The organism is Winogradskyella sp. PG-2, from assembly GCF_000828715.1.
In the GTDB taxonomy this organism is placed as follows: Bacteria; Bacteroidota; Bacteroidia; order Flavobacteriales; family Flavobacteriaceae; genus Winogradskyella.
On sequence record NZ_AP014583.1, the window covers coordinates 1,545,073 to 1,775,758 of the forward strand.

Here is a 230,686-nt window from a genome sequence, read left to right on the forward strand (position 1 = left end):
GTTTGGAAAGCGTATTGGTAGAAGATGGGACTTATAATGTTAATTCAGATATCAGTATTGATAACATAGAAATTAATCCAGGAGCAACTGTTAATCTTAGTAAAGCAAATAGTATTACAATAAATAATGGTATTATAAATAATGGTGAGTTCGTTTTAAATTCCGATTCTAATGAATATTCTAGTTTAGTAGTAGATGGATCAATAACTGGGGATATAAAATATAATCGTCATGTTAATTCTAATGCAAACGGAAATGATTTGATATCACCACCAGTTAGTGGCCAATCCTTTACAGATTTTATTACAAATAATTCTAATATTTTGTCTAACACTGGTCAAACACTATATCTTTTTGGTCCTTTTGAAAAACCAGCAAATGATTACCAACTCTTTACTAATGTTGAATCGTCAAGTCTTATAGCGGGCACAGGATACAGAGCAGCATCAACAGATAATCAAGGATTTATGTTTTCTGGGGCTGTTACAAATACTGAGTTAGTTGTTCCTATTGTTAAAGTGGGTAGTAGTAATGAAGAATGGAATTTAATAGGTAATCCTTATACCTCATATATAAAATTGGCTGATTTTTTAGCAGCAAACTTATCAGAACTAGACCCACAAAGTGCAGCTGTTTATGGTTATGATGCAGATGATACTAACGGCAGTAATTGGGCAATTTGGAATTTAGCATATTCAGATGCCAATCCAAATACTTTAATTGCACCTGGACAAGGATTTTTTGTATCATCTAAAGATGGGGGAGCTAATATTTCTTTTACACCATCAATGAGATCTTTAGGTTCTTCAGATGATTTTATCGCTGGTAGAACAGGAACAAATTCAATAAATCATTCTGTAATTGAAATTTCTTCAGCTACTCAAATGTATAGCACAGAGCTATATTTAACTAATAATGCCACACTAGGCTTAGATTTAGGCTATGACGCTGAACATTTTGGCGGAGCACCTTCTCAGTTTGCAATTTATTCTGAGCTTACTCAGGATAATCAAGGGTTAGATATGGCTATTCAGTCTATAGGCTTTGATGATATCGACAATAATACAGTTATCCCTTTAGGAGTTAACGTTGCTCAAGGGGAACAGGTTACGATTAGTTTAACCGAATCTAATTTTGAGTATAGTCTATATTTAGAAGATACTTTTACAAACACATTTACACTTTTAAACACATCAGGCTATACATTTAACGCAGATACAAATTTATCTGGTACAGGACGTTTTTACTTAAGACTTTCTCAAAGTGTGTTGTCAGTTAGTGATTCTAATTTAGATAAGATTCAAATATATACTGATTCAGATCTTGAAAAGATAATTGTAAAAGGAGAATTAGATGAAGCTACGGAATTTATACTTTATGATATTCAAGGAAGAGAAGTTATGAAAAGGACACTAGATTCTAAAGACAATATTCATTCTATAAACACCTCCCAATATATAACAGGCGTTTACCTCGTAAAGTTGACTAATAATTTAAATTCTATTACTCAGAGGCTTATTATTAGATAAAATTATCATCATATATTAAATATAAAAGCTCAGAAATTTTCTGAGCTTTTTGTTTTTTGAAATTCAAAGAAAGTGCTTTAATAATTCTGTATTAAAGCAAAATTGTATACTATTTAAAGAATGCCAAAGGCTTAGTTTAAGTATTAGAAAGAGAAATATTTTATTCTACTTTTTTAAAATTACAAGTTAGAGATAGTTTCTTTTACATTCATCGATAGTAAATTGCTACCCATCGAAAATCAAAGAATTTCTGTGTAAAGAGAAAAGATATTTGTGTCAGATTAAACAAAGTAATATTTACACTTTAAGCCCAACTTCTTATGATTTCTAATTTGCGCAGTCTAATATTTGTCTCTTTTTTTGTCTATCAAATTAATGCACAAATACCGTCAACACCGTTTAATTTATTATCCAGCAATACTTCTGAAACATCAGTAGATTTAGCTTGGGATCAATCTGAAAACTCAGATAACACATTTACATATGATGTATATAAAGATGGTGTCTTTTTAATGAACTCTTCATCTACGTCATTACAAGTAAATGAACTGTCTGGATCTACTATGTATATATTTACTGTTAAAGCGAAAGACAATTTCAATAATGAATCTCCTCCAAGTAATGAACTAGCTGTTATTACTTTGGATTCAACATTAGGTTTCTGTAATTCTAGCAGTAATATTTTTAATGAAGAATGGATCGAAAGAGTTCAATTAAATACAATAGATAATACTTCTTCAAATCAAGCTTATTCTGATTTTACGTCATTATCTACGACTTTATATAAAGAGACAGAATATTCTATTTCAATTACACCTACTTGGTTAGATGTAGTTTGGAGCGAAGCTTATTCTGTATGGATAGATTATAATCTAGATGGAGATTTTGAAGATGAAGGGGAGCAAGTATGGACACAAAATGCAACACAAGATACTATTGTATCAGGTAATTTTACCGTTCCATCATCTTCTATTTCTGGTATAACTAGAATGCGAGTATCAATGAAATATAATGATATTCCAGATCCATGTGAAAATTTTAATTGGGGAGAAGTCGAAGATTATGCGATAAACATTGTTGGTACAAATGATTTAATCTTTTCTAATGGAACTTGGAGTCCAGAAGCCCCATCAGGTAATGCTATAGCCAATGACATATTTATCTTAGATGGAAATTATATTATAGATTCTGATATTACTGTTAATAATATTGAAGTTAAATCAAATGCAACAATAACAATTTTAAAGAATGGTTCTTTAGTAGTAAATGGAAACCTGGTCTCTAACAATAATGTTACTTTAGAATCCGATTCTGATGAATACTCAAGTTTAATTGTAACTGGATTTGCTGCGGGGAATGTTATTTATAAACGTCATATTAATGCATCCGCATCAGGCAACGATTTAATAGCACCTCCTGTTTTAGGACAACAGTTTAATGATTTTATTACTGAGAATCCTAATATAGTTAGTAACGGAGCAGGTACATTGTTTTTATTTGGTCCTTTTGATAAAACTACGGGTTCATATATTACTTATGCAAATACAGAAACAGCAAAATTAAGGAGTTCAAATGGCTATCGTGCTGCTTCTACGGATAATAGTACTTTTACTTTTACAGGTTTAGTAACGACTAAAGATGTATCTGCACCAGTATCCATATCTGATTCTTCATCACCAGAGTGGAACTTAATAGGTAATCCATACCCATCATATATTAAACTAAGTGATTTTTTAAGCTTAAATAACTCAAAATTTAATACAGAACGAGCAGGAATTTATGGTTATGATGGTAATGCTACTGATGGTTGGGTAATTTGGAACCAAGCCTATTCTGATGCTAATCCTAATGCTAAGATTGCACCAGGACAAGGTTTTTTAGTAGGTGTTAATTCTAGTGATATAAATTTTGATTTTACTTCTAACATGCGAGTTACTGGTAATTCTGATGATTTTATATCAGGTAGACAACCTGAGGTAAATATTTCTCATTTACAACTTCAACTCAGTAATGAATCGAATTTTTATAAAACAGATTTTTATGTAACTGATAATGCGACGCTAGGACAAGATCCTAATTACGACTCTGAAATTTATGGTTCTGCTCCGTCATTCTCCTTATATTCACATTTAGTTGAAGACAATGAGGATAAAGCAATAGGTGTTCAATCTATAGGCAATACCATATTATCAGATGTGATTATTCCGTTGGGTTTACATGTTGTTGCGGGTGAACAAGCTACAATTAGTATTTCTGAAACTACACTTAATGAAGAAGTAGAAATTTATTTAGAAGACAGACAGAATAATACATTCACTTTATTAAACAATTCAGTTTATAATTTGAACACTGATATAGCCCTAGTTGGTGCCGGTCGTTTTTATTTAAGATTTACCCAAAATAGCACACTTAATGTAAACAAAGATGAATTCAAGGGTATTAGAATTTATAACACTAACGCTACTAATACCATAACTGTTAAAGGTCATTTAGATAATAATCCGACATTATATATATATGACCTACAAGGTAGATTGATGAAAGTAGAAACATTAGAATCAAATAGAAGTTCAAATAATATTCACGCATCCTATTTAAGCGCAGGTGTTTATGTAGTGAAGTTGAAGAATGACTATCAACAGAAAGTTGAAAAAATAATCGTTAAATAAATTAGACATGCTTTATTTCATTATTAATCTAATTTTTTACCTCATAATTTTGGTAAAATTGTAATAACAACAATGGTATTTTAATAAAATACTTAAGGCTAACTTGGATGACTTAGTATTAAATTTTAGAAACAACAATTATCTGCATTGTTTTTAAAATTTAATAATAAGTCATTTTATTTTGTAGTCTTTTTCTTTGATATTAATGTGTTAAAACCACAAATCAATGTTCTTTTACAAAGTTTGACGAAAACGTTTTCGTAAAAATTCACATATTAACAAAAATTTAATATTTTCGTTAAATATTTAATAATATCAACACTAACTATTAGAAGAAAATGAAGAAAAAATTATTTTTTCTAACGGGTGCAATAATTTTATTATTGCTTTCCGTTGGTACTTATGTCCTTTCGAATAACAATGAAGAATTAGATGTAACACTAGAACAAAAAAGAGAAGCTCATGCAAAGATTATAGCTAATTCCCCCTTCAAGGAAACATTAACTTGGGATAAGAGAAAACGAAAAAAGAAAGGGCTTCCTCCTAATCGTTATTTTGAACAAATGTGGGAACTTACGGTAAATCCAACTACAGGAAAATTGGATGATGGTGAATTGACATTACTAAGAGAACAACTAGAGTTAAACCGCATATCTGATAGAAACCCAGGTGAAGCAGGTAATAATTGGGATGAAAGAGGTCCTAATGACATTGGTGGTAGAACTCGAGCAATATTATTTGATCCTAATGATGCTACTGGCAATATAGTTTATGCAGGTGGAGTTAGTGGTGGATTATGGAAAAATTTAAATATTACTAGTTCATCATCTCAATGGGAGCGTATTGTAAATATACCAGGAAACTTATCTGTTACTTCTATTACGGTTGATCCAAATAACTCTAATCGTTGGTATGTTGGTACAGGTGAACAATATACAGCAGGTGATGTAGTGGGTAATGGAGTTTATGTTACCAATGATGGTGGTAATACATGGAATTCGGTAAATATTCCTCCAGCGGGACCAGGTACTTTTGAGTTTAATGCTTCAAATTTATTCTTGTCAGGTATTTTTTATGTTAATGATATCATAGCGTGGAATAATAATGGTAATACTGAATTATTTGTTGGTGTAGGAGCACATGTTTATGGGGCTGCAAGTAGTCCAACAAATTGGTTAGGATTGCAAACTGCCGGATTATATCGTTCAACAAACGATGGCACAACTTGGAGCAGAATAGAAACTACTAATCTTCAGTTTGATTTCTCAGGAACTGCTTATCCAATTATTCCAAACGATTTTGAGATAGGTGCTGATAATAAGTTATGGATGGGTACGATTACGACACCAGGTATTGGTGGTTCAGGTGGTGGTCGTGTATTTAGCACTACGAACGGAGGTACTTGGACTGAAGCAGGTGCTTCACCTTTAACGGACTCAAATAGAGTTGAAATTGCTGTTTCGTCTAGTAATGCCAATAAAATGTATGCGTTGACGCAAGGAGTTAATAGTCCAGTTCACGTATATACAACGACTAATGGATTTGGCAGTATATCAAATGGAGCTTTACCTAATGATGCTGATAATGGAATTGCAGCAAATGATTTCTGTAGAGGTCAAGCATTTTACGATTTAATGATTGAGGTTGATCCAAGCAATGATAATATTGTATATGTTGGTGGAATTGATTTGTTCAGATCTACTAATAGTACAAGCTCTTGGACACAAATTTCAAAGTGGTCTAATAATCCAGGATTGAACACCTTAAATGCGCCATTGGTTCATGCTGATCAACACGCAATGACCTTTAGACCAGGCAACTCAAATCAAGCCGTTTTTGGAAATGATGGCGGGATTTATTATGCATCAAGTTTATCGGCTGCTTCTGGTAGTAGCACATCTATTGGTGTTAGAAATAATAATTATAATGTTACACAATATGTAAAGGCAGGAATAGGTCCTGATGGAAATGGATCTACTAATGTTATTTTTACTGCTGGCGCACAAGATAATGGTTCGCAGGCTTTTAGAGGATCTAATGCGTCGCCAGGAATAAATGGCTCAGAAGAGTTGTCAGATGGTGATGGTTTTTACACTTTTGTGGATAAAGATGGTCAATACATGATAGCTACATTTGTGGCTAATGTAATTTATAGATTTAACTTACCATGGAATGGTTTAGGAAGGAGGCAAGGAGGTGCTACGACTTTATCAAATGATCAAGCACGTGGTGATTTTGTGAATCAAATGGATTATGATGATGATGCAAATCGTTTATTAACCAACAACTCTAATACATCTCAAAATGCCATAAAATCTATAAACGTTGCGTCTAATTCAAGTGGAAGTTTGACGAACACTTTATTGACAGCAGAGCCTTCTGCGTTTAGAGCTTCACCTTTTGCAAATAACGTATGGCATGTGGGATTAAAAAACGGTGATTTAATTAGATTATCTAATGTTACAAATACTAATGCAACATGGACAAGTATATCTACACCTTTTGTAGGTTCGGTATCATCTATAAGATATGGTGAGACGTCAAACGATATTTTTGTAACTATTCATAACTATGGAGTAACAAGCGTTTGGGCTACTTCCAATGGTGGATCAAATTGGATAAATAAAGAAGGTGACCTCCCTAACATTCCAGTTAGAGATATGCTTCAAAATCCTTTAAATAGAGATGAGGCAATTCTTGCTACTCAACTAGGTGTTTGGTCAACATCAAACTTTAATTCTACTAACCCTAACTGGACTCAAGCATATAATGGAATGAGTGATGTGAGTGTAACGTCTCTTGATTATTGGGCCGTTAATGGTGATGATAGCAACAATCAAATTATTGCTTCAACCTATGGTAGAGGTGTATTTACAGGATCATTCACAGCGACTACAGTTTTAGATACAGAAGCACCGACTACACCAACAAACTTGGTTGCGTCTAATACAACACAAAGCACAACAGATTTAAGCTGGTCGGCATCTACAGATAATGTTGGTGTATCTGATTATGATATATTGCAAGACGGATCAGTAATAGCCACTGTTTCTAACACTAATTATCAAGTAATAGGTTTAAGCGCTAATACGACTTATGCGTTTAGAGTAAGAGCAAATGACGCAGCAGGTAATCAGTCTGCTAATAGTAATGTTGAAAATGTAACAACTGATGCGCCAGATACAACAGCTCCTACGGATCCAACCAATTTAACAGCTTCTGGTGTTACTTCATCTTCTGTGAATTTATCATGGACAGCTGCAACAGATAATGTAGCAGTAACTTCTTATGATATTCTAAGAGATGGCACTATTATTGGAAATTCCGTTAATACTAGTTTTACTGTTTCTGGCTTAAATCCAGAAACGCAATATACATTTACTGTGGTTGCAAAGGATGCTGCGGGAAATATTTCTAATGCTAGTAATGCTGCTGTTGTAACAACGGATGCGGTACCAGTGACTTATTGTAGCTCTCAAAGCTCAAATGTTAATGATGAATATATTAGTAGAGTTCAATTGAATACTATAGATAATAGTTCTGGAGCTCAATTTTATTCAGATTTTACTTCAATTTCAACAAGCTTAACTAAAGGTTCTGAATATACAATCACTGTTACTCCAACTTGGACAGGTACATTGTATAATGAAGGTTACTCAGTTTGGATTGATTTTAATCGTGATGGTGATTTTACTGATGCTAATGAGCAAGTCTTTACACAATCACCAACACAAACAACACCTGTTAGTGGTAGTTTTACAGTTCCAGTAACCGCTTCTGAGGTAGCTACTCGAATGCGTGTTACTATGAGTTATAATGCCACTGTAGATTCATGTGCATCTTTCACTTATGGTGAAGTTGAAGATTACACGGTTATTATCGAAGGATCTGGACCTGATAATACTGCACCAATTATAACATTAAATGGAGCTTCAAGCATCGATTTGAATGTTGGTGAAACGTATACAGAGTTAGGTGCTACAGCTACAGATAATGTAGATGGGGATTTAACATCTAGTATTGTAACTTCTGGTTCTGTCAATACGAATGTTGCAGGAACTTACACAGTTACTTATAGTGTTAGTGATGCTGCAGGCAATAATGCCTCAGCTAATAGAACTGTGAATGTTAATGCTGATACAACTGCTCCGATTATTACATTAAATGGCCCATCAAATATTACATTAGAATTGGGTGAGGCATATAGTGAACAAGGAGCTACGGCTACAGATAATGTAGATGGTAATTTAACATCAAGTATTGTAACTTCTGGTTCAGTCAATGTCAACATTGCTGGAGCTTATATTATCACTTATAGTGTTAGCGATGCTGCTGGTAATAATGCTTCTACAACAAGAACAGTTACTGTAAACCCGGATACTACAGCTCCAATTATAACGTTAAATGGAGCTTCAGCTATCGATTTAAACGTTGGTGATACATATAATGAATTAGGAGCAACTGCAACGGATAACTTTGATGGGGATATTACATCTAGTATTGTTATTTCTGGCACAGTAAACACAAATGTAGTTGGAGCATATACAGTTAATTATAATGTAAGTGATTCATCAGGTAATAATGCATCTCAAGTGAGTAGAACGGTTAATATAAATGATGTTTCTAGTGGTTGTATAGGAGGTATTTCAACTTTCCCTTATGCAGAAAGTTTTGAGTCTGGTGATGGTTGGACTCAAGCTAGTGGAGATGATGGTAACTGGGTTAATGGTAGTAATAATACACCTTCTAATACTACTGGTCCAAGTTCAGCTTCAGATGGTACATCCTACATGTTCTTAGAAGCCTCTACGAATAATAGTCCAGGACAAATAGGGCCTAATGCTTCTGCTATTTTAGAAAGTCCATGTTTTGATCTTACAGGTAAAACGAGTGCTAAGTTTGATTTCCAGAATCATATGTATGGAACAAATATTGGATCCTTATCTTTAGACCTGTCTACAGACGAAGGAGGAACATGGACTTCAGTATGGAGTTTATCTGGTAATCAAGGGAATCAGTGGAATCAAGAATCAGTTGATCTTACTTCATACGTGGGTCAATCAATAAGCTTACGATTCGTAGGGACAACAGGTTCTAGCTGGAGAAGTGATATAGCAATTGATGATATACAGTTCACTACAGATGATGGCTCAGGTTCAGGAGGATGTGATGTCTTAAATTTTAATGACTATACACTTAATTCATTCTCTACCCAAGATAATGATGGTGCTAATTCCATTAGTAATGGCGGAGTTTCTCTGACATTAACTAATAATACATGGAAATATATTAATTTCCCTTACACAGTTACTAGCAATACCGTTATAGAATTAGAGTTTAGTAGTACTTCTGAAGGTGAAATACATGGAATAGGATTTGAGAATAATAATTCATTAACATCCACTTTCTACTTTAAGTTTTATGGAACGCAAAATTATGGTATTACAAATTTTGACAATTATTCTAATGGAGTTGTCACTTATGTAATCCCTGTAGGTGATTCTTATACCGGAAGTATGGATAGACTTGTTTTTATTAATGATAATGACGCTGGATCTGGAAATAATTCAACTTTTTCCAATGTCAAAATTTATGAAACGTCATGTTCAGGTACAACTGCCACTCCAATTCCTTTTGGAACTAGAGATGATGTTTTAGGTAATGAAAATGAAGTTAATTCGAATGCTTTCACAGTTTACCCTAATCCGGTTAAGGACGTTTTATTTGTAAAAGCTAATTTTATATCTAAGGAAACAACTAGTTATAGAATACTTAATATGCTTGGACAAACTGTTAATCGAGGTGAAAATTATAGTGAGATAAATGTAAGGACTCTTGATGGAGGAGTTTATTTCATAGAATTAGCAACTGGAGATGAAATAGTCTTAAAAAGATTCATTAAGCAATGACACTAACCTATTAATTTTATGAATATAAAAAACCCAGAAGTTAACTTCTGGGTTTTTCTATATATGCTTTATTTCATTGTCATCCAGTAACTCATCACCTCTTAGCCTCAAGAAAATCTGTGCAACGGCTATAGTATCTTTTTCACAATATGTAATAATGCGATCAATATCGTTGTTTTTATAGTAAACATTATACACTTCACTACCATCTATATCATCTTTTGGAGATGGAATGCCTAAAACATTTGTTAATAATTTTAAAGATGTATAGGTTTTGTAATCTCCAAACTTCCAGAGCTCTAGTGTGTCTAGATGAGGCACTTCCCAAGGTTTCTTTCCAAATAAATTTAGTTTATAAGGTAATTCAATATTATGAATTATCATACGTCTAGCGATGTATGGAAAATCAAATTCTTTACCATTATGCGCACAAAGTAAGTGTTTATTAGAACTGAAGTGAGAGATTAATATATTTTTAAAGTCTTTTAAAATCTTAATTTCATCACCATAAAAAGAAGTGACTCTAAATGTTCTAACATCTCCTTCCATTTTAAAATAACCAACAGATATGCATATAATTTTTCCGAACTCAGCCCAAATACCAGCGCGATCGTAAAACTCTTCTGCTGTGAATTCTTCTTTGCGTTGGTAGTGCGATTTAGCACTCCAAAGCTCTTGTTTTGTAGAATCTAGCTCAGAGAAATTTTCCATTTCAGGAACGGTTTCTATATCTAAGAATAATATGTTTTCTAAATTGAATTTTTTAATCATAGTTGTTACAGTCTGTTTTCTATTAGTTTAACATCTCATAAGCTTCAGTCAAAAGTGAATAAAAGTCTGCTGAATGAGGATCTACATCTGGATTAGATTTTTCTATACTATGCCCAAGTCTAACAACAATTACATTGTCTTCAGGTATAACAATTACATACTGACCTAGATGTCCACGCATATAAAACACTTCTTTCTCATCAAAGCTTGCCAACCACCAACCATAACCATATTGAGGGTTATCAATAAAGCGTGGTTTTACTGATTTAGCGACAAAAGCAGAATCTAAAATCTGTTTTCCATTCCATTTGCCATGGTTTTTAAATAGTTTCCCATAGCGCGCAAAGTCTTTTGCATTACTAGCAATACAACAATATGCTTTTACTAAATCATGGTCTTCACTATCTACTTGCCAAAGTGTTGAGTTTTCTGCTCCTAATGGCTTCCAAAAACTGTCCTCAAAATAATCATAGAGTTTTTTACCACTGGCTTTTTCAATCACCATAGCTAACATTTGAGTGTCACCACTTGCATATTTAAAGCTCTTACCTGGATCTGTATCCATTTTCAGCCCGTTCATCACTTTGGCTAAATCATCATCAAAATAAGCTCTTGTGGTAATAGATAGAGGCGAGTAATAAGCTTCATCCCAATTAGTGCCTGAGCTCATACTCGATAAATCACCAACCGTCATTTTAGCTGCTTTTCCGTCACAAAATGCTGGTAGAAAATCACAAACAGGTTGATTTAAACTTTTTATATAACCGTCTTCTATAGCTTTTTGCATCAATCCAGAGACGTAGCTTTTAGCCATCGAGAAACTGTTAGATTTAGAATCTTCGTTAAACCCATCGTAATAGTTTTCGAACCAAATACTATCATTTTTTATGATTACAAATGCAATAGTCCCTGTTGCTGTATTTATTGATTTTAGTCCTGAAGTTTCTTTTACGCTATTGTAGTTTATATGATTTGGCCAAGGTTGAGGTGTTGAAATATCTATAGTTTGGTTATCAAATTCTTTATAATCTTCTAAATATGCTGTAGTATGACCTTTCATGTAAATGGTTCTTACAGCTTTGATAAGGTAATCTGTGTCTGTGATGTATAAAACAGCTATTAATAAACCGAAAAAGATGATTAAAAACTTGAATAATTTTTTAAGGAACTTCATTAAGTTAGTGTATTAGTTATTTTCTTTGCGTTGCTTTAATTTGTCTTTATAAAAACATTTATCTGCGATATAAAGTGTTTTATTAAAAGTAGCAATTATATTTTGGTTGTCATCAACTAGACTCATGGTTTTGACAATATCAATTTGATTGTTCTCTCTTACAGACTGCTTTATATTGGAAATTTCTTCTGCAGTAAAAATAAACTCACCATAAATAGTTGATTTAGCAGGTTTTTTATAACGGGCTTTGACGCTTTTATCCCAAACCACATAATCCTCACCAAGGATTTGAATCAATTGAATCATATAAATAGGGTCTGTTGCTGACAACATACTACCACCGAATATTGAACCTGCATAATTGCGGTTTTTCCAGTTGAGCCTTAGTCTTATTTTTACATAATGTAGATCATCACTGACTTCAATTAGTTTTGCTGTAGTTCTGCTATACATTGGTGACCAATTAAAACCATATTTATAAATGGTGGACACCTTAATAAATCGTTTTAAAAATTCTGTTCCAGATTTATACATTTATAGTCATCTAAAATTTAGAAGTGTTAATATTAAATATTTTGGCGATGTCTGTTGTTGATTTCCATAATCTCAAAAATAAATTTTATAATAAGAAATGGAATGATAGCTAATGCACTACCATAGCTACTAAAATCAAAATCAGTTTCAACTATTTTTCCAGAAATAAAAGACCATATAAATACTCCAAAAACAATGGAAAGATGTGAAGTAATTATGCCTTTAGAAAGAACATGATGAGCATTAGGTTGTGGTATACTTTCATAGTGGTATTCGATGACTTCACGAATAAAAAAGCTTAATACACTAAAATTAAACCAAACATTTTTGAAAAGGAAAACTTCAAAATTACCATTAATTACATCAGTGGATTTCCAGTCTAACAAAAACCCAAAGAAAACAATTATAAAAATAACGTAGATGCCTAACATAAAGAAACGACTTCTTACAAGTTTTCTATAGGTGGATAAATCAGTAATTGTATTAGATTTAAATCTACTTTTTAAAAAATCGAATATAGTTTTGAGAAACTCATCAATCCAGAGTAGATAAATAATATAGAACACACTTATTTGTTGTTTAGAAATAGCCAAAATTGTGAGAATACTAAAGACTATAAGTGATAATATCTCTGCGATTCTAGATGTTTTTAATGTAGTACTCATAGAATTAAAACAAAGATTGTTGCTTATAAGGACTTTCATGCTCTAACAGCCACTGCTTTCTATGTAATCCACCAGCATAACCGGTTAGACTACCATCACTTCCAATAACCCGATGGCATGGTACAATAATCCAAAGCGGGTTTTTACCATTAGCACTTGCAGCAGCTCGGATAGCCTTAACATCACCAAGTTGTTTGGATAAATTTAGATAAGAGATGGTTTTACCATAAGGAATAGTTTCAAGTTGATTCCAAACTCTTTTTTGAAAATCGGTACCTTGAGGATTAAGCTTTAGATCAAAAGTTTTGCGAGAACCATCAAAATACTCTTGTAGTTGAGTAGCGCAATCTTCAAGTTCTGAGGGAATAATATCAGTAATATTTTCTTCAGAATTTAATACTGTTACTTGAGAAATACCATCATTATCACCAACAATTTTAGTGAATCCTAAAGGTGAATTAATGATGCATGTCTCCACTATTTATTCGTTTTCTTCTGAGGGTTTATCTTCAAAAATCCCTAATTTTTTGGCTCTAGCTTCCCAGCTTTTTCTTGCCATATGTTGAAGATCCGATACATTATCACTTTCGTCCATAATTTCAAGTCCAAGTAAAGTTTCAATAACATCTTCCATAGTTACTAAGCCACTAACAGAACCGTATTCATCAACAACTAAAGCCATATGATTTCTGCTTTCAACTAATTGTTCAAATAATTTTGGGATTGGTAAATCACGTTCTACAACAATGATATTTCTTTTAAGTTCTGATAATTTTTTTGAGCCATTATCTAAAGCCATTTCTTTAAAGACCTCTCCTTTTAAGACTAAACCCTTAATATTATCTGGATTATCAGAAAAAATAGGAATCCTTGAAAAACGGAGATTCATATTTTTATTAAAAAACGCTTCAACAGTTGAGTTTTCATCTTCAGCTTTCATAACGGTTCTAGGCGTCATAACATCTTTAGCAAAAACCTCTTTAAAGGTTAGAAGATTTTTAATGATTTTACTTTCATTTTCTTCAAACACACCTTCTTCTTCTGCTATTTCTGTCATAGCAACAAAGCCCTCTCTACTTAAAACACTTCCGTGGCCTTTTCCTCCAATTAGTTTAGTAGTGAGCTGAAGTATCCATAGAATGCCGGTCCATTTTAAAGGAAAGATTAAAACATTAAGTGCTTTTGTTGTAAAATTTGCTAATTGTTTCCAATACGTTGCACCAATTGTTTTAGGAATAATCTCTGAAGCCACCAAAATAAGAATAGTCATAATAGTGGAAACCACACCAACCATGGCCTCTTCTGTAAAGTCAAACCCTAAAAAACTTCGTGTAGTGCTACCATAAAGCTCAGTATATGCAACCTTAGCTTGTACACCAACTAAAATAGCACCAACAGTGTGTGCAATAGTATTGAGTGTAAGGATGGCAATTAAAGGACGATCTACATCCTTCTTTAATTCTTCTAAATCATTGGCGTAAGATTTCCCTTCTTTCTTTTTAAGATTAAGAAATGTTGGAGTGATACTTAAGAGTACAGCCTCTAAAATTGAACATAAGAATGAAAAGAAAATAGAAATGACAGCGTAAAAAATGAGTAAGCCCATTAATGGTATTGAAGTTTAGTTATCACAAAGTTACAAAATGAATAACTAAACACGTTATAGAATTTTGGTTCTTAGTTATTTGAAAATAAAAAGTCTTTAACTTGTTTTTAGTTAAAGATTTTTAAAAAGTTATTTTATTGATGATTAATTTTTGCCTCCTGCACGCTTAGCTTCTCGTTCAGCTCTAGCTAATTCACGTTTAGCTCTTGCGAGATCTCTTTCGGCTCTTTCAATTTCTCGTTTAGCTTTTGCAGCAGCTCTTTCTTCTTCCTTCTGAGGGTCAGTACCAGAGATATAATATTTTAAATCTTGTCCTAAATTATTTATTTTTTCTATAAAGCCTTTTGATGCAAATTCAGTATCTACATACATTCTTAGATGACCTTTGGTAAGCTTACATTCAAATATTTCATCACCACTTTGGCTATCTGACCATAAGTAAGTATTTCCTTTCACAGTAAGATTTCCCTTACCAAGTTTTTCTATTAAAATAGCTTTTACACCATTGTTTTTAGATTTGTGATAACTCGCTCTAAATTTATAGCTATCATCTGAAATTGAAATTGAAACAGAGCTATTACTTGATTCGTCATCATCGTTTTCAATTGAAATTGAATAGGATGTTCCAGAAGTCGTTTTTGTTTTTGGAGTTTCTGGCGGTGTTGGAGGTTGAGGTTTTGTTTGTGCATTAAGTTCTAAGGTTGAAAATAATGCCATAATAAATAGTAAACAAACAGTTCTTTTTACATCTACTATTCTGATGCTTCTTTTTACGTTTTTTGATTTTTTGAAATTCATAAGTATTCGTTTTTAATGATTGTACAATACAAATGTAGATGACAAAACTCGTCTAAAAAAGAAAATGCTAGGCGTTAACCTAGCATTAACCAAGCTTATATATTGTATTAACATACCTTAAATTCTAAACCAACATTCCTGATGCTTTCAATAGATATAGACGTGTCTAATTTAAAGTATTTACGAAGTCTACTGATGAATACATCCATACTTCTCCCCGAAAAGAAATCATCATTTCCCCAAACAGCTTTTAAGATATCTTCACGTTTTAGAAGTTGATTTTTATGCTTGTACAAAAATAAGATAAGCTCTCCTTCTTTTTGTGTGAGTTGTTTTTTGTAGCTACCACAAGTTATTTCTAATCTTTTGGTATCGAGACTATAATTACCAATTTTGATAATTTCTGATTGTTGAAGTTGTATTGATGATTTTTCTGTTCGCCTAAGAATATTGTTAAGCCTTAAAACAAGTTCATCTGCTTCAAAGGGCTTTACGATATAATCGTCAGCACCAAGTTTTAAACCTTTAATTTTGTCTTCTTTGAGTTTACGAGCTGTTAGGAAAATGAATGGTGTTTCAGGATTAATATCTGCGACTTTTTCTGCTAATGTGAAGCCATCCATTTTCGGCATCATTACATCAAAAACACAAATATTATAAGTGTCTTTTTTGAATAATTCTAGAGCTTCTCTCCCATCTTTAGCCCAAGTAATTGTATAACCTGATATTTCTAAATATTGTTTTAAAATATTTCCAAAGTCAACATCGTCCTCTGCTAATAAGATACTTTTCATGTTAAAATTGTTTAATTAAACGGAAGCGTTAAAATAAAAGTAGTGCCATTACCTTCTTTACCTAAAACACGGATGTTTCCATTGTGTGCCTTTATAATTTGATTGGTATAATATAAACCAAGTCCAAGTCCTTTTACATCATGAATTTCCTTATTTCCTACTCTAAAGAATTTTTCAAATACTTGCTTTTTATCCTTCTCCGATATTCCAATACCATTATCTGTAATTGAAATTTTTAATTCAGTGTTACTTTCAACATTAAAATTGATTATAATCTCATCACCTGAGTATTTAACAGCATTCTCTAAAACATTTAGGAGTGCTGTAGTCACAAAAAACTTATCCAGCTTTAATTGATTGGTTAATATCGAAAAATTTCTGTTAAGTGTAAGGTTTTTGGTCGTTATAGAAAGCATAAAATCATCTAAAACAGTATCTAAATATTTCTTAACATCAACAGTTTCTTTATTAAGCTGAATCTCTTTGTAGCCCAAACTATTATTTAACACTTGGTCAATCAATTTTTGAAGTCTTTTATTCTGACGCTCTATTGTGTTTATAGTATTTCTGACTAATAGAGGTTGTTGTTTTACATTATCATTATTTAGCATTTTTGTGGCTAAAGTTAGTGTAGCCAATGGTGTTTTAAGTTCGTGTGTAATATTATTGACAAAGTCAGTTTTAATATCGGCAATTTTCTTTTGTTTTATTAGGCTTTTAATGGAGTAGTAGAGTAGTCCAATAACAGTTGCAAAAATGAAGAGGGATAATAATAATAGACCCAACATTTGTTTAAGCACTATCTTTTTCCAACCAGCAATATCTATTTCATCAGCACTCTGAAAAGTGAGACTAAAGGATATTTCTTTAGCTTCTCCATTAATAACTCGATTAGAATCATGATCTGTTTGCCAATTAGTAGTGCTTATACCAATACTATTATCCTCAGAGAAATTATCCCCTAAAATGATTTGTTTTGCACCCTTTTTAGAGTGAAATAAGGTATCATTTTTTACAGAGTCTGTAATAATTATAGCCCTTACTTTTTTATGAAATCTAATACCATAAGGAACATTACTTTCTACTAAAGCTTTTTGATATTCAGAAATATAAGCCTCATTAACAGAGTCAATAACTAACTCTAAACCTTGAATAACATCTTCTTTTTTAACAAGATTAAATTTATAATCAATAAGTTTATTCACAAATTGTTCTTGCCAAATATCTGAGAGCGAATCTAGTGCAGAAGAAAAATCATCAATTTTAGAAATTGATCTAGTCGTCTCTCTAATAAATGCTTTTTTCTTTAATTCGTAGGTGTTATTTACTAAATACCCTTGTATAATAGAAAGTGCTATTAAACCAAGGATTGAAGCAATAATTAAAAGATTAATTTTTCTTTTCATACGATATCGTAAGTTAAAAAAACAGAGTTTACAGTTTTATGGTTGATTGATTTTTTTGATTGATGCTATTTGTAAACTCTGTTTTTTAATTCTGAAATCATTATCTAAAACGTCTTTTGGTATTCCAATTATACGCTTTAGTTCTTTGATCTCTTTCTGTAATTTGATTGTTGTTTAAAGTTCTCATGATTAAATAATTTTTTGATTGATGATGATACAAATCTAGAGCGAAGAACTTAGATACAAAAGAAAATGGACTAGGTTAACCTAGCGTTAACCCTAAGAAATTTAGTTTCCTATATATATCAAGGACTCAAAAGATTTCTTTCATACCTAATTAACATTATTTATCTTAGTGTTCGGTTCTGTTTTTGCGAATATTTCTATTGTAAAACTTTAATATATGAGGTTAAGGAAAGTTCTATTTTTAATGCTATTTGTATTGTTTTTCTGTATATGTAATATTCAGGCACAAATCGTAAATAATATTACAAAGCCATCATTGTCAAAAACTAGTTTAGCAGAGAAGATATACTTGCAGCTAGATAATACGATATATCAGACTGGTGAGAAGATTTGGTTTAAGACAATTGTTTCGAAATCGTTTGACAATAGTCTTACGGATATTAGTAGTATTATTTATGTAGAACTCATTGATTTTAACGAGAATATTATCGAAAAGAAAATGTTAAAACTCAATTAAGGCATTGCACATTCATCTTTTGATCTTCAGGAAAGCTATAAAACTGGGAAGTATACAGTGAGAGCATATACTCATTGGAACAGAAATTTCGGGGATAATTTTATATTCAAACAACAGATAGATGTCTTTAAGTTAAAGCAAAAAGATGAACTAAAGAACCCTATACTAAATGCATTAGTTATTGTTGGCGATACTAGTTTGCTCACCGCAGATATTAATCCTAGAGTTATAGATGCTAAATATAGAGGCAAACTTAAGTTGTATATAAAAACAGATTTTACTATTGATTCTTTAGAACTCAAAAAGGAAGACAATAACATTTACAAACTTAATTATCAATTGCCTAAGGGCATTAGTCAAGCCAAACTTAGCTTTAAAATAATATCTGAAGACAAGTTTTTTAATACAAAAACAGAAGATATTTATAGCAAGACCGTTGTTATAGATGAAAATTATTTAGATGTTCAGTTTTTTCCTGAAGGAGGTGATTTGGTGAATGGTCTTTTAAGTACAGTTGGGTTAAAGTCTATAAACTATAATGGTCTAGGCCATAAAGTATCTGGAAGTATAAAAAATAATGAAGGGATAATCATAACAACCTTTAATAGCAATGATTTAGGTATGTGTACCTTTAAGTTATTACCAGAGCTTGGTAAAAATTACTATGCAGAAGTTTATAAGCAAGACATAATATATACTTATGCATTACCAAAAGCCAAACGAAGTGGAAGCGTATTAAGTTTAGCTAACTTAAATAATCAAGTACATTTATCTTTAACACATAGCTCAAATAATTTAAGTACTGTTACTGTAAAGACCACTTCAAGAGGTGTTACTTATCATGATTTTAATATTCAATTAAAGGATAAACAAGGAATAGCGAGTATACCAACACGCTCATTGCCAGATGGTATTGTTAAGATAAGTGTTTATAATCTAAGTAATCAAATTATAAGTGAACGTTTATTTTTTAATAATAGAGTAGATAAACATTTAAATCTTTCTGTCAGTACAAATAAAGAAAACTATACTCAACGTGAAAAAAATAATTTAACTATTGAACTAGACAGTCTACAATTATTAGATAGCACTACAGTTTCGGTTTTGGTATTACAAAAAGGAAAATTAGAAGCCTCAAAACAGTTTAAATCCAATTTAAAATCATACATGCTACTCAACTCAGAGTTGAATGGCTTTATAGAAAACCCATCGTCTTACTTCGATTCAACTAATATCGATAGAGTATTAGATTTAGAGGCCTTGATGCTTACACAGGGTTGGAGAGCCTATAAATATGAGAAAAGTTTAGCAGGTACTTATTATAGATACAAAGCTGAGAAAAACCTCACCATATCAGGTACCATCGGTGAATATTTTAATCCCTTAAAACGACCAAAACAAGCATTAGATTTAAACATGATTGTGTATGATGAGCCTGCAGATATTTATAAACAAGAAATAGATTCTAGTGGGAGATATCGATTTGAGATTGATGATATATATAAACCAAAAGCGGAGGTGTTTATGCAAGTTGTAGATAAGAAAGGAGAGCCTAAAGATTTTGGAATTAATCTAGATAAAAAGTGGTCACCAAATTAGATATAGCCAAAAATAAGACTATCGTATTACCAGAGCAGGTCATATCACAATTTACTAAAACAACTGAACTCATTAATAAGCGTCAACAAGATTACGAAACATTTTACAACGCCATTGCATTAGATGAAGTAAAACTTAGAGATTGTAAATTAACACCAGAAAGAGAGAAATCTATTGAACTACATGGTGAACCACAACATGTAGTTGATGGTGAAGAGTTGGAAAAAGTCGCACCAGATTGGAATCATGGGATATATAGTGTTCTTGGTGCCAAGTATCCTAATTTAGTAAGAATTATTCTGGTACCTGGAATTCCACCATGGTATTATGCAAAGGTAGTAAAGTCAAATATCACATTAGTTTTAATCGATAATATACCTGTTTACATTGGAGATTATAAATTTATTCAAGACTTCCCAATAGATGAAGTCGAAAGTCTCGATATTATAATTAAGGCAAAAGATGTCTATAGATATGCTTCTGAAATATTTGGTAGAGGTGATATAAACTTTGGAACAAATGTAGTAAGCTATCTTAATATCTATACAAAATCAGGTAAAGGTTTATTTGGTATGACTAAAACAAAAGGAGTGCGTACAGATGAAATTGCTGGTTTTTCAGAATCTGTTATGTTTTACGCACCAGGTTATGATAATCTTACTAATCAAGATTTGGTAATCCCAGATAACCGGAGTGTTATTCATTGGTCGCCAGATATTAAATTAAATGATAAAGGCGAGTATATTGTTGAGTTTTATTATGATGACTATATTGGTGAAGTATCCGTTATTATCGAAGCTATTTTTCAAGATGGTAAAATAGGGTATGTAGAGAAAACCTATTCGGTTAAAGAAGCCCAACGATAATTTTTGATTAATTAGTATATGCCAATAAATCTCTAATATCTATATCGGTTAATTGCGGAAAGTAAACACAAGTTTCATTAAAACCCTTGCTGTCTATTGTAGTTTTATCTACTCTCAAATATTTTTGAATAGCAACAGAATCATATTTTTCTGCTATACCTCTAAGAGGAGGTCCTGTCATAATTTCATCTAACTTATGGCAAGCAGCACAATTTGAATTAAAGATTTGCTTGCCTTTAAAAGCGTTTTCAGATAGATTAGCAGTACCACAAAAAGATTCAAAATCCGTTACTCCACAAAATGCAATTGGTTGAGGTGTTTTTAAAGAAAAAAATAAAATACCCAAGCCACCTAAAATTATAAATGTTGATATGAAGAAAAAACGTTTCAATATTAGTGTAATAATTTAATCACATCTTTTGCAAAATAACTCGTTATAATATCTGCACCAGCACGCTTAATAGATGTAATTTGTTCTAGCATAACGGTATCATGGTCTAACCAACCTTTTTCTGCGGCTGCTTTAAGCATCGCATATTCACCTGAAACCTGATAAACAGCAATTGGAACCTCAAAACTATTTCTAATATCACGTACAATATCTAAATACGCTAAACCTGGTTTTACCATAACGATATCTGCACCTTCGTTAATATCCATTTCAGTTTCTCTAATAGCTTCGTCTCTATTAGCAAAATCCATTTGGTATGTTTTTTTGTCTTTAGGCACATCTACCATATCGACAGGAGCAGAATCTAGGGCATCTCTAAATGGACCATAAAATGCAGAGGCATATTTAGCTGAGTAACTCATTATACCAACGTCAATTAAGTTAGATTGATCTAATGCTTCTCTAATACCTAAAATTCTTCCATCCATCATATCACTTGGTGCCACAAAATCGGCTCCAGCTTGTGCATGAGAAACACTCATTTCTGCTAAAACTTCAACTGTAGCATCGTTAATTATCTTTCCACTTTCAATAATACCATCGTGTCCGTATGATGAAAAAGGATCTAGAGCTACGTCTGTCATTACTAGCATATCAGGACAAACATCCTTTACTGTTTTTATAGCGCGTTGCATTAATCCATTTGGATTTAAGGCTTCAGTTCCCTTATTATCTTTTAAAGCATCATCAACTTTTACAAATAGTAATACGGACTTTAAACCTAAGTCCCAAAGTGTCTTTACTTCATCTTTAAGTAAGTCTAAACTAAAACGATAGTAGTTAGGCATAGATGCAATTTCTTCTTTCACACCTTTACCTTCTACTATAAAAAGTGGTACTAAAAAGTCGTTTGGTGAAATAATAGTTTCTCTCACTAAACTTCTAATAGCTTCATTAGTTCTTAAGCGTCTATTTCTTCTAATTGGAAACATAGTTTTAAATCTAAAATGATATTGATAATGCTTATTTTTATCAAATACAAAGTTAATCATTTAAAGCCATTTACTATTGTTAGAATCGTTGCGAGTTTTAGAATTTCAGTTTCCTTGGCGTAGTTATCAAGATAAAATACTGAAAAATTTTGAAGCTCATATTGCAGATTATCATTTTCATGTTATTGCACCTCCAGGTTCTGGAAAAACCATTTTAGGAATTGAAATTTTACGACGACTTGGTAAAAAGACATTAGTTTTAGCGCCAACACTAACTATAAGAAATCAATGGCAAGATAGATTGCAGACGTTTTTTAGGGATAATAAACGTTTTGAGTTTTGTTCCTTAGACATCAAACAACCAAATGATGTTACATTTTCAACATATCAATCACTGCATTCATTTTATAAGTCTTTTGAAAATAAGGATGATTTTCTAGAGTTTTTTAAAAATCAAAATATAGAAACCATAGTTTTAGATGAAGCACATCATTTAAAAAACGCGTGGTGGACCTGCTTAATTGAGTTAAAGAAGAGCAAACCTTATTTTATAGTCGCTTTAACGGCAACACCTCCATATGATAGTAGCCGATTAGAAGTCAGTAAATATTTTACACTCTGTGGTGAAGTTGATGACGAAATTTCTGTACCAGATTTAATCCGAGAAAAGGATTTGAGTCCGCATCAGGATTTTATCTATTTTTCAAAACCCTATGATTCTGAATTTAATTTTATAAATGCATATAGAGATAGCATAGCGGATTTTAAGACAGGCATCTTAAATGATGAAGCCTTTTTTTCATTGTTAGAGCAGCATCGATTATATGTAAATCCAATAAAAAATCTTGACACAATATATTCTAATACTACCTTCTTTTCATCACTATTAATAAGGCTTAATGCAATTGGTGTTAAGATTGACAAGACCAAATTAGAACCATTAGGTATCTTTAAGTCTGATAGGATTCGATTCCCTGAATTGGATTTACATTGGTTTGAGATTCTTTTACAAAACCTATTAGTAGAAGATCGTGAAAATTTAGAGGCGCATGAAGATTATTTAAGCACTCTAGAAAAACAACTTCGACAACTTCATATTCTTGAAAAGAACAAAGTTAATTTAACAGGCAACGAATCGCTCTATAAATCTTTGGCATTTAGCCCAAGTAAATTAGAAAGTATTGTTGAAATTGTAAATGCAGAGCGCTTATCACTAGGAGAAGACCTGAGTTTTGTTGTTTTGACTGATTATGTACGAAAAGAGTTTTTAAACACCTTAACTGAAGATACTGAATCTATTGATAAAATAGGTGTCTTACCTATATTTTAATATATAAGAACGAGTTCTAAAAACCATACTGATTTAGCAGTACTAACAGGCACTATTGTTATTGTTCATCATTCCATTATTCATGCTGTAAATGCCTATGGTCAAGATGAGTCATTCACCTTTGCACCTTTAAAAAGTGATAATGATTTTGTACTTGTTAAAGCTTCAAATCGCTCAAGTAAGGCTATTGTAGGTATTATGACGCGTTTGTTTGAAGATGGTATTATAAAAGTGCTTATTGGTACAAAAGCTTTATTAGGTGAATGTTGGGATGCACCTTCAATTAATAGCCTCATTTTAGCATCTTTTGTGGGTTCTTTTGTGTCATCCAATCAAATGCGAGGTAGAGCAATTCGCCGAGATACTAATAAACCCAAAAAGACGAGTAATATTTGGCATTTGGCATGTGTGGACCCAACAGATAAGCATGGAGGCAAAGAGTTAGAATTATTAAAACGCAGGTTTGAAGCCTTTGTTGGTATTACCAATACTAAAGTTTCATTTATAGCAGATGGTTATGAGCGTATAGGAATTCCTGATGAAATTCACGCTGACGACATTGATAATCTAAACACTACCACTATTGAGCGTTCAGGAAAACGAAGTGATACAACAATGCAATGGCAAAATTCCATAGGAAATGGGAGTAAATTAACCAGGCAACTGCAACTTGAAGATTTTAAAGAAACTGAATTTAAAGCCGAATGAAAAGTTTACTTTACTAAAGCCTCTCAATTGGTGTTTATTGAAATAGGACTCATACTTTTTACGTTTTTCTTCGGAACGATAATAGCAGCGGTTTACTTATCAATGAGTCAAGAACTATTATCAGGTATTAAAATTATTGGTTTAATCGTAGCTGTTTATGTTGCTTACAAGTTGTATAAAGTGACTATTTATTATTTGCGTCACGGGTTTTTTCATAAAAAGCTAAAACAAATGGGATTAAGTGTTTTAGAGACTATGGATGAGATGCACATTTTAAATACGAGAAGAGAGTCAGTTAGAGTACACTCTGAAATTCTTTATAATGAAGTTGTGATTTGTAATTTAAAAGGAGCAAGTAATTTTGAAGAAGCATTCTTTTTAAAGACCCTTAAAGAGCTTTTAGAACCTGTCGAATCACCACGTTATATTATTGTGAATACAAACGTTTTTAAGAAAGGATTTAACGTAGAGAATTTTTATCCAGTCCCTGATGTATTTGGGAAGAATAAAAAAGATGCCATGTTGTTTCACGAACAATGGAAACGTTTTATGGGAAAGAGTAAACTCATTTTTACACGTCAACCAGAAGGAAGACGTTTATTATTGAAAGCAAGATTGTTTCATCATACAAACGAACTGAAAAATAACGTTGATGATTTTACGGTTTGGAAGTAGATCGCAAATACTATATACAAGGTTTGAATTTAATCTAAATTCCTAATGAATTTCTCATCATTAATATAAACATCATCTTCACCTTGTTGATCAAAAGGGTTTTCTAAATGCGCTTGAATATTATCTAAAGCCACCAAAATAACACTAAACATTATAGGTACTGCATATTGTAATCCGTAATTGTAACTGGTTACACTATGCGCAAAATGAGGCCCATAAATTATAGGTAAAATAACGATGAATATATCGCTATAAGTTCTCAAGGTTCTTGGTGTTCTATATTGATAGATATGCTTAACACGTTCAAAAGAAATCATCATTTTACTTAAAAACTGATTAGAACGTGATGCTTCTCCAGATGGCAAGCCATGAGATCGCATACTTTTAATAAATTTTGATAAATCTTTAAAACTACGGTAAACATCTTTCTCGTTTTCTTCTAATTCACTAACGGGATTTGAAAATACGTGTTTGCAAGAACTAAAAAGATTCTTAAGATGGTCTTTTAATTCTTCTTTGAGTTCTTCAGGTGGGTTTTCTAACCAGTCAGAAACTGCAAAATATAAAGCTCGGCCATGAGCTTTAATAGCACCATATTCATCTAAAGCTACTTCTCTACGTTTATAAGCTCCACCGATTGAAAATACTATCGGGAAAACAATCGCAGTTCCAATTAGCGTTAATGGAAAATCTGCTTTAATATGAAAGTGAAGACAAAATGCGGTTGATGCAACTGCTAACGCAGTTATAACAATGGTCTTCCAGTTTATGATTAAAAAAATACGTTTTAATAGTTTCATTTATACCCAGTTTTTAGGCTTTTGTAGGACTTTGATTAATTTTTCTTCTTCACTTCCAGGCTTAGGTTGATGATCATATACCCATTGCACATGAGGTGGCAAGCTCATTAGAATACTTTCTATTCTACCATTAGTTTTTAAGCCAAAAAGTGTTCCTTTATCGTGCACTAAATTGAATTCAACATAACGTCCACGACGAATTTCTTGCCAGTTGCGTTGTTCTTTTGTGTACGATAAATCTTTGCGTTTTTCTACAATAGGCACATAGGCTTCTAGAAAACTATTGCCAACGTCTGTAACAAAATCAAACCAGTTTTGCATTGTCATTTCATTTGATCCTTTGCAGTAGTCAAAGAATAAACCACCTAAACCACGCCCTTCATTTCTATGAGAATTATAAAAATACTCATCACATCTGGCTTTGTATTTAGGATAGAAATCGGGATTATGTTTATCACAAGCTATTTTACAAGTTTGATGAAAATGTTTAGCATCTTCATCAAAGAGATAGTAAGGTGTAAGATCTTGTCCACCTCCAAACCACTGATCTACAATATTGTTGTCTTGATCATACATTTCAAAGTATCGCCAATTAGCATGTACTGTTGGTACCATTGGATTTTTTGGATGCAGAACAAGACTTAAGCCACAAGCAAAAAAATCAGCATCTTCTACACCAAAGTATTTTTGCATACTATCTGGTAATTTGCCATGCACACCAGAAGTATTGACTCCTCCTTTTTCAAATACAGCACCATTTTCAATTACTCGTGTTCTACCTCCTCCACCTTCTGGTCGTTCCCAAATGTCTTCTTGGAATTTTGCTTTACCATCAATCAGCTCAAGTTTTGATGAAATTTGGTCTTGTAATTCTTGTATGTAGGCGAAAAATTTATCTTTCATTTTATATAGATACCTATGATATCTTTAGAGGTTTTAACTACGGCTAAAATACAATATTAGAACAAATGCTAACTTATGATAATACTACAATTATTTTAAAAGGCTTCTTTTTATTAAGAAATTAGCTATCTATTATTTAAAGGGTATATCCATGCACATTCTTAGATTTTTTTGTGTCTTCATTTTTTGTTTTTCATTTTCGAGTTCTTTATCACAAAGCAATAAGAGCTATAGCGCAAAAGATTTGGATAGTGTTTACAAAAGTTTAAAGTCTAATTTGGCAAACTACGGTTTAGATATTGCAGAAAAATGTGGTGAGCGAAAGTACATTGCTCATGCTCAATCGTATATAGGCGCAGCTTATATAAATGCTTCTGATTATAAAAATGCTTTAAAAAACTTTATCGAGTCAGAAAAAAATTACACCTCAATTAAAGATTCTCTAGGAATCGCTATGGTTAATCTAGATTTAGCCATGGTGTATTCTAATTTACAAGAAAAAGTCAGGTCTATTGAAGCGACCAAAAAAGCAGCTTTTATCTATAAGAATGCAGGTAGAGATATAAATTATGCTGTTGCATTGATAGATTTATACTCTTCTTATCTAGACATTAAAGAAACAGATAGTGTTATAAAATATTTGCCAATTGCACATAAGATAGTTGAAAACAGGCATCAACTTGCCAATGCTTATGTCTATCAACATTATGGGAATTTGAATATTCAATTAAAGAATTATGATGAGGCTATAGAAAACTTAAAAAAGGGTTTGGAGGTTAACAAGAACATAGATGATAGTGGACTAAACTCAAACTTTTATAATTTTTTAGTGTCTGCATACAAAGAGAAGAAAGAGTTTAATATGTCATATTTATATGCATTAAAATCTGACTCAATAACTAAAGCCATAGGCAATAATTATGATAGACTAAAAAGCCTTTTAAGTTATGCAAAAGCAAGTTATGAAGTTGGAGAAAATAGACAAAGTCACAATGCCTTTTTGAACTATATAGAATTAAAAGATAGTATTATAGGTGAAGAAAAGCTTAAAGAGATTGCTGCTCTAGAAAAGTTTTATGAAGCTGAAAAACGGGATAATCAGATTAAAATACAGCAATAAGAAAATGATTTGCTAACCACTAAAAATAGAGCTTCTAATAACCGAAACATTGCCTTACTCATTACTTTACTCTTATTAGCTGCGATAGCTTATGGATTAATTAATAAATTTAGATTAAGAGCAACAAAACAAAAAGCGATTACTAAAGTAAAAGAGTTAGAAAATAATAATCTTAATCAAAAAATTGAGTATCAACAGCGAGAATTAGCATCTAAAGCCCTACATATTGTCCAAAAAAATGAGCTTTTAAATGAACTAAAAACAGATTTAAACACCTTAAAAAAAGATAGTAATACCAACAACAAGGTCAGGGCTTATTAATAAATTACGGATTGATAAACAAATAGATGATAACTGGGAACAATTCACTACTCAGTTTATGGAAATGAATCCGAGGTTTTTCAAGAATATTACTGAATATAACAAAGAGTTAACAAAGAATGACATTAGGCTAATAGCGTTGTTAAAAATGAAATATGATTCTAATTCAATATCATCTTTATTGAATATATCTTAAGAGGGTGTTAAAAAAGCAAGATATAGGCTGCGAAAAAAATTAGATCTACCTTCTAAAGAAAGTTTAGAAAAACATATTATGAGTTTCTAATTTTTATATAATTCATATAACTCCATATCCAAAGCTTGTCCGTTTGGAGGAGTGTATTCATTTATTAAGGTTTTTTGCCATTCAAAATTGTTGTTGATAGCAACTTTTACACTTCCTAAATTGTCTTTATGGGAAATGATTTGAAGTGTTTCTATACCTAAATTTTCAAACGCATGTTTTGATAACGCTTTTACAGCATTAGATGTTAAACCTTGCCCTTCAAAAGTGTAACCAATGCAGTAAGCAAATTCACCTTGTTTTTTATCCCAATCGAGTTCTTTAATATATATGAGTCCAGCAAGTTCTCTAGTTTCAGAATGTTTTAGTGTGAATAAAAAAACCTCCCTATTTTCAAACTGCTTAACCATTTTCTCAATAAACAATTGTGATAAGGTTGGGTTTAAATTTTGTTCTAACGTTTTTGGGAAATAGCGCTTAAAACGATCTGCATTAGCAACGCATAAATCACAAACCTTCCAAGCATCTCCTGCATGAATTGGGTTAATTTCAAAACCACCGAATTGTGCTACCATTACACGACTACTTTATTTTGATTAAGTAGATTATCTTGCTTTAAAAGCTCTACAGTATTTATTGAAGAGGCTGTAACACTCATTGGTAAAACTAGAATAACACCAATTACAGGAATAAATAGAAACAACATAAATATAATTCCGTTTCCAATGGCTATACCTCTATATTTTCTAACAAATTGGATACTCTTTCTGTATTTAAAATGACGTTCAAGCGTATAATCCATATTACCAAAACCAGCATAATAAGCTTGGACTAAAAATAATAAGAACGTAGAGAATATATTTACAACAGGAATAAACTTCAGTATAAGTATAGGTATAGTAATCAGTAATTCTTTTCCTAGGTTTCTAACATTAATTCTAATACCTCTCCATAACTGTTCTTTAAAAGAAGTTTTTCTATGAGAATGTCTTTCTACACCTGTTAAATGTGCTTCAATCTTTTCTGATACAGTACTCATAAACGGAGCAGAGAATGCCATTATAATGTGTTTATATAATATTAACCCGATTGCGAGAATTACAATCCAACCTATAAATGTGGAAATAGAAATGAATATTTCTTTACCAAATTCCCAAGGCCAAATATTAGCAATAAATCTCCCAATATTATCAGATAAACCATATGCAGATAAACCAATGATAACGGCCGTTAATACACTAATAATAATTGGAATAGCGAAATATTTCCAAAGTTTGAGCTTAGAAATAAGCTCGAAAGTTCCTATATATGCTTTTATGCCCTTTAATATGCTGTTTATCATATTATGGTTTTCAGTTGGTTATAACATAAAAGACGCTTAAAAGCATTTTTAGTTACATTATAGAATTAGGCTTTATATTCTTTTACAGCATCAATAAATGCTTTTGCATTATCTAATGGAATATTTGGCAAAATACCATGACCTAAATTTACAATGTATTTATCTTTTCCAAATTCGTTAATCATTTGATGCACCATTCTTTTGATTTCCGAAGGTGGTGAAAATAACCGTGTAGGATCAAAGTTACCTTGTAAGGTGATATTACCACCAGTTAAATAACGTGCGTTACGAGCAGAGCAGGTCCAATCTACACCTAATGCAGAAGCGCCAGACTTAGACATTTCATTAAGTGCAAACCAACAGCCTTTCCCAAAAGCAATAACTGGCGCATCGTCTTTTAAAGCATTGATAATTTGCTGAATATATTGCCATGAAAATTCTTGATAATCTACAGGTGATAACATACCTCCCCAAGAATCGAATACTTGCACGGCATTAACACCAGCTTTTACTTTCTCCTTTAAATAAGCAATGGTAGTATCTGTAATTTTCTGTAATAACTGATGCGCAGCAATAGGGTTTGTAAAGCAGAATTCTTTCGCTTTATCAAAATTCTTAGAACCTTGTCCTTGTACACAATAGCATAAGATAGTCCAAGGGGAACCAGCAAAACCAATTAATGGTACTTCGTCATTCAATTTTTCTTTGGTTGCTTTTATAGCTTCATAAACATAGTTTAACGCCTGCTTTACATCTGGAACAATAACATTATCCACATCTTTTTGAGAACGCACTGGGTTTGGCAAATAAGGACCAAAATTAGGTTTCATCTGCACTTCAATATTCATAGCTTGTGGAATCACTAATATGTCTGAAAACAAAATTGCAGCATCCATACCATATCTACGAATGGGTTGAACTGTAATTTCACTAGCTAGTTCAGGAGTTTGACAACGTGTAAAGAAATCGTATTTCGCTTTGATTTCCATAAACTCTGGTAGGTAACGACCAGCTTGACGCATCATCCATACAGGAGGACGGTCTACAGTTTCACCTTTTAATGCTCTTAAAAATAGATCGTTTTTAATACTCATATTTTTGATTAGTTTTCAAATACGGCAATAGCTCTTACAGGGGAGCCTGTTCCTCCTTTTATTTTCAATGGTAATCCTATAAAACGAAAGCGTCCTTTACCAATTAATAAGTTAAGGTTTATTAAATTTTCATAATGTGTAAAACCTAATTTACCGCATATTTTATGGACTTCTTTATTTGATATTCCTGGAACACCAGGTGACATAGTCTCAACCCCAAAAGCAGATATTTCCTTTACACCTAACCATTCTGTAGCTTCACTAGTTATACCATGACCTTTATTCCAATTTTCAGTTCCAAAAGCTTTTTGATAATGGTTAGTACATAATAAAACGGTATCCCCTTTTTTTATCTCTATATTAGCTTTTTTACAAGCATCTTCAATTTCATGTGCGTGTATAAGTTCTTGAAATCCTTTATGTGAAAAATCCAAACAAATACCTTCAGTATAGAACATTGAAAGCGGCATTGTATCTATTGATTGTTCTTTATATTCTTTTGCCATATGATTTATAGCATCTACATGTGTACCTGTGTGTTCTCCAAGTTCTAATTTATAAACACTTGGTGTTTTGATTTTGGGATTTTTAATACCCTCCCATTCTTCATGAGAGTTATGCATAATTATTTTCACCTGAGGTAAGTCTTTGTATACAGGCATCCCTGAGTAGATCTCTTGGCTTAAGTCAATGATTTTTTTCATAGACTAAAGATAATATTCGTTTACTAATTCTATTACGCTTTCAACAGTTGGTACTCTTGCAATTCTAACATCTTTAAAATATTGTTTAGCTACTTTTGCAGTCGTTTCACCAATACAAAAAGCAATGCCATTAGCTTTGTTTTGTTTTAAGAAACTTTCAACTGTAGATGGACTGTAAAACATTACACCATCTAAGTTGCTTTCAACTTTATCTGCATTAAACTTTGTTTGATAGGCTTCAATTTCGTTAACTGTAATATTATTTTCAGTTAATATACTTGGTAAATCGTCTAGTCTTAAATCACTACAGAAATAGGTGACCTCAGTACCATCGATATATTCAACCAAATACTCAGCTAGCTTCTTAGCATTAGCTTCTGTATGTTTAACTTTTCCAATACGCTTTTCTACCATACGTTTGGTTCGTCTACCAACACAATAGATATTTTTGAATTGCAATTCTGGAGCAGAGAAGTTGTTTAATAATGATTCTACAGCATTTTTACTCGTAATGACAACATTCTGAATTTCATTTCTAATTAAACTTTTAGATAATCGGTTCAAACTAATTTTTATAGCATCATTATTTTTTGCAACAACATCATTATGAAATAAAAGCCGTTGATCGTCAGTCAGTTTTTTAGTGGAATAAATATTTGTAGTTTTATCACTTCTTTGCAACTGATCTATTAAAGTTCTCCCCCCTTTTTCAATAATGTAATCTGCAGCAAGTTTTGCTAACTCATCTTTTTTATCTAATGCTACAACTTTAGTATATTCTATCTTTTTTGTGCCATCTTTACTTAAAAGTACACCTTTAAAATTGACTTCTTCTTCCTTAGTGATATAACAAATAGCTCCAATTGGTGCAGTACAGCCTCCTTCGAGACGATTTAAAAATTCGCGCTCTATTGATGTACAGATTTCACTTACTTCGTCATTGATTTCTGCACAAATAGTTCTAGTTTCTTCGTCAGCTTCTAAAGCAGTAATCATTATTGCTCCTTGTGCAGGTGCAGGAATCATCCAATGAAGATTTATTGACGTCTCTGGTGTAATATTTAATCTACCTAAACCAGCTCCAGCAAAAATAGCTGCATTCCAATCTTCGTTATTTTCAAGCTTTTCTAGTCTAGAGTTGACGTTACCTCTAAGTCCAACAATAGTATGTGTTGGATAACGATTTAACCATTGTGCACGACGCCTTAAACTGCCTGTGGCAATAATTGCATCTCTGGCAGATAAGAACTCTTCATTTTTTTTGTAAACAAGGGTATCATTAATATTTCCGCGTTTTAAAACAGCGGCTTGTACAATACCTTTTGGTAATACAGTAGGAACGTCTTTAAGTGAATGTACTGCAATATCGATATCCTCGTTAAGCATTGCAATATCCAATGTTTTTGTAAAAATACCCGTAATACCTAATTCGTATAATGGTTTATCAAGAACTAAATCTCCTGTAGATTTTACAGGTACTAAAACGGTTTTATGTCCTAAATGCTCAAGTTGAGATTGAACCGTTTTTGCTTGCCACATAGCGAGCTGGCTGTCGCGTGTGCCAATGCGAATAATTTTAGACATTATCGGTAGTTTCTAACTGAAATATTTTTTTGATGAGTTCTATACTCTCGTCAGACGAGTTACCATCTTCTCTTAAGTGGTGTGCAAACTGATTGGTAATTTTCTGTATGAGATTATTGGTAATCAATTCTGCTTGATCTTCGTTAAAGTTAGCTATTTTTTTACGTTGCGTATTAACTTCAGAGTTTTTAAAATCAGTTAATTTGTGCTTTATAGCCTGAATCGTAGGTACAAATTTTAAAGTGTCTAACCACGCGTTAAACTCTGATTTAATAGCTTCAATTATTAATTCGGCATCAGGAATAAATGCTTTGCGTTTCTCTAGAGTATCATCAGTGATTTTTGCCAAATCATCTAAATGTACTAAAGTGATATTTGAGTGTTCTCTAATATCCTCATTCACGTTTTTAGGAATAGAAAGATCTAAAACCAAAAGTGGTTTTTGAGTAGAAATTAAAGACTTATAAACCGTAGGATTTTGTGCGCCTGTAGCTACAATAACAATATCAGAAGTATTAATTTCTTCCTCTAGATTTTCGTAGTCTTTAACGATGAGGTTAAATTTTCCAGCAACTTCTTCTGCTTTATCTTTTGTTCTGTTGATTAAGGTGATGTGCGAATTCTTGGTATGTTTCACCAAGTTTTCACATGTGTTGCGTCCAATTTTCCCTGTTCCAAAGAGTAGAATATTTTTCTCAGATATATTTTGAACCGTGTTCATTATATACTGAACAGAAGCAAAAGACACAGAGGTTGCACCAGATGATAATTCTGTTTCGGTTTTGATACGCTTACTAGCCCTTATCACTGCATTAACCAACCGTTCAGTAAAAGAATTGAGCAAGCCTTCTTTTTTAGATGCTTTTGCGCCGAACTTAAGTTGACTGATAATTTCAAAATCTCCAAGAATCTGACTATCTAACCCAGAACCAACTCGGAACATATGATTAATTGCCTCTTTGTTTTTATAAACATAGGCAACTTCTTGAAATTCTTCAACGGTGCCTTTAGTATTTTCACACAATAAGTGAATAAGTTGATAAGGATGTTCTGCAAAACCATAAAGTTCGGTTCGGTTACAAGTAGAAACAACCAAAACACTTTCAATATTACTTTGTTTTGCTTGAGATAACAAATTTTGTTTTGCGATGTCGCTCAAACTAAAATGACCACGCACTTCAGCATCAGCTTTTTTATAGCTGAGACCAATAGCATAAAAATATCGACTCTTTTGTTTTTGCATTCGCTTATATAACAACTTATTGTCGTTTTATCCTGAAAGTTAATTTTCAACAACGGAACAAAAATAATTTTGTTAGCCTAAAAAAAACAACGCTGGAAGAACTTAAAGTATCGTTTCTGGGTTTTTAAGATTCTTTTCGACGAAAAGATGATTTTTATCATATTTTTGTAGTAAAATCAAGGGTTTTTTGACCTTTTGTTTAGAACGAATCTAAATAAGAAGAAAATGAATATAGAAAAATCAAGCTCAAAAAGTATCGCTACAAGTACTTTTGATGAAACTTTCATTGAAGATGGCTTTTTTGTGTTAGCTAATAAAAACGAAAGTGATACTTTAGAAATTCTTGAACGTGAGATTGATAGTAGTTATATTCAATTTCATTTTTGCACTAAAGGCATTGCTGCTTTTGTTTTTAATCAAGGGAGTTATACTTTAAATATTAATGAAGACACGTCTTTATTACTTTATAATCCACAGCGTGATTTACCAATTCATTTAGAAATGCAACCGCATTCTTGGTTGGTATCTTTAGTAATTTCTATTAAAAAGTTTCATGGCCTATTTTCGGAAGATGCAAACTATGTGACGTTTTTAACTGATGATAATAGAAATAAAAAGTATTATAAAGATGGAAAGATTTCTCCATCCATGGCTGTGGTTTTAAACCAGATGATAAATTTTAGTTTAAATAGCTCTATTAAGCCATTGTACTTTAAGGGAAAGGCATACGAATTATTGAGTTTGTTTTTTAATAGAAGTGAAGATGCTGATATAGAACAATGTCCGTTTTTAGTAGATGAGGAAAATGTAGCAAAACTCAAAAAAGCTAAAGATATTATTATTGCTAATATGGCTGAACCTCCTAGTCTACAGGAATTGGCGGATGAAATTGGCTTAAATCTTAAAAAACTCAAAGAGGGTTTTAAGCAGATTTATGGCGATACGGTTTATAGCTTTTTATTTGATTATAAAATGGAAGTGGCTCGCAAGCTTTTAGAATCTGGAGATCATAACGTCAACGAAGTTGGGCTAAAAGTTGGTTACAGTACGTCTAGCCATTTTATAGCAGCTTTTAAAAAGAAGTTTGGGACAACACCTAAGAAGTATATAGTTGCTTCGAGTTGAGTATTAGAATCTATATTCTAACTTCAATAAAACAAATCTTGGTAAAAGTCTATATTCAGTTGTAGAACTGCCAATATCACTAATGGAAAAACTTCTAAACGTTTTTGTATTTAATAAGTTTTTTCCAGATAACCCTACGGTCAACTTATCCTTTTTTAATTTATATCTCATATCAAAATCTAAAAAGTAGTAAGTGTTTTCTATTTGTAGATTCCCAAAATAGTATCGCTCTGTTTGTATCTGAGCATCAAATTTGTCATTGAACACAATACTTAAGTCTAAGAAACTAGTATTGTTTGTAAAGGAATTATTAATAATTGTTTCTATTTTACTGTTAAGCCATTTTGTGCCAATATGGTAATTAAATATCCCTTTAAAGCCAGAACGTAATTCTAAACCATAGTTGAAATTTTGAGAATTTACGGTTCTTAAGCCTGAGTTATTTACAATATTTTTAAATTCATTATTAGTATAGCCTATATCTAACTTTAGATTAGAAGCCATAAATTTTAGGTAATAATCCAATTTTAAATTTATGGTTATAAATTCACGATCTTGTATAAGTATTTTACTAGCCTGTGTAAAGTTTTGGTTAATCACTGTATTTGTAGTAAAGAAATCATGATTTTTACTATACAATAAAAATGTGTTAGCAAAAAAGCGATCGCTCCAATTTCCTAATTGGTAATTAACATTTAAGCTTGAAGCATCTAGTTGATTGAAATCTCCAGTACCAGTAGAAAAAGAACGAAATCCTGTCAGCACAAAATTATCATAAACATCTAAGGCATTGGCATTTGTGGTATTGTAACTATAATTAGTAATAATTTTGTTTTTATCATTTATTTTCCAATCTAAAGTAATGCTTGGATTAATAAAAAAAGGATTCTGTGATTGAGAAGAATTAAAATTTTCAAGTCTATTGAATAGCTGGTGAAAATTAGCCTTGGCAGCTAAACCAATGTTACCAAATTTAAAACGGTACTTACTTTTAAAGTAAAGGTCATTGGACGAATATAATAACTTATTTTGAAAACCATTAGGTTCATCAATTAACACATTGTCTTCTAAGAGTGAAAATCTAGTGTCTATTTGGTTGTAGCGATATTCGTTACCAAGTTTTAATTCTAATAAATTGCCATTTTCCTTTCGGTCTAAAAGGTGCGCATTCAATCCTAAAAATTGCATTTTGTTACTACTCGCCTGTTTAACGTTATCAGCAGTGTTTGAATCTTGAAATAAATCCTCATAGAAAAACTGATTGATGCTATAATTTTGAGGTGTTTTTTCGTGGATAAAACGACCGGTTAACAAGAAAGCCTTGTTGTTCTTGAATTTGTTTGTATAATTGATTTTTTGGTCAAAAAGAATATTTTGGTACTGTAGGCTCTCAATGGTAGAATTACCATTAAACAATAAATTAGATCCATCTTCAAAATTACCATTGTTATATTTAGTGGTCACTTCAAGCATTTTGGTTTTAGACATGTTGTAAATTAAGTCAACTTTGCCAAAAGCTAATCTTTTTTTATTCCGTAATCTATAATCTTCGGTATTAGTAAAGTTGGCATTATTTACATCGGTAACCTCAGTACTGTTTCTAAAAAAATTAGTCTCATCCCAATTAAAAAAACCTAATGTTTTAATTTTCAGTTTATCGTTAGGGTTAAAAATGGCATTTAGTGATGCCAATTCTGCATTATTAAAATTAGTTCTGTTACGTTTAAAATTTAAAGCCCCAGCTGATAAGTTGAGTAAATTGTTAACTTTCTGATTGTCTCCAATGCTTCCTGGTTCGTCAAAGCGAAATGGTCTTATGAGTTGTTCTATATCACCTGTAGCATCATAACCTATACTATTTCCATTAGCTAGAAAATAATATTTATTTTTTTTACCAAAATTCATCAAGTTACATTTGAGCTGATAAAAGCTATCATTGCCAAAGCCTAATTCTATATTACCAAACCAGATGCGTTTAGATTTTTCATCTAGCTTAAGATTTAGAGCTACTTTATTACTTTCCTCTATATTTTTTAATAGTCTGTTATTTGAATAACGTTTTAGGATTTCTACTTCTTCAATAGGATAGGCTGGCATATTTTTAGAAAGTATTTTATAGCCTTTTTCAAAAAGGTCATCTCCATCTACCATAAGCTTTTCAATTTCTTGATTACCCACTTTTATAGTTCCTTCGGAATCGATATTTAGACCAGGTATTTTTTTTAATAAATCTTCAATTGTAGACTCGGTGCCATTTGTAAAGAATTTAGTTTTAAATTTTATAAGATTGTAAGATTCTAAAATAATACTATCGTTTGCCCTTAATGCTTCAAAAAACTGAGCAGTTTTATCATTGAGGACACTTTTACCCATTAGAGTATCTATTGGAGTAAATGAATCATAAAACTCTGTAACAAAAGTTGAAGGACCACTAATTGAATCGATTAAAGTTTTTAACTCAAAAAGAACACCTTTTTTTAGAATATTTTTTACCAAGACTTGTTTTGCACTTGCTGAATCAGTATAACTAAAACTAAAGGCATAAGTATCGTCTAATTTTGATTTATTACGGTTAGAAACCTTGAACTTTTTGTTGCCAGCATAATAACGACTATAATTCATTTTCTCTTCTGTTTCTTTCCATAAACTATCAATATTATGATACATCTGTAGATCATGAAATTTTCGTCTAGAAATTATAATTTGCTCATTGGATTTACTAGAATATGTCGTCGATTTTATTTTCTCTTCGTAATCTTTATCCTCCTTACCATCGCTATAACCACCAAAAGAATATGGATTAGGAATAGGAGGCTTTGTATTTGTTGTTACAGAGAAATGCAAAGATGTATCCACAACTTTCTCAAAACCTTTGTGGTCAGTTGTATTGAATTTAAAAGACTTAAAAAATGCTGTTTTGTCTATTTCATTAGCACCAACATAACCTAACAAATAATAGCTTCCGTCTTTTACAATAGTTTTTAAATGTAAGTTTTTATTAGAAGTTGAATCCAATAGAGCTTTAGATTCGTAGGTTTTATAATCACCAGCTTTAAAACCACCTTCAGCTTCTGCTAACTTATAATTTTTATGAAGTGCATGGTGAAAATATTTAGCTTCAAAACTATCTTCTTCTATATAAGAAATATCATGAAGAGCAGCTTCTTCAAGAAAATAATAGGCATCATTTTTATAACCTTCTAAAAGTTTCTTACCGCTGTTTTGCATGTTGCTAGTAATGAAATATTCAGGGAAATTAACCTGAAACTTTTTATTAGGGGATACAAATAATTTATTCAATTCCGATGGCTCTTTTAATACTATAGAGTTAAATATTTTCTCCTGATGTTTCAATACAAAATCACTACGACCAGCAAATTTCATAATTATAATCTCTAGAGGAGTCTGGTAGATATGATATTTCTGAAACTCTCCTTTTTTTGTTTTATTAATGATGCTAATACCAGGATAAGGGACTCTTAGTTCTTCTTTTTTAATAATATCTCCTGGAATATCTTCGTATAATAAATTGTCAATATCTTTTAAATTAATATTCTCTTTTTCGTTAGGTAAGTATAAGAAACGACTGATTCTATTTACAGTGAGATAAGCACCATTGGTCATATCAGGATCTAAATAATATTTCTGACCAGCATAAGAAAACTCACGTAATTCATCATAGGTGTTTAATCCCATAAAGTCATCTGGAGTATAATGCATTTTTAACACAGGTGCTACGAAAAGACTATCCAACTTCAGTTTTTCTGCTTTACTGTAATCAGATTGTTTAGATGTTAATGATTTTACCTTATAGCCACGTTGACGGAGCATATTAATCATGCCTTTATCACCCGGCAAATGCGCTGCACCAACACCAGCAAAAACAGACTTTTTCGGCATAAGTTTTTCTAGAGAAATAACCATATTCTCGTTTCTGATGTAAAGCATGTTTTCTCTACAAAATTCTGTATTTACTCCAGCACCAATCGAATCTAATAAATCTAAATTTCTATCACGATATAGATTTTCTTGGATGTGGTATGGATTCTCTTTAGCATATAATTTTTGAATCCATGGATCTAAATCTTTTTTATTGGCATTATATGCCGCTTTAGTTGTTAAATAACGCGATTCGGCTAAATCTTCTAGGCCATAAATTTTCTTATTGTTTTTCTTACCAGCTTGGAAAATAAACATATCCAGATACGATTCTTCTTCAAAATTATCTGAGGCATTATTTTTTCTATACAAATAAGTATTAACTGCATTATTATCCATTCGCACAGAACCTCTAATTGCCATTTCTTCGGGATGCGTTAGTTTGAAAGGTTAGTATAAAACTCACTTCTGCAGTTGTTATAATAAGCCATTTCGTTAACCATCATATCGAAATTAAAACCTGGCCAAGTAGTTGGGTCAGACTCTAAAGCAACACAATCACTTTCATTTAAAGCTTTATAAAACACATCGTCCAATCTAAATGCTACTTTTTTGCTAACGTGCATGTTACCATATAAGTATGATGGCTTTTCAAGACCATTTCCTGTAATCTCCCATAGTAAGCTTTGATATTTTTGTTGTGAGAAACAGACTAGTGAAAATAGAATAAGAAGTAATGAAGTGATTTTTTTCATAATAAAATTTAATCAAGACTCGTAAAGATATTTAAATCCATGAAAAAGCAATATACAATTACTAAAACTCGACAAAAAACAAATAGTATAGACAATAGATGTTAAGGAAATAACAAATAAAATTGAAAAACATTTGATGATAGTATTATAAATAAAACCTATAAAGAGAATTGTAATCAATTGCACATAGAGTTGTATTTTTGTTTTTGAAAAAGAAAACTATGTCAAAAGGAATATTACTTGTTAATTTAGGATCTCCAGATAGTCCTAACCCAAAGGATGTAAAAAAGTACTTGGGTGAATTTTTAATGGATGAACGTGTAATTGATTTACCATTACTTGCAAGAACGGTTTTGGTAAAGGGAATAATTCTTAATACCCGACCAAAAGCGTCTGCAAAAGCTTATAAAAAAATATGGTGGGAAGAAGGCTCTCCTTTAATTGTATTGTCAGAGCGACTTCAAGAGAAAGTGCAAGAACAAGTTGATTACCCAGTGGCTTTAGCCATGCGTTATGGAAGCATGACCTTAAAAAAAGGAATACAAGAATTAATAGATAAAGGCTGTACAGAGATAAAGACAATCCCTTTATATCCACAATTTGCAATGGCAACTACTGAAACAATTGATGTTAAAGTAGATGAATTGATCAAAGAATATTTTCCACAGGTAAAAATCACAAGAACACCAGCATTTTATAATCGCGAAGATTACATTAATGTATTATCTAAGAGCATAGGTGAGTTTCTGAGCGATTTGGATTACGAGCATATTTTATTTAGTTATCATGGTGTTCCGGAAAGACACATTCGAAAAAATGATATCACTAATGGAAATTGTAAAATGAATGGGAAATGTTGTTTTAAAAAGGGTAGTGAGCAACATGAATTTTGTTACCGTCACCAATGTGAAATTACTACAGTGAACGTGGCTAAAAAGTTAGGTCTAAAAAATGGAACGTATTCTACAACCTTTCAATCTCGACTCGGATTTGATCCTTGGTTGAAACCTTATACAGACAGAACTATTGAAAGAATGGGAAAAGCAGGTACTAAAAAAATGGCCATTGTAACTCCAGCATTCGTAAGTGACTGTTTAGAGACTTTGGAAGAGATCGCCATGGAAGGGGAAGAAATATTTCATGAAGTTGGTGGTAAAGAATTTACAGTCATTCCTTGTTTAAATGAGCGTGAGGATTTTGCTCAGGTATTAAGTAACATCATAAATGAGTGGGCAACTGCTGAAACCACAGCCGTTTAGTGGCTAAGTTAAACTCAGCCGATTTAGGCACTCAACCCATAGGGAAGTTACTGATAAAACAGGCTGTGCCAGCTTCAATAGGTATATTAGTAATGTCACTAAATATCTTAGTGGACACTATTTTTGTTGGGCAATGGATAGGATCTACTGCCATTGCAGCCATAAATGTAGTACTTCCTGTTTCTTTTTTTATTGCCGCTTTAGGTATGGCCATTGGTATAGGTGGTTCTTCAATAATATCGAGAGCGTTAGGCGCAAACAACTCAGTAAAAGCTTTAAAAACTTTTGGTAATCAAATAACACTAACATCAGTTGTAACCATCCTCTTTGTAGTATTTGGGTTAATTTACATTAATGATATAGTACCAGCATTTGGAGGCAAAGGTGCTATTTTTGAGCCAGCAAGAATTTATTATAGAATTGTATTATATGGAGTGCCCATTTTAGCATTTTGTATGATGGGAAACACAGTTATCAGAGCAGAAGGTAAGCCTAAATTTGCGATGTATGCCATGTTGTTTCCGTCTGTAGGAAACCTTTTATTAGATGTACTTTTTATTAAAGTATTTCATTTTGGTATGGCAGGAGCTGCTTGGGCTACAACAGGGTCTTATTTGCTTTGTTTCTTATTTATACTTTGGTTTTTCTTATCTAAAAATTCAGAATTAAAAATCAATATTAAACATTTTGGTCTAGATCTTCCGATAGTTAAAGAAATAGGTTCATTAGGTTTTGTAACATTATCGCGCCAAGCCATTGTTAGTGTTACCTATTTATTAATGAATAATATTCTGTATGATCTTGGTGGCGAAACTTCAGTAACTGCTTATGCAATTGTTGGGCGCATGCTCATGTTTGCTTTGTTCCCAGTCTATGGTATTACACAAGGGTTTTTGCCAATAGCAGGATTTAATTACGGCGCAGATAAATATAAACGTGTTTATGAAGTTATTATAACGGCTATAAAGTATGGTGTTATTCTTTGTGCTATCATCTTTATTTTTCTGATGATTTTCCCAGATGCAATAATAATGTTGTTTACCCAAGACGCTGAAGTACTTAAAGAAACACCTTCAGCCATGCGTTGGGTTTTTGCAGCGACTCCAATAATAGGTGTACAATTAATAGGTGCTGCTTATTTTCAAGCCATAGGCAAAGCAATTCCAGCATTATTGTTAACACTTTTAAGACAAGGTTTATTCTTTATTCCGTTAATATTTATTCTTCCTAAATACTATGGAGCTTTAGGTGTTTGGATGGCATTTCCAATTTCAGATGTTTTGGCAACAATAGTTACGGCTTATTTTTTACGTCGAGAGGTAAAGTTAAATTTGGTGCCAAAGGCGATAGAATAATTTTTAATCCGTAATTTTAGATTCTATAACCAACCATTTTATAGTATGCGATTTTCAACCATTATAGCAGTAATTCTGCTATCGTTTTTTAGCTTAAACACTCAATCACAAAACTTTCAAGAATCAGATTATGGCGCTTTAGAATATCGTCTACTTGGCCCTTTTAGAGGAGGTAGAAGTGCTGCCGTTACAGGTGTACCTAATCAGGTAAACCTATATTATTTTGGATCTACTGGAGGAGGTATCTGGAAAACAACTAATGGAGGTCGGCAATGGGAAAATATCTCTGATGGCTTTTTTGGAGGAAGTATTGGTGCTATAGCAGTTTCAAAAAGCGACCCTAATGTTATGTATGTTGGTGGTGGTGAAAAAACAGTAAGAGGTAACGTATCGTCTGGATATGGTATATGGAAAAGTGAAGATGCTGGTAAAACTTGGAAATCTTCAGGATTAAAGACGTCAAGACATGTACCAAGAATAGCTATTCATCCTACAAATCATAATATTGTATATGCAGGTGTCATGGGTAACTTATATAAACCAACCCAAGAACGTGGAGTTTATAAAAGTATTGATGGAGGTAAAACTTGGAAGAAAACGTTATTCTCTAATGCACATGCTGGTGTTGTTGATTTAATTATGGATCCAACAAACCCAAGAGTATTATATGCTTCAACTTGGAGAATTAATAGAACGCCTTACAGTCTTAATTCAGGAGGTGAAGGCTCTGCGCTTTGGAAAAGTACAGATAGTGGAGAAACGTGGACTGAAATTTCAACTAATAAAGGATTTCCCGAAGGTACTTTAGGGATTATAGGAGTTACAGTGTCTCCTTTAAATAGTCAACGCATTTGGTCTATTATTGAAAATAAAGACAAAGGTGGTTTATACCGCAGTGAAGATGGTGGTGAGACATGGACGCAAGTTAATAGTGAACGCAAATTGAGACAACGTGCATGGTATTATACAAGATTGTATGCAGATACCGAAGATGTGAATACGGTTTATGTTTTAAATGTGCGTTATCATAAAAGTACTGATGGTGGACGAAATTTCAACACATACAATGCACCACATGGTGATCATCACGATTTATGGATTGCACCAGAAGATCCAAAACGAATGATTATCGGAGATGATGGTGGAGCGCAAGTCACTTATGATGGTGGTGAAACATGGAGTACATACCACAACCAACCTACATCTCAATTTTATCGTGTGACTACTGATAATGCATTTCCGTATCGTATTTATGTGGCACAACAAGATAATTCTACGATTAGAATTCCACATCGTACGGATGGAAGATCAATTACGGAGGATGATTGGGAATCTACAGCAGGAGGTGAATCTGCACATATTGCAGTAGATCCTAAAGATAATGATATTGTTTATGGAGGAAGTTATGATGGCTTTTTAACAAGAAGAAATCACAAAACTGGAACGGTTAGAGCAATAAATGTTTGGCCAGATAATCCTATGGGACATGGTGCTGAAGGAATGAAATATCGTTTTCAGTGGAATTTTCCTATTATATTCTCTAAGCATAATCCAAACCGTCTTTACACATTTTCTCAGCATGTACATGTCACAGAAAACGAGGGACAATCTTGGGATATTATTAGTCCAGATTTAACACGTAATGATCCTGAAAAACTAAAGTCTTCAGGTGGTCCAATAACACAAGATAATACGTCTGTAGAATATTACTGTACAATTTTTGCGGCTCAAGAATCGCCTCTAAAAGAAGGTTTGCTTTGGGTTGGTAGTGATGATGGTTTAATTAACGTTACTCAAGATGGAGGTAAAACGTGGACCGATGTGACTCCTAAAGGCATGCCAGAATGGATGATGATTAATAGTATAGAACCTAGTGCTTTCGATGAAGGAACTTGCTATGTAGCAGGTACAAAATATAAGACAGGAGATTTTGCACCATACTTATATAAAACTACTAACTACGGAAAGAGCTGGACAAAAATTACGAATGGTATAAATGCAGAGCATTTTACAAGAGTTGTCCGAGAGGATCCTAAGCGTAAAGGTTTATTGTATGCTGGTACAGAAACAGGCATGTATATTTCATTTAATGATGGTAAAGATTGGAAACCATTTCAGTTGAATTTACCAATAGTACCGATAACAGATTTAACCATTAAAGACAATAATTTAATTGTAGCTACACAAGGAAGAAGTCTTTGGATGATTGATGATTTATCGGTAATTCATCAGTTATACAATGCTGATTTAGGTAAAAATTTACTTTTTAAACCTAAGGATACTTACAGAATGCGAGGAGGAAGCAGAAAAGGAAGTAAAACAAGTGGTACAAATCATCCTAATGGTGTAATAACCTATTTTAATTTGAAAGAATTAAAGGATGATGATAAAATTTCTCTAACCTATTTTGATACCAAAGGAGATACAATTAAAACCTTTTCAAATACAGATAAAAAGAACAAGCTGACTGTTAAGAAAGGCGGTAATCAATTTGTCTGGAATATGACTTATGACGGAGCGGAGCGTCTCAAAGGTATGATTTTATGGTGGGCAAGTTTACAAGGACCAAGAGCAATTCCTGGTACTTATAAAGTAAGTCTAAATGTAAATGGTACAGAGCAATCACAACCATTTACTATTGTAGCTGACCCAAGATCAGAAAGTACTTTGGGTGATATGGAGAAGCAATTTGCATTTATAGAAGACGTAAATAAAACTATGGATGATGCACATAAATCTATTAAGAAAATAAGAGCGGTTAATAAGCAATTAGGAGCTTTTCAGAAGCAGTATAAAGATGATGATAATGTAAAAGACTTAGTTGAAAAAGCAAAAGCTTTAGAAGAGCAATTGTCTAATATTGAAAAGGAACTCTATCAAACAAAGAACCGAAGCGGACAAGATCCTCTAAATTTCCCAATTAAATTAACTAATAAATTAGGGCATTTAAACTCTTTAGTAAGTATGGGAGACTTTCCACCAACCGAGCAAGATATTGCTGTTAAGAATGAATTATCAGGTAAAATTAAGGCACAATTAGATGCTTTTAATACTATTTTAAACGATGAGGTGAAGGCATTTAACACTGCCTTTAATTCTAAGCAGTTAAACTATTTGTTTGTTGAGGATTAATGGAATACTACAACTACATAAAATCCTTACATCTGATTTTTGTTATCACATGGTTTGCTGGGCTATTCTACATTCCACGCTTATTTGTGTATCAGATTGAAGCTTTTCATAAACCGTCTCCAGAAAAGGAAATTTTAGGTAAGCAATTAAAGCTTATGGCTAAACGCTTATGGTTTATTATTACTTGGCCTTCAGTAATTCTCGCAACATTATTTGCAATTTGGTTACTAATTTTAATACCAGAGTATTTAAATCAGAGTTGGATGCATGTAAAACTTTTGTTCGTTTTTCTATTGTATATATATCATTATAAAACACATATATATTACAAGCAATTGCAGAGAGATGAGGTAAAAGTAACTTCAAATTTTATGCGTATTTGGAATGAAGGAGCAACATTTATTCTCTTTGCAGTTGTCTTTTTAGTGATTTTAAAAAGTTCTATCAATTGGATTTTTGGGATTATTGGAATTGTTGTCTTTGGGATTCTTATTATGTTAGGTTTTAAAATTTATAAAAACATACGCTCTAAAAATCCGGAAGCTTAGTTGGCTTGATTATTGCTATATTTAGCTCAATGAAAATAAAACGACTGTCCTTAAGAATTAGAATATTTGTAGCTATGATACTCTTAGTGTTATTGGCTTCAATCTTAATTGCAGCAGTTACCATTTATCAATATAATGATGAGGCTAAAGATTATAATAAGGAACGATTAGAACGAAAGGAAAGAGCAATAAGGAGTAGTGTAGATTTTGCTCTTAGAGAAACAACTTATCCTGTTACTACAGAGAATATACCACTTATCTTTAAAGATGTCATTTTTGATATTGATGCTATTCACAACCAAAAAATCATTCTCTATGATTTAGAGGGTCAATTATTAAAAAGCTCAAAACGGATAATACATAGAGACACTTTAGATACATGCTTAGATGCTGAAGTTTTAAATCAACTATCAAATACTGTAGAACATCGTTATGTGGTTAAAAATCAAGAAAACGGACAAACGTTTCTATCATCATACACGTATATAACTGACAGAAAGTTTAAAAATCTAGCAATTTTAAATTTACCTTATTTAGAAGATGATGATTTTTTCAATAAGGAACTTGAAGAGTTTTTATGGCGCTTAGGCTATGCTTATTTAGCCATGATTTTAGCTGCTATTGTATTTGCTTATTTTATTTCAAAATATATCACTAAATCATTGAAGACTATAAGTGATAAAATGAATGAAATTAGACTTGAAAAACGAAATAAAAAAATTGAAGTAGAATCATCTAGCGATGAAATTGAGATTTTAGTGAATTCATACAATAGTATGATCGATGAGTTAGAAGATAGTGCTGTAAAATTAGCTACTAGTGAACGTGAACAGGCTTGGCGTGAAATGGCAAAACAAGTTGCTCACGAGATTAAAAATCCACTAACACCAATGCGTTTAAGTGTTCAGAGCTTTCAACGAAAATTTAATCCAGAAGATGAGAATATTCATCAAAAAGTTGAAGAGTATAGTAATACATTAATTCAACAAATAGATACGATGAGTTCTATTGCGTCAGCATTTTCCAATTTTGCTAAAATGCCTGCACAAAAGAGCGAGGTTCTAAACGTAGGACATATTGTAAAGTTAGCCTTAGATATATTTAATGAACATTATATTACGTTCTTTCCAGAGGAGGAAGAGATTATTGCTGAGTTTGATAGAACACAATTGATTAGAGTAGTTACTAACTTAGTTAAAAATGGTATACAAGCCATACCAGAAAATTTTGAGAACCCTAAAATAGAGGTTCGTGTTTTTAGTGAGAATAATGAGGTGAATATTACAGTAAAGGATAATGGTTCTGGTATATCTGAGGAAAATAAAGCTAAGGTATTTGAACCTAAATTCACTACCAAAACTAGTGGTATGGGCTTAGGATTGGCGATGGTAAAAAACATTGTTGAAGCTTATGAAGGAAGTATTACCTTTACATCTCAAGAAGGAAAAGGTACCACTTTTAAAGTGTCTTTTCCAAAGGAATAAATGAAATCTATTACACTCAAAATATAACAAAGAGTCTTTTAAAATTAAATTGAAATATGTCTTACAGTAACATTACCTCAGGATTTGATAGCGGAATTACAACAATTACAATCAACAGACCTAATAAACTAAATGCTTTAAATAAAGATACCATCCAAGAATTACACGATGCTTTTGATGAGGCTAATGAAGATATTGAGACCAAAGTAATCATTATTACTGGAAGTGGAGAAAAGGCCTTTGTTGCAGGAGCTGACATCAGTGAATTTGCCAATTTTAGTATTAATGAAGGTGGGAAGTTAGCAGCTCAAGGCCAAGCTTTACTATTTGATTTTATAGAAAATTTGGGTACACCAGTTATAGCGGCTGTTAACGGTTTTGCGCTTGGTGGAGGCTTAGAATTAGCTATGTCTTGTCATTTTAGAGTGGCAAGTACTAATGCAAAAATGGGTTTGCCAGAAACGTCACTTGGTGTGATTCCAGGTTATGGAGGTACACAACGATTACCACAATTAGTAGGTAAAGGTAGAGCTATGGAACTAGTAATGACTGCAGGTATGATTGATGCAAACACAGCTAAAGATTACGGTTTGTTAAATCATGTCGTTGAACAAGATGAATTAATACCACTTTGTAAAAAAATTGCAGGCAAGATTATCCGAAATTCTTCAGTAGCAATTAGTAAAGCCATAAAAGCTATTAACGCCAATTATAAAGATGGCAAAGATGGCTACAAAGTAGAAATTAAGCAATTTGGAAAATGCTTTGGCACCAAAGATTTCGTAGAAGGTACAACAGCTTTTTTAGAAAAGCGTAAGGCTGATTTCCCTGGGAAATAATTACTTAACTTCCCAACCTTTTCTATAATCTCTAGTTACCCAATCATTAGCTTTTTCGTAATTAGTAACACGCATTGCGTCTCCATCCCAAAGTAATTTTCTTCGACCAGGATAATCAAAAGGTGCCCAATCTTTTTGTGTTTTTCCTTCTTTTAGAACTTTATACTGAAATGCCTTTATAGCTAAATTACCCATAAGTACAGATTCAGTTAATGGTCCTGCATAACTAAAAGGTGATGAGGTCTTTATACCTGTCATACAAGCTTCTACCCAATTAAGTGCATGACCACCTCTACCATTTTTTATTCTAGGTAATGTTGGTTCTGGCTTGTTGAAATATTTCATATCGCTACTCGGTAATAATCTTGGGTTACCAGAGTAACAATCTGTAACTAACATGCCTTTTGTACCGTAAAACACACTTCCTCCACTCCAATCACCAATGAATTCACCATCTTTTAGTTCGTCTGGTAAATCTGGCATAATTCCACCATCGTACCAATTTAAACCTACATTTCCATGCTTTTCGGTATCAAACTTTAAACGTACTATTGATGATGGCGGACAAGCTTTATTATAATTGGCTTCTACAAAATCACCAGCCCAAACCGTTGTGCAACTTGCTTCAGCTTCGTATGGATAACCTAGTCCTAAAGTTCTAAAAGGAGTCTCCATAATATGACAGCCCATATCACCTAAGCCTCCTGTTCCAAAATCCCACCAACCTCTCCATTTAAATGGCAAATATGCTGAATGGTATGGACGATCTTGTGCTGGACCTAACCATAGGTCCCAATCGAGACCTGGTGGAACAGGTTCACCTTCGTTAATATTTCTAAGCCCTTGAGGCCAAACTGGCCTGTTGGTCCAACAATCTACTTTTTCAATGGTTCCTAAAACACCAGAGTCAATCCATTCTTGAGCGACTCTAATACCTTCACTTGAGCTTCCTTGGTTGCCCATCTGCGTTACGATTCCCTTTTCTTCAGCAACTTTTGCCATTAAACGTGCTTCATGGATATTATGAGTCAAAGGTTTCTCTACATAAGCGTGTTTTTTAGCCCTCATAAAAGGTAATGCAATGGTTGCATGTGTATGGTCAGGTGTTGCTACCATTACAGCATCAATTTCACTAATGTGTTTATCGTAAAGTTTTCTGAAATCTTTATAGCGTTTAGCCTTAGGATGGGCTTCGTAGCTTCCTTTAGCCATATTATCGTCAACGTCGCATAGCGCAACAAACTTAACTTTTTTAGTAGCAGTTAGTTCTCTTACAACGCCACCTCCACGGCCACCAACACCAACAGCGCCAACATATAAGGTGTCACTTGGAGGAATATGAGTTTTACCCAAAACAAAACTTGGTACAATGGAGAAAGCTGCAGTAGCACCTGCTGTTTTCTTGATAAAATTTCTACGTTTCATAGGAAGCGATAATATTAGTTAGTACGTTATGAAGGTATAAAAAAAATGTGATTTACTTTTTTAGATATATTATTCTTCCTACAATTTTTGTGAATAACGAATTTGTTTATTAACAGTTAAGGGCACAAATTAGGGGTAATTTTAAAGTCCTACTTTTTCAAGTTTCATTTTTTAATTATCCATTTATGAGCTCTAAATCTATTATCAGGGGACGTGGCGCCCAACAAAATAGCCACAATCGTTTTTTTGAACTATCGTACGAAATGCGAGATGATTTTCTTGAATTTTGTAAAAAAGAAGGTGAAGTTGCAGACAAAAACAAAACGCAATATCTTAATGTCTTTCCTAAAACCATAGTCAATAAAGTGACAAGCCCAGATGTTGGTATGGCATATTCTATGAATATGTATCAAGGCTGCGAACATGGCTGTGTTTATTGTTATGCGCGTAATAGTCATGAATTTCGGGGTTATAGTGCGGGTTTAGATTTTGAGCGCAGAATTTTGGTTAAAAAATCAGCTCCAGAACTTTTAGAAGCATATTTCAAAAAGAAAAGTTGGAAAGCACATCCTATTGTTATGTCTGGTAATACAGATTGTTATCAGCCAGCTGAGAAAAAGTATCAATTAACTAGAAAATGTTTAGAGGTATTTTTAAAATATAAGCATCCAACAGCGATTATAACTAAAAACTCCTTAATTCTAAGAGATTTGGATATTTTGGAAGCACTTGCCAAGGATAATTTAATTACAGTGAATATTTCTATTACGTCATTATCTGAAGATACTAGGCGAATTTTAGAACCAAGAACAGCAACTATAAAAAGAAGACTCCAAGTTGTAAAGGAATTAAGCAACAAAGGAATACCTGTAAATGTTATACTAGCACCAATTATACCATCTATAAATAGTCATGAAATTTTGCCAATGGCAAAAGCTGTTTCAGAATCTGGCGCTTTAAGTATTGCTCATACTATTGTAAGGTTAAATGGAGCTATTGGAGAGATTTTTACAGATTGGATAAAAAAAACAATGCCAGATAGAGCAGATAAAGTCTTACATCAAATTGAAAATTGTCATGGAGGAACTTTAAATGAAAGTCGATTTGGAGTGGGAATGCGAGGTGAAGGACAAATAGCTCAACAAATTAATGATCTCGTTAGGTTAGCTAGGTTAAAATATTTTAAGGGCAAGAAAATACCAAAACTTAACACCCAATTACATGAGCCTTATAAAGATGGCCAAATGAAACTATTTTAAGCAATAAAAGTGGGCTTTAGGAAAGACCACTTTTAATTAAAAATAAAACTAAATATATGAATAAAATTTATAACTTAAAGTTTTCGATGTATACTCTTTCGTTAGTTTTAACGGTAGCTGTATAATCTCCTCGAAGTGTTTCATCGAGTTTGTAAATACGGTTTAAAATCTTATTTCCCTTCACAGTATCTGTGTGTATAAGCTCATTTTCATAGTAAAATTCTATTGTCATTTCATTAGAATCAAAAGCTATTTTTGATATAAATACTTTAGAATCTTCAACTCTAAATACTGGCTTATATATCTTTTCTTTAGAATCTTTTAAATAGGTAACAACACCATCTTTTATAAGTATTTTATTGATTTCAATTACAAAATCTCTATTTATTTCGATCTTATAGACACCATCATCTAGCTGATTAAAGTTAAAGATACTCGTAAGATTTCCGTTATAATTTATACGTCCACTGTAAATAATTTGCCCAGAAGCATCAGATACAGAAATAAGGTTCCCTTTTTTTACATTATTAATTGTAGGTACAACTTCTAATGTCTCGCTTGCGTAGCCTGCGTATGTTCCTAACACCACTGCTACTACTAAAATTTTCTTAAATAATTTTTTCATTTGTTTCATCTTTTTGGGGTTAAACTGAGTTTTGATTTTGTCTTTATTATGTTTTGTTTAATTAATATGATTTTGACTTTTTCAAAAGATCAGCGTCACGTGATTTAACACTTCAAAGGTATATGAGCTTTAGTTAGTAGAAAACAACAAGTTTGGCATGTTTATATATTTAATTAACCGTATAATTCTGAAATACAGTTAGTTGTGTTAATATATTACATAAAGCTGTTAATTTTATATATGTTTAAAAATTTGAGTTTATAATTAATTCAATAAATCATATTTATACTATAATATAGATTGAACAAAAACTTATTTTTTAATTAGAAAAGTACTGAGGAAGGAAAATAGCTTAAACAAAAAAAGTGGGCTCCTGAGAGCCCACTTTTCACTAAATAAAAAACTAATATATATAAACAACAATCTATATTCTAAAGTTTTCGATTCACATTTTGGTTTTAGACTCTTACTGAGTGTTTTAATACCTGAAAGTGTTTAATCGATGTTTATGCAAATTGTTACTACAAATATATAGCTGTTTCAGCTTCTATAAAACATCAATTTTAGCAATTTTGTATTCAAAATTAACCCTTAATGTAAGTGTATTTAAAAATAAGGTACATATTAAACACATTTTTGATAATTTTGCATATATTTTGATTTCAAATTGACGTAACTTTGTATTAGCAAATAGATTATGAGTACAAGGAAACCTACTTTAGAAAAAATCAGCCCTGAATTTGGAAGTTCTATCTTAGTTAAGAAGCACAAAGATGATGCTTTCGAGGTTGGTGTAAAGCCTTTTTGGCATTTTCATCCCGAAATTGAATTAGTTTATGTTAATAAAGGAAAAGGGACTAGACATATTGGAAGTCACTTGTCTTACTTTAATAATAGTCAGTTGTTGCTTATAGGTTCTAATTTACCACACAATGGTTTTACAGATCGATTAACCGTGAATGGTTCTGAGACTATTGTACAATTTAGATCAGAATTTTTGGGAGAGAATTTTTTTGATATCCCAGAAATGGATGGTATTAATAAATTGTTTGAGCGTGCTAAGAATGGTATTTTATTTGGTGTAAAGACTAAAAAGAAGATTGGACAGAAAATTGAAAAATTATCTGAAAAAGAAGGCTTTAAAAAGATTCTAATTTTATTAGAGATTTTGCATGGACTTGCAAAGTCTGATGATTATACAGTTTTAAATGCAGATGGTTTTGCTTTTGAAGCAGAACCACAGGATAGTGCTAAAATAGATATTGTTTTTAAGCATATTAATAAAAACTTTCAAGAGCATATTAGTTTAGACGAGATTTCGGATAAGGTTAGTATGACGGTTCCTGCATTTTGCCGTTATTTTAAAAAAGTGACTGGAAAAACATTCACTAAATTAGTTAATGAGTATCGCGTGGTCCATGCTACAAAGCTTTTATCAGAAAGTCAGATGAGTATTACAGATATTAGTTTTGAGTGTGGTTTTAATAATTTTTCACATTTTAATAAATTATTTAAGGAGTTTACAGGGAAGAGTGCGTCTAAGTACAGAAGTGAACTAAAACTAATGGTACAATAATAGACTTTCAATTTATGGACGATAAAATAAATATCGCAATCAATTATTATACAACAAAAGGAGAAGAAATTTTGAAAGCTGTTAATTCGAGAGCTAATTTAACTGCAGATGAAATTATTAGTTATGGTGAAGAAATGGCTGTGATAGAATATAAATTAACGGCTTTAGAAGTAGCAAAAGAAAACTAATCTATTTTTTACCTTCCCACTCAGCATAAAACTGTTTCAAAAAGCCTTCCATATATTTATGTCTATCTGAAGCAATTCTTCGTCCGGTTATAGTATTCATTTTATCTTTTAGAAGTAATAGTTTCTCATAGAAGTGATTGATGGTTGGTGCATTAGCTGCTTTATACTCAGCTTTAGTCATTTTGAGATTTGGAGCAATTTCAGGATTAAAAAGAGGTCTATCTTTAAACCCACCATAATTAAAACAACGTGCTATACCAATGGCTCCTATAGCATCTAGGCGATCGGCATCTTGCACGACCTCCATTTCTTTCGAACTAAATGATGGATTTAAATCAAATGAATTTTTAAAAGACATATTCTCGATAATCTGAGTAACATGCTCTATAATTTCGCTATCAACATTATGTTTTAAAAGAAATTCGCTAGCAACTCTTGGGCCAATAGTTTCGTCACCATTATGAAATTTAGAATCAGCAATATCATGTAAAAGAGCAGCTAAAGAAACTACTGTAATATCAACAGGTTCGTGTTTTGCGATTAATAATGTATTTTTATACACACGTTCAATATGAAACCAATCATGCCCTCCTTCGGCATTTTTGAGTTCGTTTTTTACGAAATTAATTGTTGCCTCTATGATTTGAGATTCAGGAATTTTCATGGTAAAGATTTAAGCAGGATCTACCCATTTAAATTGAAACGAATTTTCAGGAATTTTCATGCGTTCAGATAAACGATACATCCTTGGTGGTAACTTCATTAAATAGTCTCTAGCTTTTTCAGCCTCCTCATTTAAACCAGTTATGTTTCCTATTTCCCATCTGTTAATTAGCTTTTGTAAAATATCTACATAGTCGTTAGAAGTATAAACGCCTATACGTTGTGCAGTGTTAGAAAATTCTTCGAATGCTGTACCAATCTTATTTCCAGACTCTCTTAAAAAATGCGCTGGCATTGCAATTTTTCGTTTCATCATATCATGGAAGGCCATCATCATCTGACTTGGGTCCACAGCAAAAATACGTTCAACAAACTCTGAATAAGCATGGTGATGACGCATTTCATCTCCCGAAATAATTCTGCACATCTTAGCTAGCTGCTTGTTTCCTTTCTGCTTGGCAATTTTTGCAACGCGATTATGAGAAATATAAGTTGCTAATTCTTGAAAACTAGTGTAGACGAAGTTTTTGTATGGATCTCTATCTGTACCAATGTCAAAACCATCATTGATTAAGTACTGTGTGGTTTTTTCCACTTCTTTCATGTTAACACGTCCTGAGAGATATAAGTATTTATTAAGCACATCTCCATGGCGGTTCTCTTCACCTGTCCATTGACTAACCCATTTAGACCAACCATTGCGTCCTACTTGATCAATACCTTCAACATCCATAAGCCAAGATTCATAGCTAGGTAAAGCTTCTTCTGTAATCATATCACCAACCAATACTACCCAAAAGTCATAAGGTAATTCTTTAGATAATTCTCTTATTTCCCTTACTTCCTCGTAAAATGTATCTTTAGTTGAATCTGGTAAGAAATCTGTAGGTTGCCAGATATCCTCAACGGGAATTAAGTATTTTTGAATAAGAGATTCTACATCTTTTTCAAGATGTTGCATTACCTCTAATCTTACATTTTTCAAAGACATGTTGATGGTATTTTGTTAGTTAGTTTTGAATGGATTCAACAATAGTTTTTTCTACCTGAAGAATTAATTCGGTCTTATCGGTAAAGTTAGCCAATTCTATAGGCTTATGTACCTTAAATTTAATATGATTTCCAATTCCCATAGGAAATTTACCATAACGTAGCATTTTCCATGAATTATTAACTGTTATTGGAACGACTAATGCAGATGGTGCTTTCTTTATTAAGATTTCGAGACCTTTAGTCTTAAAAGGTCTTGGGTTGCCATCCTTACTTCGGGTACCTTCAGGGAAAATTACAGCTGCTCGGTTGTGTTCTTCAATATATTCACCAAATTTCATCATGGCTGGTAAAGCTTGACGTGGGTTTTTACGATCAATTAAAATAGAACCTCCATGTCTTAAGTTATAAGATACACTAGGAATACCTTTGCCTAACTCTTTTTTAGCAACAAACTTTACATGGTGCTTACGTAAATACCACATAATTGGTGAAATGTCGTACATACTTTGATGATTAGAAACTATAATTAAAGGTCTAGCCTTATCAATATTATGAGGGTTTTTAAATGTAAATCGTGTCCCTAAAACATTAAGACAACGCATTAGCGAAAACTGTAAAGCATCTACGCTTTTTTTATGAGCATCATAACCAAAAATATTAAAGCAAAACCATTGTATTGGATGAAAAACACATAAAGTTAGACCAAAGCAAATAAAATAAAGGACTGTTAGAGGGTAAGCTAATATTTTTTGCATGGCATAAAATTAAAAAACCACGATGAAAATCGTGGTTTAAATTTTTAATATTTCAAAGATTTCTAGCAATGCTCATTGTAAGCATCCATAAGATTCTCAGAAATTAGTTCTGCAGGACGACCTTCAATATGGTGACGCTCTAACATATGTACTAATTCTCCTTCTTTAAATAATGCCATACAAGGTGAGCTTGGAGGAAAAGGAATCATATATTCTCTTGCTTTATCTGTAGCTTCTCTATCTACACCTGCAAAAACAGTGACAAGATTAGTTGGTCTTTTGGCGTTTTGCAAACTCATACGAGCTCCTGGCCTAGCATTTGCAGCTGCACAACCACAGACAGAATTTACAACCACTAAAGTTGTTCCTTCTTTTGCTAATGCATTATCGACAGCTTCTGTTGTATGTAATTCTTCAAAACCAACGTTTGTTAAATCCTCACGCATTGGTTTTACTAATTCTGCTGGATACATATTTATATTTTTTTTGTTAATCTAATTTGAATGGCAAAGATAAGTTAAAAAAGTGTGTAGTAATTAGTATTCAGTAAGCAGTTTAAATGCAACTATTCTGATTTTCAATAGTAACAAAAATCCAAATTTATCTACTAACAAATAGTATATTTGAATTTCAACACATAATAAGATAACGCATGAGTTTTGCAAAGTGGATAGGAGGCGCTATCGGTTGGTCTTTTGGAGGACCAATTGGCGCTATAATTGGTTTAGCATTGGGAAGTTTTGTAGATAATATATCTGGTAACGGAACACCATTATTAGGAGAGCAACAAACGAGAAGATCACGACAACGTAATCCATATCGCCAACGCCCAAAACAAACAAGAAAGGATCAAAGACCACGAACACAATCGGGTGATTTTGAGGTGAGTTTACTGATTTTGGCTTCTATAATTATCAAAGCTGATGGTAAACAAGACCAACGCGAATTAGATTTTGTACGTCAGCAGTTTACAAATATGTATGGTAAACAACGTGCTAACCATGCTTTTGAGTTGTTTAAGCGTATTAGTAAGCAAAACATATCGATGCGTCAGGTTTGTTTACAGATTAAGAAAATGATGGATCACGCTTCACGTTTACAATTACTGCATTTTTTATTTGGTATAGCTAAAGCAGATGGCCATGTTGCTGAAGTAGAGATAAAACAGATTTATACTATGTCTGGTTATTTAGGAATTAGCAGTAAAGATTTTGAAAGTATTAAAGCCATGTTTTATGACATGACGAATAATGCTTATAAAATATTAGAAGTTAACAAATCAGTTTCTGATGAAGAAGTGAAACGTGCTTATCGAAAAATGGCAAAGAAATACCATCCAGATCGTGTAGGACATTTGGGTAAGGAGCACCAAGAAGGAGCGGAAGAGAAGTTTAGGCAAGTACAAGAAGCCTATGAGCATATTCAGAATGAAAGAGGGTTTAAATAGTATTTATGTATTGGCTTATAGGAATAATTATCGTATTCGCTCTAGCTTTTGTTATTATAAAGCTAACCATAAATTCTAAAGAAAATCCAGATTCTAGCCTAGGAATTTTAGAACATTCAAGCACGTTTAAAAAGCAAGATATTGAGATGGTTGATGATAGTTTGAAAAATGATACACCTGGAAATTTATTTAATAATAAATAAATTTCTAAGTACTAATTCAAACTCGCAGCTACTTTTTTGACATAAGCAGAAGCGGCCTCACTTGCACTTTCAGGATTGTCTATTTTACTAGTAACTATAGCTACTAATTGTTTGTCATCTTCAGCCTTTAAATCATAAACTGTAGTTTCTAAAATATAGACTTTAGATGTTCTTTCAGTTATGGTTTCAGGAACATAATTTCCAAGTGTTGTCATTGACATTGGGTGTCTGTAATAAGTATAAAAACCACCATAGTATCTCGGATAATACCCATAATAGTTTCCGCCTTCATAATAACCACCGTTTCTCTCTAATCTTGTTTCTTCTTGATAATCTTTCATTACAGTTAGAACAACACCATCAAAGCCTTCAGCTTCTAATAATTTTTTGATTTTTCCTTTATTACTTTCAGAGGGTTTTTCGTTAGGCTTCATATCACCAAACTTTGAATAACTCGCAGTAGCACTATATCCTTTAGATTGCATTTGTTTAACAATTTCGTTCTCAAAAGTTAAACGAGCTTGCTTGTTTTCTGAACGTGCAACAACTAAAAAGTTCCTGCTCTTTACATCAGAAACCTCTTCACTTTTCCATGAATCTAAAACTTTTACGCTTGAACAGCTTTGAAATGCTAGTATAGAGATAAAACAAATTAAAAGATATATTGACTTTTTCATAATGGTTAGTTTTTTAATTGATAAATATAAGTTAAATTAACCTCTAAACAAAAAGAAATCATCTTTCATATCTTCAATTTGTGTGTCTTCGTTAGTGATGATATAATCAATGGCTTTTGAAGTGAATTCATCACCTTTTTGGGTAAGAGATACAATGTTATTTTCAATCAGAATCATATTATTTTTTTGAGCTAAATCTAAGACGCTTTTAGAACGCACTTTTTGCCAATTGATATGTTCGTTAAGATGTTTTACATGGCGCTCAGATTCTTCATCATGATTTTTTAAGTGTAATAAAAAGGTGAGTAAGGATACTTCAGTACGTTGTTGTCTTTCTCTATAAAGTACTGCTATTATGCCTTTTGTCGGAGCAAATAAGTAGACCATTAGAAAAACTAATCCAAGTACTGTAGTTATAGAACCAGCTATTGAAGCATCTAACCAATGCGCAACCCAATACCCAAAAATGGCACTAAAAGTTCCAAACCCAATAGCTAAGCCGAGCATCTTTTTTAAATCTTTGGTCAATAAATAGGCAGCAGCAGCAGGAGCAATCATTAAAGCGACAACAAGTATAGCACCTACAGCATCGAACGCTCCAACTGTAGTAACTGAAGACACTGACATTAGTCCATAATGCATAATCGCTGGTGAAAACCCAAGAGATGCAGCCAAACCTTTATCAAAAGTGCTCACTTTTAATTCTTTAAAAAATGTAAATAATAAGGTTACTGTAATCAGGAGAATGGTACCCACAATCCAGAATGATTTAGGACCAACATCTGTTCCACCAATTACTAATCTATCAAATGGAGCAAAAGCTAATTCGCCAAGCAATACAGCATCGACATCTAAATGTACATCATTAGCGTTTTTAGCAATCATAATAACTCCAATACTAAATAATGCAGGAAATACCAAACCTATGGCAGTATCTTCTTTTACCAATCCTGTTTTTTGAATATACTCAACTAATATTACTGTAATTATACCTGTTAATGCAGCAAGAAGAATAAGTAACGGTGAATTTAAATCGTTAGTAATAAAAAAACCAATGACGATACCAGGTAAGATAGAGTGGCTTATGGCATCACTTATCATTGCCATTTTTCGAAGCACTAAAAATGTACCAGGAATCGCACAAGCCACAGCAACTAAACTAGCAATAAGTTGTATTTCTAATTGCGCACTACTCATCCTCAGTTGTTTGTTTATTATAAAGATTAGCGGCTATATCAAACCCAGTTTCAGTTAAACTCCACATATTGCCATTAATCTGAACATAATCTTTATCCACTAATTTTTGAAGCGAAGACTTTGTATATCCTTGAAAGTTATTTAGTAATCGAATAGCGTGCGGATGCGAAATATCTTCATGCGTTTCTGCTATATTATGCATAAAAGCCAAGGTTTTATGTAATTCTAAATCGCGACGATTTTTTATAAATCGAATCTGCTTAAATAGTAAACCTCTACTTGGTGAAAAAATAAATGAAAAGACTACAAATACGGCTGCGACCAATACTATCACTGGTCCAGTTGATAAGTTGTTTTGACTAGCACTTATAGCTGTACCAACAACACCAGAAAATGCTCCAAAAATTGCTGCTAAAAATACCATTACAGCTAAACTATTAGTCCATTGTCGTGCAGCAGCAGCAGGTGCTAAAAGCATAGCACTCATAAGAACAACACCTACAGTTTGTAAACCAAGAACGATGGCTAATACAATAAAACTGGTTATTAAAATATCTATAGTTTTGGTATTGAGCCCAAGTGTTTTAGTATAATCTGAATCGAACAATAGAATTTTGAATTCTTTCCAGAAAGTGAGCATAACGATTAGGCAAATACCTGTGACGATTGCCATCATCCAAACATCACTTTCAACTAAAGTTGCGGCTTGCCCAAATAAATATTTGTCTAAACCAGCTTGATTGGCATTGGGTTGCTTTTGAATAAATGTGAGCAGTAACATGCCGAACCCAAAAAATAAAGACAAGATTAAACCTAATGCTGTATCAGACTTTAAATGTGTTTTAGTCACAATTCCTCGTATCCAAAAGGTTCCAATGAGACCGCTTACCAAAGCACCAAGAAGCAATGTATTGCTGTCTTTAGCTCCAGTGATTAAAAATGCAATAGCAATTCCTGGCAATGCAGCATGTGAAATGGCATCACCAAGTAAGCTTTGCTTTCTGAGCACAGCAAAACTTCCCAACATACCGCATACTGCACCTAGAATAGCAGTACCAAGTGTTATGGTTCTGAGTGTATAGTCTGTAAAGACAAGTTCTATGTATTCAATGAAGTCTATAGCTTTTAGTTTTTAATTGGTGTACAAATCTCAATAAGAAAACCATTAAGATCTCTTAAGTAGCCAACTTTTTGCCCCCAAGGTTTTTCAATAATACTTTCATATTCAACAGCACCTGCGTCTATTGCTTTTTTAAAGTCTGCTTCGATATTTTCTGAGGTAAAAGCCATTTCAATACCATTTGGTTTTTCAGTCAATGTTATTTTTTTGAACCCTTGTTTAAAATTAGAATTACCTAATACATATGAAGCAAAAGTAATTGTAGTTTCCCCAGAAATTAGCTCGCCATAATCAGCTTCTGGAGTTAAAAACTTTTTTTGAAAACCAAAAGCGTTCGCATAAAATGTAATTGTCTTTTCAACATCTTCGACATATAGTATGGTATAGGCATATTTCATAATATTACTCTTGTATACTTACTTTATAATTAATGCCGTAAGTCTTTGTTAGGTTGTCATCATTAAAGATATCCTTTACAGGTCCTGTTGCAATTTTCTTTACGTTTAAAAATGTAACCCAATCAAAATATTCTGGAACGGTTTGTAAATCGTGATGAACGACAATAACTGTTTTACCTTCTTTTCTGAGTTCTTTTAGAATATTTATTATAGCAATTTCGGTTATTGCATCTACACCTTGAAATGGCTCGTCCATAAAATAAATAGAAGCATTTTGAACTAACGCTCTAGCCAAAAATATACGTTGTTGTTGCCCTCCAGATAGTTGACTAATTTGCCTGTTTTTAAAAGGCAGCATTCCCACTTTTTCTAAAGCTTCAAGCGCTGCTTTTTTCTCTTTTTGACCTGGTCGTTTTATCCAGCCTAAACTGCCGTATGTTCCCATTTTCACAACATCTAGAGCTGTTGTTGGAAAATCCCAATCGACGCTTCCTTTTTGAGGTACGTAAGCTACCAACTTTCGTTGCTTTTCGTAAGATTTTCCGTAAATACTAACACTTCCGGCAATTGGGTCTAAAATGCCTAAAATAGCTTTTATAAGTGTGGATTTTCCTGCTCCGTTTGGTCCAACAATAGCCATTAGCACTCCTTCAGGAATTTCTAAATCGATATCCCAAAGTACAGGCTTGTAGTTATAAGCTACAGTTAAATCGTCTACTTTTACTGCTATAACTCCTGCTAAAGTAGGGGTCTTATTATTTCTAGCTTGTTCTTTCATAATTTTATTTCTATTCATTTTGTCTTGATACAAAACGAACCAAAAAATCACGATCAAAATTAGGAAATTGCTAAAGCACCATTCACTTTCAGAACTTAGTGCTTGAGGCTTTGCCTCACATGTTCGTTCTTTCGTTCATTATTTCTGAATTTTGATGTTCAATTCTTTGAATTGATTTAGGACATTCACTTTTGCTGTTTTCTGTCCTTTTGGGTTTATTATTTCACTAATCACTTCAAAGCACCAACAATTGTGTTTACGTTATACTCAAACATACCAATATAAGTACCTTCGATGGTCCCTTTAGTTCCTAATGCATCTGAGTAAAGCGTACCTCCAATTTCAACATTATGACCTTTAGATTTTACGGCTGCCTGTAAGGCTTCAATAGTACGTTTTGGCACTGAACTTTCAACAAAAACAGCTTTAATCTGTTTTTCTATAATAAAAGCAGACAGTTTTTGTACATCTTTAACACCAGCTTCTGTTGCTGTGGATAAGCCTTGTAAGCCTACAACTTCAAAATTATATGCTTTACCGAAATAGTTAAAGGCATCATGTGCTGTAACTAAGATTCGATTTTCAAGAGCGAGTTCGGCAATTTTAGCATTTATGTTATCATTTAGCGCCTTTAATTCCAATAAGTAGGCGGTCATATTTTTAGCATAGATTTCAGCATTTTTTGGGTCCTGTTCTGCCAATACCTTTGCCACCTTTTCTGCAAATATTCCAAAGTAGCTAATATCAAACCAAACATGTGGATCATAGTTAGAGGCAAAATAATCTGAGCCAATTAAGGTGCTTTTATCTAATTCGTCAGCTAAAGCAATTGGTGTTTTAGTTGCGCTTCCCATTTTTTCAAAAACTTCAATAAGCTTTCCTTCTAAATGCAGACCGTTATAAAAAATGATATCTGCATCTACCAGTTTAGAAACATCTCCTTCGCTAGCTTTATACAAATGCGGATCTACACCAGAGCCCATTACACCTTGTACATTAACAGCATCACCACCTATGTTTTTAACCAAATCAGTAATCATGGTCGTAGTAGTGACGATATTTAATTTTCCGTCGTCTTTAGGTTCATTTTTACAGTTTGTAAAACTTTGAACTAAGCAGATTAAGAAAAAGATTTTTCTCATTTATTTTAAAATTTAAATTCTACGTACTAAAATAGTACTTTTAAAAAGCTGACTTTAGAAGTCACCAAACTTAACACCTATAAACAGAGTTCGTGGTCTGTTGGGACCATAAATATAGTCTGAATCTCTTGTTGCGCCAGTATCAAAATCACTTTGGTAACTGTCAAAAAGGTTCTGTACACCTGTACTTAATTCAATATGAAAGTTCTCTTTCACATCAAAATCATAGGTAAACTTCGTTGTTAGATCAAAAAAAGATTCAGAATTCACTAAATCTATAAAGCCAGAGTCACTTACAACATGAGGGACTACCATTGTACCTGTATAATTTCCTGTAACGTCTAATTTAAACGCTTTACTTATCTGCCAGTTAGACGTTAAAAACCCATAGACATTTGGGGTTCTTACAAATTCATCTATGATAACATTTTGTTCATCTGGAACTGAACCATCAGCTTCAAACAACACTTGATCTTCTTTATAAATTGATTTTTGAAATGTAGCGCCAGCCTGAAAAAACAATGAGCTAATAGGTGAAACACTTAATTCAATATTGGCACCAGCAACGTATGCACCTGAACCATTTCTAGATTCCTCTAAAATAGAACCATTTGGTAGAGATGCTCCTGTACTAACAATTGTAAAAGGATCAGTTAATGACGTATAGAAGCCTTCAACCAAAAGATTAGTTTGCGTTGTATTAAAATCTTTTGAATAATCAAATGATGCAGTAAAGGCATCTGAAAATTCACTTTTTAGATTTTCAGATAGAATGACAAAACGTTGTTCTCCACCCACAGAAGAAATATGTAAATCTTCATTAAAAGCCTGTGGTGCTCTAAAACCTCTAGCATAACCACCTCTAAATTGAAGTTTGTCAGTAATATTATATAATAAAGTTAGTCTTGGACTCAAAATGGTTTCTGAAACGTCTGAAGTGCGCTCTATATCTTGAATCGTGTAAAATCCATCAACTTTTATATGATCTAAACGTGCTCCTAGAAGCGCAGTAAATTTGTCATTTGGTTTCCATTCATATTGCCCATAAACGCCTAAACTATTTACTTTTTGATCAACCAAGCGATTATAACCAGGAATAGTGTCATCTGTGTTGTTACGCTGAAATTCTATTCCTGTTGTAATAACATTTCTATTTTTAAATTCATGTTTAAACTTTGTGCCTATAACAAAGGCAAAGTCTTTTGTGTTTCCAAAAGCATTATTGGCTGCAGCAATATCTTCGGGTGATGTTCCTCCACCCAATCCTCCGTAATAACTGTCTCTATTGGTATATTGTAAAGATGTATAGGTACTCAATGTATTGGTGCGAGCATCATTAAATAATTCGTAGTCTAATCCTGAAAATATAGTGTTGTGGTCTAACTCTTCAGTGATATTGGTAAATTGAGGTGCTAGATCTAGTTGATCACCACCACGTCTATATTCCCTAATTGCAGTAAAGTCTAGTCCGATTCTACTATTATCATTTGGTCTTAAAAATGCCTTTGCTCCAAGAGAATTGTTTTCTAATATGGTTATTTCACTGTAGCCATCGCCATTGGCATCAAACGCGTCACGATTTCTATATATACCGTAAAGTGTGATTCCACTGGTTAAATCATCACTGACGATAGAACCATTTATATTAACATTACGATCTGCAGTTTTTCCGTCTATCAAAGCCAAAGTAGAACTGACTTCCCAACTATCGTCAGTAGGTTCTTTTGTAATAACATTTATGGTTCCGGCAATAGCATTTGATCCAAATAGTGCTGAACCACCACTGCGAACTACTTCCACACGATCTATAATACTTACAGGGATTTGTTCTAAGCCATAGACACCATTTAATGCACTGAATACAGGACGACTATTAACTAAAATTTGAGTGTATTGTCCCTCTAAACCATTCATACGAACTTGGGTAAATCCACAATTTTGACAGTTGGTTTCTACACGTACACCAGGTTGGAAGTTTAACCCGTCTGCTAATGAGGATGCTTGAGTAGCGCTAAATAATTTAGGACTTAAAACTTTGACAATAACAGGTGCTTGTTTTTTACTAATTCTATTTCTTGTAGCACTCACAACAACTTGGTCTAAGCCTAAAATGTCTTCAATAAGTGTGAAATTGACAGTTATATTTGTTCCTGAAACAAGATTGATAGATTGTTGCTGTGTGCGATAACCTATTGATGTTACTTCTAAAATGATTTCACCTTCAGATAGGTTTAATACATACTTACCCAGATCATCCGCATTAGTACCTTGTGCACTATTTTTTACTGTAACACTTGCATAAGGAATAGGTAAACCATTTACGGTAATTTGACCAGACACTTTAACTTTTGTGTTCTGAGCAAACAGCAGTGTACTTGAAAAAAACAAACATAAAAGCATCATATGATTCATGCAAAAAAATAGATTTTAGTTTTGTAGAATATAAAAATTAGACAAATCTAAAAATATGTTTTAAGATAAAAAAATTTATCTTTGTTTAAATTGTAATGTCGTGACTTTAGCAGAAGAGAATTATTTAAAGGCCATTTATCATCTAGAGCAAGAATTTAAGAGTGGTGTTTCTACAAATGCACTTGCAAAAGAGATGAATACTAAGGCTTCGTCAGTAACAGATATGGTAAAAAAGTTAGCCGAGAAGCAACTGCTAACACATGTACCTTATCAAGGCGCCACACTTTCTGAAAGTGGACGAAATTATGCTGTAAAAATTATTAGAAGACACCGGCTTTGGGAAGTATTCTTAGTAGAAAAGTTGAACTTCTCATGGGATGAGGTACATGAAGTCGCTGAGCATTTAGAGCATATTAAATCAGAAAAATTGATTAATGAACTCGATGCGCTTTTAGAGTTTCCAACACACGATCCTCATGGTGATCCTATACCAGATAAAAATGGAAACTTTAAACATATAGATAAAATAATTTTAGCGAAAGCCGAAATAGGAAACCGCTATAAATGTGTTGGTGTAGATGATACGTCCACTAATTTTTTAAAATATCTCGATAGCAATAATATTGCACTTGGCACTATTATTACTGTAATTCATAAAGAACCTTACGATAATTCTATAAAAATAGAATTAGAGGATAAAGACATTGTTGTTTCTCAGAATGTGGCTAAAAATTTGTATTTAAAAAAAGTTTAAATCTCTTATAATCTATAATGCTTTATAGATTTTGTCACACTAATATTTTTTTAAAGTCTATTATATTGAGAACTATAATAGTTACAAAAATGGTATTATGAAATCAATTCAATTTATGATGCTCTTATGCATTACTTCATTTTTTTATTCGCTGAATGCACAGGTACAGATTGTTAAGGATTCAATGAGTGTAATTACACAGATCGGTATACAGGAAAAAGCAAACTTTAATGATTATGAAATAAAATTTGAAAAAGTAATTACGGATTCTAGATGCCCTAAAAAAGTAATGTGTGTTAGAGATGGCGAAGCGTATGTATTAGTTTCGATTTATAAAAACGGAAATTTTATCGAGGACAAAAAAATAAGGATTGATGCTAGTGGCTATGTTATGGAATCTAATAATTTGGCTTATGATGCTAAAGACTTTAAAATTTATGGATTTGCATTAACACCTTACCCAGAAGATACAAATGATATTAAGAGTAAAGACTATCAATTAGAAGTTGTGTTTCAACCAAAAAGGTTAGAGTAATTAGAATTCTTTTTTAAAGAGATTATCTAGTGACAACCACACTCATCATCAGTTCCACAACCTTTTGCAGCTTTTTTCTTTGGTTTCCAAATAAACTTTCGAACTAAAAATACAAGTGCTAAACTTAGTGTAGCAACTACTAATATATTTTGAACAACTGTATTCATCTATTTTAACATTTGAAAAGCAATTAATGCTACAATATACGCAAAAGCGCTCATTACTACGAGTTGATATATTGGCCATTTCCATGAATTCGTCTCACGTTTTACAATAGCTAGTGTGCTCATACATTGCATGGCAAAAGCATAAAACAAGAGCAACGAAATACCAGAAGCTAAGTTAAATACTTTACTACCATCGCTGTAAACCTCTTGTGCCATTCGATTTTTTATGGTAGACATGGCTTCATCTTCATCTTCTATATCATTAGCACTCCCGATACTGTAAATCGTAGCTAAAGTCCCAACGAAAACTTCACGTGCGGCAAAAGATGTTACAAGACCAATTCCTATTTTCCAATCGTAACCTAAAGGTTGAATTACAGGCTCTATGGTTTTACCTACAATACCAATATAAGAATGTTCCAATTTGTGTTCTGCAATCAAATCATTTTGTTCATCCTGAGATAGATTAGGATAATTTTGTTGAACAATATTTTCTGCATTGTTGAATTGTTCTCCTGGACCATAGGATGCTAAAAACCATAATACAATAGATATGGCTAAAATGATTTTACCAGCTTCAAAGACAAATGTTTTTGTTTTTTCTAAAACAGTTAGCGCCACATTTTTAAATAATGGCACTTTATAACTTGGCATTTCTACAACAAAGTAAGACTTACTTTTAATCTTAAGTATTTTATTGAGAATGTAGGCTGAAAAAACTGCGGTTAAAAACCCAATAATGTATAGACTCATTAATGTTAAGGCTTGATAACTTAAACCTAAAAAAGTTCCATCTGGAATAACCAAAGCAATAATTATCACATAAACAGGTAGTCTTGCTGAGCAAGTGGTAAATGGTGTTACAAGAATTGTGATTAGGCGTTCTTTCCAACTTTCTATATTTCTTGCTGCCATTATTGCCGGAATTGCACATGCATTTCCTGAAATTAATGGTACTACACTTTTGCCACTTAAGCCAAAACGTTTCATAATATTATCCATTAAAAAGACAACGCGACTCATATAACCACTTTCCTCTAAAAGTGAAATGAATAAAAACAAAAAAGCTATGGGAGGAATAAAAACCATAATACCACCAATACCTGCAATAATACCTTCAGCTAATAGATTAGTGAATGCACCTTCTGGTAAAGTGCGCTGCACCCAATTTGCTAAATTAGAAAAACCAGCATCTATTACATCTGTTGGATAGGTTGCCCAATCATAAACTGCTTGAAACATTAAAAGAAGGATGCCAAAAAAGATAACATAACCCCAAATTTTGTGAGTTAGAATTCTATCTAGTTTAATCCTTAAATCCTTTGCTGAATTTAAATCTATGGTTTGCCCTTTTTTAAGAGTGTCATTTATAAATTGATAGCGCTTAATCGTTTCCTTTTGTTGAATACGCTTTAAATCTGTTTTAGACTTTGTTTTAAAGTTGGCAACAGCATCAATAGTATTCCTATCTGTTTTACCAAAATTAACATCTTGGGTAATGACTAACCAAAGTTTATATAATAATTGATTGGGAAATGCTTTTCTTAAATCATCAAAGTAAGTTTTGTCAATTGAAGAAGCATTCATACATGGTTTTGTGGAAAGCTCTTTAAAATTTGAGATGCGTTCTTTTAAATCAGAGATACCTTTGTTTTTTCGTGTACTGATTAACGCAATTTTTGTTTCTAGTTGTTTTTCTAAAAAAGGAATATCTAAGGAAATGCCTTTATACTCCATTCGATCAGACATATTAATTACTAAGATTGTTGGTATTTCTAAATCCTTAATCTGAGTAAATAATAATAAGTTACGTTTTAGGTTCTCAACATCACTAACTACAACAGCAACGTCAGGAAAATCTTTATCATTTTTGTTTAGAAGTAATTCTATAACTACGTTTTCATCAAGCGAAGAGGCGTTTAAGCTGTAAGTACCTGGTAAATCGATAATGTGAGCCTTTACACCACGTGGTAGTTTGCAAATTCCTTCCTTTTTCTCAACAGTAATACCAGGATAGTTACCCACTTTTTGATTGAGACCTGTTAAAGCATTAAAAACAGATGTCTTCCCAGTGTTAGGATTCCCTATTAAAGCAACATTAATCTGCTTACTCATTACTGGTCTCTATTTGAACGTGAATAGCAGTCTCTTTTCTAATCGCTAAATGAGAACCGTTAATATTTAAATACATTGGATCTGCAAAAGGTGCAACTTGTACTAATTCAACAGAATTTCCTGGTAAACACCCCATTTCAAGAAGTTTTAATGGAATATGAATAGACGATACATCAGTGATGATACCTCGTTGTCCTCGTTTTAAATCTGCTAATGTCAAGCGCTTCTTATTTAGATTGATTTTAAAGAAGCAAAAGTAGGGGAAATTATTTACTGTTAAAAGAGAGATAATAATTATTTAAAGACTTTTAACTTTTTATGAACCTCCAAAATATTTTAAGGTTTCGATATCTTCTAATAATCTATCAATTTCATCAGGATCTGTTCCATCATAAAACCCTCTGATTTGGCGTTTTTTGTCAATTAGCAGAAAATTTTCTGTATGAATCATATCATACTTATCAGCATTTCCTTGGGTCTTCACAGCCAAATAACTTTTCCTAGCTAACTCATAGATTTGTTTTTTATCCCCTGTCACTAAATTCCATTTACGGTCAATGACCCCTTTTTTATTTGCATATCTTTTTAGCTGTTCCACACTATCAATTTTTGGTGTTACTGAATGCGACAATAACATAATATCATTATCACTAATAATCTCTTTTTGAATTTGGTGCATGTGATCTGTCATAATAGGACAAATGGTTTGGCATGTTGTAAAAAAGAAATCAGCAACATAGATTTTATCTTTATAAGTGTCTTGTGTAATTACTTCGCCATTTTGATTTAATAAACTGAAATCAGCAATTTTATGATATTTAGATTTGTGTTGAACGGTACTATCTACTAATTCTTCGCTTACACTAGACGGATTCCATATTGGTAATGGTTGTTTTACATTTAAAACATTATATATAATTATAATGATGATGATACACAAAACGGAAAAGAAAATACCGAAGTTTTTATACCCCTTGAAAAAGGAAAGAAAAGACATTGTTTAGATGTTTAATTTTTGAAATACAAAGGTACGATTCAAGTGAATTTCTCAGAATTTTTTTAACACAATAATCTTAGCAATATCACTCAATAGATAAATTACAGTTAAATTTCATCGAATAGAAATGCATTTATTTTCTAAGTTGCTTTAAAACCTTACTTTTGTCAATCGAAATTTGAAAATGACTACATGGAATTTGTAATAAAGATATCTCAATTTTTACTCAGTTTATCCTTGCTTATTGTATTGCATGAGCTTGGACACTTTATACCAGCAAAATTATTTAAAACAAAAGTTGAAAAGTTTTACCTCTTTTTTGATGTAAAATACTCGCTTTTTAAAAAGAAAATTGGTGATACCGTTTATGGTATTGGTTGGTTGCCACTTGGTGGTTATGTAAAGATTGCGGGAATGATAGATGAGAGTATGGATAAGGAGCAGATGGCTCAACCTCCTCAACCTTGGGAATTTAGATCTAAGCCAGCTTGGCAAAGACTTATTATTATGCTTGGAGGCGTCACTGTAAATTTCATTTTAGCTTATGTAATCTATGTTGCTATATCTTTTGCTTACGGAGATTCTGATGTAAAAGTTGATAGTTTAAAAGATGGCTATTGGATTGACAATCCTGCATTAATAGAAATGGGTTTTAAAACAGGAGATAAGGTTTTAGCTATAAATGATATACCAATTATAAATGATTCTGATATAGGCTTTAATCTTATAAGTGCTGAATCTATTACTATTAATAGAGCAGGAGTAGAACAAACTATTGATTTACCTGAAGACTTCTTAGGAAAATATTCTGCTAGTAAGAGTAAACGAAATTTTGAATATCGAATACCATTTATGGTAGGGGAAGTTGCAGATACGTCTTTAAATGTCTCTAAAGAGCTAAAACAAGGGGATGTCATTACAAGCATAAATGGTAAGGAGTTAAGATACTTTGATCAATTAGACAATATTACTTCTGAATTAAAAAATACCACTGTAACGGCAGAGATTTTAAGAGAAGATGATACCAAGATAGTTAAAGAGTTAGCTCTAGATGCTGATGGTAATTTTGGTATAGTTCCTTATCGTCATCCTAAACGTTTTGCAGAATTAGGTTACTACGATATTTTCAGAAAAGAATACAGCTTTGGTGAAAGTTTTGCAGCTGGTGGACGAAAATTCACTAAAACAATAACAAATTATTTTGATCAGTTAAAAGCGATCTTTAGTCCAAGTACGGGAGCTTATAAAGGCTTAGGTGGCTTTAAAGCTATATACGATCAATTTCCAAGTACATGGAGTTGGTCCTATTTTTGGGGATTGACAGCGTTTTTATCTATTATGTTAGCGATTTTAAACTTACTACCAATACCAGCCTTGGATGGAGGTCACGTTATGTTTTTATTATTCGAAATGATTACAGGTCGTAAACCAAGTGAAAAGTTCTTAGAACGTGCTCAAGTAGTCGGATTCTTTATTTTAATAGCGCTTGTTCTTTTTGCCAATGGTAATGATATTTATAAAGCAATAACTAATTAAAAATTTACGTTTAGAGTAGTAAAAAAGTAATATTTCATTTGGTGAGAATAAAAAAAATGAATTATATTTGCATCCGCTAACGCGAAAAATAACCTTCCTCTTTAGCTCAGTTGGTTAGAGCATCTGACTGTTAATCAGAGGGTCCTTAGTTCGAGCCTAAGAAGAGGAGCAAACAAAGCCATTACGAAAGTAGTGGCTTTTTTGTGTTTCATTAGCATATAAAAGTGATATTTTCTATCCAAGAAATTAAACCTTTAGTAGTGTTTTGAGTCTAAAAGCAAGTTATATTGCATAACTTGGATTTTTAAAATTAGTAAGTGTCATCTATTTTTAAGTACATTAAATTTTCAATCTATATAATTATTGCTTTTTTGAGTCAGCATTCAATCGCTCAATTAAGTAAAACGCATTACATTCCTCCATTAACAAGTGCAGAATTTGGTAATGCAAACCCAGAAAGTCAATACCTTTATTTATCAACACCGAGCGCAGCGGATGTTGCCTATACCATTAAACAAATAGGATTGCCATCGTCAGTGATATTACAGGTTTAGTCTCCAATGCAAACCCACAAGTTATTAATGTTGCTTTTGGTAATGGGCAGTTGTTTGTAGTCTCTAGCCAAACAAGTACAATTACTAATAATGGTTATGTCATAGAAGCAGAAGATGTTATTTATGTTTCTGTAAGAATGCAAGCAGGAAGCAATAATCAAGCAGGTGCTCTAGTAAGTAAGGGTATTTCTGCTTTAGGCCAACAATTTAGAGTTGGTAGTTTTACTAATCAAAATCCGCAAAGTAATTATCTTAATTTTGTCTCGGTGATGGCAACTGAAGACAATACTGAAGTTGTTTTTGATAATCTCCCAGCTGGTTTAGTTATAAAAAATTATACAGGTACAACATCGGTTTCAGTTACATTGAATGAATATGAAAGTTACATTATAGCTACTAATGGTAATGATTCAACTATAAATACGGATGGGTTAATAGGAGCTTTAGTTACAGCAAATAAAGATATTGTGGTGAATTGCGGTTCAGCAAATGGAAGTTTTCATAATGGAAATGGTCGTGACTATGGGATAGATCAAATTGTTGGAGCTTCAAAAATTGGAAGTGAATATATATTTGTAGAAGGAGATGGAACTAATGATTGGGAAAATATTTTAATTGTTGCCCATTCAGATAACACAACGGTTAGCATTAATGGAGCTACACCAATAACAACATTAAGTGCAGGTGAATACCATCTTATTGATGGGTAATAACTATAATACAAATGGAAATATGTATGTAGAAACATCGCAAGATGTTTTTGTATATCAAGGAGTAGGTGCTACAACTAGTGAAGCAAATCAAGGTTTGTTTTTTGTACCACCTTTGAGTTGTGAGGCTCGTGGAAATTTAGATAATATTGCGAACATTGAAGATATTGGATCCACAACCTATTCTGGTGGTGTATCTGTTGTTACCAAAGTTGGTGCAACAGTTACTATTAACAATACACCAATTTCCAGTTTTGGTGCTATAGGACCGAGTATAGTAACTGGAAATACGGATTATGTAACTTATAAAGTCTTAGGTCTTACACGTAATATTTCGGTACAAAGTAGCGATGAATTATATTGTGCCTACTTTAACTTTAATGGTAATGCGACATCAGGTGGCTTCTATTCGGGATTTCCATCGGCACCTGAAATTAATTTTAATGCTAATTTTGAAGCTTTAGGTAATTGTATTCCTAATATCACTTTGTCAGCAGCGAATACAGAAAATTTTGATACTTTTCAATGGCTTTTTGATGATGGTTCTGGAAGTGGCTTTGTAGATTTAAATATTAGTACACCAGATTTAACACCAACCAATCCAGGAACCTATAAACTTGTAGGTATAGTAACATGTTCTGGCTTAGTATTAGAATCAGCTGAGGTTCCAGTGAGTATTTGCCCTGATGATATAGATAATGATGGGATTATAGATAATCTTGATATAGATAATGATAATGATGGGATTCTTAATTGTACCGAGTCTAATGGTAATGTCACTATAGATTTATCAGATATTAATCAACCCGAATTTGTATTTCAAGACAGCTCTGTAAATAGTACTTTAGCCACAGGGTTATTCACTCAAACAAGTTCTTCAGGAAATCCTAATACACTTGTAACTAACAACCAAGGCAATTTAATAAGTGTTATCGGATCTGCAAATAGTGCCGAAAATGATTATAGTATGTCATTTACAGAGTTGGTCAACGTTAAATTCTCTGAAGATACTTCAACGGCACATTTGATTACAGATGGGGAATTTTTTACGGTAAAGATTACACCAGTAAATAAAAATATAACACTTCGAGATCCTGATAATAGACTACTTGTAGATTCAAATTTTGATGGAGCTTTTGAAGCAGGTGTGACCTCAATATCTGGATCAGAAATACGTTTTAAAGTAAATCCATCACCTCTTGGAACGACTCCTTATGAATTTTTAGCAGATAAAGTTGATGGGTTTTCGTTAGTTCATAATTTAACTAATGTATCAGAATCTTCAACTTACAGAGGAATAATTTCGTTGACGTGTTATCAACTAGATTCGGATAATGATGGCGTAGAAGACGCTCTAGATTTAGATAGTGATAACGACGGAATTCCAGATTATATAGAATCTCAAGGGAATAATTTTCTTAATCTATCTTTGGTTGATGCAGATAATAATGGGTTAGATGATGTTTATGATATTAATGCCATGCCAATTGATACAGATACAGATGGTATTGCAGATTACCTGGATTTAGATGCTGATAATGACGGCATATACGATTTACATGAAACAGGTCAACTAGGCTTACTATCTGATACAGATACTAACGGAATTGTTGATGGGCCAATTATGAATTTTGGCAATAATGGTTGGGTTGATGATGCAGAGACCTCGCCAGATAGTGGATTACTTGGTTATATACTGAATGATTTTGATAACGATTCTAATTTTAGTTACCTTGATTTAGATAGTGATGATGATGACTGTAGTGATGTAATTGAAGCTGGCTTTTCTGATGCTAATACAGATGATTTATTAGGAGACTTTGTTGTAGTAGTTGATGATTTTGGATTAGTAATCAACGCTAGTGATGGTTACACAATTCCCAATAACGATTATTTAGATGCAGCTCCACTTTCAATACTTTCTGAGCCAACTGACACTGAGGTTTGTGAGTCTTCAGAAGTTATTGTTTCTTTAGTATCTGATACTGCAGAGAGTTTTCAATGGCAAACAAGTACAGATGGAGTTAATTGGATTTCTATAAACGATGATGTAATCTATAGTGGTACATTAAGTAATGAATTAACAATAACAAATACACCTTTAACATATAATGAGAATTTATATAGAGCAAAATTAAATAGGTTAGGGAATAGTTGTGATTTTTATTCTCAAGAAATAACACTTACCGTCTTTGCATTACCACAATTGAATCCTTCTGTATTTTTAGTACAATGTGATGATGATAATGATGGTTTTAGTGCTTTTAACCTGTTAGAGGCTAACATGCAGATTTCTACAAACTTTTCAAATGAGACATTCACTTATTACCTTACTGAAGCTTCTGCTATTAATGGAGATGAATTAAGTGTAGATTATATTAATAATCCAGATACGTTTGTAAACCAAAATGTTAGTAACGGTTTAGTTTGGAGCCGTGTGGTTTCAGAATTTGGCTGTGTTTCTATTTCTGAAATTCAACTTCAGGTGTCTACAACAGCGATTCCTTCATCTTTTCAAAGAATGTTTAACGTTTGTGATGATTTTTTGGATATAAATGGTGATGATAATTCTAATAATAATGATAGTGATGGTGTGGCAACATTCGATTTTAGTACTGTTACAGCTGAGGTTTTAGCTTTTATTCCTGCTGGACAAAACCCACTACCACCAAGATATTTTAGAAACGAAGCTGACGCTCTTGCTGAAGTAAATGAGATTATAGATATTTCAAATTATAGAAATATAGATTATCCAGGAACTCAGCAAATTTATATAAGAGTTGATAGCGCTATTGCAAATGATTGCTTAGGTCTAGGAACGCATATTACCTTAACAGTAGAACAATTGCCAATAGCAAATCCGGTAGCAATTGATGCAGAATGTGATGATGATAATGATGGCCTTTTTCCGTTTAATGTTTCTCAAGTTGAATCTACAGTTTTAAATGGTCAATCTCTTAATGATGTCAACATATCTTACTTCAATGAAGCAGGTATAGCTTTACCAAGTCCATTGCCAAACCCATTTATTACAGGAAATCAGACGATAACAATTCGTGTGACAAATACCATTACAGCAGATCCAAATGGTCCTTGTTATGATGAAACAACATTAGAGTTTACAGTATATGATTCGCCGATTGCAAACCCTGTAGATATTCCTCCAGTTTGTGATGACGATGATAATGATACAGATGGTTTGTTTAGTTTTGATACATCTTCTATAGAAAATGGTATTTTACAAGGTCAATCAAACATGGAAGTAATGTATTTTAATAGCTTAGGTGAAGAACTTTCAAGTCCGTTACCAAATCCATTAGTTTCAGGTACACAAACGATTACTGCAAGAGTAATTAATCCATTAAATGATACTTGTGTAGATAGTACTGATTTAGAATTTGTAGTTAATACATTACCAGATTTCACAATAGAAACACCACAGATTGTATGTTCTTCTGACCCAACATTTAAAGTTTTGTTAGATCCGATTGAAGAAAACACCTCTGAAAATTATAGTTATGAATGGACATATCAAGATGGTTCATTCTTGTCAAACGCTAGTACATTAGAGGTTTCTACACCAGGAACATACACGATAACTTTAATTAAGACGGATGGTTCTGGTTGCGAGAGGTCTAGAGACGTTTTTGTAGATGCCTCTGAATTGGCATCAATTATTTTAGGTGATATTACAGTTAATGATATATCTGAAAATAATTCTATCACCATAAATAATGACAATAATAATTTAGGTTTAGGTGACTATGAATTTGCTCTTGATAATGAATGGTTCTATCAAAACGAACCATTTTTTAGTAATGTAACACCTGGTTTTCACACTCTTTTTGTTAGAGATAAAAATGGTTGTGGTACAACAAATATTGAGGTTCCAGTAATAGGTTATTCAAAATATTTTACACCAAATGGTGATGGTACTAATGATACATGGCAATTGAAAGGAATAAGTTCAAATTATCAATCGCGAAGTGTTGTTTACATTTTTAATCGTTATGGAAAACTTTTAAAACAATTCTTAGCGTTAAATGGATGGGATGGTAATTTTAATGGGTTTAAGTTGCCAACAAGCGATTATTGGTTTATTGTTTTACTTGAGGATGGACGTCAATTCTCTGGACATTTTACACTGAAACGTTAATCAATTAAGCACTATATTTCTTTTTCAATTGCGTTAACATCTCTTTTGTCATTGCATCCAAATCAAAACTATGCTGCCAATTCCAATCCTTACGTGCAACATTATCATCAATAGAAGATGGCCAACTGTCTGCAATAGCCTGCCTAAAATCAGGATTATAACTTATGGAAAATTCAGGAAGTTGTTTTTTAATACTTTCAGCAATTTCTTTAGGAGTAAAGCTAATAGCAGATAAATTATAAGCTGATCTAATAGACAGTTGTTCTGTATTAACTTGCATTAAATCCACGGTAGCTTTTATAGCATCGTCCATAAACATCATAGGTAAGCTTGTGTTTTCAGACAAGAAACATTCATATGTGCTATTCTTTAATGCTTCATGATAAATTTCTACAGCATAGTCTGTAGTTCCTCCTCCTGGCATGGCTTTATGACTTATTATTCCTGGGTATCTAATACTACGTACATCAACACCATATTTATTATGATAATATTCACACCATCGCTCACCAACTTGTTTTGTTATACCATAAACCGTTGTTGGTTCACAAATCGTATGTTGAGGAGTATTTTCTCTAGGTGTAGTTGGGCCAAAGACAGCAATACTGCTAGGCCAAAACACTTTTTTAATAGCTCCTCCTTTGGCAAGATTAAGCACATGGAATAAAGAATTCATATTTAAATCCCATGCCTCCATTGGGTATTTTTCACCAGTTGCACTTAATAATGCTGCCATTAGATATACAGTATCAATATTGTGATTTTTGCAACAATCTTTTATGGCGTTAAAGTTTTTAGCATCAATAATTTCAAAAGGTCCAGAATTAACTAAATCTAATTTTCTAGTATTAATATCACTGGCAATGACATTATCAACACCATATATTTCTCTTAACTTAGTTGTAAGTTCAGTACCAATTTGTCCACAGGCACCAATGATTAATATTTTTGAAGACATGCTTTAAATTTAATTATCCTCAAAAATAATAAGAATTTAAGTCTCCTAATATTAAAATTTTTAGAAAATTAGCTTCTTTATTAAGAAGTTGTCAATATTAATTTTAGTCCATATATACTAATATGATAAAATGATAGTTTAAGTATATTTACAGTCAAAGAAAATAGATTCATGAAAATAGGGCGTTTAGTTTTAATGGTTTTTGTAATACTTGTAAGTTGTAGTGATGCAAAAAGTACAACTGATCTTGCGGATAACGAATCTAAAGATCAAGAGGTAAATATTACTGCCAAAGCAATAGAGAATTTTAATTATACGGACTATGCTTTAAGTGGCAAGGGCGAAGAGTTTCTTGCTAATTGGGAAAAATATCAAGAATTTGCATTACAGATAAGTTATTTAAAAAAGGCAGACTTGTCATTTTTTAATGGTGATAAAAAAGTTTTAAAGATGTTTATTGATGAATTTACTAAAACTATACCTGTAGAATTTCGAACCAATCCAATAGTTTCAAGAACTGTGATTATAGAAACAGCGACTTTAAAGTTAAATGAAAGTTTAACTATAGATAATATAGAAGGACAAACGAAGCTGTTAAATGTAAAGGAAGTACTTGTGGCTTTTTCTAATCTCAATTATCAAATTAATAAGAAAATAGAGCGCGATATTTATGATAAAATATCAAAAGAATAAGAGGTTACATAAATACAAAATTTTGTTAAGTTGTAACAATTTTCAATTTTTCAGGTCTTATTAATAATTACTTTTAATTCGAATTAATCAAAAACAAATTATGAAAACCAATCTTAGTCGCGTTCTAGCGATATCAGGTTTGGCTTTCTTTACTATTGTAGGATGTAAAGACGAAGCCAAGAAAGACTCTGCTATGGCAGAAGAAAAAATTCCAGGAATTGTCCTTGAAAATATGGATACTTCAGTAGATCCTAAACAAGATTTTTACAATTATGTGAATGGTAATTGGATGAAAACAACCAAAATCCCTGAGGAAGAATCAAGTTGGGGAGGATTCGGTGTTTTAAGAAAATCAACAAGAAACGATGTTTTGGATATCGTTAAAACATCTAAAGAATTAGGAACTTATTCTGAGGGGAGCGATCAGAAAAAAGCTCTTTTATTTTTTGAGTCCGAGTTAGATACTATTACTAGGAATGAATTAGGAACTAAACCATTAGAACCTTTAATGGCAGCAATTAATGGCATTAAAAATCTTGCTGATATGCAAGCTGTTTATGCAAAGACAACAGGAGTAGGTACACCCTTTTTTAATCTTGCTATTTTTCCAGATATTAATGACAGTAATATCTACGCACCATACATAACACAAGGTGGATTAGGTTTACCAGATAGAGATTATTATGTGCTTAAAGACGATAAATCTAAAGAGCGTCGTCAACAGTATGTAGATCATGTAACTAGAATGATGCAATTTATCGATTATAATGAGGCCGAAGCTAGATTAGCTGCAGAAATGATTTTAGAATTAGAAACTAAGTTAGCAGAACCTCAATTTGATAAAATTGAAAGACGAAATTTCAGTAATTTTAATAATCCGAGAAGTATTGAACAATTGAGTGAGTTGACACCATCTGTTAATTGGAATAAGTTTATAAATGATTCTGGGGTAAAGCAAAAGTTAGATACGGTTTATGTTGTTGAACTTAGATATATGAAAGCACTTCAAAACATATTATCATCTACGAGCATAGATGATATCAAAACGATAATGAAATGGAATACGTTAAATGGTGCATCAGGATTTTTATCTACAGAAATCGAAAAAGCTAATTGGGATTTTTATAGTAAAACTCTTAGAGGAACAGAATCTCAAAGACCAGCTGAAGATAGAGCAATGGATCATGTTACAGGACGTGTTGGTGAAGCAATTGGCAAGTTGTATGTTGATTCAAAATTTCCACCAGAGGCTAAAGATAAGGCGGAGAAGATGATTGCTAATGTTATTACTGCTTTTAAGGCTAGAATAGATAAGTTGGATTGGATGAGTACTGAAACGAAAAAGAAAGCTATTGAAAAACTTGATAAGTTTACAGTTAAGATTGCATATCCGGATGAATGGAAAAATTATTCTGAATTAATGATTAAAGAAGGAAATAGCTATGCTGAAAATATGATGGCATTTTCTGATTGGAATCTAAAAGAAACTATGGCAGATTTAGGCCAGAAAGTTGACAAAACTGAATGGGGAATGCCTCCTCAAATGGTAAATGCATATTTTAACCCATTAAATAATGAGATTGTATTTCCTGCTGCAATTTTACAACCGCCATTTTATAACTATACTGCTGATGAAGCTGTTAATTATGGTGGAATTGGAGCTGTAATTGGCCATGAGATTTCTCATGCTTTTGACGATCAAGGTTCTCAGTTTGATAGTGATGGAAACCTGATTAATTGGTGGACACCTGAAGATTTAACAGAATTTACTAAAAGGGGAGACAAACTTGTAGAACAATATTCTGCAATAAAAATGGCAGATAGCTTATATGTTGATGGTAGAAATACCATAGGCGAAAATATTGGTGATTTAGGAGGTGTACTTGGCGCCTACGATGGTTTACAATTGTATTTTAAAGAAAATGGAAGACCAGATGATATCGATGGATTTACGGCAGAACAACGTTTCTTTATGTCATGGGCTACTGTATGGAGAACCTTAAGTAGGCCAGATGCTATTGAAACTCAAATAAAAACAGATCCACATTCTCCTGGTGTGGTTAGGGCAACACAGCCACTTAAAAATATTGATGCTTTTTACGAAGCTTTTGATATTAAGGAAGGTGACGCTATGTATTTAGCACCAGAAAATCGTGTAAGAATCTGGTAATTATAGAATGTATATAATAAAAAATGCAGCTTATTAAGCTGCATTTTTTATTGATAGTATTTTTATACTAGTTCTTTTTAGTTCCTGTAGCTAGCTGCGCTTTTTGAGATTCTAAAGCTTGTCTGCTAACCTTTGCTAAATTAAAATTAGGATCGATAGCAAGTGCATCATTCATCAATTTTATTGCCGCATCGATATTAGATGTTTTATTTTCAGTAAACGTCAATAAACCTTTTAAGCATAATAGAGCTGCCTTCATAGAAGTTTCGTAAGGTTGTTGTGTTTCATAAAATGCACGCTTCATATCGTCTTTAACATTAGCTAAGGCATAAACAATGTTTACTTTCGCTCCGGGTAAATCATTAGTCTGAATTTTCATATCTGCCATTTCGTAAGCTAAATACACATTAGGTTTACGAGAATAAAGAATCTCATAATGTTCCAAAGCCATTTTTGGCTGATTAAGATTTTTCAATGCTAAAGCCTTAACTTCAACATTCATATCAGAATCTGAATCATTTTTTTCAACTCCAATAGTATTTAGAGCTTGCAAATATTTTCCTTCAGAAAGGTATAAATATGCTAAAGTATCTTGTCTTGCTACCGAAGGCTCTAAAATATTTAGGTGTGTCATGGCATTAATAATACCCTGGACATCACCTTGCTTTTTCATTTGTTTATAGTAGGCTTCATAGTGCTTTTTCATGTCTACATCGCTCTGAGCAAAAAGACTCACTGAGAATAACATAACAATTGCAATCGTAATCTGTTTCATTTTATCTTAATTTAATGCGCCAAATCTATAAAAATTAATAACAATAGGTCTTAAAAAACTATTAATTTCTATGGTGTTTGTTTAAAAGTGTAGTTCAAAAGCTGTACCAATTTAGAGCTGTTTATTATTTTACCCTCACTTTTTTCAGACATATTGTAACTAGGAAGTGGAATATTTAGCTGCTCACAATAGTTAGAATAGTATGTTTTTTTATCTGGATGATAAGGGTATACAGCATTAAAAGTTTCACCCCAAAGTTTATTTTTTAGAATAGCTGTAATGATTTGAATACAGTCTTCTTTATGTATAAGATTGATAGGAGCATTTGGATTTTTAATGTGAGTTCTACCAGACAGGAATTTTGCTGGATGTTTTTGATTATCATACAAACCGCCAAAACGTAGAATTGTGGTTTTAAAATTGATATTTTTTCGAAGTATTTGCTCTATTTTAATAAGCTGTTGCCCATTATTAGAAGAAGCATTTGGTTGGGCATCGCAAGTAATCTCAGGAAAATCAGGACTGTCTTTAAAAACGGAAGTTGAACTTACATAAAGTACAAATTTTACATTATGCTTTTCAATGACGTTAATTAAATGACTTATTTCCGTAACATGATTTTTATGAGGATTTCGTCTTAATCCAGGTGGAATATTAATAATAACGATCTCACTTTCCGTTAAAAATTTTGAGTAACCTCCAGAAATTTGAGTTTCATCGAGTGATACTAAAAAGCCTTGAATTTTATGATTTTTTAGAAGGTCTAGTTTATCATTAGATGTAGTAGAACCTTTTACATCATAGCCTTTGCTAACTAAATTTTTTGCCAAAGGAAAACCAAGCCAACCGCAACCAATAACACTGATTTTATTTTTCAATTTTAAAGTATCGTATTTTGAGGTAAAAGTAAGAATAATAAGGGCTTAAGAATTTCAATTTTGCTAAATAATTAATTTTAAGTAACTTTAGAATTAACTCTAAAATTAAATGTTATGGGAATAAAAAGTTTTCAAGGTGCGCGTAAGCAACAAAACTCATCAGAACTTGTTGCACTTAAAGTAAGAGATTATATGACTACTAACCTCATTACTTTTAAGCCAAATCAATCTGTACAAGAAGTTGTTGAGTCCCTAATTAAGTATAAAATATCTGGTGGTCCAGTAGTGAATGACAGACAAGAGTTGGTAGGTATTATTTCTGAAGGAGATTGTTTAAAGCAATTGAGCGAAAGTCGCTACTACAATATGCCCTTAGAGCACGATAATGTAGAAAAGAGAATGGCTGTTAATGTAGAGACTATTGATGGTAATATGGATGTATTTGATGCTGCAAATAAGTTTTTACAATCAAAAAGACGTCGTTTTCCCATTGTAGAAAATGGTAAACTTATTGGACAAATTAGTCAGAAAGATATTTTAAAAGCGGCACTGCAACTTAAAGGCGAAAACTGGAATAGTACAACAAAAGGTTAGAGATATCTTTCTTTTACAGTTGCTTTAGGTGTATCTGTAAGTAATAGATTTTGTTCCTCACTACCATAAATATGTAATATTTTGGAATAAGAGTATCCTTCTACAGGTTCACTAAGACTTTTTCATTTACCTATACCTTTTACAGCAATCTTTTCATCTAATTCTATGATACCTTCTCTATATCTTAAAGATTTATTGAAGCCAAGAAAGCTTGTACTACTTTTCCCTAAAGATTCTAAATAGTCTTCTAATCTTGCTGACGCATCATTTAAAAAACCACTGCGTTTATTATGATCTTTTACTAAAAATAATTTGGTAAACTTATTAGCTTGATTAACATTAATAAAAGCTAATTCATTACTAGACTCAATAAAGAAGTCTTGAATGTTTTTGTCCTCAGCATAAGTTGTCCAACCATTTTTTATTGTTTTCTCAATGATTACATGATAATAAACACATGGTCTCCCACTTAATGGAGCAGTTAATGGTTTATGTACATATTTAGCCTTACCAATTATTTTTGCATATTCGTTTTCCTTTATCCTATTAATTGGTTTATAAGGAGTCTTCTTAAGTTTTCTTAAAATTATTTTGTCTACACTAAAAAAATACTTCACGAGGATGATAGTAATAAATCCAATAATTATTAGAGCGGGAAAAATAATGTTTGTATTTATATTCAGTGGAATCAAGCGAGCCATTTAATCATCTCGTTTTACTAAAGCATAATATTCTCCTTCTAGGGGTAAATAACCTTGATCATAAACAAAATAATATATAGTACCTGCTTTTGTAGTATATAAGCTAGTAAAGTAATTAAAGTCGAATCCTTTTTCAATAAGCTTTGCTCTAGAACATTTAGTTTTTTTATTAGGATTAAGTGCTTCTAATATTCGATAGTTTTTCCTTAATCGGTTATTAGTATTCCTAATAAGATTTTTAGAATCCTTATTTATGCGATTGTTAAATGCATTTCTACAGCCATCACTACAGAATTTTTTATCAATTCTGCCCACAATTTTGTCGCTGCATTCTGGACATTGCTTTTGCATACTTAATTGTCTTTAGGGTAAATATAGGTATCTATATACAACTTATCACAATATAGGATTAAGTCGGGTATTTTTCTTACATTTAAGCGTTAAAAAGTATAAAAGGGATTTACTTTTTGACATAGATTTTTGTTTGACTATTCACCCTTATTAATAATAAAGATTAATAGCACCCATAATGGGTACTTTCTTTTTTTATTCCAAAAAGACACCTGTTTACTTTAAAAGAGACTAAGAAAAACTCATAAAGTGGTATATAGATGGCAATATATAATTTTTTTTCATTTACAAACGACTACAAATATTTACAAACGAATTTAAATAGGTAACTACCAAATAAAATTTGCAGGCTACATCATCTTTGCATTGTCGAAACATAAGAACTCGATAGCATTAACTGTTTAACACATAAAATTTAGAACACATGAACACATTAAGAAACAAAGTACAGTTGATTGGTAACTTAGGGAACGATCCGGAAATTATCAACTTAGAATCAGGTAAAACCTTGGCGAAATTTGCAATCGCTACAAACGAAAGTTATAAGAATGTACAAGGTGAAAAAGTAACAGATACACAATGGCACAACATTGTGGCTTGGGGAAAAACGGCTCAGATTGTAGAAAAATATGTAGGTAAAGGAAAAGAAGTCGCTATAGAAGGAAAGTTAACCACACGTTCTTGGGAAGATAAAGATGGTATGAAACGTTATATTACAGAAGTAGTTTGTAGTGAACTTTTAATGTTAGGTAAATAGATTAAAATTTTGAAGCAAAAAAATAAGAGCAGCCTATTTAGGCTGCTCTTTTATATATTATAAGTCTAGGTGGTTGACTAGTTTTTAATTACTTTTTTAGTAAAACTAGCACCACTTTTTTCGTTTGTGATTTTCACAAAATATAAAGCGTCTTCTAATTGATCTAAATTAGAAATAGTTATTGTACCATTTGTAGCTTCTCTACTTTCGGATAATACAATACGTCCATTAATATCAAATAGATTTAGATTGTAATTATCGTTTGAAGCAATAGGAAGTTTAATGGTTAATGAAGATGTAAAAGGGTTAGGGCTAACTTCTACAGTATCTAAACTATAATTTTGAGTGCTAAGTAGTGAACCGCCACAAATAGACCAACCCATGTCTTCAAACATGCCTAAAGTAATTGGCCCAGGATCATGAACAGCAACACCAGGTCCTATTGAAGGTGTCATTAGAGTATTTACATTACTTATTGGAAATGTATTAGTATCCCAATGAGAATAACTAGATCCACCCTGATAAGGGTTTGGTGCAAATATTTTAGGCTTAACCCCTCCATTTTGTACTGTAGTTATAGTACCGTTATTAAATAAGTCACCACCTGTTATTTGCGCGTGTAATGCTGTAGAAGGGTCTGTAAATATTGCCGTATCTAAAAGAGATTGGGCACTACCATTTTCAATAGTTATATCGTAAACCGATGGAAGCATAGTTCCAGTATCTCTAACCTGTCCTGTTGTTCCGTCTGTAAAAGCAAATCCAGTAAAACCTAAACCATGCCCTATTTCATGTAACACAACTGATACAAAATCAATTTGTCCACCTGGTGGATTAGCATCAGTTCCAAAATAAAAATTAAATGTACTACTAAACTGAGAGCTAATATCTATTGAGCCACCAAAAGGGCTAGAATCCGTATCCTCAATTTTCTCCCAAAGTGCTCTAGGATAAAATACATTGGGCACAGCATCAGGATGGTTTGATGTCAAAAAACCAGTTGGTCCAGCTTGTCCTAAAACACCTGGGGCTAAAGCATCGAAAGAAGCATTTATTCTAATTGTCTGATTAGATTCTATGGACATGGCCCAAATATCTACCGCAAACTGAAAAGCCGCTTGAGCTTCAGGTGTAAAACCAGTGTAATTCACTATAAAAGTTGAGCAAGGAGCACCACTTCTATTCAAAACATTTTGAGATCTTAAAATTCTGCTTGTCCCTTCATAATCGTTTTCATGATAAACGCACGCTGGTGTAGCAGGTGTATATAATCTAGGCACAAACTCTGTTTCACCCTGTCCATATCCTATAAAAGACATGCAAAATAGGCCTATCAATAAGAGGGATTTATTTAAATTTTTCATAGTTATAGTAATTTTATTCATAAACAACAATAATTTTTGAGTTTAAAAATAAGATAATTTTAATTAAAAGTATTTGCATCTAAATAATTATCGGTTAAAACCATAATTAATGAGATAAACAATTAATTGTTTATCTCATAATTTCACTCTTTTATATCTTAGTTATTAATTTTTATGAAATGATAAAGCTTAAGTGGTTTTACAATTAACTTACTTGGGCATTAAAAAAGATAGCGCAATTTCTGAAAGAAACTGTGCTATTATTACCAATTATGTATTTGTGTTACTCTACAATCAAAGTATATAGAGGTGTTGAATTTAAAGGACAAAAATACACATACTCACCTTTATTTAATGTCGTTACATTAGAGGATTCCTTAGAATTATTTTCTAACGCTTTAGTTACATAAGCTGTAGAAATATGATTTTCTGGTTGAGACGTATCTTACCCTTTGGAACTAACACAAAGCCTACCTTATGGCCTACATTATTGTTCGAGATTTCAAAAATATAATCTCCTGAAGTTATAGTCAATTTTTTCTGTGTAAATTCACCTTTGGTTTGTTCTAGTGAAATAACTTTTGTTTCAGTTTTTATCTTGTTTTGCGCATTACTACTTAGTCCAAATATTAAAGCAATAACCAGAATTAATATGTTTTTTTTCATGTTTTTAGTTTTTTTACTATTTTAGTTATCCAGTTTTGTAAAGTTGTTTTAATTTTAGTTTGGGATTATCATTGAATTTCTTTACTAAAAGTTGGATGGGTGCGACGCCCTTAAGGTCGCATCTTTTTTTATATTCTCTTAAGTACTTTCCAAAAATTTCAAAGTTTAAACAGTATCAAATTCTAAAGATTCCGCTACAGGAAAATCAACAGGAACTTGTGTTTTAATATGTATATAGTTAGAGATTGTTTTATCACCCACTAAAGAAATAGTATCTATTAAATTACCTTTGGTATAACCAACATTAAAGAAATTTTTAATACAATATTATCTGTTTTACCTCTATTCTCAGTAATGTTTTTGGCTAATTTTGCTAAAGCATCTAGTTTGTTATTTACTGAAGAAAAAGCTGCTCTTAATTCTAAGATTTGCTCATCAGTAAAACCGTTCATTTTTCCAATTGTCGTATGTGCAGATAAACAATAAATACAATCGTTTACTTGACTTACAGCTAAGTTTACTGCCTCTTTTTCTTTAGCAGATAAAGAAGTTTTAGCATTAGCAAATGTCAGATAGTTTTCTAAAGCTGTATTGCTGTGTGCGTATGTTGCGTATAAGTTTGGTACAAACCCTAAACCTTTGTTGAGGTTATCGAATATAACTTGATTGTTTTCACTTACCTCTTCTCTTGTTGGGATATTAAATGTGCTCATAATTTTTATACTGAAATTTATTCAGTGTTTTATTAGTATTGATTTTTTGAATTTTTTATTGGTACAAAGTTGCGACCGATTAAATCTTTATAAAATGACAGTTTTTCCTTTAGGCTTGTCATTTTTTCCCTTTCTATGGATTTACCCTATGTGAGGTTTTTCAGCATCACAATAATAATCTTGAATGTGTTAGTGCTCACAATGTGTTTTTGGAATAATGGTATTTACAATTCGTTTTGGACTTCTTCTGAATATTTCAATAAGATTGAATATGGATTTGTTTTTAATTTTCATCTTGTTATTGTGTTAGTATTACAATGCAAAGATGGAGTAGAAGTAGATGTTAAAGAATGAAGAATTTGCCCAAGGGCTTGTCAATTTTTCCTAACCTGTCGTTTTTAATCCCTTTTTGTAATCCGAAGGTGACTGAGAGGTATACTTTTTGAATAAACGACTTAAGTGTGGCGCATCATCAAAACCGATTTCGTAAGCAATTTCCTTTGCAGTTTTGTCTGTATAGGTTAATAAACGTTGAGCTTCTAAGACGACACGTTCATGTATAATTTGAAGTGGACTCCTGTTGAGTTTAGCAAAGTTATTAGATAAAGTTTTAGGTGAACGGAATAACTTATCTGCATAAAAAGAAACACTATGCTCTTTTTTAAAATGTTGTTCTACAAGAAAATTAAATTCGCGAAGTAAATCTACTTTAGAGCTTTTTGGTGTTTCAAGAATACCTTCTTTAGCTTTTAATAATCTTGTGCTTTTTATAATAAATCTAGCCATTAACATTCGTAGCATTTCGGCTTGGATGTTGTCTTCGGTTTCTAATTCATCAATAAAAACTTCATGGAGTGTTTTAAATTTTTGTTGTTCTTTTTTATCTAAATGAATAATAGGAATATTAGTATTTCCAAAAAACAAAATACCAACACAACTTACTTCTTGATCGTGATCTTTAATACAGTAAAACTCACGGTTAAATTGGTATACTAGAGCATCACCACCACTTATATATTACAAATATTGAATAGGAGTAAGAGCTAATATACTGTTTGACTCAATGGTAAAAGGAATACTATCTATAATGATTTCTATAGCTTCAGAATTTGCCCAAATAAAAGTACATAACTCAGCTTGCTTTGCTTTACTAAAAGATTCTAAATCTGTTTCATTACCAATATTAAAAATGGCACTCGTTGAAAACTCTTTAAACGTATGATTCATGAAAATTAAGTCTACATAGAATCTTAAACATTACAAATAAAATAGAAAGTAACTAGGCAACTTTTTTAAGAAGGTCAAAACAAGGGCATTTTTTGCAACGCTTGTATTCTGCTTTCTTATACTTTTTACAGCATTTAGACTTTACTTTTCCTAAAGTGTCAAAGCCAGAAGTTTCAAGAACTTTAATACGTTCTTTTTTTAACTTTTTGTTTTTCTTTTTTTTGCCCATTGCGTCTGCATAATACAACGATGCAAAAATAGTTATTTTTATTTATTCTAAATAAAATTTAACATTTAGATTTAAACTCCTGGATTTAAATCTTGGGCCGCAGAGTTTACCGTTAATTGCTGTATATCTCTATCAAATAAGTATAAGCCTCCTTTATCATCACCAATCATGTTTATCTTGTCGAGGATAGTTCTAGCCACAGCTTCTTCTTCAATCTGTTCAGCAACATACCATTGTAAGAAGTTATGAGTAGCGTAATCTTTTTCTTGTAGTGATGTATGAACCAGTTCGTTAATACTTTCAGATACAAAAATTTCATGCTCTAAGAGTTTCTCAAACATTTTTTTAAATGAATTGAATTCAACATTAGGAGCGTTGAGTTCTGAGATGTGCGCATGTCCACCACGTTCGTTAACAAACTTTACGAGCTTTAACATATGCTCACGTTCTTCATCAGACTGATCATACATAAAGTTAGAAATACCCTCTAAACCTTTAACTTCAGCCCAAACGGCCATAGCTAAATAGACTTGAGAAGATTCAGCTTCTATTCGTATTTGTTTATTTAGTGCAGATTCAATAGTCTTTGATAACATAATTTTATTTTTTACAAAAATAACCACTTAAACCTTAATATATGGTTAATAGTTTAAAGTTGAGCTAATTCATATTTAATCTAATTTGAAATTGATTTACATTTCTCTAGGTTCATAATTGAGAATAGCGGCTCTTAATTTCTTCTGCATACGCTCTCTTAGCTTAATTGGTTTAATTACCTTAATACTCTCTCCAAACCCTAAAATAAGGCGTTCAAATTCAAAGTTAATTTGAACTAAAACATTGAATATAATACCGTCTTCGGTGTGCTTTATAATGCGTTGCGATGAATGAAAAGGCTTAGTAATCACATAAGGGGCATTGTACTTGTCAATCCAAAATTCTATACGTTGAGGCCTAGAGTTAGACACAGTGACTCCTACAACATCTTTATAATAATCATCTCCATTAATATTATGGTCTACATAATCAATAGCTTCTGAGTCTATTATTTTAGACATTCTGTCTAAAGCTAAAGTGATATACTTTCCTTTATGAGAGGCCAATAAAAACCAACGATTATTAAATTCTTTTAGTAATTGTGGATGGACAGTCATTGTACTTGCTTGCCGAGCTCTAAAAGATTGATATAATACATCTATTACTTTTTTATTCTGAATAGCTGCATATATAACATCTATATATTCTAAGCCTTTAAGCTGCTCATTTTTATCTAAATGAATAATGGCGCGTTTATCTTTTTGAGAAGAGTAAACCGAATCTTCTAAGCGCTGTAATACACCATCCATTTCCTTAAACAAGGAAAAATCTTTAAACTGACGTAATACTTGGATGGCCTCATTCATAATTTTTACATCCTTATCAGTAACAGGAATATTAACAATACTGAAGTCATCTTCATCATACTTATAATATTTTCGATCATACACAACAATAGGAGCATTATAGCCCAACTTTTCACTCCGCATCATTTGAATGTCTAGCTGTACCGTACGTTTACTCACATCAATATCTTTGCCTTCGTATTCATAAAGTGCATCAGAACAGGCTTCAATAAGGTCATTGAGTGTCCATTGTCTATACTGATTCTGAAGACATTTATCTATTGTTTTATATCGGATTAATGCATTTTTATTAATGGGCATTTTTTGAAGTTTTATATGAATTTAAAACAAAATATTTAGTACGCAAAAATATTGCGTAACATGTTAAGTGATTTGTATCAAATAATTAAATTATGAAAACTAAAATATTAAATAAGCTCTCAGAAATAGAGCGAGACAAAAACATAGACATATTATTTGCTGTAGAGTCTGGAAGTAGAGCTTGGGGTTTTGCTTCACCAGATTCCGATTACGATATACGCTTTGTGTATAAACATAAAAAAGATTGGTACTTAAATCTCTGGGAAAAGGATGATACAATAGAATTTATGACCGAAGATGATCTAGACGGATCTGGTTGGGATATTCGTAAGGCGCTACGTTTACTTGCAAAGTCAAACGCATCATTTACTGGCTGGTTATTTTCGCCAATAGTATATCGTGCAAACGACGATTTTCTTAATTAGATAAAAGAAGTGGCTAACACCAACTTTAATCCAGTTTCAGGGTTTTATCATTTTCATAGTATGAATAAAAACTTTGAAGAAATATTAGGTTCTGAAAAAATGACCTTAAAAAGTTTTTTCTATGCTATACGTACAGCACTTTGTGCATACTGGATCTATAAAAATGAAACAATACCACCTGTATTATTTAGGGAAATATATTCATTAATAGATGTAAACTATCTTCCGAAATTAGATGAATTAATAGTTTTAAAAAGTAAGCGTATCGAAAAAAGTAATGATCCTGTTGATGCAGAATTAATACATTTGGTGAAAGACATCGCAAATGAAAATAATAAGATAAAAGATTATTTGGCTAACAAAAGGCCTAATCCAAGTGATTTCAATAACTTGTTTTTAAAAACATTAAATGAATGACACTACAAGAATTAAAAGCATCAGGACATATTATTTTCGAATGCATAAGCGGAAGCCGTGCTTACGGATTGGATACACCTTCATCTGATACAGATATACGAGGTGTATTCATTCTTGCTAAAGAAACATTTTATAGCTTAGATTATGTGGGTTAAGTTAATAATGAAACCAATGATATTGTTTATTACGAGCTTAGGAAATTCATTGAACTTTGCGCTAAGAATAACCCAAATATATTAGAACTGTTAAATGTTCCTGAAAGATGCATTCGATATAAACATCCAATATTTGATGAAATTAAAATAGAATTATTTCTATCAAAGCTATGCAAAGCCACCTTTGCTAATTACGCGTTTACGCAAATAAAAAAAGCAAGAGGTTTAAACAAAAAGATTGTTAACCCTGTTGAAAAAGAGCGTAAGTTAGTCGAAGACTTTTGTGTAATATTAGATGGTAAAAAAACAGTCTCTTTAAAACTATTCTCAGATGAAAAGGGTCTGAATAGAAACCATTTTGGATTAGCAAAAGTTCCAAAAATGAAAGATTGTTATAATCTATTCTATAACGAGTCATTAAACTATAAGGGTATTGCTAGACCAAATGCAAATGAGGTGTGTCTGAGCTCTATCCCAAAAGAAGAAAAGCCTTTAGCTATGCTGTATTTTAATCTGGATGGCTATTCTACTTATTGTAAAAAATATAAGGAATATTGGTCTTGGGTAGAAAAACGAAATGAAGAACGCTACAAAAACAACACCTCTCACGATAAGAATTATGATGCTAAAAACATGATGCATACATTTAGGTTATTACATATGGCAAAAGAGATAGGAGAATTAGGTAAAATAAATGTAGAACGACCAGATAGGAACTATTTGCTTGCACTAAAAAACGCTGAATTTGAATATAATGAGTTAGTTTCTAAAGCAGAAATTCTTAGAGAAGATTTAGAAATTATTTTTAACAATTCAACCCTTTATGAAAAATCAGATTTAAAGTCAGTTAATTCTCTTTTAGCAGAATTAAGAGAAAAATTTTATAATCTTAATTTGCAAATTAAAGTATAAATGCATCATATTTGCAGTAGAAAATACATTTGAAAAATAACGAAAAACACCTATATGAATCTATTAACATCACATACTAAGGACGCAAATCTGTGCTATAGTCGGTATTTATAGAGTAGGTAAACAGTATAAAATTTAAAAAAAGCGTCCAAATAATTAAGTTTGGACGCTTTTTTTTATGAAAAAATTCAATGCCTAAACAATGTGTATTGATTAACTACATAACAGGCCGTCAAGGACTTATAAATCTGAAGTAATTCGGACAGGACTTCTATTGCTTAAAATCAGATTAACTAATTGATTATCAGTAAAATAAATTAAAATTTTATTTGGAATTTTCAATTATTACATTTTATATTTGCATTGCATTATTGCAACAAAACAATTATTAAAACGAAGTGAAAATGTTTTATGGTAAAACAAACAAAAGTATGATTGTAGAACTAGGTTCTTTAGCATACACGCTTCGTGACTTCTTTCCAGATAAATAGAAATCTATTTTAATCATACAAAGAGTCCGAAGCCAAACGTTTCGGACTTTTTTGTATGCGCCATTCTTTCAAAAAGTATTTAGGCTTAAAACTTCCGAAGAAAACAAACAGTAACAAATTAAAAGATGAGAACTAAACAACTCCGAAACCTCTAAAACAGATTTCGGTAAACATAAGACGTGGGTATTGAAATCGGCTAAATAATTATTAATCAAATTATAATAGCTGTGAAACCACAACATATTAAAGAACAAAGACAAAAGGAAGTCCGTCGTCTCATAAATAGGCAATGGGAAATATGTCAACAACAACGTGCATTAGGTTATATAGAATTAAATGAGCCAATACGTCATGGTTGGTACAAAGAAATTGTAATAACAGAAAAGACAGATCGATATAAAAACAAAGCTGCTATTTTAGAATTATATGATATAATTGAAAGGTATTATTGGGGAAGAACAAAAGAAGAAGCTGAAAAAAAATGGCTAAATCAAACGTCATTACACCTCATATACAAAGAGTTTCCAACTTTAAGTAAAAAGACATTTAACAAGCTAAGTTATAAAGCACAACGTTTGTGTACTCCATTTCTATATAGAGATGGATTCAAAAAACTAAGAGTTAGATTTTATATACGTATTCCAAAAGGATCTTATAGAATTAAATACTCTAGGGCTTACATAACGCATAGAAAGCGTATTGATCCAAATCTAATTAGTGAAGATGATTATATCGATTCGCTATTACAAAGAAAAGGGTATTACAATATTAAAGAAGGATTTTACCCTTGGAAAAACGATTGGAATTTATCCAATTATAAACAAGAAAAATTAAGAACAAAAAAACAACTCAAAGCACTTAAAAAATATATGCTAGAGGATGTTTTAAACGAAACAATATCATGGGAAAGAAATTAAGCGGAAAAGACTTAATCAAATTAGGTTTTCCAAAGAACAATAGTATTAACGTGACTTTAGGTCAGATTAATCGTTACCAGAAACGTGTAAAGAAAGAACGCATATTAGAAGACGCAAAAAAAGTATTATTAAATCCAGAAAACTATAAAGGAGATGGTGTTTGGGGTAAAATAGCAGAAAGTCTGTTAGACCCAGTAAACGTTACAAAGCAAAAATTAAATACGCATCGCGCACCATTTCAAATTTATGGAGAAAACGAAATTGATGATCAGGCAAAATACCAATTGTATGATGCTTTAAAATTACCAATTGCTGTTGCGGGAGCATTGATGCCAGATGCACATGTAGGTTACGGGCTACCAATTGGTGGTGTGTTAGCAATAAAAGAAGCAGTAATTCCTTATGGAGTAGGAGTTGATATAGGATGCAGAATGTGTTTAACTATTTATCCGGTAAAAGCATCTTATTTAAAAGGGAAGAAGCATCAATTGGAAAATATTTTGTCAGAACACACCAAATTTGGAATGTATGAAACACACAAAGTAAAACACGATGATCCTGTGTTTGAACGCGAAGAGTTTAAAACAATTCCGTTAGTAAAACGCCTAAAAGATAAAGCCTATAAACAATTAGGAACATCTGGCGGAGGAAATCATTTTGTGGAATTTGGTGAAGTGAGCATCTTAGATATCAATAACGAATGGAATTTACCAACAGGAACTTATGTAGGTGTTTTATCACATAGTGGTTCTCGTGGTCTAGGAGCAAACATTGCTAAGCACTATACATATTTGGCAACAAAGCAATGTCCTTTACCAAAATATGTTCAGAATTTAGCTTGGTTAGATTTAAATACACACGATGGGCAAGAATATTGGTTGGCTATGAATTTAGCTGGTGATTATGCAAAAGCATGTCATTATGATATTCATAAGCGCATAGGCAAATTATTAGGAGAACGACCTATTGCAAAAATAGAGAATCATCACAATTTCGCTTGGAAACAAGAGATAAATGGACAAGAATGCATTGTACATAGAAAAGGAGCAACACCAGCAAAAAAAGGTGAGTTAGGTATTATTCCAGGATCTATGACAGCACCAGGATTTATAGTTAGAGGATTAGGTAGTACAGAAAGTTTACAATCAGCTGCTCACGGAGCAGGACGCTTATTGTCTAGACGACAATGCAAAATGACATTAACAAAAAGTGCTATAAAAAAAGAATTACAAAAGTACGATGTCTCTTTAATTGGCGGCGGAATTGATGAAGCACCAATGGCATACAAAAACATTGAAACTGTAATGAAAAACCAACAAGAATTGGTTGAAGTTATAGGGAAGTTTACGCCAAAAATTGTGAGAATGGCTAAGTAGATTTTCTGATAAAAAATGAAAATTATGGGAGCAAATCATAACATAAAAAGATACGGAGAGCAATGGCCAAACTATAGAATAGAAAAAGGTTTGGACATTCTAAATAAATTAAAAGAGCATATTGTTATTTCTGGAGGTTGGGCTTGGCATTTTATGTCACCCGAAAATCACATAGAGTACAAACACGCTCATGATCATAAGGATATAGACATTTTTGTACATCCAAAAGATGTTGCAAAAGTGATGGTAATATTACAACAACAAAGCTTTAAAAAAGTATGGACACGATATGACCATATGCCGAGCAATGAAAATTTTATACGCTACGAAAAAATTGATTGGTTAGACTCTGGTAAACAAGTAAGAGTTACTATAGATTTTTTTGAGTCTGCAACAGTAGAAGTTATAAACGTAAATGGTTGGACATTAGTTGAACCTAAAACGCTACTAAGCTACTATTCTAACATTCACTCTAGTGATAAGTGTTGGGCAGTAAAAGCAGCTATAATATTGATTGCAAAAGGTAAAAACCCTGCTGGTGATGTATTACTTTCTAAAAATCCTTTAGAAAAAGTATAGAACATTGGAAACTAAAATAATACAAATAACGGCTGGTCGCGGACCTGCAGAATGTTGTTGGGTTGTATCTCAAGTTTTAAAACGATTCATAGAAGCTGTAAAATACAATGGTATTGATTATAAAATATTACAAAAGGAAAAAGGAATTGAAAATAGAACACTACAGTCTGTTACTGTTCAATTAAAAGGAAAAAACCTAGGTGTAATTTTAAGTCAATGGATAGGAACAATTCAATGGATCGGAGTTTCAACTTTTAGGCCACATCATAAACGTAAAAACTGGTTTATTGGTTTATATGAAATAGAAAAGAATCAAGAATTTAAGATTGATGAAAAAGATATTTCGTATCAGGCAACACGAAGTTCAGGTCCTGGTGGACAGCATGTAAACAAAGTAAGTTCAGCTATTAGAGCAACTCACATACCAACTAAAACGCAAGTCTTAGTTATGGATAGTCGTTCACAACATCAGAATAAAAAAATAGCAAAAATACGCTTACAAGAAAAAGTAGAAGAATTACAATTAAAGGCTTTGCAATCGAACATAAAAAATCAATGGGGAAATCACTTAAATATAGAACGTGGTAATCCTATACAAATTTTTAAAGGTTCGGATTTTAAAAAGAAGACAGTTGTAAAGAAATTTAAAAATCAACGTTACGCATTAAAAAATGATTTGCGTAATCAATTAAAAAACTAAAACAATGGGATTAACAATTGCAGACACATATTTTCTTAAAGCCAGAGGGGCAGCATGTGGAATTTTTAGTGATTGGAGCGAAGTGTGTGAATCGTTAAACTACGCATTGTCATATGACGAAAATCATATAGCTTCTCTGTGTTTATTGGGAGAAATTTATGCAGAACATCTAAAATTGTATGCAGAAGCTTTTGAATGCTTTGACAAAGCGATTGCTATAGATCCATCTAATATAGAGGTATATCCAAAATATGCAATGTATTTAATTTGGATAAATGAAACTAATAGGGCAGAAAAATTAGTCAATCACGCATTTAATATTTCGGCCATAGATGAAGCTCATTTGCATTGGCTACTATCATATATCGATGAAACTAGAGGTAATTATAAAGCTAGTCTTAAGCATTTAAAACAAGCTAAGGTGAGTTGTTACAATGATAACTACTATGGTTTTATGCAAAGCGAAGAAAAGCGAATTAGAAAGAAAATAGAAACTCTCAAACCAAAGAAAAAAAAGACTTCTAAGAAGACAAAATCTAAAAAAGAGAAGAAAAAAAAGAAATAATAATATCCTACGAGGTTTCAAAAATCTTGTGGGATTAAAATTGTATTTATAATGGAACGGATAATTATAAATTTAGATACAAGTCCGTCAGAAAGATGGAATTGGCTTAAAGATTACAAAGAAGAAACAAATAGTCTTTTAAAATATTATCTAGAAGATCTAAGTAGTGCTGGTATTTTCGAAACTTATATAGACACCTATAAAATGTTGTTTATAAGCAAACACTATCAACAAGAAATTGAATGTGTGGCAAAACACTGTGACTTTTCAGAAAACCAAGTACTAATTACAAATCTTTATTATGATGCTTTAAAGTTTGTATTTGGTTGTACTTCTTTCAGTGTTACAAATGAAGATGAGAAACTTCATGCTAGAAATCTAGATTGGTGGTCAGAGAATAATATTTTAGGGAAGTTTACTAAAATATTCGACTTTAAAAAGAAAGATGAAATTGAATATTCTTTGGTGAGTTGGCCAGGTTTTATAGGAGGACTATCAGGTGTAAAACCAGGACTATTTTCAATAACACTGAATGCTGTATTAAGTAATGAATCACCTCAGTTTGCTATTCCTATTACATTTCTAATTAGAGATGTTTTAGAAAAAGCTAAAACATTTAACGAAGCAGTTAAAACACTTTCTGAAACTACAATTGCTTCAGATTGTTTATTAATGGTTGTTGGCGTAAATAAAGATGAAAATGTAGTTATAGAACGTACACCAACAGCGTTTTCTATTAGAAAAGCTGATAATGATAGTTTAATTGTAACGAATGAATATTTGTCGCTTACAGAAAACAAGCAAACAAACGATACTTTACAAATTACAGCTTCAGGCAGGCATAAAAGAGTGAAAGAAATGATTAGACTTAAAACACCTAAATCAATTGAAGATTATTTTGATATTCTTTCAGATGAAAATGTGAAGATGATTATTACTGTTCAACAAATGATTTTCAATCCTATTAATGGAGAAATTTATTTAAAAACAAAAAAATAGTTTCAACTACGCAAAAAGAATGCGTTTTAACGTATTTATATTTGCTACATAAATAAAAAACATATATTTACAATGCAAAATGGAAACAAAACAGATACATAAACAACCGATGTCGCGCTTTAGTGAATGCGATTATAGATGGGCAGTCATTTTACTGAATAACTTTCAAGGACGTTTTGTATCTATTTTTAAAGAGTAAATTGTGATTTAAACATACTCATATTAAAATTTAAAGCGTCCAATCTAAAAGTTGGACGCTTTTTTATTATAATTTTTTAAATAAATAATGAAAAACTAAAAATCGTAAAATAGAAACTTGATACAGGAAAACAATTGGGAGACAGACTATTGTATAACATGTAGACTATCTGCAAAATGTGGACAGGAATTCTATTATCTAAAATCAACATAACTATTTGATAATCAATAAATTAAATTTAATTTTTCTTGTATAATTAAAAAAAGTATTTCATATTTGCACCGTCGAATAATTTAAAAAACAAATGACAAACTATTTACAACATACAATTTTAATAAGTCTCTTTTTACGATCTCCGAAACAAATGGTCGCGATAGGGAATGATGAAAGATTTACAATATATACTAGGAAGGTTATGGATACATAGATTAACGTATTCATAAATATAAAGAAAGCGCCTTCCGTAAAACGAGGCGCTTTTTTTATGGTGTTCATTGAAATAACAAATTGACGTGTAGCTTAACTGGCTAAAGCACTCGACTTTTAATCGAGGTTATGTGAGTTCGACTCTCACTACGTCAACACAAGGGAAGGGCAAGCCAATTTGGCGGTGGCCATACTCTTGAAAAGTGCTCGGAGTTAATGACTTGTGTGGGTTCGACTCCCACTCCTTCCGCAAAACTGGGAGAATAACTATGGTTGTTTACTCGCTTTGGAAGCGAGAGGTTGTAGGTTCGAGTACTGCCTCTCAGACTAAATAATAAATGGAGAGTAGGCAAATATTGGTTTGTTGCGCTTGTCTGCTAAACAAGTCCGCTAATAGCGGTGAAGGTTCAATTCCTTTGCTCTCCGCAAAAAAATGGGGTTATAGTTTAACAAGCCAAAACAGTGGATTTGCAATCCACAGAATGGAGTGCAAGTCTCCGTAGCTCCACAAACGATACCGTAGCTCAATGGTAGAGCAGTTGGTTGTTAACCATCAGGTTATAGGTTCGAATCCTATCGCTATCGCAAAGACAAGGTGGCTGAATGGTTAAAGGCGACAGATTGCAAACCTGTTCTTTGCAGGTTCAAATCCTGTCCTTGTCTCAAAATTTGGAAGTATTGAGCAATTGGTTGGCCCACCAGACTGTAAATCTGGTCTCTTCGGAGCGTGTAGGTTCGAGTCCTACTACTTCCACAAAAAGCATTTATGGTGTAATTGGCAACATAGTAGATTTCCAATCTACAGTTTCGAGTTCAAATCTCGATAAATGCTCATAATAGAATACGCTTATAGTGTAATTGGTAGCACTTAAGTCTCCAAAACTTAAGGTTAAGGTTCGAGTCCTTATAAGCGTGCAGAATATATCTATGGTGTAACGGAAAGCACAAAAGGTTTCTACCCTTTAAGTCCAAGTTCGACTCTTGGTAGATATACAAAATATGGTTCATTGGGGTAATGGCTATCCTTCCCGATTGTCTCTCGGGAGATACGAGTTCGATTCTCGTATGAACCGCAAAAGGCTCTATTAGCATAGTGGTTTAGTGCATCCGACTTTCTATCGGAAGGCAAGGGTTCGAAATACGAAGTATTCACGAACTCAAACAAATGAAATAATAACTCTGTGAGCTAATCCCTTATAGAGTACAAATTGAGGTATAGCTCAGAGGAAGAGCATCACGCTTACATCGTGACGGTCATAGGTTCGAATCCTATTGCCTCAACAATTTGAGATATAGCTTAACAGGTAGAGCACCGCTCTCATAAGGCGGATTGTTTAGGTTCGAGCCCTAATATCTCAACTAACGCAGGAATGGCGGAATTGGTATACGCTCTTGTCTTAGAAACAAGGTTTTGAGAGTTCGAGTCTCTCTTCCTGTACTATGCTTCGCTGGCCAAACTGGAAAAGGCATCAGCTTTAAGCGCTGTGATTTCTTGGTTCGAATCCAAGGCGAAGTACAAATAAGCTTATGGTGTAATTGGATAACACTCTAGAATACGACTCTAGGAATATGGGTTCGAATCCTATTAGGCTTACAAATTAACCTGTAGTGTAAAGGTAGCATTCAAGACTTTGACTCTTGAGGTATAAGTTCGAATCTTATCAGGTTAACAACATTGTGATATAGCTTAACTGGTAAAGCGCTCGCCTGATACGTGAGTAGATGAAAGTTCAACTCTTTCTATCACAACAAAATGGTGGTTTTAGCTTATTTGGTAAAGCACCTAACTGTGAATGAGGAGAACAGAGTTCGAATCTCGGAATCACCCCAAAAAGGAGCAATAGCAAAGCAGGTCTATGCGTCTGGTTGAAGCCCAGAAGATACTGGTTCGAGTCCAGTTTGTTCCGCAGAATAAAAGTTTAACTAAAAAAATGAGTAATCATGAAACATCCGTGTTTAAATCATCCTTTTATAAACGATGTGATGATTTAGATGTTCCATGTGACAGTTATAAATAATAAATAAGAACACATGAAAATTGCACAACAACAATGGAGAAATTTTAGTGGTAAAGTATTTGATCAACCAATTACTGATATTGTTGAAAATGCCATTATAAGAGAGCAAAAAGCAGGATATCGTCTTAAGATTTGTGTAGGTTCGGATTCTCAAGCCTATAAATCTCACGTCGAGTATGCCACAGTTATAGTAGTACTACGAGAAGGAAAAGGAGGTTTTATGTTTATGACCAATTATAAAGGCACAAAACGTATTGGTATTAAAGAACGAATGTTAAAAGAAGTAAGTATGTCTGTTGAGGTTGCTTATAGCATTTGTGATTTATTAGATACCTACAATGTAGATTTAGAAGTACATGCAGATATCAATACGGATCCAAAGTTTCAATCTAATGCAGCGCTTAAAGATGCAATGGGTTATATCCTAGGAATGGGGTTTGTCTTTAAAGCGAAGCCATATGCTTTCGCAAGCTCGTCTTGTGCAGATAAGGTGGTTTAAGATACTTCACTTGAGAGTAGGCTCCTATTCTTTTTAAGGGATTCTGCTGGGTTTTAATTAGTCTAAAACCTGGCGAAATTTAAATTGAAGTAAATTAATTTAATGAAATCATGGAAGGAATAATTTATATAGAAAACTTTTTAAGTAATCATAGGTGGTTATTTGAAACTTTATTGAACAATATAATTTGGGATGAGAGTATGATAAATAGAAAAACAGCAAGTTTTGGAAGACCTTATAATTACTCTCAAATGGAATATCCTTTTCAGGAGTTCACATCAGAAATGAAAGAAATTATAAATTCTATTGAAGAATTTCTAGAAATTAGACCTAACAATTGCTTGATCAATTATTATGAAAATGGAAATTCAAGAATGGGATATCATTCTGATCAAATAGACATACTTGAAGAAAATACAGGAGTCATTATTATTTCTTTAGGCGAGACGAGGACACTTCAATTCAGAAATATAGAAGATAGAGAAAATACTGTTGGCTTTAATCTGGTATCTGGCTCTTTGATTTATATGAATAATGAAGTGCAAAATTTATGGCAACATGCTATCATAAAATCAGATACAGAAAACGGAAGAATGAGCTTAACATTTAGAAAATTAAAATAATTTTAATTACGCAAAAACATTGCGCAATAGTATAAAATATTTGCAGAGTAATTAAGAAAAGTCTTTGGAATCAGACTTTAATATAGCGCTCAGCCAGACAGTGAAGCTGGCTGAGCTTAATAAAATGTTCATTGACATAAATTGAAGCTAAACATTAGTTTCAATAGTATAAAAATCATCAGTCTTTAATCTCGATTATTGAATGATGGGGCGGCTTATCGTCCTTAGATAAACTTGGTAACAAGGATAAATCTGTTTGCAGACACTGCAAATGGAGACTGTTTTCTTGCGAGAGCAGTACAGGTAAGCAAGCAACTCACATAAGTTATTATTTATAAGGGGCAACCGCTGACGTAAATAAGAACTTATAGCCGACAATAATTAGGCTTGCGATGGAGACATCAATAGGAAAAGTTGTAGTAATAGGTTACGTATAGGTTATCCAACTTAACGGAGCGTATTGCAATATTAGAGTTACCCGATGAGAAATTGTTCGGTAGCTTAACATATCGTGTGTTGGGAGACACACAAGGAAAAGGTTGGTATTTTGTAGGCAAAAATCTACGAAGCTATTTTCGAAGCCCTTTTCCTAGGTCAACAAACCAATGGGTTCAATTCCCATCCTAATACCAGAATTGAGGATGCTCAGTCGGTGAGCAAAAGCACAAGACTTCGGACATTACAGCAGCTAGTAGTTGCCTAAACCCATTGCAATATATGGGACAGTAGAGGCCGCAAACCTTTACTGTGTAGTGAACATTCTAATAGGCCGCCTCAGAGAGAGGGCGCCTACTAATGGTGAGGGAGCCAACCCTTGTAACTGCAAAGCGTGGTATAAAACCACTATGCAGGCTAAGTCTAAGTCGCTGAACAGCTGTAATGTAATTAGGCATCGGATAAATACGCAATTCTCTATGCAATGAGAAGCACGTGGAAAATTAGTGAAAGGCTACAGCTATAATCCTAAGAAAGTTTATCCAAAAGCGAAGGTATTCTCAGAACGCTTTTTTAAAATATTATAAACCTCTTTAGCTTAAAGGGAAGAGCTGTGGAAGGACATTACGTAAAGAAATTGTCTTGTAGACAATTTTAGTGATGTGCCAGATGATGTGGCTGCAATTCGTAACCATGGAGTGATTGGATGATGTCATTAGCAGCAAACTTGTTAGTGAATAGATTTTGCAGAAGCACCGAAATACACAAGATGTAAAGTAGGGAAGCGCATTTAGAGCCAATCTGTTCGCTTAGCGAAAGTACCAGTTCGAATCTGGTAAGAGGTACAAAATATCTGCTTTTGCAGAGAAAATATCAAGTAAGTCTTGTTAAGTGTTTCGGTATAGCACTATTGTATAAATCCTTACTGTTTAGTATGAGGTTTTTATGTTCAACTTGACTTGAAGGTTTTTGATTATTTGACCAAATAAATAGTCTCGACTCTATAGGTCGTGGGTTCGATTCCCACTCTCAACTTGTTTGAGGTAGTTCAGTAGGTTAGAACAATAGACAAGTATCGGTTCGAATCCGATCAAATCCACCAAACAGGGTTTGTAGCTCAACGGTAGAGCTCTACGCTTTTAACGTAGGTTGAAATGGACTTGAAATCCATATTCTCAAAGAAGGTCACTTTTAAAAATAGACCACCAAGTGTGTCTCACTTAAAACGACAAAAAACAAAGTGAACTAAAACTGGCAAAAGCAATAAGTTGCTTACGCAGTCTAGAAAACACCTTGACATACACATGTATTAAAAGTTGCTTTACGTTTTCTTTTGAGGATTCATTTTTCAATTACAGATCTGATAATTTGTCATTTCAAAATTGATTAATCATCTAAAAAAACAATGCTTAAAAACGCTTTAAATCGGTTGTATTTCCGTAGTTAGAAAGATGGTTTTCTTTCGCTTTGTTTTACTAAAGAATAGTCACTCTCAAAATGGAGAGTTCTATTATAAATGTTTAACCGTTCTGAAGTAAAAACAACAGAACAAAAAATTAGAAATCATGAACAGAGTAAGAATTCATGCAGGTATGGTAGGTTTAGTGTTTAAAAATGGTAATTATACTCGTGTAATTACCGCAGGTAAGCATTGGATAAACTTTAGAGAGCAAGTTGTAAAATACAGCTTATCTCAACCATTTAACGCGCCAAGAGCCTTAGAGATCTTACTTAAAGATCAGGCTTTGGCAGAACTATTAACCGTAATTGAAGTTAAGGATAATGAGATTGTTTTGGTATACGAAAACGGCAACTTTAAGCAAGTATTAATCGCTGGTCGTTACACGTATTGGAATAGCTTGATCGATTATAAATTTGTAACGGCAGATTTAAGCAAAATCGAAATTACAGAGAACATTGAAAAAGCAATTTACAACAAGCCAGAATTGAGCAGATTCATTAGAGTATTTGAAGTAGCTGCTTACGAAAAAGCGATTATGATTGTAAACGATAAGTTTGAAAAAACTTTAGAACATGGTACTTACCATTTCTGGAGAAATGACCAAACTATTAAAATCGCAAAAGCCGATTTACGTCAGTTGCAATTAGAAATTGCTGGTCAAGAATTGTTAACCAAAGATAAAGCAACCGTTCGTATTAACTTTTATGCACAATTTAAAGTCGCAAACATTGAGACTGCATTAATGCATAATAAAGATTACGAAAAGCAATTGTATATTATCTTGCAGTTGGCATTGAGAGCATTTGTTGGCGCTTATACATTAGATGAATTGTTAGAGCAAAAGGAAACTATTGCTAAAGCCGTTTTAACTGATGTAAAAACACAAGCTAGCAAATTGGGTGTAAACGTATTACATACAGGTATTAGAGATGTGATCTTACCAGGAGATATGAAAGATATCATGAACCAAGTATTGATTGCTCACAAAAAAGCACAAGCTAATGTGGTGACAAGACGTGAAGAAACAGCATCTACAAGAAGCTTGTTAAATACCGCAAAATTAATGGAGGACAACACTATGTTGTTTAAATTAAAAGAGATGGAATACGTGGAGAAAATTGCTGATAAAATTGGTGAGATTACAGTTGCTGGAAACGGTAACGTTATTGAACAATTAAAGGATATTTTTTCTGTGAATAAATAGTAATAACCTGTAAGTTTTATTAAATTCTTACAGGTTTTTTTATTAATTATTTTACTACGCAAAAAGAATGCGCAAGACGCTATAATATTTGTAGTGTAATTAAGACATTAGAAAACATGAAAACAAAAATCACAGGACACGATTTAATCGCTTTAGGTTATAGACAAGGGAAATGGATGAAAGATGCCATTACTCATATTAATGAGAATGCCTTAGAAGGAGAGGCTATGAAAACCTATTTAGAGCAATTTAAATCACCAGATCCTATTGCATTACATAAAAAGCCATTGACGTTTTCTATAAACATTAAAGCAGAAAATGACGAGGAAAAAGATAATGTAGATAAGGTGATTAACTCTATGCAAACCTTAATGAAAACACCAACATTAGTGGGTGGAGCGATTATGCCAGATGCTTGTCCTGCAGGTCCAGATGGAACCATCCCAGTTGGTGGTGTTGCGGTGGCTAAAAATGCTATTCATCCAGGAATGCATAGTGCAGATATTTGTTGTTCTGTCATGTTAACCGATTTTGGTAAAGCAGATCCAAAAGACATTTTAGATGCAGCACATGCTAATACGCATTTTGGTCCAGGCGGACGCGATAGAGATTCTCAGTTTAGATTTCCAGCGGAATTATTAGAAGCTTTTGAAGCCAACTATTTCTTGGGTGATAAAGACATGATTAAAATGGCTAGAGCACACTTGGGAACTCAAGGAGATGGCAACCATTTCTTATTTGTCGGCACGTCTAAAAAAACAGGAAACACGATGATGGTTACACATCATGGTTCTAGAGGTCCAGGTGCGAGGTTATATTCAAAGAGTATGAAAATTGCTGAACGTTTTAGAAAAGAGTTGTCACCAGATACTAAGAAGCAAAATGCTTGGATTCCTTTTGATACTGAAGAAGGAAAAAACTATTGGGATGCTTTGCAAGTGATAAGACAATGGACAAAAAGGAATCATGAAGTATTGCATAATTCGGTAGCTGAAACTTTAGAGGTTAACATTGAAAATAGATACTGGAACGAGCATAACTTCGTCTTTAAAGATGGTGATTTGTTTTACCACGCAAAAGGTGCAACACCATTAGACCCTAAGTTTATGCCAGATATTACTGGACCACGATTGATTCCTTTAAATATGAGCGAACCTGTTTTAATTGTTGAAGGCACTACCACAGATTCAAACTTAGGTTTTGCACCACATGGTGCTGGTAGAAATGTAAGTAGAACACAACATAGAAAAAGTAAAACTGGTTCTACGATGCAAATCTTTAAAGAAGAAACACGTGGATTAGATGTGAGATTCTTTTCTAAAGAAATTGATATTACTGAATTACCTTCTGCTTATAAAAACGCAAAAGCCGTTAGAGCACAAATGGATGAATTTGGTTTAGGAAAAGTCATTGACGAAGTGATGCCTTATGGTTGTATTATGGCTGGAGATTTTCAGAAGAATGCACCCTGGAAATTGAGACGTGAGAAACGTAATAAAACTAGACGTTAATTTCATATAAAAAGCGCAAGTGAAACCCTTGCGCTTTTTTTAGTTTTGGAGCAAAAATTACTTTTTAACTAATTCAAAATTAAATGCTACAGAAACTTCATCTGAGAGTTTATTAGCTACAATTTTAGGAATCTCAATATTAAAATCTGAGACCATTACTTTAAAGTTACCAGATAATATAATTTTATCATCTACCATTTTTATGGTAAGTGAAATCCCTTTCAATTCTTTAGTAACTCCATGAAAAGTTAACGTGCCATCAATAGATGATGTACTACTAGTTTCACTTAAAGAATTAAAATCAAAAGTTTTTAGTTTACCTTTAAATATAGCTTTAGGATGACCATCTGATTCAGCATAATTTTCGTTAAAATGTTCTTCCATTAATGCATTTTTAAAGCGAAAAGCTTTGACTAATGCTAAGGCAGCAAATTCCCCATTCTCAGTATTTAATATCGCTGTCACTGAATTATTTTTAGCTGCAACTTCTTCAAAAGAAGGGACAGAAGCTTCAAAATTAAGTGTACCAGTTTTTGTTAAGTATTTGTTTTGACCTACTGCACTAATGCTAATTAGTACGAGTATAAAAAATGTTATTCTTTTCATCTTTATTTTTTTAGTTTTCTTCGAGACCTTCTGTTTCCCATTGGATTACAAGATCAATTAAATTTTGTGGTAATCTTGGCCCTCCAGCAGGCATTACAGATGCATCATTAGCTGAAATACGTTCAATTAAGTTTCTATTCTCTACTGAATTTTTTACATCACTAAAAGTTGTTAATGACATTGGTGCTCCATTTATTGGAGGACTGTTATGACAAGAAATGCAGTTAGTATCCATTATAGTTTTAATGTTAGCTTCGTAAGTTACGAGATCAACTATAACTACATCTTCGGTAAGATCGTCTTCATTTACATAAGAACAACTGTAAAAAACACTGACGATTAATAAATATATTAGGTATGTACGTTTCATATATTATATAGTTTAAAAAACACGACTTAAGTTAAATCCAAAATAAATATCACCATCTGACCAATCTCCAGTGGCTTGTCCTAAAAACCCATTAGTATTCATAGCTTGGGCATTAGAGAAATGCATCTGAAATACATGTCCTCCGGTTTCTAAATCAAAACCTATGGATAAAGGATTTTTAAATGGGGAATTATCAGCTCTGTTTAAATGCCAACCATAATCTACATTAACAGACCATCTTTTACTTAATTTGTGGCGACCTCCAAAACCAATGGCATATTGAGAATTATGCTGTTCATTGAAAGGCACTAGATTTTCGTGAAAAAAAGTAGGCGCTAATTCTAACGACAATTTTGAACTTAGCTTTTTAGATATTAGTAATTGAGCAGTATAACCTAAACGATCTTTGAATTTTATCTTCGGAAGATTATCTTCTTCAAAAGAAGTATTAATTAAGATTGAATTAAAGGCAACTACAGTAAACGGGAATCCATTATCTTTTTGTCTTACCAACCTGTATTTTGCAGAAGCCTGATATATTTTCTGAAATGAGCTACGAGAGACACCAATATTAAAACCATCAGAAATTCCATATATAAAACTCATTCTTGTCACAGCATCATCTAGGCCAAAGAATGTATCAAAGCCATTTTCAATACTTCCAAATCTGTGTGACACCATAAATACTAGCTCTTTTTTAGCGACTAGTTTTGTGGATTCAAAATTTACAATTTTTAAGCCTTTAAAGGCTGCTGTAGCATACTGGTCGCCTACAGAATCTGTATCTATTTCACTAAATAAGTCATCTTGGGCATTAATTGAAATGCTCAGAAATAATAGGAGTAAAAAGTAATATTTCATTTTTATTTGATTATTGCACATTGATCTAGTTTTACTTGCTCTAATAAATCATCGTATCCTATGACACGACCTTTAATTTTTATTTCAGAATTAATTTTGGTGTTATTAATTACTTCATTTTCAAATTGACAAAATACTTTATAATTTAAAGTAAGGTCATTTGTGTTAAGCTCAGAGATTATACCAGAGACCTCTATGGTTTTATTTAAAAATGTTTGTTCTGCTTCAGTGGCATTTTCAGAAAACTTAATTGCTATATCATCAGATGACATTACAAATTCTGCATCTTCATTTTTTATGTCTCTATGATCTTGATAGATATAATTATAACCCACTATTGCAGCTACAATTATAACTAGCAAGATAATAATCCATTTTTTCATAATATTCTTTTTAATTGATTAATTACAGTTTTTTACATATTGAATACGGTCAATACCAACTCTCATATCAATTTCTGTTTCGTCAGAGCAATTCTTTATTTCTCTTATAATCCAATTGTTATTGCAAAGTGGCAATGCTGGTACGTCAATTATAACTTCAATAGCATTACCAGAACCATTTGCTATCCATGTTCCGTAAACCGTTGTTGTATTCCAAAATACTGACATTGTTCCATCATTGAAGAAATTAAAATCATAGTTGTAATATACATCATCATAATTAGTACCACTATCTCTTCTTAGTGTATTAACAGCCCAGTCATTGCAAGTTGTGAGTAGATTTTCAATATCAACCAAAGTACAATCATCACAATCATCTTCATTATAATCATAGTCATCATCTTCGTCGCAGGCATTTATATTGTTTTCAATTATAGTTTGTAGTTCATTAAAATTAGTAATGCTAACATTAGAGGCGTCAGCAAGTATTACCACTAAGGGAAAGTCCATAGTTATGATGTCACTAGGACTTATATTCTCTATAAAATCATAGAGTTGATAATCATTTTCTAGATTTAAGGTCTCTAATAGCTCACTATTAGAATTAAAGGAAGACGCTTCAATAGGATATTGAAAATCTATACATTCAATATCAATATCAGCAACATTTTCTCCATTACAATTAGCACTGTAAGAATTCAGTTCTGCTTCATTATTTATAGTGATTTCAGAAAAATCTGCTAAAACAATATTTACAGGAAACATAATATCCAAGGTGTCTGTGTCATCATCAGATTGATCAAAAACACATTCTACACGAGCAAAATCTGAGTTAGAACTCAAAGTTATTTCTTCACTATTTACATTTACTGAGTAAGGGAATTTTATATCAAAACAATTAGCTCTATCAACTATATTATCAATTGAACCATCATTAGAAGTCGCACGTTGCATTAATTGAGCAACAATAGAATTTGAGGCAAGTATTTCATCATCTGGAGTTAAAATAAGCTCTGTCTCTTCTGTTCTACAAGAAGTAATGCTTATAACACTTAAAAACAATAAGGAAAATATAACTCTCGATTTCATTTAGGGCTTTATTTATTTCTTGCCATTTAATATATAACAACTCAACTTTAAAAACTACTGAACTTTCTAAAAAAATATTTCAATATCTTTATCAAAACTATTTAATCTTGTCAAAAAGTCTAAACGAAAACATCTGTGAAGCATCTACATTTGAGCGTGTTTACAATAAGTACGCAGATGATATTCATAATTTTTTATATTATAAATACGGAGCACAATTTAACCCAAGAGATAAAGCTCAAGAGGCATTTATAAAGTTATGGGATAATTGCAAAAAAGTAACATTTGCTAAAGCTAAGTCGTTTTTATTTACAGTAGCAAATAATATGATGCTTAATGAGATTAAACATCAAAAAGTGGTTTTAAATCATACAAAGACAAAACCTAAGCATTATACTAATGAGACTCCAGAGTTTGTTTTAGAAGAACAAGAATATTTGAATGCATATAACAAAGTGCTTTCTGGGTTAAAAGAAGAACAGCGTGTTGCTTTTTTAATGAGTAAAGTAGAAGGGAAAAAGCATAGTGAAATTGCAGAACTTTTAGGCGTAACTCAAAAAGTCGTTGAATATAGAATTTATAGTGCGTTTAATATTCTTAAAAAAGAGTTAGAGGGTTTTAAAATAAAATAATAAGGAGAAATAATACCTGAGTTGTTATATAACTAAGGACACAATAAATGATGGCGGACGATTTATTAAAAAAATGGTTAAATGATGAGCTTACAGGTGCTGAAAAAGAAGCATTTAGTAAGCAATCTGACTATGCAATAAATCGAAATATAATTGATAAAGCACAGTACTTTAAAGCATCAGAGTTTTCTAAAGTTGATAGTTTTGAAACATTTAGAAAAGCATATCAAAATAAACCTTCTGAAAAGCGTATCACTTGGATAAAACCATTGTTAAGAGTTGCAGCCGTATTGTTAATTTCGTTTAGTCTATATTTTACAGTTTTCAATAAAAATACGATTGAAGAGCAGACTTTATTAAGTGAAAAAACGACTTTAAGCTTACCTGATTTATCTCAAGTGACTTTAAATGCAGATTCTAAAATAACTTATGATGCTAATAATTGGGATTCTAAAAGGAGCTTAAATTTAGAAGGTGAAGCCTATTTTAAGGTAGCCAAGGGTAAAACTTTTGATGTTCATACAAATAATGGTGTAGTAACCGTTGTTGGTACAGAATTTAACGTAAAAGCACGTAAAAATTATTTCGAAGTCGTTTGTTATGAAGGTATTGTAAAAGTAGTTTCAGGTACTGTTATAAGACAATTAACAGCAGGACAAACCTATCGTATCTTAAATAATACCTTTAGTGAAGATACAATAAGAGATATAGTACCACAATGGACCATTAATAAAAGTCGTTTTAAGCGTATTCCTATTGCAGAGGTCATTGAAGAGTTAGAGAGACAATACAATATAAAAGTTGATTTTAGTAATGTAGATACTACCAGATTATTTTCAGGTGGATTTGTACATAACAACCTTGAAAACGCCTTAATATCCATAACGAAACCTATGAATTTGGCTTTTGAAATTAGTTCATCCAACCAAGTACTAATTAATGGCAAAACAAATTAAGCAGTATATTTTAATACTTCTTTTAAGTTTTATTTTTTCTCTTGAGACAAATGCACAAGAGACCGATAAAAAGCTCCCTTTATATGAGGTTTTAAATACTTTAGAAGCTCAGTTTAATATTCAATTTAATTATGCAGAAGACGCTATTTTTGAAACAGAAATTATAGCTCCTTCCAAAACCCTTTCGCTAGAGCAAACTTTAAAGTATTTAGAAGTACAAACTGGCTTTAAGTTTAGTTTAACTAGTGATAATATGGTTTTGATAATTTCTACAGGAGTAGATTCAAAACTTCAAGAGTTATCTGAGGTAATGTTATCGGGTTATATTGTGAAAGGTGTTAATAAGTTAAGTAATGGCTCTTTTGAAATAGATATTTCTGATTTTGATATTCTACCGGGTTTAGTTGATACTGATGTTTTACAAGCTGTACAAGCATTTCCTGGTATACAGAGTATTAATGAAACTGTTTCTAATATTAATATACGTGGTGGAACTCACGACCAAAATTTAATTCTGTGGGATGATATTAAAATGTATCAGTCTGGTCATTTCTTTGGTCTTATTTCTATGTTTAACCCTCAAATTACCGAACGTGTTGCTTTAACAAAAAACGGTTCTGGTACTGAGTACACAGATGGTGTTTCTGGCACTATAGCTATGGAAACAGATAAAAATATTAGTACATCCTTTAAGGGAAGTTTAGGTATTAATTTTATTGATGCAAATGGTTTTGCGGATATTCCGACAGGAAAAAAATCATCATTGCAAGTTGCTTTAAGAAAATCGATGAGCAATTTCACAGAGACGCCAACCTATAATAACTTTTTTGAGCGTATTTCTCAAGATACCGAAGTTGAGAATAACACTATGGATATTATCAACTCGGATAAAGAATTCGATTTTTACGATGCTTCCTTACGTTGGATATATAAAATGAGTGCAACAGAAGAACTTAGAATAAACTTCATAAATGTTGCGAATGAATTGGTGTTTAATGAAAATACTATGATTAATCAGAATGAAGATTCTAGAGAAAGTAGTTTAACTCAGAATAGTATTGCAGGAGCTGTCCAGTATTCAAAAATTTGGAATCGTAAATGGAGAACAAATTTTGAAGTTTATGAAACTGATTATAAGTTAAAGTCTGTGAATTCTAATATATTAGATGCACAGCGATTTCTTCAAGAAAACAAAGTCTCTGAGACCAGTGTAAAACTAAAAGCAGACTATACTGTCAATGATAAATTACAGTTGTTAAATGGCTATCATTTTGTAGAAACAGAGATTACCAATTTAGACGATGTGGATAATCCTTTATTTAGATCTTTAATCTCAGAGGTTGTTAGAACTCATGGTGTGTTTTCTCAATTATCGTATAGGTCTAAGGATAGAAATACCAATCTAAATTCGGGTTTAAGATATAATTATATAGGTAAATTTGATAAGCACCTATTAGAGCCAAGACTGAGTTTTTCTCACAAGTTTTTAGATCATTTTTCTGTTGAGGTTTTAGGGGAATTTAAACATCAAACATCATCTCAGATTATTAATTTTCAGAATGATTTTTTAGGTATTGAGAAACGACGATGGCAATTGTCTAATGATGAAGATATTCCTGTAATAAGTAGCAGACAAGCTTCTCTTGGATTGTCTTATAACAAAAGTGGGTGGCTTATTAGCGCAGACGTTTATTATAAAAAAGTAAAAGGCATAACAACACAAAGTCAAGGATTTCAAAATCAATATGAGTTTGTTAGAACTTCTGGGTTTTACGATGTTAGAGGAGTTGATTTTATTGTAAGAAAACAAATGAATAATTTTAACTCCTGGTTTAGTTATTCTTACATGAATAGTAATTATCACTTTAATGCGCTACCAGAGACTTCGTTTCCAAGTAATTTTGATGTTACACATGCCCTTACTTTTGGGACTAATTATACTTCGAAACGATTAAAAATGTCTGCTGGTTTAAATTGGAATTCTGGAAGACCAAAGACAAGTCCAGTTTTAGGGAATGAAATTATTGATAATGAAATTAATTTTGACACTACAAACTCGGATCAATTGCAAGCGTATTTAAGAGTTGATATATCTGCTTTATATAATTTTAAATTAGGCAAAACTAAATTTGCCAATCTTGGTGTTTCAATTTGGAACCTTTTGGATAAAAATAATGTGATTAATAATTTCTACAGATTTAATGGTGATAGCGTTGATGAAATAAAGCAACAATCATTGGGCATAACTCCAAATGTAGTTTTTAGAGTTAATTTTTAGACTAAAAGAAAATTTCTCGTGCCAATCTAAAGGTATTGGCATGCGCATCTACAATAGTTTTAATATTAGGCGAGTAACCACCTCCCATACTGCACATTACATTAATATTATTGGCTTTACATTGTTCTAAAACAAAACGATCTCTGGCTTTACAACCTTCTATAGACATGCCAAGTTTGCCTAGCTTATCTGAAGCTATAACATCGACACCAGAGAGGTAATAGATAAAGTCTGGTTGCTGTTCTTTAATCAGTTTTGGTAAGGTTTGTCTTAGTAATTCTAAATATGTTGAATCGTCAATATCATTTTCTAAAGGAATATCTAAATCGCTTAGTTCCTTTTTAAAAGGATAATTACTTTTGCCATGCATAGAAAATGTAAATACAGAATCATCATTCTGAAAAATCTCTGCAGTCCCATTACCTTGGTGCACATCTAAATCTACTATTAAAATCTTTTTTGCTAAACCTTTATTTTGAAGATAACGTGCTCCAATTGCCTGATCGTTAAGCAAACAAAATGCTTCACCTCTATTAGTATAGGCATGGTGTGTACCACCTGCAATATTCATTGCTATTCCGTATTCTAAAGCAAATTTACTAGCTTTGATAGTACCATCTGCGATAATAACCTCACGTTCAACTAGCACTTCACTTAAAGGGAAACCAATTTTACGAGCAGCTCTTTGATTTAGAGTAATATTCACTAAATCGTAATAATACTCAGGATCATGTACAGCTAAAATGTGTTTGTCATTTGGTTTTGTAGGTTCAAAAAAATTATTGCCACTACAAGTGCCTTCGTAAAGCAATTGTTGTGGCAATAACTCATATTTTTCCATCGGAAACCGATGTCCTACTGGTAGTGGATGCTTATAAATGGGATGAAACGCTATCTTAAGCATACACTATTAGACAAATTTTTGCCTAATTTAATGATATCGTTTTTTCTTCAAAAATAAACGAACCATTGTTTGCTATACCTTCAATAAATAGCGTGATTTCCCCTCTAGGTTTAACAATTTTAAAGCTTGCATTACCATTCTTATCAATGATTACTTTTGGTTCCCAACCAATAACACCATAGCCTTTATAAAAATCATTGAAGTAAGAGTTATATTTAGGAACATAGAACTTTTTTTCTGCACTAAATGATAAAGGCAATTTAAAGTCCTGAACCGAATCTTGATTATTTGTACTCTTAGAACCTTTAGTACTTGAATAAATTTTAATCACTCCTTTTCCACCTCTGAGACCCTCACCAATTCCGAGTCGATTTATTTCTATATAACCTACATTGGTTAATGAGTATTGATAAAATATAGACGTATCAACCATATACATATCATCTAAAAAGAACACTGGTGAGCTTGTTAGGCTATTAGGTGTTCTATTTACACCTGTTCTATCCTCTATGTAAAACTCTCCTCCTTGATCAATTACAAAAAACCCTTTAGAAACTAAAAACTGACCTAATGTGTTAAACATTAATCTATCATCTTCGTCAATAGCAGATACTTTTCCGAATTTATGTTTATTAAACTCACGCATTCTGGTTCGTTTTCTATCTAAGGCACTTTCTACAACAACTTCATCAAGTTCTTGAGTCTCATCGAAGTTGAATTTTTTAAACACATCCTTTTTTAAACTGGCTTCAATTTTATAATCAAATTTTGGGTTGAGAGTTTTTGATTCTGCTGTTAATCGTGGTATGGCACTTGGAAAACTCTGAAAATATAATGAAGCTGGTAACAAGCCATTTACTTTAGTCATTTTAGACATGTATATTTTATCCTCACCAACAGGAAATAGATTATCTATTAAAAAACTATTTTCCCCTTCAGAAAGTTCAAAAATCCTAGGATCTTCACTTGCTATAGCATGCATTAAATAAGCATTGTTTGGTCCTTTACTTATATCACTTGGTAAATTAGCTTTAAGTCTAATACCTTGTTCGAACATGTGGGTTTGGTTAGGTTCATTTTCAAAAATTTCGTTCCAGTTATAGCTACTCCAACCTTGAGTTAATAATAAATTATCTAACTCATATTGTTTTTTCGCGTTAACATCTGTAAAATAATATTTCGCCTGCTCAACAGCACCTTTTATATAAGGTTGTAAAAAAGTATATGAAACAATGTTATTATGTCTTTTATAAGATTTAGTTTCTTCTGGAAGAACAGAAACACTCAAAGAATTAATAGTTTCTGTATTAATGTCTTTAAAGTTAAGTTTTACAGTTACTGTATCTCTCTGTTTTGAGGCAGAAATGGTATTAGAAGTTAAAATATTTATGCCTTCATAGTTAAAGAATAGACGCTCTGATATAGGCTTATCATTTTCATTAAAAAGTGTTAGGATATTAACCCCAGAAGTAGTGTCACTGTATTCTATGGCCTTGGTAACAACAGTCTCATCTGTGAAATAAATATCCATAATATCATAGTTGTTACCATTATGAATCATTAGTGTATGCCTTTTGTTTTTGACATCATTTAGAGTTTCCTCATTTGTAATTAAAGACACATAAACTTTGGACTTAAGGCTTTTTAGCGACATTATAATGCCTTTGACTTCAATATTTTGTTTGAGATCAAAATGAAATTCCTTGTTAGCGTTTGTAATTTTTACTTTGTAGCTATTGCCAATTTCGGTTTGTAATTGAAATTTTCCAATGCCAAATTTATTGGTTTTAAAAGAAGACAAAACCTCATTGTTTTTACCTAATACTTCTCCTTCTGAATTAGGAATCCCGAAACCAAAATCATCCTTTATTACTACACCAATAGTATTAATAACCCCATTTAATAGGTGGCCACTTTCAGGAAGAAATTGAGCATCAATGGTATTAGACACCATTTGCTCTTCAATATATTCTTCATTTTTTGGGTCAATAATTCTAACGGATTCTACATAATAATTTTGTTCATTAAAGTTAAGCATCCAATTGGTGTAAGCTTTTACATTGTAATAACCAGATGTAAATAACGAATCGAGATCAAATGAGTTTGTTGCCACTCCGTTATCAACTTTTATAAGCTTTTGTTTTACGACATTCTTATTTTTGTCCTCAATACTTACATAGAGATTTGTAGTTAACTGAGAAGGCTTTTTATCTTTTTTATCCATAACATAAGCTGTAAACCCAATAGACTCGCCTTTTATGTATGTAGATTTATTTAAATGCATATAGACAACTTCTCTGGCAGCATCAGAATAATCTTCATAGGCATCTAAAATCTCCGAATCTTCTTGGGCATGGATATTAGAAATTGAAGTACAAAAAATAAGTAAACAGATTAACCTAATAAACCTGTGAGTGTAGTGCGTTTTCATAAAAGCTAATTTTATACCTAAAATACTAAAAATCATACGAAAACAGAGTTATTTTAACTTTGATTTAAGTAAAAGTCCTGCAAAGTCTTAACTAATCTTTAATCCATTAGAAACATCTTTAATATCTGGATTAACAAATACTAAATTACCACCTTGGTCCTCAGTCATTAAAATCATACCTTGACTTTCTACTCCACGAAGTGCTCTAGGTGCTAAATTCACTAAAACTGTAACTCGTTTACCAATGATATCTTCTGGTTTAAAACTTTCTGCAATACCAGAAACAATAGTACGTGTGTCTATACCAGTATCTACTTTTAGGACTAAAAGCTTTTTAGTTTTTGGCATTTTCTCAGCTTCTAAAATAGTACCGACTCTAATATCTAGTTTGGTGAAATCATCAAAAGTAATTTCTTCTTTTTGCGGTTCTACTATTTTTTTCGCAGCTTCGTTGGCTTTTTTACTAGCCTCTAGTTTTGCTAATTGTACTTCTATTTGATCATCCTCAATTTTTGAAAATAATAATTGCGGTTTCCCTTTTTCAATAGAGTGATTAGCAGGTAATAAGATATCTTTACTAGAAACATCTTCCCAACTAGATTCGGAATCTAGTTGAGAGTGGCAAAGTATGTTTTTGAGCTTTGTTGAGGTAAATGGTAAAAATGGTTCTGATAATATTGCTAAAGAAGATGCAATTTGTAAAGCCACAAACATTACAGTTTTGGTGCGTTCTTCATCAGTTTTGATAGTTTTCCATGGTTCTTCGTCGGCTAAATATTTGTTACCTAGTCGCGCTAAATTCATTAACTCTTGACTTGCTTCTCTAAAACGATAACGTTCAATAGAACTTGATATAACAGCAGGATAAGCTCTTAGCGTAGTTAAGGTTTCTTCATCTATTTTAGTGTAATTCGAAGGCTGAGGCACAATACCATCATAGTATTTATTTGTAAGTACAACAACACGATTTATAAAGTTTCCGAATATTGCAACCAATTCGTTGTTGTTTCTTGCCTGAAAATCTTTCCAAGTGAAATCATTATCTTTTGCTTCTGGTGCATTAGCGGTTAAAGCATAACGTAATACATCTTGCTGATTAGGGAAATCTATAAGATAGTCTGGTAACCAAACCGCCCAATTTTTTGAAGTTGATAATTTATTGCCTTCTAAATTTAAGAACTCATTAGCAGGAACATTTTCTGGTAAAATATATGAACCTTCAGCCTTAAGCATAGATGGAAAAATAATGCAATGAAAAACAATGTTATCTTTTCCTATGAAGTGGACAAGAGTTGTGTTTTTGTCTTTCCAATAGTCTTCCCAATTTTTTCCTTCGCGAGCAGCCCATTCTTTAGTTGCAGAGATATAACCGATTGGTGCATCAAACCATACATAGAGTACTTTGCCTTCTCCACCTTCTAAAGGTACAGGTATTCCCCAATCTAAATCTCTAGTTACAGCTCTTGGTCGTAAACCATCATCAACCCAAGATTTTACTTGGCCATATACATTTGGTTTCCAATCTTTTTTATGACCTTCTAAGATCCATTCTTTTAAAAAGTTTTCGTGCTTATTTAATGGTAAAAACCAGTGCTTAGTCTCCTTTAATGTTGGTACATTACCTGTTATAGCTGACTTTGGGTTAATTAAATCTGTAGCATTTAAGCTGCTTCCGCAGTTTTCACATTGATCCCCATAAGCTTCTTCGTAACCACATTTTGGGCAAGTTCCTGTAACAAATCGGTCAGCTAAAAACTGATTAGCGTCAGCATCATATAATTGTTTTGTAACTTCTTCTACAAACTCGTTTTTATCATATAAGGTCTTAAAAAACTCTGAAGCCGTATCATGATGAATCTTCGCTGATGTACGAGAGTAATTATCAAATGAAATACCAAACTCTTCAAAAGAGGTTTTTATAATCGCATGATATTTATCTACAATGTCTTGTGGTGTTACACCTTCTTTTTTTGCTTTTATAGTAATTGGAACTCCGTGCTCGTCACTACCGCAAATAAAAGCAACATCATTACCTATTAGCCTTAAGTATCTCGAATAAATATCTGCAGGTACATAGACACCAGCTAAATGACCAATATGAATTGGTCCATTGGTGTAAGGTAAGGCTGCTGTTATGGTATATCTCTTTGACATTTTGTTTTTTTCTGAAGGGCAAAATTAGCGATTTTACTTGGAGTTATGAAACCAAAAAGCCTCTAGTAAAACTAAAGGCTTTTGATGATGTTATGTTTTAAGAATTAGCGTATAATCAAAGATTTACTAAAATTCTGATTCCCTATAGATATTCTATAAATATATTGACCTACATTCAATTTAGTATTTACGGTATTTTTTATACTAATACTGTGCTCACCAGCAAATAATATTTCGTTTTTAAGTATTGCTAAATCCCTCCCCATAATATCGTAAAGTTTAATAACGGTATGTTGTGTATATGGATTCTTTATTTTTAGTATTGAATCCGTATCTGTGTAAAGTACATAATGTTTAAACCTATTTCGGTTAAAGTCGTCAACACCTAAGGTATCACAATTAAAGCCAAGATCAACTCTGGCATAAGTTGTATTAAGTAAAGCTTCATCTACTAGGTCACTATCTATACACAACCACTCTTGCATAATACTGGCGTATACTTCTCTAAAATCTTGCGTATAGTCTAGATTTCCTCCTCCTGTACTAAGATCTGGATGCGTACCAACAAATCCGTTTCCTTGTAAAGCAGGTCCAAATAGCATTAATGGTGCTGCTTTACCATGATCTGTTCCGTTAGAACCATTTTCATAAATACGACGACCAAATTCGCTAAGTGTCATAGATAAAACTTTATCATCATATCCCGATTGTGCTAAATCATCATAGAATGTTTTAATAGAATTAGATAAATCAACCAATAATTCTCTATGGTTATTAACTTGATTGGCATGTGTGTCGAAACCATCTAGTGTTACCATATAAACTTTAGTGCCTAAATTACCTTTTATTAATTTGGCTACTATCGCTAATTGTTGACCTAAATCAGAGTCCATATACTCAAAACTGTTTGATCCTTCTGAGTAAGCTTCATGAATTGTACCAGCGTATTGATATGTCGTATTTGTAGTGCCACGCATAAACTCTAATTGTTCACCATAAATACAATCTGGAAAACTTGTCATGTCATGTACGGTTCCATTTTCTGCTATGGATTCAAGTTGATCAGGATTTGCTACAGAAAATGCGTAACTATTTGATGGACCATCAAATATTAAATTACCAATACTACCAATTTGAACTGCCGCCGGAATTGAAGGTGGATTTAATAAATATTCAGGATATAATTCTTCGAAGTGACGGCCTAACCAACCTGATTGCGTCGCATTTGTAGGATCTGTCGAGGCCCAAACATCTGCGCCAGCAAAATGAGATAAACTTGGATTTTCATATCCAACTCCATGTACAACCTTCATACCTCCATTATCCCAAAGATTTAACAGGTCATTCATATAGCTAGGCATCCCAAAATCTGGCGTTAAAGCCGTTAACTGATTTTGATAATGTCTAATACTTGGTCTTTGGGTTGCATAGGTATCATAGTCGTAAATTGGGACTATAGTGTTAAGACCATCATTACCACCTTTTAATCTAATGATTACTAAAACTCTATCCGTTTCAGAATTACTAATTGCTGCAGCAAGTTTAGAATTACTAGAAGCAGAGAGTGGCATACCGCCTAGCATCATAGTGCCAGCTCCTGATAAACCTAAAGCTTGTAGAAATGATCTTCTATTCCATTTTTTATGCTCTAAATCATGAGCACTAGTTCCAAATTTTTTATCTGTATTTGTATTGTGATTGCACATAATAGAAGGTTATTTAAGCTGAAATTCAGGAATTTTTATAAGATGAAGTAGGAGTAAGGCGACTTGGTAAGGAGCAGAATCCCATTGTAGATTCCAAAGTTGATCTTCATAATAGTTTGTAGGTACATTATGTTTAAAAATATCTGTAGCAACTTGGTAATCTTCAGTCGAAAACAATTCTACAGGCATAAACCGGTCTATAATACTTTTTGAGATGAGATAAGGGTCATTACTGTTATTAGAACTTTCTATCGCAAATGTTCTCAATTCTTCATTATAATTATTCCAAGTATGCCAGATAGTCCATTGTAAAATTTCCCAGCGACCACTTAAAGTACTTGAGTTAATCCAATCTCTATCTCCTTGCCATCCTGCAACATCAACAGGGTCGAAAAGACTTTGTCCTATTAATCCATTAATCCATACAATTGCCTCTTTGAATTCATCTTGCAGACTAAAGCCAGTAATTTTTAAATATGATATGGTCATATCATATGGACTTTTTATTTGTATTCCTATAGTTTTACTATCAAAGAAATGTTGGCTTTTAAATAATGTTCTAAGAATATTGGCAATATTAAAATCTTGAACAAAAAGTGTTGCCATTTCGGTTACGACATCCTCATTAATAGTTGCGCTAACAAAATATTTATAAAGTTTTTTACAGATAAATTGTGCAATTAAAGGCGATTTTTCTTGAAATAATATAGTAACGACATCATCATAGTTCCAATTTCCAGTTTGCTCAAAAATAGTTTTATCAGTAGTGTTGAATGTGCTATTATCAAAATAAATAGGATAAGTCCAGTTTTGTCTGTGGTTATAACCGGTTAGTGCTTTAGAGGTTTCTTCAATATCTTGTTGATTGTAGCCATTGTCTACTCCAAGGGTAAACAATTCGTATAGCTCCCGTGCATAATTTTCGTTAGGGCTAAAGCTTGTATTTTCTAAACCATTTAAAAACACTAGCATAGCACTTGTTTTTCCGATATCACTTACAAAATTTTGAAAGTTACCAAGTGCATGGGTTTCTATAGTTTTGTAATATTCGTAAAGATGGTTACTCGTATAATATTCTTCTAAGCGTGTTACAAAATGATTACTCCAAAACAAGATTAGTCTTGCTTTTAAACCCGTTTCTCCCGCCATCTGCTCAACAAGTGCACGATAAACCTCTCCATGATTGGCTTGTGTTTGTTCATCAAAGTCTAGACCAAGATTGGTGTAGTCGTCATCTGTGAAATTTGCCCAAGTTGGTTCTGGCCAATCGGAGACATTTAGCGATTCGTTAACTAATTGGTCAATTAATACACTTGGTGAGACTGCTAGTGCATTTGTAATCATGGACTTATTAGCGTCATAACCAATTCGCCTAAATGCATGTCTTACTCGAGTTTCATTCCATGGATTTTCAGTAGAAGGTAAATAAGGTTGTAACGAAGACGTAATACAAGATGTAAAAACTGCCATGAGTAGGATTTTTAGTTAAACAAACGAAATAAAGAGGGAAATATCACCATATACGTTGAAGATACATTATTTAGATGTTTTTTTGTTAAAAATTTATAAAGTCTGCAATTTTAATTGACATCAAATTTTACTTTTTATCTTTACAAAAAGCAGTTTATATGATTTTGAGACCCTCGATTGTGTTTTTATGTTTTGCAATTAGTTTATTAACAAACGATAAAACTTATGCTCAAAATAAAACTGATAATTCTACAGAAATGATATCAGAATTAATCCAACCTCCATATTTAAAAGCAGGAGATACAGTAGCCATAGTAGCTCCATCTGGGATTTTAAAAAATCGAGAACGCGAAGTGCAACAAGCTGTAGATTTATTAAAAAGTTGGGGATTGAATGCAGTGGTTGGCAAACATGTATTTAGTAAATCAAATCATTTTGCAGGTACAGATGATGAACGATGCGAGGACTTACAAAATGCTTTGGACGATTCTAATATTAGTGCTATTTGGTGTGCAAGAGGAGGTTATGGGACGGTTAGAATTTTAGATAAACTCAATTATAAAAAGTTTAAAGAAAACCCCAAATGGATTATTGGTTACAGTGATATTACAGCTTTACACAACCAAGTACATAATGAAGGATTTCAAACTATTCATGCATTAATGTGTGTTAGTTTGACTAAAGATCTGGAAGAAATTAAAGAAACTATTGAGACGTTTAAAGCAGCTATTTTTGGGGATCCTTATGATTATACACTTCGAGGTTCTAAATACAATAGAGTAGGGGAAACTACAGGACCATTAGTTGGTGGAAATCTAACCATCTTGCATACCATGTTAGGCTCTGAAGAAACTATTGATACCTCTGGGAAAATATTATTTATTGAAGAAATAGGCGAATACAAATATCACATTGACAGAATGTTACAAAGTATGAAACGCGCTGGTTATTTTGATGACCTTAAAGGTCTAATTGTTGGTGATATGTCTAAAATGCGAAAAAACACCACGCTTTGGGGAAATTCAGTAGAACAGTTGATCCTTGATGCCTTATCTGAATATGATTTTCCAATTACCTTTAACATGCCAGCAGGTCATGAAAAAGATAATCGAGCTTTGATTTTAGGGGGAAGTATTCATCTATCTGTTGAGACAGAGAAAACTAAGCTAAGAGTTCTAAATTAAAGATGTCATTTTACGATTTATTAAAACGAAAACGTAACCAATTGGTTGAAGAAATCAATCAAGATATTGAAAATGATTTAAAGAAACATAATACAGAAAATATTATCAAATACTTTGCATATGAGGATACTTACATTAGAAAAACAGCTTATTTAGCTATTGGCAAAATCTTCTACTCACAGAAACAATTACAATCCGAAATTTTTTTGGTATTAAAAGAGCTAATGAAATCTGAAGATGAGTTAGTGAGACAAACAGTTATTAATGCAGCTGGTGAAATAGGGAAATTTCATTTTGATAAGATTCAATATTTTATGGATGCTGGTTTATTTGATAAGCACCATCGTGTTAGGAATGCAGTAATAGGTTCCATTAAGAAAATGGGCGAACGTAACCCTTTGCCTGTTTTGGCTTGGGCTAAAACCTATCTAAAACACCAAGACAAAGAGATAAGGCGAGAGATTTGCCATGGTATTGAATTAAGAGGAAGAACACATCCTCAAGATATTTTACCACTTTTAAGAGAATTAGAATTTGATGAAACCAAACGCGTTTCTGATACATTAATTCATGTACTAGGTCAAATTGCATACAAGCGAGGTTGTTTACAAACTGTGGTTGCTCATCTTAATACCTGACAAAATAAAGAACTAGTTCAAAAAGCTTTAGATGAAATTGTGGATGTACATAATCGTTATAAAAAGTTTACTGTTCTAACGCAGCAAGAAGCTATTGATTATATCAATGCTAATTATAAGTCTATTTAATCTCTTCTAATATTTTATTTGATAATTCCTTTCCGTTTTTATCAATAGAAACAAACCAAACGTTGGTTGTGCATTCTCTGTTAAAAACATCTGTATTTGATGTACAGTTCTGGATGGTCCCTTTAATTAAAAAGCCTGTAACTGTTTTTTCAGCTGAATAACCATATTCATTATAAAAATCACCAAAGGTGTTTTGCCAAATCTTATTCCCTTTTTTATCTGTTTTAATCACAAACATATCGTAATTACCCTTCCCGTATGAACTTGTAGAACCAATAATTAAATAACCATCATCTGTAGATAAAATGGAACTTGCTTTATCATAACTATTACCACCAAATTTTTGAGACCAAACTTCATTTCCATTTTGATGATTTTTTGTCAATAGAATATCTGAGGTATTACCATTTACAGATCCAATTGTTGTAACTTGGATAGACCCATTTTCAGTTTTAACTTTTGGCTGATGAGTTAAATTTGTCATCTTTTTAAATCGATTATTTTTAGCTCTTCCTAAGCTTAAGAATATTTCAGTAACTCTATCAAATTGATCTCTATTTATTTTTAAAGTGAAATTACGAGACAATAATTCGTTTTTATTAAACACCTCTGCATCTCGCTCATTGTTACGATTTGAAAAATTCATTTTTAATTTATTGTTTTTATCTAATGAAAGACTAAAACTCATATCTAATTCATCACTAAAATAAGTACCAATAAAACCTTCTAAATCCGCAAAAGAAGCAGGTTTTTCATTACTTCTTTTATAAATAGACATTTTCCCTGATGGTTCAAATAAAACCATCTCTTCCTTATAAAACACTAACTTTGATTTAGGGTCATAGTCTAAATGATATTTGTTTTTTGTTTCTGGAATAAGCTCAATACTAAGATTTCTTCCTTGTTTGAAATAGGTTTTATCTTCTTCCGTTACGATTCTTGTTAAATAACCACTTTTGGTATGGTATTGACCTGTAATCTGTACTTTTTCAGAAGTACCTATTGTTTCAGATAGTCTTGGATTATATTGCTCTTTCTTATTTATTTTAGGAAGAAGAACATTTGCAATTTCATTGGCAATCATATATGTTGAAATATTACCATTATTACTCATTGCAAAAATGGTTAATTTTTCTTCTGGGAACCTAATCATTTGAGAGTTATAGCCACCTGTTGCACCACTATGATGTACTGCTTTTCGGTTTAAAAAATCATTAAGTTCTAGTCCAAAACCGTAGGTTGTAATTTCACTATTTGGAATGGGTTGTTGACTTTTTATTAATAGGGTATTACTGTTTTGATTTGCATTTTGTACTGCTTGTTCAAAGTGTAGTTGATCTTTAAGTGTAGTATATAAAAAGCCTTCTCCAGCGGTTTTAGTAACTGTTGGTGTTTGCAGCATTATACCATCACCCCAATCACCATAGGGTTCTGCTCTGTTAGGAATAATGCCAGCGTATCGCTCAATAAATAATGTTTCCTTCATACCCAAATCACTAAAAAACTGTTTTGAGTAATTAGTGAATTTTTTACCTGAGATTTTTTCTATGATTTCTGCCAAAACAACATAACCTGAATTGCTATACGTATATTCTGAACCCGGTTTAAAAGCTAGGTCTTCTTGTTGTTTTAATAAGTTAATAACGTCATCATTTTTTAAACCTATTTTTTTCCACCAAATATCGTTTTGTAAACCCATTAAATCACAATAGTCTCTAATGCCACTGGTATGATTAAGAACGTGTCTAATTTTTATTTGATCTTTTACTTTTTTGTATAGACTTGGAAGATACTTCCTAATATCATCTTCTAAATCCAACTTTTTGTTTAATACTAAATCTAAAATCATTAATGCAGTATACTGTTTTGCCGTAGATGCAATATTAGATTTTGTTTTTTTGTCTATTTTTATTTGAAATTGCAGATAAGCTAATCCACGATATTTTTCATAAATGATTTTTCCATCTTTTACGATTCCAACCATTAAACCTGGATCGTTTTCTGCAATCTTAGAATTAACTATAGAATCAATTTTTTTTATATCATTTTGAGATAAAGATGAAACTGAAATAAGAAAGGCGAGTAGAGTGATCGTTTTTTTCATAATTAATTAATTTAAATCAAAAATCTACTAAAAATTTGCATCAAACGCTTCAAATCTTGATTTGAGACTTGTTTTAAGATAATTTTTGGATATAATCTTTTGGCGAAAGCGATGTGCTTTTTTTAAACGCCCGATTAAAAGTAGCTTTACTATTAAAACCAGAATCTAATGCTATACCCAGAAGTGTTGAGGTTTTGTGTTCGCCAAGACTCAACTTTTCTTTAACAGATTCAATTCTGTGATGATTAACAAAGTCGTTAAAGTTCATTTTAAAAGTTGTATTCACAACAGAAGATACGGTTTTGGTAGTTATATTTAATTCATTTGCCACATCTTGCAGTGTTAAACGTGGGTTTTCAAATAAGCGTTTTTCAGACATTAATACTGATAATTTGTCTTTCCAAATCTGATTGTCTTTTTCGTTTTCAATAGGTTTGATTTCATCATCAGATATTTGAAACTCGTCCTCAAATACATTAATAGTTTTTAGTTTTTCATTAGCTAAAGAAATTTGTTTAATAACATTAGAATAACCTGTTATTGCTATATAATAAAACACAAATGAAAACGTAATATAATGCCAAAATTGCCTGCCAAACTGACCCCAATCAGGATTTATAATAAAGAACAAAACACGTAATATTAAAATTCCTAAAAAGGCGATCATAAAATTTCTAATCCATTGAAACAATACAGTTTCAGCATAACTGACCTTATTAAAAACTAATTTTTTGTAGTTAAAATAAAAGCGTAAACTCAATACCAAATAAAAGCTCATTGAAAGCAAACCTAATACTTGATACCAATTGGCTAAATCTTTATCTCGATTATTTGCATAAAAATAATAGTCGTCTAAAATGAGTTTATCAGTTACAAAAACAATCAAACTGTAAATAAGATATAGTACCGCTGGCACAAAATGTAAATAATCTTTTTTTGATATTTTAAAATTATAATTTAGCTGACTTTTGGTATAAAAATAAACTACAGGACCAATAAGAAAAACTTGCATAAAGGGTATAAAAAACAAGATTTCACGACTTAGACCTTTACGGTACCAACCAGCATAACCAAGCATGTGAGGTGCAATATACATGGCATATAAAAATAACAGTAGGCTTAACCATTTACTTGCGTTATGATTATTAACAATGCTTTTTCTGAGTGTTAAAAATGAAAAGATAATGCCATGAAAAAAGAAAACGAGTAATAGCCCACTCTTTTCATTAAAACTAAAAGTAAAATCCAATGGGTTTGATTAGAGTTATATAGGTTAATATTATAAAAATACTATTATTTTTCTATTTTAGAGAGATGGCACAACATAATGAGCTAGGCAAAAAAGGAGAGCAATTAGCAGTAGAGTTTTTACTTAAGAATGACTATACTATTGTTGAACGTAATTATAGATTCGAAAAAGCCGAAGTTGATATCATTGCTAAAACGGGTGACATTTTAGCCATTGTAGAAGTAAAAACACGTTCTACGACAGATTTTGGTAATCCTCAGGATTTTGTAAAACCTAAACAAATTAAAAACCTTGTAAAAGCTGTAGATGAATATGTCATTGAAAATGACTTTGATTTAGAAGTTAGATTCGATATAATCGCTATTGTTAGAGAAGGGAAGAGATTTAAAATTGAGCATCTAGAAAATGCCTTTTATCATTTCTAATTACCATGGAAATGGGAATCTCTTTGAACTTACTTGTAAAAATTCATCTCATCTAAGTATTCCCATACATTCATAGGAAGCATAGGTCTAATATTTTTACCATCCTTAATTTCTTTTCGAATAAAAGTAGATGATAATTCCATAATTGGAGCATTAACTTTTTCAATCTTAGGATGATTGTTAAATTGAGACTCTACTTTTCCATCCGATAATCTTGGGTAAACATAAATACTATGATTCTCTATAATAAGCTCGTAGTTTTTCCATTTATGGAAGCTTTTTAAATTGTCTTCTCCCATAATTAAAGCAAACTCATGTTCAGGGAATTTTTCAAAAAGATAGGTAAGTGTGTCTATGGTGTAATTGGGTTGTTTAAGACCAAACTCAATATCACATGGTCTTAGTTTTGTGTAGTCTTTTGTGGCGCGATAAACCATCTCTAGGCGTTGCTGATTATCTAACAAACTATTTTTTTTCTTAAAAGGGCTTAGAGGTGTTACTACAAACCAAATTTGATCCAAATCACTATGCTCTGCCAAATGATTGGCAATAGTTAAATGCCCAACATGTATTGGGTTAAACGTACCAAAATATAAACCAACCTTCATCTTATTTAGATATAAAATCCGAAACTAGACTATAAGCATTTTCCAAGGCTTCATCTAATTTAGAGTTAACAACAATAACATCAAAAAGTGGTGCAGTAGCTAATTCTGCTGGTGCTTTTGCAACACGCATACTTATTTTTTCTTCACTCTCTTCGCCACGATCTTTAAGGCGTCTTACTAATTCATTTAAATCAGGTGGTTTTACAAAAACAGCTAACGTTTGGTCAGGGAATTTACGTTTTATTCTGAGTCCTCCAGAAACATCAATATCAAAAATAACATGTTTTCCTTTTGCCCAAATGCGCTCTACTTCAGCTTTTAATGTACCATAAAAGTTGTCTCTATAGACTTCTTCCCATTCTAGGAATTCATCTGCCTTTATTTTGTTTTTAAATTCTTTGAGCGAGAGATAATAATAATCTTTTCCATGTTGTTCATTGCCTCGTGCTTCTCTTGAAGTCGCCGAAATAGAAAACTCTAAATTGAGTTCTTGTTGCTTCAATAAATGACGAACAATGGTTGTTTTTCCAGATCCTGATGGTGCTGAAAATACAATGAGTTTACCTTCTTTTGTTTTACTTTCTTCTGACACAGATTATAATTTTAAAACTTAATATTAAAGAACGTTCAATAACTGTTCCTTAATTTTCTCTAGTTCATCTTTCATCTGTACCACAAGCTTTTGCATCGGTGCATAATTAGATTTTGAACCAATAGTATTTATCTCTCTTCCGATTTCTTGAGATATAAAACCGAGTTTTTTACCATTAGAATCATCAGATTTTAGTGTTTTAGTAAAATAATCTAGATGATTGTCTAATCGCACTTTCTCTTCTGTGATATCAAACTTTTCTATGTAATAGACAAGTTCTTGTTCAAAACGATTTTCATCTACTTTTTCTTTAATATCTGAAACTCCTTTTTCTAAACGTGCCCTAACACCATCTATACGGTCAGGATCCATAGTGATGACTTCTTGCAGTAAATGTCTTAGTTTAGAAATTCTATTTGTAAAGTCTTGTTCTAAAATAGCCCCTTCATCTTTTCTGTAGATTACAATTTTAGAAATTGCATCGTGTATTTCTTTGCTAATTGCAGACCATTCTTCTTCATCAATTTCATCACGTTCTGTGGTTATAGCATCTGGCATGCGCACAGCCATTTTTAAGAATTCTGTATGATCTCCTCCATCAACAACATCCTTGAGTTGCTTTATATACTCTTTAACTACAGTTTTGTTAATCTTAGAACTAGTGTCCTCACCAGTAATTTCAACATATAGTGAAAAATCTACTTTTCCTCTAACAAGATTTTTAGCGATTAATTTCCTAATAATCAACTCTTTTGCACGATACATTGATGGCATACGAGCATTGAGATCTAAACTTTTACTATTTAGTGATTTTAGTTCAATGGATATTTTTTTTGTTGGGAGCTGAAGTACAGATTTCCCATAACCTGTCATGGATTGTATCATTAAGACGATGCTATTAAAGTTGCGCAAAGGTACAAAAATGAATTGTTATTTATATTTAAATAGTTTTTGGATAATTGACTTTAAAGTGAAGACTTTTATAACTTTGTAACTTATTTTTTAAAGTATTAATATGTACAAAAAACAGTTTGAAATCCGATGGAGTGATGTAGATGCCAATGGGCATTTAGCCAATTCTGCATATACCAATTTTATGAGCCACGCAAGGATGTCTTTCTTTAGTGAACAAGGCTTTTCCATGCCAGAAATTAGAAAGCATAATGTTGGACCAGTAGTGTTTTATGAGCATATGTATTATTTCAAAGAATCTTTTATAGGAGCACCGATTATCGTGACTATTGAAGTTTCAGGGTTAAGTGAAGACGGTATGCTTTTTATGTTTGAGCATAATTTTTATAATGAAAAAGGTGAAAATTTAGCTTATTGTGAAATGCAAGGAGGATGGATAGATCTAAAAGCTAGAAAGTTGACAGGTTTACCAGAGCCTTTGTTAGTCTTGGCAGGCAAATTCCCAAAGTCTAAGACTTTTAAAGTACTGACAAAATCAGATACTCGTAAACATGGAGTGAAGCCAAAACCAATGGGGCTTTAAAATCATTTAAAGACTGAGTGCTGTTTAAAAGACTTTATTTTTACATTCTTTATAAATGGTTTTAAAATCTGATTTGGCAAATAGCGCTTATGCTTACAATAGCAAATTAATGCTTTTGGTTGAGCGCCAAGAGTACTCTTAATTTCTGAAGCTGTTCTTCCTAAATTAATTTGTGATGATTTTGTCTCGATACCAAGTCGTAAATAATCATTTAATATTCTTGGGTATATAGCAAATTCTTTATTATTTGCATAATCAATACCAATAAAGTGTGCATCGAGATTAGTTTCGTTTTGCATTGCAGATAAGAACCCGACTAACTTTTCATTTAAGAAATAACCTTTCACAATAAATTTCTCTCCGAAAGATTCTTTAAGATTCTTATAAGTATCAAGGTTTAAAACCTGAGCATTAAAATCAGCATTACTAATGGTGTTTTGATATAATGCTTGAAGCTCATCTTTGTGAGTTTTAATATCTTCTTTTGTAAATAACTTAGCCTTTAATTTTTTGCTTTTAGAATCTGTTTTATTCGCTTTTACACGGTATTTAGATTTTAATGCGCTTTTATAATCTTCAAACGAATGCCATTCTGGTTTTAAAGTTATAATCATATTTGGTTCCACTTGCATTGCTGCATAATCATAAGATTTTAAGTGATCTGTAATATGAAGTGATTCGTTTTCAAAGTCTTTAACAAATATAGCATTGAGTCTTTTAGTTGCCTTAGATAATTGCTTTACAACTTTAGCTATAGCATTAAAAGTTTCAACTTTAGGTTCTCCATCTTTTAAAAATGTTCCATATTCTCCACTCAAGAACACGTTACCACAAAAGAGAACTTTTATTTGATTATTACAAAACATATTATTTACAACGCTTCTAATTTTACTAGACATTCTAATGTTTTGAGTAATGGTTTCAACTCCTATAGTTAGGATTTGAGTATTAGCGAAAGCAACAGCTTCTTCGTCTTTTAATATAAAGATATAATTGAATTCAATGTCAGTATTGGCAACCTCAAAACTCTTTAAAAATTCAGGAGAATAATAAATGTTAGTACAACAGTTTACACTATCCCAATATTTTTTCGGAATGACATCTACTGATTTAAATATTTTAGAGTTTAAAGACAAATCAATTGACTTTATTAGATTTTCGAGAAACTAAATATACACCAGAAAAAATAAGAACCATAGCAACAATTTTCAAAGAATCAATACTATCAGCATCCATGATAATAGCAAATAGGCCAGCAATTACAGGTTGCAAATAAATAAAGATACCAACAGTTGATGCTTTAAGTTTATTTAGAGCTATTGGGTTGAGTAAATAGGTTCCAAATGTTGCACCAACTACCACAAATAAAATTAAAAAGTAAACATATGGTGTAAATACTTGCCATTCTACTTCTTGTAATTGATTATACCCAAATGGTAAAACCATAAAAAATCCAAACAAAAACAACCATTTTATAAATGTAAATGGATGATATTTAGCGGTAAGTTGTTTGATTAGTATAATATAAATACTATAGAAAATAGAGTTAATAAAAATAAAAGTATTACCTAGTAATACATTATCTCCTACACGATCCGAATCTCCAAAAAGAGTTAATGCTAATGCTCCTGCAAGTGCTAAGCCTAAGCCTAAGACTTTTAAGCCAGTAATTTTTTCTTTTAAAACTATGGAGGATAAGATTAAAATAAGAACAGGGTTAATAGTAATTATTGCTGAAGCATGAATTGGAGTCGTCAATTCAACACCTTTAATATAAAAAAGCATATTAATGGCAACACCAAAAACTGCAGCAACAAAAAACTTAAAATAGTCTTTTCGTTCTACTTTTTCTTTTGGTAGCCATATACTAATAAGCCAAAACAAAATTGCAGCTCCTCCAACTCTTAATATAGTTAGAGCAAAGGGCTTTACGTAGTTTTCATTCATCACTATTTTTGCAAACGTATAGTTCAATCCATATAAGACTTGGACCATTAAAAGTGCAAAAATGGCAAAGCTTCTGCTATTCATGTATAGCTTGTTTTGCGGCTTCTACTATTTTTTTAGAATTACCAATAAAGATTAGATTATTGAATAAAATTACTGGACGTTTTAAAAACGTGTAGTGTTCTAAAATAGAGTTTTTATAATCGTTTTCAAAGAGTGATTTCTCTTTTAGACCTAATTCTTTATATAACCTTGCTCTTTTACTAAATAGACTTTCGTAGCTGTCAGTTAGTGTTCTCATCTCATCAATTTGAGACTCAGTCATTAGCTCTGTTTTTATATCCTGGAGTATAAAATCTTTAGGCAAATTAAGTTCAGTAATAATTCTTGTACACGTATTACATGTACTTAAATAATATATTTTTTTCATATCCGAATTCTATATAATTTTGATGCTACAAAGTAATCGTAATTAATGTGAATTTTAATTACATTTAGGAAAAATATAATCTTATGAATTGGGAATTTGATGTTGCTATAAAAAATAGAACATTATTAAAAAGTTTTATTGAAAATCATACTTTAAAAGAATTGAATAAAGTACCTGATGGTTTTAGTAATAATATCATTTGGAATATTGCACATACAATTGTTACGCAACAAATATTGGTCTATAGATTATCTGGTTTGCGAATGGTTTTATCTGATGAGATGGTTACAACCTTTAAAAAAGGAACAAAAACTGAACGCAATTTATCTCAAGCCGAAGTGGATACTATTAAAGGTTTATTGTTTTCGCCAATTGAAAAAACGAAGGAAGATTACGACAATAAAATTTTTCAGACTTATAATCAATATACAGTGAGTACAAAAAGTACATTAAGTAATGTCGAAGATGCTATAAGTTTTAATAATTTTCATGAAGGCATACATTTAGGTTATATTTTAGCACTTAGAAAATCGTTATAGATTTATGGATTACTACTCAATTGCTACAGTTTTAATTGTCTTATCAGCAATCTTTGGTTACATCAATGTAAAGTTTTTAAAATTACCTATTACCATTGGTTTAATGTTGATTACCATTGTGTTTACCATAGTCTTGGTTGGTGTTGCTCAGTTTGATGACACATTACTTGCAAGAGAGAAAGCATTTATCTCTAGTATTGATTTTGAAACTGTTCTGCTAGATATTATGTTAAGTTTCCTGCTTTTTGCAGGTGCTTTGCATACTAATTTTAATCAATTAAAGATTCAACGAGGGCCTATTTTAGCGTTCGCTACTTTAGGTGTTTTAATCTCAACATTTTTAGTTGGTATTGTAATGTTCTACGTTTTACAATTGATGGGATCAAATGTTAAATTCATTTACTGCTTATTATTTGGTGCTTTGATTTCTCCTACAGATCCTATTGCAGTTTTAGGGATTTTAAAAAAAGCAGGAGCACCAAAAAAACTGGAAACTAAAATTGTTGGTGAATCCTTATTTAATGATGGAGTAGGTGTTGTGGTATTCTTAACTATTTTCGCCATTGCTTCAAAGCCCAATGCTGCGATTTCGTTTTCAGATATTGCTACTTTGTTTGGTCAAGAAGTTATTGGAGGAGTAGCTTTAGGGTTATTATTGGGATGGATTACCTATCGTTTAATGAAGTCTATAGATAACTACGAAATCGAAGTAATTTTAACTTTAGCTACTGTAATGGGAGGTACCATGTTGGCCCACAAATTCCATTTATCTGCACCTCTAGCAATGGTAACTGCGGGACTTATAGTAGGTAATGATACCGTTAGAAATTCAGCGATGTCAGAGACAACCGAAGCATATGTGGATAAATTTTGGGAGCTCATTGATGTATTATTAAATACTATTTTGTTTGTAATGATTGGTATGGAAATGCTCGTTTTAACCCTAGAAGGAAAATTTATTTATGCAGGTTTATTAGCTATTCCTATTATTTTAATGTGTCGTTATATTTCTTTATGGTTGCCCATTAAATTCTTTGCTAAACGATTAGATTTTGTACCCAAAACAAACTTAATAATGACTTGGGGAGGATTGCGAGGTGGAATTTCTATTGCCTTAGCATTAAGTTTAACTAAAGAAATGCATAGAGAATTGTTCTTAGTAATTACTTATGTGGTAGTTGTTGTTTCTATAGTTGGTCAAGGTTTAACGGTAGAACCAATTATAAAACGATTGACCAGAGAGACAGACTAATTGAAATTTAGATAAGACTCTAAATCTTCAAAAGGAATAACAAATTCAGTATAACCTTCATTATATGTGGCAACTTCATATATATTGTATAATAAAACTAAACCATCGTCTGTGAAACCGATATTGTCTGGTAATTGAAATGGTTTTCCGAAAAAGAAATCTTCCATTTTTAAGTTTTCATTTTCAATTTCTAGTGATTTGATAAAGTTGGTCTTAGCAAGACCTTTAAAATCGCCAATATTTTTAATGATTTCATTTAGACTTAGAATTTCACCTGTCTTAGCATTAAGATTTATAAATGAAATAACATCACTTCCATGTGCACCACCTTTAAATTGATAAGTACTGATAGCAATAGTAATGATACCTGCTGATTGATAGGTTTTTTCAGTTTCAATGTGAAGTTCCCAAATAGTTTCTGAAGCATCCGAAAAATCCTTTTTAAAATCGAGATATTCTGTGTTAAAATCAGCTAAAACTGAATATAGATCTTTCATATTTCCTTCTACACCTAATGAAGAAATTATTGACCGTTTTATATTACTATTAATAACTTCACTTAAGTCACTATTACCTTCTGCCTTATCATAAGTTGCTGATATATCAGCTTCAAATGATTTTTCAATTGATGAGGTTTTAAAAGTTGCTGGTTTAAATTCAGAGGTACACGAATTTAAAATCAGTAACAGAAATAAAAGGCGCAATGTTCGTTTCAAAAGAAATAAGTTTAACCAAATACGTAATAAAGGTATTGTATAGATCTCAATACAACGAATTATAGATTAAATTTGTTGTAACTCATCGTTATAATTTATTTCATGAAATTCAACACAAAGGCTATACATGGAGGCCAGAAACATGATATTGCATATGGATCTGTAATGCCGCCAATTTATCAAACATCAACTTACGCGCAAACCACTCCTGGTGGTCATAAAGGTTATGAATATTCTAGAACTCACAACCCAACCAGACATGCTTTAGAAAATTCGCTCGCAAGCATTGAGAATGGAAATTTCGGGTTGGCATTTAGTTCGGGCTTAGCATCTATAGATGCAATATTAAAATTACTAAAGCCTGGTGATGAAGTTATCTCTACAAATGATTTATATGGTGGGACATATCGTTTATTTACTAAAATATATGAAGATTTTGGTATAAAGTTTCATTTCATTGGTATGGAAAATACTGAGCATATTGAAGAATATATTAATAATAAGACTAAGTTAATTTGGGTTGAAACACCAACCAACCCAATGCTAAATATTATCGATATAGTAGCTACTGTAAAAATTGCAAAAAAGCATAATGTTCTCTTAGCTGTTGATAACACGTTTGCTACACCTTATTTACAAAGACCATTAGATTTAGGCGCAGATATTGTAATGCATTCAGCAACAAAATATTTGGGTGGTCATAGTGATTTAGTAATGGGGGCATTGATTGTTAAGGATAAAGAATTAGCAGATAGATTATATTTTATACAGAATGCAAGTGGAGCAATTTGTGGACCTCAAGATGCTTTTTTAGCATTAAGAGGAATAAAAACCTTGCATTTGCGTATGCAACGTCATTGCGAAAACGGAAAAGCTATTGCGGAATATTTAGTAAATCATCCTAAAATTGAAAATGTATACTGGCCAGGTTTTAAAACGCATCCTAATCACAATACTGCCATATCTCAAATGGATGATTTTGGCGGTATGGTATCGTTTACAACTAAGGAGAATAATTACCAAGAGGCAATTAAAATTGTAGAAAATTTAAAAATATTTACTTTGGCAGAATCTTTAGGAGGCGTAGAGTCTTTAGCTGGTCATCCTGTAAGTATGACACATGCAAGCATCCCAAAGGAAGAGCGTGAAAAAGCAGGTATTGTAGATTCTTTAATTAGATTGAGTGTTGGTATTGAAGATAAAGAAGATTTAATTTTAGATTTGAAACGCGCAATTGGATAATAGTTGATATTTAGAAATTTTAGTCTAGGTAATATATATAACCAAAATTTAACCAAACTAACCAGTCGTTAGATTTATTAGATGATAATTGGTGGTTGAGTCCATCTGTCCAATCACTAAAGAAATATTGAAATCTTAAATCTACCATTAAATCAGAGAGTATGGTAAGTTTATATCGTGTACCTATACTTGATACAATAGACCATGTAGAACCGTTTTCGGCACTAATAGAACCTGGTTGCCAACCAGGATAAAAATTATTGGCATTTTCTATATTTAAATCTTGATAAGTGGTTTCTACACTAGGATTAAAAGATACAAAATGTGCTCCTAAACTTGCAAATGGGGCAAATGAATATTCTCCGGCTAAAAATGCTCGTATACTTCTTGGAAAATATTCTAACTGCATGCCTATATCCCAATTCTGTGCTTCACCAGAATGTGCTCTCAATTTATCTGCGGCATCACTTGTTCTATTAGCATCAACCCATTTCCCAAAATGATTTAATGTGGTTTTATTCCATGCTATTTCACTTCTTAACTTAAAATGATCGTTGAAATATTTATCTGTTGTATAACAGTTACAGTCTGCTCGATAAGCAAAGTTAATGTAATGTACTATTCCTATTCCAAAACCTGAATTTCCTGAGTTTGTTTCAAAGTCATAACGGATACCAAAATCTGATTGATAAGCAATAGGACCAGCAATAACACCTATTTCGTGAGAAAAACCCAACTGAGCGTTACTCAGTTGCATAAATAAAAGGAATGCAAGCGGAAGAAAAAGTCTTTTTATGTTTCTGACCATATAATTCTAAAAATTGAGGCTATTGCCGAACAAATATATAAAAACCCGATGAAATACAAAATAAAACGGATAAAATGCAATTTTTGTTGTATTTGACAATGTCAATATAAACTCGAATGATTAAAATTTATTGAGAATTTAAAAAAATAAACGGTTATTTTTATAGATAATGTATCTTTACACCCAATAAATGACAATTTGTTAACAATAACATAAATTCAACGTCCAGATTTGACCTCTAATTAAAAATTAGGGAAGATTAATATGGGTGTATTATCTGAGCTATAAAAATAATAAAACTATACAGATGAAAGACAAAATTGACGCTTTTTTAGAACTTGTTCAAGAACGTAATGGCCATGAGCCAGAATTTTTGCAAGCAGTTAAAGAGGTTGCTGAAACAGTTATTCCTTATATCGTAAAGCACGATATCTATCATGGGAAGAATATTTTATTGAGAATGGTTGAACCTGAAAGACTAATTTCATTTAGAATAAGTTGGGTAGATGATTCAGGTGAGATTCAGGTGAATAGAGGATACAGAATTCAAATGAATTCTGCAATAGGCCCATATAAAGGTGGATTACGATTTCACCCAACAGTAAATGCAAGTATTTTAAAATTTTTGGCTTTTGAGCAAGTATTTAAAAACTCATTAACAACATTACCAATGGGTGGTGGTAAAGGAGGCTCTGATTTTGATCCTAAAGGGAAATCGGATAATGAAATTATGCGTTTCTGCCATGCTTTTATGAGTGAATTATTTAGACACATTGGTCCAAATACAGATGTTCCTGCAGGAGATATAGGAGTTGGAGGAAGAGAGATTGGATTTATGTTTGGGATGTATAAAAAACTTAAGAATGAATTTACTGGAGTACTTACTGGTAAAGGTGCATCATGGGGAGGTTCTTTAATTAGACCAGAAGCAACAGGATATGGAAATGTTTACTTTGCCGATAACATGCTAAAAATTAAAAACGATTCATTTAATGGGAAGAAAGTTGTTATTTCTGGTTCAGGTAATGTAGCTCAATATGCTGCTGAAAAAGCAATAGAATTAGGTGCAATTGTATTAACATTATCAGATTCAGGTGGTTATATTGTAGACGAAGATGGAATAGATACTGAAAAGCTAAAGTTTGTTATGGATCTTAAAAATGTTCGCCGTGGTAGAATAAGTGAATATGTAGATCAATATCCTAGTGCAAAATATGTAGGTGGTGAAAGACCATGGTCTGTAAAATGTGATATTGCTTTGCCATGTGCAACTCAAAATGAGTTAAATGGTGAAGAAGCTAAACAATTAATTGCTAATGGATGTATGTGTGTATCTGAAGGTGCAAATATGCCTTCAACTCCAGAAGCCATCCATGAGTTCCAAAAAGCAAAAATATTATTTGCTCCAGGAAAAGCTTCTAATGCAGGTGGTGTAGCTACTTCTGGTTTAGAGATGAGCCAAAACTCGTTACGTTTAAGTTGGTCTAGAAAGGAAGTTGACGATAGATTAAAAGATATTATGGAAGATATTCATGATTCTTGTGTTAAGTATGGGAAAAATGATGATGGATCTATTGATTATATATCTGGTGCTAATATTGCAGGTTTTGTAAAAGTTGCAGACGCCATGTTAGCACAAGGTGTGGTTTAGTATATTTTAATAAAATGAATGAAAGCTTCTGTGTTCTACATAGAAGCTTTTTTTAGGACATAATATATGATTAAGCCTATATTATCGTTACTATTAAATATATTTGAACACAGATATTTATTGATGAGTAAAAGAGTATTTAAAATTTTAATTTTCCTTACAGGAATTACAACCTCATGTTATTGTCAAGAAGTTACTGCATTATGGCAATCTCACTTTTCTTATAATAATATAGTTGATGTGGTCAGTGGCGATAATAAGATATATGCTGCTTCTGATAATGCTGTTTTTGAATACGATATATTAACTAATGAAATAAAAACCATAACTACAGTAGAAGGCTTATCTGGTGAACAAATCACAACCATATATTATAGCACAATAGATCAATACTTATTAATTGGTTATGAGTCAGGCTTAATGGAAGTTTACTCTGAGACAGATAATTCTGTGTTGACTATAGTAGATATTCTCGAAAAACAGAATATCACTCCAGTTAATAAACGAATTAACCATTTTTATGAAGAAGGTGGCTTAGTTTATATTTCAACAAATTATGGAATTTCTATTTATGATTTAGAACGCTTAGAGTTTGGTGACACCTATTTTTTAGGAAATGGAGGAGAACAGATTACTGTTAAACAAGTCTCAATTTTGAATAACCAAATTTTTGCAGCCTGTTTAAATAATAACGGAATAAAAAAAGCGAATTTAGATAACCCTAATTTAATTGACTTTTCTCAATGGGAAACAGTTATTTCGGGTGATTATTATACTATGAGTACAATAAATGACAAATTGTATTCAATTAGATCTAACAGCGTTCTTTATGAGATTGATGAAACTTCTATTAATACCCTTCTTACATTACCAGCACTGCCTTTAGATGCAGACGTGTCTGATTCTAGTTTAATTTTTCCTACTATAAATACGGTTTATGTATATGATCAAAATATTCAATTAACAAACAGTTTTCAACCAACTGAAGATGATGAAACTAACTTTACATCTGCTACAGCAGTAAATGGGGTTATTTACATCGGTACAGAAACTTTTGGGCTTTTGAGTAACCAACTTTCAAGCACTATTGATTATTTAGAGATTATACCAAATGGACCATCAGACAATAATATTTTTAAATTAGACGCTTCTACAGAAACTGTCTGGGCTACCTATGGGGAGTATACAGAAGCTCTTAATCCATTTCCTTTATCTTCTCGAGGAATGAGCTATTTAAATGAAGATATTTGGGAGAATATTCCTTTTGATAGCTTATTAGGTACAAGAGAGTTGAATGAAATTACTCCGAATATATTCAATCCAAATCAAGTATTTATAAGTTCTTTTAAAGATGGGATTTTAGAGCTTAATGATTTTGAGCCCACTACTTTATTTAATCAAACAAATAGTGGTTTGGAATCTTTAATACTACCTAATAATCCAAGTTTTGTAGGTATTAGAGTGTCTGGTGCTGAATTTGACAGAAATGGTTTATTATGGTCAGTAACAAGTAGGGTAGATAGAGCATTAAAGTCTTATAATCCTATGACTAACTCATGGCAAGGCTATAGTTTTTCTGATATAATTTCTGATGCGTTATCTGATGAATTAGGTTTTTTTGACATGGCGGTTGATAATAATGGAACAAAATGGATTGGGTCTTATTCCAATGGATTAATGGCATACAATGAGAATATTACAAATAGTCCACTTAGAAATATTAATTCTGAAGGACAAGGCGTAGAGCCGTTTACAAGATTTACCGCCTTAGCAGTTGATAATAGAAATCAATTATGGGTTGGCACAACTAAGGGCTTAAGAGTATTATTTAATACAGGTGGTTTTTATGAAGATCCTAATCCAATATTAAGAGCCATAATAATTTTAGAAGATGGTATTCCTAAAGAATTATTAGATGACCAATCTATTACAGATATAGAAGTAGATGGGTCTAATAATAAATGGGTGGGTACTGCAGATTCAGGAATTTTCTATTTTTCTTCAGATGGTCAAAATACGATCTATCATTTCACTAAAGATAATTCACCTTTACCATCTAATGCAATTAATGATATTTCAGTAGATTCTGATAATGGATTGGTTTATATAGCCACTAATCGAGGGCTATTATCTTTTAGGGCAGGAGGCTCTAAACCAGAAGATACTTTAGAAAAAGCATTTGCTTATCCTAACCCAGTTAGACCAGAATATGATCTTTTAGGGTTTAACGATCTTAATGATATTAACAAGGGTATTAAGATTAATGGACTCACTGATAGCGTAAATATTAAGATTACAGATATTGAAGGTAACTTAGTAGCAGAGGCCCAATCTAATGTAAACCAAAGATCCTCAGCTGCTAATTATAATTTTGCTATAGATGGAGGCACAGCTGTATGGAATGGTAAGAACCTAGGAAATGCTATTGTAAGAAGTCGTGTGTATTTGATTATGATTTCGGATTTAGATTCTTTTGAGACCAAAGTATTAAAAGTACTCATAGTTAGATAACACATGCTTACAAAAAATAATAGCATCGTTCTTTCAAAATTAAAATATAGAGACTACGACCTCATTGTAAAATGCTATACACAACAAAGAGGTGTGGTTAGTTATCTTTTAAGAGGAGTACTGAAATCTAAAAAAGGAAAGACTAAAACGGTTTATTTTCAGGCACTGTCTCAGCTTCAAATAGACGAAAATTATAAGCCAAACCAATCACTTCATTCAATAAAAGAAGTAAAGCTTAATTATATATATAAGAGTCTTCATACAAATATCTATAAGAGCGCTATTGTTCTATTTTTGTCCGAAGTGTTGTCTAATGTACTTAAGGAAGAAGAAAAAAATGAAGACCTGTTTAATTATATCGAAACAGCTTTACAATATTTAGATAATGAAAATCAATTTTCAAATTTTCATTTATTATTTCTCTTAAAATTAACAAGATACCTAGGGTTTCAGCCAGAAAATTTAAACAGTAATTATCCATTTTTCAATCTTAAGTCTGGTGTTTTTGAAGCCACTAATAATGGAATTTACTCAATTTCAGGAGAAAATTTAACACTGTTAAAACGCTTGTTGGGTATAAATTTTGATGCTTTAAGTTTTGTAAAGATTAATGCAAAGCAAAGACAAGAGTTTTTAAATATGTTATTGTATTATTTTGAATTACATTTGGGGGGTTTTAAAAAACCTAAATCATTGCAGGTGCTTAACGACGTATTTCATTAAGCCAATTTTACGAAACGATTTTAATGACGATGCGATTAAAAGTGAAATACACTACGATACTTAGTCTTTTTATACTTCTATTTTCTCAGTTGGTTTTTTCACAAAGCATAACTGTTTTAGAACAAGACAGTAATGAACCAATTCCAGGTGTAGCATTATATAACTTAAATAAAACTAAGTATGTCATTACAGATATAAATGGAAAAGCTAAACTAGATAACTTCAATGACCGAGAAACAATATATTTTCAGAACCTCTTATATGAAAAGCTACAACTAAAGAAAATAGAAATTGCGGATAAAAATTATATTATTTATTTAAATCTTAAAATTGAGAGTTTAAATCAAATTGTAATATCAGCTTCTAAGTTTGAACAAAGTAAACGAGATATTCCTCAAACAATAGTTAGTATTAATGCAAAAGACATCTCATTAACCAATCCTCAGACTAGTGCAGATTTATTAGAAAACACGGGTAATATTTACATTCAAAAAAGTCAATTGGGTGGTGGAAGCCCAATGATTAGAGGTTTTTCTACGAACAGACTTTTAATCACTGTAGACGGAGTAAGAATGAATAATGCCATTTTTAGAGGTGGTAATCTACAAAATGTCATATCAATTGATCCACTTTCTGTTCAAAGTACCGAAGTTACACTTGGTGCAGGTTCAGTTGTTTACGGAAGTGATGCTATTGGTGGTGTTATGAGTTTTTATACTAAGAAGCCCCAATTATCTTATAAAGATAAATTGTTTATTAATGGTAATGCCTTAGTTAGATATGCAAGTGCTAATACTGAGAAAACTGGGCACTTTGATTTAAATTTAGGTTATAAAAAATGGGCCTTTCTAACTAATATTAGCTACACAGATTTTGATGATTTAAGAATGGGGAGTAACGGTCCAAATGATTACCTTAGAACAGAGTATGTCATAAGACAAAATGGAGAGGACGTTATTGTCACCAATGAAAATCCTAATGTTCAGGTACCAACTGCATATAGTCAAATTAATTTAATGCAGAAAGTACGTTATGAACCTTCTGATAATTTGAATTTTGATTTAGGTCTCTATTACACAACAACTTCAGATTATCCAAGATATGATAGATTAATAAGGCCAAGAGGTGAGACATTACGATCTGCCGAGTGGCAATATGGTCCACAAAAATGGTTTATGGGTAATATACAATTAACCAAGGTTAGTAGTAGTTCTAATTTGTATGATAAAATACAAGCAACTGTCGCTTATCAAAATTTTGTAGAAAGTAGAAGTGATAGAGATTTTCAATCCGACGTAAGAGATATAAGAGAAGAAAATGTAGATGCTATTTCTTTTAATTTAGATTTAGAGAAAAAATTACATTCTAAAACAACACTATATTACGGTTTAGAATATCTATATAATACAGTAGGTTCTGAAGGAAGAGAGGAAAATATTACCACAAACACTAGTGTTCCTAATGTGACACGTTATCCAAATGGAGCAACTTGGCAATCTGTAGCAGCCTATACAAGTCTAAAATATAAACCAAATAAGAAGTTTGTTTTTCAGTCAGGTTTAAGATTTAATCAAGTTGTTGCCAATGCAGATTTTAAAGAGAATAATGCATTTTTAAATCTTCCTTTTGATGATGCTAAAGTTAATACAGGAGCATTAACAGGAACCGCTGGAATAACCTGGTCTCCAAGTAATATGATACAATGGAAACTGAATGCTTCTACGGCATTTAGAGCACCTAATATTGATGATATAGGAAAAGTATTTGATTCTGAGCCTGGTTCGGTAGTGGTGCCAAATAAAGATTTAAAAGCTGAGTATGCTTATGGAGGAGAATTAGGCTTGAAATTGAACTTTGATGATAAAATGATTATAGACTTAGCAACCTACTATACATTTTTGGATAACGCTTTAATCCGAAGAGATTTTGAAATAAATGGAGAAACGGAAATAGAATATGATGGAGAATTGAGTAATGTTCAGGCTATACAAAACGCATCTAAGGCATGGATCTATGGATTTGAAGCGGGATTAGAGGTGAATTTCTCAGATCAATTAAAACTACGTTCACAATATAATATCATTGGAGGATCAGAGGATAATGAAGGTGTTGAAGTACCAGTGAGGCATATTGCGCCTAGTTTTGGTCGTACACACTTTATATGGAAAAAAAAGAAACTATTATTTGATGCTTATTTAGTTTACAATAATGATTTATCATTTAATCAATTAGCACCTTCTGAAGTATCTAAAGACTATTTATATGCTAGTGATGAGAATGGAAATCCCTATGCACCATCTTGGTATACTTTTAATTTGAGAACACAATATCAGTGGAATGAAAAGCTTAGCGTTACAGCAAGTTTAGAAAATATTACTGATCAACGCTATCAACCATACTCTTCAGGTATTGCTGCACCAGGAAGAAACTTAATTTTAGCATTAAAATATGCATTATAAAAAAGCTTTATCATATTTTGATAAAGCTCTTAATTTATATTGGGTGTTAAATTTTAGTGTTGTTTCATAGCTTTTTTACTAATAATTTGTCCATTAGATAAAGTCACTTTGGCTATGTAAGCAGCTTTGCTCAATTGAGATAAATTATATATCTCAGTAGAACTGTTTCCTTCTAGCTTATATATTAATCTTCCAGTTACATCAATAATATCAACATTAACAATTGTAAGATCTGAATTCACCTTTACTTTCACATCACCATCAGTAAGTTCTATTATAGTCAAATCACTAGCATCAATTAAATTATCTTTAATTGAAAGTGCATCTGGTGTAAATACAATTTCAAAACGGTTGTCAAATTTACCTGTTTCCGATGTAAATGTATAATCGGACGTGCTGAGTTCATGAATAGTATTACTCAAATTATCAATAACATATATTGGGTTAGAAGTCATAAATTCTCCTTCTAATTGAGCTATGGATAAGGTGTAAATTGTTGCTTCATTAATTGAAGTATAAAACCCTAAAGGAATAACTTCATCTAAGGTCAAGCTATTTATGTTTTTTCCTTGAATTGCAAACTGTTTTTCATTATTTCCAATCGTAGTATAAATGTTTGAATTTACATCAGTAGAACCATTTCTCGGTGCATCGTAATACATTCCATCATATTCATTAGAGGCATTTTCTGTATAGCCTATTAGAATTTCATTAAATACTCCATTATCAGATTCTAAATTTAACCAGATTTTATTATTTTGATTTGCGACAGGATCATTTCTGAAAAACAAATTATTATTTCCTGTACTTCTCATAGCATTATTAAAAATAATATCTGCTGATTTAATGGTAGGATTACCATCATAAGCTGGTGATGTATCAGACATTGAAATAAAGAACCCTTGCCCAGAAGGAATAAATCCATTAGGGGTAGTATCTCCTCCTGCTGATACAGCTCCTAAACCGTTTACAATAGCATAATCAGATTGAGAAAAGTTAATATTCTCATTTCCGTTATCAGTGTCTGTTGGAACTGTATTTTGAGACCAAATAAAAATAGCTCCGTCTATTGCTCCGCCAGTAACATTACCATCAATTATGGCAGTATTTTGAGTAAGGAAACCATTTGGGCCATTAATTTCAATAGCAGATGGATATGGGTTTCCAATCAGATTCCAATTATTATCTCCAGTTTCAGAATCATTTCTGTAAATAGTTACTGTATTGGCATTACCATTATTAAATAATCCAGAGAATGTATATCTAATGTTACATAATGGGCCAGGACAGCCAGGTGTCGCTCCAAATACTGCGGGATCATGTGCTGTTGCATAGCCTGTACCAAAAGCAAGTGTTGTCGAGGTGTTAGTAATTGCTTGCCAGTCCCATGGTGCTGCATCATCTATATCATCAAGTCCAGGAGTATTTCCTGTCGTATTATCGTTACCACTCTCAAAGGTTGAATCTAGATAGTTTTGAGCATTAAACCAAAAACGTTTGTTAGGATCGGAATTGGATAAAGCACCACCGACTGTTTCGTTAATTACTGGCGAACCCCAATAGGTGTATTCGTATGCATTATTAGCACCGGCAGTTTCTTTAATTACATTTAAATTAGAAGGCGTAGCTGCAGTTACTAGGCCACTATCATTAATTTGAACAAATGAACCTTGAGGTTCAATATTAATTCCACCAGTTGTAGTATTATTAACAATTAAATCATTTTCTACTTGAACAAAATGACCATCATTTATAATTAGGGTAATATTGTCGTTTATTGTTAAGTTACAGGCATTGAAACTTTGTTGTAGTCCAGAATCTGCAGTAGAAAAATTACTTGCTAATATAACATTACAAGAAAGTGTAGGAAGTGTATCTATTGCAGTGCCATCATTCCAAGTCCAGTTGGTGCCGTCCCAAGTAGCTGCACTCAGTGTAACACCAATTGCATTTGAGGCTGTATAACATGTTGCATCATTTTCTCGTACTTCGCAATAGAACTGATAATCAGATACACTGCTTACGTCTGAAATAACGAGATTAGGTGAATTAGTGGTAGTCGTGTAAATTCCTCCATTAGTAACACTTTGCCATCCAAGACCTGATTGTGATGGATCATATAAGTACCAATGATACTCAATTGCGTTACCTCCAATAAAACCTTCACTTGCCGAAATGGTGAGTGTTATTTCATTACAAGCCGTTGTTGATGTTGTAATAGAGTTAACAACGGGAGGTGTCCCAATAGAAAAATCATACAGTCCAATATTAGAATAATCGTTATCAGCACAAGCAGTCCAATCAGTATATGCCCAATCAGCAATATTAAATATTGTGTTTGGTAAACTTGCTGAGTTATTGTTACGAGTAAAAACCACTCCTTCAGAACCAATTCCTAATGGGTCAGCCCAAGTATCAGATAAATATTCTCCCCAAGAATCTACATGTGTAGTTCCGTCATATAGACGAATATGATCATCACCGTTTGTAACAAAATTTATACCAGCGGATCCTGTTTGATCAGATAAAGATCCATCAGCTCCTGTAATTCCTGTACATTCAGAAGAGCCTGCGCTAACGGACAACACATAAATGTTTCCAGATGCTAAATTAACACTGTTAAGTGTTATCACTCCACCATTTTGAGTGGCATTACCATTATTGAAGAATTGAATACTATAACTGCCTAAATTTATTGTTGAACCTGTACCGTTATAAATTTCAATATATGTAAGTCCACCAGTACTGGCGTCTGTAACTTCTGAAATAAAAAGATCAGTTGGTGTTGTTCCACTAGAACCTTCGCAACTTGATATTTCGGACTCAATAATAGTAAATGGTGTCGTGCCAGGACAACCTAAATCATCAACAATCTCTAAATTACCGGAGCTAGCACCAGAAGGTACAGTAACTTCCATTTCTGTTGAAGAAATATTATTTACGGTAGTAACCACACCATTAAATGATGCTGTGGCAGTAGAAAGATTTGTTCCTGTTACTGTAACGACTGTACCTGCAGGGCCAGAAGTTGGTAAAGCCGTAATTGCACTAGCCGCACAAAGTCCATTACCTGTTACGGTAAAAATATAAGGATTATTATCACTGTCATCACTTATTATTTCTATGATAACAGTCCTTGCTCCAATAGCAGTAGGACTAAATTCAATGTCAAAAAGACTATAATCGAGCGCAGCAATCGGAGACGATGGTGAAGAAGAAATAGAAAAATCACCAACATCACCACTAAATACTGTAACACTAGTAATAGTTAAGTCTTGTGTGCCACCAAAATTTTCTATTCTAAAAGTGTTGGTACTAGTACCACCAATAGTTACGCCACCAAAATCTGTTCCGTCAAATGCAGCTGGTGTTGTATCAGGATTGCTTATATCTGGAAAATTTGCTGTTGTTCCTTCTAAATTAATTTCTGGACCAATAGGTGTACAAGGAGAAATTAGTGAGTTTACGCCTGGTGAGCCTCCATTAATAACTTCCCAATAATTTGAACTTGTTGCAGAATTATCTATAGAAGTATCAATGACGTGCAATGATGTAGTATTTCCACCATCAGAAGAATTATAAGTAACATTATCAATAGTAGTTGTTCCATCAGAAGCAATGAGCGAAATAGGGTCAGAAGTATTATTTAATGTCCCTGTACCAGAACCGTTAGTGTAATCTGGAGTAAACGGACAATCTGGATTAAAGTCTGCACCACCTCCATCACCAAGAGCTATGGTAAAACAATCCCCATCAGCTAAAACCACTCCACTTGAAGGAAAGGTAAATTCGGTTGTCCCATCAACTTCAATGGTATAATTATTTAAAACTTGCGCACTTCCAGAGACATTACAGATTTCTATCCATTCGTCATCTGTACCTGAAGTGTTATACATAATTTCTGTAATAACAACATCAGATATGGCAGGAATATCATTGTCTGTAATCGTTAAAATATGTTGAGTGTCAGTACCTAAAACAGCAGAATCTCCCCCTGTTGGGTTAGTCAAATTTAATACTATATTTTCATCTCCCTCAATTAAAAGATCATCATTAGAGATAAATACAGTAAGGCATTGGTTAGCACTACTATTTGCAGGGAAAGTTAATGTTTGAGGAAAAATAATTGCAGCTGGTATACCAGCACCATCATCATAGTCTGAACCATTTACTGCAGTTGAACTTCCGTCTAAAATAATGTCTACTGTTGTAGCATTTGTTGTTGATGGGTTTATGATTTCCACACAAACATCAATAAACAAACCGTCTTCTGCTAATATAGACGATGTAGAAACGAATTCTACAATACTATTTGTGGCAGACGGTGTACCTTCAATAATAACATCATCAATATTCCATGATTCATTACTACTATTATTATTAACTATAAAACCAACCAAAAAATTAGACGCAATTGCAGCATCAGTATCTGGGATATTAATAATAATATTGTCTATTGGATTAGCATTTGTAGAACTATAACTCGTTGGGTTGTCATCTCCGTCATAAGTAATAGTTCTATTTGTACCAGAATTAAACGCCCATCGAGCATTAGAATTCCCAGTTATTTCTAATTCATAAGACCAAGTGACACCATTATCTAAACTTATATATACATCTACGTAATCTCCACCATCAAGCCCATTACCCGTGGATCCAATTGAAAAACCAGCAAGATTGAACTCAACTTGAACGGATTCATATGCAGTAATATTAGTAGGGCCAAAATCAACATCAACATTAGTGTCTCTTACACGCCACGATTTATTAGAACTTGTAAATTGAGGGGAATTTTGAGGTCTATCTCCTCCTCCAGAATTACCACTTACCGAATTGAAGGCACCTGTATTAAAAGAATAATTTAAAGTAGGGGTTGCAGGAATGTTTTCAAAATCTTGTACTGCAATTGTAACTTGCCCATAACCAAATGTTACGGCACAACAAATTAGTAGGTAGAATAAATAGTATTTTTTAATCATAGGGATAATTAAGGGATTAACCATTTTCAAATATACAGCAAAATACCTGTATGTCAGGGCATTGTAAGATAAGGAATTATTAACAAATTGTTATACTTTTACCATTGTGAACCTACAAAAAACCTATACCATCGATGAAGCGCAAAAAAAACTTGAAGGCTATTGTGCCTACCAAGAGCGTTGCCATAAAGAAGTGAGGACGAAGTTAAGGGAAATGAAAATGATTCCTGAGGCTGTTGATAAAATTATGGTGCATTTGATACAGCATAATTATCTTAACGAAGAACGTTTTGCCAAGGCTTTTGTTAGAGGGAAATTTAGAATTAAAAAATGGGGAAAAAATAGATTGTTAAGAGAATTAAAGTTTAGAGAAATTTCTAAGTATAGTATTGATGCAGCGCTTAAAGAAATTGATTTAGAAGACTATTATAAAACTTTAGATGAACTTGTGTTGAAGCGAATTAGCCAAGTCAAAGAGAAGAACGTATATAAAAAGAAAAAAAAGGTGGCAGATTACGTATTATATAGAGGTTGGGAATCGCATTTAATTTACGAAAAACTAAACGAACACCTTTAAAAAAAAGCCCTCTCAAATTAATGAAAGGGTTATTCTGTTAAGAGGATTTTGTTTTATAGGTTAAAACTTGCTCCAATATTTATAGTAAATTGGTTGTAAAATAAATCTACCTGATCATCATATTTAGCAAACGGAAATGCAGCCTCAGTGTAGATACCAAAACCTTCAGAGAAGAAATAACGTGCACCAAGGTGACCGCCAAAATTCTTTGTGCTTAAGCTCAAGCCAGGATAGAAATCAAAATTTTCATCGATATTTAGCACGCTACCAAGGTTGGCATTAAAACGTGCTTTTAAGTCAAAACGATCTCCAAAATCAGCAACATCAGCTAATACGTCATCAATGCCTAAGGCATAAGAAGACGATATACCAACCGAAATATTTTCACCTAAGCCATAATCATAGGTGATATTAATTCCCGTAGCTTCATCTTGAAAGTTAGCACCTATTTGAAATTTTTGATCTCCTTTTCCTTCAAAGGCTTGGGCACCTACAAATGAAACCGAAATTAATGCAATAATTAAAAATAAATTTTTCATACTATTTTATCTAAAATTTGAGATGGTAAATATATTACAAGTTTTTAATATGGAATCATTTTCCTGAAAACTCTTGAGTATTTGAAATGGCTTTTTCATTTTTCCAATCTATCCATTTCTGGCCTTTGATGCGCCTCATTAGATTATCATAATTACGCATTACAAAAACATTATAGATTGCTTTGGCAAGATTTTTTGGGTTTCTGGCAATGGCACGCAGGCTCATTGAGAATCCTGGTGTGATATATTTCATATAATGCCAATAGCCTTCTGGCATGTATAGAAGTTCGCCATGATTTAATTTACAAGTCCAACCTTGAGCTAGTTTTAGGGCTGGCCATTTTTTAAAATCTGGATTAGAAAAATCAATATCTTCTCTAGTGATTAAAGAATGAGGGATTTTATATAGATGCTTGTTTTGTTTTTGATCAAATAGAATACATTCTTTTTCGCCTTCAAAATGAAAATGAAAAATATTTGCTAAATCAATATCATAGTGCATAAATGTATGCGAATCTCTTCCACCAAAAAATAACATAGGTAAACTCTTCATAAGTCTAAGTCCAAAATCGGGATAACTAAAATCGTCTTGAAGCTGAGGTACTTCCTTTAAAACATTCCAAAGAAAAATTCTAAATTTAGTTGGCTCACGTTTCAATAAATCGACATATTCACTCATTTTCATGGTGGCATGGGCTTCATTGAAACCATCTTTATAATCTACTGGTCTGTCATCGTATAGTGGAACTGTTTTATTACCAGCAACTTTTTTCATGTAGTCTAAATTCCATTTAGAATATGCAGGCCAATCTTCTATAAAACGCTCTATCACCACTGGTTTTTGTGGTTTAAAATAGTGTTTTATAAAATCAGCTTTTGTGATGGTCTTAACACGCGGTATGTCTTGTAGATTGAATGAAGACATCTAAAATTTTAAAGATTAAAGTTAAGAAAACGTTACGAAATGAAATAAATTGTTTGTTAAAGTTTGTACATGTAAGTACTTCTCAGGTTAAAAAACATGAAAGGTAAGATCTCTAAATAGATGAAATTATTTTAAGGCCTTAGCTTTTAACTTGGCTTCTTCATTACGATCAATTGTATGATTTGGTCGAGACCATTTAGGCTTTTCACCTAAAGGTTGAAATTGAGAATCTTCAGCCTCTACAGATACAGGTTGCATTTTTTTAATAAACGGCTTTTGAGGATTTAAGCCTAAAAGTTTAAACATTTCCATATCCTCATTCACATCGGGATTTGGTGTTGTTAAAAGTTTATCTCCTGCAAATATTGAATTAGCACCAGCAAAGAAACACATCGCTTGACCTTCGCGTGTCATTTGAGTTCTTCCAGCAGATAAACGCACTTGAGTTTCAGGTAATACAATACGTGTTGTTGCTACCATACGAACCATATCCCAAATAGATACTGGTTTTTCTTCTTCCAATGGTGTACCTTCAACAGCAACTAAAGCATTAATTGGCGTAGACTCTGGTTGTGGGTCTAATGTTGAAAGTGCAACAAGCATTCCTGCTCGATCTTCAACCTTTTCTCCCATACCGATAATTCCACCAGAGCAAACAGTTACATTTGTTTTACGTACGTTATCAATTGTTTCTAAACGGTCCTCAAAACCTCTAGTAGAAATAACTTCTTTATAATATTCTTCAGACGAATCTAAGTTATGATTATATGCATATAAACCAGCTTCTGCTAATCGCTGCGCTTGGTTTTCAGTGACCATACCTAAGGTACAGCACACTTCCATATCTAGTTTATTAATAGTACGGACCATCTCTAAAACTTGGTCAAATTCTGGACCATCCTTCACATTTCTCCAAGCTGCTCCCATACAAACACGAGAACTTCCAGATGATTTTGCTCGTAATGCTTGTGCTTTTACTTGTTGAACACTCATTAAGTCATTGCCTTCAATATCTGTGTGATATCTTGCGGCTTGGGGACAGTAGCCACAATCTTCTGGACAACCACCTGTTTTAATAGATAATAATGTTGAGACCTGAACCGTATTAGGATCATGATTTTCTCTGTGTATTGTTGCTGCTTCATAGAGCAGTTCCATTAATGGTTTATTGTATATAGCTAGAATTTCTTCTTTCGTCCAGTTGTGTCTTACTATGCTCATATAGGTTACGTCTTAGTGAAGCAAAAATAGTTATAACCATTTAGATTCTCGTTCTGTTGCGTCTAAAATATCAATATTAAGTATAGATGCAATTTCTTTCGCTTTTTTGAAGGCATCATCTATATCTTGAGTATTATATGCTTCAATTTTTTGGTTAGTATTATAGAACATGTTTACTTTAATAACTTCATTTTTAACATTAGCTTCGGCGCTTAATGCTCTAACAGTTGTAGTTTCAGATGTTTTAAATACTGAAACATATTCAATATCAGGTAAATCATTCCATTTGCCAAATATGAGACTGAAAAAAGCGGTTATATTGCGATATTTCCTTTTTTCTAAATCAATTTCTACACCTGTAGTATGGACAAAAAAAATGACAAACCACATATGACAAAACCAAAAATATGTGGAAGATATGCTATTCCTAAAAAGAAGAAAGCAGCACCAAATATGAATTTCATTACTGGTACTGGTCTCTTGTAAATTATTTTACTCAAAATATAAGTTTATTATTACTCTTCAGACTTTTCAATTTCAGCATCTTCTGCTTCAATTTCTTTTTTGTCTTTACCCTTTAAATACTCAGGTAAGTCCATACCAGCCATATTAAACATTTCTTGTAAAGGCGGAACAGATTTATACATTCCGGATAAGAAATTAGCAGTCGATGATTTCCCATCTTCACCATTTCCACCATTATCCCAAACCGTTACTTTATCAATTTTAATGTTCTTTATTGCTTCAGCCTGAGTTTTTACTAATTCAGGTAATTTATCTGCAATCAATAACAATACAGCATCTCTACTATTGTTTCCTGCAGCTTTTACAATTTCATCTAACCCAGCCGCTTGCTTGGTTAAGACTTCATATAAGCCTTTTGCTTCAGCCTGTGCTTTAAATAATATCGCATCTGCTTCTCCTTTTGCACGTCTTCTGATACGCTCAGCTTCAGCTTCAGCGTCAATTTCTACTTTGCGTTTATCAATTTCTGCAGGTACAATAACATCAGCCATTTGAGACGAACGCTCACGTTCTGCTCTTGCAGCTTCTGCTTGTTGCTCAGCAGCATAAGACTCTTCCAAAGCTTTTGCAGATTGTACTTTTTCTGCAGCGATAGCCACACGCTCAGCTTCTGCTTCTCTTTGACGACGTAACGAATCTGAATTAGCAACCGATATTTTAGCCGAGTTTTCACCCTCTACAGCTTGTGCGTTTGCAGCAGCAACCTGTGTTCTTTCATCTTGTACAGCATTAGCTTCACCAATTGAACCATCTCTAGTTTTCTCTGCAACTGATTTACGAGCTGCATTAATAGCGTGCGCTGCAGCCTCTTTACCAAGAGCTTCGATATAACCAGACTCATCAACAATATCAGTTATGTTTACGTTGATTAACTTAAGTCCAACTTTCTTTAACTCTGATTCTACACTTGCAGAAATATTAGTTAAAAATTTATCGCGATCGTTATTAATTTCTTCAATATCCATTGAGGCCACAACTAAACGTAATTGACCAAAAATAATCTCTTGTGCTAATTCCTGTATTTCATTCTGACCCAGACCTAACAGACGTTCCGCTGCATTTTGCATAATTCCTGGTTCTGTAGAAATACCAATAGTAAATCGAGAAGGCACATTCACACGAATATTCTGTTTAGATAGTGCATTTACAAGATTAACTTCGATAGATATTGGGGTTAAATCCAAGAATTCATAATCTTGAATTACAGGCATTATGAATGCCGCACCACCATGAATACATTTAGCAGATTGTCCGCCTCCAACTTTTCCGTAGACCACTAATATGCGATCGGAAGGACATCGTTTGTAACGCTTAATTAAAATAATTAAGGTTAGTACAATAAATAGGGCTACGAATATTAACAGCATTGGTCCTCCAATACCTTCCATGATATTCTCTTGTATGGCAAGTAATTTCATATTGTGTTTTTTTAGGGTTAGTATTTAGTTTTTTACTTTTAATTATTGTCTAATAAACGATTTTCACCTTCCTGTAATTGTTTCTTTTCGGATTGAGAAGGCTCTATAGGTTTACGTGTTTGGTCCACGATAAGAATACCGTTAGATGTCACATCGACTACTTTTATAATGGTTCCGGATTTTAGTTCTGTCAATGAATCAGTAAGTGCATCTAACTCTCGCATAGTTCCTTGTACACTAACTGTAACTTTACCCATTTTAGAACGATCACCACCAATAGTTAAATAGACTTCACCAACAGCATCAATGGCATTTTTATAATTAAGTGTTCCACTATCTGTAAGTTTACTGATAAAGTAGAATAGCGTTGCCATAATCACCATCATTAATAATCCAGAAATAATAGATATAATAATTGTTATAGGTGTCGATAGTCCTACGTCAATACAAGCGATACCACTCCACCCGAAAATGGTAAAAAAGCCAACTAAGTTTTTAAAGGTTATAAATTGAAATCCTGCTCCATCAGTATCTAAGTCTGAATCTATGTCATCTAGACCGTCAGCATCTCCCCCTGTAAATGCCATAATCATAACTATTGAAAAAATCAACGAACCAATAATAGCAATTAACCAATATACTTTAGGTAAAACTTCTAAGTTTGAAAACCAGTCTAACATAATTTATAGAATAAAGGGTTAAACAATAAATATACATTCATTTATTAAGATAATTCAACCTTATTTTGAAAGTATAACAGACACTGCATTACCACCAAAGCCGACGGCATTAATCATAATTTTTGAAATCTTTTTTGGATGCGATTGCTCCAAATATGGAATGTCAATAAATATTTGATGGTTAAGCATAAGTATTGCCATTTCTATACTCAGTAATCCGGAAGCTCCTAAGCTATGACCTACTTGTATTTTATTAGTAGTCAATGAAGGAATTTTGTTACAAAAAATCTTATTTATTGCATTAAATTCTGCCAAGTCCCCTTTAATCGTGCCTGGGGTGTGTGTTACTATAATATCTATTTCATCTGGGTTTATGTTACCTAAAGCCATTGACATAGATCTTTGAAAGCAATCGGCATTAGTAGACAATGAAGCATTATGTTCTAAGAGTTCTGTTCCATAACCAATACCTTCAATATAAGCTAAAGCATTTTTAGATTCCCCAAGTTCTAAACAAGCCGATGCTGCAGCTTCACTTAAAATCATAGTGTTTTCTGTCTTATTAAAATCTAATGCTCTACAAGGAAATTCATCATTTTTTCTAGCATAGATTTTCAAAGCTTGCATTTGAGCAATTGTAAAAGGAGTTAATGGTGCTTCGCTACCACCAACTAAAAATTTATCACACATACCAGAATGTAACCAAGCGACTCCATTAAGCATGGCATGTAATGCGGTAGAACAGGTTATGGAATGTGAAATTTCAGGACCTTTAGTTTGTAAATCGTGAGCAATCCATGATGAGATATTACCAAGAGTTGTTGTTGGTGAACTTAAAGTTTCAGCCTTAGATTTATCTAAAAAGCTTTCAAAGTATTTTTCAAAAAGACCAGTTGCTCCTCTTGAAGAGCCAATATTAATTCCGAAATTATCAGATGATTTCCAACCGGCTTGTTTTACGGCTTCTCGTGCAGAAAAAATTCCGAATAAAACAGAATCATCGAGTTGTTTGTATTTGGTATTTGCTCGCCTTAGTTTTTCAATTTCTTGCTTAGCTTCATGAGATAATTCAGCTATAAATATATTTTCTTTTTTACTAAAAAAATGAGATTTAGATGTGTAGTTCTTCCATACAGTTTCTTTAGAAAAACCTAAAGGAGAAATGGATGTTATGGCAGTTATGGAAATGGGCTGATTCAATAGAAATTGTATTTAAAACAAAAGTAAGATTTAAACCCTAGTCTAAAAATCTACACTTACAATTTATTTTCAATTTGTAACATAACTTTGATTTAGTTGACTTACATTTAGTAATCAATTAAAATATCATGGAAGAATATAAAAAAAAGAGTTGGTTTGCTCGTAATTGGGGTTGGGTACTTGGCGGGGGTTGTTTGTCGTTAATTATTATAGTAGTTCTAGCTGTAGGAGGTGTAATTTATAAAGTTGCAGATTCTGTGCAGGGATCGGAACCCTATACACATGCATTAGCTAAAACTATAGAAAATGAAAAAGTTATTAGTTTTTTAGGCGAACCAATTGAAACTAATGGTATGGGAAATACAAGTTTTAGTTATAAAAATGGATCTAGTACAGCACAATTAACGATACCAATAAAAGGTCCTAAGGACGAAGGTAATATTGTTGTTGATGCAGAAAAGATTAATGACGAATGGGCTTATAATTTACTTTATGTAAAAATTGATGGGGAAACGGAGCGGATTAATTTATTAGAGGCAGATATTGAGGAATGATTAGACAAGCGTTAATGCCTCTTCTATCACGCAATACACTTTTTGTAGTTCTTTTTTAGAAATAATATAAGGGACTTGTATATAAATTGTATTTCCAAGAGGCCTTAGAAACACACCTCTATCCATAAAGAATTTTAACAGTTTATCACGTAAATCTCCATAACGCTCCATTTTGGTGTTGAGGTCTAAAGCAAAAATGACACCTATTTGTCGTGTAGATTTCACCTTAGGATGTGCTTTTATACGCTCATTAAATTCTTGTTGAGAACGAATTATCTCCTTTATATTGTTCTGAATCTCATTGGATTGTAATAATTCAATTGCCGCAAGTGCTGTTGCACATGCTATGGGATTACCTGAATACGTATGACAATGAAAGAAACCTTTTGCCATCTCATCGCTCAAAAAAGCATCATAAATATCTTGAGTGCACGAGGTTATTGCCATTGGGAGTAAACCAGCTGTTAAGGCTTTACTTAAACATATAATATCTGGTTTTGTATCTATATAATCTGAAGCAAAGTTTTTACCCGTTTTACCAAAACCAGTCATTACTTCATCAGCAATGGTTAGTATATTATTTGCTCTACAAAACTTGAGAATTTCATTTAAGCCATTAGCATCATGAATTTTCATACCTGCTGCTCCTTGTACTATAGGTTCGTAAATAAATCCTGCTATGTCGTATTTTGAGGTAAAACTTTGTAATTGGTTAAGAATCTCTTGATGGTTTGTTCCATCTGGTGTCGGAATTCGTTTTACATCAATCAGAAACTCTTCAAAAGGACCATTATAAACTGATAAGCCAGAAACACTCATGGCTCCAAATGTATCTCCATGAAATCCATTTTCAAATGCGATAAACATGGATCGCTTTTCCCCTTTATTAAAATAATATTGCAAAGCCATTTTTATACCTGCTTCAACTGCTGTAGAGCCATTATCATTAAAGAAGATTTTATTCTGACCTTGTGGTAATATTTTAATAAGTTCTTCGGATAGTTTTACAGCAGGCTCGTGCGTAAAATCACTAAACATAACTTGGTCTAATTGCTGCATCTGTCTATAGGTCTTTTCAATAATATAATCATTGCAGTGCCCAAACATGCAGGTATACCAAGATGAAATCGCATCGATATAGTCATTACCATCTTCATCGGTTAGAATACAACCTTTTGCTTTTATAATTGCTATACTTTCTGGTTGAATCTGATGTTGCTTTAGCGGATGCCAGAGGTGTTTTTTATCACGTTCTTTTAAACTCATAGTCTCTCTTTAAACCTTTCAGCATATTCCTTAATTACATTCTTATCAAAGTAAGGCTCATCATTTATTCTACCGATGACTTTTACACCAGTCATTTTTTTAATAATAGATTCGGTTGATTTATGCTCGTCACCACTGTAAATAAGTGCAACATCAAACCCTTTCTCCTTTAAAATATTAATGGTTAATAATGTGTGATTTATACTTCCTAAATAATGACGAGATACAACAATAACTTTATCTTTAGGCTGAATTAAATCTAATATAGTCTCATTATCATTAAGAGGTACCATTAAACCACCAGCTCCTTCAATCACCAAATTGTTTTTTATTTTAGGACGTTCAATTTTTTTAATATCTATAGTTAATCCATCTAACTTGGCCGCACCATGAGGGCTCATCGGAGTTTCTAAAGCATAACTATTCGAATGAAATACAGATGTCTGATTTGAAACTAAACGCTGAACTTTTTTAGTATCACAATTATCTAATTTACCAGCTTGTACAGGTTTATAATAATCTGCTTCTAAGGCTTCGACTAAAATTGCTGATGCTATGGTTTTGCCAACATCTGTTGAGATTCCGGTTATAAAGTAGGTTTTCATTGAAATATAGTATTACAAACATTACAACGGTATTTTCTTTTTTCGAAAAAGGGAAAAAGCATATAGAATATATTTTTTCGTGCTGGTTCAGCAATTAGAATTTTTGTGGATTCGCAATCTACACATACAATAGCATTTCCCTGCTCATCTTTTTCGTAAGCTCTTATTTGGTTATATATAACTATAGCTTCTTCTAAATTATCATTATGAACTAAGAGTTTTACTCCACCAATAGCCTGACTTATTAAAGGATCTGAGTCTACTGTTTTCTCGTCTAATAACATGGTACGAATACCTTCAGTATCTAATTTAGATTTTGTAATCTGAGCTTCAGTTGAATACGGAAAATTAGCTATGATTGTATAATGATCGATCATAAATAAAATAGATTTTAAACAAAAATAGCAAGTAACTGTAAGACTTCTGTTATTTCTACTTTAGAATTATAGCTGTGTAAACAAAATCGCAGTCGCTCTTGGTTTTTAGGTACTGTAGGAGATAAGATAGGCTTAACATCAAACCCTTTATTTTGAAGTCGCTCAGAGACAGACTTCACATTATCATTCCCAGAAATTATACAACATTGTATTGCAGATTCGCAATCAATAAATCTGTGATTTAGTTTTAAACGTATAATTTCAGATTTAAAAAAATCAATATTTTCTTGTAATTCTTTAATTTGAGATTTTTCGCTACTGCTTTGAATGACAAGTTCTTCATAAGCCATTTTTATTGTAGCTAAAGAATGAGGGGGTAAGCCTGTGGTATAAATAAAAGTGCGCGAAAAATTAACTAGATAATCTTTTAAATTTTGTGAACCTAAGATTGCTGCACCATGACAACCTAAACCTTTTCCGAAAGTTATGATTCTTGCGAAAACATCATCTTCTAGATGATGTTTTTGTACTAAACCAGTTTTAAATACACCTAAAGCATGAGCTTCATCAATAATAAGATTTGCATTGTATGCTGTACAAAGTTGAGTGAGCTTTAATATATTTGGTGAATCCCCATCCATTGAAAATACAGATTCAGTAATAATATATATTTCTGAATCTTTAGGGTTTCTGCTACGCGCAGCCTGACACTTTTGCTCTAAATCACTTAAATTATTATGCTTAAACTTATAGTGCTTAGAATTACTCATATTTATACCATCTCTAATAGAGGCATGCACGTATTCGTCATAAAAAATTATGTCACCTCGTTGAGGTACTGATGATAATAAACCAATGTTAGCATCGTAACCTGAATTAAAAACTAAAGCTGCTTCACATTTGTGACTATTTGAAAGTTGGGTTTCAACTTTAGCATATAAAGAATGATTCCCAGATAATAGGCGAGAGCCAGTAGCACCATTTTTTTTCAGATTATTATCAATTACATAGTGATGTACTTTATCAAAAATAACTTCTGAGTTAGAAAACCCTAAATAGTCATTAGATGAAAAATCTATCAGAGTAGAACTTGAACCTAATTGTCGAAAGGCATTGTTCGCTTTTCGTGCGTTTAGTTTTTTATTTAATTTTTTTGGTAACACGAGTCAAAGATACAAACTGCATATTGACTATAAAATCATCTTTATTTAAAAAAAATTATTGTTTTACGATAATTATTGTAAGTTTGTTATTGTCCAACGATAATTATGAACTCTGCAAGAACACTTTATTTGATACTAAATATTATTATTTTCCTTCTACTAATCAGTATTGGTTTAGGGATTTTCATTTTAACAATGATCCTTTTTGGTGTAAAACAAGATTTTATCGGCATAGAAGAAGATGTAATAATTTTTAAAACTGAAAAAATGCTTTATGTTTTCACCTTTTTAGAACTTGTGGTTTATGTTGTTTTTGTCGTTGCGTTATGGAAATTGAGAAAGGCGATAAAACTGTTATTAAAAAAAGATTTTTATAATACCGAACTTATAAATAGAATGCTCAATTCGGGAAAGCTTATGGTTCTTTCGTCAGTTTCTTTATGGTTTATTGATGTGATTAGTAATATGTTTTTTAAACGGAAAGTTTTAATTGGTTTAAGTGAAAAAACATTGGTCTATTTATTAATAATTGCAATAGGATTTTTTTTAATGCTAATGAGTACAGTTTTTAGAGACACTAAGGCTATGAAAGATGAAAACGATTTAACAATTTAATCATGAAAGACAATACAAAATTATTAACATATATCACTTATGGTATTTTAATAAGTGCAGTCTCAGTACTTTTAAATGATATGCGCGAGTTTGATTTTAATCAATTTGAAAAATTTACAAATTGGGCAAAAAGTGCAGATAAAAATGAACCTTGGTTTACTTCAAAAAATGCCATTGAATGGAGTTATTATGCTTTAAATGCAGGGCTTTTCTTTTGGGGAGGTTATCTTATTTATGGGTTTAGTTATTTCTTGTCTATTTTGAAGGAAATTGAAGATGGAAATTATTTTAGTGATAAGAATATTAAGTACTTTAAAAAAATCGGAAATATTTTTATTAGCTATACAGTAAGTGTACTAATATTAAGATTTCTTTTAGCTTCAATAGAAGAGTCTACTTTTAACTTTTTTAACGAACTTAAAGCAGAATTTACCTTTTTAATTCCTGCAGGATTGGCATTTTACATTTTGGCTGAAATTTTTGAGAAAGGAAAACAAGCAGAAGAGGATAATGAATTAACTATTTAATTATGAAAAAAAACAATTCACTTATAAGTACTCTTTATCGGCTATGTAACGGATGCTTCTATCTATTAATACTATTTTTTGTATTTACTGTAACTTTTCAAATTTTAGGCAAGAATGTTAAGTTTGATAGTGGTACTCTTGGAAACTATAATTCATTTATATATCAAGTACCAGTGAAATTTCAAATAAATCCTGAAAAGCCAATATTTAATAATAGACTATATAAAAAGACATACGAAGGTATTAATGATAATGGACAGGAATATTCAAGCGGAACGATAAAATATGTTAAACCATTAACAACGCAAGATTCTATAAATTTTAAAACTGTAGTAAGTATTCATAATAGTGAAATGACCAATAATTATGAGTTTATTTCACCTAGATTTGCAGGTGATGGATATGTTAATATTAAATCTAATACGTTGATAAATAAGATAATAATGTTTTTTAGAGTATATATTAATTTTATTCTTTTAATTGTTATTTTCTTTTTTCTTAAAACAATTTTCAGTTTTCTGATAAACTTTCTAAGCTTATGAAAACGATAGGTGCTTTATTGGTCTTTAAGATTTTATTTGCTACTATTTCTGGTTTTATTCTCGGTTTAGCTTTACCGTACATTAGTATAGAGCCTATGAATATTGAATTGAAATACGCTAATATTTCTATGAACCCTCGATTAGAATTTGATTTCGTTTTATTTTTAATGGGCTTATCACTTTTTATTCTTAGTGAACTTTTAAAAGAAGGGAACAGAATCCAGCAAGAAAACGATCTAACTATATAATTATGCCAATCGTAGTTAACTTAGACATAATGTTAGTAAAACGAGGTATGAAAAGTAAAGAACTCGCAGAAATAATAGGGATAACTCCCGCTAATATGTCTATCTTAAAATCGGGTAAGGCAAAGGCAATGCGCTTCTCAACCTTAGAATCTATTTGTAAAGCACTAGATTGTCAACCAAGCGATATTTTAGAGTACGTCGAAGACTAAAATTAGAAAAATTGTGATCTAGAAAAGTGTATCTTTTTGAGCTTCCTCTATAATATAAGGCTTATTAGTGTCAATGTTCTTTTTGTAAAAATCTCTGCTAACAGGATGTGCTTTAAATTCTTTTTTTGTGAACCCTTTAGCCATAATTTCATTAATTTCTTGGTCGCTCATACCATCATCTAACCAATCTTCAAAATAATGAGGATCTAACACTAAAGGCATGCGTTTACCTTTATTATGAACTTCCATAAAAAAATCATTGGCTTTAGTAGTTAATATTGTAGCGCTTAATGTTGTATCATCGATCTCATTATAAAGACCAGCGAATAGAAATATGTTACTTTCTAAGTTAGATTCTGAGGGTTGATAACAGAAATAGGCAATAGCTTTACTGTTTTCATGGTGTGGCTCAAAAAAACCATCAGCTAAGATTAAACATCTCTTATTTTCAGCACTATCGCGATAGGATGGTTTTTCAAAAATACTTTCTGATCTGGCATTAAGGGTGTTGCTTTTTTTTCTAAAAGCTTCAGGATTGTGTATAGCCCAATCTGGAATCAATCCCCAACTCGCATCTGAAATAATTTCAGGTGTGTCCATCTTTATGATTTGAAGATTGCCATGTGTAAACCCATTGAGATGGTAATAAGGTTGGTACGTAGATTTAGCATCAAATTTTACACTGATTTGTTGACGTAATTCCTTTTCTATCTTTTCTCGTTCTTTTCGTAATGCTGTTGAATAACACATACCACTAATTTAATGAAAATGATTTTTATTGATGTCTATTTGCCAATAAAGGTGGTGGCTCTCCATTAAAAGGATTAAAACGGCTAATAGTTTTAGCTTCCATACCAGCAGCATTCATTACGGCTCTATCTCCATAGCGTTCGCGCATTTTGTCCATGGCATTGCTGAGGTTGAGGTACATTTCGTTGTCTTCAAATAAATTGATCTGATGACCACCTTCTACTAAATGACTAAATTTTACACCAATCAATCGTACCAAAAGTCTACGATGATATAATTTTTTGAATAAACTTAAGATCACAGGAATAATACTACGATCCATTGCACTATAAGGAATACGTTGCTGTTGTGTGTGCGTCTGAAAATCTGAATACCGAATCTTAAATGTAACGCAAGCGGTTAATCTGTTACCACGACGTAATTGATAGGCCAAATTTTCAGCCATTGCAATGATCAATCCTTTTAATTTAGTTACATCTGTAGTGTCTTGTCCAAATGTGCGCTCTGCAGAAATAGATTTACGTTCGTGGTATTGTATTACAGGAGAATTGTCGATGCCATTTGCTTTTTTCCAAATAGAAAGGCCATTTTTGCCAAGAACTTTGTGCATAAGTTCCATGGGCATTTCTTGTACGGTTTTAATACGTTTAACACCCAAATCACAGAGCGATTTGTATGTTACATTACCAACCATAGGAATTTTTTTTATCGAAAGTGGAGCTAAAAATGATTTTTCAGTACCAGAAATTATTCTAATTTCATTATTAGGTTTAGCTTCACCTGTAGCAATTTTTGAAACCGTTTTGTTAAGTGATAAGCCAAAGGAAATAGGTAAGCCTGTTTCTTTAATAATACGTTGACGCAATTCTGATGCTAATTTATGGCAGCCGAAAAATTTATCCATTCCTGTGAGATCAATATAAAATTCATCAATAGATGTTTTTTCATAAAGTGGGACATTCTCCTTTATAACGTCTGTTACATCGTTTGAGAATTTGGTGTAAACTCCAGAATTACCTCTTAGAATAATGGCCTCAGGACATAGTTGCTTCGCCATTCGCATTGGCATTGCTGAGTGTATTCCAAATTTCCTGGCTTCATAACTACAAGAGGCCACAACGCCTCTATCACTAGTGCCACCAATGAGTATAGGTTTACCATTGAGTCGGCTATCTAAATGTCTTTCACAAGACACAAAAAATGTGTCTAAATCCATGTGTACTATTGAGCGGTTGTTATTCATTTTATTTTTTACCCTTGTGCTATTCTATGGTCTTCAAAACTCTTCTTATTCTGAAATGTTGGATTTAATGATTTTACCGAATACCTTGGGTCTTCAATTATTGCTACACGTTCTAATTCTGAAACTTCAATGTTTACACAATTAAATTCTACCATGACCTTGCCTATTATTTTGTAAACCCCTTTACCTCTAAATGGATATTTTGTAGCAATAGGGGGGAAGTGAACCGTATCTATAAAATCACCATCACGATCTAGAAAGGTTCCGAAATACATTGCTTTTCCTTTTGCTGTTTTTGTGTTTTTTGTAGTAATTAAGTAGCCTTCAATAATAATAAGTTTGCCTTCTAATTTTTCAAGATGTCTAGCACGTAAATTTCCTGTTGATTTTGTTGTTAATAGCAAAAATGGATTGCATAATGGAAAACCTAATAATTCCATTTCATCAAAAGCAGTTTCTAAAGCTGTACTTGGTAATTCGGGTGTATTGTAATTAATTTTTTCAGTTCTAAATAGATTAATAACATTTTCTTGAATTACAGTTTTACTAATTTTTAAATGAGCTTCCCAAAGCAATTCACGTTTGTTAATTCCTGTAAACCGAAAGGCATTTATTTTAATTAAAATAGATATCTGCTCAATAGAAATTGAGACACGCTCTATAAAATCATCCAATGACTTAAAAGCACTATTTTTAAAACGTTCTTTAAGAATACGATTAATGACTTTGGACTCCAAAGACTGCAAAAACATAAAACCTAAATAGATAGTTTTGCTTTTAATAATAGCTTGATTAAAGGATTGATTAATACACGGAGCTTCAATTATACCGCCATGCATTCTGGCTTCATGTAAATAGAGCTCTGTACTATAAAACCCACCAAAATTATTGATAGTGGCAGTCATATATTCCAATGGATAATAGGCTTTTAAAAAAAGACTTTGGTAACTTTCTACAGCATAAGAAGCAGAATGACCTTTGGCAAAAGCATAGCCTGCAAAACTTTCAATTTGTCGCCAAACATCTGCAACAAATTCATAAGGTTTTCCATCATTTTTGCAATTATTGAAGAACTTTTGTTTCACTTTTAAGAATTCGGTACGTGATCGAAACTTACCAGACATACCACGACGTAACATATCAGATTCTCCTAAATCTAGACCACCAAAATGATGTGCCACTTTAATCACATCTTCTTGATAAACCATAACTCCGTAAGTTTCTGGTATAATTTGCGCCAATACAGGGTGAGCTTCTTTACGTTTTTCTGGATAACGATAACGTAGAATATACTGTCGCATCATACCACTTTTTGCAACGCCAGGTCTAATTACAGAGCTTGCAGCTACCAAACCTAGGTAATCATCAACCTGTAGTTTTTTTAAGAGCATGCGCATGGCAGGAGATTCCACATAAAAGCAACCAATAGCTTTTGCGTTTCGTAAAAGATCTTTAATACGTTCATCTTCCTTAAATCCTTTAATATCATGAATATCAATTGGTGGTTGCTCAGTATAATTAGCATCAATAATTTCTACGGCTTCTTTTATTTTTCCCAAGCCACGTTGGCTTAAAATATCAAATTTATAAAGACCAATATCTTCCGCTACGACCATGTCGAACTGCGTGGTAGCAAAACCTTTTGGCGGCATAAATGTGGCACAGTAAGAATGAATAGGTTGTTCTGAAATTAAAATACCACCTGCATGAATCCCTAAATAATTGGGGAATCCTTGGATGTACTTTGCGTATTTAACAACAAGTTGCGATAATTTATCGAGTTGATTGACATTATATCTTCCTTTAGTAAGCATATCCATTTCGGATTTTGGCAAACCAAACACTTTCCCTAATTCACGTACCGATGCTTTAAATTTAAAAGTGTTGTATACTGTAATAAGTGCGGTGTTCTCAAAATTGTCGAATATAAATCGCGTAATGTCATCTCTATTTTTCCATGAAAAATCAATATCAAAATCTGGTGGATTTTGCCGAAATAGATTAATGAAACGTTCAAAATATAAATCGAGTTCAATAGGATCTACATCTGTAATTCGCAGTAAATACGCGATAATGCTGTTGGCGCCACTTCCACGACCAACGTAATAGTAATCTTTACTACGTGCGTATTCTAAAATTTTACAATTTATTAAGAAATAGGAGACAAAGCCTTTTTTTTTAATGATATCGAGCTCTTTTTCAATACGCTGATAAACCTTTTGTTCAATATTGTTTCCATAACGATAGGGAATGCCATCGTAGGTTAGTTTTTCTAATAACGCGTAATCCGAAATTTCATTTTCAGTTAAACATTTTTGGTTTTTAGGTTCATCAGTTTCAAAATCGAAATCGATAGAACAATTTTTTAATAGTTGCTCAGTATTATTGATGAGTTTTGGGAATTCCGAATATGTTTCACGCAATTCATTATAAGGCAACATTATATCGCTACTATTACCCTCTTCAGACTTCGGGAGTTTGCTTAATAAAGTATTATTATCTATAGCGCGAAGTAAACGATGCGTATTAAATCCTTTTTTATTCTGAAATGACACTGTTTTTAAGACCACTAACTTCTCTCTAAACTGATTCCATTTTGAAAATTTTAAATGGTTGAGGTCTTTTGGGGAAATACCTAAAAACTCATTGGATTGTAATTTGAAATTCTTTCCCTTTTGAAACGGATAAATCACGAAGCAATTGCCTAAAACTTTTTCAGGACGTTCAGGAATTTTCAACTCATGATTATGAAGAAATTTAGAAAGATAATCGTTGATGTTTTTGAAGCCATTATTGTTTTTTGCAATAAGAATAAACTCTTGTTGTGCTCTATTTCTAAAATCAACACCAAGTATTGGTTTTACTTTATATTTTTCTGAAAGTCGAACAATATCAAGACAAGCAGAGGTTGTATTAATATCTGTTAATGCCAAAGTTTGCATACCATTTTCTGAAGCAATAGCAAGCAATTGCTCTGGTTTTATGGTGCCATAACGAAGGCTGTAATAGGTGTGACAGTTTAAATACATAATTAATAATGAGTTTGTAAAATTAGCTACTATATGTAGTTATTATTGCTTACATTTGTAGTAATTAATGTTAAAGCTCAAATTTTAATGAAACATCCATAACGAAACGGCCAATACCCAAGGACAATGATTATATGGATGTACCATGTGTCCTTTAAAAAAGAATAGATATAAATACATGAAACCTATCCAAGCCAACATAAAACATTTAAGAACCCTCAAGAAGATGTCTCAAGAGCGTTTTGCAGACGAATTAAAATGGAGTCGCTCAATGGTTGGTTCGTATGAAGAAGGGCGTTCTGAGCCACCAATAGATCGTCTAATAGATGTATCTAATTATTTTGATATTCCAATAGATATTTTAGTAAAAAAAGATTTGCGTAAAGCAAAGGATACGTCGTTTATAGAAGTTGGAAATAAGCGTGTGTTGTTCCCAGTAACTGTAAATGAAAACAATGAAGATTTAATTGAAATAGTACCAGCAAAAGCATCAGCCGGGTATTTGTCTGGCTATGACGACCCGGAATATATAGAACAGCTTCAAAAAATTAAATTACCTTTTTTGCCAACAGGTACACACAGAGCGTTTCCTATAAAAGGAGATTCTATGTTACCTGTAAAAGATGGTGCTTTTGTAGTGGCAAAATTCTTAGAAGATATTAGGGATATTAAGAGTGGTAGAACGTATGTCGTCTTAACCAAAGATGATGGTTTGGTATATAAGCGTATTTATACAACAGATGATAGCGGAACTGATTTATTATTAAGCTCTGATAACAAATCGTATCAACCTTATTTAGTCTCTAAAGAAACTATTTTAGAGCTTTGGGAATTTACATGTTGTATCAACACACAAGAGTATGATGAAAAGGAATTGAAATTAAGCAGTATAATGATGATGTTTCAAGAATTGAAAGTAGAATTGGAAGCGATAAAGATGATGTAGGTTAGATATATCCGATTTATACTAATTTTTATTTCACCAACTTATCCAATGTTTTCTGTTTATAATTATCGCCAATTGGGATTTCGATAGTATTTATTTCAATATCATGTTTGGTGTAAGCCGATATTTTATTTTGATTAACAATATATGAGCGATGAACACGAATAAAGCGACTATCCAATTGCTTCTGAAATGCTGAGATACTGTGTTTTGTCACATAATTATTTTTTAGCAAATGAATTTTCACATAGTCTTTTAAGCTTTCTATATATAAAATATCTTCGAACTTAATTTTCACTTGTTTTCGGTCATTTCTTATATAGATGTAATCTTTATGTATTACATCGTTATTCTTTGGAAGGACTTGAGAGGTTGTATTTTCAGACTCTAAAAACTTTTCTATGGCTTTAAAAAAGCGACCAAAAGTAATGGGCTTCAATAAGTAATCTATTGCGTTTAACTCAAATCCATCCAATGCATAGTCACGATAAGCCGTTGTGAAAATAACTTTTGGTTTCTGAATTAAATTTTTAAAAAACTGAGTACCTTTTAAAACAGGCATTTCTATATCCAAAAACATTAAATCTATTGTCTGTTGTTGCAATATTTTACTGGCTTCAATAGCACTTGCACAAGAAGCGACTAGTTCAAAACCATCGAGTTGTGTTAGATGTGTCTCAATTAGTTCTCTTGCGAGCTCTTCGTCATCAATTATTAAACATTTGTGTACTTTCATTTAGCCAATAATTTTAGAATAACGTTATAAGATTCTGTGTTATCTATAACCTCCAAATTATAATTACCTGAATATAATAGCTTCAATTGATGTTTTAGATTTAGAATTTTCTATCGAAAAAAGAATTTGGTTGTTTTCTACAGTAATGGCTATAGTGATATAAGCTTTTTTTAATTCCTGACTTACACCATGTTTAAAGGCATTTTCGATAAAAGTAAGTAATAAGAGAGGTGCAATTTTCACATCTTCTATGATAGTGTTTTCAAAAGAAATTTTCACACGCTTTCCGTATCTCACTTTTTCTAAGGAAAGATAATTTTCAATTAATTCTATTTCTTTTTGAAGTGATACAAAAGTTTCGTTTGTACGATATAACATATAATCTAGCATGTCTGATAACTTTTCTATGACTTCTGGAGTTTGGTCAGATTTTTTAAGCGCCAATGGATATAAATTATTCAAAGTGTTGAATAAAAAATGAGGATTTAACTGGTGCTTTAAAGCAGTAAGTTCTGCTGTTTTCTTTTGCTCATTAAGTTTGAGATACTTCTGTTGATTTTTATAAAAGCGAGCCATTAATAATAATGCTGTGGGTGTCAGAAACTTAATAGCTTTACTAAAAAAGAGTGAGAAATTTGTAATTCGTTCCCAATAGGATTCTTCAGCATATTTTTTAGTAGTCTCATTAAAAAATTGATAATATTTTGGCTCGTATAAATACATATGTAGCACAATATATAAGGAGAAGACTACAACTAATAAAATAATTAGCCATAGTGCAAATAAAGCTGTCTTTTTGGTATTTAAAAACTTTGGGACTAGTACAAATAAACACACATAAGCAGTTATTATTTGTGGGATTAAAATTTTACATGTAGAATGAAATAATTGAATATATCCTGCTTCAAAATAAGTTAGGTCAGAAGTGACTATAAAATATAGAAACACACCCAACCAAAAAATAGTATGCTTAAAAAATGTAGCATTAAAAAAATGATATGTATTTCGAGAGGAATCCATGACGAAAAATAAAAATACAATTATACTAAGCGAGAAATAAAAAAATCGACTAAACCATGCTTTATGAACGACCAACAATAGTGTTTTACAGACCAAGACTTATATCCTTGTTAAAAACCTTTTCTGTTTGCTAAAATAAAGGGTTAGTCTACTTTTTTGAATTCAGTTACATGTCCACTGTATTTTTGAGCAAAACTTAAAGTAACTAATTTAACTCATCTCGTTGCATGAAGACTATACATCACACTATTGTATTACTGCTTTTGAGAATTGGTTATTGCTATTCGCAATCAGCCACTATACTATACAAAGAAGCCGATATTGAAACAGATGGGAAGTTAAATGAATCTGTTTGGCAACAATTGCCAGAATATACAGGCTTTTACAATTATGCCCCAAATGATGAGGGTTTAGCCGAACAACAAACCGAAGTAAAACTATTCCATGATGGTGAAAACCTCTATGTAAGTCTAGTTTATCATGATACCGAAAATAAATCTCAAGTAGGTTCTTTAAAAAGAGATGTACCAATTGGTTTAAGTGATGGTTTTGCAATGGTGCTTGACACGCAAAATCAGGAGCAAAATGCATATTATTTTTCTGTAAATGCCTATGGAACACTTATAGATGGTATAGTTGAAAAAATTAATAGCGGCTATGACTTTACTACCAGTTGGAATGCTGTTTGGAACGCAAAGACTAATGTTAGCGGTAATGATAAACTATATGAAGTTGCTATACAGCTTAAATTTTTAAATTTTAATAAAGAGAATGTTGTTTTCGGAATTCAAATTTATGTGCGAGATATTAAAAAGAATTCTTGGACTATACTTAAGAATGTTAAGCGTAATTATAGACTATTCGATTTGCGTTTTACAGAAAAGTTCTTGGTAGAAGATCTGCCTAGTATATCAAGTTCAAAATTTGCTTTCACACCATCGGTTACAACAAATTATCTAAACAATGTTATTGAAGATACAGATGAAACTACCTTTAAGCCTAGTTTAGATATACAGTATAACTTAACATCGTCATTAAAACTAGACGCAACTATAAATCCAGATTTTTCGCAAATAGATGTAGATCAACAAGTGACCAACCTTACTAGATTTTCTGTGTTTTTTCCAGAGCGAAGAAATTTCTTCTTAGAAAATGCAGATTTGTTTTCTAATTTGGGAGTAGATGGAATCAACCCATTTTATTCAAGACGAATTGGTGCAAATAGTGATATACAGTTTGGATTAAAACTATCTGGAAATATATCTTCAAAAACAAGAATAGGTGTTTTAAATGTACAATCCGATAAGGAAGGTGATATTGCTTCACAGAACTATGGTGTTTTGGTAGGTGAGCAACAATTGTCACAAAATGTTACTGCAACAGCTTATTTAATCAATAGACAAGAAACTAATAAATTTGAATTTATTAACGATTATAATCGTATAACAGGATTAAATTTAAATTATAGATCTAATAATAACAGATGGTTGGGATTAGCTAATTTAGGTAAGAGTTTTAATGATGGAATTTCAGAAAAAATTAATTTTTATCATGCAGGGATTTGGTATAATAAAAGAGGATTAGAATGGAGTGCAGCAATCAAAAATATCGGTAAAAATTATATTACTGATTTAGGGTTTACCCCAAGATTAAGTAATTATGATGCTCTCAATGATATTGTGGTTAGAGAAGGGTACACACAGACTACTGCTAGTGTAGAATATCAGAGGTTTTATGAAAATTCTAAGAGTCTGAATTCGTTTAGAATACTAAATTATAGTAACAACAACTACTTTGATGAAAGTGGAAAGTTAAATCAGTCATCACATTTTTTAAATTCAGCACTATTCTTTAAAGACTTATCAGCGGTTTACTATGTTTTTACTTATGATTTGGTAGAACTTAAATATGGTTTTGACCCTCTAGGAAATGGTAATGCGTTACTTCCAGATAAATACAATTATGGGCTTTTAAAAGTAGGTTATAATTCTGCTAACGAGCAAAAGTTTAGATATCGAGTAAATGTTCAAAATGGCAATTATTATAGTGGTAAGCGCACATCAGGTGGTGTTTATTTAAACTATCAATTATTGCCATTTGCAAATTTAGAACTGTCTTATGATGTTAATACTATAGATTTAAACGAATTAGGGAAAGAAACATTTCACCTTACACGATTTACTGGACAAGTCTTTTTTAACAATCGTTTAAAGTGGACAACTTATGTACAGTATAATACACAAGCAGATAATTTTAATATTAATAGTCGTTTGCAGTGGGAATACAAGCCACTGTCTTATATTTACCTTGTAGTATCCGATAATTATACTCAAGATATTACAAGAAAAAATTGGGCAATAGCTTTTAAAATGAATTATCGATTTGATTTTTAGGTGGCGAATTAATAAAGAGTTATAAATAATATGATGCAAGTCATAAAATGGGGAATTATTGGTTGTGGAGATGTTACTGAAGTTAAGAGTGGACCAGCTTTCGCTTTAGTTGAAGGGTTTAAAATAGTTGCGGTAATGCGCAGAAATTTAGAATTAGCCAAAGATTATGCGCTACGTCATAACATAGAACGTTACTATAATGATGCTGATATGCTCATTAATGATCCAGAGATTGATGCCATTTATATTGCAACACCACCTGATAGTCATCATTATTATGCATTAAAAGTGGCTAATGCAGGAAAAATATGCTGTATAGAAAAACCAATGGCACCCAGTTATAAAGCCTGCTTAGAAATTAGTAACGCATTTACTCAACGCAACCTACCTTTATTTGTAGCCTATTACCGTAGATCATTACTAAGATTTAATAAAGTAAAAGATTTGTTAGATGAAAATGCCATAGGAGATGTAAGACATATTACATGGTATTTAAGTAGAACTCCAAGTGAGCTCGATATATCTCAAGCCTATAATTGGAGAACAGACGGAACAATTGCACCTGCTGGTTATTTCGACGACTTAGCAAGTCATGGATTAGATTTGTTCGCCTATCTTTTAGGTGATATCGAAGAAGCTCAAGGAAATTCTATTAATCAGCAAAAGTTATATACTGCAAAAGATGCGATTTCAGGATCATGGATTCATAAATCGGGTGTTACTGGCTCTGGGTCGTGGAATTTTGGTGTATATAAACGAGAAGATAAAGTGAGAATTATTGGAAGTGAAGGAGAGATTATTTTTTTTATTTTTTTAGAAGGCCCAATTGAATTGATTACCAAAAATGGTCACGATAAATTTTCTATTGAACACCCTAAACATATTCAACAATATCATGTACAAAATATGAAAAATCATCTTAGTGGTGATATAAAACATCCTTCAACAGGAATAACAGCAACGCATACTGCTTGGGTTATGGATAAGATTTTAGGAAAGATATAGAACAAAAAACGCGAAGCATCAGCTTCGCGTTTTTTATATAGTGATTTAAGATATATTAGTCAGCTAAAATAATTAGCTTATTATCTTTCATTTCAATAGTACCAGAATTAATATTCACAGTTAATACTTTTTTGTCATCATTATGAGGAACAACATCTGCATGTAATTCATCAAATACTAAATGACTTTGTGTATGTGTATTAATTCGTATTGTACCTTCTTTTAATATAGATACAATAGGGGCGTGATCTTTTAACATCTCAAACTCACCATTAACACCTGGCACAACTACAGAATCAACTTCTGAACTAAATAAAGTAGCTTCTGGTGATACAATTTCTAAATACATAATTCTGAAATTTTATATTAAGCTTCAGCAAGCATTTTCTCTCCAGCTTCAACAGCTTCTTCTATAGAACCTTTAAGGTTAAATGCAGCTTCTGGTAAGTGATCTAATTCACCATCCATAATCATGTTAAACCCTTTAATAGTTTCTTTAATATCTACTAATACACCTGGTATACCTGTAAACTGTTCAGCTACGTGGAATGGTTGGGATAAGAAACGTTGAACACGTCTTGCTCTACCCACAGCCATTTTATCTTCTTCAGATAATTCTTCCATACCAAGAATTGCAATAATATCTTGTAATTCTTTATAACGTTGTAATAACTCTTTTACACGCTGTGCACAATCGTAATGCTCATCACCTAAAATATCAGCAGTTAAAATACGTGATGTAGAATCTAATGGATCTACTGCAGGATAAATACCAAGCTCAGCAATCTTACGAGATAATACAGTTGTTGCATCTAAGTGAGCAAAGGTTGTTGCTGGTGCAGGATCCGTTAAATCATCCGCAGGTACATAAACCGCTTGTACGGATGTAATAGAACCTTTCTTAGTTGATGTAATACGTTCTTGCATAGCACCCATTTCAGTTGCTAATGTAGGTTGGTAACCTACCGCAGATGGCATACGACCAAGTAATGCAGATACCTCAGAACCAGCTTGTGTGAAACGGAAGATGTTATCTACAAAAAATAAAACATCTTTTCCTTGTCCATCACCAGCTCCATCACGGAAATATTCTGCTATAGTTAATCCTGAAAGTGCTACACGAGCACGAGCTCCAGGAGGCTCATTCATTTGTCCGAATACGAAAGTTGCTTTAGAATCTTTCATAGCAGACTTATCTACTTTTTTAAGATCCCAACCACCTTCTTCCATAGAATGCATAAAGTCATCACCATACTTGATAATCCCAGACTCTAACATCTCACGAAGTAAATCATTTCCTTCACGTGTTCTTTCGCCAACACCTGCAAATACAGAAAGTCCACCGTGACCTTTTGCAATATTGTTAATCAACTCCTGAATTAATACGGTTTTACCTACACCAGCACCACCAAATAAACCAATTTTACCACCTTTTGCATAAGGCTCAATTAAATCAATTACTTTGATACCAGTAAATAAAACTTCAGTTGACGTTGATAAATCTTCAAATTTAGGAGCTTGTCTGTGAATAGGTAAACCATCTTCACCAGCTTTAGGCAAATCACCTAATCCATCAATAGCATCTCCAATTACATTAAAAAGACGTCCGTAAACATCTTCACCAATTGGCATTTGGATTGGCGCACCAGTAGCATGAACTTCTGTTCCTCTACTTAAACCATCAGAAGAATCCATAGCAATAGTACGTACAGTATCTTCACCAATGTGAGATTGTACTTCTAATACTAATTTAGAACCATCTTGGTTGTTAATTTCTAACGAATCATAAATCTTTGGAAGCTCTGAACCAGCAGCGAATTCTACATCGATAACTGGGCCTACGATTTGTGCAACTTTACCTGTAACTTTTGACATTACTCTTATGTTTTTGTTTTGCAATAATTTAATTGTGAAAAACAGCTCGTTTTTCGCGCTGCAAAGATATAGTTTTATTTAAAAACTAAAGTCTTTTTTAGCGGCTTTTTTACATAAAAAAAGGGCGTTCAATTTGAACGCCCTTTTCAATATAAATATAAATAATTTTTTACTGTAATAGTGGTGAATAAGCTACTTCATAATCACCAGCTTTGGCAAGGTTTCCTGATGCTGAAAAATTAGAGCCATATGTTGCATCTATAGCTTCTAAGAAGGCATTTGCCATTAATGCATAACCTCTACCAGTTAAATGTACACCATCTAAACTTACTAAACCTCCAAATACTAAGTCAGTATTCATATTATAATCATCAAAATTAATACCTGTAGAAGAAGCTTGATCTAAAATACTGTTTAAATCTACTAAAGCTAAACCATTAGCACTTGCAGCAGCAGATAAACTCGCATTATAGGCAGTCGTCGCCGTAGCGATTTCTTCTTGTTCTTCAGGTGTTAATACCCAATTATCGGCTAAAGGAATTGCAACTCCATTAACAGATAGTGGGTTTCCAGGAACAGCTTCTGTACCAATAAAACTTGCAGCAGGTAATGTAATTAAATCTTCAGCTGTTGCTTGTCGCATACTTACTAAAGCTGCATTTAAAGGTGTTAAGTCAGTTAAACTTTCATCCATAATAACTACGGCATTATTTTGACCTTCAGCAAAGGTTATAGTTCGTTTTGCTATTTCTGCATCTGCCATTTCTTGAGTCATAGGTGTAGTGGCTACAATAAATGCGAATGCTTGAACTATACCAGCATTATAAGCGCCATAAGCTGCAGCACTGTTTAATACTCCTGCTGTAGCAGCATCTAAAGGAATCACATCATGTCCTACAGTTGTAAAGAATGATAAACTAGTAATGTTTGGTAAATTACCAATTACACCTTTAGCTCCAGTTGCTGTTAAAGCACCAATAGTTGCATTTAACGCTGCATCAAAAGTTGCGGTTGGTGTTATAGGGTTACTGCCATCTCCACCAGAAGTGGCATAACCTAAAACATCATTCCCACCAAATTCAGACAATGTGAAAAATGTCGGGCTTTGTGCTATTGCTAACTCTAAAATAGTTGCATTTGGTGCATTACCTGTCATACGCACAGCGTAAGGGTTTGCAGCAGCTGGAAAATTAGTTAGGTTACCATAACCAGGAGCTACTAAATGGAAGCTTTTTGCGCCAGGTACACCAAGGTTATTAAAAGGACCATTAGGATTATTTAAAACGATATCTGTACTAACAGTTACTGGTCCAATTACAGATTCAAGTGGAACCGGGCCTGCACCACCAAAGACTAATCTCGGTTGAGTAATTCTAGTTCCTCCAGCAGCTAAACCACCAAAATTATCGCTCATTAGAGGTTGTATAAAAGTTCCTCCACCAATATTAGCAAACTTACTAGCAATAATATTTGGGAAAGAATTTTCTTGACTAGCAATGAATAACCCGTTATCAGTAAATCCTGCTGTAAATGAAGCTCCTAAAGCAACATAATTTGAAAAATCAGCTGAACCTGCAGTTAAATCAGGTAATGTTTCAGTGTCATTGCCTCTATTTCTTAAATCGTCAAGGGTATCATTATCACAGGAAAGCATTCCCAGTGTTAATAATGATAAGGCTATATATTTTATTTTTTTCATCTTGTGTTTTCTTTTTCGTTATTATAAATTATTGATAGTCCAAGACACATAGTATTGTGAACCGATCAAACCTGTACCGAATGCGGTAAAGTACTCATCTTGTAATAAGTTTGTTGCACCGAGCTTAAATGTTGATTTTAAACTTGGAACTCTATAATTTATTTGAGCATCTAGAACATGGTATGCAGGCACTTCTCCATCACCAAAAGATGCTTCCCAGAAGAAATTATCACTCCATCTCCAAGAGGTATTAAAACCAAAATTCTTAAACAATTCTGTTTTACCGAAAGACATTTTAACTTTGTGTTCTGGTGTATTGAAGTTTGTTCTGAAATCAGGATTAGCTTCTGTATCAAAATCTAATTTTGCGTACGTATAATTTGCACTGAGATCAAAACCACCTAGTACTTTTTTAGATACTTGAATTGCAGCTCCATAAGAATTTACATCAGCATCTGAATTTGTATATGTTTGATAGGCTTGAAAATCTCCACTAGCTATAGCAGCTACTGCTAAAGGTGTTCCATTAGGAAGCGTTTGAGTTAAAGCAACATCTCCATAAAAAGGAGAAATTACAGTTTCATTTGCTAAAAAGTCTTGATATTGGCTGTAATAAGCAGAAGCATCAACAATAAAGCCATTAAACTTACCACGATACCCTAATTCATAAGAACTTACCTGTTCAGGTTGAGCAAGGTTAGAATTAGCAACTTCTAATAAAGCTGGGTTTCCAGAGGCAGCAAAATCTGTTACGGAAGATGCAAAGAAAGAATTATTATATGCACCAGTACCATCAACATCTAAATTCGTCATTCCTACAATAGATTGACCTGTAGCACTTAAGTCATAATTTCTTACATCTCTTGCAGGGTTATTAGCAGCACCACCAATTAAAATTGCACGCCCTACATCTAAACCAATATATAAATCTTGGGTTGTTGGGTTTCTAAATCCTGTTTGGTAAGAAGCTCTTATATTATGATTATCATTTATAGTAAAACCTGCAGATAGTCTTGGTGAAAAGAATCCGTCAAAAAGTTCAGATTTATCATAACGTAAAGACCCAGTTAATTTAAGCTCTACGCTTTCTGATAACTCTAATGATCTTTGTAATTGAGTATAAACCCCAACTTCTGAATAATTAATAGGTCCATCAGTATCTGTATAAATAGTACCGAAAGAATTTAAACGATATCTTCTGTAAGATCCGCCTACTTGTACTTCGGCAAAGTCAATCATATCACCAAAATTATAATTGGCATCGGCATGATAAATTTTAGAATTATCTTGGAATTTAGAACCTGTGTTTAAGTCAGGATCATTTATACTTCTATTAAAAGCAGCTTCGAATCCGGCAGAACCTGGTAAAAAACGACCAGTATCTGCAGCAGCTCTACCCGCATTGTGAGCTGCAACGTCTGTAGCACCACTTAAACTTGCACCTATGTAGCCAGAAACATATTCACCAAACCAAGTGTTATCATCTTTCCAAGCTCTATTTATATTAATACCAGTAAATACCATATCATAAGAATCACCAGCTTTATCTTCAGTGACGTAACCTCTTACGAAGAAGTTATCGTTTTTAATTTCTATTTTATGTTGCTGTAAAAAGAAGCCTTTAATGTTATATCTGTTAGCTCCTTGATAAATTGTGTTACCAGAACCAACTTTACCAACATATTGAATTTCGAAATCATTTTCCCAAGGACGGAAATATAATCCCCAATCTGCTTTAATACTTTCAGCATTATAGTTAGTTAAATCTCTTTCGTTGTAACCTGTTCTACTAACATTTACAGAAGGCACTAAGGCTGAAGAACCTGAAGGTGCTAAACCTAAACCTTCAAGTATTTGCGCAACTCCATTGATATCAGTACTTACCTCATCTCCATAAACATTAATACCATCGTAATCAATGTCTGATCTAGTAAGTCCACGATTAAGCTTGTCATTTTCATTAGCTGCAACCCAATCCGTTCCTTTTAAATATCCGAAATTCACCTTTACTGCGAATTTTTCACTGAATTTGTATGCCATTCTAATACCTAAATCAGTATACTCATTATCACCAGCTGCTTCTTGAGATGTAATACCTCTTTTTATGTATGCACTAATACCAGTGTGATCGAAAGGACTTTTACTTCGCATAAACAAAATACCATTAAAGGCATTTGCTCCGTAAAGCGCAGAAGAAGCTCCTGGAAGAAGTTCTACACTTAATACATCTGTTTCTGTCATACCTAATAAATTTCCTAGCGGGAAGTTAAGAGCTGGTGCAGAATTATCCATTCCGTCTACTAACTGCATAAAACGTGTATTTGCAAATGTTGCAAAACCTCTTGTGTTTATAGATTTAAAGGTTAAACTATTAGTATTAATATCAACACCTTTAAGGTTTTCTAAACCATCATAAAAGTCTACAGATGCTGTGTTTTTAATTTCTTTAAGTCCAAATCGTTCTACAGTAACTGGCGATTCGAAAATACGCTCAGGTGTACGAGAGGCAGAAATTACAACTTCATCAAGTGAATTACCTTCTACTAAAGTAACATCAACAGTTTGATTATTAGATGTTATTTCAATAGTTTGAGCTTCAAATCCTGTGTAACTGACACGAATTGAAAATGGTGGATCTTGATCTAGAGTTAATGTATAATTACCGTCAAAATCTGAAATAGTACCAGAACTAGTACCTACTACGACAATATTTGCACCAGGTAAGGGTAACCCAGTATTGTCAATAATTTTACCTTTTACAGTGGTTTGAGCAAAAGTTACCACACAAAAAAGCATTGTGAAAAGCTTTAAGATTGTCTTCATTTTAGAGAATTAGTTTTATTAGATGAGCAATTTAACTAAATATATGAAAATTCAATGACAAATTTTCATAAAATTATGCATGCATAGTAAATTTTGAAAAATTTAAGGCCTTAAAATTGAATAATTATCAATTTTGAGGCCTTAAAATATGAATTTACAAATTTTCTTTAGTTATTCAACGGTAACTGATTTGGCTAAATTTCTCGGTTGATCTACATTTTTATCTAACATCACTGCTATGTGATAGGATAATAATTGTAAAGGTATAGTTGTAAGAAGTGGAGTAAGACATTCTATAGTCTCAGGTACCTCAATGACATGATCTGCTAATTCTTTTACACTTTTATCTCCTTCAGTTACAATACCAATAATTTTACCTTTTCTAGATTTAATTTCTTGAATATTACTTACAACTTTTTCGTAGTGCCCTTTTTTTGTAGCTATTACAACAATTGGCATGTTTTCATCGATTAATGCAATTGGGCCATGCTTCATTTCTGCAGCTGGATAGCCTTCTGCATGTATGTATGAAATCTCTTTTAATTTTAACGCACCTTCTAACGCAACAGGGAAATTAAATCCACGGCCTAAATACAGGAAATTAGTTGCATCTTTATATATATCTGCAACAGTTTGAACATAAGCATCAGACTTCAATGCTTTTTCAACTTTACTTGGGATGGTTTCCAATTCAATTAGATGATGCCTAAATTCTGAACTTGATATGGTTCCTTTAGCTCTTGCTAAACGCAATGCAATTAATGTCAATACAGTAATTTGCGTAGTAAATGCCTTTGTAGATGCTACTCCAATTTCTGGACCAGCATGAGTATAAGCGCCAGCGTGCGTTTCTCTAGCAATAGAAGATCCTACGACATTACATACACCAAAAACAAAAGCACCTTTAGATTTTGCTAGTTTAATAGCAGCTAAGGTATCCGCAGTTTCACCAGATTGAGAAATAGCTATAACAACGTCTTTCTCCGTAATTACAGGGTTTCTATATCTAAATTCAGAGGCATATTCTACTTCAACGGGGATTCTTGCTAAATCCTCAAAAATGTATTCTGAAACTAGGCCTGCATGCCATGATGTACCACACGCTACAACAATGATTCTATCTGCGGCAAGGAATTTTTTCATATTATCCTCAACACCAGCTAGTTTTACTAAAGCTTCGTTACTTAGTAAACGACCTCTAAATGTATCTAGAATGGCTTCAGGTTGCTCATAAATTTCTTTAAGCATAAAGTGATCATAGCCACCTTTTTCAATTTGTTCTAAATTTAGTTGTAGTTCTTGAATGTATGGATCAACGAGAGAATCGTTATTTATTTTTCTTACTTTTATTTTTTTCCCTCTTCTTATAATCGCCATTTCTTCATCCTCTAAATAAACAGCATTTTTTGTGTATTCAATAAATGGAGAAGCATCACTAGCAATGAAGAATTCATCTTCACCAATACCAATAGCCAAAGGGCTACCTAATCTTGCAACAACAATCTCATTTGGTTTATTCTTATCGAAAACAGCTATGGCATATGCACCTACAACTTGGTTTAAAGCAATTTGTACAGCCTTACCAAGTTTTATATTCTCATTTTTCTTTACATCTTCGATAAGATTTACTAATACTTCAGTATCTGTATCAGACTGAAACGTGTAACCACGTTTTAATAATTCTTTTTTTAAAGAGTCATAATTTTCAATGATTCCATTATGAATTATTACTAAATCACCAGAATTCGAATAATGAGGATGAGAATTGACATCATTTGGCACGCCATGTGTTGCCCAGCGCGTATGTCCTATACCTAAAGTTCCATCTGTTGAGATTTCAGATTCTAATCTTTCTTTGAGGTCAGATACTTTTCCTTTAGTTTTTGAGAGTTTAATATTGTTACCGTCAAAAAGTGCAATACCTGCACTATCATAACCACGATATTCTAATCTCTGTAGTCCTTTAATTACAATAGGATAGGCCTTTCTATGGCCAATATATCCAACAATTCCACACATAGGTTAATTTTTAGTTATTGGGTTCTGTGTAATATATTTCTAAATACACTTTTTTACTATCATCTTCAGTAGTGTTACCATGCAATACTGTACCTCTTGGTGATATTACCGAACTTGTTGGTGATGTTAATTCAGAGTCGTCATTAGTTAAAACTTCTCTTTGAAGAAGTATTTCTTCTAAATTCACATTTATGGAAACAGATAAACCCAGTTCAACATTAGTAGAATCTCTTAATAATAAATTATTAATATGTTCGGTAATCTTTAATTTGTATTTAATTCCGTTTCCATCAGGTTCATCATCAACACGTTGTAACGGTCCAAGATGGTTAATAATTGAAAACGAAGGTAAACTTCCAAGGCTAGTATCTAAATAATAATCGGTTAATGGTGTTTTATTCTCTATATCATACAAATAAATGCGATTAGGTTCGCCATCCTGCACTAAATCTTGGTCAACATAGAATACAAGATTTGCTTCATTGACTAGACGTTTAGATTTTACAAATTTACCATCCTCAGTTTCAACAAAGAAGTCTTTCCATTGCTCAAAGGTTAGGTCGTCTGTATCATCTATATCATCTCCATTAAAAAGTTTGATTTTTGCTAATGAACCTTGTCCACCTTTTAAGTAAATTCTACTATCTCCAGTTAGAGGATCACCATCATTAATGGGCATAGTATAATTGTTATCCATGAAGTTAATTCTACTAGAGCCAAAACTTATTTGATATGTACCTTGCTCAGTTTCATCTTCCTCGTCTGTAGTTGAAGCCGTAAGTCTTGTGTAATAAATAGTAATATGAGATGTAAGTGCTCCTATATTTAAAATTAAAAAACTACCCTCATCATTTACAGGTTCTGCTTTAAAATAAAGGCCTCTAAAATATTCAGTAAAATTATTTGCATCACTTAACTCAGGCTCTCCTTCTTTTGCTATAATTTTATTATGCCAGTAAGTCGGATCTAACATAATTCTTAAACCAGGTGGCTCTCTCAATAAAACCTGAGGATCTTCATCTTCGTCTTCGTCATTGTCTGGTTCTGTTAAAACATAACCCGTGTCATTTATATCAATAACATTGCCAACAGGGTCATACTCTTGAGTCTCTTCATTATAGTCTACAAAGATTAATTCTTCACCTTCTAATACTGCATCAGAAATTACTTCTTCATCAGATGCCGTTTTATTTGAGAAATAATTTTGATTATCATCAAATTCTCCATTAGGATCAAAATCTCTAATAAAATAATTACTCTCAAAAAGACTTAATTTTATTGGATTTCTACCAATTACGGAATCAATTTCGTATATGATTGTACCATCATCTTCTACTTCAGTAGCAACATTGAAATAAGGAATTTTAAGGACCACTGAATCTATTGAAACACCATCTCCAAAATCGGGAGCAAAAGTACTTGGAGTAACTTGTGTTACGAAGGTAGATGTAGTTCTTCCATATAAATCGTCATAAACTCCTAATGTGTTTAGACCTAAACCATTTGTTTGAACAGGACCTAAAGCTTGAGTGTAGGTTATAACCTCTGTAAATTCAGGATTAGTTTCACCGATTGATAAGATGTCAAAATTAGTGGCGTTTTCTTGATTAATGATATCAGAATCTAGATTGGCAAAGTCTTTATCGCAAGCAATGAAACTTAAGATAATTAATCCAAATATTGAAATCTGAAGGGCAAATTTATTTCTTTTCATAAGTATTATCTAACTGTTTAAAACAGTATTTGTGTAAAACTCTGTATATGGATCTGCAAATTCTTCAATAGAATAAAAATCTAATACAGGTTTTGTTAATTCGCTTATATAAGTATCTAATTCTTTTGGTAATTCTTGAGAGCCTCTAATTATAGCGTCAGAATTATCAATAGCAATTTTCATTAAGTTGATGTAGTCTGGTTTTTCTAAAAGTTTAGTAGCATCAGCATCTAATTCATCAAAATTAACTTTGTTAAGCATGTCTTTATCTAACGTGCCTTCAAAACTTTGATTGTATACAGATGTTACTATTTTACTTTCTGTAAATAAGGGCTCTGTTTTGTAGAACTCTTTTAAATACAATGGTAGCAGGGAAGCTAACCACCCATTAACATGAATAATATCTGGTGCCCAATTCAGTTTTTTAACAGTCTCTATTACACCTTTCGCAAAGAAAATTGCGCGTTCGTCATTATCTGGAAATAGATTTCCATCTTCGTCAGTTAATGTCGCTTTTCTTTTAAAGTAATCTTCATTATCAATAAAATAAACCTGAATACGCTCTTTTGGTATAGATGCTACTTTAATAATTAATGGCATATCTAGGTCATTAATCACCAAGTTGATACCAGAAAGTCTAATAACTTCATGTAATTGATGTCTTCTTTCATTAATATTACCAAAGCGAGGCATAAATATTCGTATTTGGCCTCCTTGTTTGTTTACCATCCTTGGTGCTTCAAATGACATTGAAGAAATCTCAGTTTCTGGTAAATATGGAACTACTTCAGAGGATATATACAATATTCGTTTATCTTTCATAAATCTGCTGCTTTTGAAAATTAAAAGTAAAAAACATGCAAAATTACAAAATTTTGGGCAGATTGCCAGTAAAATATTATGTTTGCACGCGTTAATTTTTTGTTACAGTCTTGAAAAAATTTCTTAATAAAACTGAATTATCATACCATATCACAAGCTTAAAAGCTAAAGGACTATCAGTTGGGTTTGTGCCAACAATGGGAGCACTTCATAATGGTCATTTGTCACTAGTTAATAAAGGCTTGAGTCAAACTGATATTATAGTAGTTAGTATTTTTGTTAATCCTACCCAATTTGATAATCAAGAAGATCTTGTTAAATACCCAAGAACTCTAGATGCAGATGTGGAATTGCTAAAAACAGTGAGTGATACAACTATTATAGTTTATGCTCCAACTGTAGAAGATATATATGGTGATAATATAGAGTCTCAATCTTTCACTTTTGATGGTTTAGAGCATGAAATGGAAGGAGCGTTTAGAGATGGTCATTTTGATGGTGTTGGAACCATAGTGAAACGTTTATTAGAAATTGTTAAACCAAATTATGTCTATTTTGGAGAAAAGGATTTTCAGCAATTACAGATCATTAGAAAACTGGTTGAGTTAAATGACATTCCTGTAAAAATAGTTGGTTGCTCAATACACAGAGCAGAAGATGGTTTAGCAATGAGTTCTAGAAATGCAAGACTAACTCCAGAGCATAGAACTAGAGCACCTTTTATTTATAAGACACTTAAAACTGCCAAAACAAAGTTTGGCACAAAAAGTGCTCAGAAAGTTACGGAATGGGTTGAAGTGCAATTTAAAAAACAGCCACTTTTAGAGCTTGAGTATTTTATAATTGCAGATACAACAACCTTAAAACCAGTAAAAAGAAAATCAACAAAAAAGACATATAGAGCGTTTATAGCTGTATATGCAGGTGATATAAGATTAATAGATAATATCGCTTTAAAATAATTATCTTTGTGGTATGCAAATTCAAGTTGTAAAATCTAAGATTCATCGTGTAAAAGTTACAGGTGCAGACCTTAATTATATTGGCAGTATAACCATTGATGAAGACCTCATGGAAGCCGCTAATATTATACAAGGAGAGAAAGTTCAGATTGTAAATAACGACAATGGTGAACGTTTGGAAACCTATTGTATTCCAGGTCCTAGAAATAGTGGCGAAATAACTCTAAATGGAGCTGCTGCTCGTAAAGTGTCTGTTGGAGATACACTTATACTTATCACTTATGCGTTTATGGATATTGAAGAGGCAAAAGTATTTAAACCTTCTTTAGTATTCCCAGATGAGGCGACTAATCTTCTAAAATAAAGCATTGAGTAAATCTAAACCCATCCTAAAAGTTATATTACCGTTACTCTTAGGAGTTGTTTTGGTATGGTATTCGTTATCTCAGATTTCACTACCAACTTTGTTTCAATATTTTAAAGATGCTAATTATACCTGGGTAATCCTTGGATTGTGTTTTGGTGTTTTAAGCCATCTATCTAGAGCATATCGTTGGTTGTTTATGGTAGAGCCCTTAGGTTATCAGCCAAAATTCCTGAATAGTTTTATGGCAGTATACTCTGCCTACTTAATTAATTTTACAATACCAAGAGCTGGTGAAATTGCTAGAGCTTCAATTTTAATGAATTATGAAGATATTCCTTTTGATAGAGGGTTTGGGACTATTGTAGCAGAGCGTATTGCTGATACTATTATGTTATTATTAATAATAGCATTAGCACTCTTTTTAGAATTTGAATTTATTTATAATTTCTTCGCAGAGAAATTCAATCCGTTAACACTAGTAATGGGTATACTTATATTAGCATTTATAGTAATCATATTCTTTTTATTTCTTAAAAAGAGTAAATCTAAGTTTACTTTAAAATTGAAAGGATTTGTTTCTGGATTAATTGAAGGCGCCTTAAGTATTTTTAAGATGAAAAAGAAATGGGCTTTTATATTTCATACTATATTTATTTGGGTAATGTATGTTTCAATGTTTTATGTGACAACATTTGCTTTGCCCGAATTAAGTAATATATCTATGGCTGCTGTTTTAATTGGTTTTATTTTAGCAAGCTTTAGTATTGCTGCTACTAATGGTGGTATTGGGTCATTTCCTGAATCCATTGTTATAGCGTTTACATCATTTAATATGTTAGAAGATCCTAGTAGAGCTTTTGGTTGGATTATGTGGTCAACACAAACACTTGGAATTATAATAATTGGCGGAATATCTTTAATTTACCTTCCTATATACAACAGAAAGAAAACCGATATCTAGAAATATTTTTTAACTTGCTCCAACTTTAAGTTTAATATTACTATGAAGACTATTTTAACCCTTATTTTACTTTGCTTCATGGCTTTGAACCTCCAAGCTCAGGCAATTTATGAAACAATTGATTCATACAAACTCGATGGCAAGCGCGAACTTAAGATTCAATTACCTAGAAATTATGATCCTGAAGCTAAACTTGATTATCCATTAGTTATAGTTCTTGATGGGGACTATTTATTTGAGCCTGTTGCAGGAAATATAGATTACCAAGCATATTGGGAAGATATTCCAGATTGTATTGTTGTGGGTATTAAGCAAGGAGCTACAAGAGAAGATGATTTTTACTACGATAATGATACATTTTTCCCTTCACATGAAGGAGCAGACTTTTATGAGTTTATGGGGGCAGAGTTATTACCTTATATAGAGGAGAATTATAAAATTTCAGATTTTAGAATTATAGTTGGACATGATTTAGGGGCTAACTTTATTAACTATTTTTTGTTTAAAGATCAACCTCTTTTTAGAGCTTACATAAATTTGAGTCCAGATTTAGCTCCAGAAATGGTAAAACGATTAAAAGAACGTTTATCTAATTTACAACAAGAGACTTTTTATTACTTGGCCACTGCAGATGAAGATATAAAAGCATTAAATGCCGCTATTAAAGATGCTGATGCTAACATTAATGTAATAGAAAACCCAAAGTTACATTATAAGTTTGATAATTTTGTAGATGCTAACCATTATTCTTTAGTAGGCCGAGGAATCCCTAAAGCACTCAATGAGATATTTGCTCTATACAAGCCAATTAGTGGTAAAGAATATAGTGAAAAACTCCTCACCTTTGAAGGTTCTCCCTATGAATACTTGATAAAGAAGTATGAGGATATTGAATACTTCTATGGATTTGAGAAAAAATTAATTGAGAACGATATTAGAGCAATTGCAGCAGCCTGTAATAAAAAAGATGACCTTGAATCTTTAGAGCAACTATCAAAATTGGTAAAAAAAGAGTTTCCAAAATCTATGTTAAGTGCTTATTATTTGGGTGTGTACCATGAAAAAGAAGGAAATCTTAAAAAAGCTTTACAGCGATATAAATCTGGTTTGCTTTTAGAGCCTTCTCAGTTTATAGATAAAGAGGTGATGCTCGAAAAAATGTACGATGTGCAAGATGAGATGAAAAATTAACTGCAGTTCATCGAAAAAAATTGACGATTTAACGATATTTTACTATATTTGGTATACCTTAACCAAACCTACTTGCAAATGAGAAAGGCTATTTTAATAGTTTTGGCTTACCTATTATGGACTCCAATTCTGGCTCAAATAAGTTATGATGAAATTAGTTCTTCGTACCTTAATGTTGAGCGTCAACTTAAAATTAAACTTCCAAAAAACTACGATCCGTCTTCTGAATTAAAGCATCCTTTAATTATTGTTTTTGACGGTGATTATTTATTCGAACCTGTCATAGGTCAAGTTGATTTTCAAACTTATTTTGATGATATGCCTAGTTCTATTGTAGTTGGCGTTATGCAAGGAAATGAGCGTAATTATGATGGTTATTGTGATTCAGTAACTGGACTTCCTAAAGAATCAGGTCTTCGTTTTCATAATTTTATATCACAGGAGTTAATTCCATTCCTAGATAGTAAGTATAATACGAGTAAATTTAAGGTTGCGGTTGGTCATGATTTAATGGGTAACTTTATTAATTCGTATTTATTTAAGGAGGATCCACTTTTTAAGGCTTATGTGTGTATTAGCCCAGATTTATCAGGAACAGTTAAGGATTATTTAGGAAAAAGATTAGAGTTCTTTAAAGATGATATTTTCTATTATATGGCAACTTCTGATAAAGATTTGCCAGGAATTAGAAATACGGTTTTAGAAGCAGATAGACAGATATCTAAGGTGAAAAATCAGCATTTGACTTATTATTTTGATGATTTTAAAAATGACACACATTATACCTTAGTAACAAGCGCTATTTCAAAATCTTTTGACAAAATATTCGAGTTATATCAACCACTTCGAGAAAAAGAGTTAAAAGAGAAAGTATTAACTTATGGAGGAACTTTAGATAGATATTTAGTTGATAGATATGAACGTATAGAAGAATTATTCGGAATAAAGAAGGAAATTACGGAAGAAGAAATAGAAAAAGTAGTTAAAATTGCAGAACAACGAAATGATTTAGAGTCTTTAGAAAAAATAGGTAAACTCGCTAAAAAACTAGATCCAAACTCACTTATGGGAACTTATTATCTAGCGCAGCATGCTGAAAAGTTGGGAAAAACTAAAAAGGCAAAAAAATTATATGAATCTGCTTTAACCTTAAATGATGTCAGTCATATTAATAGAGACTTTATTTTTTCTAAAATAGACGATTTAACTGTTGTAGACACTGATGTAGAAGATACAGAGGAAGAAGGGGAGGAGGATAATGATGAGAACTAAAAAGCGTCAATTGTCTACCGATTACTTTTTTGAGTCTTTATTTAGAAAAACAAAAGGCTTAATAATATCTTATGTGCCTTCCAAATTAGTTGCATTAAGAGTTCTAGCTATTATAACTTGGTTTAAAGATATCAACTAAAATTATCTTAATTTAGCTGTTCTAAAATTTAAAGATTCTCAATACTTTTGAGAAGTGAACATGGCTAAAGTAAAAACAACTTTTTTTTGTCAAAATTGTGGTAGTCATTATGCCAAGTGGCAAGGACAATGTACTTCTTGTAAAGAATGGAATACTATTGCAGAAGAAGTGATTCAAAAGCCAGAAAAGAGTGATTGGAAAACAGCTTCATCTTTAAGTAAACGCGTTCCAAAACCATTAAAAATTAATGATATAGATTCATCTCAAGAAGCGAGATTAAATATGCAAGATGCAGAATTTAATCGTGTGCTTGGTGGTGGTATGGTACATGGTTCTCTAACGCTATTAGGAGGTGAACCAGGTATTGGAAAAAGTACACTTTTACTTCAAATAGCTTTAAAACTACAATACAAAACATTATATGTTTCTGGTGAAGAAAGCCAAAAACAAATAAAGATGCGAGCAGAACGCATTAATCCAGACAGTAATAATTGTTACATTCTTACTGAAACAAAAACACAAAATATATTTAGGCAAATAGAAGTTCTAAAGCCCGATGTTGTAGTTATTGATTCTATTCAAACTTTACATAGCGACTATATAGAATCTTCAGCTGGAAGTATTTCTCAAATAAAAGAGTGCACGACTGAGCTTATAAAATTTGCCAAAGAAACTGCTACGCCAGTTTTATTAATTGGGCACATTACTAAAGAAGGTAATATAGCTGGTCCAAAAATATTAGAGCATATGGTTGATACGGTTTTACAATTTGAAGGTGACCGAAACCATGTATTTAGAATATTGAGAGCAAACAAAAATAGATTTGGTTCTACTAATGAACTTGGTATTTATGAAATGCAAGGCTCTGGCTTGAGAGAAGTTTCTAACCCATCTGAAATATTGATATCGGAAAAGGATGGGGAATTATCAGGTAATTCAATTGCGGCAACTTTAGAGGGTTTACGACCTTTAATGATTGAAGTACAGGCATTGGTTAGTACAGCAGTTTATGGAACTCCTCAACGTTCTGCAACCGGTTTTAATGCAAAACGTTTAAATATGTTATTGGCGGTGCTAGAAAAGCGAGCGGGTTTCCGACTGGGTGCAAAAGATGTTTTTTTAAATATCACAGGAGGTATTTCAGTAGATGATCCTGCAATAGATTTAGCAGTAGTAGCATCTATTTTGTCATCAAATGAAGATGTGGCTATACAAAGCGATCATTGTTTTGCAGCCGAGGTTGGATTGTCTGGTGAAATTAGACCAGTTCAACGTATTGAACAACGAATTTTGGAGGCCGAAAAGTTAGGATTTGCAACTATTTTTGTTTCTAAGTATAATAAAATAGCTTTAAAAGATGCGAACATTAAAATTCGATTGATTTCTAAAATTGAGGATTTAGTTGAGTTTATTGTTTAATTAGTCTCTCTTAGGACTAGTTTTATTGTAACAACAATAAAATGTTTGAGATACTTCAAGAAGAATGATATCTCAAAACATTCTTCTGTTAATAATCCAATTCTATATTTAGAAAGTTCATATTTTAAATGTTTTATTCAAATAAAAGCGATTATGTCTTTCAATATTTATTATAACTAACTGTAAATGAGGTGTCATTAAACCTTGATTTTTGTATTTCATTTTTTTTTAAATACACATTAACGTCGCTTTAATAATTTATATCGAAAAGCGTTTCATTTTTTTTCTCGGTCATTATTCTCATACTAATATTGTAGTATTGATGAGCAAATCGTAATTCGATTTTTACATAAACATCTATCCCTCGGATTATAATCCATTAGACTGAACATTTTATTGTAGTACATAAGTTAAACAAGGACTCGAAAATTAAAAATCCTAACCTATGAAAACAATATTACTTAAAAAGCTGAACATTTTATTTTTAACATCTATAATGTTCTTCTCCACACAAGCACAAGAATCTTCTGATTCAGAGGCTAATACAATGAAAATAATTCGTATTGAGTTTAACAATGTAAATGGACCAGAAGTACATCGTGAACTAGAACTTAGCTTCAGTGATTATACTACTGATGATTACGATTTAGATTATGATGTAAAAAACTTAAATGTTTTTAGTGATGACCTTAATCTTAGCTTAAATGGTGAGCCAATGATTGCTCAAGCTTATTCACCAATAACAGAAGATAAAGAAGTACCATTATTATTTAAAGCTTCAGGTAATTATACATACTATATAGAACTTACTGATACTGAAAATTTAAGTGGACAAGATGTACATATTAAGGATAACCTATTGGGAACTTATTTTGATTTAAGAAGTGGTGAGAGATTTGAGTTTTCTTCAGTTGCTGGAAATTTCCCAAACAGATTTCAGATTGTATTTAAGCAACAATCTGTAACATTATCTCAACAAGATTATAAAATTGAAGGCTTAAATGTAGTCTATGTTATTAATTTAGATAATCTAGTTATTTCAAATTCAAAGAATAAAAGAATAAAAAGTGTAGAGTTATATAATATTTTTGGACAATCTGTTTATAGTAATAGAATTACTACGCAAAGTAATTCTACTAGACTTCAGTTAAATAATTTGAGTACAGGAGCTTACATTGTACAACTTATAACTGAGGATAATGGGGTTTTGACAAAGAAAATAATTATAAATTAAGTATTAAATCAACTTAAGGTTAAATAATCATAAGAAATCCTTTCTAGTTATTACTAGGAAGGATTTTTGTTTTATGTATTACAACTGTAAAGTAACTTCTTTATGATATTATTAGGATTAATAAAAAGAATTTCAGAATTTCAAGAACAATTAAAAAACACCTAACTTATGGGAGATCCTAACTTTGATTTTTTTAAATCAAAATTCCATGTTTCTAAGGATACTTATAAGATCCTTCAAAGTCTTGCTTTAAAACGAAAGCTAAAATCAGGTGAGGTTTTAATAAAACAAGGCGAAAAAAGTAAAAAAATTGCTTTTTTGGTATCAGGATTAATGAGAGCATATAGTACCTTAGAATCAGGAAAGCAGATTACAAAAAATATTTTTAGGCCTATAAGTTTTGTCGGCGGATTTTCATCTATAATTAAGGATAAACCTTCTCACCTTTGCTATGAAGCATTGGTAGATGCTCTAGTTTTTGAAGTTAATTTTGATGAATTTTCAAAAATATGTAATACAAATATAGAGGTGAGCAATCTATACAATAGAATTTTAGAATACGTTTTCATAATGTATGAGAAGAAACAACTGGCAACTATGGCTTTAAATGGAACAGAAAGGTACTTATTATTAAAAAAATAAATCCCTAATATTGATAATTTGATACCACAATACCAAATAGCATCATATTTAAATATTTCTCCAGTACAGTTGAGTAGAATTAGAAAAGAATTAAAGTGATATTAACATATGTTAATTTATACACCATTAATTCCTTTTAGATTTGCACGTATATAATTTTATTGCAAATAAAATTAGTTAATAGCTCCAACAAAAAAAGCAAACGATCGTCGTTTGCTTTTTTTTATCATATAATCTATCCTTTAAACATAAATTCTTAATTTCGCGATTCTATTAGAGTTTTGAGAATATGAGTATAAAGTTCCCTGAATATAAAGGACTTAACTTGCCAAAAGTTGCAGAAGAAATTGGTAACTATTGGGAAGCGAATAATATCTTCGATAAAAGTGTAAGCACTAGAGAAGGTAAACTGCCATACGTGTTTTTTGAAGGACCACCTTCAGCAAACGGTTTACCTGGTGTACACCATGTATTAGCACGCGCTATTAAAGATATTTTTCCGCGTTATAAAACCATGAAAGGTTTTCAAGTAAAACGTAAAGCAGGTTGGGATACACATGGTTTACCTGTGGAGTTAGGTGTAGAAAAGGAGTTAGGGATTACTAAAGAGGATATTGGTACTAAAATTACAGTAGAAGAATATAACGAAGCTTGTAAAAAAGCAGTAATGCGTTATACTGATATTTGGAATGATCTTACTAAAAAAATGGGGTATTGGGTAGATATGGATGACCCGTATATTACTTACAAATCCAAATACATGGAATCTGTTTGGTGGTTGCTAAAACAGATTTACGAAAAAGATTTAATATACAAAGGTTATACGATTCAACCTTATTCACCAAAGGCAGGTACAGGTTTAAGCTCGCATGAGTTAAATCAGCCAGGAACTTATCAAGACGTTACTGATACGACTGTTGTGGCTCAGTTTAAGGCTAATGAAGATTCATTACCAGACTTTTTACAAAACGAAGGTGATATATATTTACTAGCATGGACAACAACACCATGGACATTACCGAGTAATACAGCATTGACTGTTGGGTCAAAAATTGATTATGTTTTAGCTGAAACTTATAATCAGTACACGTTTAAACCAATGAATGTTGTATTGGCTAAGAACTTAGTTGAAAAACAGTTTGATGGTAAATACAACCAAGTTGAAACTAAACCAGAATTAATAGACTACAAAGAAGGAGATAAGATAATCCCTTTTTATATAGTGAAAGAATTTAAAGGAAAAGATTTAGTTGGTATTACATACGAACAATTATTAGATTTTAACCTTGAGTTTGAAAATAAACAGAATGCATTTCGCGTAATTTCAGGGGATTTTGTAACGACTGAAGATGGTACAGGTATCGTACACACAGCACCAACCTTTGGTGCAGATGATGCTTTGGTTGCTAAACAAGCTATACCAGAAATTCCACCATTTTTAGTAAAAGACGAGAATGATAATTTAGTGCCGCTTGTAGATTTACAAGGAAAATTCAGAAAAGAATTAGATGAATTTGGTGGTAAATATGTTAAAAACGAATATTATAATGATGGTGAAGCGCCAGAACGTTCTATTGATGTTGAGCTTGCAATTAAGTTAAAAACAGAAAACAAAGCTTTTAAGGTTGAAAAATATAAACACAGTTATCCAAATTGTTGGAGAACAGACAAGCCAATTTTGTATTATCCTTTAGATTCTTGGTTCATCAAAGTTACTGATGTAAAAGGTAGAATGCATGAGCTAAATACGTCTATAAATTGGAAGCCAAAATCAACTGGTGAAGGACGTTTTGGTAATTGGTTGGCAAATGCAAATGACTGGAATCTTTCACGTTCGCGTTTTTGGGGAATTCCATTGCCTATCTGGAGAACAGAAGATGGAAAAGAACAATTGTGCATTGGATCTGTTTCCGAATTGAAATCGGAAATCTCTAAATCAGTTGAAGCAGGTATAATGTCAGAGGATATTTTTGCAGATTATGAAGTTGGTAATATGTCTGAAGCTAATTACGAAACTATCGATTTACACAAAAATGTTGTAGATAAAATTGTTTTAGTATCTCCTTTAGGGAAACCAATGAATCGTGAAAGCGATTTAATAGATGTTTGGTTCGATTCTGGTTCTATGCCATACGCACAGTGGCATTATCCATTTGAGAATAAAAACCTGATTGATAATAATGAAGCGTTTCCAGCAGATTTTATAGCAGAAGGAGTGGATCAAACACGTGGATGGTTCTATACGCTTCATGCTATTGGCACAATGGTGTTTGACTCTGTAGCTTATAAAAATGTAGTCTCAAATGGTTTAGTTTTAGATAAAAACGGACAGAAGATGTCTAAGCGTTTAGGGAATGCGACTGACCCTTTTGAAACCTTATCAAAGTATGGCGCAGATGCTACGCGTTGGTATATGATAATGAATGCCAATCCATGGGATAACTTAAAGTTTGACAGTGATGGAATTGCTGAAGTTAGTCGTAAGTTTTTTGGAACACTTTATAATACTTATTCCTTCTTTACGCTATATACTAATATAGATGGTTTCAATTATAGCGAAGCAGATATTGCATTAGAGGAAAGACCAGAAATTGACCGTTGGATTTTATCTGAATTAAATACTTTAATACAACAAGTAGATAAATTCTATGAAGAATATGAACCAACGAAAGCAGCAAGAGCAATTTCAGACTTTACTCAAGATTATTTAAGTAACTGGTATGTGCGTTTAAGTAGAAGACGTTTCTGGAAAGGAGACTACCAAGCAGATAAAATTTCTGCATATCAAACCTTATATACATGCATGGAAACGATTGCAAAACTTGGAGCTCCAATTGCACCATTTTTTATGGATCGTTTATATCAAGATCTTAATGCTGTAACTCAAAAAGAGAATTTTGAAAGTGTTCACTTATCAGAATTTCCTCAAGTTAATACTAGTGCTATAGATAAAGTATTAGAAAGAAAAATGGAGAGTGCGCAATCAATATGTTCTTTAGTATTATCGTTGAGAGCTAAGGAGAAGATTAAAGTTCGCCAACCACTGCAAAAAATAATGATTCCTGTAGATAGTCAACAGCAAAAAGAGGAAATAGAAGCTGTTTCAGATTTAATAAAACATGAAGTTAATATAAAAGAGGTTGAACTTTTAGAAGATGCTTCAGATATATTAGTGAAACAAATAAAGCCTAATTTTAAAGTTTTAGGTCCTAAGTTTGGAAAGGATATGAAGCTGATTTCCAGTGCGGTAAATGGCTTTAATGCTGATGATATTAAAAAAATTGAGCAAAATGGTAGTATAGGCGTTGAAATTAACGGAAAAAATATTACTTTGGGATTAGATGATGTAGAGATTACATCTCAAGATATTGAAGGATGGCTTGTAGCGAATGAAGGTGCGTTAACAGTGGCTTTAGATGTTACAATTAATGAAGATTTACGTAAAGAAGGTGTTGCAAGAGAACTTGTAAATCGTATTCAAAATTTGCGAAAAGATTCAGGATTTGAAGTTACTGACAAAATTGACGTACAAATTCAGAACGATGAACAAGTAGCTGCAGCAATTGCTTCAAATGAAGATTATATTAAATCAGAAACATTAACTGAAGATTTAACAATTATAGAGAACCTAAACAATGGTATAGAAATTGCTTTTGATGAAGTCAATACCAAACTGTTTATACAAAAACATTAAAAAAGATGGCAGATACAACAAATAGATACTCTGACGAACATTTAGAAGAATTCAAAGTTTTAATTCAAGAGAAAATAGATAAAGCACAGCACGATTTAGAGCTTATTAAAAGTGCATACATGAACGATCATAATAATGGTACTGAAGATACTTCTCCAACGTTTAAAGCATTTGATGAAGGCAGTGCTGTAATGAGTAAAGAATCTAATTCTGCATTAGCTATTCGTCAAGAAAAATTTATCAGAGATTTGAAAAATGCAATGATTCGAATTGAAAATAAAACCTATGGAGTTTGCCGAGTTACAGGTAAATTAATAAACCCAGAACGTTTAAAATTAGTACCTCACGCTACATTAAGTATTGAGGCTAAGAATATGCAGAAGTAACACAAATTCTTTTGAAAGTATAGTCTCATTATATTTTGTGAGATAAATAGATAGAACAAAAACCACAAAGCTTTGGATAATAATTTCAAAGCTTTTTTATTATGTCACTAAAAAAAGCGTCAATTATTATCATAATTATTTTACTGATAGACCAAATCAGTAAGATTTATATAAAGACCCATTTTCAACTCAATGAAGATGTAACTATTTTTTCGTGGTTTAAAATTGCCTTTGTAGAAAATGATGGTATGGCATGGGGAACTAAACTCAGTGATGTCTTTACATTTATTTCTGATAAATCTGCTAAACTTATTTTAACTCTATTTAGAATTGCAGCAGTTACTGGCATTGCATTATGGTTAGTAGATGTTACTAAAAAGCAAAAGTCTAAAACTTTAATTTTCGCCATTGCTATTATTTTTGCAGGTGCTTTAGGTAATATTTTAGATTCTGTGTTTTATGGCATACTATTTAATGATAGCACATTTGAAGTTGCACAATTTTTGCCAAAAGAAGGAGGTTATGCAGGTGTATTTCATGGTAAAGTTGTTGATATGTTGCATTTTCCTATTTGGAATGGGATATTACCAGAATGGATGCCAATTGTAGGCGGAAAATATTTCTCGTTTTTCGATCCTATTTTTAATGTCGCAGATATTGCGATTAGTACAGGTATTGGTATTTTAATTGTGTTTAATAAAAGGGCTTTTAAAGATTCCCCTAAAACTGAAGCATCCGATATGGTGTCACACAATAATCTAACTTAATATCATCTTCTGAAGACTCAATAATATCTTGTTCTGCTTCAAAAAATGACAAACCAATTTTTATAGTTTCTGGTTTGCAATTGGCTAAGAACCGATCATAAAATCCTTTTCCATAACCAATTCTATTACCGGTTTTATCAAATCCTAAAAGCGGAACAAAAACTACTTCAATTTGCTCTGAAGCAATAGCGATACCATCAATAGGTTCAGGAATATTATAGTCGTTTTTTTTGATTGTTGTATTATCTGTTAGTAGATAATGCGTCATCGAATAATCTTCAAAATTACTTTTAGAAATCACTATATTTTTATCCTTTCCGGATAGAATATTTAAAATGTAATCTGTATTTATTTCTTTTTGTTCTTCAATAGTTAAGAAAATATGATAAAAGGATTTATTCCAAACATCTAACTTTAATAATTCGTTAGCAATACCTAAACTATAATTCTCGATTTGAGTTTCTGATAATTTCTGTCTTAGGGTTTTGTGTTTTTTTCGAAGCTCAGATTTTTTCACGGCTCAAGTTTTGTGGAAATATGAAAAATTGCATCACCTTGATAGATAATTGGGGACTCATTTACATTAAAAATATAGCCATCATTTGGTGCTTTTACAAAATGATTAAAACTTCCATAAGGATCTGTTATATGACCTAATACATCACCTTTTTTTATTTGAGCATTTACAGAAACGTCAGATTTAAACATCCCAGAATAACTGGCGCGAATCCATTTACTCTCGACAATTTTAATACAATTTTTTTTAGGTTTAGAGACTTTAAATTTGCTGTTTAAAATTCCTAAATGATGCAATACGCGCTTAGTTCCGTTTACACCTGTGTTTGTTATGGTATTATCTATATTAAAAGACTTCCCGCCTTCAAACAACAGCATGGGTAATCCAGTTTTGTAACAAGAATTACGGAAAGATTTATTAATATTTTTAGAATAGAAAACAAAAGGCGCACCAAATACTTGGGCTAATTCGTCTAGAACAATTTCATTTTTTACAATTCGTATTTGAGCCGCATTAAAGCGATCAGCTCCACCTGTATGAAAATCTAAAATTAAATCGGCATGAGGTACAATTTCTGTCATTAATTTATGGGCAACTCTACTAGCTAAAGAACCTCCTTTACCACCAGGAAAAACACGATTTAAATCTCGACCATCTGGGAATAGTCGATCCATATGGATAAACCCAAATACATTGATTACAGGAATACATATAATAGTCCCTTTCTTTGGTTTATTAATACCTTTGGCAATAATTTGACGGACAATTTCCACACCATTAATTTCATCACCATGAATTCCTGCAGTAATTAAAACCGTAGGTCCTGGTTTTTTAGAACGTTCAATAATTACAGGAACATCAATAGTATTCTGCGTGTGTAATTTAGCGACATTAAAACTCACCTTAGCGCTCTCACCAAGGCCGACACTTTCACCTAGTATATGTAATACTTCTTTTTCACTCATCTATTTTCTATTACGTTCTATAAAAGTAATAATTGCCCTCGCTATATTTTTCTGCGTGGCACCTTCAATACCTTCTAAACCAGGAGTTGAATTAACTTCCATAATTAATGGACCTCTTGCAGATTGTAACATATCTACACCACAAACAGGAAGCTTTAATGCACGTGCAGCCTTAATAGCTAATTTTAATTCATCTTCTGAAAGTCTAATTAAATTAGCACTTCCACCTCTATGTAAATTAGATCGAAATTCACCATCTTTTCCTTGCCGTTTCATGGCTCCTACAACTTGTCCGTCTACTAAAAGCGCTCGTAAATCAGCACCTTTAGCTTCTTCAATATATTCTTGAACTAATGCTCTTGCTTGTAATCCATTAAAAGCTTCAAGTACAGATTCAGCAGCATTTTTAGATTCTGCTAAAACGACTCCGAGTCCTTGGGTTCCTTCAAGTAATTTTATAATTACTGGCGGTCCACCAACATGGTTAAGAACTTCTTCAACATCTCTTGAGTAGTTTGTAAAAACCGTTTTTGGCATACCAATACCAGCTTTAGATAAACGTTGAAAACTTCTTAGTTTATCCCTACTTCTAATAATAGCATCAGATGTTACTGTAGTAAAGACATTCATCATTTCAAATTGTCTTACTACAGCACAGCCAAAAAAGGTTACTGAAGCTCCAATCCTTGGAATAATAGCATCTACATAATCTAAATAACGATCTCTGTAATAAATAGTCGGTTTTTCTTGCTCAATAATGATATCACATTTTAGAGGATCAATAACTTCGATCTCATGACCTCTATTTTCACCTTCCTCAATAAGACGTCTTGTAGAGTATAGGTTTTCATTTCTTGAAAGAATAACAATATTCATGTCTGCTTTGAGCTTAAGGGAATTTTTTGCTTGATGCAATATACTAAAAAAGGAATTCTGATTTTTACAATCCTAGCATTTAAACTACCTTTGGTTTAATGCCAGAAACAACCATAGAAATACAGATAAAAACACTTCCAAATCAACCTGGAGTATATCAATATTTTGATGCTGATGAAAAGTTAATTTACGTTGGTAAGGCTAAGAATATCAAAAAACGTGTAAGTAGTTATTTTACGAAGCATCATGAGTATGGCAAAACAAGAGTATTGGTTAAGAATATTGTTTCTTTAAAGCATATTGTCGTGGAGACAGAGAATGATGCATTACTACTCGAAAATAACCTGATAAAGAAATATCAACCTAAATATAATGTTTTACTCAAGGACGATAAATCTTATCCCTGGATTTGCATAAAAAAAGAACGTTTCCCTAGAGTGTTTTCTACACGACGTGTTTTTAAAGATGGCTCAGAATATTTTGGTCCATACACAAGTATGAAAACAGTAAAAACACTTTTAGGTTTAATAAAAGGTTTATATCAATTACGTACCTGTAACTTCGATTTATCACAAACTAAGATTGAAGCAGGAAAGTATAAGGTCTGTTTAGAATATCATTTAGGAAATTGTAAAGGTGCTTGTGAAGGAAAAGAAACAGAAGAAGAATACCATGCTAATGTTAAAGCCATTAGAGAAATCTTAAAAGGAAATTTTAAAGATTCGTTACAGCAATTCCGAATTCAGATGAAACAACATGCTGAAAACATGCACTTTGAAGACGCACAGAAAATAAAAGAAAAACTCGAGATTTTAGAGAATTACCAAGCTAAATCAACCATTGTAAATCCTAAGATTAGTAATGTAGATGTATTTTCTATTGTTAGCGATGAAACATACGCTTATATTAATTTTTTACAACTAAGTTATGGTTCTATTATTAGATCACATACACTTGAATTAAAAAAGAAATTACAAGAGTCAGATACAGAATTATTAGAGTTAGCAATAACTGAAATTAGGCGACGGTTTAATTCAAATTCAAAAGAGATCTATGTGCCATTTGAAGTAAATTTAGGTAATGAATTAAAAATAACAATTCCGAAACTTGGAGATAAAAAAAGTATACTAGATTTATCACGACGTAATGCGATGTATTACAGAATGGATAAGCTCAAACAAATTAAAATTATAGATCCAGATCGTCACACCAATAGAATAATGGCACAGATGAAAGCCGATTTACGATTATCAGAAGAACCAAGACATATTGAGTGTTTTGATAATTCTAATATTCAAGGAACAAATCCTGTTGCTGCTTGCGTAGTTTTTAAGAATGGCAAACCGAGTAAAAAAGATTATCGCAATTTTAATATAAAAACGGTAGAAGGTCCTGATGATTTTGCCTCAATGGAAGAGGTAGTATATAGACGTTATAAACGTTTAGTTGAAGAAAAACAACCTTTACCACAACTTATCATTATTGATGGTGGAAAAGGACAACTATCCTCAGCATTAAAAAGCTTAGATGTTTTAGAATTAAGAGGAAAAATTGCTATTATCGGAATTGCAAAACGACTGGAAGAATTATTTTATCCAGATGATCCAATTCCATTATATTTAGATAAGAAAAGTGAGACTTTAAAAATTATTCAGCAATTACGAAATGAAGCACATCGTTTTGGTATAGAACATCATAGAAATAGAAGAAGTAAAGGAGCTTTGACCACAGAACTAGAAAATATTCCTGGAGTAGGCGAACAAACCATTGTTGAATTGATGAAAACCTTTAAAACGGTAAAACGTATTGCAAATGCAAAATTAGATGAACTAGAAGCTGTAGTTGGAGTCTCTAGAGCTAATAAAATTCATAATTATTATCATAAAGAATAAGAACATTGAACTTGTCCCAAACATATCACCATATAATTAAATTGAGATGCACCATCTTGGTTTTAGTCTTTCTTTCACTAAGCTATAATAATATATCAGCACAAGAAGTTCCAGAACCTAAAGTAGGTTTAGTCTTAAGTGGAGGAGGTGCAAAAGGTTTTGCTCATATAGGTGTCTTAAAAGTTATTGATAGTTTAGGTATTAAAATAGATTATGTAGCGGGTACAAGTATGGGAGCAATAATTGGCTCATTATACACTGCAGGTTACTCTGGTAATCAACTAGAGGCGATGTTCAATACTCAAGATTTTGATGAATTAATAAATGATAATTTCCCCAGAGAGACCAAATCATTTTACGAACGCGAAAATTCTGAAAAACATGTGGTGAGCTTACCTTTTGATAAACTTAAACTCAGTTTGCCTTCCGCTTTATCTCGTGGTCAAAATGTATATAATTTATTATATCATTTAATGCTGCCAGTTAACGAAATTAGAGATTTTGAAAAATTACCTATTCCATTTTTCTGCATAGCAACGGATATAGAGACAGGGGAATCATTGATTTTAGATAAAGGCAGATTGGCAGAAGCTGTTACAGCAAGTGGTGCTTTACCGTCCTTATTTCAACCTGTAACAATAGGTGATAGAATTTTAATTGATGGTGGTGTTACTAACAACTTTCCTGTTGAAGAACTCAGAGCAAAAGGAATCGATATTATTATTGGTGTGGATGTACAAGATGCTCTGAAAGATCGAGAATCTTTAAAATCTGGTTTAGATATTTTATCCCAAATTAATAATTTCAGAACCATAAATGCCATGAAAAGCAAAGTAGCTCTCTCAGACATTTATATTAAGCCAGATATTACTAATTTTTCAGTAATCTCATTTACCGAAGGTGAAGATATAATCGCTAATGGTGAAGCGGCTGCCAAATTAAATATTTCTGAATTATTAAAATTAAAAGATAATCAAACTATTCCTCATAGCAGACCATTTACGCAACCTTTAGATAGCATAAAAATTCAGTCTGTCAACATTGAAGGTGTAGAAAGTTATACAAGATCTTATCTTTTAGGGAAATTAAAGTTAAGAGGAAATGAAAAGATGAGTTATGATGATTTTAGGAAAGGAATTAATAATCTTATTGCTACAAATAATTTTGATACATTCAGGTATCAGTTAGAGTCTATTAATAATGATGATGGATTCAACTTAACAGGTAAACTTACAGAATCAGAAACAACGACTTTTTTCAAATTAGGTGTGCATTATGATGGTCTCTATAAAAGTGCGGCATTAGCAAATATTACTAAAAAACAGTTGCTTTTTAAAAATGATATAGCATCATTAGATGTTGTTCTTGGAGACAACTCAAGGTATAATTTCGATTATTTTATTGATAAAGGGTTTTACATTAGTATTGGGCTTAAGTCGAGATATAATCAATTTAATAAAAACGTAAACCCTTTATTAGCTTTAGATGAAGAATCGCCTTTATTAGCTGGTTTGAATAAAATTGATGCAGAGCTTTCAGATTTCACAAATCAAGTTTATTTACAAACAATATTCAGAAAGGACTTTGCACTTAGAATGGGAGCAGAGTATAAACGACTAAAAATCACTTCAGAGACCATAATAGAAGATAATCAGGATGATGAAATTACTTTCGAAAATACTGGATATTTTGGTGTATTCGGTAATTTGAAATTCGATAGTTATAGTGATCGTTTCTTCCCTAAAAGTGGATTTTATTTTAATGGGGATTTACATTGGTATTTAAATGCTTCTAATTTTAATAGAGATTTTAAGAAATTTTCAATTGCTAAAGCAGATATAGGATATGCCTTTAGTTTTAGTGATAAATTAGCGTTTAAGACTGAGGCTAATGGAGGTTTTAAAATTGAAGATAATCCCACAACAGCACTTGGTTTTGCTATTGGAGGTTTTGGGAATAATTTTATAAATAATTTTTCTTCATTTTATGGTTATGATTATTTGGAATTGTCAGGCGATAGTTTTGTAAAGGCAACATTCACTCTAGATTTTGAAATGTTTAAAAAGCATCATTTACTTATAGCGGCTAATTACGCCAATATTGAAGATGGTATTTTTGAATCTGGTGAATGGTTAACAACTCCAGATTATAGTGGTTATGCAATCGGTTATTCATTGGAAACTTTTCTTGGACCTTTGGAAGGAAAATATACCTATTCGCCAGATACAGGTAATGGCTACTGGTTTTTTAATCTCGGGTTTTGGTTTTAGAATAAAAATTCTCAACTTTGTAATCAATGAAACCATTCTGGCAAAACATAAAACTTCATTTACATTTCCTTATCAAAAGGAATCCAGAATAGATATGTATTTTTTGTACCTTTAAAAATAGTTAGATTTATACAGATGACGTATAGATAAATTAACTTTTAAACTAATCAAAAATGCCGTTTTATCATAAACTAGGAAAAATTCCACCTAAAAGACATACGCAATTTAAGAAGCCAAATGGAGGTTTTTATTATGAGCAACTATTCGGAACTATTGGTTTCGATGGCATGTCAACTAATAGTTACCATGAGCAAAGACCAACACAGGTCAAAGCCATTAAAAAGCAATACAGTGTAGCTCCAAAAGTAGCCAAGGAAAATAATATGCAATCTTATCGATTGCATGGTTTTAAAGTGAAACCAGAAAACGATTATTTAGATAGCCGAAAAATTGTATTGACCAATAGTGATTGTAATATCATATTGGCGGCACCAAAACAATCTACTAGAGACTATTTCTATAAAAACACAGATGCAGACGAGTTAATTTTTATCCATAAAGGCACAGGAAAATTAAGAACTATGCTCGGTAATCTCGATTTTAAATATGGTGATTATTTACTAGTGCCTAGAGGGATTATTTATAAACTCGATTTTGATACTGAAGACAATCGTCTTTTTATCGTAGAATCTTATAGACCAATCTATACACCAAAACGTTACCGTAATTGGTTTGGACAACTTTTAGAGCATTCACCTTTCTGTGAACGAGATTTACGACAACCACAAGAATTAGAAACTTATAATGAGTCTGGTGAGTTTCTAATAAAAATCAAAAAACAAGACGAAATTTTTGATATGGTTTATGCGTCACATCCATTTGATGTTATTGGTTACGATGGTTACAACTATCCATATGCCTTTTCAATTCACGATTTTGAGCCTATTACAGGTCGTGTTCACCAACCACCTCCTGTGCATCAAACTTTTGAAACAGATGCGTTTGTGGTTTGTAGTTTCGTACCTCGTTTGTATGATTATCACCCACTAGCAGTTCCAGCTCCATATAATCATAGTAATATTGATAGTGATGAGGTATTGTATTACGTAGATGGTGATTTTATGAGTAGAAATGATATAGAAGCTGGGCATATTTCGTTGCATCCGGCAGGCATCCCGCATGGTCCACATCCTGGAGCAATGGAGCGTAGTATTGGTAAAGTGAAAACTGATGAATTAGCTGTAATGGTAGATACGTTTAAGCCTTTAAAAGTAACAGAAGAAGCTTTAAAAATTGCTGACGAAGATTATTTTAAATCTTGGTTAGAAGATTAATTAAAAAACTAAATGTTTCGGAATGAATCATAATAAATTACCTGCAGATCCTTTAGCACTCATTTTGGGAATAATAGCACTAGTCATTGGTATTGCTGGTTGTTGCTGTTATGGGATTACAGCAATAATACCTTTAATAATAGCAATTATAGGATTAGTAACTGCCAATAAAAGTTTAAAAGCGTATGGACAAAACCCTGAAGCCTATTATCCTCAAACTAGAAGTAATGTTTCTACGGCAAAAATTATAAATATTATAGCTATTGTAATGAACGGTTTAGTCCTTCTTTTCGCAATTGCCGCTATAGTATTTTATGGTACAATGCTGTCATCTGGTATGTTAGATGATTTTAATATAGATACAATTGAAGATGATGATTTCTTTGATACCGAAATAGAACTGGATACTACTAATACATGGGAAGAAGACACTTATATAATTGAAGAAAGTAACGATTCAATTGAAACAGATTCAAAACAAGAAAAATCTTTCGAAGATACAATGAAAGATTTCGATTCTAAATATTAAATAAATTTTTGTTTTATGGCAAAAGAAGTAAAAAATGTAAACTACGGTTTAGAGAAAATATTTGAAGGAGCGCAAGATTTTTTGCCGCTTTTAGGTACAGATTATGTTGAGTTTTATGTTGGTAATGCCAAACAATCAGCACATTTTTATAAAACAGCATTTGGTTTTCAATCTCATGCGTATCGAGGATTAGAAACAGGTGCTACAGATTCTGTAAGTTATGTGTTAACACAAGACAAAATAAAGTTAATGTTAACTACGCCTTTAAATAGTAAATCTAAAATTAACGATCATATTGTAAAGCATGGAGATGGAGTTAAAATAGTAGCACTTTGGGTAGAAGATGCAAGACAAGCCTACAAAGAAACAACATCTCGAGGTGCAAAATCTTATATGGAACCAAGGGTAGAAAAAGATGAACATGGAGAGGTTGTGCGTGCAGGAATTTACACTTACGGAGAAACTGTACACATGTTTGTAGAACGTAAAAATTATAATGGAGCTTTTTTACCAGGTTTTCAAAAATGGGAATCAGATTATAATCCTCCAATTGCAGGATTAAAATATATCGACCACATGGTTGGTAATGTGGGTTGGAATCAAATGAACGTTTGGGTAAAATGGTATGAAGACGTTATGGGATTTGAAAACTTTTTATCTTTTGATGACAAGCAAATTCACACAGAATACTCAGCATTAATGAGTAAAGTAATGTCTAATGGAAATGGTAGAATTAAATTTCCAATAAACGAACCAGCAGAAGGTAAAAAACGTTCTCAAATTGAAGAGTATCTCGATTTTTATGAAGGTGCAGGTGTGCAACATATTGCTGTAGCAACAGATGATATTATTAAAACTGTATCTCAACTACGCTCAAATGGAGTAGAATTTTTGTCAACTCCACCAGAAGAATATTATAGAGCTGTTCCGGGCAGATTAGAAGAATTTAGTCACGAATTGAGAGAAGATATAGAAAAACTAAAAAGTTTAGGTATTATGATTGATGCAGATGAAGAGGGTTATTTACTTCAAATTTTCACGAAACCAGTAGAAGATAGGCCAACTTTGTTTTTCGAAATCATTCAACGTATGGGAGCTCGTGGATTTGGCGCAGGTAATTTTAAAGCCTTATTTGAGTCTATAGAAAGAGAGCAAGCCAAAAGAGGAACACTTTAAATTAAAAAACGCGTCTAGCTCCCTACAGCTAAACGCGTTAAAAAAAACTAACTAATCATCTATATTTCATATAATCGTTAACTTAAAACTATGTTTTTTTGGTCAGTTCTATTATTACATCGGCGTAATTTATAAATGTGAGCATTTAACGAAAAAACAATAAAATCAACTAGGTTTTTGTGTTGTATTTCAATGTTTTAATACATTTGGAATAGTAATTGTATTTATGATAATAGTAACATAAAAATTGCGTTACATTATTTACATTTACAAACTATAGATTATGAAACATTTATTTACCATAATATTACTACTCGTAGGATTTCAAGCACCTAATGTGCAGAAAGAATCTGCTTTCCAAAAAGGTGAGTGGTTTAAATTTGAAATGAGTTATAGCGGTTTTCTAAAAGCTGGGAATGCTACATTATCTGTTAAAGAATCAACTATGGATGGTAAAGGAGTTTATCATGTTGTTGGGAAAGGTTGGACGACAGGTCCTGTAAAGTGGCTTTTTAAAGTTAAAGACCGTTACGAAAGTTATTTCGATAAAGAAACTGGAGTACCTTATAAGTTTATTAGAAAAATTAATGAAGGTGGCCATACTAAAGATGTCGAAATTAAATTTGATCATAAAAACAAAATTGCTGAGGTCCATAACAAAAAGCATGAAAAAACAAAAAAAATAACTACGGATAAAGACGTTCAAGATATGGTTTCAATGTACTATTATTTAAGAAATAGTATTGATACATCATCTTTAACAGAAGGGGATGAAATACAGACAAATATGTTTTTTGATGAAGAAAACTATGGTTTTAAACTTAAATATTTAGGCAAAGAAACAATAAAGGTAGATGTTAATGGTTCTGATGTAAAAGTGAAAACACTAAAATTTAGACCATATGTAATGGCAGGCCGTGTGTTTAAAGAAGAAGAAAGTCTAACACTTTGGGTGAGTGCAGATAAAAATAAAATTCCTTTAAAAATTAAAGCAGATTTAGCTGTAGGTTCACTTAGAGCAGATTTAGTTGAGTTTAAAGGTTTAAAACATTCCTTTCAAATAGAATTCGATAATTAATTTATGTCAGATCAACCTAATTACGACGAGATTTTAAAAGCACTTGAAGAAAAGTATACTAAAATAGACCAAGATACAGATGACCATTTATACGGCTTGTTATATAGCAAGCCAATTACATACTGGGACTATATACAAACAGACGCCTTATTAAACCTTCAAATACAGCGAACCACACTCCCTGATGAAATGGTGTTTATTGCCTATCATCAGATCAATGAACTTATTTTTAAAATGATTCTTTGGGAGATTTCTCAAGTTGCCGAAAAAGAAGATATGGAAGCGGCTTATTTTGAAGGTAAAATTATGCGTATTAGTCGTTATTTTGATATGTTGACGACATCTTTCAATATTATGAGAGAAGGCATGGAAGTTGAACAGTATATGAAATTTAGATATACCTTAACACCTGCAAGTGGTTTTCAAAGTGCACAGTATAGACTTATTGAATTCGCATCTACAGAATTAATAAATCTTATTGATTATCGATTCAGAAAAGATATCAATAGAGACACGCCTTTCACACATGCCTTTGAGCACTTATATTGGCAAGCTGCAGGAAAAGATCATAAAACAGGAAAAAAATCTACACTTTTAGTTAATTTTGAAAAACGGTATAAGGATGAATTTTTAAGGTTTATGGAAATATATAACACCAAAAACCTATGGACTCGTTTTAAAGAATTGCCTTTAGAAGATCAAAAAGATGAAGACTTAATTAAAGCAATGCGCCATTATGATTATACGGTTAATGTGACATGGGTAATGGCACATTATAATGCAGCAAGACATTATATAGAAAGTGGTATAGGAGATGGTGAAGCAACAGGTGGAAGCGACTGGAAAAAGTATATGCATCCTAAATATCAAAAACGGATATTCTTTCCAGAATTGTGGACAGAAGAAGAAATAAAAAATTGGGGAAATAATTTATAATAATAATTAATGCAATTAAAACGATTAGTAGCTATAACCATAATTGCAATAAGTTTATATGCTTGCAAGGAGGATGACTCAGTAAAAAAAGAATATCAGAATGAACTTGCTGAAATTGTTGAAGAAGAAAAAATCTTAGAATTTGGATTTGATCGTAACGATTATGAGTTTAAAAGAGATACAATAAGAAAAGGAGATACATTTGGTATAATCCTAGAGCGAAATAATATAGGCTATCCAAAAATATTTCAAATAGCTGAAAAAGCTAAGGATACTTTTGATATTGCGACAAAACTTCAAGTAGGAAAACCTTATACTTTACTTTTTTCAAAAGAGAATGAAAAAGATAGCATTCAAAAACCTGATACATTTATTTATCAGCAAACTTTAGAAGATTATGTAGTTATTAATTTTAAAGATTCTATACAGGCTTATAGAAGTAGAAAGCCTATTACCTACATAGAGAAAACAGCAACAGGTATAATAGAAAATAATATTTCAGAGACTCTTGAAGAAAAAGGCTTGAGTCAAAAACTGGCTTATAAAATGGCAGATGATATTTATGCTTGGACTATAGATTTTAGAAGATTACAAAAAGGGGATCGCTTTAAAGTAATATACACAGATAAGTATATTGATGATTCTATTTATGCTGGTGTGCATAATGTAAAAGCTGCTTATTTTGAACATAATGGGGATTCTTTATATGCTTTTGAGTTTGAAACAGACTCTATAAAAGGGATTAGAGATTATTTTAATGAGAACGCTAAGAATCTGAGAAGAGCATTTCTTAAAGCACCTGTTCAGTTTAGTAGAATATCTTCTCGTTATAATTTAAAACGTCGTATTGCCCTCTATGGTAATAGAATTAGACCTCATAAAGGGACTGACTTTGCCGCGCCAGTAGGAACACCTATAATGGCAACTGCAAATGGAACAGTAATAGAATCTACAAGAAGAGGAGGGAATGGTAAATATGTTAAGATTAGGCATAATGATACCTACACAACGCAGTACCTTCATATGAGTAAGAGATTGGTTAAGAAAGGGCAATTTGTAAAGCAAGGTGATATTATAGGTAAAGTTGGAATGACAGGTAATACAGGTGGCCCACATGTCTGTTATCGTTTTTGGAAAAACGGAAAACAAGTAGATCCTTTCAAGCAAAAGTTACCTGAAGCAAAACCAATTTCTGATAGTTTAAAAGTTAAATATTTAGATTTTATTGTTCCGATAAAACAGCGATTGGATAACATCTTTTTTATAGAGGCAGAACCAATAGAAAAAGAAAACACAATATCAATAGACCCAATTTTATAATTAAAGTAATGGCATTAAAAGCAACCAATCCTACAAAAACAGATTCTTGGAAGAAGTTATCCTCACATTTTGAATCTATAAAATCTAAGCATTTAAAAGATTTATTTAAATCTGACACTAAAAGAGCCGAAGAATTAACTATAAAATGGGATGACTTCTATGTAGACTTTTCTAAAAACAGAATTACAAAAGAGACTTTAGATCTGTTATTAGCTCTTGCCAATGAGTTGGAATTAAAAGATGCTATAGCAAAATATTTTGAAGGCGACATCATAAATGCTACAGAAGGAAGGGCAGTTTCTCATACAGCTTTAAGAGCTCCAAAAGATGCAGAAGTTTTTGTAGATGGTGTTAATGTAATTCCTGAAGTTCATCTAGTAAAAGATAAAATTAAAAATTTCACGAATTCAATTGTCAATGGTGATCACAGAGGGTATACTGGCAAAGTAATTACTGATGTTGTAAATATTGGTATTGGTGGTTCTGATCTTGGGCCTGCTATGGTCGTAGATTCACTTCAATACTATAAAAACCATCTTCAAACTCATTTTGTTAGTAATGTAGATGGTGACCATCATCAAGAGGTTATAAAAAATCTAGACCCTGAAACGACACTTTTTGTGATTGTTTCTAAAACGTTTACAACTCAAGAAACTTTATCTAATGCAAATTCTATCAGAGCTTGGTTTTTAGAATCGCAACCAAAAGAAGCTGTATCAAAACACTTTGTTGCTGTATCAACAAATATTGAAAGTGTAAAAGAATTTGGTATTGATGAGTCAAATATCTTTCCAATGAAAGATTGGGTTGGTGGACGTTTTTCTCTATGGAGTGCGGTAGGATTATCAATTAGCTTAGCTTTGGGTTATAAGAATTTTGAGAGCCTTCTTATTGGAGCTAATAAAATGGATGAGCATTTTAGAACTTCAGATTTTGATAAAAATATTCCGGTTATTTCAGCATTGTTGACCATTTGGTATAATAATTTCTTTAATGCAGAAAGTGAAGCTATTATTCCATATACGCAATACCTCAATCAGTTTGCGACCTATCTACAACAAGGTATCATGGAAAGTAATGGTAAAAGTGTAGATAGAGATGGTAATAGAATTACCTACGAAACAGGAACTTTAATTTGGGGTGAACCTGGTACAAACTCACAGCATGCTTTTTTTCAATTAATACATCAAGGTACTAAATTGATTCCAGCAGATTTTATTGGTTTTATTGAATCTCTTCATGGTAATAAGGATCATCATAATAAGTTGATGTCTAATTATTTTGCACAAACCGAAGCTTTGATGAATGGAAAAACAGAGGCTGAAGTTCGATCTGAATTTAATGGAAAGTCACTAACAGAAGGCGACATTAATAAACTAACCCCTTTCAAGATATTTGAAGGTAATAAACCAACAACATCAGTCTTAATTCAAAGATTAACACCAGAGAGTTTAGGTAAATTAATAGCTATGTATGAGCATAAAATCTTTGTACAAGGTATTATTTGGAATATATACAGCTACGACCAATTTGGTGTTGAATTAGGTAAACAATTGGCAAAATCTATCTTAAATGAGTTGAACGAAGATACTACTCCTGTACATCACGATGTGTCTACCCAAGCATTGATAGCTTGTTATAAGAATAATTATTAAAATTTGTTAAAAAGTTTTAATAAAATTAATTATGTACACATAAAATTTATTAAATCTATAATTAACTTCGTTTGGTTAAATTGTTAACATTTAGTTAATGGTTTAGCTGTGGTATTGCGTAATTTTGCGCTAATTATAAAACCAATTAACTTAAATTTTATATGAAAAAATTTAATCAACTTTTATGTGTTGTTGTTTTGACATTGTTTACAACATATGCATATGCTCAGAGTACTATCAAAGGAAAGGTTATTGATAGTGATGTAAATTCGCCGCTTCCTGGCGCTAATGTAATTATAAAAGGAACTACAAATGGCGCAATTACAAATTTTGACGGTAATTTTACTTTAACAGCAGAATCTAATTCTGGTGAAATTGTAATTTCTTATGTAGGCTATGTTAGTCAAACTATAGCTTTTAATGGTGACACTGATTTAGGTACAATCGTATTAATGTCTAGCGATGTCGGTTTAGATGAAATTATGATTGTAGCTTCAATAGCTGTGGATAGAAAAACTCCAGTTGCTGTTTCTACAGTAAGAGCTGCAGATATTCAGTTAAAATTAGGAACTCAAGAATTTCCAGAAGTTTTAAAATCAACACCAGGTGTTTATGCAACTAAATCAGGTGGTGGTTTCGGTGATGGTCGTATTAATTTACGTGGATTTAACTCAGAGAATGTTGCTGTTATGATTAACGGTGTACCAGTTAATGATATGGAAAACGGTCGTGTATTCTGGAGTAACTGGGCAGGCTTAGGTGATGTGACAAGTTCTATGCAAGTACAAAGAGGTCTTGGAGCTGCTAGAGTTGCAGTACCTTCTATAGGTGGAACAATCAATATTTTAACTAGTACCACTGATATTGAAGAAGGTGGAAGTGTTATGGCTAGTATTGGTAATGATGGTTACAGAAAATATGGTGTAACGTATTCTACTGGTTTAATGGATAATGGTTTTGCGGCTACAGTTTCAGCGGCAAAAACAGATGGTAACGGTTATGTTGCCGGAACACCATTTAATGCTGTATCTTATTTCTTTAATGTTTCTAAGGAGATTAATGATCAGCACAAATTGTCTTTCACTGCTTTCGGTGCTAAGCAACGTCATGGTCAAAGACAAAACAGACAATTAATTGATACATACAGAAGAAGTGAAGATGGCATTAGATATAACTCTGATTGGGGTTATAAAAATGGTCAATTAACTTCTATTGAGGATAACTTTTATCACAAACCACAAATATCATTAAACCACTATTGGGATCTTAATGACAATACGAGTATCTCAACTGCTGTTTATGCCTCTTTTGGCTCTGGTGGTGGAGGTGGAACTCTAGGAAGTGATAATGAAGCTCCTGGATTTGAAGGAGATGCTAGATTTAAATTTCAAAGTCCAGATTATAGAATAGGTGAATTTGGTCCTTTAGATTTTGATCGTATTGTTGATGAGAATATTGCAAACGGATCTAATGGTTCTAGTGCAGCTTTGAGAGCTTCACGTAATGATCACAATTGGTATGGTGTTTTATCTACTTTGAAAACTGATTTAACAGATGACTTAGTGTTTTTAGCTGGTTTAGATTGGAGAAGTTATACAGGAAAACACTTTAGAGAAGTTACGGATTTATTAGGTGGACAATTCATCATCAATGAAGATAATGAAAATAACCCAACAGGTATTGCAAGAGTTGGTGATAAAATAGCATATAATAACGATGGTTTAGTAGGATGGTTAGGAGCCTTCACACAATTAGAATATGATGTTAATGAAAACTTTAATACGTTTATCTCATTAAATGCGTCTAATACATCTTATAAAAGAAAAGATTACTTTAATTATTTAGATGGTGATCCATTGCAAGAAACTGATCGTTACAATTTCTTCGGTTTTGGTGCTAAAGGTGGTGCTAACTATAGACTTACAAATAACCACAATGTATTTGTTAATTTAGGATATTTTGAAAAAGCAGCAGACTTTGACGCTGTTTTCCCAAGATTCAATAACGAAGACATTAATGCTGAAGCTGAGAATCAAAAAATCTTAAGTTTTGAATTGGGTTATGGTTACAGAAGCGATAAATTATCTGCTAATGTTAACTTATACAGAACAGCTTGGAGAGATAGAACAGAAACAATAGGTTTTCAATTAAGTGCTGATGAAACAGGGTTTGCTAATATTTTAGGAGTAAATGCAGTTCATCAAGGTATAGAAATTGACTTTGTATACAGAGCTACAGATAAATTGAATATTACAGGTATGGCTTCTTTAGGAGACTGGAGATGGGAAGATGATGTAACAGATGTTCAAATTTTAAATGAAGAGCAAGAAGTTGTAAATACCGTTAATTTATTTATTGCAGATACACCTGTTGGTGACGCAGCACAAACGACTATGGCATTAGGATTAGATTATAAATTAGCCGCAGGCACAAGATTTTCTGTAGATTATAATTACTTTGATCGCTTATACGCGGACTTCGATCCTAGTGATAGAGGTGTAGAAAATGCTCCAGACCCGTGGGAAGTTCCTGCTTACGGTGTATTTGATACTGCTTTTACTCATAGTTTTCCATTTGGAAAATTCAAAGCTTCTTTAATAGCTAGAATGAATAATGTATTTAACACTAAATATATAGCTGATGCCTTAGATGGTCCAGGATCAAATGCTGAAACAGCATTAGTTTATTATGGTTTTGGTAGAACATTTAGTTTTGGAGCAACGCTTAAATTTTAAAAAAATAGAAAGATGAAAAGAATAGTTTATTTATTAGCCTTTATTGGCGCAGTCTTTACAGGTTGTAATCCTGTTGAAGACATTAATAACGATCTTGGAGCACAAGACGCGCCAATTGTTGGCGAAGTAGAATATACATTAACTGATGATGACTATGCTGATTTAGAGCTAAGTTTTGGAAACTTTAGTTCTGATGAAGATGCTAGAGTAGCTATACCTGGTTTATTATCGAATAAGTATCCTCATTTTGGTGATGGTTCTTCTGCATTAGTAACTTATAAATTATTTGTAGGTTCTGCAGAAGGTGCAAGTGATCTTACAGGTTCAGATGTTTATGAGTTTTCAAATGCTGATTATGCTACAACTGGTAGTGATGCTTTTGGATTTTACCCTAATGTAGATGCTACAGAGGAAATCCCTGCAGTTTTAGATGCGCAAATTGCAGCACCAACTGAAGGCCAAATTGTCTTAGTAGAATATGATCAATATTTTGAAACTCCTGAAATAGGATTAGCAAATTTGTATAGTGCTGCTTTTCCAGCTGATTACGATAGTTATGAATTGGTATCTGTTTCTGGTCTTGATGAACTTGGTTGGACAGTAGGTTCAGCTAACGTCCAAGGTTCTGGTTTTAATGGTAGTGCAAATGCTGTTGAAGAATGGCTTATATCACCTCAAGTTGATTTAACTGGTGAATCTGATTTATTGTTTCAAATCACACAAGAAATTGATTTCTTAGGCGATGATACATTAATTGATGTTATGGTGTCTACTAACTATACTACAGGTACTGATCCTATGACTGCGACATGGACTGCTTTTGCTTTTGATAAAACAATTTTTGGTAGCTTAACAGCATCAGAAGATTTTGATTTTTCTGCATATGATGGTCAACAGATTCATATAGGACTTAAGTACAGTTCTACAGATTCTGATTCACCAAGATGGAGAGTACAATCTATGGCAATTAAAGCAGTAGGTGTTTCTGGTGATACTGATTCTAAAGGTGAATACTTTGTGTACGAAGGTGGATCATGGGAAGCAGCAGATGATGTATATTATCTAAGTACTTCAGATTATGATTCTATGGGTGAAGAGTTCGGACAACCTGGACGATTCGATAATTTTAGTAGTGGAACACCTGCAGATAATTATTTACCAACATTTTTAAGTATTACATATCCTTTTGCTCAAGAGGAAGATGAAATGTTTGTGATTTACAAGTATTTTTCTAGTAATAGTGGTTTAGGTACAAGAGGTAATCTTTATACGTATACAGATGGTATATGGGTAGGAAGTCAGAGTGTAATAGATACATCATTACAGTTTGGATTAGAAAATGGTATATGGGTACCTGATAATACGATCAGATACTCAATGACAGGTGCAGATTATACTGCAATTGTTTCTGCGTTAGCTAGTGCTTATCCTGATGCTACTGGAAGTATGGATAATTTTGGAAACTTTGATAGACGTCCAGGTAATTCTGCAGAATGGACGGATGCAATGGTATTAGAAGCAATTAACGTAGTCTTAAACATTTTAGATCCTTCAGCAGCTGAAGAACAAAAATATATTGTTACTGTAGATGTTTATACAGGTAGTAATGGATTTGAAGATTTTGCTGTTATTAAAGAAGGTGGAGTTTGGGTCTACCAATAGATTTGAATTTCCAATAGCTTAATATAAAAATAGCCTCTTGATTTTATCAAGAGGCTATTTTTTGTAATCATCTTTTTAAGATTACTCTTTCCAACGAATACTTTCCATAATATGTTTAATATCTTTTTTAAGATATTCTGAAGCTGGATAAATTGAATCGTAATTAGGTTTTGCATAAAAATACAAAGATCCACTTACAAAGTGATTTAGACTGTCCGTAACATAGAATTGAGATTGAGATGCAGCATCGCCACCAATTTCATAAATCATACCATATACTTTGTTTTCAAGATTCAGAAATTCGTTTTGTGCAATTTCATCAGCCTTGATTGTGTGCTTTTGTGTTAGGTTTTGAGCGTCTCTTAAAAGATTGTTTATATTATCATTCTCAACTTTTTTATAAGTTAAAAAAATGGTTGCTTTTAATGAAGGATATTTAACATCAACACCAATAGCATCGCCAGAAGTTTTAACGGAACCAATTGATTCAGTAAGTTCATTTTTTTCAAATGTAAATGGTAAAGGGATAGAAGCTTTTTTGTAGTTCGCTTCAGGATATTCCAATCTTAAAAGAGCTTTTGGTTTAGGGAGTGGATCTTCTCCACAGCCTAAAATAAACCAACTCATTAAAGGTATAATTATTCTTTTCATTTAATAGTATTAATAAGTGTGAGTTTAATCTGTTTTATACGTTTGCGCTCTAAAGCTTCTATAGTAAAAACGTAATTTTCAAAATTTATTTTACTACCTATTCTGGGGAATCCACCAGAAATTTCTAATACAAATCCAGCTAATGTTTCTGCTTCACCTTTTCTAGTTTCAAATTCTTCTATTTCTTCTAATCCAATAATTCTATAGACATCTTTTAGAGGTGTTTTACCATCAAAGCTATAATTATTGTTGTCGATTTTTGTGAAAATTAAATCGTCATCGTCATATTCATCACTAATATCACCAACAATTTCTTCGATAATATCTTCTAATGAGACCAACCCAGAGGTTCCACCATATTCATCAACAACGACGGCAAGGTGTACTTTTTTTGTTTGAAACTCTACCATTAGATCATCAAGCTTCTTATTTTCAGGAACAAAGAAAGGCTCACGTAATATGGATGTCCATTTGAATTTTTTCTTATTCAAATGTGGTAATAAATCCTTTACATAAAGTACACCTTTTATGGTATCTATACTTTCTTCATATACAGGAATTCTAGAATAGCCTTTATCAATAATTTCTTTTATAATAGCTTCAAAGGGTGTTTCAATATTTAAAGCGAATAAGTCCATACGTGGTCGCATCACTTGTTTTGTATCTGTATTACCAAAAGAGACAATACCTTGTAGTAATTTTTGCTCTTCTTGTGTAGTATCTTCATCATTTGTCAATTCTAAAGCTTGAGATAATTGATCTACGCTTAAACTAGAGCGTTGTTTGCCAAAAGTATCTTGTATTTTAAGTGTTACGTAGCGCATAGGTAAACTTATTGGCGAGAAAATAACATCTAATATTTTTAATGGTCTTGCCATAAAAGATGAAAACTGAACACTATTTCTACTTGCATATATTTTAGGAATAATTTCACCGAAGAGTAATATTAAAAATGTAGCAGAAACCACTTCGAGTAAAAATCTAAGAAGATAATTAGTAATACTACTAAAAAGTGTTTCACCAATGTAGGCAAATAATAAAACCACAGCGATATTAATAAAGTTATTTGCAACTAGAATTGTGGCTAATAACTTTTTTGGACGTTCTAAAAGTGTAGCTATGATTTCCATAGGAACAGATTTGTTTTCTTCACCTTCATCAATATTAGATTTAGTTAAAGAAAACAATGCGACTTCAGCTCCAGAAATTAGGGCAGAACAAAGAAGTAAAATAATAAGCAATACAACACTTATAATTAATGACGTATTGATAACTAATAAATTTGAAATTAAAACCGTGGGTTCTGGATCCAAGATAAATTATTTTAGAATGGTAAATCATCATCACCATCTGGTACAACACTATTTTCAGTAGATTGTTGTGGTTTGGCAACTACATTTGGTGTATTAGATTGTTGTGGTTGTTGAGATTCATTTTTAGTATTTAAAAATGTAAACTCATTACATTGTATTTCAGTTGAATAACGATCCATACCTTTATCATCAGTCCATTTTCTGGTCTTTATACGACCTTCTATGTATACTTTATCACCTTTGGATAGATATTTTTCACAAATTTCAGCAGCTTTATTTCTAACCACAATATTATGCCATTCAGTATTGGTAATGCGCTCGTTTGTTAGCTTACTTGTGTAAGTTTCACTTGTTGCTAAAGGAAAACGCCCAACACAATTTTTATCATCGAAATAATGCATTTTCACTTCATCACCTAAGTTTCCAATAAGCATTACTTTATTTAACGTTCCTGCCATAATAATTTTGATTTAGTTTGCAAAGTTACTCTTTTTGTATGTGCTACTTTAAAGTTAATAAAAAAATGTGATTCCTATAAGCCCATAAATTTGAATTCATTTATAAAATCTCCTATAAGTACGGGTACAGGATACTTTGCTAAATTATTAATTGAAATTCCTTGCTCAAGTAATTGCTCTACTTCTATAATCCAGAATTTAGTGTAAAGATGTTGATGTGATAATTTATGAACTTTATCAACTTCGTTATATAATGAATAGTCAAAGTCAATAGATTTGAGAACAGTCATTTCAAGATTTAAAAGATGAAACTCATTTACCTTTAAACTCTTTTTGGATTCAACCAACGGGAACTGATATAGGTTTTGCCAAATACCTTTTCCTGTACGTTTTTCAAAAAGAACATGTTTATTCTTATCTATACAGATTAGAAAATTAAAATATTTATTAGTCACTTTCGTTTTCTTCAATTTAACAGGGAGCGTATTAATTAAATTCTTCTGAAGTGATATGCAACTATTTTTTATTGGGCATATAGAACAATCGGGATTTTTTGGTTTGCATTGTCTTGCACCAAATTCCATAATAGCTTGATTGTATGTTGCTGGTTCAATCATATCAATCAATGATGTAGCAAGTGTTTTGAATTGTTTTATTCCTGCAGTAGAATTTATGGGTGTTTTTATACCAAAATAACGAGATAAGACTCTATATACATTCCCATCTACAACTGCTGTAACTTCATTAAATGCTATAGAGGCAATGGCACTTGCTGTGTAATCACCTACTCCTTTTAGTTTTAATAAGTCATTATAATTGTTAGGAAAAACACCATTAAGCTCGTTAGCAATATATTTAGACGTAGTATGTAAATTTCTTGCTCTAGAGTAGTAGCCAAGTCCTTGCCATAGTTTTAAAATGGATTCTTCTGAGGCATTGGCAAGGTCGAAAACGGTTGGAAATGTCTTAACAAAGCTTTCATAATAAGGTAGTCCTTGTTTTACTTGAGTTTGTTGTAAAATAATTTCTGAAAGCCAAATGAAATAAGGGTTTTGAGTTCCTCTCCATGGTAATTCTCGTTTATGAATTGAGTACCAGTTAATTAGTTCTTTATTGAAATCCATTTATTTTTTTAATGAAGAAGCAAAATTAAATCTTTATCACGTTAAATTTTAATTAATTACGTTTGATTTATTGTAATTAAATTACATATATTTGCATCCCTTAGAATTTATAGTAATCCTAAAACTAATAACAATGACAAAAGCTGATTTGGTGGCTAAAATATCTGATAAATTAGGTATTGAGAAAGGCGACGTACAAGCAACAGTAGAGACTTTTATGGAAGAAGTGAAGACTTCTTTAGAGAGCGGAGATAACGTTTATTTAAGAGGTTTCGGAAGTTTTATTATTAAAACAAGAGCAGAAAAAACTGGTCGTAATATTTCAAAAAATACTACAATAAAAATACCTGCTCACAACATACCTGCTTTTAAGCCTGCTAAAGTATTTTTGGAAGGTGTAAAATCTAATGTTGAAGTAAACTAAAGTATTAAACTAAAATATTAATTAAAAGCATTATTTATTATGCCAAGTGGTAAAAAAAGAAAAAGACACAAGGTAGCGACGCATAAGCGTAAAAAACGTAGACGCGCTAATCGTCACAAAAAGAAATAAATTGTTAAAAGTAGTTTTTCAACTACTTTTTTCAGTTTTAAAGAAACGTTCTTTGATATAGAATTTAGGTGACATTTAATAGAGTGTTACTGAATTTGCTGGATTTTCCGATATTTATCGGAATACCTGTGTCAAATAATTTAGTAAAATCCATCTATCTCAATGAAGAGCTAGATATAAATTAACATTATGAACAAAGAATTAATCGTAAGATCGAGTTCAGATATTGTTGATTTTGCCTTATTAAAAGATGGAAAACTTATTGAATTACATAAAGACGAGGAGGATAATGACTTTGCGGTTGGTGATATTTTTATTGCCAAAATACGTAAGGTTATGCCTGGTTTAAACGCTGCGTTTGTTAACGTAGGGTACGAGAAAGATGGTTTTTTACACTATCACGATCTAGGACCGCAATTGCCTTCACTTATGAAATTCATTAAACGTGTAAGCACAGGAAAATTAAGAGATTATACGCTCAAAGACTTTCCAAAGGAAAAGGATTTAGACAAGCATGGCAAAATTGCGCAAGCAATTAAGTCTAACCAATCCATTTTAGTACAAGTCGTAAAAGAACCAATTTCCACAAAAGGGCCACGCATTAGTTCAGAATTGTCTATTGCTGGTAGATACATAGTCTTAGTGCCTTTTTCTAATCGCATTTCAATTTCTCAAAAAATTGAATCTCAAGAAGAAAAAGACCGCTTAAAAAGACTCGTTAAGAGTATCACACCTAAAGGATTTGGGGTTATTATTCGTACTGTAGCTGAAGGTAAGAAAGTTGCCGAGCTAGATAGTGATTTACAAAATTTGCTGAGTCGATGGACAGCAATGTGTAAAAAATTGTACAAAGCACATCACCCAACTAAAGTACTAGGAGAAATGAATAAAGCATCCTCAATTTTGAGAGATATATTTAATGATACTTTCTCAGGTATAGTGGTAGATGACGAAGAAATGTACATACAAGTAAAAGATTACGTGCAACAAATTGCACCTAAAAAAGAGTCTATAGTAAAGCACTATAAAAACGGTGTCCCTATTTTTGAAAAATTTGGTATAGAACGCCAAATTAAAACATCGTTTGGTCGTACAGTATCTATGGCAAAAGGAGCTTATTTGGTAATAGAACATACCGAAGCTCTACATGTTGTAGATGTAAATAGTGGTAATCGCTCTAACAAAGAGAAGAGCCAAGAAGATACGGCTTTAGAAGTTAACATGATTTCAGCTGCGGAGATAGCTCGCCAATTACGTTTACGTGACATGGGAGGTATAATTGTTATCGATTTTATCGATATGGGACGCGTTGAAAACAGAAAAAAGCTTTATAATTTTCTCAGAGATGAGATGAAAGACGACAAAGCAAAACATAAAATATTACCGCCGAGTAAGTTTGGTTTAGTGCAAATTACCAGACAACGCGTTAGGCCTGAGCGTAATATTAAAACCAAAGAAGAAAACCCTAATTTAGTAGGAGGAGCAGAAATCGAAGCACCAATTAAAGTGGTGGAACGTATTAACCAAGACCTACAAAGGATTTTCAAAAAAGACTATAAGAAGGTAACATTAAATGCACATCCTTTTATAGCAGCCTTTTTAACCAAAGGGTTTCCATCACCACGTTCAAAATGGTTTTTTGAACACAAAAAATGGGTAAAAGTTTTACCTAGAGATGCTTACACTTATCTTGAATACCATTTTTATGATAAAGATGGTAACAAAATCAAATAATATCTATTAGAAAAAAGCCCTTCCAATTTTGGAAGGGCTTTTTTGTTATGAATTTTTTAGGGTTTTTTATGTTGCAGGATTAGGAATTTCGGCGTGTACCGCATTAATAGCATCCATAACTTCTTTAGATAATGTAATATTAATACTATCAATATTTTCCTCTAGTTGCTTTAGATTAGTCGCGCCTATAATGTTACTAGTTAAAAACGGTCTCTCATTTACAAATGCTAAAGCCATTTGAGCCAAACTCATACTATGATCTTCAGCAATTTTCAGGTATCGTTTTGTGGCTTCTGTTGCTGTTGCACTACTATAGCGATTAAATCTTGGGAATAATTTTAAACGCGCATTATCAGCTGCTATACCTTTTATATATTTACCTGAGAGTTCACCACAAGCCATTGGTGAATAGGCTAATAAACCTATGTTTTCTCTATGTGCAACTTCTGCTAAATCACCTTCAAATGGTCTGCATAATAAATTATAAGCATTTTGTATGGTTATCATCCTTGGCAAGTTATTCGTTTTAGATTCTTGTAAATAACGCATTGTTCCCCAAGCACCTTCGTTAGAAATACCAACCTGTCTTATTTTTCCTGATTTAATTATATCATCAAGATTGTGTAAAATTTCATTAAAATTATCTTCCCATTTATCATCAGAATTATGGACATAATCTCTTGTACCAAAATAATTGGTTTGACGCTCTGGCCAATGCAATTGGTATAAATCTATATAATCTGTTTGGAGGCGCTTTAAACTATTATCTACAGCCTCATTAAGTGCTTCTTTACTAAAGCCTGTTGTTCTAATATGTGCTGTATAATCTCCTACACCTGCAATTTTAGTAGCTAATATAACCTTATCTCTATTGCCAGTTTTTGTAAACCAATTGCCAATAATACGTTCAGTTTCAGCGTAAGTTTCTGCTGTTGCTGGTACAGGATATAACTCTGCGACATCAAAGAAGTTAACACCTTTATCTAAGGCGAAATCCATTTGCGCAAAGCCTTCGTCTTGGGTGTTTTGATTTCCCCATGTCATGGTGCCAAGGCATATTTTACTAACTTTTATATCTGTATTTGGTAGTGTTGTGTATTTCATGTTTTACTTCCTACGAAAGTGGGAATCTTTTTAATGGTTGGACTTAAGTTTCTTGTCATCACAAGGATCCTAAATATCTTTTAATAATTTAGAAATCTCGTCTAATTTTGGAGTTAAAATCACTTCGATTCGTCGATTTTTAGCTTTGCCTGTATTAGTATCATTACTTGCTATTGGAGCAAATTCTCCTCGGCCAGCCGCTGTTAAATTTTTTGGATCTATTGTTTTATTTTCTCTAAGAATATTTACAATGGCTGTAGCGCGTTTTGCAGATAAATCCCAGTTACCGCTTAATTGTGCGTTACCTTTATAAGGATCATTATCTGTATGCCCTTCAATTAATACTGCAATATCAGGATTGTCCGCTAATACATTTCCTAATTGTTGTACTGCTTTTTTACCTTCACTACCAACGGACCAGCTACCAGATTGAAATAATAATTTATTTTCCATTGAGATATAGACTTTACCATCGCGTTGCTCTACAGTTAAACCTTTGCCTTCAAAATTAGTTAAGGCTTTAGATATAGCATCTTTTAGAGCACGCATGTTGGCATCTTTAGTAGCGATAACATTTTCGAGTTCAGCAACGCGTTTAGATCCCTTTTCGAGCTCCTTTTTCAAGGTATTTAGGCGTTCGTTTTCAGCAGCTAAGGCTTGTTCTTTTGCTTCCAATTGTGCTAAAAGTTCTCTGTTTTTCTTCGAATTAGCAGCAATTGATGCAGAACTGTTTTCTTCTAATGCTTTATAGGACGCTTTTAGTATTTCGAGATTAGATTTTGCGGCAGCGTAATCGCTTTGTAATTTATCTCGTTCAGCAACTGCAGTTTCATAGGCAGATTGAAGTTGATCTAAGTCGTTAGATAGTTTTGTTTTGTCTTTAGAAAGGGTTTCAACTTCATCAGTTAACTCTCTATTTTCTTTTTTAAGATTACCATACTTAGTTTCTAGATCTGTAAATATCTTTTTAGAAACACATGACGTCATTAATGTCAATGTTAGTGCTAGTAATAGAAGTTTTTTAATCATATTATAATTGTTAAGTCGTTTGTTTAATTTTCGATTTCTTTTTCAAGATTAATTATAAATCAAGCTCTACTAGAATAGGACAATGGTCACTATGAACTGCTTCGGTTAGTATAACGCTTCGTTTTATTTTTTCTTGTAAAGGTTGGCTAACCATAATATAATCTAAACGCCAACCTTTATTATTTGCTCTAGAATTTGCTCTATAACTCCACCAAGAAAATTCTTGTCGTTCAGGATGTAAGTGTCTAAAACTATCAATAAATCCGCTATCAATAAAATTACCTAACCATTCACGTTCTTCTGGTAAGAATCCAGAAACACCTTTCATTTTTGGATTATGAATATCTATAGCTTCGTGACAAATATTATAATCACCAACAACAACTAAGTTTGGTTTTTCGTTTCGTAAATTATTTAAATAGTTATGGATTAAGTCCATATATTCAAATTTATGAGCTAGTCTAGCATCGTTGGTTCCCGAAGGTAAGTACATACTCATTACAGAAACATCTTCGTAATCTACTCTTATGTTACGGCCTTCAAAATCCATGGATTCAATGCCTGTACCAAACTCTATATGTTTAGGTTCTGTTTTGCATAGAATTGCAACACCACTATACCCTTTTTTCTGAGCGCTAAACCAATAGTTGAATTTGTAACCTGCTTCTGAGAACAAACTGAGATCGAGTTGCTCTTTCATAGCTTTAATTTCTTGCAGACAAATTACATCTGGATCTGTAGCTTTTAACCAATCAATAAAACCTTTGTTTATAGCTGCTCTAATGCCATTAACGTTATACGATACAATTTTCATATCTATTTCCCACTTATGCAGGAATCTCATTTTAATTAAACATTCACTCTTCTGCTAAATTAAATAATACTGTACTTTTACACTACAAATTTATACTGCTTTTAACGATAAAATATTTCCTGTTTTAAGAAGTTATTATTCTACATGAAATACATTTTACTTTTTCTAATGATTATAGGCTCTTTTGGTGCATTCGCCCAAGAGAATTCTAGTAACTATAGAAAGAAGCGTATTGCTGTAAAAGATTCAATTCTCATTGATTCCGTTAGTATAAATCCTTCAAAATTTGTCATAAAAAGAAAAAACAATACAGTTTTAGACTCAACGCTGTACAGTATAGATTTTGCAAAGGCACTTTTGTTGTTTAAGCAACCTATAGATTTAGATACTATTCAAATTGAATATTTACGATACCCTAATTTTCTGACAAAAGTGTATAAGCAATTAGACGATAATGTAATCGTAGACAGAACATCTGCTGGAGCACAACAATTGTATAAACTAGAAAACACTAATAAACGCGATCAATTCTCACCTTTTGATGGTTTAACTACTTCTGGAAGTATATCTAGAGGTGTAACGATAGGTAATAATCAAAATTCTGTTTTAAATAGTGAATTAGATTTGCAAATTTCGGGTAAATTAAGTGATAAGGTTTCTCTGAGAGCTTCTATTCAAGATGCAAATATTCCTTTGCAAGAAAGTGGCTATTCACAACGGCTAGATGAGTTTGACCAGGTGTTTATTGAGCTCTTTAGTGAGGATTGGAACATACGTGCTGGAGATATAGACTTAATAAATGCTAATAGTTATTTTGCCAATTTCTCTAAACGTGTACAAGGTCTTTTGGTTAATGCTAATGTAGGAGAAAACACCAAAATTTTTGCTTCTGGAGCTTTGGTTAGAGGACAATTTACAACCACACAATTCACAGCTCAAGAGGGTAACCAAGGCCCTTATAAATTGAGAGGTCCAAATAACGAATTGTTTATACTCATTGTTTCTGGTAGTGAAACAGTTTATGTTAATGGTGTTCCTTTATCGCGAGGTGAAAACAATGATTATATTATAGATTATAATGCCGGTGAAATCATTTTTAATTCTACATTTCCGATTACTTCCGAAATGCGAATTACAGTAGATTATCAGTTCAGTGATCGTAACTATTCAAGATTTACAGTTTTTGGTGGTGGAAATTATACTACTGAAAAACTGAATTTAAACGTTTCTGTATACTCAGAAAGTGATGCTAAAAATCAACCCTTGCAACAGAATTTATCTACAGAACAAACCCAAGTTTTAGCAGATGCTGGTGATGATACCGATTTAATGGTTGCTTCTTCCGCAACTGCCGAATCATTTTCTGAAAATAGAATTTTATACCGAAAAGAAACTGTTGGTACTGAAGACATCTTTGTATTCTCACAAAATCCGGATGATGAATTGTTTAGTGTACGCTTTACTCTAGTTGGTGCCAATCAAGGAAATTATGTATTGAGTAATGACAATGCGGTCAGTAATATTTTTGAATATATAGCACCAATTGGTGGAGTACCTCAAGGAAATTATCAACCCATTACACAGTTAGTTGCACCAGAACGTATGCAAATAGCGGTTTTAAATGCTCGATATAAACCAGGAGAAACAACAGATGTGTATTTTGAATTGGCTGGAAGTAAAAATGATGCTAATTTATTTTCGAACATTGATGATGATGACAATAATGGGTATGCTGCAAAACTTAAAGTAAATCAAAACCTAATAAAAACAGATAGCCTTTGGAATTTATCTGCCTTACTAGATGCGGATTTTATTCAAAAAGATTTTAGAACCATTCAACGTTTATATAGAGCAGAATTTAATCGCGATTGGAATTTAGATAATACACAAAATAATCAAGGGAATCTCAACTTTGGAAATCAGTTGTTATTGACTTCTGGTTTACAATTATCCCACTACAAAAAAGGGACAGCATCTTATAATTTTGAATACTTAGATTATTCAGAAAACTTTAATGGAAGCCGACATAATATAAGTGCAAATTTGAGCTTAGGTGATTTCAATATATTTTCAAATTCTAGTTTTTTAAATAGTGAAAGTACGTTAAACAGATCCAAATTTTTAAGATCTTTTAATCATATAGTTTATGGTAAAGAAAATAAATGGGCTGGAACCAAGTTTGCTATTGAAGATAATGAGCAGACTATAATTGCTAATGATTCATTAACTCCTTTAAGTCAAAAATTCAAAGCTTATGAGGCTTTTGTGGGTATTGGTGATAGTACTAAGGTATTTGCAGAAGTTGGTTATATAAAGCGTTTTAATGATAGTTTAAGAAGCAATAGGATTGAACGTGTTAATAGTTCTAATACTTATTATTTGAAATCGCGTTTAATTCAGAATAAAAATACAAATCTGCAATTATTTGTAAACTATAGAGATTTAAAGGCAGAAGATGAAACCAGACAAGATGAGCAAAGTTTAAACAGTAGATTAAATTATAGTCAGAAATTATTTAATAATCTAATCTTGTGGAATACCAGTTTTGAAACTAATTCTGGCACCTTGCCACAACAAGATTTCACCTATGTAGAAGTAGAAGCTGGTCAAGGAGCATATACTTGGATAGATTATAATGAGAATGGAATACAAGAACTCAATGAGTTTGAAATTGCACAGTTTGCAGATCAAGGCAGTTTTATAAGAGTATTATTGCCCAATCAAATTTTTGTGCGTACTCACCAAAATAGATTAAGTCAAACCTTGACGATTAATCCACAGCAATGGAGTAAATCTGAAAATAAAACTAAAAAATTCTTCTCTCATTTTTATAATCAATCGTCTTATCTTATTGATAGAAAGATTAAGCGCGAAGGCAATAATTTTAACCTAAACCCATTTAAGGATGATGATGAAAATCAATTAGCCTTAAATAACAGTGTTAGAAATGTATTGTTTTACAATAGAGGAAAACAGCATTATACAACATCGTATACATATTTAACTAACACGAGTCGAAATTTACTCTCTATAGGATTTCAGGAAAATAAATTAACGAATCATCAATTTAATTTCAATCATAAATTTGCGACCAACTGGTTATTAAATACATTAGCTAGTTTTGGTAATGATGAAAGTATTAGTGAAAATTTCGCTAATAGAAATTTTAATATTGACGAAACAAAGTTTCAGCCTAAACTGTCATATCTATTTAGCGAAAATGCGCAGTTCGATATCTTTTATCAATATACATCCAAAGATAATACCATTGGAAGTTTAGAAGCATTAGCTCAGAATAATTATGGCTTGTCTTTTACTTATAATAAAGCCTCAAAAATTGCTTTAACTGGTGAATTCAATTTTTTTCAGAATGCCTTTGAGGGTAATGCAAATACTCCAGTCGCTTACCAAATGCTCGATGGTTTACAACCAGGGAAAAACTATACGTGGAGTTTATTAGCCCAAAAGAAGTTAACCAAGTTTCTAGATTTAAACTTAAATTATTTTGGGCGCAAAACAGAGACCTCTAAAACTATTCATACAGGTACTATTCAGTTAAAGGCTTATTTTTAATTTGTGACATTTTTAACGCAACCTTTAGGTGCATTTAACATCTATTAAATGCAAATAACGATATGTTTGTTTAAATCAATTAAATCATCAATTATGAAAAAGACTATTTTATGTGTGACAATTATGTTGTTCGCAATTTGTAATGTTAATGCTCAAGACTCACCTGATAATGATCTTCCTAAAACATCTGAAATCTCAACAAACCTTTTAGACTTAGTTGTTGCTGGTACTTTAAACTTTAATTATGAGCGCTTATTTAAACAGAATCAGTCCCTTTATTTAGGCGTTAATCTTTTTGATACTTATGGCTATTACGATGCTGGTTATATTGAAGAAAGTACTGCATTAAGTTTTAATGCCGCTTATTTTATTTACTTCTCAAAGGAGAAAGACCATGCAGGTTTTTTCTTTTATCCGCAATTAAAATTGAGGACTGGTGAAGTTACTGTAAGTGATTATTATTACTATGATGATGTAATTAACTCAACAGTTGAAAATGAATTTACATATGATGTTGGTGGATTTTCAGCAGGCTTTGGTATAGGGCATAAATGGATGTTTAGTAATAAATTCACTTTAACATTAAAAGGGGATATTGCTAGAAATTTAGGGAATTTTGATACCGATTATTTAGAGAATATCGA

197 protein-coding genes, 21 tRNA genes and 3 pseudogenes (2 of these 221 running past the window's edge) are annotated in these 230,686 nt (G+C 32.3%); 117 read left to right on the plus strand and 104 right to left on the minus strand.

Going from position 1 to position 230,686, the window contains the following annotated elements:
* The 3 genes from WPG_RS17330 to WPG_RS17335 all read left to right on the plus strand — a co-directional run.
* On the plus strand, positions 1-1,529 hold the 3' portion of the coding sequence (locus WPG_RS17330) for a M14 family zinc carboxypeptidase (protein ID WP_084221533.1). Its footprint begins 2,872 nt before the window's first position; the window shows 1,529 of its 4,401 coding nt (coding positions 2,873-4,401); its start codon lies beyond the left edge, outside the window; its stop codon occupies positions 1,527-1,529.
* 320 nt (positions 1,530-1,849) lie between these two features.
* Positions 1,850-4,198 (plus strand): GEVED domain-containing protein, encoded by a 2,349-nt coding sequence (locus WPG_RS06810; RefSeq protein WP_045470762.1) that lies wholly within the window; start codon positions 1,850-1,852, stop codon positions 4,196-4,198.
* Positions 4,199-4,536: 338 nt separating this feature from the next.
* The gene (locus WPG_RS17335; RefSeq protein WP_052471179.1) at positions 4,537-10,107 is read left to right on the plus strand and encodes an immunoglobulin-like domain-containing protein; all 5,571 of its coding nucleotides are present in this window, start codon (positions 4,537-4,539) and stop codon (positions 10,105-10,107) included.
* A gap of 57 nt (positions 10,108-10,164) precedes the next feature.
* Here WPG_RS17335 and WPG_RS06825 read toward each other — a convergent pair whose 3' ends face one another.
* The 9 genes from WPG_RS06825 to WPG_RS06865 all read right to left on the minus strand — a co-directional run bounded on the left by WPG_RS06825 (position 10,165) and on the right by WPG_RS06865 (position 17,855).
* Positions 10,165-10,878 carry a 3'-5' exonuclease gene (locus tag WPG_RS06825; RefSeq protein WP_045470764.1) on the minus strand — a complete coding sequence of 238 codons (714 nt, stop codon included), beginning with the start codon at positions 10,876-10,878 and terminating at the stop codon, positions 10,165-10,167.
* 22 nt (positions 10,879-10,900) lie between these two features.
* Entirely contained in the window at positions 10,901-12,052 is a 1,152-nt protein-coding gene (locus tag WPG_RS06830; protein ID WP_045470766.1) for a serine hydrolase domain-containing protein, read from the minus strand.
* 12 nt (positions 12,053-12,064) lie between these two features.
* Positions 12,065-12,586, minus strand: a complete 522-nt coding sequence (locus WPG_RS06835) for a PaaI family thioesterase (RefSeq protein ID WP_045470768.1) — start codon at positions 12,584-12,586, stop codon at positions 12,065-12,067.
* Between the two features lie 32 nt (positions 12,587-12,618).
* Positions 12,619-13,251, minus strand: coding sequence for a hypothetical protein (locus WPG_RS06840; RefSeq protein ID WP_045470770.1), 633 nt, complete (start codon positions 13,249-13,251; stop codon positions 12,619-12,621).
* A gap of 4 nt (positions 13,252-13,255) precedes the next feature.
* Complete coding sequence (locus WPG_RS06845; RefSeq protein ID WP_045470772.1) at positions 13,256-13,729, minus strand: methylated-DNA--[protein]-cysteine S-methyltransferase; 474 nt, start codon at positions 13,727-13,729, stop codon at positions 13,256-13,258.
* Positions 13,730-13,732: 3 nt separating this feature from the next.
* Positions 13,733-14,857, minus strand: a complete 1,125-nt coding sequence (locus WPG_RS06850; RefSeq protein ID WP_045470774.1) for a CNNM domain-containing protein — start codon at positions 14,855-14,857, stop codon at positions 13,733-13,735.
* 144 nt (positions 14,858-15,001) lie between these two features.
* Positions 15,002-15,655 (minus strand): hypothetical protein, encoded by a 654-nt coding sequence (locus tag WPG_RS06855; RefSeq protein ID WP_045470776.1) that lies wholly within the window; start codon positions 15,653-15,655, stop codon positions 15,002-15,004.
* Between the two features lie 107 nt (positions 15,656-15,762).
* Positions 15,763-16,449 carry a response regulator transcription factor gene (locus WPG_RS06860; protein WP_045470779.1) on the minus strand — a complete coding sequence of 229 codons (687 nt, stop codon included), beginning with the start codon at positions 16,447-16,449 and terminating at the stop codon, positions 15,763-15,765.
* Positions 16,450-16,460: 11 nt separating this feature from the next.
* Complete coding sequence (locus WPG_RS06865; RefSeq protein WP_045470781.1) at positions 16,461-17,855, minus strand: sensor histidine kinase; 1,395 nt, start codon at positions 17,853-17,855, stop codon at positions 16,461-16,463.
* Positions 17,856-18,258: 403 nt separating this feature from the next.
* Between WPG_RS06865 and WPG_RS06870 the strand changes: the two genes are divergently transcribed.
* Genes WPG_RS06870 through WPG_RS06880 form a run of 3 tightly spaced genes read left to right on the plus strand, consistent with a single transcriptional unit; the run spans position 18,259 to position 21,023 of the window.
* A complete protein-coding gene (locus WPG_RS06870) occupies positions 18,259-18,558 on the plus strand; it encodes a hypothetical protein (protein WP_045470783.1) in 300 nt (99 codons plus the stop codon).
* Between the two features lie 57 nt (positions 18,559-18,615).
* Positions 18,616-20,157, plus strand: a complete 1,542-nt coding sequence (locus WPG_RS06875) for a hypothetical protein (protein ID WP_045470785.1) — start codon at positions 18,616-18,618, stop codon at positions 20,155-20,157.
* On the plus strand, positions 20,142-21,023 hold the full coding sequence (locus WPG_RS06880) for a hypothetical protein (protein WP_045470787.1): 882 nt from the start codon (positions 20,142-20,144) through the stop codon (positions 21,021-21,023). The genes WPG_RS06875 and WPG_RS06880 overlap by 16 nt, the downstream gene beginning before the upstream one ends.
* A gap of 7 nt (positions 21,024-21,030) precedes the next feature.
* Here WPG_RS06880 and WPG_RS06885 read toward each other — a convergent pair whose 3' ends face one another.
* Both WPG_RS06885 and hemB read right to left on the minus strand, forming a co-directional pair.
* Positions 21,031-21,414: a cytochrome c gene (locus tag WPG_RS06885; RefSeq protein ID WP_045470789.1), complete on the minus strand. Its 384-nt coding sequence runs from the start codon at positions 21,412-21,414 to the stop codon at positions 21,031-21,033.
* Between the two features lie 2 nt (positions 21,415-21,416).
* A complete protein-coding gene (gene hemB, locus WPG_RS06890) occupies positions 21,417-22,406 on the minus strand; it encodes a porphobilinogen synthase (RefSeq protein ID WP_045475297.1) in 990 nt (329 codons plus the stop codon).
* A gap of 76 nt (positions 22,407-22,482) precedes the next feature.
* Here hemB and WPG_RS17340 point away from each other — a divergent pair, with 76 nt between their 5' ends.
* The 3 genes from WPG_RS17340 (at position 22,483) to WPG_RS17350 (ending at position 25,119) form a co-directional block, all read left to right on the plus strand.
* Positions 22,483-23,736 carry a DEAD/DEAH box helicase gene (locus tag WPG_RS17340; protein WP_084221535.1) on the plus strand — a complete coding sequence of 418 codons (1,254 nt, stop codon included), beginning with the start codon at positions 22,483-22,485 and terminating at the stop codon, positions 23,734-23,736.
* A gap of 198 nt (positions 23,737-23,934) precedes the next feature.
* Positions 23,935-24,444, plus strand: coding sequence for a hypothetical protein (locus WPG_RS17345; RefSeq protein ID WP_052471181.1), 510 nt, complete (start codon positions 23,935-23,937; stop codon positions 24,442-24,444).
* 102 nt (positions 24,445-24,546) lie between these two features.
* Complete coding sequence (locus WPG_RS17350) at positions 24,547-25,119, plus strand: hypothetical protein (protein WP_052471182.1); 573 nt, start codon at positions 24,547-24,549, stop codon at positions 25,117-25,119.
* Positions 25,120-25,148: 29 nt separating this feature from the next.
* Here WPG_RS17350 and WPG_RS06900 read toward each other — a convergent pair whose 3' ends face one another.
* Both WPG_RS06900 and hemF read right to left on the minus strand, forming a co-directional pair.
* Positions 25,149-25,919 (minus strand): hypothetical protein, encoded by a 771-nt coding sequence (locus tag WPG_RS06900; RefSeq protein WP_045470791.1) that lies wholly within the window; start codon positions 25,917-25,919, stop codon positions 25,149-25,151.
* Positions 25,920-26,822 (minus strand): oxygen-dependent coproporphyrinogen oxidase, encoded by a 903-nt coding sequence (gene hemF, locus WPG_RS06905; protein ID WP_045470793.1) that lies wholly within the window; start codon positions 26,820-26,822, stop codon positions 25,920-25,922.
* Positions 26,823-27,066: 244 nt separating this feature from the next.
* Between hemF and WPG_RS06910 the strand changes: the two genes are divergently transcribed.
* A complete protein-coding gene (locus WPG_RS06910; RefSeq protein WP_045470795.1) occupies positions 27,067-27,942 on the plus strand; it encodes a hypothetical protein in 876 nt (291 codons plus the stop codon).
* A gap of 9 nt (positions 27,943-27,951) precedes the next feature.
* Complete coding sequence (locus WPG_RS06915; protein WP_045470797.1) at positions 27,952-28,263, plus strand: hypothetical protein; 312 nt, start codon at positions 27,952-27,954, stop codon at positions 28,261-28,263.
* Positions 28,264-28,545: 282 nt separating this feature from the next.
* Here the strand turns inward: WPG_RS06915 and WPG_RS06920 are convergent, their stop codons facing one another.
* From WPG_RS06920 to hemA, 6 genes are all read right to left on the minus strand, one after another.
* On the minus strand, positions 28,546-29,082 hold the full coding sequence (locus WPG_RS06920) for a GNAT family N-acetyltransferase (RefSeq protein WP_045470798.1): 537 nt from the start codon (positions 29,080-29,082) through the stop codon (positions 28,546-28,548).
* Positions 29,082-29,849, minus strand: a complete 768-nt coding sequence (locus WPG_RS06925) for an EI24 domain-containing protein (protein WP_045470800.1) — start codon at positions 29,847-29,849, stop codon at positions 29,082-29,084. The genes WPG_RS06920 and WPG_RS06925 overlap by 1 nt, the downstream gene beginning before the upstream one ends.
* Before the next feature lie 65 nt (positions 29,850-29,914).
* On the minus strand, positions 29,915-30,943 hold the full coding sequence (gene hemE, locus WPG_RS06930; protein WP_045470802.1) for a uroporphyrinogen decarboxylase: 1,029 nt from the start codon (positions 30,941-30,943) through the stop codon (positions 29,915-29,917).
* Between the two features lie 8 nt (positions 30,944-30,951).
* Entirely contained in the window at positions 30,952-31,647 is a 696-nt protein-coding gene (locus WPG_RS06935) for a cyclase family protein (RefSeq protein ID WP_045470804.1), read from the minus strand.
* Positions 31,648-31,650: 3 nt separating this feature from the next.
* The gene (gene hemC, locus WPG_RS06940; RefSeq protein ID WP_045470806.1) at positions 31,651-33,231 is read right to left on the minus strand and encodes a hydroxymethylbilane synthase; all 1,581 of its coding nucleotides are present in this window, start codon (positions 33,229-33,231) and stop codon (positions 31,651-31,653) included.
* Entirely contained in the window at positions 33,224-34,474 is a 1,251-nt protein-coding gene (hemA, locus tag WPG_RS06945) for a glutamyl-tRNA reductase (protein ID WP_045470807.1), read from the minus strand. The genes hemC and hemA overlap by 8 nt, the downstream gene beginning before the upstream one ends.
* A gap of 225 nt (positions 34,475-34,699) precedes the next feature.
* Between hemA and WPG_RS06950 the strand changes: the two genes are divergently transcribed.
* Complete coding sequence (locus WPG_RS06950; protein ID WP_045470809.1) at positions 34,700-35,599, plus strand: AraC family transcriptional regulator; 900 nt, start codon at positions 34,700-34,702, stop codon at positions 35,597-35,599.
* Between the two features lie 3 nt (positions 35,600-35,602).
* Here WPG_RS06950 and WPG_RS17760 read toward each other — a convergent pair whose 3' ends face one another.
* Both WPG_RS17760 and WPG_RS06960 read right to left on the minus strand, forming a co-directional pair.
* Positions 35,603-39,901: a TraB/GumN family protein gene (locus WPG_RS17760; protein WP_084221536.1), complete on the minus strand. Its 4,299-nt coding sequence runs from the start codon at positions 39,899-39,901 to the stop codon at positions 35,603-35,605.
* A gap of 14 nt (positions 39,902-39,915) precedes the next feature.
* Positions 39,916-40,233, minus strand: a complete 318-nt coding sequence (locus WPG_RS06960; protein ID WP_052471183.1) for a TraB/GumN family protein — start codon at positions 40,231-40,233, stop codon at positions 39,916-39,918.
* 221 nt (positions 40,234-40,454) lie between these two features.
* Here WPG_RS06960 and hemH point away from each other — a divergent pair, with 221 nt between their 5' ends.
* The 6 genes from hemH to WPG_RS06990 are packed head-to-tail and all read left to right on the plus strand — an operon-like array spanning position 40,455 to position 48,850.
* On the plus strand, positions 40,455-41,492 hold the full coding sequence (gene hemH, locus WPG_RS06965; protein ID WP_045470810.1) for a ferrochelatase: 1,038 nt from the start codon (positions 40,455-40,457) through the stop codon (positions 41,490-41,492).
* Complete coding sequence (locus WPG_RS06970; protein ID WP_045470811.1) at positions 41,492-42,847, plus strand: MATE family efflux transporter; 1,356 nt, start codon at positions 41,492-41,494, stop codon at positions 42,845-42,847. The genes hemH and WPG_RS06970 overlap by 1 nt, the downstream gene beginning before the upstream one ends.
* A 45-nt stretch (positions 42,848-42,892) precedes the next feature.
* Positions 42,893-45,979, plus strand: a complete 3,087-nt coding sequence (locus WPG_RS06975; RefSeq protein ID WP_045470813.1) for a WD40/YVTN/BNR-like repeat-containing protein — start codon at positions 42,893-42,895, stop codon at positions 45,977-45,979.
* Positions 45,979-46,527 (plus strand): CopD family protein, encoded by a 549-nt coding sequence (locus WPG_RS06980; protein WP_045470815.1) that lies wholly within the window; start codon positions 45,979-45,981, stop codon positions 46,525-46,527. Before WPG_RS06975 ends, WPG_RS06980 begins: the two co-directional genes overlap by 1 nt.
* Before the next feature lie 29 nt (positions 46,528-46,556).
* Positions 46,557-48,011: a sensor histidine kinase gene (locus WPG_RS06985; RefSeq protein WP_045470817.1), complete on the plus strand. Its 1,455-nt coding sequence runs from the start codon at positions 46,557-46,559 to the stop codon at positions 48,009-48,011.
* A gap of 56 nt (positions 48,012-48,067) precedes the next feature.
* On the plus strand, positions 48,068-48,850 hold the full coding sequence (locus tag WPG_RS06990) for an enoyl-CoA hydratase/isomerase family protein (protein ID WP_045470819.1): 783 nt from the start codon (positions 48,068-48,070) through the stop codon (positions 48,848-48,850).
* Here the strand turns inward: WPG_RS06990 and WPG_RS06995 are convergent, their stop codons facing one another.
* Positions 48,851-50,275 carry a Gfo/Idh/MocA family protein gene (locus WPG_RS06995; protein WP_045470821.1) on the minus strand — a complete coding sequence of 475 codons (1,425 nt, stop codon included), beginning with the start codon at positions 50,273-50,275 and terminating at the stop codon, positions 48,851-48,853. It lies immediately after the preceding gene.
* Positions 50,276-50,460: 185 nt separating this feature from the next.
* Here WPG_RS06995 and WPG_RS07000 point away from each other — a divergent pair, with 185 nt between their 5' ends.
* Positions 50,461-51,534 carry a PA0069 family radical SAM protein gene (locus WPG_RS07000; RefSeq protein WP_045470823.1) on the plus strand — a complete coding sequence of 358 codons (1,074 nt, stop codon included), beginning with the start codon at positions 50,461-50,463 and terminating at the stop codon, positions 51,532-51,534.
* 67 nt (positions 51,535-51,601) lie between these two features.
* On the opposite strand, the gene WPG_RS07005 is transcribed toward WPG_RS07000, so the two are convergent.
* Complete coding sequence (locus tag WPG_RS07005) at positions 51,602-52,159, minus strand: hypothetical protein (protein ID WP_144374432.1); 558 nt, start codon at positions 52,157-52,159, stop codon at positions 51,602-51,604.
* 697 nt (positions 52,160-52,856) lie between these two features.
* Here WPG_RS07005 and WPG_RS07010 point away from each other — a divergent pair.
* Both WPG_RS07010 and WPG_RS18190 read left to right on the plus strand, forming a co-directional pair.
* Positions 52,857-53,735, plus strand: coding sequence for an AraC family transcriptional regulator (locus WPG_RS07010; RefSeq protein WP_045470827.1), 879 nt, complete (start codon positions 52,857-52,859; stop codon positions 53,733-53,735).
* 14 nt (positions 53,736-53,749) lie between these two features.
* Positions 53,750-53,923, plus strand: coding sequence for a hypothetical protein (locus WPG_RS18190; protein WP_171817163.1), 174 nt, complete (start codon positions 53,750-53,752; stop codon positions 53,921-53,923).
* Position 53,924: 1 nt separating this feature from the next.
* Here WPG_RS18190 and WPG_RS07015 read toward each other — a convergent pair whose 3' ends face one another.
* The 4 genes from WPG_RS07015 to WPG_RS07030 form a co-directional block, all read right to left on the minus strand.
* On the minus strand, positions 53,925-54,587 hold the full coding sequence (locus WPG_RS07015) for an HD domain-containing protein (RefSeq protein WP_045470829.1): 663 nt from the start codon (positions 54,585-54,587) through the stop codon (positions 53,925-53,927).
* Positions 54,588-54,596: 9 nt separating this feature from the next.
* Positions 54,597-55,577, minus strand: coding sequence for an acyl-ACP desaturase (locus WPG_RS07020; RefSeq protein ID WP_045470831.1), 981 nt, complete (start codon positions 55,575-55,577; stop codon positions 54,597-54,599).
* Between the two features lie 19 nt (positions 55,578-55,596).
* A complete protein-coding gene (locus tag WPG_RS07025) occupies positions 55,597-56,334 on the minus strand; it encodes a lysophospholipid acyltransferase family protein (RefSeq protein ID WP_045470833.1) in 738 nt (245 codons plus the stop codon).
* Positions 56,335-56,396: 62 nt separating this feature from the next.
* Positions 56,397-56,807, minus strand: a complete 411-nt coding sequence (locus tag WPG_RS07030; protein ID WP_045470835.1) for a BrxA/BrxB family bacilliredoxin — start codon at positions 56,805-56,807, stop codon at positions 56,397-56,399.
* A 179-nt stretch (positions 56,808-56,986) separates the two neighbouring features.
* Here WPG_RS07030 and WPG_RS07035 point away from each other — a divergent pair, with 179 nt between their 5' ends.
* On the plus strand, positions 56,987-57,781 hold the full coding sequence (locus WPG_RS07035; RefSeq protein WP_045470837.1) for a TerB family tellurite resistance protein: 795 nt from the start codon (positions 56,987-56,989) through the stop codon (positions 57,779-57,781).
* A gap of 5 nt (positions 57,782-57,786) precedes the next feature.
* Entirely contained in the window at positions 57,787-57,984 is a 198-nt protein-coding gene (locus WPG_RS07040) for a hypothetical protein (protein WP_045470840.1), read from the plus strand.
* Positions 57,985-57,995: 11 nt separating this feature from the next.
* Here WPG_RS07040 and WPG_RS07045 read toward each other — a convergent pair whose 3' ends face one another.
* The 7 genes from WPG_RS07045 to WPG_RS07075 all read right to left on the minus strand — a co-directional run bounded on the left by WPG_RS07045 (position 57,996) and on the right by WPG_RS07075 (position 65,699).
* Entirely contained in the window at positions 57,996-58,661 is a 666-nt protein-coding gene (locus tag WPG_RS07045; protein ID WP_045470842.1) for a hypothetical protein, read from the minus strand.
* Positions 58,662-58,697: 36 nt separating this feature from the next.
* The gene (locus WPG_RS07050; protein ID WP_045470844.1) at positions 58,698-59,858 is read right to left on the minus strand and encodes a metal ABC transporter permease; all 1,161 of its coding nucleotides are present in this window, start codon (positions 59,856-59,858) and stop codon (positions 58,698-58,700) included.
* Positions 59,851-60,978: a metal ABC transporter permease gene (locus WPG_RS07055; protein ID WP_084221538.1), complete on the minus strand. Its 1,128-nt coding sequence runs from the start codon at positions 60,976-60,978 to the stop codon at positions 59,851-59,853. The genes WPG_RS07050 and WPG_RS07055 overlap by 8 nt, the downstream gene beginning before the upstream one ends.
* 5 nt (positions 60,979-60,983) lie before the next feature.
* Positions 60,984-61,376, minus strand: a complete 393-nt coding sequence (locus WPG_RS07060; protein WP_084221539.1) for a VOC family protein — start codon at positions 61,374-61,376, stop codon at positions 60,984-60,986.
* A 4-nt stretch (positions 61,377-61,380) separates the two neighbouring features.
* Positions 61,381-62,154 carry a metal ABC transporter ATP-binding protein gene (locus WPG_RS07065; RefSeq protein ID WP_045475304.1) on the minus strand — a complete coding sequence of 258 codons (774 nt, stop codon included), beginning with the start codon at positions 62,152-62,154 and terminating at the stop codon, positions 61,381-61,383.
* Positions 62,155-62,384: 230 nt separating this feature from the next.
* Positions 62,385-63,296: a metal ABC transporter solute-binding protein, Zn/Mn family gene (locus WPG_RS07070; protein WP_045470850.1), complete on the minus strand. Its 912-nt coding sequence runs from the start codon at positions 63,294-63,296 to the stop codon at positions 62,385-62,387.
* 54 nt (positions 63,297-63,350) lie between these two features.
* Entirely contained in the window at positions 63,351-65,699 is a 2,349-nt protein-coding gene (locus WPG_RS07075) for a TonB-dependent receptor (RefSeq protein ID WP_231850266.1), read from the minus strand.
* 109 nt (positions 65,700-65,808) lie between these two features.
* Between WPG_RS07075 and WPG_RS07080 the strand changes: the two genes are divergently transcribed.
* Entirely contained in the window at positions 65,809-66,462 is a 654-nt protein-coding gene (locus WPG_RS07080) for a metal-dependent transcriptional regulator (RefSeq protein ID WP_084221540.1), read from the plus strand.
* A gap of 97 nt (positions 66,463-66,559) precedes the next feature.
* Positions 66,560-66,997 carry a hypothetical protein gene (locus WPG_RS07085; protein WP_144374433.1) on the plus strand — a complete coding sequence of 146 codons (438 nt, stop codon included), beginning with the start codon at positions 66,560-66,562 and terminating at the stop codon, positions 66,995-66,997.
* A 26-nt stretch (positions 66,998-67,023) separates the two neighbouring features.
* Here the strand turns inward: WPG_RS07085 and WPG_RS18050 are convergent, their stop codons facing one another.
* The 4 genes from WPG_RS18050 to WPG_RS07100 all read right to left on the minus strand — a co-directional run bounded on the left by WPG_RS18050 (position 67,024) and on the right by WPG_RS07100 (position 70,276).
* Positions 67,024-67,164 carry a FeoB-associated Cys-rich membrane protein gene (locus WPG_RS18050; protein WP_144374434.1) on the minus strand — a complete coding sequence of 47 codons (141 nt, stop codon included), beginning with the start codon at positions 67,162-67,164 and terminating at the stop codon, positions 67,024-67,026.
* Complete coding sequence (gene feoB, locus WPG_RS07090; protein ID WP_045470856.1) at positions 67,165-69,279, minus strand: ferrous iron transport protein B; 2,115 nt, start codon at positions 69,277-69,279, stop codon at positions 67,165-67,167.
* On the minus strand, positions 69,272-69,499 hold the full coding sequence (locus WPG_RS07095) for a ferrous iron transport protein A (protein ID WP_171817164.1): 228 nt from the start codon (positions 69,497-69,499) through the stop codon (positions 69,272-69,274). Before WPG_RS07095 ends, feoB begins: the two co-directional genes overlap by 8 nt.
* 96 nt (positions 69,500-69,595) lie before the next feature.
* Positions 69,596-70,276: an SCO family protein gene (locus WPG_RS07100; RefSeq protein WP_045470860.1), complete on the minus strand. Its 681-nt coding sequence runs from the start codon at positions 70,274-70,276 to the stop codon at positions 69,596-69,598.
* 192 nt (positions 70,277-70,468) lie between these two features.
* On the opposite strand from WPG_RS07100, the gene rseP reads away from it, so the two are divergent.
* From rseP to WPG_RS07125, 5 genes are all read left to right on the plus strand, one after another.
* Positions 70,469-71,812, plus strand: a complete 1,344-nt coding sequence (gene rseP, locus WPG_RS07105) for an RIP metalloprotease RseP (RefSeq protein WP_045470862.1) — start codon at positions 70,469-70,471, stop codon at positions 71,810-71,812.
* A 95-nt stretch (positions 71,813-71,907) separates the two neighbouring features.
* A tRNA-Asn gene (locus WPG_RS07110) sits at positions 71,908-71,981 on the plus strand.
* 202 nt (positions 71,982-72,183) lie between these two features.
* Complete coding sequence (locus WPG_RS07115; RefSeq protein ID WP_144374435.1) at positions 72,184-72,366, plus strand: hypothetical protein; 183 nt, start codon at positions 72,184-72,186, stop codon at positions 72,364-72,366.
* Between the two features lie 50 nt (positions 72,367-72,416).
* Complete coding sequence (locus WPG_RS07120; RefSeq protein WP_045470866.1) at positions 72,417-73,076, plus strand: IgGFc-binding protein; 660 nt, start codon at positions 72,417-72,419, stop codon at positions 73,074-73,076.
* Complete coding sequence (locus WPG_RS07125; RefSeq protein WP_144374436.1) at positions 73,051-77,232, plus strand: T9SS type B sorting domain-containing protein; 4,182 nt, start codon at positions 73,051-73,053, stop codon at positions 77,230-77,232. The genes WPG_RS07120 and WPG_RS07125 overlap by 26 nt, the downstream gene beginning before the upstream one ends.
* 4 nt (positions 77,233-77,236) lie before the next feature.
* Here the strand turns inward: WPG_RS07125 and WPG_RS07130 are convergent, their stop codons facing one another.
* Entirely contained in the window at positions 77,237-78,190 is a 954-nt protein-coding gene (locus tag WPG_RS07130; protein ID WP_045470870.1) for an NAD-dependent epimerase/dehydratase family protein, read from the minus strand.
* A 171-nt stretch (positions 78,191-78,361) separates the two neighbouring features.
* On the opposite strand from WPG_RS07130, the gene WPG_RS07135 reads away from it, so the two are divergent.
* Both WPG_RS07135 and WPG_RS07140 read left to right on the plus strand, forming a co-directional pair.
* Complete coding sequence (locus WPG_RS07135; RefSeq protein ID WP_045470872.1) at positions 78,362-78,883, plus strand: hypothetical protein; 522 nt, start codon at positions 78,362-78,364, stop codon at positions 78,881-78,883.
* 100 nt (positions 78,884-78,983) lie between these two features.
* Positions 78,984-81,053: a M13 family metallopeptidase gene (locus WPG_RS07140; RefSeq protein ID WP_045470873.1), complete on the plus strand. Its 2,070-nt coding sequence runs from the start codon at positions 78,984-78,986 to the stop codon at positions 81,051-81,053.
* A gap of 67 nt (positions 81,054-81,120) precedes the next feature.
* Here WPG_RS07140 and WPG_RS07145 read toward each other — a convergent pair whose 3' ends face one another.
* Positions 81,121-81,828: a hypothetical protein gene (locus tag WPG_RS07145; protein WP_045470874.1), complete on the minus strand. Its 708-nt coding sequence runs from the start codon at positions 81,826-81,828 to the stop codon at positions 81,121-81,123.
* Between the two features lie 68 nt (positions 81,829-81,896).
* On the minus strand, positions 81,897-82,706 hold the full coding sequence (locus WPG_RS07150) for an NAD(P)H-binding protein (protein WP_045470875.1): 810 nt from the start codon (positions 82,704-82,706) through the stop codon (positions 81,897-81,899).
* 114 nt (positions 82,707-82,820) lie between these two features.
* Here WPG_RS07150 and WPG_RS07155 point away from each other — a divergent pair, with 114 nt between their 5' ends.
* Positions 82,821-83,300 (plus strand): CBS domain-containing protein, encoded by a 480-nt coding sequence (locus tag WPG_RS07155; RefSeq protein WP_045470876.1) that lies wholly within the window; start codon positions 82,821-82,823, stop codon positions 83,298-83,300.
* A 122-nt stretch (positions 83,301-83,422) separates the two neighbouring features.
* On the opposite strand, the gene WPG_RS07160 is transcribed toward WPG_RS07155, so the two are convergent.
* Together WPG_RS07160 and WPG_RS07165 are read right to left on the minus strand one after the other, a co-directional pair.
* Entirely contained in the window at positions 83,423-83,917 is a 495-nt protein-coding gene (locus WPG_RS07160) for a hypothetical protein (protein ID WP_144374437.1), read from the minus strand.
* A gap of 84 nt (positions 83,918-84,001) precedes the next feature.
* On the minus strand, positions 84,002-84,352 hold the full coding sequence (locus WPG_RS07165; protein ID WP_045470878.1) for a hypothetical protein: 351 nt from the start codon (positions 84,350-84,352) through the stop codon (positions 84,002-84,004).
* Between the two features lie 424 nt (positions 84,353-84,776).
* On the opposite strand from WPG_RS07165, the gene WPG_RS07170 reads away from it, so the two are divergent.
* Positions 84,777-85,109: a single-stranded DNA-binding protein gene (locus tag WPG_RS07170; RefSeq protein ID WP_045470880.1), complete on the plus strand. Its 333-nt coding sequence runs from the start codon at positions 84,777-84,779 to the stop codon at positions 85,107-85,109.
* A gap of 77 nt (positions 85,110-85,186) precedes the next feature.
* Here the strand turns inward: WPG_RS07170 and WPG_RS07175 are convergent, their stop codons facing one another.
* The 7 genes and pseudogenes from WPG_RS07175 to WPG_RS07200 form a co-directional block, all read right to left on the minus strand.
* A complete protein-coding gene (locus WPG_RS07175; protein WP_171817165.1) occupies positions 85,187-86,473 on the minus strand; it encodes a T9SS type A sorting domain-containing protein in 1,287 nt (428 codons plus the stop codon).
* A 402-nt stretch (positions 86,474-86,875) separates the two neighbouring features.
* Positions 86,876-87,139, minus strand: coding sequence for a hypothetical protein (locus WPG_RS07180; RefSeq protein WP_316929984.1), 264 nt, complete (start codon positions 87,137-87,139; stop codon positions 86,876-86,878).
* Positions 87,140-87,304: 165 nt separating this feature from the next.
* A pseudogene (locus tag WPG_RS07185) lies at positions 87,305-87,852 on the minus strand (carboxymuconolactone decarboxylase family protein).
* 384 nt (positions 87,853-88,236) lie between these two features.
* The gene (locus WPG_RS18585; protein WP_231850267.1) at positions 88,237-88,776 is read right to left on the minus strand and encodes a helix-turn-helix domain-containing protein; all 540 of its coding nucleotides are present in this window, start codon (positions 88,774-88,776) and stop codon (positions 88,237-88,239) included.
* A 93-nt stretch (positions 88,777-88,869) separates the two neighbouring features.
* Positions 88,870-89,079: a hypothetical protein gene (locus WPG_RS18590; protein WP_231850268.1), complete on the minus strand. Its 210-nt coding sequence runs from the start codon at positions 89,077-89,079 to the stop codon at positions 88,870-88,872.
* Positions 89,080-89,379: 300 nt separating this feature from the next.
* Positions 89,380-89,904 carry a ferritin gene (locus WPG_RS07195; protein ID WP_045470882.1) on the minus strand — a complete coding sequence of 175 codons (525 nt, stop codon included), beginning with the start codon at positions 89,902-89,904 and terminating at the stop codon, positions 89,380-89,382.
* A 96-nt stretch (positions 89,905-90,000) separates the two neighbouring features.
* Positions 90,001-91,011 (minus strand): helix-turn-helix transcriptional regulator, encoded by a 1,011-nt coding sequence (locus WPG_RS07200; protein ID WP_045470884.1) that lies wholly within the window; start codon positions 91,009-91,011, stop codon positions 90,001-90,003.
* 92 nt (positions 91,012-91,103) lie between these two features.
* On the opposite strand from WPG_RS07200, the pseudogene WPG_RS18055 reads away from it, so the two are divergent.
* From WPG_RS18055 to WPG_RS07335, 33 genes and pseudogenes are all read left to right on the plus strand, one after another.
* Positions 91,104-91,853 (plus strand): annotated as a pseudogene (locus WPG_RS18055) (DNA polymerase beta superfamily protein).
* Positions 91,850-92,212: pseudogene (locus tag WPG_RS18875) on the plus strand (DNA polymerase beta superfamily protein); the annotation flags it as partial. The pseudogenes WPG_RS18055 and WPG_RS18875, both read left to right, overlap by 4 nt.
* A 177-nt stretch (positions 92,213-92,389) precedes the next feature.
* Positions 92,390-92,920 (plus strand): hypothetical protein, encoded by a 531-nt coding sequence (locus tag WPG_RS18880; RefSeq protein ID WP_316929995.1) that lies wholly within the window; start codon positions 92,390-92,392, stop codon positions 92,918-92,920.
* A gap of 718 nt (positions 92,921-93,638) precedes the next feature.
* Positions 93,639-94,328: a hypothetical protein gene (locus tag WPG_RS07215; protein ID WP_045470886.1), complete on the plus strand. Its 690-nt coding sequence runs from the start codon at positions 93,639-93,641 to the stop codon at positions 94,326-94,328.
* Positions 94,313-95,704: an RtcB family protein gene (locus WPG_RS07220; RefSeq protein ID WP_045470888.1), complete on the plus strand. Its 1,392-nt coding sequence runs from the start codon at positions 94,313-94,315 to the stop codon at positions 95,702-95,704. The genes WPG_RS07215 and WPG_RS07220 overlap by 16 nt, the downstream gene beginning before the upstream one ends.
* Before the next feature lie 24 nt (positions 95,705-95,728).
* Positions 95,729-96,283 (plus strand): hypothetical protein, encoded by a 555-nt coding sequence (locus tag WPG_RS07225; RefSeq protein WP_045475310.1) that lies wholly within the window; start codon positions 95,729-95,731, stop codon positions 96,281-96,283.
* 4 nt (positions 96,284-96,287) lie between these two features.
* On the plus strand, positions 96,288-96,983 hold the full coding sequence (gene prfH, locus WPG_RS07230) for a peptide chain release factor H (RefSeq protein WP_045470890.1): 696 nt from the start codon (positions 96,288-96,290) through the stop codon (positions 96,981-96,983).
* 4 nt (positions 96,984-96,987) lie between these two features.
* Positions 96,988-97,548: a tetratricopeptide repeat protein gene (locus WPG_RS17365; RefSeq protein ID WP_052471187.1), complete on the plus strand. Its 561-nt coding sequence runs from the start codon at positions 96,988-96,990 to the stop codon at positions 97,546-97,548.
* 51 nt (positions 97,549-97,599) lie between these two features.
* Positions 97,600-98,547: a C45 family autoproteolytic acyltransferase/hydolase gene (locus tag WPG_RS07240; RefSeq protein ID WP_045470892.1), complete on the plus strand. Its 948-nt coding sequence runs from the start codon at positions 97,600-97,602 to the stop codon at positions 98,545-98,547.
* Between the two features lie 707 nt (positions 98,548-99,254).
* Positions 99,255-99,328 (plus strand) — tRNA-Lys (locus tag WPG_RS07245).
* 6 nt (positions 99,329-99,334) lie between these two features.
* Positions 99,335-99,422: transfer RNA gene (locus WPG_RS18105), tRNA-Ser, on the plus strand.
* A 5-nt stretch (positions 99,423-99,427) separates the two neighbouring features.
* Positions 99,428-99,499, plus strand: a tRNA-Pro gene (locus tag WPG_RS18110).
* A 13-nt stretch (positions 99,500-99,512) separates the two neighbouring features.
* Positions 99,513-99,598, plus strand: a tRNA-Ser gene (locus WPG_RS18115).
* A gap of 9 nt (positions 99,599-99,607) precedes the next feature.
* Positions 99,608-99,680 (plus strand) — tRNA-Ala (locus tag WPG_RS18120).
* 5 nt (positions 99,681-99,685) lie between these two features.
* Positions 99,686-99,757, plus strand: a tRNA-Asn gene (locus WPG_RS07250).
* A 4-nt stretch (positions 99,758-99,761) separates the two neighbouring features.
* A tRNA-Cys gene (locus tag WPG_RS07255) sits at positions 99,762-99,835 on the plus strand.
* An 8-nt stretch (positions 99,836-99,843) separates the two neighbouring features.
* Positions 99,844-99,926, plus strand: a tRNA-Tyr gene (locus WPG_RS07260).
* Between the two features lie 6 nt (positions 99,927-99,932).
* Positions 99,933-100,004 (plus strand) — tRNA-Gly (locus WPG_RS07265).
* An 11-nt stretch (positions 100,005-100,015) separates the two neighbouring features.
* Positions 100,016-100,087 (plus strand) — tRNA-Trp (locus WPG_RS07270).
* Between the two features lie 86 nt (positions 100,088-100,173).
* A tRNA-Asp gene (locus tag WPG_RS18125) sits at positions 100,174-100,245 on the plus strand.
* 136 nt (positions 100,246-100,381) lie between these two features.
* Positions 100,382-100,453: transfer RNA gene (locus WPG_RS07275), tRNA-Val, on the plus strand.
* Between the two features lie 5 nt (positions 100,454-100,458).
* A tRNA-Met gene (locus tag WPG_RS07280) sits at positions 100,459-100,531 on the plus strand.
* Positions 100,532-100,536: 5 nt separating this feature from the next.
* A tRNA-Leu gene (locus tag WPG_RS07285) sits at positions 100,537-100,610 on the plus strand.
* Positions 100,611-100,614: 4 nt separating this feature from the next.
* Positions 100,615-100,688 (plus strand) — tRNA-Leu (locus WPG_RS07290).
* A 5-nt stretch (positions 100,689-100,693) separates the two neighbouring features.
* Positions 100,694-100,766 (plus strand) — tRNA-Arg (locus tag WPG_RS07295).
* Between the two features lie 5 nt (positions 100,767-100,771).
* Positions 100,772-100,842 (plus strand) — tRNA-Gln (locus WPG_RS07300).
* A 6-nt stretch (positions 100,843-100,848) separates the two neighbouring features.
* Positions 100,849-100,921 (plus strand) — tRNA-Ile (locus tag WPG_RS07305).
* Between the two features lie 6 nt (positions 100,922-100,927).
* A tRNA-His gene (locus WPG_RS07310) sits at positions 100,928-101,000 on the plus strand.
* Positions 101,001-101,006: 6 nt separating this feature from the next.
* A tRNA-Phe gene (locus WPG_RS07315) sits at positions 101,007-101,079 on the plus strand.
* Between the two features lie 124 nt (positions 101,080-101,203).
* Positions 101,204-101,689, plus strand: a complete 486-nt coding sequence (locus WPG_RS07320) for a ribonuclease H-like YkuK family protein (RefSeq protein ID WP_045470894.1) — start codon at positions 101,204-101,206, stop codon at positions 101,687-101,689.
* A gap of 110 nt (positions 101,690-101,799) precedes the next feature.
* Positions 101,800-102,312 (plus strand): alpha-ketoglutarate-dependent dioxygenase AlkB, encoded by a 513-nt coding sequence (locus WPG_RS07325; RefSeq protein ID WP_045470896.1) that lies wholly within the window; start codon positions 101,800-101,802, stop codon positions 102,310-102,312.
* A gap of 2,000 nt (positions 102,313-104,312) precedes the next feature.
* Positions 104,313-105,413 (plus strand): slipin family protein, encoded by a 1,101-nt coding sequence (locus WPG_RS07330; protein WP_045470898.1) that lies wholly within the window; start codon positions 104,313-104,315, stop codon positions 105,411-105,413.
* Between the two features lie 116 nt (positions 105,414-105,529).
* Positions 105,530-106,924: an RtcB family protein gene (locus WPG_RS07335; RefSeq protein ID WP_045470900.1), complete on the plus strand. Its 1,395-nt coding sequence runs from the start codon at positions 105,530-105,532 to the stop codon at positions 106,922-106,924.
* 57 nt (positions 106,925-106,981) lie between these two features.
* Here WPG_RS07335 and WPG_RS07340 read toward each other — a convergent pair whose 3' ends face one another.
* Genes WPG_RS07340 through WPG_RS07360 form a run of 5 tightly spaced genes read right to left on the minus strand, consistent with a single transcriptional unit; the run spans position 106,982 to position 110,233 of the window.
* Positions 106,982-107,530 (minus strand): YceI family protein, encoded by a 549-nt coding sequence (locus tag WPG_RS07340; RefSeq protein WP_045470902.1) that lies wholly within the window; start codon positions 107,528-107,530, stop codon positions 106,982-106,984.
* Between the two features lie 10 nt (positions 107,531-107,540).
* The gene (locus WPG_RS07345) at positions 107,541-107,900 is read right to left on the minus strand and encodes a hypothetical protein (protein ID WP_045470903.1); all 360 of its coding nucleotides are present in this window, start codon (positions 107,898-107,900) and stop codon (positions 107,541-107,543) included.
* 12 nt (positions 107,901-107,912) lie between these two features.
* Complete coding sequence (locus tag WPG_RS07350) at positions 107,913-108,761, minus strand: DUF5777 family beta-barrel protein (RefSeq protein ID WP_045475314.1); 849 nt, start codon at positions 108,759-108,761, stop codon at positions 107,913-107,915.
* Positions 108,762-108,763: 2 nt separating this feature from the next.
* Positions 108,764-109,144, minus strand: a complete 381-nt coding sequence (locus tag WPG_RS07355) for an OB-fold protein (protein WP_045470905.1) — start codon at positions 109,142-109,144, stop codon at positions 108,764-108,766.
* An 18-nt stretch (positions 109,145-109,162) separates the two neighbouring features.
* Entirely contained in the window at positions 109,163-110,233 is a 1,071-nt protein-coding gene (locus WPG_RS07360) for a hypothetical protein (RefSeq protein ID WP_045470907.1), read from the minus strand.
* Between the two features lie 107 nt (positions 110,234-110,340).
* Here WPG_RS07360 and WPG_RS07365 point away from each other — a divergent pair, with 107 nt between their 5' ends.
* From WPG_RS07365 to WPG_RS07375, 3 genes are read left to right on the plus strand one after another with little or no spacing between them, the layout of a single operon-like run.
* Positions 110,341-110,865 carry an RNA polymerase sigma factor gene (locus tag WPG_RS07365; RefSeq protein WP_045470909.1) on the plus strand — a complete coding sequence of 175 codons (525 nt, stop codon included), beginning with the start codon at positions 110,341-110,343 and terminating at the stop codon, positions 110,863-110,865.
* Positions 110,866-110,912: 47 nt separating this feature from the next.
* Positions 110,913-111,821 carry a FecR family protein gene (locus WPG_RS07370; protein WP_045470911.1) on the plus strand — a complete coding sequence of 303 codons (909 nt, stop codon included), beginning with the start codon at positions 110,913-110,915 and terminating at the stop codon, positions 111,819-111,821.
* Positions 111,805-114,099: a TonB-dependent receptor plug domain-containing protein gene (locus tag WPG_RS07375; RefSeq protein ID WP_045470913.1), complete on the plus strand. Its 2,295-nt coding sequence runs from the start codon at positions 111,805-111,807 to the stop codon at positions 114,097-114,099. Before WPG_RS07370 ends, WPG_RS07375 begins: the two co-directional genes overlap by 17 nt.
* A gap of 1 nt (position 114,100) precedes the next feature.
* On the opposite strand, the gene WPG_RS07380 is transcribed toward WPG_RS07375, so the two are convergent.
* The 5 genes from WPG_RS07380 to WPG_RS07400 form a co-directional block, all read right to left on the minus strand.
* Positions 114,101-115,003, minus strand: coding sequence for a histone deacetylase (locus tag WPG_RS07380; protein WP_045470915.1), 903 nt, complete (start codon positions 115,001-115,003; stop codon positions 114,101-114,103).
* A gap of 22 nt (positions 115,004-115,025) precedes the next feature.
* Complete coding sequence (locus WPG_RS07385; RefSeq protein ID WP_084221633.1) at positions 115,026-117,434, minus strand: hypothetical protein; 2,409 nt, start codon at positions 117,432-117,434, stop codon at positions 115,026-115,028.
* Positions 117,435-117,521: 87 nt separating this feature from the next.
* Positions 117,522-119,588, minus strand: a complete 2,067-nt coding sequence (gene metG, locus WPG_RS07390; RefSeq protein WP_045470919.1) for a methionine--tRNA ligase — start codon at positions 119,586-119,588, stop codon at positions 117,522-117,524.
* Between the two features lie 104 nt (positions 119,589-119,692).
* Entirely contained in the window at positions 119,693-121,294 is a 1,602-nt protein-coding gene (locus tag WPG_RS07395; protein ID WP_045470921.1) for a DUF1501 domain-containing protein, read from the minus strand.
* Positions 121,295-121,303: 9 nt separating this feature from the next.
* Positions 121,304-122,764, minus strand: a complete 1,461-nt coding sequence (locus tag WPG_RS07400; RefSeq protein WP_045470923.1) for a DUF1800 family protein — start codon at positions 122,762-122,764, stop codon at positions 121,304-121,306.
* Between the two features lie 158 nt (positions 122,765-122,922).
* Here WPG_RS07400 and WPG_RS07405 point away from each other — a divergent pair, with 158 nt between their 5' ends.
* Complete coding sequence (locus WPG_RS07405; protein ID WP_084221544.1) at positions 122,923-123,948, plus strand: LD-carboxypeptidase; 1,026 nt, start codon at positions 122,923-122,925, stop codon at positions 123,946-123,948.
* A gap of 2 nt (positions 123,949-123,950) precedes the next feature.
* Positions 123,951-124,586, plus strand: a complete 636-nt coding sequence (locus tag WPG_RS07410; protein WP_197539938.1) for a HEAT repeat domain-containing protein — start codon at positions 123,951-123,953, stop codon at positions 124,584-124,586.
* Positions 124,587-124,707: 121 nt separating this feature from the next.
* Here WPG_RS07410 and WPG_RS07415 read toward each other — a convergent pair whose 3' ends face one another.
* Together WPG_RS07415 and WPG_RS07420 are read right to left on the minus strand one after the other, a co-directional pair.
* Positions 124,708-126,819 (minus strand): serine hydrolase domain-containing protein, encoded by a 2,112-nt coding sequence (locus tag WPG_RS07415; protein WP_045470926.1) that lies wholly within the window; start codon positions 126,817-126,819, stop codon positions 124,708-124,710.
* Positions 126,820-126,892: 73 nt separating this feature from the next.
* Positions 126,893-128,068, minus strand: a complete 1,176-nt coding sequence (locus WPG_RS07420) for a helix-turn-helix domain-containing protein (protein ID WP_045470928.1) — start codon at positions 128,066-128,068, stop codon at positions 126,893-126,895.
* Between the two features lie 65 nt (positions 128,069-128,133).
* On the opposite strand from WPG_RS07420, the gene WPG_RS07425 reads away from it, so the two are divergent.
* Complete coding sequence (locus WPG_RS07425) at positions 128,134-128,493, plus strand: YraN family protein (protein ID WP_045470930.1); 360 nt, start codon at positions 128,134-128,136, stop codon at positions 128,491-128,493.
* Positions 128,494-128,522: 29 nt separating this feature from the next.
* Here the strand turns inward: WPG_RS07425 and nadD are convergent, their stop codons facing one another.
* Genes nadD through WPG_RS07440 form a run of 3 tightly spaced genes read right to left on the minus strand, consistent with a single transcriptional unit; the run spans position 128,523 to position 130,578 of the window.
* Entirely contained in the window at positions 128,523-129,101 is a 579-nt protein-coding gene (gene nadD / locus WPG_RS07430) for a nicotinate (nicotinamide) nucleotide adenylyltransferase (RefSeq protein ID WP_045470932.1), read from the minus strand.
* Position 129,102: 1 nt separating this feature from the next.
* Positions 129,103-129,693 carry a guanylate kinase gene (gene gmk / locus WPG_RS07435; protein WP_045470934.1) on the minus strand — a complete coding sequence of 197 codons (591 nt, stop codon included), beginning with the start codon at positions 129,691-129,693 and terminating at the stop codon, positions 129,103-129,105.
* Positions 129,694-129,717: 24 nt separating this feature from the next.
* Entirely contained in the window at positions 129,718-130,578 is an 861-nt protein-coding gene (locus WPG_RS07440) for a YicC/YloC family endoribonuclease (protein WP_045470936.1), read from the minus strand.
* 130 nt (positions 130,579-130,708) lie between these two features.
* On the opposite strand from WPG_RS07440, the gene WPG_RS07445 reads away from it, so the two are divergent.
* Positions 130,709-131,188, plus strand: a complete 480-nt coding sequence (locus WPG_RS07445; protein WP_045470938.1) for an acyl-CoA thioesterase — start codon at positions 130,709-130,711, stop codon at positions 131,186-131,188.
* 2 nt (positions 131,189-131,190) lie between these two features.
* On the opposite strand, the gene WPG_RS07450 is transcribed toward WPG_RS07445, so the two are convergent.
* From WPG_RS07450 to WPG_RS07460, 3 genes are read right to left on the minus strand one after another with little or no spacing between them, the layout of a single operon-like run.
* On the minus strand, positions 131,191-132,324 hold the full coding sequence (locus WPG_RS07450; protein ID WP_045470940.1) for a peptidogalycan biosysnthesis protein: 1,134 nt from the start codon (positions 132,322-132,324) through the stop codon (positions 131,191-131,193).
* Position 132,325: 1 nt separating this feature from the next.
* Positions 132,326-133,219 (minus strand): DMT family transporter, encoded by an 894-nt coding sequence (locus WPG_RS07455; protein WP_045470942.1) that lies wholly within the window; start codon positions 133,217-133,219, stop codon positions 132,326-132,328.
* Entirely contained in the window at positions 133,212-133,565 is a 354-nt protein-coding gene (locus WPG_RS07460) for an arsenate reductase family protein (RefSeq protein ID WP_045470944.1), read from the minus strand. The genes WPG_RS07455 and WPG_RS07460 overlap by 8 nt, the downstream gene beginning before the upstream one ends.
* Before the next feature lie 83 nt (positions 133,566-133,648).
* On the opposite strand from WPG_RS07460, the gene WPG_RS07465 reads away from it, so the two are divergent.
* Positions 133,649-134,104, plus strand: coding sequence for a DinB family protein (locus tag WPG_RS07465; RefSeq protein WP_045470946.1), 456 nt, complete (start codon positions 133,649-133,651; stop codon positions 134,102-134,104).
* Between the two features lie 4 nt (positions 134,105-134,108).
* Positions 134,109-135,356, plus strand: coding sequence for a cation:proton antiporter (locus WPG_RS07470; RefSeq protein WP_045470948.1), 1,248 nt, complete (start codon positions 134,109-134,111; stop codon positions 135,354-135,356).
* Here WPG_RS07470 and WPG_RS07475 read toward each other — a convergent pair.
* Positions 135,353-136,072 carry a DUF3298 and DUF4163 domain-containing protein gene (locus WPG_RS07475; RefSeq protein ID WP_084221545.1) on the minus strand — a complete coding sequence of 240 codons (720 nt, stop codon included), beginning with the start codon at positions 136,070-136,072 and terminating at the stop codon, positions 135,353-135,355. The two genes, WPG_RS07470 and WPG_RS07475, sit on opposite strands and share 4 nt — an antisense overlap.
* 102 nt (positions 136,073-136,174) lie before the next feature.
* On the opposite strand from WPG_RS07475, the gene WPG_RS07480 reads away from it, so the two are divergent.
* Positions 136,175-137,314 carry a cystathionine gamma-synthase gene (locus WPG_RS07480; protein ID WP_045470952.1) on the plus strand — a complete coding sequence of 380 codons (1,140 nt, stop codon included), beginning with the start codon at positions 136,175-136,177 and terminating at the stop codon, positions 137,312-137,314.
* Positions 137,315-137,333: 19 nt separating this feature from the next.
* Here WPG_RS07480 and WPG_RS07485 read toward each other — a convergent pair whose 3' ends face one another.
* The gene (locus WPG_RS07485) at positions 137,334-138,122 is read right to left on the minus strand and encodes a THC0290_0291 family protein (RefSeq protein ID WP_045470954.1); all 789 of its coding nucleotides are present in this window, start codon (positions 138,120-138,122) and stop codon (positions 137,334-137,336) included.
* A 307-nt stretch (positions 138,123-138,429) separates the two neighbouring features.
* On the opposite strand from WPG_RS07485, the gene gdhA reads away from it, so the two are divergent.
* The 4 genes from gdhA to WPG_RS07505 all read left to right on the plus strand — a co-directional run bounded on the left by gdhA (position 138,430) and on the right by WPG_RS07505 (position 145,466).
* The gene (gdhA, locus tag WPG_RS07490) at positions 138,430-139,773 is read left to right on the plus strand and encodes an NADP-specific glutamate dehydrogenase (RefSeq protein ID WP_045475318.1); all 1,344 of its coding nucleotides are present in this window, start codon (positions 138,430-138,432) and stop codon (positions 139,771-139,773) included.
* Between the two features lie 123 nt (positions 139,774-139,896).
* Positions 139,897-142,284, plus strand: coding sequence for an ABC transporter substrate-binding protein (locus WPG_RS07495; protein WP_045470956.1), 2,388 nt, complete (start codon positions 139,897-139,899; stop codon positions 142,282-142,284).
* A gap of 3 nt (positions 142,285-142,287) precedes the next feature.
* On the plus strand, positions 142,288-143,007 hold the full coding sequence (gene recO, locus WPG_RS07500; protein WP_045470958.1) for a DNA repair protein RecO: 720 nt from the start codon (positions 142,288-142,290) through the stop codon (positions 143,005-143,007).
* Positions 143,008-143,030: 23 nt separating this feature from the next.
* A complete protein-coding gene (locus tag WPG_RS07505) occupies positions 143,031-145,466 on the plus strand; it encodes a TonB-dependent receptor domain-containing protein (protein ID WP_045470959.1) in 2,436 nt (811 codons plus the stop codon).
* A gap of 53 nt (positions 145,467-145,519) precedes the next feature.
* Here WPG_RS07505 and WPG_RS07510 read toward each other — a convergent pair whose 3' ends face one another.
* Positions 145,520-150,445 (minus strand): lamin tail domain-containing protein, encoded by a 4,926-nt coding sequence (locus tag WPG_RS07510; protein WP_171817166.1) that lies wholly within the window; start codon positions 150,443-150,445, stop codon positions 145,520-145,522.
* 106 nt (positions 150,446-150,551) lie between these two features.
* Between WPG_RS07510 and WPG_RS07515 the strand changes: the two genes are divergently transcribed.
* Complete coding sequence (locus WPG_RS07515; RefSeq protein ID WP_045470963.1) at positions 150,552-151,022, plus strand: regulatory protein RecX; 471 nt, start codon at positions 150,552-150,554, stop codon at positions 151,020-151,022.
* Between the two features lie 53 nt (positions 151,023-151,075).
* Here WPG_RS07515 and WPG_RS07520 read toward each other — a convergent pair whose 3' ends face one another.
* From WPG_RS07520 to WPG_RS07550, 7 genes are all read right to left on the minus strand, one after another.
* The gene (locus WPG_RS07520) at positions 151,076-151,561 is read right to left on the minus strand and encodes a DUF6646 family protein (protein WP_045470965.1); all 486 of its coding nucleotides are present in this window, start codon (positions 151,559-151,561) and stop codon (positions 151,076-151,078) included.
* Between the two features lie 55 nt (positions 151,562-151,616).
* Positions 151,617-152,486 (minus strand): cupin-like domain-containing protein, encoded by an 870-nt coding sequence (locus tag WPG_RS07525; RefSeq protein ID WP_045470967.1) that lies wholly within the window; start codon positions 152,484-152,486, stop codon positions 151,617-151,619.
* Between the two features lie 126 nt (positions 152,487-152,612).
* Entirely contained in the window at positions 152,613-153,707 is a 1,095-nt protein-coding gene (gene bioB, locus WPG_RS07530) for a biotin synthase BioB (protein ID WP_045470969.1), read from the minus strand.
* 30 nt (positions 153,708-153,737) lie between these two features.
* Positions 153,738-154,097, minus strand: coding sequence for a hypothetical protein (locus WPG_RS07535; RefSeq protein WP_045470970.1), 360 nt, complete (start codon positions 154,095-154,097; stop codon positions 153,738-153,740).
* A gap of 125 nt (positions 154,098-154,222) precedes the next feature.
* Positions 154,223-155,650 carry a flotillin family protein gene (locus WPG_RS07540; RefSeq protein ID WP_084221546.1) on the minus strand — a complete coding sequence of 476 codons (1,428 nt, stop codon included), beginning with the start codon at positions 155,648-155,650 and terminating at the stop codon, positions 154,223-154,225.
* A 38-nt stretch (positions 155,651-155,688) separates the two neighbouring features.
* Entirely contained in the window at positions 155,689-156,330 is a 642-nt protein-coding gene (locus tag WPG_RS07545; protein WP_045470974.1) for a hypothetical protein, read from the minus strand.
* Between the two features lie 60 nt (positions 156,331-156,390).
* A complete protein-coding gene (locus tag WPG_RS07550; protein WP_045470976.1) occupies positions 156,391-157,530 on the minus strand; it encodes a beta-ketoacyl synthase N-terminal-like domain-containing protein in 1,140 nt (379 codons plus the stop codon).
* Positions 157,531-157,658: 128 nt separating this feature from the next.
* Here WPG_RS07550 and WPG_RS07555 point away from each other — a divergent pair, with 128 nt between their 5' ends.
* Positions 157,659-158,084 carry a cytochrome c oxidase assembly factor Coa1 family protein gene (locus WPG_RS07555; RefSeq protein ID WP_045470978.1) on the plus strand — a complete coding sequence of 142 codons (426 nt, stop codon included), beginning with the start codon at positions 157,659-157,661 and terminating at the stop codon, positions 158,082-158,084.
* Here the strand turns inward: WPG_RS07555 and bioA are convergent, their stop codons facing one another.
* From bioA to WPG_RS07575, 4 genes are read right to left on the minus strand one after another with little or no spacing between them, the layout of a single operon-like run.
* Positions 158,085-159,350, minus strand: a complete 1,266-nt coding sequence (gene bioA, locus WPG_RS07560; RefSeq protein WP_045470980.1) for an adenosylmethionine--8-amino-7-oxononanoate transaminase — start codon at positions 159,348-159,350, stop codon at positions 158,085-158,087.
* The gene (gene bioD / locus WPG_RS07565; RefSeq protein ID WP_045470982.1) at positions 159,347-159,955 is read right to left on the minus strand and encodes a dethiobiotin synthase; all 609 of its coding nucleotides are present in this window, start codon (positions 159,953-159,955) and stop codon (positions 159,347-159,349) included. Before bioD ends, bioA begins: the two co-directional genes overlap by 4 nt.
* Entirely contained in the window at positions 159,952-160,332 is a 381-nt protein-coding gene (locus WPG_RS07570; protein WP_045470984.1) for a hypothetical protein, read from the minus strand. Before WPG_RS07570 ends, bioD begins: the two co-directional genes overlap by 4 nt.
* Before the next feature lie 14 nt (positions 160,333-160,346).
* A complete protein-coding gene (locus WPG_RS07575; RefSeq protein ID WP_045470986.1) occupies positions 160,347-161,495 on the minus strand; it encodes an aminotransferase class I/II-fold pyridoxal phosphate-dependent enzyme in 1,149 nt (382 codons plus the stop codon).
* 105 nt (positions 161,496-161,600) lie between these two features.
* On the opposite strand from WPG_RS07575, the gene WPG_RS07580 reads away from it, so the two are divergent.
* The 5 genes from WPG_RS07580 to WPG_RS07600 are packed head-to-tail and all read left to right on the plus strand — an operon-like array spanning position 161,601 to position 163,636.
* On the plus strand, positions 161,601-162,110 hold the full coding sequence (locus WPG_RS07580) for a DUF2975 domain-containing protein (protein ID WP_045470988.1): 510 nt from the start codon (positions 161,601-161,603) through the stop codon (positions 162,108-162,110).
* Between the two features lie 2 nt (positions 162,111-162,112).
* A complete protein-coding gene (locus tag WPG_RS07585) occupies positions 162,113-162,637 on the plus strand; it encodes a DUF2975 domain-containing protein (protein WP_045470990.1) in 525 nt (174 codons plus the stop codon).
* Positions 162,638-162,639: 2 nt separating this feature from the next.
* A complete protein-coding gene (locus WPG_RS07590) occupies positions 162,640-163,179 on the plus strand; it encodes a hypothetical protein (protein ID WP_045470992.1) in 540 nt (179 codons plus the stop codon).
* Positions 163,176-163,427, plus strand: coding sequence for a DUF2975 domain-containing protein (locus WPG_RS07595; protein WP_045470994.1), 252 nt, complete (start codon positions 163,176-163,178; stop codon positions 163,425-163,427). Before WPG_RS07590 ends, WPG_RS07595 begins: the two co-directional genes overlap by 4 nt.
* Positions 163,428-163,429: 2 nt before the next feature.
* Positions 163,430-163,636, plus strand: a complete 207-nt coding sequence (locus WPG_RS07600; RefSeq protein ID WP_045470995.1) for a helix-turn-helix domain-containing protein — start codon at positions 163,430-163,432, stop codon at positions 163,634-163,636.
* A gap of 18 nt (positions 163,637-163,654) precedes the next feature.
* Here WPG_RS07600 and WPG_RS07605 read toward each other — a convergent pair whose 3' ends face one another.
* From WPG_RS07605 to WPG_RS07615, 3 genes are read right to left on the minus strand one after another with little or no spacing between them, the layout of a single operon-like run.
* On the minus strand, positions 163,655-164,386 hold the full coding sequence (locus tag WPG_RS07605; RefSeq protein WP_045470996.1) for an SOS response-associated peptidase: 732 nt from the start codon (positions 164,384-164,386) through the stop codon (positions 163,655-163,657).
* Between the two features lie 25 nt (positions 164,387-164,411).
* A complete protein-coding gene (gene dinB / locus WPG_RS07610) occupies positions 164,412-165,629 on the minus strand; it encodes a DNA polymerase IV (RefSeq protein WP_045470997.1) in 1,218 nt (405 codons plus the stop codon).
* Positions 165,630-165,637: 8 nt separating this feature from the next.
* The gene (locus WPG_RS07615) at positions 165,638-168,658 is read right to left on the minus strand and encodes a DNA polymerase III subunit alpha (protein WP_045470998.1); all 3,021 of its coding nucleotides are present in this window, start codon (positions 168,656-168,658) and stop codon (positions 165,638-165,640) included.
* 178 nt (positions 168,659-168,836) lie between these two features.
* Between WPG_RS07615 and WPG_RS07620 the strand changes: the two genes are divergently transcribed.
* On the plus strand, positions 168,837-169,604 hold the full coding sequence (locus WPG_RS07620; RefSeq protein ID WP_045470999.1) for an XRE family transcriptional regulator: 768 nt from the start codon (positions 168,837-168,839) through the stop codon (positions 169,602-169,604).
* Positions 169,605-169,632: 28 nt separating this feature from the next.
* On the opposite strand, the gene WPG_RS07625 is transcribed toward WPG_RS07620, so the two are convergent.
* Positions 169,633-170,340: a LytR/AlgR family response regulator transcription factor gene (locus WPG_RS07625; protein WP_045471001.1), complete on the minus strand. Its 708-nt coding sequence runs from the start codon at positions 170,338-170,340 to the stop codon at positions 169,633-169,635.
* Positions 170,341-170,403: 63 nt separating this feature from the next.
* The gene (locus tag WPG_RS17370) at positions 170,404-171,360 is read right to left on the minus strand and encodes a sensor histidine kinase (RefSeq protein WP_052471188.1); all 957 of its coding nucleotides are present in this window, start codon (positions 171,358-171,360) and stop codon (positions 170,404-170,406) included.
* Positions 171,361-171,587: 227 nt separating this feature from the next.
* Here WPG_RS17370 and WPG_RS07635 point away from each other — a divergent pair, with 227 nt between their 5' ends.
* On the plus strand, positions 171,588-173,753 hold the full coding sequence (locus WPG_RS07635) for a DUF5916 domain-containing protein (protein WP_045471003.1): 2,166 nt from the start codon (positions 171,588-171,590) through the stop codon (positions 173,751-173,753).
* Between the two features lie 30 nt (positions 173,754-173,783).
* Positions 173,784-174,758, plus strand: a complete 975-nt coding sequence (locus WPG_RS07640; protein WP_045471005.1) for a Gfo/Idh/MocA family protein — start codon at positions 173,784-173,786, stop codon at positions 174,756-174,758.
* A gap of 55 nt (positions 174,759-174,813) precedes the next feature.
* Here the strand turns inward: WPG_RS07640 and WPG_RS07645 are convergent, their stop codons facing one another.
* The 7 genes from WPG_RS07645 to WPG_RS07675 all read right to left on the minus strand — a co-directional run bounded on the left by WPG_RS07645 (position 174,814) and on the right by WPG_RS07675 (position 185,710).
* Positions 174,814-175,107, minus strand: coding sequence for a F0F1 ATP synthase subunit epsilon (locus WPG_RS07645; RefSeq protein ID WP_045471007.1), 294 nt, complete (start codon positions 175,105-175,107; stop codon positions 174,814-174,816).
* A gap of 17 nt (positions 175,108-175,124) precedes the next feature.
* Entirely contained in the window at positions 175,125-176,633 is a 1,509-nt protein-coding gene (gene atpD / locus WPG_RS07650) for a F0F1 ATP synthase subunit beta (protein WP_045471009.1), read from the minus strand.
* 169 nt (positions 176,634-176,802) lie between these two features.
* Complete coding sequence (locus WPG_RS07655; RefSeq protein ID WP_045471011.1) at positions 176,803-178,332, minus strand: lipase; 1,530 nt, start codon at positions 178,330-178,332, stop codon at positions 176,803-176,805.
* A gap of 21 nt (positions 178,333-178,353) precedes the next feature.
* Positions 178,354-181,155 carry a TonB-dependent receptor gene (locus WPG_RS07660; RefSeq protein WP_045471013.1) on the minus strand — a complete coding sequence of 934 codons (2,802 nt, stop codon included), beginning with the start codon at positions 181,153-181,155 and terminating at the stop codon, positions 178,354-178,356.
* Positions 181,156-181,326: 171 nt separating this feature from the next.
* Positions 181,327-183,174: a glutamine--fructose-6-phosphate transaminase (isomerizing) gene (gene glmS / locus WPG_RS07665; RefSeq protein WP_045471015.1), complete on the minus strand. Its 1,848-nt coding sequence runs from the start codon at positions 183,172-183,174 to the stop codon at positions 181,327-181,329.
* A 10-nt stretch (positions 183,175-183,184) separates the two neighbouring features.
* Positions 183,185-184,888: a DUF4270 domain-containing protein gene (locus WPG_RS07670; protein WP_045471017.1), complete on the minus strand. Its 1,704-nt coding sequence runs from the start codon at positions 184,886-184,888 to the stop codon at positions 183,185-183,187.
* Between the two features lie 9 nt (positions 184,889-184,897).
* Positions 184,898-185,710, minus strand: a complete 813-nt coding sequence (locus WPG_RS07675) for a glycogen/starch synthase (protein WP_045471019.1) — start codon at positions 185,708-185,710, stop codon at positions 184,898-184,900.
* Positions 185,711-185,820: 110 nt separating this feature from the next.
* On the opposite strand from WPG_RS07675, the gene panC reads away from it, so the two are divergent.
* The 11 genes from panC (at position 185,821) to WPG_RS07730 (ending at position 198,744) form a co-directional block, all read left to right on the plus strand.
* Positions 185,821-186,672: a pantoate--beta-alanine ligase gene (panC, locus tag WPG_RS07680; protein WP_045471021.1), complete on the plus strand. Its 852-nt coding sequence runs from the start codon at positions 185,821-185,823 to the stop codon at positions 186,670-186,672.
* A 13-nt stretch (positions 186,673-186,685) separates the two neighbouring features.
* Entirely contained in the window at positions 186,686-187,036 is a 351-nt protein-coding gene (gene panD, locus WPG_RS07685) for an aspartate 1-decarboxylase (RefSeq protein ID WP_045471023.1), read from the plus strand.
* Between the two features lie 4 nt (positions 187,037-187,040).
* Entirely contained in the window at positions 187,041-188,000 is a 960-nt protein-coding gene (locus tag WPG_RS07690; protein WP_045471025.1) for a YbhN family protein, read from the plus strand.
* A gap of 78 nt (positions 188,001-188,078) precedes the next feature.
* Positions 188,079-189,191: an alpha/beta hydrolase gene (locus WPG_RS07695; RefSeq protein WP_231850270.1), complete on the plus strand. Its 1,113-nt coding sequence runs from the start codon at positions 188,079-188,081 to the stop codon at positions 189,189-189,191.
* A 78-nt stretch (positions 189,192-189,269) separates the two neighbouring features.
* Positions 189,270-190,463, plus strand: a complete 1,194-nt coding sequence (locus WPG_RS07700) for an alpha/beta hydrolase (protein ID WP_045471029.1) — start codon at positions 189,270-189,272, stop codon at positions 190,461-190,463.
* Between the two features lie 199 nt (positions 190,464-190,662).
* On the plus strand, positions 190,663-192,021 hold the full coding sequence (radA, locus tag WPG_RS07705) for a DNA repair protein RadA (protein WP_045471031.1): 1,359 nt from the start codon (positions 190,663-190,665) through the stop codon (positions 192,019-192,021).
* 445 nt (positions 192,022-192,466) lie between these two features.
* Complete coding sequence (locus tag WPG_RS07710; protein ID WP_084221547.1) at positions 192,467-193,255, plus strand: T9SS type A sorting domain-containing protein; 789 nt, start codon at positions 192,467-192,469, stop codon at positions 193,253-193,255.
* A 168-nt stretch (positions 193,256-193,423) separates the two neighbouring features.
* Positions 193,424-193,897 carry a Crp/Fnr family transcriptional regulator gene (locus tag WPG_RS07715; RefSeq protein ID WP_045471035.1) on the plus strand — a complete coding sequence of 158 codons (474 nt, stop codon included), beginning with the start codon at positions 193,424-193,426 and terminating at the stop codon, positions 193,895-193,897.
* 289 nt (positions 193,898-194,186) lie between these two features.
* Positions 194,187-197,591, plus strand: a complete 3,405-nt coding sequence (ileS, locus tag WPG_RS07720) for an isoleucine--tRNA ligase (protein WP_045471037.1) — start codon at positions 194,187-194,189, stop codon at positions 197,589-197,591.
* Positions 197,592-197,596: 5 nt separating this feature from the next.
* Positions 197,597-197,977, plus strand: a complete 381-nt coding sequence (locus tag WPG_RS07725) for a TraR/DksA family transcriptional regulator (RefSeq protein ID WP_045471039.1) — start codon at positions 197,597-197,599, stop codon at positions 197,975-197,977.
* 101 nt (positions 197,978-198,078) lie between these two features.
* Entirely contained in the window at positions 198,079-198,744 is a 666-nt protein-coding gene (locus WPG_RS07730) for a lipoprotein signal peptidase (protein ID WP_045471041.1), read from the plus strand.
* On the opposite strand, the gene WPG_RS07735 is transcribed toward WPG_RS07730, so the two are convergent.
* From WPG_RS07735 to rimK, 3 genes are read right to left on the minus strand one after another with little or no spacing between them, the layout of a single operon-like run.
* Positions 198,698-199,261 (minus strand): 5-formyltetrahydrofolate cyclo-ligase, encoded by a 564-nt coding sequence (locus WPG_RS07735; protein ID WP_045471043.1) that lies wholly within the window; start codon positions 199,259-199,261, stop codon positions 198,698-198,700. The genes WPG_RS07730 and WPG_RS07735 overlap by 47 nt on opposite strands.
* A complete protein-coding gene (locus WPG_RS07740; RefSeq protein ID WP_045471045.1) occupies positions 199,258-200,226 on the minus strand; it encodes a succinylglutamate desuccinylase/aspartoacylase family protein in 969 nt (322 codons plus the stop codon). The genes WPG_RS07735 and WPG_RS07740 overlap by 4 nt, the downstream gene beginning before the upstream one ends.
* Positions 200,227-201,102, minus strand: coding sequence for a 30S ribosomal protein S6--L-glutamate ligase (gene rimK, locus WPG_RS07745; RefSeq protein WP_045475320.1), 876 nt, complete (start codon positions 201,100-201,102; stop codon positions 200,227-200,229).
* Between the two features lie 98 nt (positions 201,103-201,200).
* Between rimK and uvrC the strand changes: the two genes are divergently transcribed.
* From uvrC to WPG_RS07800, 11 genes are all read left to right on the plus strand, one after another.
* Positions 201,201-202,994 carry an excinuclease ABC subunit UvrC gene (gene uvrC, locus WPG_RS07750; RefSeq protein WP_045471047.1) on the plus strand — a complete coding sequence of 598 codons (1,794 nt, stop codon included), beginning with the start codon at positions 201,201-201,203 and terminating at the stop codon, positions 202,992-202,994.
* Positions 202,995-203,050: 56 nt separating this feature from the next.
* Positions 203,051-205,264: a patatin-like phospholipase family protein gene (locus WPG_RS07755; RefSeq protein WP_231850271.1), complete on the plus strand. Its 2,214-nt coding sequence runs from the start codon at positions 203,051-203,053 to the stop codon at positions 205,262-205,264.
* A 173-nt stretch (positions 205,265-205,437) separates the two neighbouring features.
* A complete protein-coding gene (locus tag WPG_RS07760) occupies positions 205,438-206,598 on the plus strand; it encodes a homogentisate 1,2-dioxygenase (RefSeq protein ID WP_045471049.1) in 1,161 nt (386 codons plus the stop codon).
* A gap of 22 nt (positions 206,599-206,620) precedes the next feature.
* Positions 206,621-207,127, plus strand: coding sequence for a CCC motif membrane protein (locus WPG_RS07765; protein WP_045471051.1), 507 nt, complete (start codon positions 206,621-206,623; stop codon positions 207,125-207,127).
* Positions 207,128-207,142: 15 nt separating this feature from the next.
* Positions 207,143-208,303, plus strand: coding sequence for a 4-hydroxyphenylpyruvate dioxygenase (hppD, locus tag WPG_RS07770; RefSeq protein ID WP_045471053.1), 1,161 nt, complete (start codon positions 207,143-207,145; stop codon positions 208,301-208,303).
* A gap of 283 nt (positions 208,304-208,586) precedes the next feature.
* Positions 208,587-209,381: a DUF3108 domain-containing protein gene (locus WPG_RS07775; protein WP_045471055.1), complete on the plus strand. Its 795-nt coding sequence runs from the start codon at positions 208,587-208,589 to the stop codon at positions 209,379-209,381.
* A gap of 3 nt (positions 209,382-209,384) precedes the next feature.
* On the plus strand, positions 209,385-210,317 hold the full coding sequence (locus WPG_RS07780; RefSeq protein WP_045471057.1) for a tryptophan 2,3-dioxygenase family protein: 933 nt from the start codon (positions 209,385-209,387) through the stop codon (positions 210,315-210,317).
* Positions 210,318-210,326: 9 nt separating this feature from the next.
* Entirely contained in the window at positions 210,327-211,637 is a 1,311-nt protein-coding gene (locus WPG_RS07785; protein ID WP_045471059.1) for a peptidoglycan DD-metalloendopeptidase family protein, read from the plus strand.
* 8 nt (positions 211,638-211,645) lie between these two features.
* Entirely contained in the window at positions 211,646-213,292 is a 1,647-nt protein-coding gene (gene pgi, locus WPG_RS07790; RefSeq protein WP_045471062.1) for a glucose-6-phosphate isomerase, read from the plus strand.
* 161 nt (positions 213,293-213,453) lie between these two features.
* Positions 213,454-216,027, plus strand: a complete 2,574-nt coding sequence (locus WPG_RS07795; RefSeq protein ID WP_045471064.1) for a TonB-dependent receptor — start codon at positions 213,454-213,456, stop codon at positions 216,025-216,027.
* Positions 216,028-216,039: 12 nt separating this feature from the next.
* On the plus strand, positions 216,040-217,689 hold the full coding sequence (locus WPG_RS07800; protein ID WP_045471066.1) for a choice-of-anchor J domain-containing protein: 1,650 nt from the start codon (positions 216,040-216,042) through the stop codon (positions 217,687-217,689).
* Between the two features lie 81 nt (positions 217,690-217,770).
* On the opposite strand, the gene gldD is transcribed toward WPG_RS07800, so the two are convergent.
* The 4 genes from gldD to mutY all read right to left on the minus strand — a co-directional run bounded on the left by gldD (position 217,771) and on the right by mutY (position 221,235).
* Positions 217,771-218,340 (minus strand): gliding motility lipoprotein GldD, encoded by a 570-nt coding sequence (gene gldD, locus WPG_RS07805; RefSeq protein ID WP_045471069.1) that lies wholly within the window; start codon positions 218,338-218,340, stop codon positions 217,771-217,773.
* Positions 218,337-219,653: a gliding motility-associated protein GldE gene (locus WPG_RS07810; protein ID WP_045471071.1), complete on the minus strand. Its 1,317-nt coding sequence runs from the start codon at positions 219,651-219,653 to the stop codon at positions 218,337-218,339. The genes gldD and WPG_RS07810 overlap by 4 nt, the downstream gene beginning before the upstream one ends.
* A gap of 11 nt (positions 219,654-219,664) precedes the next feature.
* On the minus strand, positions 219,665-220,111 hold the full coding sequence (locus WPG_RS07815; protein WP_045471073.1) for a single-stranded DNA-binding protein: 447 nt from the start codon (positions 220,109-220,111) through the stop codon (positions 219,665-219,667).
* A gap of 74 nt (positions 220,112-220,185) precedes the next feature.
* Positions 220,186-221,235: an A/G-specific adenine glycosylase gene (mutY, locus tag WPG_RS07820; protein WP_045471075.1), complete on the minus strand. Its 1,050-nt coding sequence runs from the start codon at positions 221,233-221,235 to the stop codon at positions 220,186-220,188.
* A 133-nt stretch (positions 221,236-221,368) separates the two neighbouring features.
* Here mutY and WPG_RS07825 point away from each other — a divergent pair, with 133 nt between their 5' ends.
* The gene (locus tag WPG_RS07825) at positions 221,369-221,659 is read left to right on the plus strand and encodes an HU family DNA-binding protein (protein WP_008270198.1); all 291 of its coding nucleotides are present in this window, start codon (positions 221,369-221,371) and stop codon (positions 221,657-221,659) included.
* A gap of 318 nt (positions 221,660-221,977) precedes the next feature.
* Positions 221,978-223,522, plus strand: a complete 1,545-nt coding sequence (locus WPG_RS07830; RefSeq protein WP_045471077.1) for a ribonuclease E/G — start codon at positions 221,978-221,980, stop codon at positions 223,520-223,522.
* A 66-nt stretch (positions 223,523-223,588) separates the two neighbouring features.
* Here the strand turns inward: WPG_RS07830 and WPG_RS07835 are convergent, their stop codons facing one another.
* The 3 genes from WPG_RS07835 to WPG_RS07845 all read right to left on the minus strand — a co-directional run bounded on the left by WPG_RS07835 (position 223,589) and on the right by WPG_RS07845 (position 226,469).
* The gene (locus tag WPG_RS07835; protein WP_045471079.1) at positions 223,589-224,626 is read right to left on the minus strand and encodes an aldo/keto reductase; all 1,038 of its coding nucleotides are present in this window, start codon (positions 224,624-224,626) and stop codon (positions 223,589-223,591) included.
* 69 nt (positions 224,627-224,695) lie between these two features.
* Positions 224,696-225,655 (minus strand): flagellar motor protein MotB, encoded by a 960-nt coding sequence (locus tag WPG_RS07840; RefSeq protein WP_045471081.1) that lies wholly within the window; start codon positions 225,653-225,655, stop codon positions 224,696-224,698.
* A gap of 52 nt (positions 225,656-225,707) precedes the next feature.
* Positions 225,708-226,469, minus strand: a complete 762-nt coding sequence (locus WPG_RS07845; RefSeq protein WP_045475324.1) for an exodeoxyribonuclease III — start codon at positions 226,467-226,469, stop codon at positions 225,708-225,710.
* Between the two features lie 144 nt (positions 226,470-226,613).
* On the opposite strand from WPG_RS07845, the gene WPG_RS07850 reads away from it, so the two are divergent.
* The gene (locus WPG_RS07850) at positions 226,614-230,042 is read left to right on the plus strand and encodes a hypothetical protein (RefSeq protein WP_045471083.1); all 3,429 of its coding nucleotides are present in this window, start codon (positions 226,614-226,616) and stop codon (positions 230,040-230,042) included.
* Positions 230,043-230,135: 93 nt separating this feature from the next.
* Positions 230,136-230,686, plus strand: the 5' portion of a protein-coding gene (locus WPG_RS07855; protein ID WP_144374438.1) for a DUF3575 domain-containing protein. It continues 37 nt past the right edge of the window; 551 of the gene's 588 nt are visible here — the first part of the coding sequence; its start codon is at positions 230,136-230,138; the stop codon falls past the right edge of the window.

Bases quoted from the DNA above. Each gene is read 5' to 3' on its own strand.
- WPG_RS06810 (WP_045470762.1), top strand. From the start codon at position 1,850: ATGATTTCTAATTTGCGCAGTCTAATATTTGTCTCTTTTTTTGTCTAT.
- WPG_RS17335 (WP_052471179.1), top strand. From the start codon at position 4,537: ATGAAGAAAAAATTATTTTTTCTAACGGGTGCAATAATTTTATTATTG.
- WPG_RS06825 (WP_045470764.1), bottom strand. From the start codon at position 10,878: ATGATTAAAAAATTCAATTTAGAAAACATATTATTCTTAGATATAGAA.
- WPG_RS06830 (WP_045470766.1), bottom strand. From the start codon at position 12,052: ATGAAGTTCCTTAAAAAATTATTCAAGTTTTTAATCATCTTTTTCGGT.
- WPG_RS06835 (WP_045470768.1), bottom strand. From the start codon at position 12,586: ATGTATAAATCTGGAACAGAATTTTTAAAACGATTTATTAAGGTGTCC.
- WPG_RS06840 (WP_045470770.1), bottom strand. From the start codon at position 13,251: ATGAGTACTACATTAAAAACATCTAGAATCGCAGAGATATTATCACTT.
- WPG_RS06850 (WP_045470774.1), bottom strand. From the start codon at position 14,857: ATGGGCTTACTCATTTTTTACGCTGTCATTTCTATTTTCTTTTCATTC.
- WPG_RS06855 (WP_045470776.1), bottom strand. From the start codon at position 15,655: ATGAATTTCAAAAAATCAAAAAACGTAAAAAGAAGCATCAGAATAGTA.
- WPG_RS06860 (WP_045470779.1), bottom strand. From the start codon at position 16,449: ATGAAAAGTATCTTATTAGCAGAGGACGATGTTGACTTTGGAAATATT.
- WPG_RS06865 (WP_045470781.1), bottom strand. From the start codon at position 17,855: ATGAAAAGAAAAATTAATCTTTTAATTATTGCTTCAATCCTTGGTTTA.
- WPG_RS06870 (WP_045470783.1), top strand. From the start codon at position 18,259: ATGAGGTTAAGGAAAGTTCTATTTTTAATGCTATTTGTATTGTTTTTC.
- hemB (WP_045475297.1), bottom strand. From the start codon at position 22,406: ATGTTTCCAATTAGAAGAAATAGACGCTTAAGAACTAATGAAGCTATT.
- WPG_RS17345 (WP_052471181.1), top strand. From the start codon at position 23,935: ATGACGCGTTTGTTTGAAGATGGTATTATAAAAGTGCTTATTGGTACA.
- WPG_RS17350 (WP_052471182.1), top strand. From the start codon at position 24,547: ATGAGTCAAGAACTATTATCAGGTATTAAAATTATTGGTTTAATCGTA.
- WPG_RS06900 (WP_045470791.1), bottom strand. From the start codon at position 25,919: ATGAAACTATTAAAACGTATTTTTTTAATCATAAACTGGAAGACCATT.
- hemF (WP_045470793.1), bottom strand. From the start codon at position 26,822: ATGAAAGATAAATTTTTCGCCTACATACAAGAATTACAAGACCAAATT.
- WPG_RS06920 (WP_045470798.1), bottom strand. From the start codon at position 29,082: ATGGTAGCACAATTCGGTGGTTTTGAAATTAACCCAATTCATGCAGGA.
- WPG_RS06925 (WP_045470800.1), bottom strand. From the start codon at position 29,849: ATGATAAACAGCATATTAAAGGGCATAAAAGCATATATAGGAACTTTC.
- hemE (WP_045470802.1), bottom strand. From the start codon at position 30,943: ATGAGTATTAAAAACGATCTATTTTTAAGAGCATTAAAAGGTGAAACT.
- WPG_RS06935 (WP_045470804.1), bottom strand. From the start codon at position 31,647: ATGAAAAAAATCATTGACTTAAGCCAAGAGATCTACTCAGGGATGCCT.
- hemC (WP_045470806.1), bottom strand. From the start codon at position 33,231: ATGTCTAAAATTATTCGCATTGGCACACGCGACAGCCAGCTCGCTATG.
- hemA (WP_045470807.1), bottom strand. From the start codon at position 34,474: ATGCAAAAACAAAAGAGTCGATATTTTTATGCTATTGGTCTCAGCTAT.
- WPG_RS06950 (WP_045470809.1), top strand. From the start codon at position 34,700: ATGAATATAGAAAAATCAAGCTCAAAAAGTATCGCTACAAGTACTTTT.
- WPG_RS17760 (WP_084221536.1), bottom strand. From the start codon at position 39,901: ATGGCAATTAGAGGTTCTGTGCGAATGGATAATAATGCAGTTAATACT.
- WPG_RS06960 (WP_052471183.1), bottom strand. From the start codon at position 40,233: ATGAAAAAAATCACTTCATTACTTCTTATTCTATTTTCACTAGTCTGT.
- hemH (WP_045470810.1), top strand. From the start codon at position 40,455: ATGTCAAAAGGAATATTACTTGTTAATTTAGGATCTCCAGATAGTCCT.
- WPG_RS06975 (WP_045470813.1), top strand. From the start codon at position 42,893: ATGCGATTTTCAACCATTATAGCAGTAATTCTGCTATCGTTTTTTAGC.
- WPG_RS06980 (WP_045470815.1), top strand. From the start codon at position 45,979: ATGGAATACTACAACTACATAAAATCCTTACATCTGATTTTTGTTATC.
- WPG_RS06985 (WP_045470817.1), top strand. From the start codon at position 46,557: ATGAAAATAAAACGACTGTCCTTAAGAATTAGAATATTTGTAGCTATG.
- WPG_RS06990 (WP_045470819.1), top strand. From the start codon at position 48,068: ATGTCTTACAGTAACATTACCTCAGGATTTGATAGCGGAATTACAACA.
- WPG_RS06995 (WP_045470821.1), bottom strand. From the start codon at position 50,275: ATGAAACGTAGAAATTTTATCAAGAAAACAGCAGGTGCTACTGCAGCT.
- WPG_RS07000 (WP_045470823.1), top strand. From the start codon at position 50,461: ATGAGCTCTAAATCTATTATCAGGGGACGTGGCGCCCAACAAAATAGC.
- WPG_RS07005 (WP_144374432.1), bottom strand. From the start codon at position 52,159: ATGAAAAAATTATTTAAGAAAATTTTAGTAGTAGCAGTGGTGTTAGGA.
- WPG_RS07010 (WP_045470827.1), top strand. From the start codon at position 52,857: ATGAGTACAAGGAAACCTACTTTAGAAAAAATCAGCCCTGAATTTGGA.
- WPG_RS18190 (WP_171817163.1), top strand. From the start codon at position 53,750: ATGGACGATAAAATAAATATCGCAATCAATTATTATACAACAAAAGGA.
- WPG_RS07015 (WP_045470829.1), bottom strand. From the start codon at position 54,587: ATGAAAATTCCTGAATCTCAAATCATAGAGGCAACAATTAATTTCGTA.
- WPG_RS07020 (WP_045470831.1), bottom strand. From the start codon at position 55,577: ATGTCTTTGAAAAATGTAAGATTAGAGGTAATGCAACATCTTGAAAAA.
- WPG_RS07025 (WP_045470833.1), bottom strand. From the start codon at position 56,334: ATGCAAAAAATATTAGCTTACCCTCTAACAGTCCTTTATTTTATTTGC.
- WPG_RS07030 (WP_045470835.1), bottom strand. From the start codon at position 56,807: ATGTATCCAGCAGAATTAGTAAAACCAATGCGTGAGGATTTAACAAAC.
- WPG_RS07035 (WP_045470837.1), top strand. From the start codon at position 56,987: ATGAGTTTTGCAAAGTGGATAGGAGGCGCTATCGGTTGGTCTTTTGGA.
- WPG_RS07040 (WP_045470840.1), top strand. From the start codon at position 57,787: ATGTATTGGCTTATAGGAATAATTATCGTATTCGCTCTAGCTTTTGTT.
- WPG_RS07045 (WP_045470842.1), bottom strand. From the start codon at position 58,661: ATGAAAAAGTCAATATATCTTTTAATTTGTTTTATCTCTATACTAGCA.
- WPG_RS07050 (WP_045470844.1), bottom strand. From the start codon at position 59,858: ATGAGTAGTGCGCAATTAGAAATACAACTTATTGCTAGTTTAGTTGCT.
- WPG_RS07060 (WP_084221539.1), bottom strand. From the start codon at position 61,376: ATGAAATATGCCTATACCATACTATATGTCGAAGATGTTGAAAAGACA.
- WPG_RS07065 (WP_045475304.1), bottom strand. From the start codon at position 62,154: ATGAAAGAACAAGCTAGAAATAATAAGACCCCTACTTTAGCAGGAGTT.
- WPG_RS07070 (WP_045470850.1), bottom strand. From the start codon at position 63,296: ATGAGAAAAATCTTTTTCTTAATCTGCTTAGTTCAAAGTTTTACAAAC.
- WPG_RS07075 (WP_231850266.1), bottom strand. From the start codon at position 65,699: ATGATGCTTTTATGTTTGTTTTTTTCAAGTACACTGCTGTTTGCTCAG.
- WPG_RS07085 (WP_144374433.1), top strand. From the start codon at position 66,560: ATGAAATCAATTCAATTTATGATGCTCTTATGCATTACTTCATTTTTT.
- WPG_RS18050 (WP_144374434.1), bottom strand. From the start codon at position 67,164: ATGAATACAGTTGTTCAAAATATATTAGTAGTTGCTACACTAAGTTTA.
- feoB (WP_045470856.1), bottom strand. From the start codon at position 69,279: ATGAGTAAGCAGATTAATGTTGCTTTAATAGGGAATCCTAACACTGGG.
- WPG_RS07100 (WP_045470860.1), bottom strand. From the start codon at position 70,276: ATGTCTTTTCTTTCCTTTTTCAAGGGGTATAAAAACTTCGGTATTTTC.
- rseP (WP_045470862.1), top strand. From the start codon at position 70,469: ATGGAATTTGTAATAAAGATATCTCAATTTTTACTCAGTTTATCCTTG.
- WPG_RS07130 (WP_045470870.1), bottom strand. From the start codon at position 78,190: ATGTCTTCAAAAATATTAATCATTGGTGCCTGTGGACAAATTGGTACT.
- WPG_RS07135 (WP_045470872.1), top strand. From the start codon at position 78,362: ATGAAAATAGGGCGTTTAGTTTTAATGGTTTTTGTAATACTTGTAAGT.
- WPG_RS07140 (WP_045470873.1), top strand. From the start codon at position 78,984: ATGAAAACCAATCTTAGTCGCGTTCTAGCGATATCAGGTTTGGCTTTC.
- WPG_RS07145 (WP_045470874.1), bottom strand. From the start codon at position 81,828: ATGAAACAGATTACGATTGCAATTGTTATGTTATTCTCAGTGAGTCTT.
- WPG_RS07155 (WP_045470876.1), top strand. From the start codon at position 82,821: ATGGGAATAAAAAGTTTTCAAGGTGCGCGTAAGCAACAAAACTCATCA.
- WPG_RS07165 (WP_045470878.1), bottom strand. From the start codon at position 84,352: ATGCAAAAGCAATGTCCAGAATGCAGCGACAAAATTGTGGGCAGAATT.
- WPG_RS07170 (WP_045470880.1), top strand. From the start codon at position 84,777: ATGAACACATTAAGAAACAAAGTACAGTTGATTGGTAACTTAGGGAAC.
- WPG_RS07175 (WP_171817165.1), bottom strand. From the start codon at position 86,473: ATGAAAAATTTAAATAAATCCCTCTTATTGATAGGCCTATTTTGCATG.
- WPG_RS07180 (WP_316929984.1), bottom strand. From the start codon at position 87,139: ATGAAAAAAAACATATTAATTCTGGTTATTGCTTTAATATTTGGACTA.
- WPG_RS18590 (WP_231850268.1), bottom strand. From the start codon at position 89,079: ATGAATCATACGTTTAAAGAGTTTTCAACGAGTGCCATTTTTAATATT.
- WPG_RS07195 (WP_045470882.1), bottom strand. From the start codon at position 89,904: ATGTTATCAAAGACTATTGAATCTGCACTAAATAAACAAATACGAATA.
- WPG_RS07200 (WP_045470884.1), bottom strand. From the start codon at position 91,011: ATGCCCATTAATAAAAATGCATTAATCCGATATAAAACAATAGATAAA.
- WPG_RS18880 (WP_316929995.1), top strand. From the start codon at position 92,390: ATGAAAGATTGTTATAATCTATTCTATAACGAGTCATTAAACTATAAG.
- WPG_RS07220 (WP_045470888.1), top strand. From the start codon at position 94,313: ATGGGAAAGAAATTAAGCGGAAAAGACTTAATCAAATTAGGTTTTCCA.
- WPG_RS07225 (WP_045475310.1), top strand. From the start codon at position 95,729: ATGGGAGCAAATCATAACATAAAAAGATACGGAGAGCAATGGCCAAAC.
- WPG_RS17365 (WP_052471187.1), top strand. From the start codon at position 96,988: ATGGGATTAACAATTGCAGACACATATTTTCTTAAAGCCAGAGGGGCA.
- WPG_RS07240 (WP_045470892.1), top strand. From the start codon at position 97,600: ATGGAACGGATAATTATAAATTTAGATACAAGTCCGTCAGAAAGATGG.
- WPG_RS07320 (WP_045470894.1), top strand. From the start codon at position 101,204: ATGAAAATTGCACAACAACAATGGAGAAATTTTAGTGGTAAAGTATTT.
- WPG_RS07325 (WP_045470896.1), top strand. From the start codon at position 101,800: ATGGAAGGAATAATTTATATAGAAAACTTTTTAAGTAATCATAGGTGG.
- WPG_RS07330 (WP_045470898.1), top strand. From the start codon at position 104,313: ATGAACAGAGTAAGAATTCATGCAGGTATGGTAGGTTTAGTGTTTAAA.
- WPG_RS07335 (WP_045470900.1), top strand. From the start codon at position 105,530: ATGAAAACAAAAATCACAGGACACGATTTAATCGCTTTAGGTTATAGA.
- WPG_RS07340 (WP_045470902.1), bottom strand. From the start codon at position 107,530: ATGAAAAGAATAACATTTTTTATACTCGTACTAATTAGCATTAGTGCA.
- WPG_RS07345 (WP_045470903.1), bottom strand. From the start codon at position 107,900: ATGAAACGTACATACCTAATATATTTATTAATCGTCAGTGTTTTTTAC.
- WPG_RS07350 (WP_045475314.1), bottom strand. From the start codon at position 108,761: ATGAAATATTACTTTTTACTCCTATTATTTCTGAGCATTTCAATTAAT.
- WPG_RS07355 (WP_045470905.1), bottom strand. From the start codon at position 109,144: ATGAAAAAATGGATTATTATCTTGCTAGTTATAATTGTAGCTGCAATA.
- WPG_RS07360 (WP_045470907.1), bottom strand. From the start codon at position 110,233: ATGAAATCGAGAGTTATATTTTCCTTATTGTTTTTAAGTGTTATAAGC.
- WPG_RS07370 (WP_045470911.1), top strand. From the start codon at position 110,913: ATGATGGCGGACGATTTATTAAAAAAATGGTTAAATGATGAGCTTACA.
- WPG_RS07375 (WP_045470913.1), top strand. From the start codon at position 111,805: ATGGCAAAACAAATTAAGCAGTATATTTTAATACTTCTTTTAAGTTTT.
- WPG_RS07380 (WP_045470915.1), bottom strand. From the start codon at position 115,003: ATGCTTAAGATAGCGTTTCATCCCATTTATAAGCATCCACTACCAGTA.
- WPG_RS07385 (WP_084221633.1), bottom strand. From the start codon at position 117,434: ATGAAAACGCACTACACTCACAGGTTTATTAGGTTAATCTGTTTACTT.
- metG (WP_045470919.1), bottom strand. From the start codon at position 119,588: ATGTCAAAGAGATATACCATAACAGCAGCCTTACCTTACACCAATGGA.
- WPG_RS07395 (WP_045470921.1), bottom strand. From the start codon at position 121,294: ATGTGCAATCACAATACAAATACAGATAAAAAATTTGGAACTAGTGCT.
- WPG_RS07400 (WP_045470923.1), bottom strand. From the start codon at position 122,764: ATGGCAGTTTTTACATCTTGTATTACGTCTTCGTTACAACCTTATTTA.
- WPG_RS07405 (WP_084221544.1), top strand. From the start codon at position 122,923: ATGATTTTGAGACCCTCGATTGTGTTTTTATGTTTTGCAATTAGTTTA.
- WPG_RS07410 (WP_197539938.1), top strand. From the start codon at position 123,951: ATGTCATTTTACGATTTATTAAAACGAAAACGTAACCAATTGGTTGAA.
- WPG_RS07415 (WP_045470926.1), bottom strand. From the start codon at position 126,819: ATGAAAAAAACGATCACTCTACTCGCCTTTCTTATTTCAGTTTCATCT.
- WPG_RS07425 (WP_045470930.1), top strand. From the start codon at position 128,134: ATGGCACAACATAATGAGCTAGGCAAAAAAGGAGAGCAATTAGCAGTA.
- nadD (WP_045470932.1), bottom strand. From the start codon at position 129,101: ATGAAGGTTGGTTTATATTTTGGTACGTTTAACCCAATACATGTTGGG.
- WPG_RS07440 (WP_045470936.1), bottom strand. From the start codon at position 130,578: ATGATACAATCCATGACAGGTTATGGGAAATCTGTACTTCAGCTCCCA.
- WPG_RS07445 (WP_045470938.1), top strand. From the start codon at position 130,709: ATGTACAAAAAACAGTTTGAAATCCGATGGAGTGATGTAGATGCCAAT.
- WPG_RS07455 (WP_045470942.1), bottom strand. From the start codon at position 133,219: ATGAATAGCAGAAGCTTTGCCATTTTTGCACTTTTAATGGTCCAAGTC.
- WPG_RS07460 (WP_045470944.1), bottom strand. From the start codon at position 133,565: ATGAAAAAAATATATTATTTAAGTACATGTAATACGTGTACAAGAATT.
- WPG_RS07465 (WP_045470946.1), top strand. From the start codon at position 133,649: ATGAATTGGGAATTTGATGTTGCTATAAAAAATAGAACATTATTAAAA.
- WPG_RS07470 (WP_045470948.1), top strand. From the start codon at position 134,109: ATGGATTACTACTCAATTGCTACAGTTTTAATTGTCTTATCAGCAATC.
- WPG_RS07480 (WP_045470952.1), top strand. From the start codon at position 136,175: ATGAAATTCAACACAAAGGCTATACATGGAGGCCAGAAACATGATATT.
- WPG_RS07485 (WP_045470954.1), bottom strand. From the start codon at position 138,122: ATGGTCAGAAACATAAAAAGACTTTTTCTTCCGCTTGCATTCCTTTTA.
- gdhA (WP_045475318.1), top strand. From the start codon at position 138,430: ATGAAAGACAAAATTGACGCTTTTTTAGAACTTGTTCAAGAACGTAAT.
- WPG_RS07495 (WP_045470956.1), top strand. From the start codon at position 139,897: ATGAGTAAAAGAGTATTTAAAATTTTAATTTTCCTTACAGGAATTACA.
- recO (WP_045470958.1), top strand. From the start codon at position 142,288: ATGCTTACAAAAAATAATAGCATCGTTCTTTCAAAATTAAAATATAGA.
- WPG_RS07505 (WP_045470959.1), top strand. From the start codon at position 143,031: ATGACGATGCGATTAAAAGTGAAATACACTACGATACTTAGTCTTTTT.
- WPG_RS07510 (WP_171817166.1), bottom strand. From the start codon at position 150,445: ATGATTAAAAAATACTATTTATTCTACCTACTAATTTGTTGTGCCGTA.
- WPG_RS07520 (WP_045470965.1), bottom strand. From the start codon at position 151,561: ATGAAAAATTTATTTTTAATTATTGCATTAATTTCGGTTTCATTTGTA.
- WPG_RS07525 (WP_045470967.1), bottom strand. From the start codon at position 152,486: ATGTCTTCATTCAATCTACAAGACATACCGCGTGTTAAGACCATCACA.
- bioB (WP_045470969.1), bottom strand. From the start codon at position 153,707: ATGAGCATAGTAAGACACAACTGGACGAAAGAAGAAATTCTAGCTATA.
- WPG_RS07535 (WP_045470970.1), bottom strand. From the start codon at position 154,097: ATGTGGTTTGTCATTTTTTTTGTCCATACTACAGGTGTAGAAATTGAT.
- WPG_RS07540 (WP_084221546.1), bottom strand. From the start codon at position 155,650: ATGAAATTACTTGCCATACAAGAGAATATCATGGAAGGTATTGGAGGA.
- WPG_RS07545 (WP_045470974.1), bottom strand. From the start codon at position 156,330: ATGTTAGACTGGTTTTCAAACTTAGAAGTTTTACCTAAAGTATATTGG.
- WPG_RS07555 (WP_045470978.1), top strand. From the start codon at position 157,659: ATGGAAGAATATAAAAAAAAGAGTTGGTTTGCTCGTAATTGGGGTTGG.
- bioA (WP_045470980.1), bottom strand. From the start codon at position 159,350: ATGAGTTTAAAAGAACGTGATAAAAAACACCTCTGGCATCCGCTAAAG.
- bioD (WP_045470982.1), bottom strand. From the start codon at position 159,955: ATGAAAACCTACTTTATAACCGGAATCTCAACAGATGTTGGCAAAACC.
- WPG_RS07570 (WP_045470984.1), bottom strand. From the start codon at position 160,332: ATGATCGATCATTATACAATCATAGCTAATTTTCCGTATTCAACTGAA.
- WPG_RS07580 (WP_045470988.1), top strand. From the start codon at position 161,601: ATGAACTCTGCAAGAACACTTTATTTGATACTAAATATTATTATTTTC.
- WPG_RS07585 (WP_045470990.1), top strand. From the start codon at position 162,113: ATGAAAGACAATACAAAATTATTAACATATATCACTTATGGTATTTTA.
- WPG_RS07590 (WP_045470992.1), top strand. From the start codon at position 162,640: ATGAAAAAAAACAATTCACTTATAAGTACTCTTTATCGGCTATGTAAC.
- WPG_RS07595 (WP_045470994.1), top strand. From the start codon at position 163,176: ATGAAAACGATAGGTGCTTTATTGGTCTTTAAGATTTTATTTGCTACT.
- WPG_RS07600 (WP_045470995.1), top strand. From the start codon at position 163,430: ATGCCAATCGTAGTTAACTTAGACATAATGTTAGTAAAACGAGGTATG.
- WPG_RS07605 (WP_045470996.1), bottom strand. From the start codon at position 164,386: ATGTGTTATTCAACAGCATTACGAAAAGAACGAGAAAAGATAGAAAAG.
- dinB (WP_045470997.1), bottom strand. From the start codon at position 165,629: ATGAATAACAACCGCTCAATAGTACACATGGATTTAGACACATTTTTT.
- WPG_RS07615 (WP_045470998.1), bottom strand. From the start codon at position 168,658: ATGTATTTAAACTGTCACACCTATTACAGCCTTCGTTATGGCACCATA.
- WPG_RS07620 (WP_045470999.1), top strand. From the start codon at position 168,837: ATGAAACCTATCCAAGCCAACATAAAACATTTAAGAACCCTCAAGAAG.
- WPG_RS07625 (WP_045471001.1), bottom strand. From the start codon at position 170,340: ATGAAAGTACACAAATGTTTAATAATTGATGACGAAGAGCTCGCAAGA.
- WPG_RS17370 (WP_052471188.1), bottom strand. From the start codon at position 171,360: ATGGATTCCTCTCGAAATACATATCATTTTTTTAATGCTACATTTTTT.
- WPG_RS07635 (WP_045471003.1), top strand. From the start codon at position 171,588: ATGAAGACTATACATCACACTATTGTATTACTGCTTTTGAGAATTGGT.
- WPG_RS07640 (WP_045471005.1), top strand. From the start codon at position 173,784: ATGATGCAAGTCATAAAATGGGGAATTATTGGTTGTGGAGATGTTACT.
- WPG_RS07645 (WP_045471007.1), bottom strand. From the start codon at position 175,107: ATGTATTTAGAAATTGTATCACCAGAAGCTACTTTATTTAGTTCAGAA.
- atpD (WP_045471009.1), bottom strand. From the start codon at position 176,633: ATGTCAAAAGTTACAGGTAAAGTTGCACAAATCGTAGGCCCAGTTATC.
- WPG_RS07655 (WP_045471011.1), bottom strand. From the start codon at position 178,332: ATGAAAAAAATAAAATATATAGCCTTATCATTATTAACACTGGGAATG.
- WPG_RS07660 (WP_045471013.1), bottom strand. From the start codon at position 181,155: ATGAAGACAATCTTAAAGCTTTTCACAATGCTTTTTTGTGTGGTAACT.
- glmS (WP_045471015.1), bottom strand. From the start codon at position 183,174: ATGTGTGGAATTGTTGGATATATTGGCCATAGAAAGGCCTATCCTATT.
- WPG_RS07670 (WP_045471017.1), bottom strand. From the start codon at position 184,888: ATGAAAAGAAATAAATTTGCCCTTCAGATTTCAATATTTGGATTAATT.
- WPG_RS07675 (WP_045471019.1), bottom strand. From the start codon at position 185,710: ATGAAAGATAAACGAATATTGTATATATCCTCTGAAGTAGTTCCATAT.
- panD (WP_045471023.1), top strand. From the start codon at position 186,686: ATGCAAATTCAAGTTGTAAAATCTAAGATTCATCGTGTAAAAGTTACA.
- WPG_RS07695 (WP_231850270.1), top strand. From the start codon at position 188,079: ATGGCTTTGAACCTCCAAGCTCAGGCAATTTATGAAACAATTGATTCA.
- WPG_RS07700 (WP_045471029.1), top strand. From the start codon at position 189,270: ATGAGAAAGGCTATTTTAATAGTTTTGGCTTACCTATTATGGACTCCA.
- radA (WP_045471031.1), top strand. From the start codon at position 190,663: ATGGCTAAAGTAAAAACAACTTTTTTTTGTCAAAATTGTGGTAGTCAT.
- WPG_RS07710 (WP_084221547.1), top strand. From the start codon at position 192,467: ATGAAAACAATATTACTTAAAAAGCTGAACATTTTATTTTTAACATCT.
- WPG_RS07715 (WP_045471035.1), top strand. From the start codon at position 193,424: ATGGGAGATCCTAACTTTGATTTTTTTAAATCAAAATTCCATGTTTCT.
- ileS (WP_045471037.1), top strand. From the start codon at position 194,187: ATGAGTATAAAGTTCCCTGAATATAAAGGACTTAACTTGCCAAAAGTT.
- WPG_RS07725 (WP_045471039.1), top strand. From the start codon at position 197,597: ATGGCAGATACAACAAATAGATACTCTGACGAACATTTAGAAGAATTC.
- WPG_RS07730 (WP_045471041.1), top strand. From the start codon at position 198,079: ATGTCACTAAAAAAAGCGTCAATTATTATCATAATTATTTTACTGATA.
- WPG_RS07740 (WP_045471045.1), bottom strand. From the start codon at position 200,226: ATGAGTGAAAAAGAAGTATTACATATACTAGGTGAAAGTGTCGGCCTT.
- rimK (WP_045475320.1), bottom strand. From the start codon at position 201,102: ATGAATATTGTTATTCTTTCAAGAAATGAAAACCTATACTCTACAAGA.
- uvrC (WP_045471047.1), top strand. From the start codon at position 201,201: ATGCCAGAAACAACCATAGAAATACAGATAAAAACACTTCCAAATCAA.
- WPG_RS07760 (WP_045471049.1), top strand. From the start codon at position 205,438: ATGCCGTTTTATCATAAACTAGGAAAAATTCCACCTAAAAGACATACG.
- WPG_RS07765 (WP_045471051.1), top strand. From the start codon at position 206,621: ATGAATCATAATAAATTACCTGCAGATCCTTTAGCACTCATTTTGGGA.
- hppD (WP_045471053.1), top strand. From the start codon at position 207,143: ATGGCAAAAGAAGTAAAAAATGTAAACTACGGTTTAGAGAAAATATTT.
- WPG_RS07775 (WP_045471055.1), top strand. From the start codon at position 208,587: ATGAAACATTTATTTACCATAATATTACTACTCGTAGGATTTCAAGCA.
- WPG_RS07780 (WP_045471057.1), top strand. From the start codon at position 209,385: ATGTCAGATCAACCTAATTACGACGAGATTTTAAAAGCACTTGAAGAA.
- WPG_RS07785 (WP_045471059.1), top strand. From the start codon at position 210,327: ATGCAATTAAAACGATTAGTAGCTATAACCATAATTGCAATAAGTTTA.
- pgi (WP_045471062.1), top strand. From the start codon at position 211,646: ATGGCATTAAAAGCAACCAATCCTACAAAAACAGATTCTTGGAAGAAG.
- WPG_RS07795 (WP_045471064.1), top strand. From the start codon at position 213,454: ATGAAAAAATTTAATCAACTTTTATGTGTTGTTGTTTTGACATTGTTT.
- WPG_RS07800 (WP_045471066.1), top strand. From the start codon at position 216,040: ATGAAAAGAATAGTTTATTTATTAGCCTTTATTGGCGCAGTCTTTACA.
- gldD (WP_045471069.1), bottom strand. From the start codon at position 218,340: ATGAAAAGAATAATTATACCTTTAATGAGTTGGTTTATTTTAGGCTGT.
- WPG_RS07815 (WP_045471073.1), bottom strand. From the start codon at position 220,111: ATGGCAGGAACGTTAAATAAAGTAATGCTTATTGGAAACTTAGGTGAT.
- mutY (WP_045471075.1), bottom strand. From the start codon at position 221,235: ATGGATTTCAATAAAGAACTAATTAACTGGTACTCAATTCATAAACGA.
- WPG_RS07825 (WP_008270198.1), top strand. From the start codon at position 221,369: ATGACAAAAGCTGATTTGGTGGCTAAAATATCTGATAAATTAGGTATT.
- WPG_RS07830 (WP_045471077.1), top strand. From the start codon at position 221,978: ATGAACAAAGAATTAATCGTAAGATCGAGTTCAGATATTGTTGATTTT.
- WPG_RS07835 (WP_045471079.1), bottom strand. From the start codon at position 224,626: ATGAAATACACAACACTACCAAATACAGATATAAAAGTTAGTAAAATA.
- WPG_RS07840 (WP_045471081.1), bottom strand. From the start codon at position 225,655: ATGATTAAAAAACTTCTATTACTAGCACTAACATTGACATTAATGACG.
- WPG_RS07845 (WP_045475324.1), bottom strand. From the start codon at position 226,469: ATGAAAATTGTATCGTATAACGTTAATGGCATTAGAGCAGCTATAAAC.
- WPG_RS07850 (WP_045471083.1), top strand. From the start codon at position 226,614: ATGAAATACATTTTACTTTTTCTAATGATTATAGGCTCTTTTGGTGCA.